We start from the raw sequence: 222,611 nt of genomic DNA, 5'->3' as shown, positions 1-222,611 counted from the left end.
CCCAGTACCGAAGAGTCCAGTACGCCCGAGCCATCCGCATCGGTGCCTTGCCCGACAGAACGATCGTCGTGTTCTGACCGACGCCGGCGCTCTGGATGACCTCGTCGATGATCGAGCCGCTCGCGACCATCGTCGGCGTCTCCGCCAGTCCCTCGAGACGCGTCTCGGTCAGAACCGCCGGTCCCTCGCCCTCGGAGGTCGACCATTTTACGGCACCGGGGACGTGACCGCTGTCGTACCCGTCCGTATCGATGCGGAGAATGACGACACGGTCGTCTGCAGTGTCGTCGGTGTTGACGATGCCCGCGTCCTGCCACTCCTTGAGTGTGGCGGGCTCGATCAACGCATTCTCGGTGTCCGTCGGATCCGGCTTCTCCGGTTCCTCGGTCGGCTCTTCGGTCGGTTCCTCGGTCGGCTCTGCAGTCGGTTCCTCCGTGGGTGCTTCGGTCGGTTCACCATCGTCGGAACCCGAACAGCCGGCGATCGCGGCCATGCCAGCGACGCCGGTCATCTTGATAAACCGTCGGCGGTTGAGGTTCTTCTCCATACACTGAACCCCACTTGGACAAAGAGGATGACCATAACTCGGGACCTGTTCAGGTTTTATATGGGGGTAGATATTATGTCGTGTCGTTGTTCACGTTTGACCCCGAAAAATATGGAGCTAATCACCAAGCTTGCTACTAATTACCAAGCTTGCTACTAATTACCATCTTTCCCCCATCGGAGCGGTTGCAGGCAAAACCGTCGGTGCTCCATTCGATAGACGTGGTGGCGCCGTCTGCGACCAGCGAATCGACCCGAACGAGTGGGCGACCCCGAACAATCCGGCGAACTACTCGTCGTCGCGGAAGAGTTGTGCCATCACGTTCTGCTCGGCACGGGCGAGTCGCTGTGAGAGGGCGGACGTCGAGATGCCGAACTCCTCGGCCAGGTTCTCGAGAGAGGCATCGTGTGAGAGGCCGTAATACCCGGCGTCGACGGCCCCTTTGAGCGCGTCTCGTTGTTTGTCGGTCAACTGCGTGAAATCTACTTCACCGATGACGTCGTCGAGTTGGCTCTGGCGAACGTCCACGATGCGGAGAATACGGACGAACTCGGAGACCTCGCGGAGGTCTGCGACGAGCTCGGAGAGCTGATCGTTGGACGGCAGATGAACCTGAACGATGAACCCCTTCCGACTCCGGTCCTGGAAGCGGGGGACGAGATCGAACTCGTTGAAGACCGTCCCCGGGCAGTTGTCACAGACATCTCCCTTGTGGTTGAAGACCTCGACACTGCGTTTCTCACCCTCGTCCCGACAGACCGTCACGTCCGAGTGGCATTCGCCCTCGGGGAAGTACAGTTCAACGTTCGAGATCTCGCCCTCGAGGTCGTCCATGAAACAGGCTGCTTTGGGCGTGATCTCGAAGACGACCTGGACTTCGCGCTCGCTAAGGTGTCCGTTCTTCGGTTTTTCGAGGATTTGTTGGGCCATAATCGATTACTCACCAGGCGGCCGGGCACCACTGGTCTCGGTACTATCTTCGAGCATGGAGGGTTTAAGCTGGTCGACTGTTCTCAGGCTTCGAAAACGTCCCCGGTGTGAGCGAGCCGACCGACCGTCAGTACGATTTGGCGAAATAGGCCGTCGTCTCAGCAACGTCACCGCAGACCGCACACTCCTCCCCTATCGGCGGTTCGTCTTCGTCGAAAGGCACCATCACTATCTCGGCGTGGATCTCCTCTTTGATCTCGGTCTCGCAGGCCTCGTCCCCACACCACGGTGCCGTGACGTACCCCCCGTGCTGGCCGATGGTGCCGAGTATCTCGTTGCGGGTCGTGGCCTCGCGGACGTTCGACTCGAGGGTTTCCTCGGCGGTGGCGTAGAGCTTCGCGTAGACCTCGTCGAGATGGTCCTTGACGCTCTCGACGATACCAGACCGGTCGTCTGGCACCGTCTCCCCGTCCGGTCGGTGGACGACAGTCACCGCCTCGTCGTCGACCTCGTTCGGCCCGATCTCGAGGCGAAGGGGGACCCCTTTCAGTTCCCACTCGTTGAACTTGAAACCGGGGTTGCGCTCGTCGCGGTCGTCCAGTTTCACTCGGACGCCGCCCTCCTGCAGTTCCGCTGCGATCTCGCTCGCGTACTGGAGCACCTTCTCCTGGGTGTCCTCTTGCCAGATGGGGACGATGACGACTTGGGTCTGTGCGACCGTCGGCGGGAGCACGAGACCTTGATCGTCGGAGTGGGTCATGATGAGCGCACCGATAGCTCGCCACGACAGGCCCCAGGAGGTCGTGTGTGCGACCCGTTCTTCCTCGTCCTCGTCGGCGTAGGTGATGTCGAAGGCGTCGGCGAAGCTCCGTCCGAGGTGGTGGCTGGTGCCACCCTGTACCGATTTACCGTCGGGCATCAGGGCTTCGACTGTCGTCGTCGTGTCCGCACCAGGGAACTTGTCGTGTTCCGGCTTTCGACCGCGGAGGACCGGAATCGCCAGGACGTCCTCGTAGAGACGCTGATACTGATCGAGACGCATCGTCGTCTCGTCCCAGGCGTCTTCCCAGGTTGCGTGGGCGGTGTGGCCTTCTTGCCAGAGGAACTCTTTGGTTCGGAAGAACGGCTTCGTCTCGGTGGCCTCCCAGCGAACCACGGAGTTCCACTGGTTCAAGCGGATCGGGAGGTCGCGATGGCTCCGCACCCATTTGGCCATGAATGGAGCGATGATGCTCTCGCTCGTGGGACGGACCGCGAGCCGTTCCTCGAGTTCGTCGTAGCCACCCTGCGTGACCCAGGCCACCTCGGGGTCGAATCCCTCCACGATGTCTTTCTCCCGTTCGAGATAGCTCTCGGGGATGAACATCGGGAAGTACGCGTTCTGCGCCCCCGTCTCCTTGAACCACGTATCGAGGTTGTCCTGGATGGTCTCCCAGATGGCATAGCCACGGGGACGGGTGACGATGAACCCTCCCATCGGCGCGTAGTCCGCGAGTTCGGCCTTCTGGACCACCTCGGCGTACCAGTCGCCGGGGTTGTGCTCCTTCGACTCGGTGATACCGAGTTCCTGTTCGCCACTCATTACCCCACAACTGAGCGGAGAGTGGCTTAAATCCCCTGAAGCACACCCGCCTCAAAGCTCGACGTCGGGGTCCACGTACCGGCCCTGCAGGACCTCCGCCGCAGCGTCGAAGCGGAACCACCCCTGGAACGTTCGGTCTGCGAGGAGCAGCGGGAGCCAGTACCGGTCGTCCTCCCACATCTGGTCGTACGGGATCGCGTCGATATCGACCCACCGCGGTATCGCTTCGGGCGTCTCCTCGGGAACGCCGTCGACCTCGGGTGCGCGATAGACGTGGACGGTCATGTAATGGTCGTCGCCGAAGACGAACTCGAGTTCGCCCCGCTTTGAGAGCCTCGGCACCGTCGCCCGGATCTCCTCTCGTACCTCGCGGCGGGCGGCCTCGACTGGAGATTCGCCGGGTTCTACCTTGCCACCCGGACCATTGTACAGCCCAGCACCGATGCCTCGTTTCTTCTCGATCAGCAACACCGAACCGTCGCGAACGGGGTACGTGATGGTTGCCTCCTGCACGGGTTGACCCCGGGGGACATCGCTCATATACTTTCCCCTCGGTGCCGGTTCGAGAGACCGGCGTGAAGACTTATGGGTCATGCGAACGACTTTCACAGTATGGGCGACACGAAGCGTGGTCGCGAGCGCAAGGGCATGGTCAAAGAAGAACAGCTGCGTCGGAAGGAAGTCAAACGGACCCTCGAAGCGGACGACGAGATGCCCGAGATAGAAGACGAAGAGATCGAGATCGACGCCGACCTCGAGGAGTAACGTCCTCTAGCTGTCGACCGGTTTTACGGCAATCTATCGGACCGAGAAGGGGTCGGTCTCGGTCCAGTCCCAGCCGGGCAAGCGAGTCTGAACGCCCGCCGCGAGTGCGGCGTCGAGGTCGTCGAGACCCGCCGGCCCGTCGACGTGGGTGTGAACGTCGGCGAAGTGGAAGGTCGCCTCCGCGAGCATCCGCAGTGGTTGCTCGCCGGCGATCATCGCGGCGATCTCGCGACCCAGTATCTCGTCGACGACGAACCCGGGGTAATCCTCTTCGACGTCGAGATCCCGGAGCAGCGCGGTCATCGTCGCTAGATTCACGGCCCGATCGCCGTCGGCGTACGCCTCGTCGATAGCGGCCTCGTATTGGTTCACTGTCACATCTCCGACGTCGACGTCGAACACGTCACCGAGCCGTCGGCGTACCTCGTTCGCCACCGGGACGACCGTCGCTGCCCGTGCTCTCGTCCACTCGTACTCACGCTCCACGACCGCTCGGGTCACCTGCATACCCGTACTGGGAGGGGCAGGGCTACCAACTTTGCGAAGGCTTTTATAACGTCACGGATATACGTCAAACCAAGCGGGTTTTCCCGTAACATTCCCGCGGAGCCCAGCGAAGGGCGCACCGCTACGAGCGATGACTATTGGAATACTGCGTGTTGTGAACGAGGGCGATACTCGTCGTCTGCCGTCCGGACCGTTCCGGACGAGCAGCGGCGTCGGACCTCGTGACACGACCACCGATCCTGAACCCCTAACCTCTCGACTATGAGTGCTGTAGACCGGCAACTCGAAGAGATCCAAGCGACGATAGAGCACGAAGTACCCCCCGACATCTCCGTAACGGAGGTGAAATACGAGGGACCCGAACTCGTCGTCTACACGCGCGACCCCAAGAAGTTCGCCCGCAACGGCGACCTCATCCGGCGGCTGGCGAGCAAACTGCGCAAACGCATCACCGTTCGACCCGACCCGGACGTCCTCACCAGACCGGAGACGGCCAGAGAGCAGATCATGGCGGTGATCCCGGACGACGCCGGGGTCACGAATCTCGACTTCCACGAGGACACCGGCGAGGTCGTCATCGAGGCCTCGAAACCGGGGATGGTCATCGGCCGGCACGGATCGACGCTGCGCGACATCACCCAGAAATCCGGGTGGACCCCCGAGGTGTTGCGCACACCACCGCTCGAGTCGGCGACCGTCAGCAACGTCCGCAACTTCCTGAAACAGGAACGCGACGAGCGACGGGACATCCTCGAACGCGTGGGTCGACAGATCCACCGCGAGGAGATGTCCGACGACGAATGGGTCCGCATCACGACGCTCGGCTGTTGTCGCGAGGTCGGCCGTGCGGCGTTCATCATCTCGACGCCCGAGACCCGCATCCTGGTCGACTCCGGAGACAAACCCGGCTCTGACGACGTCCCCTATCTCCAGGTACCGGAGGCGCTGGGCGCGGGTGCGTCGACCATCGACGCCGTGGTCCTCACCCACGCGCACCTCGACCACTCGGCGCTCGTCCCCCTCCTGTACAAGTACGGGTACGATGGGCCAATCTACACGACCGAACCCACCCGTGATCTGATGGGCCTGTTGACCCTGGACTATCTCGACGTCGCCTCGAAGGAAGGGCGGACACCCCCATACGGAAGCGAGATGGTTCGAGAGGCGATCAAGCACACCATCCCCCTCGAGTACGGCGACGTCACCGACATCGCCCCGGACGTGAAACTGACCTTCCACAACGCGGGCCACATCCTGGGCTCGGCGGTGTCGCACTTCCACATCGGTGACGGCCTCTACAACGTGGCGTTCTCCGGCGACATCCACTACGACGACACCAGGCTGTTCAACGGCGCCGTAAACGACTTCCCGCGGGTGGAGACCCTCGTCCTCGAGTCGACGTACGGCGGGCGCAACGACTACCAGACCGACCAGGAGGACGCGGAACAACAACTCATCGACGTCATCAACGAGACCTACGAGAAGGGCGGGAAGATCCTCATCCCGGCGTTCGCCGTCGGTCGGTCACAGGAGATCATGCTCGTCCTCGAGGAGGCGATGCGCGAGGGCAAGATCCCGGAGATGCCCGTCCATCTGGACGGGATGATCCTCGAAGCGACGGCCATCCACACGACCTATCCAGAGTATCTTCGCGACGATCTCCGCGAGCGCATCTTCCACGAGGACGCCAATCCGTTCCTCGCAGACGCGTTCAACCAGGTCGACGGCGGCGAGGACGAGCGCATGGACATCGCCGAAGACGACCAGTCCATCATCCTCTCGACGTCCGGCATGGTCACCGGCGGCCCCATCATGTCGTGGCTCGAGCACATCGGCCCCGACCCGAAGAGCACGATGGTCTTCGTCGGCTACCAGGCACAGGGGACCATGGGACGACGCATCCAGAACGGCTGGGACGAGATTCCCATCTCGAACGACGGTGGCCGGGCCGACCGCCTCACGCTCAAAGTCGACGTCGAGACGGTAGACGGCTTCTCGGGCCACGCAGACAGACAGGGCCTCATGGACTTCGTGAAGACGATGAACCCCCGGCCGGAGAAGGTCCTCTGTGTGCACGGTGACGAACGGTCCACACAGGAACTCTCCTCGGCACTCTACCACGAGTACAACATCCGAACGTTCGCACCGAAGAACCTCGAGACGTTCCGCCTGATCTGACTACGAATCCCTTCGTAGCCGGCCTCAGACACCCGGCACACCGAACGCGCTGATACCCAGTCCCAGGACCGTATCCAGGATGAAGATGATGACGAGCGCGGAGACCCAGGCGACGAGACCGATGATCGCCGCGTCCTTCCAGCCACCGGGATAGCGCCACTTGATGACCCATATCCAGGCGACGAGAGCCACGAGCGTTCCGATGAGTGGTATCAGCGAGCCGATGGCCCACGCCACCGCCCCGATGAACGCCGTAACGATAGCGTACTTATAGTCGTCCACGCCCGCGACGACGTTCGCGGCGATGTAAATCGCCAGACCACCGACGAGCAGTGCGACGACGAACGAAACGATGGTTCCAACGACCATGCTCGAATGTCTCTCGGCCAGCACCATATTTCATTCGACACATATATCACTGTGTTGATAATGGTAGTCACGACACCGCCACTCATTGCAATAACACCATGAGAGGATACTGGTAAATCTGCACCGCCCCGTGCTCTACTCGTCACCGATCGTCTCTGCAGGATCGATCACGGTGCCCGTCTGCGTGTCGACGCCGACCCGGTCGCACAGTTCTGACACCGGACACGCATCCGGGCCGTCGAGACACGCGGGGGTTCGGGCAGTGCAGTACTCCCGGCCGAACTGGATGCTCGCGGTGTGACCGAAGCCACACTTCTCCGGAGGGACGTCGGCTTCGAGGACCGCCCGGACCGCCTCGTGATCGCCATCGGGTGGAGCGATACCAAGTCGTCGATAGATACGGTGGACGTGTGTATCGACGGGGAAGACACCCCCACGACCACCGGCGAACAGCAGCACGCAGTCGGCGGTTTTCGGCCCGACGCCTTTCAGACGGAGGAGGGTGTCTCGAACCTCGTGGGCGTCCTCCTCGCGGACGTAGCGGTCGAAGGTGTCGGCACTTCCGTACTCCGACAGCACGTGCGAGGCGACGCGCTGGATGACGGCCGCCTTCTGGTTGTAGAGGCCGGCCGATCGGATGGCGTCGACCAGGTCGTCTGTCGCTGCCGAGGCCAGTGCAGTCGCGAGGTCCCCGTCGTCCCCGTCGAATCGATCCATCAATCGGTCGTGTGCGGGTTGGCTCGCCGCATCGCTGGTGTTCTGCGAGAGGATCGTTCTGACGAGGGAGACGAAGGCGTGTTGACCCCCGTAGGACTTCTGCCAGTAGCGTTCGCCCAGTCGGTCGACGACCGCCTCGGCACGGGTGTCGGCCACCCCCGGTTCGACGTCGACTATCGCTCCGCCGCCCTCGCTGCCGCCGGAGATGTTCCGCGTCGGCTCGGGGTCGTCGCTCATGGATAGCTGTCGGGAGCCGTCCGGTTCAAATCTGACGCTCCGTGCTGTCCGCGCCGCGTCTCAGTCGACGGTCAGCGCCATCGTCACACTCGCCCCGCCGGCCAGTGCGTCGACGAGTTCCCGGTCGATGTCGGCCGCTGCAGCGTCGGCGTCGACCATGATCGTTCGGTCGTCGACGTACGTGCTGGTTCGGCCGACCATGCTACGCTCGTTCTCGAAGGTCAACTCCGGGTCGCCTCGACCCGTGATGGTGACCTCGTACCCGGCCGCCTCGATGGTCGCCGTGATGGTGGCATCCGGATCCTGGCATGCCGCGACGAACCCCTCGGAGAAATCCGCGGGCGAGCGGTCGGCCTCGATGCCGAGGATACAATCGCCCGCCGGCGTAAGGTAATCGTCGGTGGTAAACTCGAAGGTGCTCTCGTGTGCCGCGGACACGTGTTCGTGCCCGGTGGCCTGCACGCGCTCGGTACGAGTCATACTCCCGCTCGACGATGGAGCCACTTGAGAATCGCTATCGCGACTGGACGCTCACGCCCGCCCGGACCCGTCCGCGACGGTGATAGTGACTGCGCCACAGTCGCACTCGTAGGCGTGACGAACGCCTCCTGCCGACTCCATGGTGAGCCGCAGGTGCTCGTCACCGAGCGGAGCATCACAGCGTTCACAGGCACAGACGATATCGGCGAGCATGAGAAAACCCACGTCGCGAGGCATGGTCAAAGCGAGCCTAGAGCGTGGTGAAAGTGAAAGTGCCACCCGTCGGTACCAGTTCTTGGCACGCGTGAAATGTCCACATACCGCCGAATGACGGTGCCTGCTAACGGTTTTCACGATTCGTTCGAACAAAACGTTTAAATCACGCGGTCATGTAGGGTGTATCACCAGAACGCTTCGGGCGTTCGGAAAGCACAGCGCGAGAATGACCGGATATTCTCTCCACCGACGCAGGCACTGCAACCGACGAGCGAGCAGTGCGTGCGTCGTCGCCCGAGCTGGATGGCATCGAGGTACGAACAATGGCTGAGGAAATCGAAATCAGCGTATCGAGCGCAGACGAACTTATCACCGAAGAACAGCTTCAAGACAAATCCAAAGGGCAGCTCATCAAAAATGCTGGCCAGTTCCGCGACCGCCGGAACGAGCTCAACCAGCTCGCGAGCAAGCGAGCATCCAAACGGGACGACCTGAACGCGAAGACCCGCGAGAAGGTCGACGAAGCCCAGGGTCATCGCGAGAAACGCGACACGCTCAACGAGCGTGTCCAGGAACACAAGTCGGTGCGCAACGAGCTCAACGCGAAGGCGAACGAGCTCTTCGAGAAGGTCGAGAAACTCAAATCCGACCTGGAGCTCGACGAGGGCAAGAACCTAGAGCAGCTCAAAGAGGAGATCGAGGAACTCGAATTCAAACAGCAGACCGAGGTCCTCTCCGCCGACGCGGAACGCGAACTCATCGAGAAGATCGAGGCGAAACGCGACGAGTATCAGGATAAAAAGGAGAAACTCGACGACAACAACGACCTCGAGACCTACGTCGACGAGGCCGAAGAGGTCCGCGCCGAGGCGTCGAAACATCACGACAAGGTCACCGAACTGGCCGACCGGGCCCAGAAACACCACAATCAGATGATCGAGGCCTACCGCGAGGCCGACGACATCCGCGACGACGCCGACGAGATGCACGAGGCGTTCGTCGAGGCCCAGGAGGCAGCCGACGCCCACCACGAGGCCTTCGTCAACGTCCAGAAGCGCCTGCGCGAACTGGACAAGAAAGAAGAGGAGCAGCGCAAGGACCAGCGCGCAGAGAAGCGCGAGGAAGCTCGCGAGGAAGCCGAAGAAATCTACGAGCGGTTCAAAGAGGGCGAGACCCTCGACACCGAGGACCTCCGCAAACTCCAGAAGAGCGGCCACCTCTGAAACCATAGCACTTTTCGGGTATTCTCTGGGCCCGTAGCGATAGCGTTCGGCGGGCCTGGCGACCGGACTGGGACCGGTCAACCTTTATCCCGATTGGTGGAGAGAGACAGGATATGTCCAGCACAGCGTCTAGACTGGCGCGTGTCCTGATCGCCGTCGTCGCCGCGGTCGTGGCGGCGGCCCTCGGCTATCTGGTCTTCGTCGATCTCCCCGGCGGCAGTCTCGCGCGGTTACTCGGCGTGCTCCTCACCATCGGCGTTGCGATCCTCGGAATCAGGATGGCGCGCCGATACAGCGAGCACCGCTTCGCCCCGTACAACGTGGGCCAGGTCTCCGTCGAGGGGCCGATCGCGCGCCGTCCCGGGCGTTCGCTCTCCACACCGCCGGTGATGGTGACGGCCGACGACATCGTCGAGCAGATCGAAGCGGCGGACGCCGACGACGCCGTCCGGGCACTCGTCGTCCACCTCGACACGCCCGGTGGTGAGGTGGTACCGAGTGACGACATCCGAAGAGCGGTCGAGGATTTCGACGGGCCCACCGTCGCCTACGCGACCGACACCTGTGCCAGTGGCGGCTACTGGATCGCGAGTGGCTGTGACCACATCGTCGCACGGGAGGGGAGTATCGTCGGAAGTATCGGCGTCATCGCGTCTCGCGTCACCGGCGAGGGATTGCTCGAGCGACTGGGACTGACGTACGAACGACTCGTCGCTGGCGACTACAAGGACGCGGGCGTCGCACTCCGAGACATGGACGACGACGAGCGAGAGTATCTCCAGGGGATCGTCGACGACTACTACCAGACGTTCGTCGACCGCGTGGTCTCGGGCCGAGATCTCGACGAGGACGACGTTATGGACACGCAAGCCCGCGTCTTCCTCGGCGAAGACGCGCTCGAACGCGGTCTGGTCGACGACATCGGCGCGGCGGACACCGTCGAGGAGTGGATCGAAGCGGAGCTAGACGAGGCCGTGACGATCCGCGAGTTCGAACCCCAGATCGGTTTCGCCGACAGAATCGGAATGGGTGCCGAACGGGTCGCGTTCGCACTCGGGGCCGGTCTCTCAAGCGTCCTGGTCGACGATGGTGATGGCGCGACGGACTTCGAGTTCCGCTGAGGGCGGTCGGCAAGGGTGAGTGACCGTGACCGCTGGTGACGGACAGCGAGGGTTTTTATCCCGTCGGAATGAGCCTTGCAGTAGGGAATGCGTACGCTCGTGGTAATCGTGGACAGGTCCGGTGACGTGCCCCGGAAGACGGGGTTGGCGACGCCCATCGCCGGCTGGGAGGCCATCCAGTCGCTCGTCGTGGATCTGGGTATCGCGGATCCGGAGGACTCGACGGTCAACTGTCTGCTCGAGGGCCTGAACGTGACGCGGAGTCTTCGAGACGAGAACGAGGACGCCGTCGTCGCCGTGGTCTCTGGCGGGACTGACAGCATGGTCGGTGCCGACCAGGCCATCGCCAGGGAGATCGAAGAACTCATCGACCGCTACGACCCCGAAACGTCCATCGTCGTCATCGACAGCACGGAGGACGAACGGCTGTTACCTATCATCGAGAGTCGTCTCCAGGTCGATTCGGTCGATCGGGTGGTCGTTCGCCAGGCACGCGACCTGGAGTCCACGTACTACCTCCTCAAGCAGTTCCTGGCTGACGAGGAACTCCGGACCACCGTTCTGGTCCCCATCGGCATCGTCCTGCTGGTCTTCCCGGCGATCCTCATGCTGAGCAGTCTGGCCATCGCGGTCGGATCCATCGCCGCCGTCATCGGCGTCTTCTTGCTCTACAAGGGGCTGTCGGTGGACGCCCACCTGGCGGACCTCTCGACCCAGGCCCGGGAGGCGATGTACTCCGGTCGAGTCTCCATCGTCACCTACGTGGTGGCCGTCGGCCTGGCGCTCGTCGGCGTGTTCGCCGGCGTCCTCGGGATATCGGACCTCGGGCTCGGGAACGTCCAGTTAGTGACAGTCATGGGGTTCACCTACTACAGCGTCCCGTGGCTCGCGCTCGGTGCGCTGGCGGCCAGTACCGGTCGGCTCCTCGACGAGGTCATCCAGAACGAGCAGGTGCGGACCTCGTACCTGAACCTGCCGTTCGGGGTCCTCGCCGTCGGCCTCGTCGTGCGAGGGTTCTCGGGATACTTCATCGAACGGGCCGGCTACGTGAGTGGGCTGTCTGTCCCCCCGATCCAGATGGGCGCGGCGACGATTCGGGGATTCACACTCACCCCCGAGGAACACCTTGCGGTCTTCGTGGTGCTGGGCCTCTTCGTCAGTCTCGCGGGCATCCGCGTGTCGTCGTACCTCGCCGGCGAGTTCGAGGAATCGGGCGACGTGGCCTGAACGGAGTAGTTCCGAGCACCCTTTATGGAGCGCTCGCGAAGTCCAGCCAATGACGAGTGGGCGCTGGGTGAGTCTGTTCTCCGGCGGCAAAGATTCCTCGTGGGCACTGTATCGAGCCCTCCAGACCGGACTGGATGTAGGTCGTCTCCTCACGGTCCATCCCGAGACGGATTCGTACATGTACCACGTTCCGGCCACTGGACTGGCCGGACTGGCCGCCGAGAGTATCGGGATTCCACTCGTGGACGTGAGCCAACCAGCCCTGGAGGGTCACGACTCCGGGGAACGAGGCGACGCGGAGACGGAGACCCTCGAGACAGCCCTCGGGGAGTTGGCACCCGAGATCGGTGGAATCAAGGGCGTCGTGGCCGGTGCGGTCGAGTCCGAGTTTCAGACCTCCCGGATCGAAGCCATGTGCGAGCGCCTCGATGCCGACCTCTACGCCCCGCTCTGGCGTGAGGATCCCATGGCCCTGGGCGAATCCATACTCGAGGCCGGATTCGAGATCTACATCGTCCAGGTCGCGGCCGGCGGACTCGACGAATCGTGGGTCGGACGCCAGCTCGACGCGGCCGCACTGGCGGAGCTCCGCGAACTCAACGACCGCTACGGGGTGCACATCCTGGGGGAGGGCGGCGAGTTCGAGACGCTCGTGACCGACGCCCCGCACATGGACCGACCGATCGAGTTCGAGGCCGAAACCGTCTGGGAGGGGACCCGCGGCCATCTCGAGATCACGGACGCCTGGCTCGGAGACGAGTGAGCCATTCGATGGTCGAAAGCGAGAGCGTCAGTCGCCGTTCGAGATGGTCGTGTGGGCACCGACGAGCGCGCCCGAGAAGTCGATGTCCGCCAGGTGGGTCTGTTCGTCGATGATGGAATCGCGAACCGAACAGTTCCGGAGGACTGCATTCGGGAAGATGACGCTCCCATCCACGTTCGAATCCGTTATCTCGACACCGTCCATGATGTGGACGTTCTCCCCGATATCCACGTTCTCCAGGGTCGCACTGTCGGCGACGACGTTGTCCCCGTCGAGCGCCCACCGTACCGCGTCCAGATAGCTCTCCGGCGTTCCGATATCGAACCACGCGCCGTCGAAGGTGTACGCGCAGACCGAGCCACGCGACTGGAGCCACTCGATGAACCAGCCGGGTTCGTCCGGGTTCTGATCTTCGGCGAGGTAGGTCTCGAGTAGCGACAGCGTTTCCGCGGGGAAGCCATAGGTCGCGATGGAGACGAGCGTACTCTCCGGGTCGTCGGGCTTCTCTTGGAAGTCCACGACCTCGTCACCGTCGAGCGTGACGAGGCCGTACGATTTCGCCCGATCGAGTGAGCCCACGTCGTACGCGGCGATGGTCGGCACGCCCTTCCGCTCGAAGAAGTCGACGAAGTCGCTGATCGCGAAGCTGATCAGATTGTCGCCGGCCACCACCAGGAGGTCGTCGTCGACACCCTCCCGGTCGACGAGCTGGGCGAGCGCACCGATGACGCCGAACTTCTCCGACTCTGCCGTCGTGTCTTCGACGGACAGGACGGGTTTCTCGTAGTCCGACGCCGCCAGGTGCTCCCGGAAGTCGTCGGCGAAGCGCTCGTTCGTGCTGACGTAGACGGTATCGATGCGCGTTTCGGCCTCGAGTTCGGCGAAGATTCGGTCGATGACCGTCGACGCTCCGACGGGGAGAAACATCTTCGGACGATGTTTCGTGATCGGCCACAACCGCGTCGCGTATCCCCCGGCGAGAACGACAGCATCCATGTCTTGGAGGTCTACGTACGCCCCTAAGTCCTTTTTCATGTTCTACAGGCGGCGGATTGAAAGGACAGTGGCACCTTCGCTCGGTATGGAGAACGCTCGCACCACCCGGGAGAAGATCGCCGAGGCCCTCCGGGAGGGGGCGGAGACGGCGTCCTCCCTATCGGAGCGCTACTCCATTTCGAGCGAGTCGGCGCTTCGACACCTCCGACACGTCGCCCGGTCGGTCGACGGGACCGACGAGGACTTCCTCGTGCGACCACCGACCTGTCGCGACTGTGGCTTCGATGGGTTCGACGACCCGCTCAATCACCCCTCACGCTGTCCGGAATGCAAGAGCGAGGCCATCGACGAACCCGCGTTCACCATCGAGTGACCGGGCGCAGGTCGGTGAGCAGAAAGAAAGACGATATCGTGGACGATCGGGTCGCGCGGGGTCGCTCAACGATCCGTGGCCCGGTCGATCCACCGGTGGAGACGCTTCTCGGAGATGTCGGTCTCGGCGGAGAGAGCCGCGGCATCGGCGGCGGCGAGGTCGGCGCCGTCTTCGACGCCCGCGGCCTGTAGACGGTCGGCGTAGGCCGACCCGATCCCCTTGATGTCGGTGAGTTCGATGGGTTCGGCTGATACCGGAGGCTGCTCCTCGCTGGCGGCTTCTTCGGCGGGTTCCGCTTCGGTCGCTTCGGCGGGTTCCGCTTCGGTCGCTTCGGCGGCTTCCGCTTCTTCGGCGGCTTCCGCTTCTTCGGCGGCTTCCTCGGCGGCTTCCGCTTCTTCGGCGGCTTCCGCTTCGGCCGCTTCGGCGGCTTCTTCGGCGGGTTCCGCTTCGGCCGCTTCGGCGGCTCCCTCGGCGGGTTCCGCTTCGGCCACTTCGGCGGCTCCCTCGGCGGGTTCCGCTTCGGCCACTTCGGCGGCTTCTTCGGCGGCTTCCTCGGCGGGTTCCGCTTCGGCTGCTTCGGCGGCTTCCTCGGCGGGTTCCGCTTCGGTCGCTTCGGCGGGTTCCGCTTCGGCTTCTTCGGCGGGTTCCGCTTCGGCTTCTTCGGCGGCTTCCTCGGCGGGTTCCGCTTCGGCTGCTTCGGCGGCTTCCGATTCAGGTTCATCGTCATCCCCTTCCGCAGCGTCGTCCCGTTCGACAATGTCGCCGTCGGAGGGCTCCTTTACGGCACGTTCCGACGAGGCGTCCGGTTCCTTCTCGACCGTCACCTCGACGTCACCGGCCTCCTGGTGACCGTTGGACTGAAGCCCCAGCAACGACCGAATCGTTTCGATCCATCCCATTGTATGGGTCTCTATCGACGCCGGGTGTAAATAGATAGTTGTCTCAGACGTCCTCGTTCCCCGTCAGTTCCGCGCGAACCGTCCGGTTCATCCGTTCGACGGGTGCGGCCAGGCCCGTCCACCGTTCGAAGGCGGCGACCCCCTGGTAGAGGAGCATCCAGGCACCGTCGATGGTCGTCGCGCCGGCCGCCGCTGCCTCGCGGAGGAGCGTCGTCTCGAGCGGCGAATACACCGCGTCCATCACGACCAGATCGGCGTGCAATGCCTCCGATGGAACGGGAGAGACGTCTTCTTCCATCCCGACGCTGGTGGCGTTGACGAGGACGTCGGCGTCGGGCAGCAGGGCTGGGAGTGCGTCGAGACCGTGCCCCGTCCCGTCGACGGCGTCGGCGAGTTCGATCGCCGTGTCCCTGGTTCGGTTGGCGACGTGGACGGTCGCACCCTCGTCAGTGGCCATGAATGCGATCGCTCGGGCCGCCCCGCCGGCCCCGACGACGACAACTGTCCTTCCGTCGAGAGTGACCTCGTGACGGACGAGTGCGCGCCGTGCGCCCTCGGCGTCGGTGTTGAGTCCCACGGGGCGGTCACCGGTGAAATCGATGGTGTTGACGGCCCCGATTCGTGAGGCGAGATCGTCCGGTTCGACGAGTTCCCGGACGGCCTGTTTGAACGGGATGGTTACGTTGAGCCCGTCGATACCCAGCGCGTCGGCCCCCGAGATTGCCGTCTCGAGTTCGGTGGGATCCGGTTCGAAGGTGACATAGCGGGCGTCGAGGTCGAGTTCGTCGTAGGCCGCCTCGTGCATGCTCGGGGAGACGGAGTGTCCGACCGGGTTCCCGACGAGTCCGAAGACGTTCATGCCGCGAGTGACGGGCGCGTCGTCGTAAAACCGACGGTCGAGTGAGACTCTCACCCGATGCATTCCCGAATCGACAGATAAAGAGTGATGGCCTCGAAACCACCATCGACAATGGCATCGCGGTTCCGACACCCCCTTCTCATCCTCGCTGCCGCCCTCGCGATGACGGCACCCTGGATGATCATCTGGGCAACCGGGAACACCGACTCGATGGCGCCGCTCCCCACCGTCGCCGTCGCGGGTTTCGGGATCCTCGGCGCCTCGTTCATGCTGGCCTGGGCCGCAGAGATCGCCGAGAAGGACGTTCCTCGAGCGTTCGCCATCGCCGTGCTGGCCGTCCTCGCCGTCGCACCTGAGTACGCCGTGGACGCGCTCTACGCCTGGCGAGCGGGGGCGGGCGGTGCGACCGCCGAAGCCTGTGCCGTCGCGTCGACGCCGGGCGTCGTTCGGGCATGTCACGACGCCAATCTCGCCGTGGCGAACATGACCGGCGCGAACCGAATCCTCATCGGTATCGGCTGGGCCGGCATCGCCCTCTTCAGCATCTACAGAGCGCTCGCCCACACGGATCGATCGATCGAGCATCGCGACGGGTTCCTCGCGGACGTCGTGCATCTCGACCGGAACATCTCCGTCGAGATCGGGTTTCTCCTGGCAGCCACCGTCGTCGCCTTCTTCGTCCCGCTGAACGGTGGCATCGGCCTGGTCGACACCGCCGTCCTCGTCGGATTGTACGTAGTCTACATCCTCATCGCCATCTCCGGTGAGGTCGAGGAGGTCGGCGAGCAGGTCGGCGTCCCGGCGTACTTCCACGCCAGACCACGGCTGCTACGAGCCCCGACCGCCATCGCCCTCTTCCTGTACTCCGGCTTTCTCATCTACGTGGCCGTCCACCCCTTCGCACACGGTCTCGAGGTGCTCGGGCAGAACCTCGGCCTCCCGCCCTTTTTCATGATCCAGTGGATCGCACCCCTGGCGAGCGAGAGTCCCGAACTCATCGTCGTGGTCTATCTGGTGAACAAGGCCCGGACGACGGCAGGGTTCAACGCCCTCATCTCCTCGAAGCTCAACCAATGGACGCTCCTCATCGGGACGCTGGCGGTCGTCTACAGCCTCGCTCTGGGACAACTCGGGACGCTCCCCTTCGACGCCAAACAGGCTGCCGAGATCTGGATCACCGCGGCACAGAGCCTCTTCGCTATCGCGGTGCTGGTCAACTTCACAATCAGCGGTCGCGAGGCGATCGTCCTGCTGGGACTGTTCATTTCGCAGGTCGCCGCGGAGTTCGCCCTCATCAGACTCCTGCCAGCCGCTCGCGCCGAGGAGCTGAGTATCGTCCTGCTCGACAGTTACGCCGTCCTGTACGTCGTCCTCGCGCTCGGGTTGTTCTACCAGCGGCGAGAGGCGATCGTGGAGATCGTCTCCGATTCGCGGGCAGCGATCCGCCGGGCGACCGGGTACTACCTCGGCTGACCGACTCCGGGGTCGTCTATCGGTCCGACCGCGGGAGTTTTTTACACCCTCCGCCTACCCGGGTTCGTGATAGGAATCGTCGTCAGCACGGCCGACGAAGCGTCGGCGCACATCGGCGAGATGCTCCTCGAAGCGACCGACTGGGAGACGGTCGAACCGGGGGTCTACCGGACGGACGGCTTCGAGTTGCGAGAGTTCGAGGAGTGGCATCTCGAACTCGATGGCGTCGCAGCGGCCTTCGACGACCCCGACTGTATCGTCTTCGCCTCCCGACACTCCGGGGAGACCGGTCGGTTGCTCAGTGCCCACTTCACCGGGAACTTCGGCGAGGCGGAGTTCGGCGGCGACGACCGCGACCTCGCGACACCCTGTCCGGGAGCCCACAAACAGGTCCTCCAGGCCCTCTCGAAGCACGCACCGGCGGGCTGGGACGTGGCGATGGAGTGTACCCATCACGGGCCGACTGCCGTCGGTGCCCCGTCCATGTTCGTCGAACTCGGCAGCGACGAAACACAGTGGCGAGACTCAGAAGGCGCTCGAGCCGTCGCCAGGAGTATCCTGGCACTCGACGGGCACGGAGCCGAGCCCGTCCGCACCGTCGTCGGGTTCGGCGGCAACCACTACGCCCCCAGGCCCTCCAGGCTGGTGACGGAGACCGACGTCGCGATGGGCCACGTCGCCGCCGACTGGAGCATCGAGGCGCTCGGCAGGCCCGAGTCCCACCCCGACCTGATCGACGAGATGTTCGCGGCCAGTGGTGCGGACCTCGCTGTCTTCGACGGTGACCATCCCGCCGTCGAATCGGTCGTCGAGGACCTCGGGTACCGTATCGTCAGCGAGACCTGGCTGCGAACGACTGACGGGATTCCGATGGAACTGGTCGAGGCCGTCGAACGAAAGCTGGCCCCTATCGATACCGGAGTCGCCTTCGGAGAGCGACGGGCCGCCCCCGCCTCGCTTACCGTTCGGCCGTTACCGGACGAGGCAATCGCCGAGGGGCAGACCATCGACGACGATGCCACACGGGCCCTCCTCGAGGAGTACACGGTCGCGTACGAGACCGTCGAGAATGGCAATCGGATCGAGGGGTCGGCGGCATTTGCCACCGACGACGGGGTCGATCACCTCGTCGATGGTCTCGTCGGGATCCTGGAAGACGCGTACGACTCGGTCTACAGGGAGGCCGGCGCGATCGTCGCCGAACGAACGACGTTCGATCCGGAGGCCGCCCGACGGGCGGGCGTTCCAGAGGGGCCGAAGTTCGGTCGACTGGCCGGTGGGGAACCGGTGGACGTCGACGGCGAAGCGGTCAGACCCGAAAACGTCCAAAAACGGGAACGACAGCGGTTCACCGTCTGACACGCGTCGGACGTGGAGGGGAAAGGTAATTAAGCTCGGTCCGGTATCGGTTTATTAACGATGGATTCGATTGTACAGGACGCAATCGACGAAGCCGAAGCGGAGCCACCGGCTTCGGGGGATGGTGCGACACCCACCTCGGACCAGTCGCGGTCCGGGACCATGACCGACGAGGAACTCAAAGACGTTCTCGAGGACCTTCAGACCGAGATCACGGTCGTCGGCTGTGGCGGTGCGGGGAGCAACACCATCGACCGAATGTTCGAAGCGGGCATCCGTGGAGCATCACTCGTCGCTGCAAACACCGACGTACAACATCTCGTGGACATCGAAGCCGACACCAAGATCCTCATGGGCAAGGAGAAGACCCAGGGTCGGGGGGCCGGCTCGCTCCCACAGGTCGGCGAGGAAGCTGCCCTGGAGAGCCAGGACGAGATCCGCGAGTCGATCGCCGGCGCGGACATGGTGTTCGTGACCGCCGGTCTGGGTGGCGGCACGGGCACCGGTTCCGCCCCAGTCGTCGCGAAGGCCGCGAAAGAACGCGGCGCGCTGACCATCGCGGTGGTCACCACGCCGTTCACCGCCGAGGGCGAGGTCCGACGGACGAATGCCGAGGCGGGTCTCGAACGGCTCCGCGACGTGGCCGACACGGTCATCGTCGTCCCCAACGACCGCCTGCTGGACTCGGTCGGCAAACTCCCCGTGCGCAAAGCGTTCAAGATCTCCGACGAGATCCTGATGCGCTCGGTCAAAGGCATCACCGAGTTGATCACCAAACCGGGGCTGGTAAACCTCGACTTCGCCGACGTCCGCACCGTCATGGAGAAAGGCGGCGTCGCCATGATCGGTCTCGGGGAGTCGGAGACCGACAGCAAGGCGACCGAGTCCGTCCGCGAAGCGCTTCGCTCCCCCCTGCTGGACGTCGACATCTCCGGGGCGAACTCCGCCCTCGTCAACGTCACCGGTGGCCCGGACATGTCCATCGAGGAGGCGGAGGGCGTCGTGGAGGAGATCTACGACCGCATCGACCCCGACGCACGTATCATCTGGGGAACCTCCATCGACGACGAACTCGACGAGCGGATGCGCACGATGGTCGTCGTCACCGGCGTCCAGTCCCCGCAGATCTACGGCCGCAACGAACAACCGGCGGGCGCGGCCCAGGGCATGGAAGACATCGACTTCGTCGAGTAATGGCTAGGGGCGGCGATTTCGTCCGCCGATCGGTCGAGATGTCGCTCACGATCTCCTCCTCAGACGTGGACCGGCATCAATAGATAGAAAAACCCGCGTCGCAAATCCCCGTCCATGGAAGTACCGTACGAGCTCTCTGCGTATACCCGCGTGCTCAAGCTCGCCAGCACGCCCGACTGGGAGGAGTTCTCCCAGGTCTCGTTGATCGCCGGGGCGGGCATCCTGTTGATCGGCGTCATCGGCTTCATCATCTTCCTCATCATGAGCGTGCTGCCGGGGGCCTGATCGTGCCGATCTACGCCGTCAAGACCACGGCGAGCCAGGAACAGACTGTGGCCAGCATGATCGCCAACCGCGAGGAGGACGAGGTCCACGCCGTCCTCGCGCCGGAGTCGTTGACGAGTTACGTGATGGTCGAGGCGGACGGGACGCCGGTCCTCGACCGCGTCCTCGAGGACATCCCCCACGCCCGCTCGGTCGTCCCGGGCGAGAGCGGCATCGGCGAGGTCGAGCACTTCCTCTCGCCGAAACCCGACGTCGAGGGGATCGCCGAGGGCGACATCGTCGAACTCATCGCCGGCCCGTTCAAGGGCGAGAAGGCCCAGGTCCAGCGCATCGACGAGAGCAAAGACCAGGTCACGGTCGAACTCTACGAGGCGACGGTCCCGATTCCGGTCACCGTCCGTGGCGACCAGATCCGCGTTCTGGACAGCGACGAACGGTAGAAGACGACGGTTCTCCAGTTATTCGAGGGCTTCAGCCTGGGGTCCGTCCGAACCGTCGGCTTCCAGACGCCGGTGGAGCGCCTCGACGTCTATCTCCGCGGTCACGTCCTCGACGAGTGACTCACGGAGTCTGATGTCGTCCGAATTGGCGTCGTAGAACCGGACGTACTCCGCACGGGTGTGCTCTTCGACCATATGTCTGATGGCGAAAAATCCCTCCGGGACGACCTCGTCACAGACCCGACACCGGTGGGCTTCGTGGCCCGTCACCTGGTGGGCCACGAGCGCCTCGATGTCGTCGAACGACGCCGCACACCCGCCGATCGCACAGGTCCAGGGGGCCATTACTCACCTGTAGTCAAAACACCTAAATAAGGGTTTTCGTTATGTAAAGCCCAGTTCGCCGCCGAACCGTAACCAGCAAAGTGACGAGGCCCCTACTCCTGGACGTGCCGACCCGCGTCGACTTCCACGTGAAGATACTCTCCGAGCGCGTCGTCCAGCGGGCGAAGGAACGGGACATCGACGTCCTCGTCTACGCACCGCACTTCACCCGCCTCCCGACCATCGAGGCGCGGGCGGACCGGTTCACTGACGATGACGTGCTGGTGGTCCCGGCCCGAGAGATTTTTACTGGCTCCTGGCGGGACCGCAAGCACGTCCTCGGGATCGGGCTCTCGCGGCCGATCCCCGATTTCGTCTCGCTCCCAGGGGCGATGGATGCGCTGGACGAGTACGCCGGGGCGACGCTCGTCCCCCACCCGGAGTTCCTCACCGTGAGTCTCGGACAGGCGGCTATCGAGCGCTACGACGGTGTCGTCGATGCCGTCGAGGTGTACAATCCCAAGCATCTGTCCCGACACAACGAGACCGCTCGACGGATCGCCACCGAACTCGACGTCCCCGTTTTCGGCTCCTCGTATGCCCACCTCCCCGGGACCGTCGGCGAGGTCTGGACGACGTTCGACCGGGAGATCACGTCGACCGAGGACCTCGTCGATGCAGTCACCGAGGGCGCCGACCGCACTGTTGCCCACCGACCGGGGTTCGCCCACCAGGCCCGCTGTGCCCTCGAACGCGCCCATCTCGGCTACGAGAACACGTGGGAGAAAGTCGACAGACTCCTCCTCTCGGGGATGGAGGCGACCCACCCCGACCACGTCGCCTACGACGGTGCCTTCGACGACAGCAGCGTCTACTGACGGTCGGGTGAACGGTTCGCAGACGATTCCAGTTCCCGTTCGAGGAGTTCGAGCGACCGCCTGGCGATCGCGGACTTGATCTCCCGTCTGGTACCGTCGAAGGTCTCGTGTTCGACCGTCGCGTAGGAGTCCTGGGTTCCCCACGGCGCGGCGAAGGCGATGGCGATGAAGACGGTGCCCACCGGTTTCTCCTCGGTGCCACCCGCGGGACCAGCGATGCCCGTCGTGGCGACCCCCCAGGTCGTCCCCGCTCGGTCGCGACTCGCCCGAGCCATCTCGATGGCCACCGGTTTGCTGACGGCACCGTGCTCGTCGAGCGCCTCGCGACCGACCCCGAGTTCGAGTTTCGCGTCGTACGAGTAGGTGACGTACGCCCGGTCGAAGTAGTCGCTCGATCCCGGCACGTCGGTCACGAGCGAGCCGATGAGCCCACCGGTGCAGGACTCCGCCGTCGAGAGCGTCTCTCCGGCGGCCGAAAGCGCCTCGCCGATTCGTTCTGCTACGGGCGTCTCCTCGGTCATGGCGTATCCGATGCTCGCCGCCCCTACAAAGCTTGGCCCGTCGTCGAAACACACACGTAGCCGGCGGCGAATGGCCGGATATGGAGTACGAAGAGCCCCTGTTCTTCCGGGTGATGTCCTACGCGGTCCACGCCGAAGGAGACATCATCGAGATGGTCTCCGGAAACCCGGACTGGGGTGCCCCACCAGGAATCGCGGAAGGATTGCACGAATACGCCGACACCGGTGGGCTGGACTTCCAGTATCCACCCAGCGTGGGGTTGCGGGAGTTGCGCGAGGAAGTCGCCAGCCGGAACGACGTCCCGGTCGAGAACGTCGTCATCACGAACGGCGGCGGCGAAGCGAACTATCTCGGCATGGCGCGAGCACTCTCACGTGACGCCGGGCGGGAGGTCATTCTCACCGACCCGGTCTATCCCTACTATCCGGGAAAGACGTCGATGCTCGGGGGTGAACAGGTCTTCGTTCCGGCCGAGGAGGACGGCCAACTCGACCCCGAGCGGGTCGCAGCCGCCGCCTCGGCGGAGACCGCCTGCATCGTGGTCAACACCCCGAACAATCCGACAGGGGCGGTCTATCCCGCGGCGACGATGGAACGACTCGTCGACATCGCCGAGCGACACGACGCCGTCCTCGTGAGCGACGAGGTCTACGACCACTTCGATTACTCGGGTCGCTTCACGAGTGCGCTCTCCGTCGATTCCCCGAACCGCATCGTCACGGGGTCCTACTCGAAGACCTTCGCCATCACCGGCTTCCGCGTCGGCTATGCCATCGTCCCGGACGAGCACGTCGACGCCGTCCGAACCCGACACATGCTGACGAACGTCGCCGGATCTCGACCCGCACAGTATGCCGTCTTACACGCGCTTCAGACGACGGACCCGGCCTACCACCAGGCAAATCGGGACCTGATCGAGGAACGAATCGAGACGTTTACCACCGGCCTGGACCGGGCCGGGGCCGAGTACACACGACCCGATGGAGCGTTCTACGTCATGGCTCGATTCCCCGGTATCGACGGCACCCTCGAGAACACCTTCACCCTCATCGACGAGGCCGGGGTGGCGGGGATGCCGGGCGAGAGTTTCGGCGAGGCCTTCGAGGACTGGTTCCGGTTCGCGCTCGTGACCCCGCGCGTCGACGAAGCGGCCGACCGGCTCGCCGAATACTTCTCGTAAACCGGTGCCAGGGGCCCGTCCCAGGCGGAACCGGGCGGAGACCGACGGATACTCACGGCTCCACCGCCCAGCGCCGACATGGACGAACTGACGGTCGAGGCGGTCGATTCCCTCGAGCCGGCACTGGACGCCGAGACGGCCGAATACGTCCTGTACGGTGGCAAGGGCGGCGTGGGAAAGACCACGATGGCGGCGGCCACCGCGCTCGCGAGCGCGACGGACGGGACGTCGACGCTCGTCGTCTCCACGGACCCGGCCCATTCCCTCTCCGATACGCTGGGCGTGGACATCCCCGACGAACCGACGCGATTGCGCGAGGACGTCCCGCTATACGGCGTCGAGATCGATCCCGATAAAGCGATGGACGAAGCGCCGATATTCGGGGACGACGGGTCGGCGATGGGACCGCTCGGCGACCTCCTCGGTGACGAGGGGTTCGACCCGATGATGGGCGGACAGATGCCGGGCGCCGACGAGGCCGCCGCGATGCAACTGCTCCTGACCTACCTCGACGACCAGCGATTCGACCGCGTCGTCGTGGACACCGCGCCGACCGGTCACACGCTCCGGTTGCTCGAGCTGCCGGAACTCCTGGACTCGATGGTCGGCCGCTTCGTGGCCCTCCGCGAGCGCCTGGGCGGGCTGATGGAGGGCGTAAAGGGAATGTTCGGCGAGGAGGCGCCCGCCGAGGGAGACGGCATGGACGACCTGGACGAACTCGCCGATCGGGTGGAGCGGCTGCGAGCGATCCTCCGCGATCCGCAGCGGACGGACTTCCGCATCGTCACCGTCCCGGAGGAGATGGCCGTCCAGGAGTCGCTCAGACTCCGCTCCCGACTCGAGGAGTTCGGCATCCCCGTCGGTACCGTCGTCGTCAACCGGGTGATGGAGCCGCTCTCCCAGGTGACCGACGACGTGCCCGAGGAGACGTTCGTCTCACCGGACCTGGAACACTGCGAATTCTGTCAGCGCCGGTGGGCGGTCCAACAGGGTGCCTTGCAGTCCGCACAAGACCTGTTCCGCGGCCACGACGTCAAGCGGGTCCCCCTGTTCGCCGACGAGGTCGCCGGCGAACGGATGCTCCGCGTCGTCGCCGCCTGCCTCCAGTGATCACCGGGGAACGACCAGCACCCGCAGGTCGTTGACGTTCGTTCCCGTCGGCCCGGTGACGACCAGCGACGATCGTTCGTCGAGATAGGGAGTGACGTCGTTGTCCGCGAGGGCTCGTTTTGCCCGCTGGTCGAAATCCGCGCCGCCATCGAGAATCGCCCCGGCCGCCGCCGAGTTGCCGTCGATACCGTCGGTGTCGACGGCGGCGACGACCGCATCGGCGTCGGTCGAGAGCGCAGCCGAGAGCGCGAACTCCTGGTTCGGGCCGCCGTGGCCGTCGCCGGTGACCGAAACCGTCGTCTCGCCACCCGAGAGCAGCACCGCGGGTGGGTCGACGGGGTGTCCCGTGGCCTGCATCTCGTCGACGATCGCAGCGTGTGTCGACCCCAGGTCCCGAGATTCCCCTTCGAGTCGGGACGAGAGGATCAGTGGGTCGTAACCGGCCTCGGCGGCGGTCGCCGCTGCAGCCTCGAGCGCGGTGAACCCATCCGCGAGCACGTGCGTGTTCACGCCGTCGAATATCGAATCACCCGCAGTGGGGGTCTCGGCGATCCGTCCGTCGGCCCCCGCTTCGAGTCGATCCCGGACGGACTCCGGAACCGTGACGTCGTACGTGTCCAGGACGGCGAGGGCGTCTGCGAACGACGAGCGGTCGGGGACCATCGGCCCACTGGCGATGACGTCGAGGTCGTTGCCGACGACGTCCGAGAGGACCAACGAGACGACCGTCGCGGGAGCGAGTGCGTCCGCGAGTTGCCCGCCCTTGATGGCCGAACAGTGTTTGCGGACCGCGTTGATCTCGTGGATGGTCGCGCCGCTCCGCAGGAGCGCGTCGGTCGTCTCGCGGAGGTCGGCGAGCGAGAGCCCCGGCGCAGGAGCGGCCATGAGAGCGCTCCCTCCACCAGTGATGACCCCGACGACCAGGGTATCTTCGTCGACCTCCCTGGCCGTCTCGAGGAGTTGCTCGGTCGATTCGACCCCCTGCTGGCTGGGGACCGGGTGGTCGCCGGGGAGGACGGTAACCGACTCGAGGGACACCGGGTCGTCCGTCACGACGACTCCGCCGTCGAGGCGGTCACCGAGGACGGATTCGATCGCGGTGGCGACGTGGGCCGCCGCGTTCCCGCCGCCCAGGACGAGGATTCGCCGGAAGGGGTAGAGGTCGTAGGTGGCGTCGGCGACCTGGAGGCGGCCGTCTTCGACAACAACGGCGTCGCGAATCACCCGTTCGGGGTGGGCGGCGTCGATACCCGCTTCCAGACAGGAGAGGGCTAGATCTCTCGTGGGCGACGTAGCGAGCGAATCGCGGTCGCGTATCTCCGTGTTGGGAGCCGGGGAACCGGCGTCAGTCATGGCAGACGCTGGAGGAGTGAGAAGATGGTGTCACGCCAGCGGTCGGGGACGAACCGTCCGAGGAGGCTGTACCGGGCGACCTGCCCGACGGCATACCGGGGTTCCGGGTCGGTCGAGACGCCGGCCTCGAGGATCACGTCGGCGACCTCGGCCGGTGAGACGGCCCCGACACCGGACATCGCGGTGTAGTCCTCGTACAGGTCGTAGAGGTCGTCGTACGCCGGGTTCGAGTCGATCGTACGCACTTCCCGTCGCGCTCGGTCGTCGAAGTTCGTCTCGACCGGGCCCGGTTCGACCACGACCACGTCGACCCCGAACTGCCCGACCTCGCCTCTGAGAGCGTCGCTCATCCCCTCGAGGGCGAATTTCGAACCAGCGTAGACACCCATTCCGGGCGTGGCGAGTCTGCCCGTCACGCTCGAGACGTTGACGATGGTTCCATCCTCGGCGTCCCGCATGTGCGGGAGGGCGGCCCGGATGAGCCGATGCGGGCCGTAGACGTTCACGTCGAACTGTCGCTGTACCTCCCGCGTTGGCACGTCTTCGAGTGCACCGAACTGAGCGTAGCCGGCGTTGTTCACGAGGACGTCGAGACGGCCCGCCGAATCAACAATCTCCTCGACGACGTCCCGGCACTGCGCCGGCCGTGTTACGTCGAGTTCCCTGGTCTCCGCACCCGCGTCGGCCAGATCGGCGATGTCCGCCACGTCTCTCGCGGTCGCGTATACCGTCCACCCCTCGGAGAGATATGCGCGGACCGTCGCCCGACCGATGCCGGACGAACAGCCAGTGATGAGTACCGTCCGTTCCATACCGTACCCTCGCACGACCGATAGTTAATCCTTGCACACGTCGACGGCCCGATCGGCCAGTCGCGTCGGCTCGGGGAGTTTGTACCCCGCCGACAACGCTCCGACGGCCTCGACGGTCGTCTCGGCACTGATCCGATGGCCCGGACTGACGAACAACGGGTTCACGTGCCGACGCTCGGGATAGGAGAACTGTCGTGACTGATACGCGTGCCCGATGACGGTGTCGAGGTCTGCGTCCACCGAATCGTCGGCGAGGATCGGCACCCGCGTCCCCGCCGGCAGTGGCTCCGCCAGTGATCGGGCCGGCCGTCCGCACAGCAACGACTTCGCCACGCCGATGGCCGGAACGTCGAAGACGACACCCACGTGGGTCGCGATACCGGCTTGCCGGAAGTGGAGACGGCCGCTCCCGTCGAGGACTAGCAGCGTCGGCTCCACGGAGAGGCCCTCGAGCGCGTCGACGATGGCGCCCGCCTCGCGAAACGCCAGCAATCCGGGGATGTAGGGCAGCTGGAGCGGTTCGCGGCCGACCGACCAGTCGACCACGCGACCGTCCTGAATGGCGATAGCGGCACTCACGGCACGTTCCTCGGCGAACGCCTGGTCGATTCCGACGACGATGGGGGCGGTCGTCGCGGGTGACACGGAGACGGTACCATCAGGCAGTTCCAGCGGCTCGTCGATCGTCAACTCGGCCGGGTCGATGCGCCCGTCGTCTTCGAAGCGGGCGTCGTCTGCGATGGCCCGCTGGAGGGCTTCCATCGCTGCCCGGTCGAGGGCAGGGTCGGGGAGGTACTCTGGCCGGACCACCTCCATCTCAGAACCGGCCGCGGCCGCGACGGCCGCCGCCCCGGCCGCCGAACTGGAGTTGCTGGGGCGCCCGGGCCCCCCGGCGCTTCAGGACGACTCCGTACGCCAGCCCGATGCCCAGGCCGGCCAGGTGGGCGAGTTGGGCGACGCCACCGAAGCCGATGCCGCCAGCGGTACTCACCATGATGGAGTAGCCGGCGAACAACGCCGTGGCGACCCACAGGGGCATCGGGATGATGAAGTAGAGGTAGATGCGGAGGTTCGGGTTCAACACCGTCAGCACGCCCAGGAGCGCGGCGATGGCACCACTCGCCCCGAGGACCGAGGTGGAGCCACCGACCGCCATGACCGCGAGCACCTGGGCGAGGCCCGCGACGGCGCCGCTGATGAGGAACAGCGCGACGAACTTCTTCGACCCGACCCGGCGTTCGACCACCGGCCCGAAGAAGTACAGCACGATGCTGTTGAAGAAGATGTGGAAGAAGCCACCGGGGTCGTGGGCGAAGATCGAGGTCACCCACGTCCAGACGTAGGTGACGTTGTCCGAGGAGAGCGTGAACAGCGTCCGGAACAGCACGACGTCGCCCAGGACGAAGAGGACGATCGCTTCGAGCAGGAAGGTGACCCACATCAACGCGAGAAAGAGGTAGGTCAGGTTGTTCCGGAAGTACGCGAAAACGCCCCCAGGCCCGGTATCGATCGGGATCGCGTCCGTCACCGAGCGCGACGATGACCGACTCGAATCGACCGACTCGTCGAACCCCGAATCGAAGACACCACCGGGGTCGTTCCAGTTATCGAGTCCCGGACAGTCGTGGGCCTCGGGCAGTCGGTGCTCCGAACAGAATGTGCCACCGCAGAGCCGACATTGGTAGGGCATCCCCTCTTCGCGCCCACACACGTCGCACGTCGCCATTTGGCCCACGTTAGTCCGAGCGGGGGAAAGTAGTTCCGGTGAGAGTGAATTCGTCGCCCACGATCGCCAGCCCATCCCCTCCGTTCCGGCCCACCGACGGACAGGTATTTTGTGTCGCCACGCCAATATTCGGGCGTGAAGGAGTACGAGCGAAAGCAGCTGCTCGAGCGGATCGGTCGGGACGGGGCGACGGTCGGGGCCAGCGTCCCGGAGACCATCGACCTCCAGGGAGAGCCATTCGAGTTGCAGTCGTTCGTGTTCGAGACGAAACGGCAAGCGGAGGTTCCAGCCAACCACCGCGAACGGGTCGATTCCGTCAAGAAACGCCTCCGTGCAGAACGCCAGGAGCGCCGCAGGCAACTGGAACACGAGGACATCGATCGTGCGCGAGGTGAGGAACTCGTGGAGACCATCGTCGGCATCGACCGCGCCTTGAACGCACTCGAATCGCTCGGCGAGACCGATCTCACCCAGGCGTCAAAATCCGCCGAGACGGCAGACCAGAAGCGCTGGCTGGCATTCCTGAAGAAGGCACTCGGCCACGATAGCGACGACAGCGGACCGGGGGCCCGGGTGCGATGAGTCGGAACGGCGAGGTCGCGGCGTTGCTGGAGGAGTACGCAGCCCTCCTCGAGGCCCAGGACGTGGATTTCAAACCGCGTGCCTACCGCAAGGCCGCCCAGAACATCGAGGATCATCCCGAACCGATCGAGGCCCTGGCAGCCGAAGGACTGGACGCCGTTACCGCTATCGACGGGGTCGGCGATGGGATCGGTGAGAAGGTCATCGAGTACATCGAGACTGGCGAGATAGCGGAACTGGAAGAAGAACGCGACCGACTGCCCGTGGACATGGAAACGCTCACCCGGGTCGAGGGCGTCGGGCCGAAGACCGCCGCGGCACTGTACGAAGCACTGGGAATCACCACCCTCGACGAACTCGAAACGGCCGCACGGAACGGCGAGGTCCGCGAGGTATCGGGCTTCGGCGAGACGACGGAGGCAAACATCCTCGAACACGTCGAGTTCGCCCGCCAATCCCAGGAACGCCAGCTCCTCGGCGACGCCCGTCCGGTCGCCGACGACGTGCTCGCCCACCTCGAGGAGGTCGACGTGGTCGAACGCTGCGAGGTCGCCGGTTCGATCCGTCGGTGGCGCGAGACCATCGGCGACGTCGACGTCCTGGTGGGAAGCGATGCGGGCGAATCGGTCGCCGACGCGATGGCCGACTGGGACCGCGTCGATTCGGTCATCGAGACCGGTCCGACGAAGACGAGCGTCAGAATCGCCGACATGCGAGTCGATCTGCGCGTGGTCACGCCGACGGAGTTCGGCAGCGCCTTGCAGTACTTCACGGGGAGCAAAGACCACAACATCACCCTGCGCAACCACGCCATCGAGAAGGGGTTGAAGATCAACGAGTACGGTATCTTCGATGTCTCGGACGTGGCGGACCCGGACGCAGGACAGCGAGTGGGAGAGCTGCTCGCGAGCGAGACCGAGGAGGCGGTCTACGAGGCTGTAGACCTCCCCTGGATCGCCCCCGAGATGCGGGAGGATCGGGGCGAGATCGACGCCGCACTGGCGGGCGAGTTGCCGGACCTCATCGACCACGACGACGTCCGCGGTGACCTCCACACCCACACCGACTGGTCGGACGGCGAGTTCACCGTCGAGGAGATGCTGGAGGGCGCGGCCGAGTTCGGTCACGACTACCTCTGCATCTCCGATCACGCGGCAGGACCGGGCGTGTTCGGCGATTCCGGCCTCACCGACGAGGAGGTCGCTGACCAACTCGAGGTCGTCCACGAAGCGGGCGAATCGGTCGATATCGAGGTGTTCACCGGGATCGAGGCCAACATCGCGGCGGATGGGACCGTGGGAGACCTCGACGACGAGACCCTCGCGGAACTCGACCTCGTCATCGCCTCGCCACACAGCGGACTCACTGCCGAGGACGATCAGACCGAACGACTGATCGCCGCGATCGAACACCCCGCGGTAGACGTGCTCGGCCATCCGAGCGGCCGTCTCCTCAACCAGCGACCGGGGATCGAATTCGACCCGGCGAGGCTCGGGGCGGCGGCCGCTGAGCACGACGTCGCCCTCGAGATAAACAGCAATCCGCATCGACTCGACCTCTGGGGGAGTGCCGTCCAGACCGCCATCGACGCGGGAGCGACCATCGTCATCGATACCGACGCCCACAGCCCACAGGAGTTCGGAAACCTCCGGTACGGAATCCACACGGCTCGTCGTGGGTGGGCGAGCCCGCCAGACGTGCTCAACACCCGGGACGCCGATGGAGTTCGCGAGTTCCTCCACTGATGCCCACGCCCGAGGATACCCGTCTCTTGCTCGACGCGATGGTCGGGGGAATCCGGACTATCCTCCGGATGGTTGGCTACGATACGGCGTACGCGCTGGAACGGGGCGTCGAGGCGGACGACGCGGTCAAGACCCTCGCCGAATCCGAAGGACGAGTGCTGCTTACCCGAGACGTGACACTCGCGGACCGGACCGACGACGCCGTCCTCCTCCACTCGAAGGACGCCGACGACCAACTCGCCGAGCTCGCGGCGGCGGGGTTCGAGCTGACGCTTTCGGAACCTCGGCGCTGCGCTGCGTGCAACGGTGCGCTGACGGAACTGCCGGACGGAGCGGAGACGCCCGAGGACGCGCCGGATCCCGCGAACCGCCAGTGCTGGCGCTGTCGTGACTGTGGCCAGCTTTTCTGGAAAGGAAGCCACTGGGACGACGTCGCAGACCGGATAGAACGGCTATGAGCCGCTGTTCGTCTCCCACCATTCGCAGGCCTCCATGTCGTCCATCGACTCCTCGTAGAGGCCGCAGTAGGGCTGCATCGAACCGCCATCTCGCTCGTAATCGAAGTGTGTACAGTTCCCGCAGTATCGGTCTGGTTCGACGTCTGCGTGCCGTTTGCCTTTCACGACCTCGACGCCCTCGTCGGGCCGGGATTCGGGCCGTGACCGGTCTTTCGGCGAGGTGATGTCCGCGTTTGTAGCGGTGCCGCCGTCCGAGGCGGAGGTGCCCACGCTGGACCCCGAATCGAGGTAGAGTGGTTCGGGGTCCTCCACGCCACCGAAGACGCCGACCGCCCCGCCGATTGCGGATTTCGCGGCGTGGAAGTCCTCGCGGGCGGCCTCGACGGTCGATGCGGCCCCACCAGTCGTCACCGACAGCGAGACGGTCCCGCCTGGATCGTTCCGGGTCTTGAACGTCGCGACGGCCGTGAACAGCGCCCAGAAGGTGACGATGACGCCGACGGAGTACACGAGCACCGCCGCGAGGGTCACCGACGACGGAATCCCGGCACCGGCGTACCATCGGTCCGGGTACGCATAGCGGAAGAGCATCACGCCGAGGATGGCCATCCCCGACCCGAATACCGTCGCTGCGCGGTGGACCTTCGACGCCGGCAGGACGATGGTGATGCCCACGAAGACCGCCGGCAACCCCAGTGCGGCGAGCGTGGCGCCGATCTCACGGCTCCCCAGCACCGAGAAGCCGTTCTCTATCAACAGGCCCGTCGCGCCAGCGAGGATGCCCCCGACGACGAGCAGCGCCCCCGTCGCGAAGAGCCCCGTTCCCAGGACCACCTGTTTGCGACTGGCGGTCCCGGCCCGTCGTTCGTACGTGTCCCCGAGGCTCGGCATACGCAGGCGTACGTGAGGAAACACATTAACCCTGCGTCAGACGGACGGCATGCATCCGGGCCGACGCGGCGCATCGAAAGCTTGAATCACCGCCACGCGGAAGGCCCAGACATGGCCGACGATACCGACGAGGAGGGTCCTGCCGTCGAACTCGGCGAGGGTGAACCGGTCGAAGGCGCACCGCTCTCCCGTGTCTCAGCCCGGTTGACCTGGGCAATCCAGAAAAGCGAGATCGACCGCAAGCAGGGCGAGACCGTCGTCCGGACGCCCGAAGGCCCCCGAGAGCTCTCGGACATCCTCTCGGAGGTAGAGGAGACGTACTTCGACACCCGACGGGCCTTCGAAGACGCCGTCCGCGAGGTCATCGGAACGGGACCGGTCCCCACCGCCGAAACGACAGAAGAGTAACTAGAGCAGTACCGCGAGTTCTTCTGCGGGGAACTGCTGGAGCGTGACGTACACCAACAGCACCAGCGTCGAGTTGTAGGCGCCGTGGACCAGCATCGAGGCGACGATGTTCCCGGTGTACTCGTAGACGGCCCCGAAGACCAGACTCGGCAAGAATAGGATCGAGATGGCGATGAACCGACCACCGGCACCCCCGGTCAGGGAGAAGAAGTGCAGGACGGCGAACACCGCGGCGGTGATGGTGATGGCGACGGCCGGCGAGAACGCCTCACGGAGCCGACTCTGTACCGTTCCCCGGAAGAGAAGTTCCTCACCGGGAGCGATGACGAGAAAGGAGAGTGGAACGAGCCACAGGAGCAGTTCCGGCCGTTCTAGACCGGCCTCCGCAGCACGGTTGGTCGTCTCCGGGTCCACCTGGAGCGCCGTCAACGCGATACCACTCGCCACCACGAGGGCCATCGCCCCGAGATACCCGCCGACGATCCACTTGAGGTCCTGCCAGTTCGGGATCCGGAATCCGATGTACTGGATCGGGTCTCTCCCCCGATACCGGATGTAGAGGAGGGCGACGCCGACGAATCCGACGCCCCCGGCAAGAAACGACAGCCCGAACGACGCTACTGGAGAGAGCGACAGGGCGAACAGGGAGATGCCGAGAAACACCACGCCGCTGGCGGCGACCGCACCGGCGATCCCGCCGACGGCTACGAGCAGCGCGCCCAGCAAGGCGTACAGCGGACTCTCCTGTTTCTGGACCTCGATCGGCGGACGATCCGCTGGCGACGGCTCGCTGTCGACCGCCACGGACCGGTCACGCTCGGTGGAAGCGATGGCGTCCCGGTCCGCCCCATCCCAGTCGCGGTCACTCGTCTCGTCACGTGACTCGTCGCTCATTGGTCGTCCTCCAGTCGCTCCCTGAGCTCCGTGACCTCGGCTTCGAGTTCTTCGAGGCGGTCCTCGGAGACGGCCGATTCGCCCACTTTGTCCGTGAGCCGATAACCGAGGAACAACAGGATCGTCAATGGAATCCCGAACAGGAGGACGAAGATGAAGAGGATGATCAAGAGTTCGAGACCGCCAGGGATACCGACGACAGCGGGGACGGCGAAGACCATACTGAAAGTGCGGGACGAAAACCGATAATCCTTCTGGGCAGGAATCAGCCGAAGTCGCCGAGACCGGTCTGGAGGCCGGAGACCAGCGTCGATTTTCGCCGGAGGGTCCCCATCGAAATCGGCAGATGCGGGACGATCTGTTCGACGGCGTCGTGGAACGTCTCGGCGACCCCTGCCTCGCCGGCCAGGTCCGCCCGCTCGCCTCGCTGGGCCATCGGCGGCCCGTCGAAGGCGTTCCTGACGCTCTCGCGGACCTGCCAGACGCCGACCGGCGCCCAGTAATCGTCGGAGACCTCGCGGAGGACCAGGACCTTCGCCTGCCGGCCGATCCGGTCCAGATATTCGAGCACACCGAGTCTGGCGGCGTAGTACGCGCCGGCGGTCTCGTCGACGTACCCCGACCGGCCCTCGAACCCCTCGGACGCGCTGCCCAGGAAGACGTCGCCCGCCGGATCGGGATTCCAGATACTGCCCGGCGATTTCATCTCGACGAGTTCGTACTCCCACCGCCCGGGAGCGAGGACGACCCAGTATCGGTTGCCCAGGTACTCGTTCTCGAACACCTGGACCTGGTCCACGCTCGGGTTAGAACGGATGGACCCCCGAAGGAACGTGCCGACCGTGTCGTCGACGGCCGTGATGGACCACCGCGTCGGAACGAGTCGGCGATGCTGGCCCTGACCCAGCGCCCCGACAGAGAGGATGCGGTTGATCTCGTAGACGTCGAATCCCCGCCGATACAGGTAAGTCATCGCACCCTCCGCACGCCAGTCGTCGTCTTCCAAGGTCTTCTCCACGGCCCGGGGAACGTGGGGATTCTCCCGGAGGTCGGCGGACTCGGCGGTCGCGTTGGGACCCGACGGCGCATTGGCCTGCGGCGTCGCGTAGCGCTCCCTGTCGAAGGTCGGCGTCTCGGAGAGGCCGATTTCGACGTCGACCGGCCGATCTGCGATGGCGACCTCGCGCTGGACCCCGACGAAGCCGTCCCAGACGTCGTCGACTGCCACCTTCGCCGACCGACGCGAGTTCAACAGCCCGGTCCGGTACTGGAGGACGTTGTCGATGTCGAGTCCTCGGGCGTACCAGTCACCCGACGTGGCGAAATCCTTCGCACGGTCCTCCTGGCCGACGGGGGCCAGGATGCCGGCGTTGACGTTCGGGTAGGACGACCGACCGACGAAGACCGACGGGGCCGTGCTCCCGACCATCGAGTCGCCGGTGATGGCGGATTCGAAGGCCGACTCCAGCCCCTCGACGTAGTCGAGGATCTCGTAGGACTTCTCCTCCGCGAGTCGCCGCCGGTCGGCGGCCTCGTCCGGTTCGAGTTCCTCGATGTACTCGTCGAGACGCATCTGTAATCGCTACATCCGCTGTCGTAAAAGACCCTCCGGCACCGGCCCGGCGATGCCATCTGCGCCGGCCCAGGACCGACACGGCTCGCCGGTCAGTCGGCCTCCGCCTGCCATTCGCGAACGGTGTCGGCGGTCACGCCCTGCACCGATTCGGCCAGTTCGTCCGGATCGACGTCCGTGAGGTCGCCCACGTCGTCGACGCCCGCTTCGCGCAGTCGTTCCGCAGTCTTCGGACCGACGCCGTCGAGCGATTCGAGGTCGGCATCGTTCTGGGCGGCGCTGTACTCCTCGTAGTTACAGATGGGACAGCCCAGTTCCCACGGTTCGTCGCCGTCGTGGACGACGAGTTCGGGGAGGTCGTGCTCCTCGCAGTGGTCGTCGGTGATCTCGATCTCGCCGCGCCGCGGGAGCGGTAAGGAGTACTCGCAGTCGGGATACCGCGTACAGCCGACCAGCCGATTCCCGTTCCGAAGGCGTTTGATGGCCAGTTCGCCACCGTGGTCCGCACCACATTCGGGACAGTCTCCGATCACCCGGTCTTCCTCGTCGTCGGCCTCCTCGGCCTTGCACAGCGGACAGCCGTGGACGAAGGTGCTGCGTCCCGCGAGCATCTTGACGTGCCGGAGGTCGTGCTCCTCGCAAGTTTCGTCCATCACCAGTGGTTCGCCACTGTTCGGGAGCGGGAGGGTGAACCGACACTCGGGATAGCCATCACAGCCCACGAAGTACGATCCGCGTCGACTCCGCCGGACGAGGAGGTCCTCGCCACACTCCGGGCACGGACCGAGTGTCTTGTCCGCCTTGAGCGACTCCTGGAGGTGCTCGCCGATGTCCTCGCGGGACTCGCCCAGTTCCGCGAAGATGCGGTCGAGGGCTTCCCGGGAGTCGTCGGTGACCTCCTCCAAGGTCTTCTCTCCGTTCGCGATGGCCGTCATCTCCGCTTCGAGTTCGCTGGTCATCTCCTCGCTGACCACCAGATCGGCGAACTCCTCGGCGGCCTCGACGACCGCTCTCGCGAGGCGGGTCGGCCGTGGTGGGTCCTCCTCGATGTACCCGCGGTCGTAGAGTTTCTCGATGACGTTGTGGCGGGTACTCTTCGTCCCGATACCCAGATCCTCCATCTTCTCGATGAGGCGGGACTGCCCGTACCGGCGTGGCGGCTGGGTCTCCTTGTCTTCGAGGCGTACGTCCTCGATGGACAGCGTCTCGCCCTCCTCGACGTCGGGGACGTAGTTCTCGCTCGTGTTGAAGTAGGGATAAACCGCGTGATACCCCGGTTCGCGGAGGCGCTTGCCGTTGGCCTTCAGGCGCAGACCCGCCGTCTCGGCCACGACGCGCAGGTGCTCCCACACGGCGGGTTCGGCGAGCGTGGCGAAAAAGCGCCGGACGACGAGTTCGTAGACCCGCCACTCGTCTCCGGAGAGGTCGCCCTTGTCTGGGAGGTCCGGGGTGGGATGGATCGGCGGGTGGTCGGTCGTCTCGTTGTCCCCTCGGGTCGGGGAGAGCGACTCCGATTGCAACAGCGAGGTGGCGTCCTCACCGAATTCACCCGTTCCGGCGAACGTCTCGAGGAGTTCTTCGGGGTCGAGGTCGTCCGGATACACCGTGTTGTCGGTCCGGGGGTAGGTGATGTACCCCGCCGTGTAGAGGTCCTCGGCGATGCTCATCGCCCGACCGGCGGCGAACCCGAGCGACCCGGCGGCACGGATGAACTGCGTGGTGTTGAACGGGGCCGGCGGATCGTCGCGCCGGGTCCGTCGCGAGACGGACTCGACGATGGCCGCCCGTTCGCCCTCGAGGATCGCCGTCGCCTCGCTCGCGTCTGCCTCGTTCCAGATGCGTTCGGCTTCGGTGCCGTCGTCGTCGCGATAGAAGTATTGCGCCTCGAAGGCATCGCCGTTTTTCGCCAGGTCGGCGAACAGCTCCCAGTAGTCCTCGGGTTCGAAGGCGTCGATCTCGCGTTCCTTCTCGACGATGAGCCTGAGCGTCGGCGTCTGGACCCGACCCACGCTGATGAAGTCGTTGCCCATCTGGCGGGCCGACAGCGAGAGAAAGCGGGTAAGCGCCGCGCCCCAAATCAGGTCGATGATCTGTCGGGCCTCGCCGGCCTCCGCGAGGTCGAAATCCAGTTCGTCGGGATTTGCGAAGGCATTCTTCACCTCGTTCTCGGTGATCGAGGAGAAGCGGACGCGCCGGACCGGAACGTCCTCGTTCTCCTCGCGGACGAGTTCGTATGCTTCCTTCCCGATGAGTTCGCCTTCGCGGTCGTAGTCGGTCGCGATGACGACGTCGTCGGCCCGTCTGGCCAGGCGCTTGAGTGCCCTGACGATGTCGTCCTGGGTCGGTCGTTTCTGGACCGACGCGTGGACCAGTTCGGCCGGTTCGACGTCCCGCCAGTCGGCGTACTCCTCGGGGAAGTCCACCCCGACGACGTGGCCGGACAGGCCGATGACCCGGTGTGTTCCCCAGCGATACACGTCGACGCCGCCGACGCGCTCCGTCGTCGCGGACCCGTCGCTCAGGATCTCCGCGATACGACGTGCCGCGTTGTTCTTCTCGGTTACGATGAGTTCCACGTATCACACCCCGGCGCCGGGCCGGTTACTGCTCGCCTGTAGGCCGAACCGACTTGTAAGGATTTCGTCGTTCGGCGCTACGAGACGGACTGACACACTGGCTTTTATTCCACGCCCGGTCGAACGCCGATCATGGACGATCTGCCCTCCATTCGTCCGCCACATTCGGTCGCATCGTACATCGAAGACGGGGCGAGAATCGCCGCCATCCTCCTCGTCTGGGGCGTCTTCGCCGCGTTCTTCGCGGTCGGCGTCGGGAACATCGGTCCCCAGGGCCGGGGACTCGTCGGCTCACTCGGTGCGCAACTCGGCGCCCTGTTCGCCGTGGTCGGGTTCCTGAATGCCGTCCTCTACGTGCTCTATCGGACCGTCGATTACTGGCACGGCCATCGCTCGTCGGTCGAGAAGTCGGCTGTCGAATAACGTTTCGAAGAACTCTCGGCGGGGTCAGACCGCTTCTTCGCCGAGGTCGCTCACCGCTCGTGCGTTGCAGTAGAGGTACGCCGCGGTCTTCTGATTGTCTACGGCGGCCTGAAGGGGTCGCATCACCACGCCGTCACCGTACGGTTCGATGACGGAATCGGTGTCGTCTTCGGGCGGGTCGCTGGGCGCGTCGTCCCAGTCCGACGGGAGGTTGGTATGCCATTTCGTGGCCATCGGTCGACCGTTCGTAGGAAACCGCCGTATATGAGGGTATCGGCCGTACAGATTCGGGCGTTCGACCCGCGTCGATCTCTCGTCCATCGCGTCGCGTAACAACTCGTTGCCCGTCACTCGTCCATCGCGTCGCGTAACAACTCGTTGACCTCGCCCGGGTCGGCACTCCCACCCGTCTTCTGCATGACCTGCCCCACCAGGAAGTTGATCGCTCCGCCCTCGCCGGCGTGGTAATCCTCGACGGCGTCCGGGTTCTCCTCGATGGCCGTCGCGACGGCCTGGGCCACCTCGTCGCCGCTCGTCTTGCCCAGCCCCGCCGCCTCGACGACGTCGTCCGGAGAATCGCCCTCGTCGAGCATCGTCCGGAGGACGACCTCACGGGCGTTCTTTTCGGTTATCTCCTCGTCGGCCACCATCTCGACCAGACGGGCGAACTCCTCGAGGCGATCCGCGACGTCGGTGATGGACATGTCGCGGTAGTTGAGTTCACCGAGGAGGTCGTCGGCGACCCACGTCGCCGCCAGTTCCGCGTCGAACCGCTCGGCGACGTCCTCGAAGAAGTCGGCGACCTGCTTGGTGGACGTTAGCTTGTCCGCAGCCTCCTCGTCCAGACCATAATCGGACTGGAACCGGTCCCTGCGGGCATCGGGAAGTTCGGGAATCGGAATGGAGTCCGTCCAGTCCGAAACCTCCAGCGGCGGCAGGTCGGCCTCGCGGAAGTACCGGTAATCCTTTTCGGCCTCCTTCGATCGCATCGACACCGTGATGCCACGGGATTCGTCCCAGTGGCGGGTCTCCTGTTCGACCTCGCGCCCCCGCTGGATAGCGTTGCGCTGGCGGGTGACCTCGTAGGCCAGAGCTTTCTCGGCGCCCTTGTGGCTCGAGATGTTCTTCACCTCGGTACGGTTGGCCGCGGCGAGGACGTCGTCAGCGATGGAGCCGTCGGTATCGACCTCGCCCGCGTCGACCATCGAGATGTTCGCGTCGATGCGGAGACTACCGTCGCGCTGGCTGTCGTAGATCGCCAGATACTCGAGCACTTCCTCGAGTTTGGCGAGGAACGCCCGGGCCTCGCCGGGACCGCGGAAGTCCGGTCGTGTCACGATCTCCATCAGCGGGACGCCGGCCCGGTTGTAGTCTACGGTGACGTAATCGGCAGTGTCGATGCTCCCGCCGACGTGTTGAAGACTCCCAGGGTCCTCCTCCAGATGCGCACGTTCGATGCCAATGGCTCGCTTCTCGCCCTCGTGGCTGATCTCGAGCGATCCGTCCTGGCAGATAGGAGCGTCGTACTGGGTGATCTGGAAGCCCTTCGGGAGGTCCGGATAGAAGTAGTTCTTCCGGTGGAACCGGGTTCGTTCGGGGACCTCAGCGTCGATGGCCTTCCCGAGTTTGACGGCGGATTCGACGGCGGCCTCGTTGAGCACCGGGAGCGCCCCCGGCAACCCGAGGCAGACCGGGCACGTGTGCGTATTCGGCTCGGCGCCGGCGGTGTCCGTCGAACACCCACAGAAGATCTTGGTGTCCGTCTCCAGTTGCACGTGGACCTCGAGGCCGATGACGACCGCGAGGTCCTCCTGCGTGGCGGCCTGCGCACTCATTGCACACGGGTTCGGCACGGGCACGCTTAGGAGTAACGAAGGGGCTGGCTGGCGGCGACTGTCTGACGCTCGGCTGACGTTCCCTTTATAGTGCTCGCGGCGACTGGTAGGACCATGAGCGACGAACGGGAGCGACACGAGCTCGAGGGGCGCATCCGCGAACTCGAGGCGACCGTCGAGACGCTGACCTCGGAACTGGTCGACACGACCGAGCGAGTCCGAGAACTGGAAGCGGCGATGGACGCGGAGACTGCCGAGGAGCAGTCCGTCGAGGAAGGGGCGAGCGGGTGGGTTCCTGCGTCCGAGGAGGTCGAGGGCAACGGCTCGGCCAGTTCCTCGGACGAGGACGGTTCGTCTCGAGACAGTGACGAGATCATCGTCGCCTGACCGGGACCACCGCGCCCTCTCCCAATGTACATAGACGAGATCGTCCTCGACAACTTCAAGAGCTTTGGACGGACCACCAAGATCCCGTTTTACGAAGACTTCACCACGATCAGTGGACCGAACGGGTCCGGGAAGTCCAACATCATCGACGCCATCCTGTTCGCCCTTGGCCTCGCCCGCACCAGGGGAATGCGCGCGGAGAAGCTCACGGACCTGATCTACAACCCGAGTCACGAGGAGGGCGAGGTCACCGGTCCGAAGGAGGCCAACGTCGAGGTCATCCTCAACAACGAGGATCGGACGCTCTCCCGGACGCAGGTCGTCAACGCGGCCGGCACGGACGACGTGGGTGACGTCGACCGCATCCGGGTGAAACGTCGGGTCAAACGCACCGAGGACAACTACTACTCTTATTACTACCTCAACGGACGGTCGGTCAACCTCTCGGACATCACCGAGTTGCTCGCGCAGGCGGGCGTCGCACCCGAGGGCTACAACGTCGTGATGCAGGGCGACGTGACGGGTATCATCCAGATGACACCCCACGAACGGCGCGAGATCATCGACGAGATCGCCGGCGTGGCCGAGTTCGACCAGAAGAAGGCCGACGCCTTCGAAGAGCTGGACGTCGTTCGCGAGCGGATCGACGAAGCCGAACTACGCATCGAGGAGAAACACGAACGGCTCGATCAGCTCGAGGACGAACGCGAGACCGCCCTCGAATACCAGGGCCTCCGCGACGAGAAACGCGAATACGAGGGGTTCCAGAAGGCAGCTGAGCTCGAGGAGCGACAGGAGGACCTGACGGCCACAGAGGCCGACATCGAGGAACGGTCGGCGGAACTCGAGGAGCTGAAAGCCGAACTCGACGAGCGACGGGGCGAGGTCCTGCGACTCGAGGAGGACCTGGAGGACCTCAACGCCGAGATCGAACGGAAAGGCGAGGACGAACAACTCGCGATAAAGCGCGAGATAGAGGAGGTGAAAGGCGAGATCTCCCGACTGGAGGACCAGATCGACGGTGCCGAAGAGCGCATCGAGGAGGCCGAACAGACCCGTCGGCAGGCCTTCGTCCAGATCGACCGCAAGCAAGAGAAGATCGAAGACCTCGAGGCGGAGATCCGCGAGAAGAAAGTCGAGAAGTCCTCGCTCGCGACCGAAAAACAGGAGAAGCAGACCGACCTCGAAGCAGTCCAGCGCGAGATCGACGACATCGACACGGAGTACGACGAACTGAAAGACGCCCTCGAGGAGGAGAAGGAGGCACTCGAGGCGGCCAAGAGCGCCCGGAACGACCTCCAGCGCGAGAAGGACCGGCTCATCGACGAAGCCCGACGGCGGTCGAACGACATCGAGCAGGCGAGGTCGAACGTCGAGGACGCCGAGGAGACCATCAGCGAACTCGATTCACGCATCGAGGACCTGCGCACGGAACTGGAGAAGGCACAGGAGAACGAGAGCCAGATCGCGGCGGTCGTCGAGGACCTGAAACGGGAGAAGACCGAGCGACAGGACGACCTCGACGACGTCGAAGACGACCTTGGCGCGGCCCGCGAGGAGTACGCCCGGATCGAGGCACGGGCCGACGAGAACGGCGACAGTTCCTATGGCAGAGCCGTCACGACGGTCCTGAACGCGGGCTTCGACGGCGTCCACGGGACCGTCGGCCAACTCGGCGGCGTGGAAGAACGCTACGCGACAGCCTGCGAGACGGCCGCCGGGGGCCGCATGGCGAACGTCGTGGTCGACGACGACGGCGTCGGCCAGCAGTGCATCGACTACCTCAAATCGCGCAATGCAGGCCGGGCGACGTTCCTGCCGTTGACCGAGATGTACGAGCGCTCGCTCCCGAGCGCGCCGAACGAACCGGGCGTCGTCGACTACGCCTACAACCTCGTCGACTTCGACGAGCAGTACGTCGCCGTCTTCTCGTACGTGCTCGGCGACACCCTGGTCGTCGAGGACCTGGACACCGCCCGCTCGCTGATGGGCGACCGGCGACTCGTCACACTCGATGGCGACCTCATCGAGAAAAGCGGTGCGATGACCGGCGGGAGCCGATCTGGCTCGCGATACTCCTTCTCGAAGACCGGGAAGGGGCAACTCGAACGGGTCGCCGAACGCATCCAGCGTCTCGAGGACAAACGGGCGGACATCCGCGAGGACGTTCGCGCCATCGAGGGTCGCCTGGAAGACGCCCGCGAGAAGCGTGCCGCCGCGGCCGACCAGGTCCGGGATCTCGAGTCGGATATCGAACGCATCCAGGGCGAACGCGAGGACGCCGAGGACCGCATCGAGGCCATGGAGTCCCGTATCGAACGGCTCGAAACCGAACGAGAGGACGTCGACGAGCAGATGCAGGACCTCGACGCGGACATCGCCGAGAAGAGCGACGAGATCGAATCCATCCAGGCCGAGATCGAGGAGATAGAGGCCGAACTGGCCGACTCGCGGGTGCCCGAACTCGCGGCGAAACGCGAGGAGATCCAGGCGGCGATCGACGACATCGAATCCCGGATGGACGACATCGACGGCGACCTCAACAGCCTCAACCTCGAAAAGCAGTACGCCGAGGAGGCCGTCGACGAACTGCACGACGACGTCGAGGCCGCTCAGAACAAGAAGGCGGCCCAGCAGGAGCGTATCGAAGAACTGGAAGCCGAGATCGAGGAGAACGAGGGACTCCTCGAGGAGAAGCGCGAGGCGGTCGCGGAACTCGAAGAAGAACTGGCTGAGCTCAAAGACGACCGCGAGGGGCTGAAATCCGAGCTCAAGGAGGCCAAGGGTCACCGCGACGAGAAACAACAGGAGGTCGAGCGGGTCTCCAACCGCCTGGAGAGCCTGAAACGGGCCAGAGACCGTCTCGAGGAGGAGATCGAGGAGCTCTCAGAGACGGTCGAGGAGTACGACCCCGAGGAGATCCCCGACCTCGAGGAGGTCGAACGGAACATCCGACGCCTCGAGACCCAGATGGCCGAACTCGAGCCGGTGAACATGAAGGCCATCGAGGATTACGACCGCGTCCAGTCGAAACTCGAGGATCTCGAGGGCCGCAAAGACGAACTCGTGGCGGAACGGGACGCCATCCAGGAGCGCATCGAGAAGTACGACCGGCTGAAAAAGGAGACGTTCATGGAGGCCTACGAGGCCATCAACGAGCAGTTCGAGGACATCTTCCAGCGCCTCTCCGACGGGACCGGCGAACTCGTCCTCGAGAATCCGGCCGACCCATTCGATGGAGGCCTCACCATGCGTGCCCAGCCGGGTGATAAACCCATCCAGCGCCTGGACGCGATGTCCGGCGGCGAGAAGTCCCTCACCGCCCTCGCCTTTATCTTCGCCATCCAGCGGTTCAATCCGGCACCGTTCTACGCCCTCGACGAGGTCGACGCGTTCCTCGACGCCGCGAACGCGGAACGAGTCGGCGAGATGGTCGACGAACTCGCCACGGAGGCCCAGTTCGTCGTCGTCTCCCACCGCTCGGCGATGCTCGAGCGCTCCGAGCGGGCCATCGGCGTGACCATGCAAGACGAGAACGTCAGCGCCGTCACTGGTATCGATCTGGCCGCCCAGCGGGAGCTGATCGCCGATGACTGACGGCGTCGACGTGGCCAGACCCCCGGATCCCGATCCCACGAACGAGGACGACGGCGACGTCGAACCCGTCGAACTACTGGTGCAACTGGCGAAACAGGGGGACATCGATCCCTGGGACGTCGACATCGTCACGGTGACCGACGAGTTCCTCGCGGCCCTGGACGACGGGGACCTCCGGACGTCTGGACGAGCTCTGTTCTACGCGAGCGTCCTCCTCCGGATGAAAAGCGACGTGATGCTGTCGGACGACGACGAGGAAGCTGAAACGGACGACGAGATGGAGCCGGCCCCGCCCTGGGAAGAGGGCTGGGACGACGACGCCTTCGACGGGCCCGCCGGTGACCCCATCGCGGCACTCGAGAACGAGATGGAGCGGCGACTCGACCGCAAGACTGCGCGCGGCACCCCGATGACCCTGGACGAACTCGTCAGGGACCTTCGGAAGGCCGAGCGGGGGACCTGGTGGAAGGAGTCACGCTCCTACGACACGAGCGAGTCCCCGAGTGGGTTCAGTCGCGGGGTCCAGACCCTCGATTACCGCTCGGGTGACGACATGCGGATGGAGGGCGAACCGGATACGGACGACGTCACCGGAACGACCCACCAGGAGGACATCGACGCCCTCATCGAAGCCGTCTGGTCGCAACTGGAGCTGGCCTATCAGAAGGGGCGAACGGAGGTCCTCTTCGAGGAGATCGCCGACGCCGCGGGGACGCGTATCGAGTCGTTTCTCGCCCTGTTGTTCCTCTCCCACCGGGGCGACGTCTACCTCCAGCAGGACGACCTCTTCGGCGACCTCTGGATCATCGACCCGGAGGCGGACCCGGACGTGGCGTTCGGCGACGGGACCGCCGCCGAGGACGACGGCCAGAAGGCGATGACGAACGGAGACGGAGCGGACGACGAGACCGACGAGGCGGACGGGAACGAATCCGGCCAGCCTCAGAGGTAGTCGTCGACGAAAAGCGAGACCCGGTCCAGGGTCTCCTCGGGGACGGCAGCTTTCGGCGTGTTGATCGATCCCTCGAGTGCCGTCTCACACCCGCACTCACGTCCCTCTGGCATGCTTCGGATCGCGGCTTCGACGGTTCGCTTGATCAGATCCTCGTTGTGAGCAGCGTTCTCCAGCACCTCCTCGAGGGTAACCTCGCTGTCCTCGTTCCAGACGTCGTAATCGGTGATGCCGGTGACGGTCGCATAGCAGAGTTCGGCTTCGCGGGCGAGTTTGGCCTCCGGGACGGCGGTCATCCCGATGACGTCCCACCCCTGATCGCGGTAGAACTCGCTCTCCGCGCGCGTGGAGAAATGTGGTCCCTCGATACAGACGTACGTGCCACCCTCCTCGACGTGGGCATCCGTGGCCTCCCGGGCTGCATCGGCGAGGATTCCGGAGAGGTGCGGACAGAATGGGTCCGGCTGTGACTGATGAACCACGATGCCATCGCCGAAGAACGTCTGCTCGCGGTGCCGGGTCCGGTCGAAGGTCTGGTCCGGGACGACGAGACTCCGCGGGGGGAGGTCCTCACGGAGGCTGCCGACCGCGTTGCTGGCGAGAACCCGCTCGACACCGAGGTGCTTGAGCGCGTAGATATTCGCCCGGTAGGGAACGTCGGTGGGGGAGTACTGGTGGTCCTTCCCGTGACGCGGGATGAACGCGACGTCGGTGCCGGTATCCTCGAACTCGCCGATGGTCACCGGCGCACTCGGCGACCCGTAGGGCGTTTCGACGGTCTCTTCGCGGACGTTCTGGAGGGGCAGGGCGTCGTAGATGCCGCTGCCACCGATGAACCCGAGCATACCGCTAGTTGTCGGGACGGGCGGGAAAATGATTCCGTTCGGGTGCCTGTGTCGGTACGGATGGGCCAGATACCGGTCAGTCGGCTTGCGGTGCCCAGGCGTCCGGTTCGACTCGTTCGACCACGTCGCGCCGTTCCATCTCGTCGAGGACTTCGCCGAGACGGTCGGGTTGTGCGATCTCCATCTCGATACGTTCGACGTCGTGATACGCCGTGAGGAGGTGTCGGATATCGTCTCTGGTGTACGGCGGGTCGTCGGCCTTCGCCATGACCCCGCTGATGAGGTCGACCATGTCCTCGATGAAGTTCCAGGGGTAGACGATCCAGGCCCACTGTTCGAGGCGTTCGCCGACGAAATCCGGTTCGAACTCGCTGGTCTGCAGTAACTGCAGAGTCGCGGTCTGGACCTCGCCCGCGTCCCGGTCGGTCACGTACTCGTAGGCCCGTTCGATGGACCCGCCGGTGTCTGCGATGTCGTCGACGATCAGGACGTCCTTGCCCTCGACCGACCCTTCTGGCATCGGATAGCGAATCTCCGGCGATCCGCTCTGTTCGGCGGTCCCCACGTAGTGTTCCATCTTCAGACTGGTCAGATCGTCGAGGCCGAGGAAGTCACACAGGACGCGGCCCGCGAACCAGCCACCGCGGGCCAGTGCCACGATGACGTCGGGTTCGAAGTCGGCCGCTTTCACCTGGTCGCTTACGTCCCGCGCGAGGCCGTAGATGTACTCCCAGTTCGTGACAGTGCAGGAGAACTCATCCGGGAGATCAGACATGCTCGGTCACCACGCTCGACCAACGCCACGACTCGCATTAACTGCTTTGACATCCGCCCCATCCGACGGGTTCTGGCAACTCCTCGTTCGCTGTGCCAAAGAGGAGACGGGGGAATACAAAATGGGTGCGTCGGACGGGCGGCCGGAGACGATGGGGGAGTGCGGTGGGAGGGGAGGAGTTCCGACCGGACCGTGCCTCTGACACCCATGTTGACCCGGATTCCGAACCTACTTAGCTATTGTTGTATTCGCCACCATCTGAGAGTACACACATGGACTATATAGTATGTACCTGTACGTCACCCAACTCGATGGGTTCAACACGGTTCCGCCGAACAAACTGCCCATGAACGAGATACGGGGGCTCATCGTCGACGCGTTCACCGACGAACCCTACGCCGGGAATCCCGCGGGCGTCGTCCCGGATGCCGAGGGACTGGACGACGGCCAGATGCAGGCCATCGCGAGTGAAATCGGCGCGAGCGAGACGGCGTTCGTCCACCCTTCGACTCGGGCTGACAGGCGGCTTCGCTACTTCACGCCGACCACGGAGGTCGACCTCTGTGGGCACGCGACCATCGCGAGCCTCGTCCACCTCGCGGAGCGGGGCACGGTCACCGGCGAGTTCACCATCGAGACGAACGTCGGCGTCCTCGACGTGGCTGTCGAGGAGGACGGGACGGCCTGGATGACCCAATCCGAGCCAACGGTTCGAACGGTGGATCTGGACACGGCCGAGGTCGCGTCGGCGTTGGGCATCCGTGCCGAGGCCATCGAAGCGGTCCGTGACGACCTACCACTCGCGGTCACCAGTACCGGGTTGCCATTCCTCGTCGTCCCGGTCAACTTCCTCGAAGAACTCGGGCGGGCGGACCCCGACGACGGGGCGGTCGACGCGCTGGCAGCGCGGGTGGACGCGGTCGGTGTCTACGCGTTCACCTTCGATACGCTCGAATCGAATTCGACCGTGCACGGTCGGGCCTTCGTCCCCGGCGCCGGGGTCTCCGAGGATCCGGTGACGGGAACGGCGAGCGGTGCGACCGGCGCGTACCTTCGATACGTCGGTGCCTTCGACGGCGGCGGGTCGGCACCGGGCGGTAGCGACGTCAGTGTTGCCGACGGGATGCCCGAGGAACTCCGGTTCGAACAGGGCGATTTCATCGACCGGCCCGGACGCGTGCGGGTTCGCGTGGGCGAGACCGTTCGTGTGGGTGGGACGGCGACGACGGCGCTCGACGGCGAGCTGATCGTTCCGGAACCGGACGGCGACGACATCCTCGAAGTGAGCTGAAAACGGCGGCGCGCCACCTACTCGCGCTGAAACTCGAACTCGGATTCGTTTTTCACGTCACGGATCTCGCGGTTGACCGACTGGAGGTCCTGTTGCATGTCGGCGAGACGGTCGTCGAGGATGGCGACGATGTCGCTTTTCACGTGTTCGGTGTCGAACGTGTCACCGAGTTGCTCCTCGACGGCGCCGGTCAGGGTCGCGTAGAGGGCGAACGCCTTCCCGAAACGCCACACGAGGATGCCGACGAGCGCGAGCGCGAGATAGACCGCGACACCCTGGGTTGCCCCCAACGCGTCCCCCGTCTGCTGGTAGATACTCCACGCCTGTAGCCCTCCGTACCCCACACCGACGCCGACCAGCACCGCGCCGACGAGCGCGAAAACCGCACTGATCAGGAAATACCGGGCGGACCACGCGAGTGCGCGTCGTGATTCCATAGCGGTGGATGGGAGGCAGGTCACAAAAAACACCCGTCACGGCCTGGCCGTAGCGGCAATGTTTGTCACTCGCCGTGCGCAACCTTCTTTATGGAGATTGCAGTCATCTAGGATGCCACATGGCTGTACGCTGGCTGGAAGATATCCGAGCCGACGACATCGACCTCGTCGGCGGTAAAGGGGCCTCACTCGGGGAGATGACCGATGCAGGCCTCCCGGTACCGCCGGGGTTCGTCGTGACTGCAGGAACGTATCGTGACTTCATCGAGGAGACGGGCATCGACGAAGAACTGTTCGAGTCCGTCGACGTGGACACGGAGGATTCGGCGGCACTCGCAGAGGCCGAGGCGCACGCCAAGAGCCTCATCCTCGAGACGCCGATGCCGGACGAGCTCCACGAGGAGATCGAGTCCGCGTACGACGCCCTGGGAGATGGCGAGGCATTCGTCGCCGTACGGTCCTCGGCGACCGCTGAGGACCTCCCGGACGCGAGCTTCGCCGGCCAACAGGAGACGTATTTGAACGTCGAGCGCGACGACCTCGTCGACAGGGTGAAACGCTGCTGGGCGTCGCTGTTCACACAGCGGGCCATCTACTACCGCCAGCAGAAGGGCTTCGAACACGACGTCGTGAACATCGCGGTCGTCGTCCAGCAGATGGTCGACGCCGAGAAGAGCGGCGTGATGTTCACCAGCCACCCCTCGACCGGGGCGCCCAAGGTCATCGTCGAGGCGGCCTGGGGGCTCGGAGAGGCCGTCGTCTCCGGATCCGTCTCGCCCGACAACTACGTCGTCGATCGCGAGAGCGAGGCCGTCGAGGACGTGACCATCGCCGACAAGAAGATCATGATGGAGCGGGACCCTGACTCCGGAGAGACCGTCGAGCGAGAGGTCCCCGACGACCACCGAACCGCACGGGTGCTCACGGACGACGAACTCGCCGACCTCGTCGCTCTCGGGCGGCGGGTCGAAGAGCACTATGGAACCCCCCAGGACGTCGAATGGGCGATCGTCGACGGCGACGTGTACATGCTCCAGTCGCGTCCCATCACCACCATCACCGATGAGAGCCAGGCGGCCGTTTCCGAGGACGGTAACGGCGAGGAACTCCTCTCCGGCCTCGGTGCCAGTCCGGGCATCGCCTCGGGTGCGGTCCGCATCGTCGACAAACTGGACCAGCTAGACAAGGTCGGCGAGGGGGACATCATCGTCACCGAGATGACGACCCCGGACATGGTCCCGGCGATGAAGCGAGCGGCCGGGATCATCACCGACGAAGGCGGAATGACCAGTCACGCAGCGATCGTCTCACGCGAACTCGGTGTCCCCGCCGTCGTCGGTTGCGGGAACGGCACTGACCTCCTCAAGGACGACCAGATCGTCACCATCGACGGCGATCGAGGGGCCATCACCGAGGGCCGTCCCGAATCCGTGACCGAACGCGAACCGATCGAAGAAGCACGACCGAAGACACCGGTGAAACCGATGACAGCGACCGAGGTCAAGGTCAACGTCTCCATCCCAGAGGCCGCCGAACGGGCCGCCGCGACCGGCGCAGACGGGGTCGGTCTGCTGCGCCTGGAACACATGATCCTCTCGACGAACAAGACGCCCGAACGGTACATCGCCGACCACGGCGAACGGGCCTACGTCGACGAGATCGTCGAGGGCGTCCGCGGCGTGGCGGACGAGTTCTACCCGCGACCCGTGCGGGTCAGGACACTCGACGCCCCGACCGACGAGTTCCGCCAGCTCGAGGGCGGCGAAGACGAACCCCACGAACACAACCCGATGCTCGGCTATCGGGGCATCCGGCGGTCACTCGACGAGCCCGGCCTGTTCAAACACGAGCTACAGTCGTTCAAACGCCTCTACGAGATGGGCTACGACAACGTCGAGATCATGTTCCCACTCGTGAACGACGAGCGGGACGTGGCTGCGGCCCGCGAATTGATGACCGAAGTGGGGATCGATCCGGAAAAGCGCACGTGGGGCGTGATGATCGAGACGCCGGCGAGTGCGATGATGATCGAGGAGATGGCCGCCGAGGGCATCGATTTCGCCTCCTTCGGGACCAACGACCTCACCCAGTACACGCTCGCGGTCGACCGCAACAACGGCAACGTCTCCGACCGCTTCGACGAGTTACACCCTGCCGTTCTCCGCCTCATCGAACAGACCATTTCGATCTGTCGCGACCACGACGTGGACACGAGCATCTGCGGACAGGCCGGGTCGAAACCCGAGATGGTTCGTTTCCTGGCCGAAGAGGGCATCTCCTCTATCTCCGCCAACATCGACGCCGTGCGCGACGTCCAGCACGAGGTCAAGCGGGTCGAACAGCGGTTGATTCTCGACGCGGTTCGAGAGTAGCCTCGCAAACACAATCGCTAAACGAGACGAACTGCATTTTCCCGGTATGACCGCCCCCGAGATGGGCGCCCGTCCCGAGCCCCAGTCGTTCGAACGCGTGCTCTCCTCGATGTGTACCGAGCCCATCCCCGAGGCACGCGACGCCGCGATGCGGTTTCTCGCGACGAATCCCGGCGATCCAGAGACCTATCCTGGCGTGGCCGAACTGGAACGGGAGGTCGTCGAGATGCTCGGCACACTGGTCGACTTGCCAGATCCGAAGGGGTACGTCACGACCGGAGGGACCGAGGCCAACATCCAGGCCGTCCGTGCCGCCAGAAATCTGGCGAATACCGACGATCCGAACGTCGTCGGTCCGGCGAGCGTCCACTTCTCCTTCCAGAAGGCAGCCGACATCCTCGACGTCGACCTCCGGTTGGCACCGGTCGGCGGCGACTACCGCGCAGACGTCGACGCCGTCACCGAACTCGTCGACGGCGATACCGTCCTGGTGGTTGGTGTGGCCGGGACGACGGAGTACGGCCGGGTGGACCCGATTCCCGCGCTCGCCGACGTCGCACACGACGCCGACGCTCGGTTCCACGTCGACGCCGCCTGGGGCGGCTTCGTCCTCCCGTTCACCGACGAAGCGTGGAACTTCGGCGACGCTGCCATCGACACGATGACCATCGACCCCCACAAGATGGGACAGGCCGCCATCCCGGCTGGCGGGTTGCTCACGACCGACGAGTCCGTCCTGGACGCCCTCGCCGTGGACACCCCGTACCTCGAGACGGCTGGACAGGCGAGTCTCACGGGGACGCGTAGCGGCGCCGGGGTCGCGAGTGCCCACGCCGCCCTGACCGAACAGTGGCCGGACGGCTACCGTGAGAACTACGAACGAGGGATGACCCTCGCGACGTGGCTCGCGAACGCGATGCAGACCCGTGGCTACGACGTCGTCGAACCCCACCATCCGATCGTGGCCATCGATCTCCCAGCGGCAATCTTCGAGGCGTTGACGGACGAAGGATGGCGTCTCTCGCGGACGGCAGCCGGCGAAGTACGCGTCGTGATGATGCCACACGTGACGCGGGAGATGCTCGAAGCCTTCCTGTCCGACCTGGACCGCCAGTCTCGGTGAGACCGGAGACACCGGAGAAGAGAACGATATCGTTTTGCCTGGCCATCCTAGATGAGGGCGTGTGAGCCTGGTCCTCGTCATCGAGTCACTGGGATTCGATCCGTTCGAAGCCGCGATTCGAACGGCCAGTGGCTGGAGCGGCGTGTTCCTCATCTTCGTGTACTCCGTTCTCATCTCCTTTATCCTCCCACTGCCGAGCGAGGTGGTCCTCTGTCCGGTCGGCTACGTCTGTTCGGGGAACACCCTCGCCCTCGGGTTCCCCGGCGAACTGCAGGTCGTGGTGGTCATCGTGGTGAGTGGACTGGGCAAGGCTATCGGGAGCGTCTTCGCCCTGGCCATCGGCCACAACGCCTCTCACTCCGGTATCGTCATCAGGTCGTTGCGACGACTGGGATTCCGACCGAAAGAGTGGTCCCAGAAACAGATGGTCGCCCTCGTCAAGCGATGGGGATACGTGGGTATGGCCATGGGATTGTCGGTGCCATTCTTCCCCGACACGCTCTCGCTGTACGCCTTCTCCATCCTCGAGGACGATTACGTGAAGTTCGCCGCCGCCGCGTTCGCGGGGAGCGTCGGCAGACTCCTCGTCACCATCGGCCTCATCGAGGGGACCTTGTTCGTCATCTGAGCCCAGTATTTTATATCAGGCGGCCGTCGTCTCTCTATGGCCAGTCGTCCCACCGGCCGCCTCGTGAGTGGCCTCCTCATCGTCCTGTTCGGTCTCCTGCTGCTCGCATCGACGACGGACCTCCTCCCGACCGCCTCCCTGTGGTCGTGGGTCCCCCTCCTCTTCGTGGTGCTCGGTCTCTGGGCCATCGTGAAAAGCGGGGGCCGTAACGTGACCGGTCCGGTCATGATCGTCGCCGTCGCCGGCACGTTTCAGTTACGGAACCTCGGGGTCGTCTCGGACGCACAGATCGGTAGCTGGTGGCCGCTGTTCGTCGTCCTGTTCGGGGTGCTCGTCCTCGTCGGTCGGTCACGGCGGCGTCGCTTGCATCTCGAGGAGAGGAGTGCCGACGACCTCTCCATGGTGGCCATCTTCGGTGGCAGCCAGCGGCGGGTGACAGCGGAGACCTTCGTGGGCGGGACCGTGGTCTCCATCTTCGGCGGGTCGGAGATCGATCTCCGCGACGCGGCCGTCGAATCGCCGCCCGCGGTCATCGAGGCGCTCTCCCTCTTCGGCGGACTCGAGGTTCGGGTACCGGAGGACTGGACCGTCTCGATGGAGACCCTGACGCTCTTCGGGGCCAGCGAGGACACGCGTCTTCGGACGGGCGGTGGGGAGACCCAACTCGTCATCACCGGATTGACCCTCTTCGGCGGCGTCGAAGTCCTCGACTAGGTGAACCACCTCGGATCCGTGAAAGGAATTCTTTTCCCGGGGCGAGGAGTACGCCATTACGTACCAACCGGCAGGCCGATCCCGGCGTGTCGATTCCATCACACCACCTATGCGAACACAGAAATCGCGAGCGTTATCCGCTCGGAGACGGCACCGAACACCATGAGCCACGAGGACTTCCCCACGGAATCACCCGCTGTGGTGACCTGTGGGCTTCCCTACGCCAACGGCGACCTGCACGTCGGCCACCTGCGGACCTACGTGAGCGGCGACATCCTCTCGCGCGCACTGGCGACCATCGGCCAGCAGACGGCCTTCGTCTCCGGGTCGGACATGCACGGAACGCCAATCGCCGTCAACGCCGATCAGGAGGGGGTCTCCCCCGAGGAATTCGCCCTCGAGTGGCACGAGACCTACGAGGAAACCTTCCCGAAGTTCGACATCGAGTTCGACAACTACGGGAACACCCACGACGAGACGAACACGGCAATCACCCGCGACATCGTTCGAACCCTGGACGATCGCGGATACATCTACGAGAAGGAGATAGAAGTCGCCTGGGACCCCATCGACGATCAGCCCCTCCCCGACCGGTACGTGGTCGGGACCTGTCCCTACTGCGGCGAGACTGCACGGGGCGACGAGTGCGACGAGGGGTGTGGCCGACACCTCGAACCCGGCGAGATAGAAGATCCGAAGAGTACGCTCACCGGGAATCCGGCGGAGTACCGCACCCGCGAGCACAAGTTCTTCCGCGTCTCGGACTTCCAGGAGTACCTCCAGGGATTCATCGACCGTCTCGAGGGGACCTCGAACGCCCAGAATCAGCCCCGGGAGTGGATCGAGGGCGACCTCCAGGACTGGTGTATCACCCGCGACCTCGACTGGGGCATCGACTATCCGGGCGACGACGAGGAGGCAGACGACCTCGTCCTCTACGTCTGGGTCGACGCGCCCATCGAGTACATCTCCTCGACGAAGCAGTACACGGAGCGCGTGGGTGCCGAGGAGTACGACTGGGAGACGGTCTGGCGCGACGGAGATTCCGGCGGCGGGGAGATCGTCCACGTCATCGGCCGAGACATCATCCAGCATCACACCGTCTTCTGGCCGGCAATGCTGCACGGCGCCGACTACGCCGAACCCCGGGCCGTGATGGCCAGTGGATTCGTCAACCTGGAGGGGCGAGCGTTCTCGACCAGTCGCAACCGGGCCATCTGGGCCGACGACTACCTCGACACCGGTTTCTCGACCGACCTGCTCCGCTACTACCTCTCGACCGCCGGGAGCTTCGAGCGGGACGTGGATTTCACCTGGGAGCGGTTCCAGGAACGCGTCAACACCGAACTCGCCGACGACGTGGGCAACTTCGTCTACCGGGCGTTGCTCTTCGCCACCCGGAACTACGATGGAACGCCCGACGCCGACGTCTCCGAGGAGGTCGAAGACGCCATTCGAGACGCGATGGCCGAGTTCCAGGACGCGCTCAACGACTACTCGCTGCGACGGGCCGGCGACGCCGCCATCGACCTGGCACGGTTCGGCAACGAGTACATCCAGCGCAACGAGCCCTGGAAGCTCACCGACGAGGACCCCGACCAGGCCGCACGGGTCATCCGCGATACGGTCCAGCTGGTGAAGGCCATCGCCGTGTTGCTCGCGCCGTTCACCCCCGAAAAGGCCGAGACCGTCTGGTCCCAACTGGAGGAAGACGGCACCATCCACGACCAGCACATCGAGGCCTGTCTCGAGGCACCACCCGAGACCTTCGGGGAGCCAACCGAGCTTTTCGAGAAGATCGAAGACGAGACCGTCGACGAACTGAACGAGCAGTTGGCAGAACGCGTCGCCGAAGCGGACGCCGCAGCAGCCGAAGCAGCGGGTGATTCTACCGATGGCGATGATGTCGAAACCGATACCACGGACGACGACGAGTCCAAACCAATGACCGAACTCGAACCCATCGCAGACGAACGCATCTCCTTCGAGGAGTTCCAGGAACTCGACATCCGCGTCGGCGAGATACTCGCGGCCGAACCGATCGAGGGCGCGGACAAACTGGTCCGACTCGAGGTCGACATCGGCGTCGAGGAACGCCAGGTCGTCGCGGGCATCAGGCAACTCCACGACGTCGAGGCCCTCCCGGGAACGCGCATCGTCCTTCTGGCGAACCTGGAGAAGGCCGAACTGTTCGGTGTGGAGTCCAACGGAATGATCCTCGCGGCCGGCGAGGACGCCGATCTGTTGACCACCCACGACGACGCCGAACCGGGAACGAAGATCCGATAATCGCCCGGAACATTCGTTCGGTCGTCACGCGGACGCATCTCGTTTTCGACGCAATCGCACGAGACCCCCGACCGACAGCAGCCCGAGGACCGCGCCGGCGGCCATCGTGGAGAACGCCACCGCGTACCCCGCCCGGTCGAGGGCGAGGCCGAAGACGACCGGGGAGACGACCGTCGTCGAGAAGCCGACGAGCGACTGGATAGCGAGGGCCGTCCCCACCACCTCGTCCTCGACGACCTCCGTGACGAGCGTGGAGGTCGGCGCCGAGTCCATCGCCAGGACGACGCCGTACAGCAAGACGACGCCGGCCAGTATCGCGACCGGGAGGTCGCCAAGGAAACCCATGGACGCGCTCACCAGCGCGCTCGCGGCCAGGGCGACGGCGATGGTCCGCGTCCGCCCCACGCGGTCGCTCGAGTACCCACCGACGACGTTCCCCACGCCACTCATGGCGATCATGGCACCCACGATGACCCCCGGAAGGACCGCCGACCCGGTGGCCGCGAAAGCCGGCGCAGCGACGAGGAACGCCAGGAGCCAGTTGCGAACGCCGAAGAGCTCCCAATTGTGCCAGGCGTAGATGCTCACCGACCAGCGGTACTCCCTGTTGGCGAGCACCGAGAGGGAGAATCCCGCCGGTTTGCTGTCGCGGTCCGGTGGGTCCCGCGTGAGTCCCAGCACGAGTGGGGCGACGAACAGGGCACCCACGCTGGTCACCCCGATGGCGACCCGCCAGTCGAGGGCGGATGCCGTCACGGTCGAGAACACGAAGGTCAGTCCGCTCCCGACGGAGAACGTCCCGATGTAGAGACCGAGCGCCCGCCCACGGACCGCCGGTGGAAACCAGTCCGTGAGAAATCGCATCCCGGGGACGTAGACCCCGGCGACGAAGAGTCCCGAGAAAAATCGGAGGACGACACCGATCAGGTAGCCGTCCGCGATGGCCGCGAACGCGAGACTCGGGACGGCCGTTCCCGTGGCACCGACCGCGATGATCCAGCGCGGGGAGTACCGATCCGAGAGCCACCCTGCCGGAAGGATGGCCACGAGATAGCCCGCCTGGAACGCCCCGAAGATGACCCCCGCCTCGGTCCCCGTGAGTCCCCACTCGTCGACGACGAAGGGGAGGACCGCGGAGTAGTTGAACCAGATGAGCACCGAGAAAAAGAGGGCGGTCGAAGTCACGAAGAGGGTCCGACGGCGCTCGCGCATCTGCGAGAGCATATGCGGGAGCGGTAGTAACTGTAGTGGCTCCGGTAGCGACGGCGGGGTTTTTTGTGACGGCATCGAAAGCAGCGGTATGCGAAACGCGAAGGTGGTCTGCACCCTGGGGCCGGCGTCGAACACCGTCGACGCCATACGGGACCTCGCAGACGCCGGGATGACGGTGGCGCGCATCAACGCCAGTCACGGAACTCGCGAGGACCGGGCGACCCTGATCGACCGCGCACAACGGGTAGACGAGGTGACGGAGAACCCGCTCGCAGTGATGATGGATCTGCAGGGACCGGAGATTCGGACCGGCGAGACCGAAGCCCCCGTCACCCTCCAGACGGGCGAGACGGTCCACTTCGAGCCGGGAGAGACGGTAACTGACGAACGGATCGGGCTGTCGACGAGTATCGCGACGGTCGAACCCGGGGACCGGGTGCTCGTTGACGACGGTCGGATCGAGACGACCGTCGAACGCGTCGACGGAGAGCGCGTCGTCGCGACGGTCGACGTCGGCGGTGAACTGACGAGTCACAAGGGAGTCAACGTCCCCGGGGTGGCCCTCGACCTCGACGTCGTCACCGAGAAGGACCGGGCGGACCTCGAACTGGCTGCCGAGACGGACGTGGATTTCGTCGCGGCGAGTTTCGTACGGAACGCCGATGACGTCCTCGCGGTCAATGGGTTCCTCGAATCGCTGGGCGCCGACATCCCGGTCGTAGCGAAGATAGAGCGGGCCGGCGCGGTCGAGAACCGGGATGCGATCATCGAGGCCTCACAGGGAGTCATGGTTGCCAGGGGTGACCTCGGTGTCGAGCTCCCGATGGAGGACGTCCCGCTCATCCAGAAACGGATCATCAGGGGAGCCCAGGCGACCGGCACCCCCGTCATCACGGCGACGGAGATGCTCGATTCGATGGTCCACCGTGGCCGACCGACGCGCGCCGAGGCCTCGGACGTGGCCAACGCCGTCCTCGACGGCACCGACGCGGTGATGCTCTCCGCGGAGACCGCCGTCGGCGATCACCCGGCCAAGGTCGTCCGGGCGATGGACCGCATCGTCCGAGAGATCGAATCGAGTCCCGAATACGAGGAACTGCAGGACCAGCGCGTGCCGCCCGCGGAGGACGAATCGCGGACCGAGGCCGTGGCGCGATCGGCCCGGTATCTCGCGAGGGACATCGACGCGAGCGCCGTGGTCGTGGCGAGCGAGTCGGGCTACACCGCCCGGAAAGTCGCCAAGTTCCGCCCCGGCGTCCCGGTCGTGGCGACGACGCCCCGGGACGACGTCCGCCGACAGATGGGACTCGTCTGGGGAGTGAACGCACAGCTGGCGACGATCGAGGGTGGATCGGCCACCTCCGTCATCGACCGATCCGTTCAGGCGAGTGTCGACGCCGGCATCGTCGAGAGCGGCGACACGGTGGTGGTGATGTCCGGAATGATGACCGAACTCGACGGCGAGGACACCGCGAATACGCTCAAGGTACACGTCGCCGCGGAGACGCTCGCGGTCGGACGAGCTGTCGTCGGCGGACGGGTCGCCGGTCCCGTCGCGAGATTGGACGACGGTGACCTCTCCGCGGTCCCGACCGGTGCCATCGCCGTGCTCGACCACGACTTCGACGAGGAGTTCGACGGCGACGTCTCGAAACTGGTCGGCATCGTGAGCGCGAAGTCCGGGATGACCGGCTACGCCGCGATGGTCGCCCGCGAGGTGGGCGTGCCCATGGTGAGCGGCGCCGAACTCCCCTCGGTCGCCGACGGGACGACGGTGACGATCGACGGCGAACGCGGTGTCGTCTTCGCTGGTGCGGTCACCGGCCAGTGAGCTTTTGCCCGCCCGCCACCAATTCTCGTCGATGAGCGACTGGAAGTACGATCTCGATGACGTCGGCCCGGACGGCGTCGTGGACGAATACGAGCTGCCGCCGGTCGAGAAGGGGACGCCGTCACTCGAGAACGCCATCTTCGTGCTGCTCGGCGTCCTGGCGGCGCTGTACGTCTTCGCGACGTTGCTCGGACTCGGGTAACGGTTTTTGCCGTGCAGTGCCAAGCGTCTGCATGGTAGATGTCCTCGGACAATCGCTCTCGCTTTTGCTCTTCAGTGCTGGCATCGTGATCGCCATCATGGAGGCGCTCGCGCCCGGTGCGCACCTGATCGTCCTGGGGGTTGCCCTCATAACGGCCGGGTTGATCGGGTTGCTCGTGCCATCGCTTGCGAGTCCGCTCATCCTGGCGCTACTCGTGACCATCACCGGTGGAGCAGCCCTCGTCGTCTACCGCCGCCTCAACCTCTACCAGGGGACGGACACCGGCCAGACGAGGAGTTCGGAGGACCTGCGGGGTGAGCGTGGACACGTCGTCGAGCGGGTGACCGAACGGTCCGGTCGGGTCGAACTCGAACGGGGCGGATTCGACTCGACGTACGCGGCTCGGAGCCTCGAGGGTGAGATTCCCGTCGATGCCGAGGTGGTGGTCATCGACCCGGGTGGCGGCAACGTCATCACCGTCGAGCAGCTCTCCGAGATCGACGAGATAGACCGAGAACTCGCCCGGCAACGAGAACGAGAGGAGAGCGAACAGGCGTAACGCCCGCTGGGACACCAACTGTTATTCGGGTGGGGACCCAATGCATCAGGTATGATACCAATCCTCCAGTCACTCCCGGCCGGGTCGTCCATCACCTTCGCGGGATTGCTGGTGCTGGCCCTGCTGATCGTGGCCGTCTATTCGGCCGTCGCCATCGTCGACGCCTACGAGAAGGACGCACTGACGGTGTTCGGCGAGTACCGCGGGTTGCTCGAACCGGGGATCAGCTTCGTGCCGCCGTTCGTCTCCAGGCGGTATACGTTCGATATGCGGACACAGACCATCGACGTGCCCCAACAGGAGGCGATCACGAGGGACAACTCGCCGGTCACCGCGGACGCCGTGGTCTACATCCGCGTGATGGACGCGAAGCGGGCCTTCCTCGAGGTCGACGATTACAAGCGCGCCGTCTCCAATCTCGCGCAGACCACGCTCCGTGCCGTGATCGGCGATATGGAACTCGACGATACGCTCAACAAGCGCCAGGAAATCAACTCTCGCATCCGCGAGGAACTCGACGAGCCAACCGACGAGTGGGGCATCCGCGTGGAGTCCGTCGAGGTCCGGGAGGTCAACCCCTCCCGGGAGGTCCAGCAGGCGATGGAACAACAGACCTCTGCGGAGCGTCGTCGCCGGGCGATGATCCTCGAAGCGCAGGGTGAACGCCAGAGTGCCATCGAGAAGGCAGAGGGACAGAAGCGCTCGGACATCATCCGGGCCCAGGGGGAGAAGGAATCACAGATTCTCGAAGCCCAGGGTGACGCAATCTCGACGGTGCTCCGCGCCAGATCGGCCGAGTCGATGGGCGAGCGGGCCATCATCGAGAAGGGCATGGAAACCCTGGAGGCAATCGGCCAGGGCGAATCGACGACCTTCGTCATCCCGCAGGAACTCTCCTCGCTGGTCGGCCGGTACGGCAAACACCTCACCGACGGTGACGTCGCCCAGGAGATGACCGTCCTCGACAGCCTGGAGTTCGACGAGGACACCCGGGAACTGCTCGGTCTCGACAACATCGACGAGATGATCGGGAAGTTCGAGGTGGACAGCGAGATCAGTCCGAACGTGGCACAGGAGGGGCTCAAGTCCGCCGAAGAGGTCATCGAGGAACTGGACAAGGAACTCGAGGGAGAGGAGACACCACCGGAGAAGTAATCGGGACGAAGGGACCATCTACCGGAGCGAGAACCGAGCGAATACTTTTCCCCTCCCGTCACGTAGCCAGAGTCGAATGGGTATCGACGAGGACAAGCGGGCCACGCTCCGGCGATTCGCCGCGGTCGGGGCAGCGAGTCCACTCGCCGTCGTCGGAAATCGGGATGACGACGACAGCGAGGTCAGAGAAGCGATCCTCGGGTATCTCGGGGCGACCCCGGGCGCCCACTTCTCGAAAGTGCGCGACGACCTCAAACTCGGCACGGGCGAGGCACAGCACCACCTCCGCCGATTGCAGGACGATGGTGCCATCGTGAGCCATCGGGACGGCGACTACCGTCGGTTCTTCCAGGCCGGCCGCTTTTCGGACTACGAGCAGGTCGCACTGGGCTATCTCCGCCGGGACACGCCACGGGGCATGGTCGTCGAGTTGCTCAGAGACCCATCCACGACCGGGAGTGACCTCGCAGACCGACTCGACGTCTCCCGGGCGACGATCAGTACCTACGCATCCGAACTCAGGGGCGTCGGCGTTCTCGAAGCCGCGGACGGGTATCGCATCGCCAGGCCTGAGACTCTCTTGACGTTGCTCGTCCGGTACGCCGATTCGTTCGACGACCGGGCGGCGACCCTCGCGTCGGAGGCGGCGTCCCTCGTCCAGTACGATCCCTAACAGAGAGAGCAGTTTCTGTGACAGCCCCCATCGAGAGGCGAACCCGCGCTGGGTGGCCATCGAGATGGTGAACGCCGACTCCACACCACGAGAACGACCGAACGACGACGAGCGGGAAAGCGTCGATTCCGAGCGTTCAGGCCGTCGTGACCTTCCAGGTCGTACTCGACGAGTACCCCCACTTCTCTATCTCGAGTCCCTCTGCGTTCGAGATGGCGGGCATGTTGGTTCCGACCTCTTTGGCCGAGAGGCCGAGAGCGTCGCCGATGACCCTCGACTTGAAGTACGTCTTCGTCTGTGCCTTCCCCCGGAGGTACTCGAGGATGCGTTGCTGTTTCGGGCTCAGCGTCGCCGAGTTCGTCTGTGGTGACGCGCTCGCGCTCATATCGAAGGGGACGGCGTACGAGCGTATAGTGGGTTTGGTACGGTGGGTTAACGCCACGCTGTACTGCGATTGTGCAGATCCTTCGACCAGGGCGGCAGCGTTAGCCCGAAAGGACCAAGCGTGTTGGTACGACGGATTAACGGGACCACGTTCCCAGTTCCGTTAATAGGAGGTCATTAAAAAGAGTAAGATTCGGCTTCAAGGGAAAGGGATTAATATGAACCTTAGTGAATGATTGGGTATGGCAAAGTATGCTGATCGGCGGACGTTCATCAAGGCAACGGGCGTAGCAGGAATCACCGCACTCGCCGGCTGTGGCGGTAACGGCGGCGACGGTGGCGACGGCGGCGACGGTGGCGACGGTGACGATGGCGGAGACGGTGGCGACGGCGGCGATGGTGGAGACGGCGGACCAGCTGGAGAGCGCATCGCGTGGCACGCTGGCGGTACCGGTGGGACGTACTACCCGCTCTCCGGCGAGTTCAAGACCATCGTCGAAGAGAACACGGACCACACGCTCCAGGTCCAGTCGACCGGCGCGAGCGTCGAGAACGTCGGCAGTCTCGGCAACGGCTCTGCCGACTTCGCGCTCATCCAGAACGACATCGCGTACTTCGCGAAGAACGGCGAGGGTCTCGACGAGTTCGAAGGCGCAGCGATACCCAACCTGATGGGCGTGGCGACGCTCTACCCGGAGACCATCCACGTCATCACGCGACCGGACGCGGGCGTCGAGTCGCTCCAGGACCTCGAAGGCAAGAGCGTCAACACTGGCGACCTCGGCTCCGGTACCCAGGTGAACGCCCTCCAGATCCTGGAGGCCGTCGGCGTCACGACCGACGACTTCGACGAACAGAACGCCAGTTTCTCCACGGCGGCCGACCAGATCCGTGACGGCGACGTGGACGCCGCGTTCGTCGTCGGTGGCTGGCCCGTCGGCGCCATCGAGGAGCTCGCGACGACTTCGGATATCGAACTCCTCCCCGTCGAGGGTGACACGCTCCAGACGGTCCTCGACGCCGCCTCGTGGTTCGCCGAGGACACCGTCCCGGCCGGCACCTACGCCGGTATCGAAGAGGACGTCACCACCGTCTCCGTGCAGGCCATGATCGCGACCCGCGAGGAGTACTCCGAAGAGGTCGTCGAGGAAGTGACCGCGGCCATCTTCGACAACACCGACGACCTGTCCATCAAGGCGGACTTCATCAGCGCCGACTCCGCCCAGGACGGCATGTCCATCGAACTCCACCCGGGCGCGGCCGCCTACTTCGGATAACGCGTCGCCGATCCCAATCGAACCGTTCTTTCCAACGCGCGTTCGACGGGACACGCGAAGAACCGTACCCGAACGGTTACCAGTTTCACGTACAACTAGCCCACCGTGACGCCACCACGTCCGTCCAGGAGGCTGCTCGTCGTCGCAGTCGCCGTACTCGTCGTCGCCGTAGCCCTGGCGACCGCTGCACAGGCAGCCGCGTCACCGGTACTCGTCGTCTCCGGCCAGGAGACCGGCGAGGAACTCCTGGTCACCGAAGTCGACGACGGAACCACGGTCACGCTCGAGTACATGCACAGCGTCGAGAAGACCACCGTTCGAGACGTCTACGTCGTCGAGGGCGACTCTCTCCGCATGACCCGGATGGAGTTCTCCTCGTTCGGCTGGGGACTGCCGGCCAGAGCGGACATCGATGGGCGGACGACTGATGGCGAGTTCTACATCACCTTCGAGGACCGAACCTACGAGCGCCTCGACGTCGTCCCGGGCACCGTCGCCGGACACACGCTCGTCGTCGGCGACGAGGAGTACGACCTCGTCGAGCGATCCGACGCGTCGGCCGTACAGATCACCGTCGAGCGAGACCGGCCACTTCGAACGTTGTTAGCATACACATGAGTGAACCCGATCCCGAACAGACCGACGACGAAGAACCGGACACCGACGAACTGTTACAGGAAGTAGAACGCAAGCGGTCACTCCGCGGTTGGTCCGCGGTCCTGGTCGCCACCGTTGGAATCACGTTCTCGGCCTTCCAGATGTGGCTGGCCGCGAAGAGTTTCCAGTTCGAGTTCGGCGTGCCCTTCTTCGGCACTGTCGAACTGTTCTCCCTCCAGTTGCTCCAGGCGAACGCGGTCCACGTCGCCTTCGCGTTCGTCCTGACATTTTTCCTGTTCCCGACCTCGAGGGGTACGGGGCCAGTCGCGCGCCGATTGGGGAAAATCCTTCCAGCAGTCCGGTCCCAGTTCGGGCCCGATAGCGGGGTCGTCTCGGTGTTCGAACGCCTCCGCGGGTTCGTCCGCTGGGCAGCCGTCGACGCGAATTCGGACCGCGTGACACCGGTCGACCTCCTGTTCAGTTTCCTCATCTTGCTGACCCCGTTCTACATGATCACCGAGTTCGACGAGATCCGCTCGATGCGGGTCCGCGGACTCACGGCGGGCCGACCGCTCCAGGAGGTCTGGCCAATCACGGACCCCATCGTCTCGCTCGTCTCGGCGACCGGCATTCCCCTCGACGAGACGTCGTTCGCGTTCATCCTGGCCGCGATCGGCGTCCTGCTAGTCCTGGAAGCCACTCGCCGAGCGCTCGGATGGCTACTGACGGGACTCGTCACCCTCTTCATCGTCTACGCACGCTGGGGGCACTTCATCCCGAGAGACTCGTTCCTCGGTTCGCTATCGATTCCCCCGACCCGATGGGCGAGCATCCTCCGTGACCTCTGGTTCAATACCGAGGCCGGCGTCTTCGGCATCCCGGTCACCGTCAGCCTCCGGTTCATCTACATCTTCATCCTCTTCGGGGCCTTCCTCGAAATGAGCGGAGCGGGCAAGTGGTTCATCGACTTCGCGTACTCGTTGACCGGGTCCCAACGCGGGGGACCGGCGAAGTCGAGTGTCGTGGCCAGCGGGTTCATGGGCATGCTGTCCGGGTCGTCAATCGCCAACACGGTGACGACCGGTGCCTTCACGATTCCGCTGATGAAACGCTCCGGCTACTCGCCCTCTTTCTCCGGGGCCGTCGAGGCGTCGGCCTCCTCCGGTGGGCAGATCCTCCCGCCGGTGATGGGGGCTGCGGCGTTCCTGATCGTGGAGTTCACGCAGACGCCGTACGCCGAGGTCATCGTGGCGGCGGCGATCCCAGCGCTGGCCTTCTTCTTCGGGATGTGGGTGATGGTGCACCTGGAAGCCGTCAAACACGACATCGGCGGCGTCCCGAAGGAGTCGCTCTCAAAACCGCTAAAGATTCTGAAAAACGGGTGGTTCTACCTGGTGCCCGTCGGCCTCCTGCTGTACTTCCTCGTCGTGGTTCGACTGTCCGTGGCACGGTCTGGCTGGTTCACCATCATCGCGTTGATCGCCCTCGTGGCCTTCCTGGCCGCGTACTCGGAGCGAACCCGGGTGCCCCTCTTCGGCACAATCCTGGGTATATTCCTCGCTCAGGTCGCCACGCTGATGACAACCGGGTACGGTCTGTTCGGGCTTTTCGAGACCCTCGTCTCGGGCGGGGCAGTGGCGGGAGGCATGGTGTTCAGTGAGGCCGTCATGGCCACCATGAGCGACCTGGGATTCCTGGTCGTCGCCGTCTCCCTGAGCATTTTGCTGGTGCGACCGGAGACCAGTTCGCCCCTGCTCGAACTCGACGATTCCGTCGATAAGAGTGCCAGAGCCGGGGCGAAGTTCATCGGACGCCCGGGCCTGGCAGGCAAACCGGCCTACCGTGTCGTCTCGTTCGTCCTCAAATCGATGGAGGACGGGGCGAAGACGGCCACGACGGTGGTGGTCTCGGTCGCGGCAGCAGGCGTGATCCCGGGCGTCATCAGCGTCACCGGATTGGGGCCGAACCTCACGGCGTTGATCCTCTCGGTCAGCGGTCAGTCGCTGGTCGGACTGCTCCTGTTGACCGGTGTCGCGGCCATCATCTTCGGGATGGGGATGCCGACGACGGTCATGTACATCATCCTCGTCGCGATGCTGGGGCCGGCCATCGAAGAGTTCGGCGTGGCGCTGCTCGCCGCCCACCTGTTCATCCTCTACTGGGGGCTCATGGCCGACGTTACGCCACCGGTCGCCGTCGCGGCGTTCGCCGGCGCTGGCGTCGCCAAGGCCGACGAATTCGAGACGGCCACGACGGCCTTCCTGCTCTCGCTGAACAAACTCCTGGTGCCGTTCGCCTTCGTGTTCTCGCAGGGCATCCTCCTGATCAAGGGGAACCAGGAAACCGGCTACTCGATGGTCGGATTGGCCGACCTCGCGAACGTCGGGTACGTGGTTCCCGAGGTCCTCGTCCCGGTCCTCGGGCTCTACCTCGGGGTGTACGCCCTCGGCGTGACGATCATCGGCCACCAGTTCAGTACGGTCAACGGCCTCGAACGGACCCTCTACGGTATCGCATCGTTGTTCCTCACCGTGCCCGAGCTACTCCTGTTACCGGCCGAGACCCTGATCGGACTCGTGGCCCCGGTCTCGCTGACTGGCTTCGCGGTCACCTTCCCGATTCGTGCCACCGGGCTCGCCATCCTCGCGGGTCTCTCGGTGCTCAACCGCCGCCGCAGCGACAGGTCGGGAACTCCGCCCGCGGGTACCCCATCGGCTGACGCCAGCTAACGCTCCCCGCCCCATCGATTTCCTGACCGATTGTTCACCCGTTTCTGTACGAGTTGGCCCGGGGTCCAGAAGGTTCTTACACGGGCACGGCGGATTTCTCGAACAATGAGCGAGCGGTCCGTCGAGGTGAGCGTCGTCCTGCCGGCCTACAACGAGGAGGCGACCATCGAGGAAACCGTTGCCGTCTCGCTGGCGACACTCGACTCGTTTTTGCCCGCCGGAAGTTACGAGGTCATCGTTGCCGAGGACGGGTGTGACGACCGAACGCCCGCTATCGCCGACCGTCTCGCTGCCGAGGACGACCGGGTAAGCCACTTCCACAGCGACGAACGCCTCGGTCGCGGTGGGGCCCTCGAACGGGCGTTCGCCGCCGCCGACGGCGACACGCTCGTCTACTACGACACCGACCTCGCGACCGACATGTCCCACCTGGAGGAACTCGTCGAGAGCGTCCGTTCGGGGGAGTGGGACCTCGCGACCGGATCACGGTGGATACCCGGCGAGGAGGCCGATCGACCGGCCAAACGCGGCATCCCATCGCGGGGATTCAATTTCCTCGTCCGCACGGTCCTCGGCTCGAACCTCCGGGACCACCAGGCCGGGTTCAAGGCCCTCAGTCGCGAGGCGTTCGAGGCCCTCCAGCCAGCGGTCCAGGACGAGCACTGGTTCTGGGACACGGAGATGCTCGTCAAGGCTCAGCGTCGGGGGTACAGGGTCAAGGAGTTCCCGGTCGAGTGGACGCCCAAGGGGGACTCCAAGGTGGATCTGGTGCGAGACGTCTTCGGGATGGGGTCACAGGTACTGCGGGTCGGCTGGGAGTTCAGAGTGAAACCGTACGCCAACCGACGGACCGGGATGCTCGTGGGAATCAGTCTCTCGGTGGTGGCCGTCATGTTGATGTTCCTCTATCTGGACCCGAAGTCGGTCCTCGCGGCCATGGCGGGGGCGGATCCGGTCCTGGTAGCGGTCGCGGCCGCTATCTATCTTACCTCCTGGCCACTGCGGGGTCGCCGCTATCGCGACATCCTGCGGGAACTCGGTTTCAACGAGCGGACCGGCTTTTTGACCGGGGCTATCTTCATCAGCCAGACGGGCAACCTGGTGTTCCCAGCCAGGGCCGGCGACGCCGTCCGCGCGTACGTGGTCAAGGCCCGACGGAGTGTGCCGTACGCGTCTGGCTTCGCCTCGTTGGCCGTCGAGCGGGTCTTCGATCTGCTCACGATAACGCTGCTCGCCGGGAGCGTCCTGGTCGGCCTCGCCGTCTTCTCGCCGGCCGACCTGGCCACTCTCACCGCGACGCTCCTGGGCGGCGGTGACGTGTCGGCCGCCCAGCGGGAGAGCGCGCGGACTGCCATCGCCGTCGCTCTCGGAGTGGGCACGGTGGCCATCGGTGCCGTAGTGGCCATCGTCGTCTCCGCGCGCTCGGAGACGAACCGCATCCGCCCACTCATCGAGTGGGCCAGCGACGACTCGTACGTGGAGTACGTCGCCACCATCATAGAACGGTTCGTGGGCGACGTGCAGACCGTCGCTGCCGACCGGCGTGCCTTCGCCCGGGTCGGCGTGGCCAGCCTCACCATCTGGGGCATCGACGTGTTGACGGCCCTCGTCGTGTTCGGCGCGTTCGGCGTCGACCTGCCGCTGGCAACGCTGCTGGCCGTCGGCTTCTTCGCCGTCAGCGTCGGGAACCTCGCGAAGGTACTCCCACTCTCGCCCGGCGGTATCGGCCTCTACGAGGCGGCGTTTACGGTTCTGGTGGTCGCGCTAACGCCGGTCGGTCCAGCCATCGCACTCGCTGCGGCCATCGTCGATCACGCGGTCAAAAACGTCGTCACGGTCCTCGGTGGCGCCGTCTCGATGATCGCGTTGAACGTCTCGCTCACCGAAGCCGTCGACGGAACGGGAGACGTTACTCCGGACGGGAAGGCCGCCCACCCGTCGGCCGACGAGTGAGTGCCACCGTCAGTCGTACTGCCCGGAGACGAACGGACCGAACCCACCGGCGACAGCCTGGAAGAGAGCGTCCTCTCGAGTGATGATCCGGTCGGTGAGGACGCCGGCGGCACCCTGGTCTTCTTTGATACCAGTCGTGTCGAGAAGGTCGTCCAGCAACGGCCCGAGTTCCGCCCCCGCCTCGAGTCTGCTCGCGACGGTTTCGGGCAATTCCAGTCGCGGACCAGCACCGAGGCCGACCTGCTTGCCATCAGTCACCGCAGCCCACATGATCAAGAACAGCCCGTTAGCCCCGTCCACCGAGGCCACACCACCTTCGATACCCACGCCGAGGTCGTAGTCGTCCGCCGATCGCGCCCGCTCGGCTCTGGTCCTCGCGCCCTCGATCGTCTCCGCTTCCCCCCAGGGCTGTTCGGCCACACCCGACTCGACCGCCACGCTCTCGACGGCGGTCGCCACGTCGGCCAATGCTCGCTCGGTCGCCGCTCGCTTCACCGGATTCTCGCTCCCGACTGCGACCCGCATACCCGAACGGGGCGGCCGACCCAATTGAGTGTTTCGCGACGCGCACCCGCAGCCTATCGTATCGGGCAATCAATCAGACGTCTTTCGGCATCGACCGGACAGTAACGCGGGAGAAAATCGCCACCCGGTGTGGTGATACCTGTACCACGGTAACCAGTCTCCCAGGTAGGATAGAGCGGAAGCTATAAGTCACTTTTGTCCAAACCAGGCGTTCACGATTGTCCGGGAGTCCTCCCGGAGGGTTCGCATGTCCCACGCACTGAGAACAACCGAACGAGACGAGCAGGAGAAAGAATCGACCGACGGCTGCCCGGAGTGTGGCGGCCTGGTAGTAACCGACGAAGAGCACGGCGAGACGGTCTGTGCCGACTGTGGCCTCGTGGTCGAGGAGGACGGCATCGACCGTGGTCCCGAGTGGCGAGCCTTCGACTCCCAGGAGAAGGACAAGAAATCGCGCGTCGGCGCGCCCACCACGAACACCATGCACGACAAGGGCCTCTCGACCAACATCGACTGGCGAGATAAGGACGCCTACGGGAACTCCCTCGGCTCGCGCCAGCGCCAGAAGATGCAGCGACTGCGCAAGTGGAACGAGCGGTTCCGCACGCGAGACGCCAAGGAGCGCAATCTCAAGCAGGCACTCGGCGAAATCGACCGGATGGCCTCCGCGACCGGCCTCCCCGACAACGTCCGCGAGACGGCCTCCGTCATCTACCGGCGTGCACTCGAGGAGGATCTCCTCCCGGGCCGGTCCATCGAGGGCGTCGCCACCTCCTGTGTCTACGCCGCCGCCCGCCAGGCCGGAGTGCCCCGCAGCCTCGACGAGATCGACGACGTCAGCCGCGTCGAGAAGGACGAGATCGCTCGCACCTACCGCTACATCGTCCGCGAACTCGGTCTCGAAGTAAGGCCCGCCGACCCCGCGAGCTACGTTCCGCGCTTCGCCTCCGAACTCGGGCTGAGCGACGAGTCCCAGCACCGCGCCCGCGAGCTCCTCGAGAACGCCAAAGAGAAGGGCGTCCACAGCGGCAAGAGCCCGGTCGGCCTCGCCGCGGCCGCCGTCTACGCCGCCGCCCTCCTCACGAACGAGAAGACCACGCAGGCGAAGGTCAGCGACGTCGCCGACATCTCCGAGGTCACCATCCGGAACCGCTATCACGAACTCCTCGAGGCCGAAGACACCATCCCGGTCTGATGGATTTCGACGGGTTCGTCCTGGCAGCGAGTACGGGCGACCTGAACGAAGAGCCGGCGGCACGCGAGCACGCCGACGCCGTCGAGTTTCGCATGGACCTCGCCGACGACCCGCTCGCCGACCTCGAGGGGTACGACGGCACCCTGCCGCTCCTCGTGACGAACCGACCCGAGTGGGAGGGCGGAGAACGGGCCGACGGACCCGAACGGATCGGCGAACTGGTAACAGCAGTCTCGTTCGACGCCGTCGAGGCCGTGGACGTCGAACTCGATGCACTGATCGACACCGACGTCCACGAGGACGCCTCCGAGGTACTGGCGGCAGCGGAATCGGCGGACGTCCAGACCGTCGTCTCGAGCCACGATTTCGAGCGCACACCCGATCTGAGCGAACTCGCCGATCGCCTGGCGCAACTCTGTGCCCTCGGCGACGTCGGCAAACTGGCCGTCACCGCCGAACACAGCGGTCAAGTCCTCGACCTTCTGCGGGTCACGTACGAGTTCTCCCGGGCCGGCGAACGGGTCGCGACGATGGCGATGGGCCAACCAGGCCGTCACTCGCGAGTCGTCGCACCCCTGTACGGCTCGTCGATCGGCTACGCACCGGTCGACCCGGCGAACGCGACTGCACCCGGCCAGTACGACCTCGCACAGTTGCGGACCCTCGTCGACGCCTTGCTCTGAGGAGTCCGGGTGACATCGTAGAAAGCAACACCTTAACCTGTCCACGGCGAAGAGTGCAGGTGTGCAATCGTCGCTGATCCGCCGTCGCCCGATCATCGCCGGCCTGCTCGGGTTCCTGTACCCGGGGCTCGGACACATCTATCTCCGGGCCTGGCTCAGAGCGATCGCGTGGTTCGCGCTCGCGCTGGTCACCGCGGCGATGGTCGTCCCTGAATCCGCCGTCACCGCGTTCCAGCAGACCGGCATCGACGGACTCATCTCGGCGAGTCAGGATTTTTCGCTCGAAGTCACGGGCAGTCTCCTTGTCGTCAGGGTGCTCAACGTCGTCGACGCCTATCTGACCGGACTCCGGCAGGAACGGGCGACCGACCGCCAGGCCAGTAGCGAGACGCCAACGTGTCCGAACTGCGGCGGCGAACTCGACGCCGAACTCGACTTCTGTCCGTGGTGTACGACCGAACTCTCGGAGCTGGAGACGGAGGTCAGCCCCGAAGAGGACGAGGGGCCCGAGGGACTGCCGTTTCGGTGAGCCGAGTCCGAACGACCGGACCTACTTCTCGATGATGCGTTCGTCCACTGCCTCGCCGAAGTGACGACCGCCGGATTGCCGGAAGACGCACACCTCGTCGCCGACCTCGAGGTCGGTGATGGCCCGCCGTCCGTCCCGGGTCTCGACCTTGATCGTCTCGGCGTTCTGCAACAGCGTCTCGAACTCGTCGCCGTCAGCCGCTCGGGCGCGAACCCGGAACATGGGCCGGCGTTCGATCTTCGCACGCCCGACCACCGCCTCGCGGGTGTTGCCGGCGGTGTCCACGATCTGGACCTCGTCGCCACTTTTCAGTTCCGCGAGGTACTTCGTGTCGCCCGCCGGCGTCCGCGCGTAGGCGTGGACGGCCCCGGCATTGACGCGGAACGGCCGCGACGCGACGTACGGCGATTCTGCGGTCTCGGCGTAGACGAAAAAGAGCCCGCGGCTCATACTCCCGACGAGCATCCCTTCGTCGTCGTCCATGATGGTGGCGGTGTCGACACAGACGCGGTCGGCGCTCCCCGCCGGTTCGACTTCGATGACCTCGGCGTACTCCAGGTCGACCGATTCGCGGGTGGTCGAATCGCGCACGCGGACCGTCTCGCGGATCTCGTCCGGATCGTCCGTGTCGAGGAGGACCCCGTCGGCACCGATATCGAGCGTGTCGAAGGCGGTCTCGGCCTCGGCGGCGGTCTGGACGCCGGCGATGAGGTCCGTCTCGTCGCCGATGCGGGCGATGAGATTCTCGAGCGGGATGATCTTCCAGTCCTCACCGACGACGAGGGTGTGATCGGCGTCGGCGGCCGCGGCCTCGGCGAAGGCTTCGTAGTCGGCGTCGAAGATGCGGACGAACGCGCCGTCCGCGCCGTCCCGGCGGACGGTCGAGAGGTCGGCCGACCCCGCGAAGTCGCTGGGGAGGTCGATGGTCCCGTCGCCTTCGCCGTCCTTGCCGACGACGTAGGCGTCGGCATCGCCCAGGTCCTCCGCCTGTTCGCCGATGACGTCGACGTCGTCGGTGACGAAGGCGGCGACGTTCACCTCGCCGAGTTCCCGGACCTTCGTGACGTCCCACTCGTCGACGAGAATCCAGTCGACGCCGGCCTCCAGGCCGGTCGTGATCCGTCGTTTGCGCGTCTCCCAGTCGCCGACCGCATCGTCGGCTTTCAGCCAGACCGAGGGTGTCATACCCGCACTGTGGCAGTGGCCGTCCTTCAACGTGCCGAAACCGCGGATTACTGACCACCCTCGACGTCCGAACCGTTATCAGAACGCGGTGTGCAGTGTTGGCTATGTCACGAACCGACGCCGTCCTCTTCGACCTCGACGGGACGCTCTGCGTCCACGAGCAGGACGGCGAGGCCCTCCTCCAGGAGACGTTCGAGACGCTCGACGTCGAACCCTTCACCGACCAGCAGCGGCTTCGCGAGGCCATCAACGAGGCCCCCGACGCGGACGACACCGTCTCGTTCATGGCCAACGCGTTCGACATCGCCGCCCAGCGCGCCGGCGCCGAACCAGTTCCCGCCGACGCCATCGCCGAGACGTACATCGGCCGGTTCGACCACACGGCGGTCAGCTTTCGCGAGGGCGCCCGCGAGGCCCTCACGAGCGTCGGCGATCGACCGGTTGGCCTCGTCACGAACGGTGAACGCGCCCACCAGTGGCAGAAACTGGAGACGCTCGGTCTCACCGACGTCTTCGACACCATCGTCTATGGTGGCGACACCACACCGTCGAAACCCTCACCGGAGCCATTCGAGATCGCCCTCTCGGATCTCGGCGTCGAGGCGGACGCGACGATCCACGTGGGGAACTCTCGCTCCGACGACGTGGCCGGCGCGAACCGCGTCGGTGTCAGGTCCGTCTGGGTGCCGACGTCGGTGGACAGAGAAGAGCGGTCGACGGCCGAACCGGTCCACACCCTGGATTCGCTGCAGCAACTGCCCACCGTCTTCTGATCAGGCCTCGACGGCCAGGCCCGCCTCGCGCATCGCCGTCTCGGGGTCGACCTCGTCGTGGACGACCGCCGAGACCGCAGCCGTCATGGCGTAGGGGTCGTCGTGCTGGAAGATGGTTCGTCCCATCGAGACGCCCGCGCCGCCGGCCTCGATGACGCCCTGGACGTTCTCGAGCGTCGCGAGGTCGCCCTGGGGACTTCCGCCGGCGATGATAACCGGGAGCCGTGCAGCGTTCGCGACGTGTTCGAAGCTCTCTGCATCGCCACTGTAGGCCGTCTTTACGACGTCCGCGCCGAGTTCCTCGGCCAGTCGGACCGCGTGACCCAGACTCTCTGCGTCGTGTTCGTCGACCCCCGGCCCCCTGGCGTACGCCATCGCGAGGACCGGCATTCCGAGCCGGTCGGCCTCCGTGGTGAGTTCGGCCAGGTCTTCGATCTGATCGGGTTCGTGCACGCTGCCGACGTTGATATGAAAGGAGACGGCGTCGGCACCGGCCCGCACCGCGTCCTCGACGGTCCCGGTGACGCGCTTGTCGTTCTCGTCCGGCCCGATGGTGGTCGAGCCGTTGAGGTGGACGATGTAGCCCTTGCCGTTCTTGTTCGGATGGACCCGAGACGCGATGCCCTTCTGGGTGAGGACGGCGTCGGCACCGCCGCGGGTCACCGCGTCGATGGTCGCCTCGATGTCGACGAGGCCGCGTACCGGTCCCATTGTTATGCCGTGGTCCATCGGGATCGTGACGAACCGTCCGTCACGTCCGATACGGTCGAGTCGTGCGGTTTTCCCAGCTGTCATTGCCATGGTGTAGCAAGCCCGTTGCTATGTTCGTTCCGGTTCCGACAGGGCGGACTGGTCGGACTCGGCAGCCGCGGCGGTCGCGCCCGCCTTGATGGCGGCGGCGGTTTCTTCGAGACGCGCTGGCACGGTCTCGCCCGATGCGATGATGTCGACGAAGACGCTCCCGGCGACGACGCCGTCGGCACCGCCCTCGACGATGGAACTGGCCTGTTCGCCGCTACTGACGCCGAATCCAACCGCCGTCGGGATGTCGACGTCGGGGAGGCGTTCCAGGCTCTCGTAGGTCTGTTCGCTCACGCTCTCCCGGGCTCCGGTCGTTCCCAGACGAGCCTGAACGTAGACGAATCCGGACGCCTGTGAGACGATCCGTTCGATCCGCGCGGCTGTCGTCGTCGGTGCCACGATGAACACGAGGGCGAGGTCGTGTTCCTCGCAGGCCGCTCGCAACGGCTCACTCTCCTCCACAGGGAGGTCGGGCACGATCAGGCCGTCGACGCCGGCGGCTGCGGCGTCAGCCACGAACGGTTCCACGTCGCCGTCGCCGTAGTGGAAGATAAGGTTGTAATACGTCATCGTGACGATGGGGACCGCCACGTCGAGGTCGGCGACGAGGTCCAGATACCGTGATGGCGTCATCCCGGCGTCCAGGGCCCGGCGGATGCCACCCTCGATGGTCGGACCGTCGGCGATGGGCTCGGAGAACGGCAGTCCGAGCTCCACGACGTCAGCCCCGCCCCTGACGAGGGCCTCGACGTACGCCGCGGTCGATTCGGCGTCGGGGTCTCCGGCGACGACGTACGGAACCAGTGCGGGCCCGTCCTCGAAGGCCCGCGCGATGGCCCGTTCACCCATCGAATACCTCCATCGACGGTGCAGCGGGAATCTCCCGCCGATCGCTCTCCTCGATGACCGTATCGAGGTCCTTGTCCCCGCGCCCGGAGAGCGTGACGACGACCGGGCCATCGAAATCGCCGTCTTCCAGGAAGGCGATGGCGTGGCTGCTCTCCAGCGCCGGGATAATCCCCTCGGCCTGCGAGAGTCGGTGGAAAGCATTTAGGGCCGCGTCGTCGTCCACGTGGACCGGCGTGACCCGTCCTTCGTCGACGAGGTGAGAGAGCTCCGGGCCGACACCGGCGTAGTCGAGACCTGCGCTCACGCTGTGGGACTCGACGACCTGCCCCTTGCTCGTCTGCAAGAGTTTCGTCCGCGCGCCGTGGAGCACGCCGTCCTCGCCAGCCGAGAGCGAGGCGGAGTGTGGCGCGAACCCCGTCGAATCCTCGACCGTGATCCCGTCGCCACCGGCCTCGACGGCGTAGAGGTCCACTGACTCGTCGTCGATGAAGTTCGCGAACGAACCCATGGTGTTCGACCCGCCACCCGCACAGGCCACCACGGCCTCCGGGAGGGCCCCGATCTGATCCAGGGCCTGTTCGCGTGCCTCCTCGGAGATGACCGCCTGGAAGTCACGTACCATACTCGGGAACGGGTGGGGGCCGACGACCGAGCCGATGACGTAGTGGGTGTCCTCGACGTTCGTCGCCCAGTCGCGTAGCGTGGCGTTGATGGCTTCCTTGAGCGTCCCTGAGCCCGCGTCGACGGGGTTGACGGCCGCGTCGTGGATCCGCATCCGGAAGACGTTGGGGCGCTGGCGGTTGATGTCGGTCCGGCCCATGTAGATCTCGCAATCGACATCGAGATACGCGCAGGCCATCGCCGTGGCCGTGCCGTGCTGTCCCGCTCCCGTCTCCGCGATGATGCGCTCTTTGCCCATGTACGTCGCCAGCAGGACCTGTCCGAGGGCGTTGTTCAGTTTGTGCGCACCGCCGTGAAGGAGGTCCTCCCGTTTGAGGTAGACGTCGTCCCCGTAGCGGTCGCTCAGGGCCGCCGCGTGTTGCAACGGCGTCGGCCGACCGCCGAACTCCCGGAGATGGCGTCGCAGTTCGTCCATGAATCCGTCCTCGTTCTCGAGGACGTAGCGTTCGTACGCGTCGGCGAGTTCCTCGACCGCCGGCATCAGCGCTTCTGGCACGTACTGTCCGCCGTACTCGCCGAAGCTTCCCACGCTCATGCCGCGACCAGCTCCCGTGTCCGTTCCCGGACGTCGCCGGCCATGATGGCGGAGCCGACGAGCAACGCGTCGGCACCAGCCTCACGCATCCGATGGACGTCGTCCGGCGTGGCGATGCCGCTCTCGGCGACGAGCGTGACGTCATCGGGCGCGCTCGGCGCTACCGCTTCGAAGGTAGCCAGGTCGACCTCGAGTCGAGAGAGGTCGCGGTTGTTGATGCCCACGAGGTCGGCACCGGCGTCGAGTGCCTCGGCCAGTTCGTCACTGGAGTGCGCTTCCACCAGCGGTTCCATCCCGCGGTCGCGAGCCGCTTCGACGAGGTGGGGAAGGTCCTCGACGAACCGAACGATCAGCAGTACCGCGTCCGCGGCGACGGCGTCCAGCTGGGCCTCGCTGCGGACGAAATCCTTGCGCACCACCGGGACGTCGACCGTCTCGCGGATGCGTTCGAGCGACGCGGTCGACCCGCCGAAGTGCTCGGGTTCGGTGAGCACCGAGAGCGCCGTCGCCCCGCCGGCCACCATCTCGCGGGCGAGCGTCAGGGGGTCGTCGGTCCGGGTTCCATCGGTCGTTGGACTCGTGGGTTTCACCTCGGCGATGATCGGGACCCGCCCGGCCTCGGTCGTCGTCTCGATGGCCGTCACCAGGGACTGACCATCGACCGCGACGCGACCGTCGGGATCGGGACGTTCGTCGGCCGCCCGCAGAATCGAGCGCACCGCGGGGGCCATCGAGTTCATTTCGTCCATTGTTGTACATCAATGCACTAGTCTGTGCATAAGCATTGCGGCTCGGGCCAAACGTTCATGGCCTGGCCAGGACACCATCACTCCATGGAGGCAGCCGGCATCTACGCGCGAGAATCGGCGACGCTGGACCGATACGTCCAGATCGGCGTCGTCGGGTCGAAGGTCATCAGCGTCTCCTTTCCCGAGACACCCGACCAGGACGCCGAAGCCGAGCACGCGCTCCTCGACCGAATATTCGGCTACCTGGACGGCGAACCCGACGAATTCCAGGACGTCGACGTCGCCTTCACTATCCCGACGGACCAGCGAGCGGTGCTCGACGAAGTTCGGACGATTCCGTACGGGAAATCGGCGAGCGTCGAGGCGGTCGCTCGAACGACCGCCGTGCTCGCCGACGTCGAGGAGGGAGAGACCGTCGTGCGAAACGCGCTCCGGGCGAACCCCGCGCCGCTCGTGGTCCCCGCCCATCGCGTCACCGACGGACCAAACAGTGCGCCACCAGCCGTCACCAAACGACTCCGCGACCTCGAAGGCCTCTAGGGGTTCGAGAGCGGCCCCTCGTGGACGACGAACTCGACGGCGTCCACGACGCCATGGGCGACGATGACGACCAGCAGGTCGCCGGTCAGGACGAACGCGGCCGCGAGGACCAGCCCGAAGACCCCCGTGACCACGACCCCAATAGCGCCCTGGGCGCTGTGAGCAGCGCCGAACGCGACACTCGAGAGCACGGCCAGCACCCAGGGCGAGATTTCGAACCCAACCGCGAGTGCCCCGATCAGTGCGCCCCGGAACAGCAGTTCCTCGGCGATGGCGATAGTGGGGACCACGACCAGCAGGAGGGTACCCCACCCACCCGGCGAGGCTGGAGCGAGGAGGCGCCTGACCGCTTCGGCCTCGCGAAGGGCCGGGGCGTCGACGACGCGTTCGAGGAGGACGTTTCCGAGCGCGATGGCCGCACCGAGGACGACCCCTCCCAGGATACTGCTCGCGAGTTCCATCGCAGGAACGCCAGCGAAGCCTCGCCAGCCGAAGGCCTCCAAGGGAACCCCGGCGAACCAGGCGACGGCGAGGACGATCACTGCGACGAGCCCCTGTGAGACGACGACGTTCCACCGGAGCGCCCGTCCACCGAGGTGCGGTGCCTCTTCGGAGCCGATCACCTCGGCCGAGGACCGGGCGAGTACAACGACGCCGATGGTGAGCGTGAGAAGGAGCGCGAGAAACGGAAGCCAGCGGGTCATCGGTCGTGGGTTCGACTGGCGACACCAAAACGCTTCCCGAGAAGAGCAAAACAGCGCCGCGAACGAGTTACTGCGGGCTCGGGCTGCTGCCCGGCGTCTCCGCACTGTCAGCGGCGTCGAGCGCCTTGCCGGTGATGGATTTGAGCCGGTCGACCAGCGAGTCCTTCTCCGGTTCGGCGGTGAGGGCCACGTCGAGGACCTCGGAGATGTGCGAGACCGGAATGATCTCGATCATCTCGTCGTACTCGTCCTCGATCATGACGTCCTGCTCGTTGGCCTTCGGGATGATAACCCGGGAGTATCCGGCCTTCGCGGCGGCCTCGATCTTGTGGGTTACGCCGCCGACCGGCAGGACGTCGCCCCTGACCGAGAGCGACCCGGTCATGGCGAGGTCCTGGGCGATCGGGATGTTCTCCAGCGCGGAGATGACCGCCGTCGCGACCGTGATGGACGCGGAGTCGCCCTCGACGCCCTCGTAGGACTGGACGAACTGGATGTGGATGTCCTTGTCCCGGATGGACTCCCCGGAGAACTTCTTGATGATGGCCGAGACGTTCTCGACCGCCTCCTCGGCGATCTCCTGGAGTTTCCCGGTGGCGTACACCTGGCCGCCCTCGCCCTGTCGTGGCGTGACTTCGGCCATGACGGGCATCACGATACCCGAGTCGCCACCCATGACGGCGAGGCCGTTGACACGGCCCACGGCGTCGCCCTGGGTGACCTTCAACTCGTACTCCTTGCGGCGCTCGATGTAGTTGTCGGCGACCTGCTGCTCGATGGACCGCGAGCGCTTCTTGGCCTCGAGGACGTGGTCACGCCGCACGAACTCGGCGTCTTCGGCCTTGGCGATGTCGCCGGAGACGCGCACCAGGCCACCGAGATCCCGTAGTTTGAGGGTCAGGTGGCCCTTCCGGCCGGCGCGACGCTTGGCCTCGAGGATGATCTCTCGGACGGCGTCCGGATCGAAATGCGGGAGCCGACCGTCCTTCTCGACCTCCTGGGCGACGAAGCGGGCGTACTTCCGGCGCATCTCGGGCGTGTCGTCGATGGTGTCCTCCATGTAGACCTCGTACCCGTAGCCCTTGACGCGGTCGCGCAGCGCCGGGTGCATGTTCTCCATCGCGTCCATGTTCCCCGCGGCGACCATGATGAAGTCACAGGGGACCGGTTCCGTCTGGACCATCGCGCCGGAGGAACGCTCGGACTGGCCGGTGATGGCGAACTTGCCCTCCTGGATAGCCGTCATCAGCTTCTGCTGACTGCGGATGTCCAGGGTGTTGATCTCGTCCACGAACAGGACCCCTTTGTGGGCCTTGTGGATGGCGCCGGCCTCGACGCGGTCGTGGCTCGGCGTCTCCATCCCACCCGACTGGAAGGGGTCGTGGCGGACGTCGCCCAGGAGTGCCCCGGCGTGAGCGCCAGTGGCGTCCTCGAAGGGCGCCGTCGTGCTGTCCGCGTTGTTGAGGAGGAGTTTGGGCACCATCGCGTCGCTCCCGCGATTGCTGTAGCGGAAGGCGAAGTAGATGACCCCCGCGGCCAGCAGGCCGAGCAGCACCTGCCGGGCGATGAGAAGCGAGTAGCCAACGATGATAGCGATGATGATCCACATCAAAAAGGAGCGCATCTGGTTGCGCTTTCTGGCCTCCTCCTTGTGGGCGTCGACGATCTGCTCGCCCTTCCCCGTGGGGACGGTCCTGATCTTCGGTTCGTTCGAGTCGTCGGGGTTGTGGTAGACCAGGACGTCCTGGAGGCTCTCGGGCGGCAAGAGGCGGGCCATCGCCTTTGCCAGCATCGACTTCCCCGTTCCCGGGGAGCCGATCATCATCACGTGGCGGTGTTGCTTGGCGGCCCGTTTGACGATCTCGCGGGCGGCCTCCTGACCGATGACCTGGTCGACGAGGCGTTCGGGGACGGTGATGTCCGCCGTGCTCTCGATCTGGAGCCCACCGAGCAGGTCGTCTTCGGCGATTTCTTCGTTGATTTCCACGTCTCCCGACGCGTCGACGCTGCTGCCCAGGTCCTCCTCGGAGAGATCTCGTGACTCCTCGACCTGGTCGGCCTCGTCGGGTCCGCCACCGGGAGCATCAGTCGTGGGATCGTTACTCATAGAAGTGTTTCGTCGGTTCGAAAAAACGGCGGGTAGATTGATATACTTTCTCCCTGCGGCTCAGCTCACCCCTACGACACCTGCCGATTTCGGTGGAACCGCTGGCCGAACCGGACATAACAACCTTAGTAATGCCACCCGCGGTACGGACGGCAAAGGATGACCCGCGGTCTCTACATCGGACGGTTTCAGCCATACCACGACGGCCACCAGCAAGTCGTCGAGGACATCGTCACCGAGGTGGACGAACTGATCATCGCCATCGGGAGCGCCGACCGGAGCCACACCCAGCGCGACCCGTTCACCGCGGGCGAGCGGATCATGATGATCACGAAGTCCGTCGCGGACATCGACGACGACGTCGTTACCTACGTCGTCCCCATCGAGGACATCAATCGCAACTCGGTGTGGGTGAGCCACCTCGAGAGTATGAGTCCGCGCTTCGAAGTGGCCTACTCGAACAACCCCCTCGTCATCCAGCTATTCGAGGAGTCCGGGACGACGGTTCGCCAGTCGCCCATGTTCGATCGCGACGTCCTCAAGGGCTCGAAGATCCGAAAGAAGATGGCCGCGGACGATGGGTGGCGTTCGTTGTTGCCCCAGCCGGTCGTCGACACCATCGAGGAGATCGACGGGATCGAGCGCATCCAGCGCGTCGGCGACACCGACAACGTCCCGCTGGAGTGACCATGCTCACCATCGCCTCGGACTTCGGGTCACCCTACCCCGCCGCGATGAAGGGGGCGATCCTCCGGCGAACCGACGCCCAGCTCGTCGACGTGGCCCACGACCTGCCCCGCCAGGACGTTCGGGCAGCGGCCTTCTGGCTCCGCGAGGTGGTGCCGGAGTTCCCACCCGCCGTCCACCTCGCCGTGGTCGATCCGGGTGTCGGCACCGAACGGGCCGTCCTGGCGGTCACCGCTGGCGACCACGTGCTCGTCGGCCCGGACAACGGGCTCTTGCTCCCGGCGGCGCGACGAATCGCTCAGGGCGATGTTCAGGTCTACGCCGTGGACTACGAAGACCCCGCGAGTTCGACTTTCCACGGGAGAGACGTGTTCGCACCGCTCGCGGCGGAGATTCACGAGGAAGGAACCGGCCTGTTGCACTCGGACGACCGGTTCTCGGTCACCAGCGAGTTCGAAACGGTCGATTTCCCCGCGCCAGAATGGCACGACCAGGCCGTCCACGGAGCGGTACTCGTCATCGACGACTTCGGGAACGCCATCACGAACGTTCCCGGTGACGCGCTCGACGACTGGTTCGGTCGAGAGATACGGGTGAACGGCGAGCGAGCCCCGGTCCGTCGCACGTACGCCATGGTCGATCCGGGGCACCGGCTCGTCACGGTCGGCAGCCACGAGAACGTCGAACTCGCCGTCAACCAGGGGCGTGGCGACGATGCGTTCCGGGTCGCGGTTGGCGATCCGGTCGTACTGGACCGTTCCTGACGCCGGTCACTCCGCGGCGATGACGTCGTCGATGCGGACGATCATCGTCGCCGCCTCCGTCGCGGACTCGATGGCTTCGCGCTTGACCGCCGCGGGGTCGACGATGCCACGTTCGACCGGATCGGCGATGATACCGGTCTCGCCCTCCGAGACGACGCCGGCGGACCCGGATTCGTTCGCCGCGCGGAGGTCGACCAGCGCGTCGATCGGGTCCATGCCCATGTTCTCGGCGAGGGTGCGCGGGATGACCTCGAGCGCGTCCGCGAAGGCCTCGACGGCGAGTTGACCGCGCCCTTCGACCCCAGCCGCGGCATCGCGGACGGCGTTAGCGACACGCATCTCGGTCATACCCGCCCCGGGGACGACACCGCCATCGGTGATCGTCACTGTGGCCACGTCGAGTGCATCACCCAGGGCGCGTTCGAGTTCGTCGACGACGTGTTCGGTGCCACCGCGGACGAACAGCGTGACGCTCTTCGCGTCGGCGCCACCCTCGACGAAGACCAGGTCGTCGTCGCCGTAGCTCTCGACGCGGACCGACTCGGCGAATCCGAGGTCGTCGGCATCGATGTCGCGGACGTCACCCAACATCGAACTCCCCGTCGCCGTGGCGATGGCGCGAGCGTCGGCCGAGGAGACGTCTTCGAACGCGACCACGCCCGCCCTCACGAGTTGGGCGGCTACCCGGTCGTCGACGTCTTTCGTCGCGACGAGGACGTCGATACCGGCCTCGATCAGCGCGTCTGCGTACGCGCCGAGTTCGGCTTCCTCGGCGGCGATGGCCTCGTCGAGTTGCCGGACGTCGGTGATGTTGTACTCCACGTCCGTGCTGGTCTCGCGGGGTTCGATCTTGGCGTCGAGGACGGCGACCGTCGCGTCGTCGACGCGCCGGGACATCTCGTCGCGCATGGCCTCGGCGTCGACCACGACGCCCTCGACGAGTTCGGTCGCGCCCGAGGACGCACCGACCTGCGTGTGGACGCGGACGTCGTCGCGGTTGACGCCCTCCTCGTCCTCGACGGCGCGGATAGCGCGGACGACGTACTCGGCCAGGGCTTCGGCACTGAGATGGCCAGTTCCCTTGCCGGTCATGCTCGTCCGGGCGACCTGTTGGAGCGTCTCGTCGTCGACGTCGCCGTCGATGACGAGTTCGTCGATTGCATCGAGGGCGATGTCGCGAGCGCGTGCGTAGCCCTCCGCAACCGTCGTGGGATGCACGTCCTGGGAGAGCAACTCCTCGGCACGGACGAGTAACTGGCCCGCGAGCACCGACGCAGTCGTCGTGCCGTCACCGACCGCGTCCTCCTGTGTCTCCGCGACCTCGACGAGCATCTGTGCGGCCGGGTGCTCGATGTCCATCTCCTCCAGGATGGTCGCCCCGTCGTTGGTGATGACCACCGTCCCCGAGGCGTCGACGAGCATCTTGTCCATGCCCCGCGGCCCCAGGGTGGTGCGGACGGACTCCGCGACCGCCTTGCCGGCGGCGATGTTCGACTGCTGTGCGTCACGTCCGGTCGTCCGCTGGGCGTCTTCCCCGAGGATAAAGATGGGGCTGCCCATGCCTCGTTGCGCTTGGGACATACGACCGTCAGGAGGATAGCAGTTCTATATATAGATATCGTGACAGGTGCTATCATCGCGATCGTCTGCGGGGTCGAGGGGCGGCCACGCGCATCCAGCCCCCGCCGCCACGACACCCCGTTTCCAGCCGATATACTGCCGTAAACTCGGTTTAAGTGTGCGAAATTCGTCCGAACACGCGCGAACGCGGTGCCAGCGTCTGGCCGCTTTATGGATAGCCGATGGATAGGCTGACTCGCAATGGAACCGACTCGAACACGAACCCTGGCGATCGCCGCCGCCGCCCTGCTGTTGGTCACCGCCGTGGCCGCTCCGGCAGCGCTGGCAGCAACGGATTCGCTGTCCATCGCCGTCGACCAGCAGTCCGATACCGGCGAGGCGCTCGTCACCGTGACGCAGAACGACACCGCCGTCGAGAACGCGACGGTACAGGTGAACCCCGACGGTAACTACTCCGCCAACGAGTCCTACGTGACGGACGAGGACGGCGAGGTGCGCCTTCCCAATCCCGAGGAGACCGTCGACGTCGAGTTGATCGCCGAGTACGACGGAACGAACGTCTCGGAGAACGTCACACTCGTTCCGCTGAACGAGTCACTCGAGGTCGCCGTCGAGCAAGACGGGGCACAGAAACCGACTGTCTCCGTCACCCAGTACGACGACCCGGTCGAGAACGCCACCGTCAACGTCACGCTCGACGACGAGAACGCGTCCTACTCGGGCACGAATGGCGAATACGAGACGAACGACGATGGCCTCGTCGACATTCCCCACCCCGAGGAGACCGTCGACGTCACCGTGACCGCCACGAGTGGCGATCTGACCGCACAGACACAGGCCACCCTGACCGACCTCGGCCTCCAGGTCGCCGCCTGGCAGGGTGACGACGGTCGCCTCTCCGTCGAAGTGACCGACGACGGTGAATTCGTCGACACGGCGACCGTCAGCGTCGAAGCCACCGACGGCAACTACACCTACGACGGCGGTGGATACATCGCGACCAACGGGACCCTGTCGCTGCCCGCTCCCGACGAGAACGTGACGGTGGCGGTCGTCGCCGATTACGACAACCGGACCGCGAACACGACGGTCGAGATGGTCGCGACGACCGACGACCGCCCGGACAACTTCGGACAGACCCTGGTGAAGTTCATCGATGCGATCAAGAACAACCACGAGGGGCCGCTCGGACAGCAGATCTCCGCATTCGTCCACGAGAACAACCCGGCCGCCGACAAGGAACCCGGTCCGCCAGCCCACGTGACGGACGAGAACGAATCCACCCCCGGCCAGGGCAACGGTGCTGGCCCGCCGGACCACGTGACCCAGAATGACACCGAGACCGACGACGGAAACGAAACCAGCGACGACGACCGTCGCGGCCCGCCCGACCACGCCGGTAACGACGACAGGGGCGAGAAGAAGTCCAACAACGGCCAGGGGAACGGCAATGGCCCGCCCGGACAGTAGTGACCGACTCCTCGAGTTCCCGGCCACGACCCTAACCCAATAAAACGCGTCCGCCCCTGCTCATCGCCCGGCACGGCCCATCCACACTCGCCGACCCGGACTGCCCGCCCACGGTTCGTTCGCTCGGCACGCCGCTGACGACGGCTCTCCAGGACTCGATACGGCCATCCACGACTCGATGTGGTACTTCACCACACCAGTTGGCCCTCCACGATGCGGGTTGCCCCGCCCTTTCTTCGGACCGGTGACCGTCACACCGATATACCAGGCCACGCCACTGGCAGACGAATGCTGGAGCTGGAGCACGGATTCCGGGTGGTCGACGTCCACGCGCGCCTCCACGCCGGCCCGGGACGGCCGATCCGGGGGCGGACCATCGACGCGGAGGAACTCGAACGGGAAGACCACCAGGCGGGCATCGTCCGTTCGGTGGTCTTTCCGGAGGCACAGAAGGGCGAGCAGGGCTACCTTCGCGCCAACAACGCGGTCGCGAGACAGGCCGTCGAACGCCCGTTCATCGCCTTCGCGCGGATCGACGGCCCCTTGGAGGTGGGGACGACCGTGGCCCCGATCCGGAACCTGACCGCGACCCGCCACGAATGGCAGACGTCGCCGGAGGACATCGAGCAGTACGCCTACGACGATCGGTTCCACGGGTTCAAACTCGACCCGACCCGCGACGGACTGCCGACCGAAGACGTCCTCGACGTCTTGGAGGACGTGGGACTCCCCATCGTCGTCCACGGGGGACAACGGTTTCCTCCGCGAGAGGTCGTCTCGACCATCCTCCAGCGGCCGATCCCCGTCATCCTGGGCCACTTCGGCGGCTATCCGCTCGACCGCGAGATGATGGCAGCGGCCATCTCACTGCTCGAGGACCACGACGGCCTCTACCTCGACACGAGCATCGTCCGCTACCGGGATCTCCTGGAGCAAGCCATCATGGAACACCCGGACAGGGTCCTCTTCGGGAGCGGGTCGCCGTCGACGCACCCGAACGTCGGCGTGATGGAGATCCTGACCCTGGACGTCCCAGAGGATCAGATGAAACGGGTCTTCTCGAAGAACGCGACACGAGTGATTCCGGGGCTCGGGCCCGAGGGGTGACCGGTCGCCGCCGGAGCGACTCTGGCCACAGTCAGCGCAAGGCTGGTCGCCCTCAGAGCGAGTACGTCGTGACGGGCCGGTTCGATTGCGCCGAGACGCCGTTGGGATTCCGTGTCGGTGAGCGATCCTTCAACCGGGCCGCGAGCCCGTCCTGGGCCCCCATCGCCAGGTTCGTCACCACCGATCGGCCGGACGCGAGCCACTGGGAGGGCTTGGTCTCGCCGCGGACGACGTTCCACCCCTCTTCGAGCGCCTCGAGAAGTGGATGGCGGAACGCGCTCGCCAGGGACGGCCCACTCAACCCGTAGTTCTTGCCGAGGCGATATCCCAGCGATCGATACTTCAGGCCGAGGACCGTCGGCATATCGTCCTCGCCGATGCGATGGCGGACGTCGTCGGTCTCCGCCCGCATGACGACCATCTCGGCGTCCCACTCCACCGCGACGTCCATCCCGGCGAGCCGATGGGCGGCATCACGGGCGGCCCCGGTGTGCAGGTACTGGTCGAAGCCATCCAGTATCTCGATGGTGGGCCGGGTGAACGCCACGTTGCCCCCGTCGAAGTACTGGACCGACCGCGATCCCATCGAGCGTGTCTCGGGGGACTCGGTGGTGACGCCGCCGTTGACACGGCGGTGGACCGGCCCCGTAACGACGTCGGCCCCGGACTCCATCGCGGTAGCCACGGTGTCGACCCATCCCGATTCGATCTGTGAGTCCTGGCTGACGAACGCGACGACGTCTCCAGCGGTGGCGGCGATACCGGCATTCCGGGCGCTATTGAGGTTCCGCTCGGAGAGTTCCAGCAGCGCATCGGGGGCCGGGTGGTCCCGCACCATCCCCGACGTCCCGTCAGACGACGGACCGTTGACCACGACGATCTCGGCGTCGGGAGCGTGTTCGGCCAGCGCGTCGAGCGACGCAGCGAGCCGATCACGGGCGTTGAGTGTGGGCACCACCACGGACAGGTGCATGGTCGCGACAAGCAACCGGGACGGTAAAAACCGCTCGGGTCGGGTCGGTCACCCGTCGATCGACGTATTCCAGTACGAGACCGACGCGAACCGCTGTCCGACGTCCCGGTCCATCACCGAGGTGTCCACCTCGCGGAGCGGATCGGCGAGCCAGTCCGGGATCTTTCGGTAGAGACCGTACGGCAACACGAAGTCGTGTGCCGATTCCTCGAGTGTCAGGCCCGCCTCGTCGATCAGGTTGGACACCTCGTCGTCCTCGTACAGCCGGGACCCCATCGGAAGCATCCAGTTGTAGGCACTCCGCGTCGAGAAGGCGTTGAAGGTGTCGAAAAACACCTGGTTCCTGGAGACCCTGGCCATCTCGGTCAGGAACGCCGCCGGGGTATCGGCGAGGTGGAAAAATCGCATGGCGAAGACCACGTCGAAGTGGTCGTCGGGGAACGGCAGTCGGCCCGCATCGCCGCGCATGAACTCGAGATGGTCGATGACGCCTGCATTCTTGGCCTTCTCGCGGCCCTGCTGCAGCATCGGTCCGGAGATATCCAGGCCGACGATATCGGCGCCCCGCTCGGCCAACATCACGGTGAACCTGCCGGTCCCACAGGCGATCTCGAGCACGGTTCGATCCTCGACCGGTTCGAGCGCGTCGAGGACGGCCTGCTTCTCGCGTCGGTCGATGAGCCGGCCGCCCCGGGAGAAGCGCTTCTCCTCGTACGCCTCGGCCACCTCGTCTTCCTGATACCACTCCTGGCCCTTCACGTCTCTGTCAACATATACTCACAGCCGGGAATAAAACCGTACTGGAAGGGCGCAGATAGATCGGCGAGCGATATCCCCCAGCTGGCGACGTCCCGGTGGTTCTCAGATTTCGACAACCGGGTGGACGGTTCAAGGCGGGTGATTTCGTACGCGAGAGCATACCCCCCGCCCATGCCTCGAGAAACCGTCCGAACGAGCATCCTCGGTTACGAATCGCAGGTGCCGTATTCGCCGACGCTGGCCGGATACGCGCTGGTCGCGATGCGCCTGTCCGTCGGCTGGGTCCTCTTCGACACGGGAATGTGGCGTCTCTCCAACCCGACCTGGTCGACGGCAGGACTCTTCGGTACCGTCTCGCCGGCGAACCCGTTATCCGGGGTCTTCGCCTTCCTCGGTGAGTCCCTCGCCTGGCTCCTCGACCCGCTCCTCGTCTGGGGACTCGTCGTCGTCGGCGCGGCGCTCATATTCGGTGTGGCGGTCCGGCTGAGTGCAGCCATCGGCGTGGCCATCCTGAGTCTCCTCTGGGCGGCCAGTCTACCGCTCGGGAACGCCTTCCTCGTCGACCAGCACGTCGTCTACATCTTCGTCCTGTTCGCCCTGTGGACCTTCGGCGCGGGGCGCATCGTCGGCCTCGATGCCTACTTCGAGTCCCATCCCGCCGTCAAACGCCGTCCCTGGCTTCGATACCTCCTCGGATAACCGATCCGACAAACCGGCTACGGCGAGGCCGTTCCCCTCGGCAGGTGTATCGCCAAGCGTCAGATATTGTCTGTACAACGTCCTAATATCCTATTAGGGATTTAGTCAGGGGTATAGCTAACCTTTACGTACCCCGGTTTGGGAATGAAAGCCATGAGCACGACCGCCACGCAAGGGCAATCGCCGATCCAGTCGAACGAAGAGTTCCGCGAGCGCCTCCGCGAACTCCCGCCGAGTGCGAAGTTGGTCGCGAAGGTCCTCGAGAGCGACCACCCTCTCTCCCAGGGGCAACTGGCCAAAGAGAGTCTCCTCCCCGATCGGACGGTCCGATACGCGCTCAACCGTCTCGACGACGCGGACCTCGTCGAATCCCGGTACAGCTTCCGCGACGCGCGCAAGCAGGTCTACTACCTCGACGTCTGACTCGACACCCCTTCTTTTCGCTTCCGTCCAGCCATCCATCAGTCACGACGGCGAGCGGGCGGCTTTTCCGCTCCGCACCCCTGGAGAACACATGATGAGCCTGGAGGCGGAACTCGTGGCCGCCCGCGAGGTCGACGTCGACGCCATCGCCGCGTCCATCGAGTCGGTCGGGTTCGAATGTACCCGGTGTGGCGAGTGCTGTACCGCCGATGACGAGCAGGCTCACACGGCGACGGTCTTTCCCGACGAGATCCGCACGCTCCAGGTGGCCACCGATCGCGAATGGTCGGCCGTGGCCCGGCCGCTGCCGTACGGACTCGACGCCGATGGCCAGGGTGAGACCTTCGAGTGGGCCCTCCAGGTCGACGATTGCGGGGACTGCGTGTTCTACGAGGAGGCCGACGGACGCGGGGCGTGCACCGTCCATTCCGAACGACCGCTCATCTGTCAAACCTATCCGTTCAGCCTCGACATCGGCGACGGCGTCGACGCACCTGGCGCCGTCGTCGAACAGGTCGGGGCGCTCCAGGTGCACGAATGCGAGGGCGTCGGGGGGAAGATCACGCATGCGGACGCCCGCGCCCTCGCCGAGACCCTCAAGCGACGGACCATCGTCGAACTCCGGGAGGCGATCGCCGTTCGCGACGGTTACGAATCCGTCGACGACGTCGGAACCGTGGTCCACGACTCCGAAGGGGCGAAACGAGCCGACGGGACCCCGATCGCGGGCCACGGTGACAACTACTAAGGCGGGTGACACCGTCGGGTCTATCCAGAACTATGGAGATCTCCGAGAACCTCCTCTGTCTGTTCAATGCCGAAGTGACCCTGACCGACGACGAGTACGTCGTCGAGATCCCACGCCGCGAGGTCGAGAACGGGATCGTCACTCCCGGGGACGTCTACCGCGTCGCGCTCATCGACAGGGCGGACGAGGCACAGACCGAGTCCACGCCCGACGAGGAGACCATTCCGCCGTCGGAACCCCAGCCACCGGTCGAACAGGGCGAACTCCGATACGTCGAGATCGAGGACATCGGCAAGCAGGGCGACGGCATCGCCCGCGTCGAGCGGGGCTACGTCATCATCGTCCCGGACGCCGACGTGGGCGAGCGGGTCAAAGTCGAGATCACGGAAGTCAAATCGAACTTCGCGGTCGGCGAGATCGTCGAGGAAGAGTTCGCCTGAAACGCGGGCACTCCCGGTCCGGGTTTCGGTGTGACCCTCAGTCGGCCACGAAGGGAGCGAGTGCATCGGCGCCTGGGACCGCCGATAGCGAGTCGTAGGGCCGACCCACGATCACGTCTCCAGCCGTCCCGCTGCCGATGCCGGGGATGGCCGTCAGTTCGTCCATGGTGGCCGTCTCGACGGACAGCGGATAGGGGACCCCGGAGACGGAGCGGTAGCCGTGGTCGGTTATCGCGACGTCGATGACGCGGCCGAGGTCCCGCTCGCCCGGGATGCCGACCAGCAACGGGTAGGTGCCCAGCTGGCGCCCGAACGTCGTCCCCGAGTCGTGGTACTCGAGGTGGACGTCTTCGAGGATCGTTCCCACAGGGGCCACCCGCTGCAGCATCGGGTTGTCGATCTCCTCGCGGACGGCCCGCTTGTACTGTTTGAACTGCCCCTTGTGGTCGGCGGCGAGTTGGGCGCCCGTCTCGGCCATCTCCGTCCCCTCGAAGGCCATCACCTGTCTGATGTTGATCCGCCTGACCAGCAGGTCCGCCTCGAGGATCCGCTCCAGGAACCGGCGGTTGTGCTCGAAGGTCTCCTCGCGCTCGCCCGCGAGCCCGTGGACTAAATTGATACCGGGGAGCAACTTGGGAAGTCGTCGACTCGCATCCGGGCCAGTCGTCGGTGCGTCGGCAGGCTCCTCGCCCGGTCGCCATCCGCCGACCTCGTTGACGATGCGGATCGCCTCGAGCGCCTCGTCGGCGGTAACGAGGAGGTTGTTCTCGGCCTGCACGACGGGGTCCGCGCTCTCGACCCCGAAGGCTGCCGTGTCGCCGGGCGTGTTGTAGGTGGCGATGATCCCGATGGCCTCCCGGGAGGCCTCGGGATACTCCGTAATCGTCACCGGGTTCATGTTGTCGAGGTGCAGCGTCCCCAGCTCCGGCGCCACCTCGCGAATGCCCGTGTACAGGTCGCGGAGCGCGTCTGGGTTCGGAGCCTCGCCGTCGCCGCCGTAGGCCAAAATGTCAGCCTGCCTACCGATGCGGAAGTGACGAACCCCGCGGTCGTACAGGGCGGCAACCTCACTCACTACCGAATCGGGCGACCGAAACGTCGGATCACCGTACATCGGTTCCGTACAGAACGAACAGCGGTAGGCACACCCCCTGGACGTCTCGAGTTCGGCGATGAGGTACTCGGGGAAGTTGGGGTGCTGTTCGACGACGAACGCACCCTTGCGCGCCCAACGCGATCCCTCCTCGACGGTTCGATACCGGCGGTTGAATCCCTCGAGTCCGTTTGCGACGAGATCGTGGATGGCAGCCTCGACGTCCCCACCTGCGACGTAGTCGAAGTCGAGGTCGTCGCGTTCGGTCTCGATGGCACCCGCGTTCTCCTCGCCAACGCCGAACCTGATGGGGCCACCCATTACGGTCGTGCCCGAGGCGGTCCACGCGATCTCGCGGACCTCCTCCGGTTCGGCGGGCGTGCCGCCGACGTACCGTCCCGGAACCGTCATCCCCCCGAGGTAGACGAGCAGATCCGCGTCGTCGACGTCGGCCCACCGCCCCCGCTCCTCGCGGAGGGCGTCGATGGTGTGGTAGGTGACGTTCGCCGGGGGCACGCCGACGTCCACGAGCGCACCCGCGACGTACCGTGGATACGTCGACACGTATGGCGGGACGCCGAAGTGTGCCGGCTCGTCGACGTACCCGTCGACGAGCGTCACCGCGAGGTCACCGGGATCAGTCATCGGGCGGGTTTGGGCACGGATGGATATAAGCCGGGCGTTCCCCGGCCCCCGGGCTTAAGCCCGTGGCGAGCCAACGATTTCCCATACCACCGACGGCGACGTCGTTTCCGACGGAGCGCCGTCAGGAGGTACCCCATGACCAGTAACGTGCCCCTCACCCGTCCCGTCAAACGCATCGGGGACGCCGTCGTCGACACCGTCGGCCAGGTCGCGTCGCGCTTCCACGAAGCAACGCCGCTGCGCTCGGACCTCCTCGAGAACCCGGAGGCCTACCTCGTCATCTTCGACGCCCCGGGTGCCACGATCACCGACGTCCAGGTATGGTACGAGGCCGGTGGAATCGAGGTCCGCGTCGATCGATTCAGGACCTTCCACGAGGGCTACGAGATGCGATTCCCGGGCCGCGGGCTCGCACTGGAAGGACGCGCAGATCTTCCCGAGGACGCTATCGTCGACCTGGAGCGAACGCAGGCGACGCTCAAGGAGGACGGGACACTCCACGTCCGATTGCCGAAAGCCGGCGAGGACGACGTCGACGACAGCGACGCCTGAATCAGCCGACGAACTCGTCGAGGCCCCGTGCGGGGTAGCCGACGACGGTGTCGACGCCGGCTTCTCGCAGCGATTCGACGTGCGCGTGAACGCGCTCTCGCGAACCGACGAGCGCGTAGTCCGTCGCTGCGTCCAGAAGCACCGAGCGAGCCCGTCCCGTCGCGGTGCTGTCGGTGGGTGCGTCGTCGGGCAGCGCCCGGGCGACGGGTTTCCGACGCGAGACGTACGCGCCGACGGCGTCGAGGATCGCGTCCTCGTCGTCGGACAACACGGTCGGCGCGTACACCGCGACGTCGCCACCGAAGCCAGCCGACCGGAGCGCGTGGACGGTCCGCTCGGTGGTCCGCGAGAGGAGTTCGAACTGCGTCGCCCCGGTGGCGAGCGCGAGACGTTCGATACCCTCCGTGCCGACCCAGGCGTTCGAGACCCGTTCGACGGCCGCGCCGAGTCGTGGGGCGACCGCTCGTTGCTGCTCGTGCTCCTCGAGGTAGGCGGGATTCCCGGCGACGAAGACGATCTCGACCGTCTCTGGCAGCGCCTCGAAGGCGCTCGAATCACCGAGCGGGTCGAACCCGTCGGCGCGGACGGGGACCGTTACGCGGACCTCCCGGTCTGCCGCCAGTCGCTCGAGCGTCGCCACGTCGGGGACGTGCTCGTGTCCCTCGTAGTCCACAGTGAACGTCCCCAGCGGGACCTCGTGGGCGCTATCGATGTCGACCTCCGTCGGTTTGAGGGCGACCCCGTCGAGACAGGTTTCCTCGACGAGCGTTCTCGTACCGGTCTCCGCGCAGGTCTGGCCGATGGCCTCTCGGCTACTCAACATCGACCATCACCGCCGAGTCCGTGTACTACCGCCGTAGTGAGAGAATCAGTGCCGTGCCGGAACTCGATCCATCGTCGTTGCGACCATGTGATCCAGTCGTATCCTGGCCACGGGTATAAGTGTACCGTTCACGTCACGGACCGCCGGTCCGGAGGTCGGCCTCCGGATCGACGACGTGTTCGACGCCGCTGGGTGGCCGCCAGTCCGTCGCGAGTTCGAGGAACTGGACGAGCATCCGCCCAGTGGCCCCCCAGACGGTGTAGCCGTCTACCCTGAAGAAGTGAACGAACACCTCGCCATAGCGGGGATGTTCGCGCCGTTCGACCTCGTAGTTCGCGGGGTCGGTCAGCGCATCGATAGGCAGAATGGCGACCTCGGAGACCTCTCGCTCGTCGGGTCGATAGGTGCGGTCCGGGATCCGGGCCACGTATGGAGTCACCGCGTATCGAGACGTCGTCCTGGTATCGTCGAGTCGGCCGACGAACGCTATCTCGTCCCGCTGGAGTCCCACCTCCTCGCCCGCCTCACGGACGGCGGTCTCGCTGAGATCGTCGTCGCTCGGTTCGTGGCCACCACCCGGAAACCCCATCTGTCCGGGGTGTTCCCCGAGGTGATCGCCACGCTTGATGAACAGCAGGTAATGGCCGTCGGGCCGCCGGATGACGGGGACGAGTACCGCCGCGTCGCGGTCCTCGTCCTCGATGATCCGGGGTGTGTGTTCGGCCACCCGACCCAGGTCCATGTTCCATTCCAGCCGGTGGAAGGCCTTAACTCACCCGGGGCCCGCTTCGGCAACCCGTTCTAGCCGTTCACGGACGGCCGCCAGATCGACGTCTGTCCAGGCCTCCGCATCGTAGGTCACGTCGAGCAGTTCGTGGGCCCGCTCGGAGTCTTGCACCTGCGCGGCAGCCTGCGTGAGTCGGTCGCGGATCGGGTCGGCGAGAACCGACCGGTCGACGTCGCGACGTTCGGCGTCCAGGATGTGTGGAAGGTCCTCGGCCCCCTCGGGGAGCATCGGGAACGCCGTCGGTCCGGGAACGAGGACCGATTCGCCCTGGTATTCGAACTGAACCAGGACGAACGAGGCCACGGCGTCGTCGATGGCCGCCTCGGTCTCCGCGGCGTCGAAGGGGACGTCGCGGCGAAAGGCCAGTTCGCGGACGGCGTCCAGGAGCGCCGACCGGGAAAGGAGCCCGAACAGATCGACGATGCCGGCCAATTCGTCGGCGTCGATGTGCATACGAGTGCACTCTTCGTCAAGAGACTTCACTGTGCCCGATTCAGGTCGGAGCGGACGACTTCGAGAAGCGTCGTCGGGTCCAGGTCGGTCGTCGACCAGGCCGGCAACCGGTCGTCCGGTCCGGGCGGCGCTATCGCCTGCGCGTACGCCTCGACCTGTTTACGCTCGGCCTCCTCGTCGTACTGGAAGTCGTTGAATCGGGCGTCGGCGCTGTACTGGCGGACGAACTGCAGGCCCGCTCGTTCGAAGGACGCGACCAGTTCCCCGTACGCCGGTTCGACCCCCTGGTCCTCCAGGACTCTGAACATCGTCTCCGCCACGCCCTCCGCCATCGTCGAGAGCCCCTCTGGACCCGACACCGCCCGGTGGCCGTGTTCGTAGCGCCCGAGATCGACCTGGGCAGTGCCCTCGAAGCCGACCGTCCGGTAGGCCTCGCCCAGCGTCCCGACCTCCAGTCCCCATCGACGCGGCACCCGCATCGAGTGGGCGACGTCGGTCGTCATCGCGAATTCCCCGGCCAGGGCGTACCTGAACGCACCGAGGTAGTCGAGGATCGGTGCCGGACGTGCACGTTCGAGAGTCGCGATCAGCGGTTCGTAGAGGAGTCTGAACAGCCGTCCGTACAGGTTGCCGTCCTCGATCCTGGCGTAATACGCCTTCGTGAACGCGGCGTCCCCCTCGAGCGGCGAGAGGAGTTTCCGGATGTCCCGGGGCTCGTAGCTCTTGACGTCCGCGTCGTGAAAGACGACGTGATCCATCCCGCCAGTCAGTCCCATGCCCACCCAGACGTCGCGGCCCTTCCCCGCGACGCCATCGAGGCCGTGGTCTGCCAGCAGCGTTTCGAGTGCGGGGCCGTTACACCAGATCGGTTGGATATCCACCGCGAACGACTCCACCCACTCGACGATGGACGGGACGCGCGTTTCGGGAGCCCGGATTGGCGCGATGACCGACGCGAGCCCGAGGTCCTCGAGCGAGGAGAAGAGGCGGTCCGCGGTGAGGCTGCCGGCGTCCCGGTCGGTCATCGGGACGACGAGGGCCGCCCGCTGGGGCGCGAACGCCGGGTCCGCGTCGCCGAAATCGTGCAGGGTGGCGACCCGTTCCTGCGTGTACTCCATGTCCTGATACCCGACCGCCAGGAGGATTTACCTTCCGGCGGTGAACCGCCACGGGGCCGAGTGGGCCACAGGTCAGGTCCTGGCCGCTTCCGGGAGCCGGTCCGCCCGGCGCAGCCACACGAGGACGACGAAGATGACGAACAGTCCGACGGCGAAGGACCGATACACGGTGTCGTACGCGAAGCCGTTCTCGACCAGCCACCCGACCACCACGCTCGCTCCCGCCTGGATGAGCATCATCGACGCACTGTACGCGGCGTAGGCGCTCGCTCGGTCGGTGTCCGGGAGGTTGTCGAGGAGGTAGGTGTCGAGCGCTGGGAAGAGACTGTGGACGACGTACCCAAGCACGATGGACACCGCGACGACAGCGAAAAAGGACTGGACGGCCGTCAGAACGAGGAGGGTGCTCAGAAAAGCGATCAGGATAGCGAGCATCAGCGTCACGTGGTTCACGCGGTCGGCGAGTCGGCCGGTGTACCAGAACGCGGGGACGCCCGCGGCGAACACCACGGTCAACAGCGTCTGGGCGGTTCCCAGCCCGATGCCCTTGGTCGCAGTCAGATAGCTCACGTAGAAGTTGAAGAACCCGTTCCAGACGAAGCCGGTCGCGCCGATGATGGCGACCCCCGTGAGGACGATGGGCCACTGGTTCCTGACCGACTGGAGCAACCGGCGCTCGCCCGACTGCACCGTCGGGAGGGTGGCACGCCTCGCCGCGACGTACAGCCCGGCGGTCCCGACGAGCGCGACGATGCTCAACGCCCAGAAGACCATCCGCCAGGTGGACACCGCGATGACCAGACCGATGGACAGCGGTGCGACCACCGCAGCAAGTTGCGATGCGGTGCCGTGAATCCCGATCACTCGCCCGACCCGGTCCGGGAACAGCTCGCTGACGAGCGGGTTGGCGGCGACGAAGTACGCACCACTCGAACTCCCCATGACGAACGCCCCGACGCCCACGTGAAGGATGGACTCCGCGGTCGCGGTGAACGCCGAGGACGCCGCGAGGAGCAGGCCGGTCAGTAACACCACCCGGTGGCGGTCGAGATACAGGAGGAGATAGCCCGTCGGCAGACGAGGGACCGCACTGCCCAGCCAGGCCAGCGTGGCCACCAGTCCGACGGTCGCCTCGCCGACCCCGAACGTGCCCATGAAGGGGTCCAGCAGCGGCGCGAACACGATGCGGCCGAAGTTCACGAGGAAGACGAGCAGGCACAGCGATCCGAAGACGTGGATCCGCGCGGTCTCCCCGTCGGCCACCACTCGCATGCTCACGTCGCGAGGTACCGACCTGGATCGCTCAAACGTTGCGGTTCCACAGCGGTGTCCGAACTGGTGGCAATGACCACGGTATTTTTGCCACCCCGGAACACACTGTCGGTATGGAATCCGTACGCAAGGGCCTCCGGGCCGGCAAACTGGAACGGGATACCTACGATAGACTGGTGTGTTCCGCGTGCGGAACGCAACTCAACCGCGAGGACGACCCGGACGAGATCTACGCCGTGCGTCGGTGTCCGGACTGTGGAGCCGAGTACAAACAGCTCTAGGCGTAGTCGTTCTCACGGCGAATGGTCAACGCGATGGCCGCGTAGGTCGCGAGTGGTAACGGCCGGCGTCCCTCTATCATCTGCTGGATCGTCTTCGCGTCCAGCCCGTCGTCGAGTGCTCGCTCGAGTGCGTCGACGTCGAGGACCGCCGAACTCATCCCTAGCATGATCGAGTCGCGGATCTCGAGCATCACCACGTCCGCGTCCGGCCAGTCGTCGGTCAGCGCCAGTATCGCCGCGGCGTCGTCCAGCACGAGTTGGGGCTGCTCACCGGCGACGAGCGCCGCGAGCGTATCTGCTGGAATCCCCGTCCGGTCCGCCGCTTCGTCGACGCCCACGTCCGAGACGACCGCGGCGAGTTCCTCGAGGTACGCGAGATGAAGGTCCTCGGCCGTCGTTTCCGCAGGAGCGTCGATCGGATCCAGGAGCATGCCCGCCCATACGCTGGCAGGGGTATTGGGGATGTTGCTCCCGGTCTCACCAGCCGGGGGACCGTTCGTCGGCGACCCCGTTCGTATCACCCACACCGGCGGGACCTGGCGGGACCACCACGACGACCCCGGTGTCGGCGGAGAGGTCGATCGGTTCGTTCCGGCCGATAGTCTCCTCGATACCGTCGCCGTCGACGTCGAGTGTCACGGCCGCCGATTCGCGGACGTACGACACCGTCCCGTCGTCGCCGTGAATCGGCGTCGTCCGCGGCGTCTCGACGGTGAATCGGTCGTAACCGCCCTCGACAGAGACCACCCAGACGTTCGCCGTCGCGTACCACTGGCCCGGAACGGGCGTCAGCGGGAGTCCAGCAGGGATCTCGGCCGCGGCCGAGCGCATCGCCCGCCGTTTCCCCAGCGACACCGCACGATGGGTCCCCACCCGAACCGCCTGGTCGACGCCCTCGCGGACGTGGGGGCGCAATCGATCGGTCGCGGCGGAGACGGTAGATTCGTCGACGCTGACCGACGCTGCGTCTCGCGCCTCGGTCGTCGCCACCCGCAGTGCCACCTGGGCACGGTCACGCTCGCTCGCCGACAGCGAGTCGGGAAGCGACGCCGCGACGTCGCCCGAGATCGTCCCCTCGACGATCGCGGTGGCCCGCGCCGCGGTCGAACCGTAGCGGTCGTATCCAGCATCGAGAGCCCTGGTCGCCTCGGTCCGTGATAGTCCAGCGCCCTCCCGAAGCGCCCGTCGCTGTTCCTCGCGGACGGCGTCGAGCGACTGACGGATCGCTTCGCGCAGTCCGTCCCGTTCGGCACGCAACTGCGGATCGGGCTCCTCGGCGAGCGCGCGGTTCGTGGCCACGAGGGTGCTGGTCGCCGTCGAGAGCGACGTCGACTCCTCGTCCCCGCCGACGACTCCCGAGACCGAGTCCGCGACGTCCCCGTAGGGAACCGTGAACACGTTGACGTTCCTGGCGGCGAGGTTGGGCGACCCCCGTTGGGCCTCGAGCGACAGGTACCGTGGTTCGGCCTCGACGGACGAGGCGATGGGAGAGAGCGTGTCGGGTTCTCCCGCAGGTGGCTCACTCGGGACCGCGTGGTCGGCCATCACGTCCCCCAGCGCGTCCTGCATCCCGGCGAACGTCGACGAGTGGTCGTCGAGGTCGGCCTCCATCGCGTCGAGGTACCGCTCTCTGGCGACGAACTCCGCCACCGCGGCGGCCGAGCGATAGGATCGGGGGGCTGCCACCAGCCGGTCGTGGCGCCGATGGACGGTCTCGGACAGCCGAGACGCCGGATTCGCCGTCGACGCCATCGATGCTGGTTCGACCGCGACGTCGACGTCCCGAAGGTCGTCTCGCAGGTCGGCGGTCGAAGCGTACGCTCGCTCACGGGCCCGTCGCGGCGGATCCACGGAAACCGCCCGCCACCGGTACGACGGGTCGCCACGGACGGCGTCTTCGGCAATCGAATCCACGCCGCCGAACCGGCCCGCTATGGCGCTGGCCGCCTCGCCTTCGAGGTCGGCCCGTGCCGTCCCCCCGAATGGGCACTCGCGGGTCACGCGACCGCCCGGAGCGTCGGGAGCGTCGTAGCGACAGCGGACGTCGATGGAGACGTCGTAGGTGCGCTCCCGTTCGGTACTCGTCGTGGCGACGACCGACCGGTTGACCATCCAGTAGGTGTACTCCGTCTCTGTGACCGTGACCGTCCGATCGTATCGGAGCACCGTCGATCCCCGACCGGCCGTCCGGTCGTCTCCGCTGACCGTTCTGTCGGTCGTCGTGTACGAGAACTGAGGCGTCCCGTTCGCCGGTCGACTGCCGCCGTGGCGTACCGAATAGTCGGTCTGTCGAGCCGTGGCCGCCGGGCGGATCCGAGCCCGATACGCCGCCGAGAGCGCGTCGTCCAGCCCGCTTCCATCGACGAAGTCCACGAACGCCTCGTCCGCACCGCGGCCCACGTCATACTCGTGGGAATCGTCCATGACCGACGGCGTATCGATGGCCCCGAGTGACGCGGCACCCTCGGGTTTGGCCGCCTCGTCGTCGGGCCCCATCTCGGCGGAGATGAGACTCTCCATCCCGCCGACCCCGTCGGCGACGGCGACGTCCGCACCCGCCCGGGCCACGCCGCGCCGGCTGTCGGGGTCGGCCCGGCCGAAGGTGGCCACCTGCTGGTCGACGAGGGCGTCGTTCGTGAGGACGCCGACGTGCCGGTTCGCCACGACGTTCGATATCGGTGCGCCGCCGTACTGCGCGTAGCCACGAACCCAGGCCAGTGCGAACAGACGGGTGGTGAGTCCTCGCTCGAGGCCTGCTTCAGTGACCCCCGCCGACAGTCGGCGCTCGAAGGTCCGTGCACGCTGGTGAACGGCCATCGAGGGGAGCGCGACCGTCGTCTCGAGGGCGATGGTGTCGTCGTCCACGACACGCCCATCTCGGTGGACCGTCACGGAGACGTTCTCCAGACGAACGCGGTATCTGTCGTCGGTGAGGTGAGTCGTCGATACTTCCCCGAGCGCGCGGCGGGCGTCAGCTTCGTCCGTGATCGGTGGAACCGTGACATCGACGGTGGACCCGTCGGTTGTGCGATTCGCGACGACGTCCTGGCGAGCCAGTACGGCGATACGGAGTTCGAGGGAGCGTTCGAACGGGTCGTCGGCGAGTAGCCGGCCGAGTCGGGTCGTCGCCACGGTCGTCACGGGTTCGGCCGCCGCGTTCCGATCGGCCGTCTGTGCCACGCTCCCGAGCTGGATGCGAGCCTCGGCGGTCGCCTCCTCGACCAGTCGGGGGGAGACCGGTTCCGCGGGTTCCTCGTGGACGAGGCCGCTCGTGTACGTCAGACTGCTCACGAGCAACAGCGCCGCGACGAGCGCGAACGGCACGCGGCCTCGCTCGTCAGCGACGAAGGTCACGGCGACCAGCTCCGGACGACGACGACCGGCTGGCACGCCGTCGAAGTCGGGACTGCGGACTCGTTCCAGCGATACACCGTCGCGTCGACCGGTGCCCCGGTCGGTGGCGCGGGACCAGCGACGACGGTCCCGGCGTCCTGTCCCGCGTCTGCGCTCTCATGTCTCGTCTCAGGCCCCATCGTCGACGCACGACCGTCCTCGACGCACGCGCCGACGATTTGCGTGCGCGTCCCCGTCTCCGCGATGCGATCGGCGACGTCCGCCTCGACGGCACTGACGTACGGCTCCCCGACGCCCTGGTCCCGTGCGATGGCCGCATCGCGAACGTGGCCCGCGACGGTCCGTGTGACGACTGCCGATCGATCGTCTTCTCGCTCGTACTCCACCGTCATGGTGCTGCCGGCAACGGCGACACCACCGCTCGCGTGGACGGCGGGTTGCTGGTCGACGCCCGTCGCGGGGACGCCGGCGAGGACCGCGACGCTCGCGCCCACCAGGACGATGGCGAATCCCACGTCGAGGACCGTACTGATACCCCGGTTCATCGCCACACCCAGACCCTGATGCGCCCCACCTGCTCACCGCGATCGGTGCCGACGAGGACCTGTCTCGTCGCCGATCTGGCATCGGCCGGGGGTTCGGGGCCCGTGTTCCACTCGCTGCCGTCGGCCCGGACGACGACCGCCATCTCGTGGCCACCCGGGCCGTCGTCTGGAACCGCCGCCGGGTTGAGAACGCCGGCGGTCGACGCGGACTCCACCACCGCCGCGAGCGCCTGCGTCGCGACGTCCCGGTCGGTATCGGTGGGCACGTCGTGGAACGCGACCGCGTAGACCCCCAGTGCGGCGACGAACGCGCTCACCGCGACGAGCGCGGGGAGCGGTTCGACCTGGGCCCTGCTACCCGACGATGACACCGTCGACCTCCCCGAACTGGACCCGACGAACTCGGAGTTCGTCGCCAGCCGTTCGCCAGGTGTGCTCTCGGGTGTGTGCTCGGTCGAGAGCGGCTTCGAACGCCGCCGGGGTGGCATACAGGGCATCGGGCCGCGTCCCCCGTGCCACCGCCGCGAGGTCACTGCCGGGCTGCGCCGGTACGACCGGCCCGAAGTACAGCGACGCGTGGGCCGACCCGCCCGAATCTCGAAGGGCGATCGACGTCGGTTCGATCCTGACCGCCGTCGCATCGATCGGTATCACCGTCTCAGCGGCGTGGTCGGTGGCCGCGACCTCGTCGATGGCGGCCGCCACCCGGTCGGCGTCTGGTGGCGGTGCGGTCGGTACCGAGAGGACGACACCGAGGACGCTCGCGCTGACGACGAGCAGGGCGATCCAGACGAACGGTACGTCGGCGGGAGTCGCGTTCATGGGACGGGGTGGCCCGGTCCTGTGGTTTAAACCTGTACCACGCTGCGGGCCGCGAGGAACGTGATGGGATAGACGGTGCTGGCGGTGAGGAGCGCGATGCCGACCCGGTGGCCGACGATCGCCCCATCGAACCCCCGTTCGAGAACCACGGAGAGCGCCGGGAGGACGACGGCGAGCGCCAGGACGTACCCACCGACGGCGACACCCAGCGCGGGAACCGGGACGGCCTGGCCGTGCTCGCCGAGCGAGCCCATGCCGGTCGCGAGCGCGACGGTGACGCCGGCGATGGCGGGACCGAACACCAGCGCGGTCTGTCGCAAGGTGTCCGTCGTCCGCGACAGTTCACGACGCGCGTCCCGTTCGACGTCGTCCAGATCGCGGAGGTAGCCGGCGATGTCGACGAGGGTCTCGCCACCCGCCGTGCCGTTCCGTGCTGCGGCGGCGAGCAGCGCGACGGCCGTCTCCGTTCGTCGACTCTCGAACGCGGAGAGAGCGCCGCCAGACCCGGTAAACGCCTCGGGAACAGTCACCCGGAGCCGTCGATGTATGCGCGTCCCATCGCGGAACACGCTGGCCGTCTCGCCGGTCATCCGCTCCCCGACGACGGCGATTGCGGACTCCAGTGGGTCGCCAGCCGCCAGTCGGTGCCCGACGAGCGAAACGGCATCGGGGATCCCGGACTCGATGGATTCCACCCGCCGTCGGCGGTTCCGGATCGGGTCGAACCAGTAGATCGCCGCCGTGCCGACGGCGATTCCGGGCGCCACGATCCAGATCGTCCAGGCCGGTAGCACGAGGGTCGCGAGGACGCCTGCCGTGACGCCCGCCCCGGCGGCGAGAAGAATCGTGTGGGTCGCGGATCGTGAAGACGCGAGACTGTCGATACCGGTGGGCGGGCGTGAGACGGCGGGCCGACGAGCGGCGAGCCAACCACTCGCCGCCAGGAGACCGATCGGGATGACCCCATCGTACAGTACGGCGATGGCGGCGGGCGAGACGCCGGCCCCCGCACTCGAGGCCACGGGGAGCAGCCCCACCATCGCGAGCGGCAAGAGCACACCGAAAGCGTAGATTCCCGTCGCCGGAGCCCTGATCGACGCCGCGAAAGTCGCCACTCGTTCTCGGGACCCCGAAAGGGCGGTATCGAGGGCGCGGTCGAGCAGTGCATCACGGGCCGGTTGTGCCGAGTCGATCCCCGCGGTGAGCAAAGCGACCGACCGCGGGAGCGACTCGTCGTACGCGGACCACTCGGCGGCGAAAGATTCCCATCCGGCCTGCCCGGTGACGTCGCCACTCCCCACGGTGGCGAGGTCGTGGCCGAGCAGCCCGCCCGACTGTTCCCCGGCGAAGCGAGCGGCCCGTTCGAGCGATGGCGTCAGCCGCGCCTGGAGCACGGCGTAGGCCACCACTTCTGGCACCGAGCCGACGGCCGTCCTGCGGCGATACGCCTCGACCGTCGACGGCGCGAACCAGGTTCCGTACGTCGCGAGCGCGCCCAGCGCGACACCGGATCCGACTCCTGCAGCACGGGCCGGCCCGGACGCCAGCAGAACACTACCCGCGACGACGAGGAAGGCACCAGCAACCAGGGTCACGCCGGCGACGGTGAGACACGGGTGTCGGGAGAGTTCGGGCGTGTCGTCGATGGGGATCGACTCCTCGACGGCCACCGCCAGCCCGTGGCACCGACGTCGTTCGTCTGTCGTCATGGCGTCACCGTCTCCGGACGCGGCACCGAATCGGCGGCCGGTGTGACGGCCTCGAAGTCCGGCACGCGCTCCCCGATGCTCTCACGGACGTCCGCGTAGGACTCCGAGGCCGTGGCCATCGCGGCGACGAATTCGCTGTTCCCTCTGGCGATCCGCCCGGTCGGTTCGACGCCGTCGTCCGTCAGTTCGAAGAGCGTGCTCGGGCCAGCGTCCGTTATCTCCTCGATGGCCGCGACCCGCCGGTCTGCACCGTCCGGGACGATGGTCACGACGAGGTCGGTCGTTCGAAACGACGACGCCGGGACGCCCAGATCGGACACGACCCGCTCCCGCACGCCGTCGGCGCCCTCGCCGTGGATGGTTCCGAGGACGGCACTGGACGCCGCGCCGACTCGCATCGCCTCGTAGAGGACGGCGGCCTCCGGCCCCCTGACCTCGCCGACGGCGAGGGCACCATCGCCGAGTCGGAGCGCGGTTCGCAAGGCCGCTGCGGGGGAGAGATCGGCGTCGTCCGGTGCCGCCTGGAGTCGCTGTGCGTCCCGACCGGCCGCCTGGATCGATCGTATCGGGAGTTCGGGGGTGTCCTCGATGGCGAGGAGTCGCTTTTCCCGTGGCAGTTCCCAGAGCAACGCGGACGCGAGCGTCGTCTTCCCGGCGCCCCGTGGTCCGGCGACGAGGACGGCAGCGCCACGGCTCATCGCCGTCGCGAGGAATCCGGCCGCTCGCGGCGAGAGCGTGCCGAGATCCACCAGCGTGGAGAGGCGCCACTCGTCGGTCGCCTCGGCCCTGAAGGCGAACGCGAGGCCGTCACTCGCCGGGGGCTGGACGCCGGCGACGCGGACTGCCGTCCGGCCGCCGACGTCCGTGAGCAGGGCGTCGACGGTCGGGTCGGCCCGCGAGAACGACCGGCCGCTCTCCATGCGGATGCGGGAGGCAACGAGTTTCGCACCCCGTTCGGTCAGTCGCACGTTCGTCTGCATGGTCCGTCCGTCGACGCGGACGTGGAGCGGCGTTTCGTCGGCCGGGGCGTTGACGTACACCTCACCCACGCGGGGATCCGCGAACAGGTCGTCGAGGACGCCGTATCCCTGGGTGTGTTTCGCGAGAACGCGACCCAGTGCATCCAGGGGCTGGTCGGCGCCCGCGACGGTGGCGACTGCGTCGTGTGCCGACCGACGCCCGGGTTCCAGCGTGGCGAGTTCGGCGTGGGCCCGTTCCAGCGTCGCGAAGGCCGTCGCTCCGAAGGTGTACTCGAGCGGTTCCAGGTGGTAGCGACGGTCGCCATCCGTCTCGTAGACCCGCGCCGTGGCACCGGAATCGAGTACCCGTGACGCGAGGACCCGGGCGTCTTCAGGTGGTCGGGGATCGAGCCTGGCGGCGGCGATCGACGGCCCGATCGCACCGACGAGAACAGAGTCGAGGTCGTCCAAGTCCGCATACCGGACAAAGCCCGTCTCCGTTGCCAGGTCCCGTACCGGGCCCACTCGACTGGCGGCGTCTCGTGCGGCGGCGAGTGGTGCCCGTTCGGTCCGCTCCGCGAGTTCGGCATCGCGCGCCGCGACGCGGGCGGCGAACGCTCCAGCGGTCGACAACAGTCGGGCGGCCCGGCCCTCGTACGAGACCGCGACGCCGTCGCGCTCCACGCGCACGACCGCGACCGAACGCTCGCGAAGCGAACGAACGACGTGTGCGCGACACGCCGACTCCGTGGCGAGGTCCCCGTCGCCGGAGCACTCCTCGGCGTCGACCACGAGTCGATCGTCCACGAATTCGTGCTCGCAGGCACACTCCGAACCGCCCTCGGACTCGGTGAACATATGGCGGGCTGGTCCGGTCATCCGGGATAAAGTCTCTCGACCGTCACGGTCGGGTCCCCATCGACCAGTTCGTGTCGGAGGACGGCGCGCTGCCCGTCGCGGAGCGCGAGCCCTTCTCCGTCGGGCCGAACCGACCCGTTCTTGACGACGCGAACGTCCGCGTCGACCGCGACGGTGCCCGTGGTCCCTGACGGCACCCGATACGAGATGACGTCGTCCGTCGGTCCGTCCATACCGGTTCGGTTCTCGCTCGCCCCCGACGCGGATCCATTCTCGCTCGAACCTGGTTCGGTCCGCTTCTCGCGCGCGCCTGCTGCGGTTCGGTTCGACTGGCTCCCGACCGTGATCGTCGCCCCGTCGGCTGTCTCGACGGTCACGATCCGCTTCGCGCCGGCGACCCCTCGTGGGGCGGGGTCGCTCGAACGGCGGATGTCGGTGATGGCGGCCGCTATCGCCGTGGCCGAACGGTCCGCGTCCGTCGCCGCCACTTCGTGTCTCGCGTCGTCGATAACGGGCATCGCTGCCCCGAGGAGTGCGGCCGCGACGACCGCCGCGAGGACGAGACGGACGATCACAGCAGCGCTCGCAGCCGATCGAGGACCGCGCGGTCCTCCTCGGCACCCGGCGCTTCGTCCGCCGGAAGCGTCTCGGGAACCACCCGCTCGTCGGTGTCGACACGGGCGATCGGTGGTGAGGGCCCCGAACCGGCGTCCAGTCGGTCGACGGCGGCGACGGCAGCGGAGGCCGTCCGTTCGACCTCCCGGTTCACGTGGCGTAGTTCGCCGACGTAGCCGCGGATGGCCGCGACGGCCGCCTCGAGGTCATCGACCTGTGCCTCCATCGTATCGAGTCGCGACTCGACGCGCTCGATGCGGGCCGTACGTCCGGCCGCGTCCTCCACGTCTGCGACGGGCACCTCCCCGTCCGTGACCGCTCGCTCCACCGCATCGAGTCGCTTCTCGAGGCTCCGGGTTCGCTGCATCGAGACTGGGTGGACCGGTCCCGATACAAAAAGGCTCGGAGGGCCAAACGTTGATAGGCCGGGCCGGCTATCACTCGGGTATGAAAGCCGCGTTGATCGGCCTTGGACAGGCCGGGGGGAAGGTAGCGACCGCCATCCGGGATGCCGATCAGAAAGCGGGCTACGGCGCGATCCGCGGTGTCCTCGCCGTCAATACCGCTCGAACGGACATCGAACCGCTCGACGTCGAGACGATGCTCATCGGCCAGGAGCGCGTCGAGGGCCACGGTGTGGGAGCGGATAACGAACTCGGCGCATCCATCATGCAGGGGGACATCGGCGAGGTGATGGGCGGGCTGGACGGCATCGTCGATCCGTCGACGGAGGCCATCTTCGTCGTCGCCGGTCTTGGTGGCGGAACCGGCAGTGGCGGCGCGCCGGTCCTGGCCCGGGAACTTCGACGAGTATACGAGATGCCAGTCTACGGTCTGGGCATCCTCCCCGGTCGGAACGAGGGCGCCATCTACCAGGCGAACGCTGGCCGGTCGCTCAAGACGTTCGTCCGAGAGACTGACTCGGTCCTCCTGGTCGACAACGACGCCTGGCACGCGAGTGGCGAGAGCGTCGAAGAATCGTTCCAGTCGATCAACGCGACTATCGCTCGGCGCATCGGACTCGTCCTGGCGGCCGGCGAGAACGTCGAGGGCGTGGGCGAATCCGTCGTGGACTCGAGCGAGGTGATCAACACCCTCCGCGCCGGCGGCATGGCTGCCATCGGGTACGCGTCTGCCGAGGCATCCCCAGACCCCGGCGAGAACATCAACGTCGTCACGAGCACGACCCGGAAAGCCCTCATCACGGGCATGAGCGTCCCGCAGACCGCGAGGGCGGAGGCGGGCCTGGTCATCGTCGCAGGCGAGCCGGACCGCATCTCACGAAAGGGCGTCGAACGGGCGCGGCGGTGGGTCGAAGAGGAGACCGAGAGCATGCAAGTCCGCGGTGGCGACCTGCCGCTCCAGTCCGACCGCATCGGCGTCATCGTCGTCCTCGCCGGCATCGCGCGCTCACCCCGCATCGACGCCTTCATGGAGCGCGCGAAAGAGGCCAACGAGACGGTCGAGCGGGAGGACCCGGCCGCCGCCTTCGACACAGAGGAATTGGACGGCCTGTTCTGAGGCGGTGACGCGTCGGTTCTCTCTGGAAGGTTACGTCAGACTCGTCCCGTCGAAATCGCCCCGGTCGTAGTCGACCTCGAGCATGTCGAGGAGCGTGGGCGCGAGGTCGAAGAGGTCCGTTCCGACCGGCACCTCGACGTCGGGGTCGTCGACGAGAAGCGTCGCTTCGGCGAAGGTGTGCATGCCGTTGCGCGGGCCGTGGTCGAAGACGGCATCGTGTGGTTTGAAGCCGGCCTTCAGGTCGAACCCGTCGTTCGGAATCGCGACGAGGTCCGGAGCGATGTCGTCGTGTTCGCCCTCGAAAGCGTCCTCTTTCTCGACGACGCGCTCGACGACCGCCCGACCGTCCGGTCCCTCGAGCCCGAGCAGGGACTCCTTGAGCGAGGCACGGACGGCCTCGTACTCGTATTCGGGCACCGAGCCACGCGGTTCGCGGCCCTCCAGGTTGATGTAGAACCGGCCGGGGATGAACGAGTACGCCGTGGTGTCATCGGCGATGTCCGAGAGGTCCTCGTGCTCGTCATCCTCGTAGGAGAGCCACCCCTCCTGCTCGAGCCACGTGTTGAAGTGGACCTCGTAGTCCAGGGTCGTGAAGCCGTGATCGCTGGCCACCACCAGGGTGACGTCATCGGCCAGCGCCTCGCGGATGGCCCCGATGTACTCGTCGACGGTCCGATAGAATTCCAGGAAGGCCTCGCGATACTCGCCATCGCGCTCGTAATCCTCGAAGAGGAAGTGGTTGACCCGGTCAGTGGTCATGAAGACACCGAAAAAGAGGTCCCAGTCGTCCGCCTCGACGAAGTGCTCGAAGGCCTCGTACCGTGCGTCGAGGGTGTCGTGTGCGTCCTCGATGAACGCCGATTTGTCCGCCTCGTGACCGAGTTTCGCGTCGACGTCGATGCGATAGCCGATGGACTCGAGGTAGTCGGCAAAGTCCGGCGGGTGCGAGGCCGTATCCACTGCCGGCGAGAGGAACCCGGAGACCATCCGCTGAACTTCCCGGGACGGCGGGAACGTCACGGGGACGTTCATCACGGTCGCCTCGCGTCCGGCCTCCTGGACACGGTCCCACAGCCGCGTCGCCTGTACGTCGCGTCCCATCGGGACGTAGGTGTCGTAGGTGCCGACTTCACGGTCCTGGAAGCCGTAAACGCCGGTCTTACCGGGATTGACGCCCGTCGTGAGCGACGGCCAGCACGCCGACGATTCCGGTGGGACGATACTGTCCATCGGACCGCCGGCCCCCTCCTCCGCGATGGCAGTCAGATTCGGAAACGTCTCGGGATTATCCTCGATGAGGTACCACGGGACGCCATCGATGCCGATGAACGCGACCCGGGGCCCGTCCCCACCGCGCAACCTGTCGAATAGACCCATGACCGGGGCTATCGGCGTAATCTACAAGAACTTTCTTGTCTGCCAATCGTCTCGACGCGAGAAGAACGTGGCCGATTCGCCCAGCAGTCCGGTGCCGTGGCTCAGTTCGAATCCATCTCGTCGGACTCCTCGGCCGTCTCTTCGAAGTTGGTCGGGACGACGGTGACGTGGTGTATTCCGGGGCGGGAGGGCGTTGCGGCCATCACGTCTGAACCTATGGTCCCTACCCACATGAAATTACCCATGCGCATAATACATGGTCGGCGCCGGTGGTATTCCCCCCGTGCATACACACAGTCAAGTAGCCCCGGCAACCACGGTCGAACGATGAGCGAGGAGCCCGACTGTGGACGCTCGAAGGGTATGGATCGCCCCCTGCTGTTCGGCGTGGGGGTCGTCTCGATTGTGGTTGGAGTCCTGCCGTACCTCGGTGTCGCCATCATGAGCGAGTGGGCCGGATCGTGGGCGTTCGGCATCGGGGTGGCGGCGGCCTTCCGCGGCTACACCGGGGGGTGTCTGGGCGGATTGCTCCCGGGCGTCCAACAATGCAACGTCGATGCCGAGGGACCGCAGAATCGATAGTCGGTCGATCCGTCAGCCGAACTGTTCTTCGTAGAGATCCTGGGCGTGTTCGATGGCGTCGAGGGCGGTCTGTCTGTCCTCCCATCCAAGCGTCTCCGTCTGTTTGCCCGCCTCCAGGTTCTTGTACGTCTCGAAGAACTCCGCTATTTCGGCACGCGTCTGCTCGGGGATGTCGTCGACGTCCGCCATGTGGTCGAACCGAGGGTCCTCCTCCGGCACGGCGATGACCTTGTCGTCCTGTTCGCCGTCGTCGTCCATCCGCATGAGCGCGATGGGGCGAGCCTCGATGATGCACCCGGGGAACGTCTGGTCTTCGACGAGCACCATTACGTCGAACGGGTCACCGTCGTCGTAGTACGACTGCGGGATGAACCCGTAGTCGTAGGGGTAGTGGACGTTGCTGTGCAGGACGCGGTCCAGGACGACCGCGGGGATGTCCTTGTCGTACTCGTACTTGTTGCGCTCGCCTTTCAGGCACTCGATGACCGCGTAGATAGTCTCCGGGGCGTCCGGTCCGGTCTCGAGGTCCTCCCATAGGTTCGCCATGACGACTGAGCGGTCTCCCGGTATCGAGTTGAACCTTTCGCATCCGCCCGCTCGTCGGCGAATTATCCCGCACCGAACCGACGAAACGGAACGTCGGTACCTGGTAACCAACCCGGTAGTCGTCGGCTACCAAACCTGTGTGTGGAATAAGAAGAACTTAAATAGCCTAGTCTCCTGACAGTATCCATGTCAGAGGCACAAACTGCGGTGCGAAGTACCGCCCGCGACCTGACAGCGTTCCAGAAGAACATCCTGACCGTCCTGGCAGAGCAGCCCCGGTACGGTCTCGCCATCAAACGCGAACTCGAGTCGTACTACGACGACGAAGTCAACCACGGCCGTCTCTACCCGAACCTCGACGATCTGGTGACGAAGGGGCTCGTGGAGAAGAGCGAACTCGACAAGCGGACCAACGAGTACGGACTCACCGACGACGGATACGAGGCCGTCCTCGACGGCATCGAGTGGACCCTCGAGAAGTTCGTCATCGACGACGAACGCGCGACGGCGGTCCAGGAAATCGTCGACGAGAACTCGGCCTGATCGGCGCCGAACGGCTCAGTCCAGCGGATACGGCGTCTCGGTTTTTTCGAAGACCGCACGTAGCGACTGCTCGACGACCGCGCGCTCCTCGTCGGTAGGCCACGCATTCCTGGGATAGTACTCCTCGAGGAATTCTCGGACGTGGTGCTCTCTCGCAGCCGACATCGGGCTCGCGTAGTGATTGCCCATGAAGTCGGCGAACGCACGCGCATTCGCGGCGTGGACCGATCCCTCCGCCTCAAGAACGGCTTCGACGACGTCGCGATTGCGGGCTTCGGCCTCGGCCCACGCACCCTGTTCGCCCGGTCCCGAGAGGACGACCTCCGTCGCCCGGTCCGTGTCGTCGATGGCCTCGAAATCGACGACCCCGTCGGCGTCCAGCCACTCCGCCGGATGGCAGACCAGCGTCGCTCCGTTCTCGTCCTCTCGCACGCGGGCGGTGAACCCGTAATCGTCGAGTACCGCCGAGCGACGGTCGCGGTAGGCGGAGGCTTCTCGGTCGTCCACCGCCTCCCGAGCGAGTCGAGTCAGACGCTCCACTGTCTCGACCGCCTCGCGGGGCAGGTCGTCGGGCGCGCCAGTGCTGGCGTCACCCTCGTCGTGTTCAGGCATCGTCGAGTGCTTCGTTCGCGAGGTCGTCGGCGCGATCGTTTACTTCCCTCGGTACGTGGGAGATGGACCAGTCGTCGAAGCGCTCCAGCAGTTCGTGGACGCGGACCCGCAACTCGCGGAGGTCGGGGTCGTTCGTGTTCCACGCACCCTTGACTTGCTTGACGATGAGCTGTGAGTCGCCCCTGATCTCGACCTCGTCGTAGCCGTACCGATCGGCCATCTCGAGGGCGCGGACGAGCGCCTCGTACTCGGCCTGATTGTTGGTGGCTCGACCGATGCGCTCGCCGCCATCGGCGACGATGCCGTCGCCATCCACGAGCACCCAGCCGATGGCCGACGGTCCCGGGTTGCCGCGACACGCCCCATCGAAGTAGGCGTGGACCCGCCCCGAACGTTCGTCCGCGAGGACGGACGTGCCGTCCGCCGGACGACGTCCCTGGACGACGACCTTTCCCTCGTACGCTACGACGTGGGCCTCGCCGAGATCGGCGTGCCACAGTTCGTGGTCGGAGTTCCCCGCCGCGAATTCGGCACCGGCAGCCTCTAAGCGCTGGCGGGCCTCTTCGACGTCACACTCGATGACCGGCATTGACCAAACGTCACTCCGAACCAGGATATATACGTTGATATTCTGGTTGCTTATATACCCCCAGAGAAGACGGAGTATAGCCCCCAGAAACGCCATCCACAGTATTGTGTCCTCTGCCAGACGTCCCGATTGGCCCAACGGACTTAAGTGGGTAGAAACAACTAATATAAAAGTGCGATGACACGGTCCACTCGCCAGCGGGAGCGAACCACTGCTGAAGAAGAGACCGACGAGGGGGTGCGGGAGTGCCCGGAATGCGGGTCGGAACACCTAGTCAAGAGTTCGGACCGAGCGGAACTCGTCTGTGACGACTGTGGCCTCGTGGTCGAAGAGGAGAAAATCGACCCCGGACCGGAGTGGCGGGCGTTCAACCACCAGGAACGCCAGCAGAAGTCCAGAGTCGGTGCCCCGACGACCCAGACGATGCACGACAAGGGGCTCACGACCACCATCGACTGGAAGGACAAGGACGCCTACGGTCGCTCTATCTCGTCGAAGAAACGGTCGCAGATGCATCGACTCAGGAAATGGCAAGAACGGATCCGAACGAAGGACGCCGGCGAGCGCAATCTCCAGTTCGCGCTCTCCGAGATCGATCGGATGGCGAGTGCACTCGGCGTCCCTCGGTCGGTACGGGAGGTCGCCTCGGTCATCTATCGGCGGGCGCTCAAGGAAGACCTCATTCGCGGACGGTCCATCGAGGGCGTCGCCACGTCCGCGCTCTACGCCGCCTGTCGCAAGGAAGGGATCCCACGGAGTCTGGAGGAGATCTCGGAGGTATCGCGCGTCGAACGGAAAGAGATCGGTCGAACCTATCGCTATATCTCCCAGGAACTCGGTCTCGAGATGAAACCCGTCGACCCGAAGAAGTACGTTCCTCGTTTCTGCTCCGAACTCGAACTCTCCGAAGAGGTCCAGTCGAAGGCCAACGAAATCATCGAGACGACGGCCGAAAAGGGGCTTCTCTCCGGGAAATCGCCGACCGGCTACGCGGCCGCCGCGATCTACGCCGCCTCGTTGCTCTGCAACGAGAAGAAAACCCAACGGGAGGTCGCCGACGTCGCACAGGTGACGGAGGTCACCATCCGGAATCGCTATCAGGAACAGATCGAAGCGATGGGCATCCACGGGTAGCCGTTCTGGACCGCGAATGGTCGTGACGAGGCATGGGATTGCCGACGAACCGGGTTCCGAAGGGGTTTTAGCGCGATAGTTGGTCAGTGAGGATATGAGTGGGCCCTGGGACGATTGGGACCACGTCCTCAAGGTCGATCCGGACAAGGACCTCCCGGACGGAGTCACCTTCGAGGACGTCTGTACCAGCGGGACGGACGCCATCGAGATCGGTGGTACGACCGGAATGACCGAGGAGAACATGCAGGCGGTCGTCGAAGCCTGTGGCACCTACGACATACCGCTCTATCAGGAACCGAGCAATCCGGCCGTCGTCATCGAGGACGAGGGACTCGACGGCTACCTCATCCCGTCGGTGTTCAACGCCGGCGATCCGTTCTGGATAACGGGAGCACACAAGGAGTGGGCACGCATCGACGAGGTGGCCTGGGATCGAACCTGGACGGAAGCGTACATCGTCCTCAACCCGGACGCCTCGGTCGCCTCGTACACCGAAGCCGACTGCGACCTGACCCCCGACGAGGTCGCCGGCTACGCCGCCGTGGCGGAGCGCCTGTTCGGTCAGGAGATCGTCTACGTCGAGTACTCCGGGACACTGGGAGACACGGAGATGGTGCAGGCGGCCGGCGACGCCATCGATTCGGCCACGCTGTTCTACGGGGGCGGCATCCACGATTACGACTCAGCGTACGAGATGGCCGAACACTCGGACGTCGTCGTCGTCGGGAATCTGCTCCACGACGAGGGCATCGATGCCGTCGAGGAGACCGTTCGGGGCGCAAAAGACGCCCACACCGCCGATTGAGGGACTGAAGGAAACGGCGTCACAGTCCTCGGCAACCGACGCGAAAGGGCGGCGTTTAAGGCCGCGCCCCCAATATCGCGACACATGCAGGATCGAACCTTTACTGCCGACGCCGAGCCAGGTGACGACGTCACCGTCGCTGGCTGGGTCCACGAGGTCCGCGACCTCGGTGGCATCGCGTTCCTCATCCTCCGGGACAAGACCGGAAAGATACAGGTAAAATTCGAGAAAGACGAACTCGACGACGACCTCGTCGAGCGGGGACTCTCGGTCCACCGGGAGAGCGTCATCCAGGTCAGCGGCCCGGTCGAGGAGGAGCCGCGCGCGCCGACCGGCGTCGAGGTGACCCCCGATAGCCTCGAGACCATCGCCGAGGCCGACCCCGAGTTGCCCCTCGACCCGTCGGGCAAGGTCGACGCCGAACTCTCGACCCGCCTCGACAACCGCACGCTCGACCTCCGCAAGGACGAACCGAAGGCCATCTTCGAGGTCCGCGCCGAGGTCCTCGCCGCCGTCCGTGACCAGTTCCGCGAACTGGGTGGGACGGAGATCAACACGCCGAAGATCGTCGCGACCGGCACCGAGGGCGGCACCGAACTCTTCCCCATCACCTACTTCGGACGGGAGGCGTTCATGAACCAGTCGCCACAGCTGTTCAAACAGCTCATGGTCGGCTCCGGACTCGAGCGCGTCTTCGAGATCGGCCCGATCTTCCGGGCCGAGGAGCACAACACGCCCCGCCACCTCAACGAGGCCACCTCCATCGACTTCGAGAGCGCCTTCATCGACGCCGACGGCGCCATGGACGTCCTCGAGGAGGTCGTCACGGCCGCCTACGAGTCGGTCTGGGAGAACGCCCAGTCACAACTCGAGACCCTCGGCGTCGCCGACGACTTCACCGTCCCCGACGGCGAGTTCGAGCGGATCACCTACGAGGAGATCATCGAGATGGTCAACGCGACGGGCGCTCTCGACGAGCAACTCGTCTGGGGCGACGACCTCCCGACCGAGGCGGAGAAGGCGCTCGGCGAGGAACTCGGCGAGCACTACTTCATCACCAACTGGCCCTCGGCGGTCAAGCCGTTCTACATCAAGGACACCGACCACGACCCCGACGTCTCCACCGGCTTCGACCTGATGCACCCGCGACTCGAGCTCGTCTCCGGCGGGCAGCGCGAACACCGCTACGAGAAGCTCATCGCGGGCTTCGAGCAGCAGGGACTGGATCCCGACGCCTTCGAGTACTACACCAAGATGTTCCGGTACGGCATGCCGCCACACGCCGGGTGGGGCCTCGGCGCGGAACGGCTCATCATGACGATGCTCGACCTCGACAACATCCGCGAGGCCGTCATCTTCCCGCGGGACCGCCAGCGGCTCTCCCCCTAGGCGGCGATGACCGGCGAGAGCGGTGTGCGAGCGTTCGTCCCGGGCCACATCACGGGCCTGTTCAGCATCCACCGGACCGACGATCCGGCGACCACCGGGTCACGGGGCGCGGGCCTCGCCCTCGAGGCTGGCGTCACCGTGCGGGTGGCCCAGAACGAACGAACCGTGATCCGAGTCGACGGCGAGCACGCTGACGTCGACGCCGTCGAGAGGCTGCTGGACGAGATGGCCGTCACGGCGTCTGTCGACGTGACCTCGGACCTCCCGCTCGGTTCTGGATTCGGGGTCTCGGGAGCGATGACCCTCGGAACCGCACTCGCCGCAAACGCCGTCTTCGAGACCGGAAGCTCGGAGAACGAACTCGTCCGCCTCGCGCACGTCGCCGAGGTCGAAGCGGGAACGGGCCTCGGTGACGTCGTCGCGCAAGCACGTGGTGGGGTCCCACTCCGCCTCGAACCTGGAGCGCCACCGTTCGGAACCATGGACGGCATCCCCGCCGTGGCCGAGGTCGAGTACGTTGATCGGGGTGATCTCTCGACCCCGGACGTCCTCGCCGACCGCCCGGAGCGGATCACCAGCGCGGGGACCGACGCTCTCGAGACCCTCCACGAACGACCCACGCTGGATCGATTCATGGCGACGTCTCGGCAGTTCGCCGAGAACACCGGTCTTCTCACCGACGACCTCCACGAGATCGTCGACGACGTGGAAGCCGCCGGTGGCGTCGCGTCGATGGCGATGCTCGGACGTACCGTCTTCGCCCTCGGCACGGGCCTGAGCGACGCGGGGTACGACCCCGACCGAACGCGGATCCAACGGGGCGGGGCCACCTTGCTCCCGGACTGATTCTCAGCGTTCGAGAGCGCGAAAGTCGTCCAAATTCGGCGAAATTCGTCCGGCAGCGACGCCATACTACATCAGTGTGGCGCCACTGTATGCGAGTATGCAATCGAGTCGAATGGACGGCCGCTCTCTCGTCACGGGAAGCGTCGTCGGGTTCGCCGCGTGGTTGTTCGGCTACGCGTTCACCTACGCCATCGTCGCGCCGGACATCCGCGAATCGCCGTTGAACCAGTTCGTCGAGATGTTCGAGGGTGCCTCGCCGACGTACGAGATGGTCGGCTGGGTCTTCTACAACGCCCACTTCGTCGACATCGTCTTCCGGGACATCCCGTTCGTCGGCAGTCGGTCCGGGACGTTCATCGGCGGGCAGGACGGGTTCACCACCCTCCTGTACGTCATCCCGCCACTCCTGCTGCTTGCGGCCGGGCTGGCACTGTCGCGACACCAGCGGGCAGCCACCCCGAGCGACGGAGCACGGTTCGGGCTGGCGGTCATCCCGAGTTATCTTGTCCTGTCGGTCGCCGGTGCGTTCCTCTTCGATGTCACCGCCCTCGGTGCCAGCGGCGCACCCGACCTCCTCCCAGCGGTCGTCATCGCCGGCGTTGTCTACCCGGTCGTGTTCGCGAGTGTCGGTGGCGCGGTCGGTGGGTTCCTGGAACGGCGAGATCGGACCGCAGATGTCCAGCCGCGTCGGTAGACCGCCACGACCGCTGTTTCGGCGCCGGATACTGTCGCGAGGATTCGTCGTGTCGCTTAGGGGCAGTCGCTCTCGTCCACGGCCTGCGGTTCCGACCCCTGTGCTATCGTACGGGTCTCTCCCGACTCGATATCGACCGTCATCGACTGTCCACCGTACCCGTGGGTCTCGTCGTGACCACGGACCACGACGCAGGTCACGTCACCCGGGATATCGATGGTCGTCGACCGCGTGAACGGTTGCCGAGAGTGGGCGTGGAGCAGGTCGCGCCGACCGAGTCGGCTGCCGTCCAGCCGTTCGACCTGCCACCAGTTCGCGTAGCCCTCCTCGCCATCGTCGTCGTGGTGGAGCGTGACGTCGAACGTGTAGCTCCCGTCTTTCCCGTCGGCCGCCACCTCGACGACGTTCGCCTCCCGGAAGTCGAGTTCCGGTTGCGTACCGGTGCCACCAGTGCCCGAATCCGCTCCGGTGGTCGCTACAGATGCGGCGGTCGTCTCCGTTCTCGCAGTCGTCGCGGTTCTCGCAGTCGTCGCCGGATCGTCGTCACCGTCAGTGGAATCGAGGCATCCCGCGAGGACACCGAATACGGCCGCGCTCGTGATCCCCTGGAGCAACCGTCGCCTCGTGCGTCCCGCCCCCTGTGTCATACCGGTACATACGGCGTCACCCCCAATAACACTCGGGAACCTACCGGGTCGGGATCGGCTCAGCCATCACTGTAGAAGCGTTTTTCCCGCGCCCGCACCCATCCGATGGGTAGTGGCAGACCTCGAGCGCAAGGGCATCGACATGACCACGGGGGCCATCGGGCCGAAACTGGCCTCCCTGGCCTGGCCGCTGGTCCTCGGCAATCTCCTGCAAACGGCGTACAATCTCGCCGACATGTTCTGGGTGGGCCGAGTGAGCGGCGAGGCCGTCGCCGCCGTCTCGTTGATGTTCCCGCTCTCGTGGATGTTCGTCTCGACGGCCATCGGCATCACGGCGGCGACCATCGCCCTCGTCTCCCAGCACGTCGGTGCCGGCGACCGCCGCGAGGCCGACCGGGTCGTCGGACAGACCGTCGTCCTTGCGCTAGCCGTCTCGGCCGCACTGGCCATCGGGGGCTGGCTAGTACGACACGAACTCCTCACGACGATGGGTGCGGAGGGGTTGGTCTACACCGACGCCCTCGCCTACATCGAGATCATCTTCCTCTCGCTCCCGCTCACCTTCCTCTTTTTCGCGTTCAGGGCCGCTCTCCAGGGGGCGGGCGACACGAGGACGGCGATGTGGCTCGTTCTGGTCTCCGCCGGGATGAACGTCGTGATCGACCCCTTCGTTATCCTCGGCTGGGGACCGTTTCCGGCGCTAGGCACCAGAGGGGCCGCCTGGGCGACGCTTGCCTCCCGAGCGTTCGCGACCGTCGTCGGGATCGCGGTCCTCCTGGATGGGACCTACGGCGTCAAATTGTACCGCTCCGACCTCGTGCCAGACCGCCGCGTCATGCGCCAGTTGATCGCCATCGGCTACCCCGCAACTTTCGACGGCTGGGCGCGGAGTTCCGCCGCCGTGGTGATGGCCTCGTTCGTGACGCCCTTCGGAACGGCCGCCATCGCGGCCTACGGTATCGGCGTCAGGATGATGTCCGTCACCTGGTCGGTCGCGGGCGCTGTCGGCCAGGCCACGGCGACCGGCGTCGGCCAGAATCTGGGGGCGAAGACCCCCGACCGCGCGGGACGGGTCACGTGGATCGCGACCGGCGGGACCATGGCGTTCCTCGCGGCAGCGACGGTGGTCGCGATGGCCTTCCCGGAGCCGCTCTACCGTATCTTCATCGACGACCCGACCATCGTCGCGGAGGGCCGGACGTTCGTCTACGTCATCGCGCCGGTGTGGGCCTTCTTCGGCGGGACGATGGTGGTCCAGGGGGCGTTCCGCGGCGCGGGCCAGACCCGCGTCGCGATGGCGCTGTCGCTGCTCTCGCGCTGGGTCTTCCGGGTCCCCATCGCGCTCGTGCTCGCCTTCTCCACCACGCTGGTCCTTCCCTGGGCGACCGACACGACGACGCTCGGATTCGGCATCGGCGTCATCGGGATCTGGTTCGGCTTCGCCTTCGGCGGACTGGCCGCCTTCGTCGTCGCCGTGGTCTGGTTCCGTCGGGGCGGCTGGACCGAAGGAGTGCTGGACGACGATCGGTCACCCACCGAGTCGACCGGTACCGAGACCCCGGATTGAATAGGGGGTACGCCCCGCGGCCGGTCGAACGCGTGATTTTTGGCCCTGGACTGGCGAGAGCAACCATGACCGACGAGGGCGACATCCCCGCCGACCACCCCCGACACGATTCACTCGTGACGCGCCACCGCATCGAAGCAGGCGTGGACGCCGGCATCACGAGCAGGCAGGGCCTCATCGCCGAGGGGCGGGGTGAGGCGTTCGACTACCTGCTAGGCGAGGAGACGATCCCGAGTGCCGACGCCGCCGAGCGGGCGGCCGCTGCGCAGTTGCTGCTGGCCGACCATCCGGTCCTCTCCGTGAACGGCAACGCCGCCGCGCTGGTCCCGGACGAACTGGTGGACCTCGCCGAGGTCGTCGGCGCGGACCTGGAGGTCAACCTGTTCAACCGAACCCCGGAGCGGATGGAAGCCATCGCCGAGCACCTCCGCGACCACGGTGCGACGACCGTCAAGGGGCTGGAAGCCGACGAACGCATCCCGGGACTCGAACACGAACGAGCGAAAGTCGACGCCGAGGGGATCCACGACGCCGACGTCGTCCTCGTCCCGCTGGAGGACGGCGACCGGGCAGAAGCCCTCGCCGAGATGGGGAAGGTGGAGATCGTGATCGATCTGAACCCGCTGTCGCGGTCGCCTCGAACGGCCGCGATTCCGGTCATCGACAACATCCTGCGGGCGATCCCGAACATCACGGCGCACGCCCGGGCTCTCGAATCGGCCGCTCGGGAGGAGTTACAGCACATCGTCGACGACTTCGACCGCGAGTGGGCACTGGACCAGGCAGAAGCGCGGATCCGTGCAGGCGGCGAGTGAGACGGGGAAGCCGCAGTCACCGGAGATCTCGGGCGATTCCTGCGACCTCGCTCGCCGATTCGCCGAGGACGTACACGATCGGCTCGACCCCGAATCCGCCGGTCTGGTAGACCACCGACGCCTCGGGGTTCGACGCGACCGCCCGTTCGACCGCCTCGGGCGCCGGCTCGGTGTCGACGTCGAAGGCGACGGCCTCGTGACCGGTCGATTCGAGCGTCTCGACGATCGACGCGTCGTAGCCGACGTTCAGGGCCGCCCTCGCAGTACTCCCCCCAGCGCGCGCCGCCAGCAGGACCGACGCGACGTGTTCGCTGACACCGAACTCGGGTTCGGCTGGGATCTCCGTCCGACCTTTCACGTCGAAGATGCGCCCGGGAACGCCGGCGACGTCCTCGACCGAGTCGGCGTCGGGGAGACATTCGACGAGGTTCGAGCCGACCGCGGGAATCAGCGTCGCGAACCCGCTCGCGTGTTCCAGGATCCGAAGACCGCGCTTGACCGACGATCGGACGCGCTCGCGGGTCAGCACCTCGCTGTCGTACTCCTCCGCGCGGAAGTCGTAGTCGTACTCGCGGAGTTCCGGGACGAGTTCCTCGTGGAGTGCCGCGATGCGGTCCCCCGGCCGAGAGAGCCGCCGGATCAGGATCTCCGCCTCGATCAGCGCCTGCACCGTCGACATCGAGTCGGTCGCGAGTCCCGCACCGAGACGGTCGACGGTCTCCTGGACGCGCTCGTCCTCCTCGAAGGTCGCCCGACGCGGGATGTCACCGTGGGCGTACTTCGAAACCGCGCTCTGACTGATACCCAGTGCCTGTGCGACCTCGTGCTGGGTGAGACCGCGGTCCCGGAGATCGGCGGCCAGCATCGACCGAAACGTCGGCAGGAACTCGTCGACGACGACCTCCTCGATGAATCTCATCTGTCTCGGGTGAACTCCTCGTCGCCCTGGATCCGCGAGGCCTCGGGGCCCGTCTGGTCCTGGTACTTCGACCCGCGCTCGGCCCCATATGGCTTCCGGGCCGGCGTCTTGAGTTCGGTGAACACGAGTTGTGCGATGCGCATCTCGGGCGTGAGCGCGACCGGTGCGGTTCCGAGATTCGACAGTTCGAGGGTTATACGGCCTCTGAACCCCGGATCGACGAAGCCTGCTGTGGCATGGGTTATCACAGCAAGGCGGCCCAGCGAGGACCGGCCCTCGACCTGCGCGACGAGGTCAGGCGGTATCTCGACGCGCTCTTTGGTCGTGGCGAGCACGAAGTCGCCCGGGTGGAGGATGAACTCGCGGTCGTCGTCGATGACCGTCTCCGTCGTGTAGTCCTCGGTCTCGTTCTCGCTGTTGGGATGGATGCTCGGGATGTTCGCCCGCTGGAACTCCAGGAACTCCCGGCCGAGACGGACGTCGACGCTCGCCGGCTGCACCTGCAGGTCGATATCCCCGATAGGCTCGATGACGAGGTCGCCGGCCTCGAGCCGATCCAGGATATCGCCGTCCGAGAGGATCATACAGCCAAGAGGGAGACCCCGTGGCTTAAAATCAATGCACTGGTCCCGGCACCGACGCGATGCACACCGCTAAAGGGCCCGCGCGTCGATTCCCACCCATGAAACAAGCCATCGTCGCCCGCGCCGACCTCGGGATGGGCGAGGGAAAACTGGCCGCGCAGGTGGCCCACGCCTCCCTCAAAGCCTACGAGCACGCGAGCGACGCGGTCCAGCGTGACTGGAAGCGTGGAGGGCAGAAGAAGATCGTTCTCGAGGTCGACGGCGAACGCGCCCTCTACGAACTCCAGGAGCGGGCGAAGGCGGCCGGACTCCCGACCGGGTTGATCCGGGACGCTGGCCATACCCAACTCGACCCCGACACCCCGACCACGGTCGCCATCGGTCCGGCCGACGATCGGGCCGTCGACGAGATTACTGGCGATCTCTCACTCTACTGACCGTCGACTTCGCGCGACCGAACCGCGCCGGTTTTTCCCGGTGAGCCCCAAGTCGTGGTGAATGCGTCGCGCACACGAGATCGAACGAGCGCTCGGCATGGAATACTACGTCGCCGACGCCGACGGCACCGGGGGTCGCCTGCGGGACCGTCCCGAGGACTTCCGGGTCGTGGAACGAGAGCGGTTCTCGACGGAACCCGCCGACGCCGATCCTGGAGACTACCCCTGGCTCGTCGTGCGCGCGACCCTGCGGGAGATGGACACGAACGACTTCGCCCGCGAATTCGCCAACCGGGTCGGCATCTCCCGGGAGCGAGTGACGTGGGCAGGGACGAAAGACAAGGACGCGGTCACGACCCAGTTGTTCAGCGTCCGCGATCTCGACGCGGACGACGTTCCCGAGGTGTCCAGTGCCGACATCCGGGTCGTCGGTCGCGCCGGGCGGGGACTCCAGTTCGGCGATTTGCTCGGCAACGAGTTCGAGATAGTGGTGCGTGACCCCCCGCGACCGTCGCAGGCGACGGCGGTGACGAACCAGCTCGAAGCCTTCGGTGGGGGCGTCCCCGCCGTCCCCAACTACTTCGGCCACCAACGATTCGGTAGCTATCGACCGATCACCCACGAGGTCGGATTGGCCATCGTCCGTGGGGACTGGGAGGGAGCCGTCATGGCCTATCTCGGGAATCCCAACGAGAACGAACCGGACAGTTCACAGGACGCCCGCCGGTTCGTCGAGGAGACCCGTGACTGGCAGGCGGCACTCGCTGAATTTCCCGGACGACTGCGGTACGAGCGGACGATGCTCCACAGCCTCGTCGAGACGGGCGGTACCGAGCCCGCGGACTTCCGGGCGGCACTCGAGACGTTCCCCGAGAACATCCAGCGCCTGTTCGTCAACGCCGCCCAGTCCTACGCGTTCAACCAGATGTTGAGCGCCCGTCTGGCCCGCGGGCTCCCGTTCCACGAACCCATCCCAGGAGACGTGGCCTGTTTCGCCGACACCGACGCGCCGGCGGCGTTCCCCATCCCGGACGTCGACCGGGAACAGCGGGTCACCGCCGAGCGCGTGGACGTCGTCGGTCGACACTGCCGTCGCGGTCGGGCCTTCGTGACGGCACCGCTCGTCGGTACCGAGACCGAATTCGCGGACGGGGAGCAGGGCGAGATAGAACGCGAGGTGCTCTCGACTCTCGACCTCGCTCCCGAGGACTTCGACCTGCCGGGCGCGTTCGGATCGCGGGGAACGCGACGTGCCATCCTCCTCCCCTTCGATCCGTCGATCGAGTGGGACCCCCTGACGGTCTCCTTCTCGCTCCCGAAGGGGTCGTACGCGACCGTCGCCCTGCGGGAGTACCTCAAGACGAGCCCGCTCGAACACTGAGTGCAACCGCCGACGATATACCGAGCGAGCGTGACCCATCGAGTATGCAGTGTGGCCACTGCGGCCGGAGCCTCGACAGACCGGGCGATTACTGCCTGGTCTGTGACGGGCAGAACGCCGACGCCGTCGTGGTCTCGGTGGCCGATTCACGGGCGACGCTCACCATCCTCGACGGCGAGACGGTGCTGGGCGAGACCCACGTGACGACGGTTCCAGAGACCGACGAGGAGCTGTCGACGGTCCAGCACCGGAACTTCGCCGGTCGTATCGCCGACGAGATCCGACGGAAGCGCCCGGAAGCAGTGTACGCCGCCGGCGACCTCGACGTCATCACCGCCGTGCGCGCGGACCTGCACTACCCGGTCTACCGGGTGCCGAACAGTGACCCGGTGGCTGCTGTCCTCGACCGGCGGGGCGACCGCGACCTGGCCGTCGTCGAGAAACCGGCGGCCGCGAAGATCGGCGGGGCGCATTCGACGGTCATCGGGAACCGCGACGGGGAGCGCGCCATCACCACCATCGCCGGCCACCCCCACGTGAAGAAGATCATCCCCGGACCCATCGACGCGGGCGGTTCCGGATCGCGAACCGGCGTCCGGGCCAAGGCCACGCGGGCGGATAACAACGGGAACGTGCGATTGTTGATCCGCGACGGCTCCTCGGTCCAGGAGAATCGAATCGTCACGACCGCGATGGACCGGGAGACCGGCGAGCGAGTCCGAGACGATCTGAATCGAGCCCTCTCGGAGGCCGACCTTCGCGAGGAAACCTGACCGTAGCGACGGGAGACGGGGGCGTCTCGACTCAACACGTTTTTATGCGCACCGGCGGTACAGACGGGTACTATGGGTGCACGCAAGGGACCAGGGAAGACCGGCAGCGCCGGTCGATTCGGTGCCAGATATGGCCGGGTCGCCCGCCGCCGCGTCTCCGAGATCGAATCCGACATGCACGACGACCACGTCTGCCCCAGCTGTGGGTCCGCTGCCGTCTCGCGGCAGGGTACCGGCATCTGGGAGTGTGGACGCTGTGGATACAAGTACACCGGCGGCGCGTACCGTCCCGAGACGCCCGGCGGTCGGGCCACCCGCCGGTCCATCAGGACCGCGCTCTCCGCCGAAGAGGCCGAGGAATCGGAGAACTGACCATGGCGTACAAGTGCTCCCGCTGTAAACGCGACGTCGAACTCGACGAGTACGGCGGCGTGCGGTGTCCCTACTGCGGACATCGCGTCCTCCTGAAAGAGCGGAGCCGCGACGTCAAAGAAGTCGACGTGCAGTAGTGCATCGCACGACGCTCACGGTTTCCTACGATTCGGTTCGGACGGCCACCATCGTCGAGCGCAGCGTCGGCGTCGAGGTCGGCGATATCGAGGGTGACCGGACCGAGGCGCGTATCGACCGCGAAGGGGCGACCGTAACGGTGGACGTGACCGCCTCGGATCTGGTTGCCCTGCGAGCGGGGCAGAACACCTGGCTCTCGCTCGTCGAGGTCGCCGAACGGGTTGCTGGCCTCTAGCCGTCGTCCACGACTGGCCGCCGGTCCAGCGTCACCTCGACCGTCTCCCGTTGGCCGTCGCGGATCACCGTCACCGAGACTGTCTCGCCCGGATTCGTGTGCAGGAGGAGGTACCGAGATAGCTGCTGGGAGGTGTGGATCTCCTTGCCCCCAATACCCACGATGACGTCTCCGCCGGTCGGGTAGGTGATACCGTCCACGTCACGGGTCTCGGCGACTCGGAACACCGTATCGGACGGGCCAGACGCGTCGGTCTCGACGATCATCACCCCGTACGCGCGCTCCAGGTCGTTCACCGCGGCGAGCTGGGGCGTGACGGGGACGCTTCTGATGCCCATGTAGGCGTGTTCGTACTCCCCGTCCTCGATGAGCTCGGGCACCACCCGGTCGACGACGGCCGCGGAGATGGCGAAGCCGACGTTATCGCCACCCTTCGCACGATTGACACCCACTACCGCCCCGTCGCTCGAGACGAGCGGCCCGCCGCTGTTGCCGGGGTTGATCGGGGCATCGGTCTGGACCGTATCGGGGATGGCGAACCCACCTTCGACCTGCATCGAGCGGTTCACCCCGGAAACGATGCCGTGAGTGATGGTCCCCTCGAGTCCGAACGGGGCACCCAGGGCGACGACGGGTTCGCCGGGACGCGGATCGGTCGCGGCCGTCGGGAGGGGACGGGCGCTATCGGGCATGGCCGGTACCCGGATCACGGCGAGGTCGGTGTACGCGTCGACGCCCACGACGGTCGCCGTTCGATGACTGCCGTCGGCGAACTGGACGCCGACCTCGTCGACGGATCCGACAACGTGCTCGTTCGTCACGATGTGCGAGTCGTCGTACACGAACCCTGAGCCCTGCGAGGAGCCCGCTTCGGCGGTCACCGTTATCTTCACGACCGAGTCGATGGATTGCTCGTACAGTCGCTCGTACGCGGTCGCGTTCTCGTGCGACGCTGTCACTGGTGTATCCCCGACGCCACCCGGCGCCTGGAGGGCCGGGCCGGGCAGCACCATCGAGGCACCGATGACGGCACCGACCGACCCGCCGACGACGATGCCCGTCACCACGAGCACGAGTCCGACCCGAAGGGCACGTCCTGCCATACCTCCACGTATCGGGGGTAGGCTTACCAATCTGTCCGTCGCGGGCGTCGGTGGACCACAGCGCTTTTGCGAGACCGTCGCGGACCGGTAGACGACACGACCGGGCGACGGAATCCGCCCGCCCCAACCGCCGACGCCACGGCTGCTGTCCATCGCGGAGAGACATGACAGCGGGAACCTCCGACACGATCCGAACCGCCGAATCGCTCGTCCTGATAGCGATCGGCGGGTTCGCGGGGGCGAATCTGCGGCACCTGGTGGGCGACGCGGTCGGCGGGGCGTCCGGCACGCTGCTCGTCAACGTCCTCGGGAGTTTCGCGCTCGGATTCCTGCTCTACGAGGCCCGGTACTCCGGGGTCATCTCGCGACGGAGCCGTATCGTGGTGGGGACCGGGTTCCTCTCCTCGTTTACGACCTACAGCACGTTCGCCCTGGAGACGGTCGGGTTCGGCATCTACGGCGTGGGCTACGTCACGACGAGTTACGCGCTCGGCTTCGCGGGGGTCCTCGCCGGTCGATGGCTGGCGCTCCGCCTGGACGGGGGTGACCGCCGATGATCCCGGTCGACCCGGCACACGTCGTCGGAACGGGTGGTGCACTCGGCGCGGTGCTCCGGCACCTGGTCGGCCAGACGATCGACGTGGAGGACTACCCGCTCGGAACGTTCACCGTCAACGTCCTCGGATCGTTCCTGCTCGCTGTGCTCGCGTTCGGCGGCGTCGGCGGCCAGCTCGGCCTGTTCTTCGGGACGGGGCTGGCCGGGTCCTTTACGACCTTCTCGTCGTTCTCCTACGAGACCGTCCGCCTCTGGGAGACGGGCGAACGCGTTCGTGCGGTCGTCAACGCGGTGAGCTCCATCGTCGGGGGCGTCGTCGCCATCGGCGTCGCCCACGCCGTCCTCGCCGTCCTCGGTTAGGTGGATTGCGCCCGGATCACCAGCACCGGCAACTCGGTGCTCCGGATCACCTTCTCCGTGACGCTCCCGAGGAGGAACCGGTCGAGACCGGTCCGACCGTGCGTCGACATCACGATGACGTCTGCACCGATCTCGTCCGCGTACTCGATAATGGAATCGTGGGGGATGCCCCGGTCGACGACCGTTGTCATCGTGACGCCCGCGGCCTCCGCCCGTCGTTCGGCTTCTTCCAGGGCGCGTTCTCCCTCCCGTTCGAGTTCGTCGGCGAGCGAGATCCACTTCGCCTCGGGGATGGTGCTGTAATCCCGAGTGTCGACGACGTACAGCCCCGTCAGTTCGGCGTCGAGCGCCCCAGCGAGCGCCGCCGCCTCGTCGACCGCCTCGAGACTCTCGGGACTGCCATCGATCGGGACGAGGAGTCGATCGTACATGCGTCGACCAACGGTGGCCACCGTCAAAGTGATACCGTCGCTTTAGGACAAGACCGGGGGTTTTTCTGCGGGGACCGCCTCGGGCCAGGTATGCAGGGTAACTTGCCTCCTGAAGCGCAGGAGAAAATCGAAGAGCTCGAAGAGCTCCAAGAGACGGCACAGAAGGTCGCCGTCCAGAAGCAGCAGGCGAACAACCAGCTCAACGACGCTCAGAACGCCCTCGACGAGCTCGAGGACATCGACGAAGACGCGACGATGTATCGCGAGGTCGGCGAACTGATGATCAAGACCGACTACGCCGAGGCCCAGGAGGACCTCGACGAGAAGGTCGACCGACTCGAGGTCCGCGTCCAGACCCTCGAGAAGCAGGAGGACCGCGTCCGCGAGCAGTTCGAGTCCCTCCAGGAGGAACTGCAGGGCCTCCTCGGTGGCGGCGGAGGCGGCGGCGCCCCCTCGCCCGGCGGTCTCGGCGGTCCCGGCGGCGCGTAAGGCGGATGCCGAGCGACGAGACGGTCGTCGAAACGGCAGCAGAAGCGGCCCAGGGATTCGTCTTCTCCCGACTCCGTCAGTCCGACGTCGACGATATCGACGTCACCGTCACCTTCGAGGACGGTGTCCTCACCGTCGACGTCTATCTGTTCGCTCCGGACGTCGAGGAGGACATCGAACAGATAGCAGACGACGCGGCGCTCACTGCACGGGCGGCCGTCGACGACCTGTTCTCGGAGTGAGCGGGTTCTTCCGGTAGCCAGGGATCGTCTCAGGTGACAAGGAACACCAGGAGACTGATCGCTCCCGTCGCGACGATGACGGCGGCTCCCAGCCAGCCAGCCATGGAGATGACCGCGTTCGCCTGGCTGGCGAGGGTCTCCGTGCGGTCGTTACCGAAGACGGTCACTTCGGCCCGCTCGGTCGCCATCCCGGCTTCCACCGGTTCGACGTCCTCGAGTGCCTCTGCGACCAGCGACTCGACGAGGTCGACCAGTGCCGCCTCCTCGATGGCGTCACCGACCTGGTTCGTCGACTCGACCGTGTTAACCACGTGAGTGTCCGTCGTCATCACCTCCATGGCATCGAGATCATCGACCGCCTCCAGGAGTCGGTCGCGAAGTCCCGGTTCCATGTTGTTGCCGTCGATGAGAACGTAGCCGGTTCGTTGCTCGCCGACCTCCAGGACCGCGACGCGTACGCCGAGGGGGCCGATGCCGTCTTCGATACGCCAGGTCGTTCGGTCCCACGCGGTACCGAGTCCCATCGGTTCCGTGTCGGCCTCGACGAGTCGGTCCGCCGCGGCGGACGCCGCCTGCATCATCTCGAACGAGCGACCACTCCCGGGGACGACGTGGCCAAGGTCATCGCCCTCGAGTCCATTGTTACAGTTGTGCGCGTCGACCAGGAGCACGTCCTCAAGGCCCGCGACCCGTGCTTCCGCCATCGTCGTGAGGCCGACCGAGTAGTCGACATCGTCGGTGAACGTCGGCGCGAACGTGGAGACGAGCAGACCGTCCTCGCCGAACCGCTGCCCGAGTATCTTGGCCTCGCCCTCGACCGACCGTATCGCTGGCGTGGCCTCGCCGTGATAGTCGATGGTCTCGAGGGCCGACTCGGCCGCGTCGATGAGTGTCCCGACCTCGCGTTCGGTAACCAGGTTGAAGTCGTGTCCTGCCGTGGCGTGGGGCGGAAACGCCAGTCCGGCGGTCGACTCGGCGACTCGCTGGGGAAGATTCCCACCCCCGATCTCGCCCATCGGGCCGGGATGGATCATCGGCAGCACGAACCGCGCCTTCTCGTCCCCCTTCTCCCGGCGGAACGAGAGGACCGTCACCGGGACGATCGACCGCTCGCCGATCTGCTCGAAAAACGTCTCGAGTTCTCGGGACCCCTCGGCGACGTGGCCGATAAACCCCTGGATGAAGTCGAGAGAACTCACCCCGAGACTCCGCTGCCACGGGCGGTCGATGGCGAGGACGAATCCGTAGGCAACCACGCCGTACAGCACCGACATCGCGACGAGGAGCCCGAAATCGCTCGGGATGAACGCCTGAGTGATCTCCGACGGGGCGTCTTCGGTTCGCGAGAGGATGGCCTGGAGGTAGGGACCACCGATGGAGAAGTAGTTCATCGTCCCGCTGTAGACGAACAGGACCAGCCCCGAGGTCAACGTCTGAATGCTCGCCGGGATCGACGCGAGCAGCGGGGAGGTCCGCGACACCGCCAGGACGACGAGCAATCGGATGGCGAAGACGAGCGCCAGCGCCGCGATGAGGACGTCGAAGACGAAGTTCTGCCCCAGGTCGGTGAAGACGGTGACGATACCCGCGAGACTCACCAGCGCGACCAGGACGACCTCGCCGACGGTCGCGAGTAAAGACGAGCGCGTGAACGTGAGTTGACCGCCGAGCCACCGGTCGATGGGCGTCGTGGCCGCCGCCGAGACGAGCGTGGGCGCACCGATGAAGAAGATCCCCTGCCAGATATCCTCGAGAAGGAACCGGGAGTCGAAGGCCGCGACCCCCGCGAGTGCGGCGATGAGCAGGGAAAAGGGGACGGTGGCCCGCCAACTCGGCGCGCGGAAGATGTACTTCGAAAGCGCCGCGAGTTCGCCCTGCGTCTCCGTCATCTCACTCGCAGATAGCTCTGAAGTTCTCGAAGACCGCCTCGCCCTCCTCGGTGTGAGCGACCTCGGGATGCCACTGGACGCCGTACAGGTCGCGGTCGGTATCGCTCATCGCCTCGATGTCGCAGACGTCGCTCGTCGCCGTTCGTTCGAACCCCTCGGGCAGGACCGTGACCTCGTCCGCGTGGCTCGCCCAGACGCGGGTCGCTGGCGCGAGTGATCCGACGAGCGGATCGTCCTCCTCGACGATGGTGACGTCGACGTCCGCGTACCCGCCGTACTCTCCCTCGCCCACCTCGCCACCGAGAGCCTCGGCCATGAGTTGCATGCCGAGACAGATGCCGAGGATCGGCACGTCCAGGTCGAGGTAGTCCGCGGCGTTACCGGCTTCTTCCATGCTCGGACCGCCGGAGAGCACGAGGCCGTCGGCGTCGATCGCTTCGGGCGGGGTGTCGTTGTCGACGAGGCCGGTCTCCACGCCCTCGAGGTCGCGTAACATGCGATGCTCGAGGTGCGTGAACTGGCCGTGGTTGTCCACGACGAGGATACGAGTCATTGGGACTTGGTATTCGGCACGCCCCTAAAAACTCATCTCATCACCACAACCCGGATCAGTCCTCGGTGTCGAATCGGTCGGCAGCCGACTCGAAGGAGAGTTCGGAGAGTTCCCTGCTCCGGCGTTCCTCGCGGGCGGCCAGCGCCTCGGGATCTGGATTCGTGTCGTCGCCCACACGCGCCCACGAGTCGTGGACCTTGGCGTGACACCACCGACAGAGGTACACCGTTATCTCGTGGCCGACGTCGCGGTCGTCGGCGTAGGCGAGGTGGTGCTCCTCGAGCAGTGGACGTCCGCCATCGTGGGCGTCCCGGCGCTCCGTGAGGCCACAACGCGCACACTCGCGGTCCGTTTCCCGGAACCGATAATGGGGACAGTCGGCCCAGGTCCACTCGTCGTCCGCCACAGGGCACCGGAACTCCTCGGCGCGTCTGGCCGAGGAGAACTCGGGGTCCTGGCCCGGAAAGTCGAAGGCGAACCGGCAGCGCCCGTCGCTGGTCGCGTGATCGCAGACGCCCGCGTGGTCGTACGGGTCGTCCACGCCGACGGAGGTGCCGGTCGGCGTCTTCTTCATATCCGCCCTGGGGGCGCCCGAGAGTAACGCTTTTCGACCGCGCCCCCGACTCCCGGATGTGTACCTGCGCCACGAACGAGCGGGCGAGATCCGACGCCTCGCCACCGACGTCCAGACCGCCGATTCCGTCCTCGCCCAGATGCGTGGGCTGATGTTCCGCCGGTCGATCCCGGACGATTTCGCACTCGTCTTTCGCTTCGATTCGGTCGGGAACCGGGACGTCCACATGCTGTTCGTCTTCGAACCGCTCGACGTCATCTGGATCGTCGACGAGGAGGTCGTCCGGATCGAACGCCTCGAACCCTGGACCGGCATCGCGGCCCACGAAGCCGACACCCTCGTCGAACTGACGGCGGGTGGCGCCGACGACGTTTCTGTCGGAGACACCGTCCGACTCGCCGACTGAGCAATAGTTGCGAAATCTGTCGGACTGACGGATTTATATAGAGGGACCGCCATCACTGTGCTGTGGCAGCGATGACCGCGGATCGATTTATTCGGGGTGCGGAATAGCCTCACCTCCATGGACGACGACGTACAGCTACTAGACACGACGCTCAGAGACGGCGAGCAGGCACCAGGGGTCTCCCTCTCGCCCGAACAGAAGGCCGAGATCGCCCGGCACCTCGACAGGGCCGGCGTCTCCGTAATCGAGGCGGGAAGCGCCTGCACCGGACCGGGCGAGCAGCGCACCATCGACCGCGTCACCGACCTGGACCTAGACGCAGTCGTGACCAGTTTCGCCCGCGGGGTCAGACACGACGTCGACCTCGCGCTCGACGTGGACGTCGACGGGGTCAACCTCGTCGTTCCGGCCAGCGACCGGCACGTCGAAGAGAAGGTCGGAACGACGAAGGCGGGCGTCCTCGAGACGACAGTCGACCTCGTCGAGTACGCGACCGACCACGACCTCTGGGTCGAGGTCATCGGCGAGGACGGCAGCCGTGCGGACCTCGACTTCCTCGAGGACCTCATGGTCGCGTCGATGGACGCGGGCGCCGACCGGTTCGCGTTCGCGGACACCGTCGGGCACGCCAGCCCGGACTACGCCTTCGAGGCCGTCTCCCGACTCGTCGAACACGGCCCCGTCAGCACGCACACCCACGACGACCTGGGGCTGGCGGTCACGAACGCCCTCGCCTCCATCGCGGCTGGCGCGGACCTGGTCCACGCGACGGTCAACGGCATCGGCGAGCGCGCCGGCAACGTGGCACTCGAAGAGGTCGCCATCGCGCTCTGGCACGCTTACGACGTCGAGACGGTCGATACCGAACAGCTCTACCGGTTGTCGAGTCTCGTCGCCGACGCGACCGGCGTGGTGCTCCCACCGAACAAGGCCGTCAGCGGGGACAACGCCTTCGCCCACGAGAGTGGCATCCACACGGACGGGACGCTCAAGGACGAGCGGATGTACGAACCCTACCCGCCGGAGGCGGTCGGCCGTGAACGGCGACTGGTCCTCGGGAAGCACGCCGGCCGTGCCGGCGTCAAGGCAGCCCTCGCCGAACACGACGTCACAGTCACCGACGAGGACCTCGCCACCGTGGTCTCACGGGTCAAGGAGATGGGCGAGCGCGGTCGACGGGTCACCGACACCGACCTGCTCGCCATCACCGAAGACGTGACCGGTCGCGACCGAGAGCGGAACGTCGAACTACTCGATCTGACCACGGCCAGCGGAAACGGGACACCCGCAGCGAGCGTCCGGTTACGGGTCAACGACGTCGAACAGGTCGCCAGCGGGACCGGCAGCGGGCCGGTCGACGCCGCAATGAAAGCGGTGCGTGAGGCGCTTGGCAGTGTCGAGTTCCGCCTCGACGAGTACCACGTCGACGCCATCACGGGCGGCACCGACGCGGTCGTGACCGTCGACGTGACCCTCCGGGTCGGCGATCGGACGGCGTCGGTCACGGCGAGCGACGTGGACATCACTCGCGCCAGCGTCGAGGCCATCGTCGACGGCCTCGACCGCCTCCTGCCCACCGAGGGCGACCGGAACGAGCTACCGGCCGACGACTGACTCGTCTCGGTACCGCCATTTTCGTCTGTCCGGCACCCGGAATGGACAGCAGCGAACAGCGACGAACGGACCCGGCCGTCAACCGACACCGACGTCCGATACGGAACCGTTTTGTACACCCTGCGTAAGTGGCAATCACACGCATGTCATCGACAGGGACAACACCGGATCTCGAATACCCGGCGGAGGGCTGGACCGGGTTCGTCCGCGAGCACCTGGGACCATCGCTCATGTGGGCACTCCTGGGCATCGGCGGCAGCCACATCGTCCTGGCACCGACGCTCGGCGGATTGTACGGGCTCTTCGCTGTCTGGATCGTCGGCCTGGTGTATCTGGCGAAGTACGGCGGGTGGGAACTGGGCATCCGGTACAACTACGGGATGGGCCGCAACCCCGTCGAGGGGTACGGCGACCTCCCCGGCCCGGCCCACTGGGGACAGTGGTTGACGCTCCTGATCTATCTCGTCGGCTGGACGACCATCCTCGCGGCCGTCGGATTCACCTCCGCGACGTTCGCGGCCGCACTCGTCCCGGGATTGACGCCGATCCAGCTCTACGTCGGACTGATCGGCCTCGCGATGGCCCTGACCCTCGCCTCCCGGTACTCCTGGCTCGAGAACCTGATGAAGATATTCGTCGTCACCCTCGGGCTGTTGATCGTCCTCGGCCTGTTCGTCGCGCCGCCCTCGGCCACGGTCGTGAGGGAGACGACCTTTGCCGTCCCGGACGTCACGGCGCCCGGATTCCTGGGGCTGTTCGCCGCCATCGCCGGCTACGCGCCGACCGGGCTGAGTACGACCGTCACCATCGGAAGCTGGAGTCTGGCGAAAGAACAGGGCGCTCGCGCGCTCCGCGAGCAGAACCGCGATCCGCACGACGAACAGTACCACGACTACATCCGCGCGTGGATGGACGTCGGGAAACGCGATTTCCGTATCGCCTTCGGGTTCAGCTTCGTGTTGATCGTTAGCATGATCTTCCTGGCCTCCTCGGTCCTGTATCCGACGCCACCGAAAGACCAGAACGTGGCCCTCGCCATCGGAAACCTCTTGCAGGATAGCTTCGGTCCGTGGTCGTTTTACGTCCTGATCGTCGGCGCCTTCGCCGCCCTCTACTCGACCGTGATCACGGTGATGGATGGTGCGGCCCGCGTCAACGCGGACGTCCTGGACCTGGTCCTCGACCGTGAGGTCGACACCGACCGGTACCGACGGCTGTTCATCCTGGCGATGGGTATCGCGAGTATCGTTCCGATCCTCGTCATCGGACAGTTGCCGGTGACGCTGGTCATCTTCTCGGCGGCCCTGATGGCCATCCTCCAGGTGTTCTTCTACATCGCGAACTACTACATCGTCGACAAACACCTCCCCGAACCCTTCCAGCCGACCACCTGGCAGCGGGTGTATTACGGGATCACCATCGTCCTGGTCGTCGGCTTCGGCGTCATGGGTGCGATGGGACGACTCGGCCTCGTCGGGGGCTGAGACTCGTTTTCGGCGGATATTCGCGTCACTTACCGATGCAGCCTACCTCCATAAGGCCGAGGGAGAGATTTGAACCACGGTCGTTCCGCTCCGCTCCACTCCCTGATTCAAATCACTCCGCCGTTTTCTTCGCAAGACGCTCAGAAAACGCCGAGGGAGAGATTTGAACCAGCGCAAGACAGTCCTGCTCGTTCGCCTCGCTCACTGCGCGGGCTGTGACTCGCTGGGTTCAAACTATGCAGGCGTCCTCGCTCACGGACGCCTCGCTACGCTCGTCGTCGAGTTCGCGAGAACGCCGAGGGAGAGATTTGAACCACGGTCGTTCCGCTCCGCTCCACTCCCTGATTCGAATCACTCCGCCGTTTTCTTCGCAAGACGCTCAGAAAACGCCGAGGGAGAGATTTGAACTCTCGAGTCCGTGAGGACAGTTGCTCTCGAAGCAACCGCCTTGGCCAGGCTAGGCTACCTCGGCTCATCTCGTACTAACCACGAAGGTGGGTTTATCCGTTTCGATTCGGCGGGCGGGAACGACACCGGGGCCGTCGTCATTTCCCCATCACCCGGCCGACCCGAGGGCACTCGAGGCGCCGCTCTGGCTGGGACGGTAACCGGGACATCCCGAACGCCATCGTGTTTTCACAGCGAGTACGAACCTTTTAATTATCGGGCACAGGAGCGTTATCCAATGGCCGATCCGTTACCGGCGACCGTCCCGTCGCCCGCTTCGCCAGGGGCGGCGACGGCGTGGTACGCCCCGGCCGTGCGGGAGCAGTACCGCATCGGCCCGGACATCGTGGCGACCGTCCGAGATGGCGACGATGGATTCGAGTACGAGACCAGAACACCGCCGATCGCGGCCGAGACGCGAGCGGCTGCCACCCGCGTCGAGACCTATCTCGACGGCGTCGAAGACGTGAACCGCCCGCGGACACGTGAAGGCACGGTCGAGCGGCTGGAGTCGGGACTCGCGCGTCCATACCGCCAGGTCGTCGACCGGATGACCGAGACGACCCCGGATCAGCGACGGCGACTGGGCTATCACCTGACGGCGTCCGTCCAGGGGCTGGGGTCGCTCACGCCGCTGGCGCTGGACGATCGCATCCGCGTCGCGGACGCGAGCGGCGACGATATCGTGGTCCATACCGTGGATTTCGCGCCCGCCAGGACCGAGTTCTCTACCGACGATCCCTACCTCGATCGATTTCTGAGCGAGCGACTGGCCAGGTATACGGTCACGTTCCACCACAGAGACGTGCCGGTGACGGTCTATCGGGAACGCGTCCTCGGCGGGGACGTCTTCGAAACCAAGTACCACGTTCACGATCCGGTCCGACTGCCGGGCGACGACGAGCTCCTCGCGACGGTCGAGGCGCGACTCGTCGAGGAATCCGTGGGGAAGGTGGTCGCGGACCGGGTGAGGTACGTCGAGGACCGGGCGCGCCGACTGTTGAAACGGAAGCTCGTGGCTGAATCCACTCGATCCGCGCTCGGAGTCGTGAGACGTGGACTCCGCGGTGCACTCGCGACCATCGGCGTCCTCGATCCACCGGTTCTCGGGCGAGATCTCGACGAACGCATCGACGACCTCGTTTTCCTCGTCGTCCGGGACCTGGTCGGCGAGGATCGACTGACGATCCCCATCAGAGACCCCCATCTCGAACGAGTCGAGGCGAACCGGGTCGGAGAGCGGATCACGGTCGTCCCCAGACCAGGTGCTTTCGAACACGAGGGGAGACTTCCGATGACGGCGATGTTCGAAGCCGAACGCCGCTTCGTCACGCTCGCCAAACGCCTCGCGGGCGCGGGTGGGGTCGAACTCGGCCCGCGAACACCGCATGCATCGGTGTCGTTCGAACCCGAGCCGGGCATGGCGATCGGCTGCTCTGTCGCGCTCCCGTCGGCCAGCGCAGACGGGCCCTACATCTCGATCGACAAACGTGGCCTCGATCCAGTAACTCCGGTCGACGCGCTCGAGGCAGGCACCCTCGAGCCCGAACTCGTCGGGCTACTCTGGCTCGCCATCGAACACCACCAGGCCATCGCGATCGTGGGCCCAGAACGGGCCAGACCGGCATCGCTCGTCGAGGCACACGCACCGTTCGTCCCCCTCGAGGACCAGCCAGTGACGATTGCCGATCGAACCCGATCGGTGACACTTCCCCACGAGACGGACATCTCGCTGACGACCGACGCGCTCGTCCCGGCGGCGGACGGGACGGCCCCGCTGGAACGCGCCACCGACCTCCGCCCGGACGTGACCGTCATGACAGCGCTCGAGCGCGAGGCGGCGTTCCGTCACTTCGGCGACGCGCTCGCGAGGGGGCAGGGACTGCTCGTCTCCGCGAACGCCGACGACTTCGCCGCCTTCGCCCACAGAGCCGTCGGCAAGGGGCTACCGCTCTACACCCTCGGATCCCTCGACCTCGTCCTGACCGTGCGGACCGTCGAGGGACAGACGGCGGTTACGGCGGTTGAGACTCCGACGTGTGATCCGGACGGTGGACGGATCGTCGTCGACAGCACGCAGTGTGGGCTTCGAGCGGTCCGCAACGAACCGGACGACGCCGATGGGGGACCCCAGTTCGCCACGTTCCTCGAATCGCTGGCGTCGAGAAGCGGCCGGTCGGTCGAGGACCTGGCGGCCGCCCACCAGCGTCGCGTCCGCTACGTGCGTTATCTCCGGACGGCGGGCATCGACGAGACGGACGAACTGTTCTCCTTCCTCGCCGACCTCCGCACCGACGAGGCGGCCACCGTCGAACGCATCCACCGGGTGCTATCCGAATGAGCGAACGGTCGTGGACGATGCTGGACGGCGTGCTGACACTCGCGTTCGCCCGAAATCCCAACGCTCCTCGAACCGCGCACCTTCGCCAGTTGTTCCGTGCGACGACCGGGTCGGGAGACATCACAGTATTCCTGGGACGCCTCTACGGACTGTCCTGGATCGCGTTCGCCCTCACCGCGGGCATCGGCTACGCGTTCGGACAGGCGCTCCCGCCGGTCGTCGATCGCCGGCTCGTCGCTGGACTGAGTGCGTTGCCGCTGCTTTCGCCGTCTTTCGTCGAGAAGGTGATAACGCCCCTTCTCGCGCTCGGTTTCGGGCTACTCGGGAAACGGGCGACGATTCGCGGTGCCGTCGTGCTCCTCGAGCGGCGCGCCCGGCGACAGCGCGATCGGATCGAACGGAGTCTCCCCCGGACCGTGCGGTACATGCACGTCCTCGCCTCCGGCACGACCGACGTTCGATCGCTCATCGCCCAGGTGGCCGAGCGCGAGCGCGCATTCGGTGAGACCGCACGAGCGTTCCAGCGTATCCAGGGGACCGCATCGATCACGGGAACCGTCGACGACGCGATTCGGATCATAGCGCGTGATACGCCCTCCAGGCAGCGTCTCGCGCCGTTCTTGTTGACACTCCGCTTGCGAGCGCGCGAAGGCCCGCAGGCGCTCGCTCGGTTCTTGCACCTGGAGAGTCGGATGCTCGCGAGACAGGACGCCCAGCGCGCCGGTACCGCCAAGCGGTATCTCGGGAGTGTCGTCCAGTTATTCGTCGTCTTGCTCGTGCTACCCGCGGTGGCCGTCGTCACGGTCGCAGTCGCCTCGGGGCTATCCGAGACGACGTCGCTCCCGGCGGTCGAGACGGCCCGATGGATCCGAGGACAGGTGCTGGTCTCCCCGGTGAGTGCGCTGGTCGTCCTCGTCCTCGGATTCGGGGCGAGTGGTCTCGTCTACGTCCTGCGCCCGGCGGGGTATCGGTGGTCTCGGTACCGGAGTTCGAACACGCTGTGGCGCGTGGTCGCGACGGCCCACCGGAATCCAGCGAACGCCCTCGTCCTCCTCGTACCCCTCGGGACCGTCCTCGTCGGCTGGTTCGCTAGCCACGGGACACCGGTATACACGGCACTCACCACCGGATACGTGCTGGTGGCCCTCCCAGTCGGACTGATCGAGTGGCGCCGGGCGAAACGCGACGCCGCGAAAGACCGGTATCTGCCGGCGTTCCTGCACGAGGTCGCCCACCAGGTCCACCTCGGCCGGTCGTTCACCGAGGCGGCCGAACACGTCGCCGACGACGAGCGACTCGGCCCGCTCGACCCGGACGTGGCCGATCTGGCGATCGACCTCCGCGTTGCCCAGAACGACCGGCCGGTCAGGGGAGCGGCACTCGACCGGTTCGTCGACCGGGTAGGAACGCCGCTCGCCGAGCGGACCGTCGGTATGATCGCGGGAGCGCTGGACGCGGGCAGTCAGACGGCAGCGGCGTTCGAGGCCCTCCAGAGCGAGGCGGGGCGATTGTACCACCAGGAGCGAGCCGTCAAAGACGAGATGTCGCTCTTTCTCGCCATCGGCTGGGCGGCCTCGCTGCTCGTCGTCGGTATCGTCGTCGCCGTCAACGTGGCCGCGCTGGGAACCACCGTTCCCGTCGGTGGCCAGACCGCGGCTCTCTCTGGTGGGCCGACAAGGCCACCGATGTTCTACCTCCTGACCCAGGCCACGGTTCTCGCCAGTGGCTGGTTCGCCGGTGTCGCCGGTCGGGGGGTCTACGAGGGGCTGTTACACTCCGGAGCGCTGGTCCTCGTCACGTTCCTCGCCTTCGCCGGGTCCGGACTGCTGTGAGCCACCGAGGTCGTCGAACCCCCACGCCGCCGCCTTCCGCTTCGCCTCGGCCCGCGCACGCTCGCGGATCGCCCGAATCTTCTGGTCGTCCTCGAGGAACGCCTCGACCGCGTCGAGGCCTTGCTCCGCAGGTCGCGCTTCGACGGCGCCAGTCCGTTCTCTCGTTCGAGTCGCGAGCGACTCGTCGCCGGCCAGGCGCTCCGCCGGGGCGTCCGGTGGAAGACTCGCTCCCTCGGGACGGACATCGAGTTCGCTGGGCGACAGCGCGACCAGTCTGACACGAAATGGGCCGGTCGCCGCGAGCTCTGCGAGTACGTCCGTCCCCGTCGCTCCGGTCCCGGTGTGCGTCGCGTGTGTCGGAATCCCCGCTTCGAACCACACGACGCCCGAGCCCGATACGTCGAGCAGGAGCGCCGCCTGAGGAACGATCTCCGCGTAGCCGGTCAACTCCCGTTCGAGGGCCGTTTCGAGCGGGTCGCTGAGGCCCGTCACCACGCGGTCGAAGGTCGCCTGTCCCGACGGCAACGTCATGGTGGATCGGGGATGACGGCGTTCCGGAAGCGGTCGGCGAACGCTTCGGGTTCGCCCACGGCGACGTCGATGGCGTCGGCCGCGTCGCGGTACGCGCCGCCGGCATCGCTGTCGGGAGCGTGGGCGAGCAGCGGCGTTCCCGCCCGGCGGGCCTCCCTGGCGGCGTCGTCCATCGGGACGGTCCCGATGATCGGTCCCTCGAAGTACTGACCAGCGCGGTCGACGATCCGGTCGACCGACGCAGGGTCGTGGACCTTGTTGAACAGGACGCCGGCGACGCCGGTCCCGTAGGCCGTCGCGTACTCCTGGACCTTGAGCGCGTCAGTTATCGCCGGGATGGTCGGCTGAACCACCAGGACGATGCGGTCGGCCAGGGCGACGGGCAGTACCGCGCCGCGACTCCCGAGGGTCGCCGGGGAGTCCAGAAGCAAGACGTCCGTGTCCGCGGCGAGGTCGGCGATGACCCCACGAAGGCGGGTCGGGTCCGCCGCCTGGAAGGCCTCGAGACTCGTCCCGCACGGGACGATGCGCATCCCGAACCGGTCGCACGTCGCTTCCTCGAGGGTTGCCTCGCGGTCGGCGACCAGCAGGTCGTGTAAGGTCACGTCGACGTCAGCCAGGCCGGCGTGAAAGAGGAGATTCGCCATCCCGGTGTCCGTGTCGACCACCGTCACGTCGTAGTCACGTGCCAGCGCCATCCCGAGGGCGAGCGTCGCCGTCGTCTTGCCGGTTCCACCCTTCCCCGACGCCACGGCCAGGGCGTCAACCATCGGAGGGACTCCAGGGCGACCGAGGTACTCCGGGAACCCGTCTCATTCGTTCGCCCGTTTATCGAACTGAATGAAAGTGCTTTCGGATGGCCAACGCGCGAAACTCGGCGACCGAGGCGTATCTTTACGTGCCAACCGACCGAACTGTTTCGCATGAGCAGCACCGATCCGGCCACCTTCGATCAGTTGACCCCCATGGAAGCGGCGGAGCCGACGCTCATCGAGGGCCTCCCGGGCCACGGGCTCGTAGCATCCATCGCCGTGGACCAGATCACCCGCCAGCTCGGACTGGAACACCACGGCAACATCTCGGCCGACGAGTTTCCACCGGTCGTGACCTTCGAGGACGGCATGGTTCGTGATCCCGTCCGGGTGTACGCCGGGACCGATCCCGCAATCATGACCCTCCAGAGTGATATGGCGTTGCCGCCGCAGTCCTTCGAACCGCTATCCAAGTGCGTCCTCCAGGATCTCTCGGACGAGTTCGGACAGGCCATCTTCCTGGCCGGTGCTCCCGCCGAAAGCGAATCCGAACGCGGGCAGGTCAACGGCATCGCGACGACCGACGGGATGCGACAGAAACTCCAGGACGCCGATATCGACCTCGCGGAGGAGCCCGGGCTCGTCGGCGGCGTGACCGGTGCCCTCGTGCAGGCGTGTTTCCACGGTGGCGTCCCGGCGGCGGTCCTCATCGTCAAAGCACACCCGTTCCTGCCGGACCCGGGAGCGGCCCAGGAGGTCGTCGAGAACGCCCTCGAACCACTGGTCGACTTCGACATCGACACCTCGGAGCTCGAACAACAGGCAGACGACATCCAGAAGCGGATGTCCCAGATCGCCCAGCAGTACCAGCAGATGGTCGAGGAACAACAGGGTGGCCGAACGGATGCCGGTCAGCCCGGGATGTTCCAGTGATCACGGAACCGCCAAAGTGGGCCGAGAGGCGGGGCCGAGGTCGGGATCGAACCGGCCGACCACAACCGTCACGGATTAGAGGGATGGCTCCAAAGGACCAGGTATGACCGACTCAGTCACCCAGCCGACCCCGTGGCACAACCCACCCGAGATGTCGGCGTTCGGGATCATCATCGCGGCGGGTATCGCGCTCGTACTCCTCCCACTGTGGCCGTTCATCGCGGTCCTCTTCATCTGGGGTCGGATGAAACAGTCCGACGCGCTCCAGAACGTTCTGGGCGAGTGAGCGACGGCGGTTTTCTCCGCTCCCCCGTCCGATAGCGCCGAGCGTCCCCAACAGCTATGGGCCGTTCCATCGACACCACGGTGTGAACCGAACGCCCCTCCGAAAGACGCTCTCCGAGCGCGTCCGATCGCTCGAGTCGACTCCGATGCGCGCGATGGTCGACCGTGCCGAGAACCGCGGCGGTGACGTAATCAACCTCGCCTTCGGCGACCCCGACTTCGACACGCCCGCGCACATCGTCGACGCCGCACTGGCCGCCGCCACGAGCGGACAGACACACTACACGAGCAACTTTGGTATCGAGCCACTCCGGGCGGCGATCGCCCGCGACTACGCCGACCACGGCGTCACCGTGGACCCAGACGCCGAGATCGCAGTGACGACCGGAGCGATCCAGGGGTTGGCCTTCGCTATCATGGCCGTGGCCGACCCCGGCGACGAGGTCGTCGTCCCGACGCCAGCCTGGCCCAGTTACTTCACGCAGATCGGTGTGGCGACCGCCTCGCTCACGACGGTCCCACTGCGCCCGGTCGACGACTTCGCCCTCGACGCGGAGCGAGTAGCCGACACCATCGACGACGATACCGCAGCCGTCATCCTCTCGACGCCATCCAACCCGACGGGCCAGGTGTTCGACGCCGACGCCATTGCCACGGTCGTCGACGCGGCCGCCGAGCACGACGCCTGGGTCATCGCCGACGAGGTCTACTGGCGACTGGTCTACGACGGCGAGTTCGAGAGCGTCGCCAGCCTGACCGACTACGACCGCGTCGTCGTGGCGAATTCGGCGTCGAAGACCTACGCGATGACGGGGTGGCGTGTGGGCTGGCTGCTCGGCCCGGCACCCTTCGTCGACACGCTGGCCCAGCTCCACCAGGCGTTTAGCACCTGCGCATCGAGTGTCTCCCAGCACGCGCTCCTCGCGGCCATGGAGGGGCCTCAGGAACCGATCCAGGAGATGCAAGAGGCGTACGCACGACGTCGCGAATACGTCGTCGACCGGCTCGAATCGATCCCGGGTGTCGACGCGCCGGCGCCTCAGGGCGGTTTCTACGTCTTTCCCGACGTGCGCGCACTGGGGGACTCGAGTCTCGACGTCGCGACGAGACTCGTCGACGAGACCGGCATCGTGACCGCGCCGGGTGTCGGGTTCGGCGACGCCGGCGAGGGGCACCTCAGGATCAGCTTCGCCTCGAGCATGGCGGACCTCGAGACGGCCTTCGATCGCATCGAGACGTTCGCGACGCGGACGATCGAAGACGATCGAGGATCGGAAGACTGACCGAGGACCGGTTCGCTGACCACCACACGATTCCCACGATTGTACCGAACACTGTCACAGTAGGAACGCCTATATCACTCCCATCGCAACCGGTTCGTAACTCCCCACCGTGTCTGGAACCACTCACGACATTCGGACGACGCCGCAGTATCGACAGCGCCAGGTGGTGTGTCGCCGATGAACCCGATCCACGCCGTGTTCCGAGCGTTCGCTCGTCGCTCGCTACTACGACGGCTCCTCCGGCCGATACTGGCGTTCGCGGCCGTGGTCGTGGCCGGTGTCGTCGGCTTCCGGCTCATCGCCGGCGTCGGAATCATCGAGGCGCTCTTCTGGTTGCTCGACCCGACGTCCATCGAGTTGTACTTCCAGCATCACGACGGTCCGGTAACGCTGGTGAAAGCGTACGCCATCGTCGTCCTGAGTGGACTGGTCGTCGCCGGACTGTGGACCGGTGAGACGGTGTTCTCCGCCGCGTTCGGTGGCCGAATCACGGAGGAGGTCAATCGCATGCAGATGCAAAGCTCCATCGACGAACTCGAGAATCACGTCGTCGTCTGCGGGTACGGCACCTTCGGCAAGACCATCGCCAATCGGTTAGCCATCGCCGATCGACCGGTCGTGGTCGTCGAAGCGGACGACGTCCAGTACGAACGGGCCCTGGCGGACGATCACTTCGTGGTCCAGGGCGACGCCCGACGTGAGGACGCACTCACCGCCGCGGGCATCGATCGCGCATCGACGGTCATCGGCGCCGTCGACGACACCGACACGAACGTCAAGGTCGCGGTCACGGCGAGCCAACTCGCCCCGATGGTCCGCGTGGTCGTCAGGGCCGGCGACGAGATGGACGAGGCGGTCGCCCGGCGGGTCGGCGCAGACAAGGTCATCGTTCCGGAGGTCGTCAGCGGCGATCGGGTGTTCGAGACGCTCTGATCGGCCGAGCGACGGTACTGGTCCAGTGATCGCCCCAGTATGGTGGTGTCAGCCCGTGTGAACGAAACGACGTACAATTGCACAATGGTATTGTGCCGATCCGACACGAGTCGGCGGTCAGTCGGTCGGGTTGCCCCGTATGGATAACCAGCCACCATTCTGAGGGGGCCGTTACTTTCCTGTGGGATCCAATACTGGGACGATGAGCGAGAAAACACCGGATCCCGTCTTCGATTTTGGCCCCCGAGATAGTGCAGACCGGACACTCGACGTCCAGCGAGAAGTAGAGTACGAGATGCCGGTCGATCGTCTCGAAGAGAGCCAGCCACAGTGTCCGTTCGGGACGGCTGGTAGCTGTTGTGATATCTGTTATATGGGGCCATGTCGCGTGAGCGACGACGACCAGTACGGGCAGGACAGAGGGGTTTGCGGTGCGACCCCAGGAACGGTCGTCTCGCGCAACCTGTACCGGGAGATCGCCGGTGGCGTATCGGCACACTCCCATCACGCACGCGAAGCCGTCGAACTGCTCTCCGAGATCGCGGACGGCGGCGTCGCGGATTACGAGATCAAAGACGAGTCGAAACTCCGAACGATCGCCGCCGACGTCGGCGTCCAGTCCGACGGAGACGTCAACGAGGTCGCTCGGGCGGTCGCCGACGCGGCAGCCGAGGACTTCGCGCCGGGCGGCGAGACGCTCAACTGGATCCAGCGGATGCCCGCCGAGCAACGCGAACACCTCGACGAGCAGGGGCTGCTCCCGCTCTCCAGCGTCGACCAACAGGCCTCCCGGGCACTCGCCCAGACCCACCAGGGCAACGATTCCGACACCGAACACATCCTCGGAAGCGCCATTTCCGCCGGCATCGCCGACGGCTACGCGGGCCTCACGATGGCCACGGATCTGCAGGACATCATCTTCGGGACGCCGACGCCGACGAACGCCGAGGCCCATCTCGGCGTCCTCGAAGAAGACCAGGTCAACCTGGCCGTCCACGGCCACTCACCGCAGTTGAGCGAGATGGTCGTCAAAGCCGCCCGAGAGCTCGAAGACGAGGCCCACGCGGTCGGCGCCGAGGGGATCAATCTCGTCGGGATCTGTTGTACCGGCAACGAACTCGCCGAACGACACGGGATCCCGCTCGCCGCCCACAGCCTACAATCGGAACTCGCGATCACGACCGGAGCGGTCGACGCCATGGTCGTGGACATTCAGTGTATCTGGCCGGGCATCTCCGACCTCATGGAGTGTCATCACACCCAGCTGATCACCACCATGGATTACGTCCGGATGCGGGAGGCGAAACACATCCCCTTCGAGGAAGAGACCGCACTCGAGGACGCGAAACAGATCGTTCGTGAAGCGATCGAGGGCTACGAGGACCGCCAGCGTCGCCAGAAGTACGACGTCAACATTCCGGACCGCAGCCAGCAGGCGATGGTCGGCTTCTCCGATACGGCCATCCTCGACGTTCTCGAAACGATCGATCCCGAGAACCCGGCCCAGCCGATCGTCGACGCGATCCAGGCCGGCCAGCTCCGGGGTATCGTCGGCATCGTCGGCTGTCCGAACCCCAAGATGCGCGAGGCCGAGATGTCCGAGAAGCTCATCGAGAACCTCCTCGCCGCCGACGTGCTCCCGGTCGTCACCGGGTGTATCGGGCACATCATGGCCCAGGGCGGCTACCTCGATCCGGGTCGGGTCGACGAGTTGGCAGGCGACGGCATCACCGAACTCCTGCACGCCCTCGGGGACGCCGCCGGCCTCGACGGCCCGCTCCCCCCAGTGCTTCACATGGGATCCTGTGTCGACAACTCCCGGATCGGCAACGTCATCCGTGCCATCTCCGAGGGGAGCGGGATCCCGACCCGCGACCTCCCGGTCGCAGCGAGCGCCCCCGAGCTCATCGCCGAGAAGGCGGTCAGCATCGGTACCTGGGCGCTATCGCTGGGTCTTCCACTCCACACGGCGCCCGGCCTACGCATCGAAGCCAGCGACGTCGTCACACAGGTGTTGACCGAGGACCTAAAGGACATCACCGGCGGCCACCTCATTCAGGACGAGACGCCCGATGGCGCCGCCGAGAAGATCATCGACGCACTCGACGAACGGCGCGCGCCGCTCGTCGACGACGACGTCCTCGCCAGCGCCGACGACTGAACCACTGTCCGCTCCCCCACCTACACTCCAATGAAACTCGCAATTACCGGAAAGGGAGGCGTCGGCAAGTCGACGCTTGCCGCAGCACTCGCCAGGTCGATCGCCGATGAACGCTCGCTGATGGCCATCGACGGCGACCCCGATATGAACCTCGCCAGTACCCTCGGCGTCGAACAGCCCTCGCCGATCACGCAAGAGAACGATCTCATCGAGGATCGAGCCGGCTCGTCCGGCGGACTCATCCAGATGCAACCCGACGTCGAGGACGTCCTCGAGGAGCACTCGGCGACCTTCGGCGCGGCTGGTCGGCTCATCACCATCGGTCCTCCCGAAGGCGGTGGGACTGGCTGTATGTGCCCGGAGAACAACTTCATCCGGGCGTTGGTCACACAAGCGCTCGATTACGACGACGTCATCATGGATATGGAAGCGGGAATCGAACACCTCGGACGAGGGACGGCCGACGACATGGACGCCATGGTGGTCGTGATCGAACCCTCCCGGGCGTCGATAGACACGGCCCACCAGATCCGTTCGCTGGCCAACGACGTCGGCATCGAGCACGTGTTCGCGTTCATCAACCGGATCCGAGAACCGGCGGAGACGGAGATGATCCGCGAGCACCTGGAATTGCCGGTCATCGGCACCTTCGAATACGACCAGGATGTCGCCGCGGCCGGACTCCAGGGAACCTCCCCCGTGGACGCCAGTCCCGCGCTGCGGGACGTCGCCGAGACGTTACTCGAGGATCTGGACGAGCGCGTGCTGTAGGGACGGCCACGGAATCAGCTGCGCTCGAAGGCAACACCGGTGCCCGTCCCGCCACTGCCCCCCAAACTCCCGGTCGTCCACCACAGCTGGGACGGTCCGATGGGGCTTTGCCGCTGGTTTGCCGAGGTGATCGTATGGTCGAATACGAGCCGATCGGTCAGTTGCGTACCCCGTACGAGGGCGCAGCGCCGTTTCAGCCGATCCCGGAGCCCGGCGATTTCGCGATCGACCTCGACCCCGCGTACGTGGACGGCCTGGATCGCCTCGAGGCCTTCGAGTACGCGTACGTGCTCTTCGACCTCGACCGGGTGGCGGGCTACTCACTCTCGGTCACGCCCCCGTGGTCCGATCGGACCGTGGGCCTCTTCGCGACGCGAGCGCCACGACGGCCGAACCCCATCGGCCTCAGCGTCGTTCGGATCACCGGGATCGAAGAGGGCCGCGTGGACATCTCTGCGATCGACGCCTTCGACGGGACGCCCGTGCTGGATCTGAAACCGTACGTCGACGGTCTCGACAGCAAGCCGGACGCCGACGTCGGGTGGATCGATCCCGACCACGCGGCCGACGTCGAGCACCTGGAGTTACACATCAAGGGAATTCCGCACTGAGCCGACGGTGCGGCGGAAAGCGACGCCGGATCGACCAGCGCGGCCAACAGCCCCGGGTATGATACCACGACACAACCGAGTGGACACCAACGGAGGGATCGAACCGGGCGACCAGGGGATGTCGTGCATTTCGACCGCAAGACTCGTTCCGATCGAAGATTTCTCGTTCCGGCGGGAACCGCGCGGATACAGCCAGGACCCCAATGCTCTATCGACTGTCGGCGTAGTGGATTGTAGAGTCGTGCGGGTTTTCATAACACCTGAAACCGGTGTTCTACGTTTATTATAGCGAGAATCGAACGATAATGTAGGAGACAATTCATGACTACTCGCCGCAACTTCCTCCGGCTGGCCGGAACGATGGCCGCCGGCGGCGTCATCACACAGTACTCGACCGACATCGCGTCGGCCCTCGAACAGGCGACGGAGGGCTCCGCCGAAGTCGTCTGGTTACAGGGCCAGTCCTGTTCGGGCGACTCGGTGTCCCTGCTGCAGGGCGATTACCCCTCGCTCAGCGAGGTCATCAGCGACTTCCGACTGGAAGTGACCTTCCACCCCACGCTCATGGCCGAGAGCGGTGAGGCCGCGATGGATGCGATGTCGACCGACCCGGACGTCCTCGTCGTCGAGGGATCGATTCCGACGGACATCCCCTCGGCTGCCACGCTCGGCTACGACGAGAACGGCGAGAAAAAACCCCTGGCGGACTGGGTCCAGGAACTCGCCCCGAAATCGGACTACGTCGTGGCGACCGGCAACTGTTCGGCGTTTGGTGGTCTGCCCGCCGCGGAGAACAAGAAGCGACTGTACGACCTCGGCCCGAACGTCACTGGTGCCCGGGGACTCCAGTTCGACGGTCGCGAGGAGGGCGGCGTCCTCGGGGCCGACTTCACGTCCGCGGCCGGGCTTCCGGTCGTCAACCTCGCCGGCTGTCCGACCCACCCCGATTACATCCTGTTGACACTCGCGACGGTGCTCAACGGTCACGCGCCGGAACTCGACCAGTACAATCGACCGCTCGCGTTCTTCGAGGACAACATCCACGACACCTGCGCCCTGCGCGGGTACTTCGACCGCGGCGAGTTCGCGGAGAAACCCGGTGAGGACGGCTGTCTGTACGAGGTCGGCTGTGCGGGGCCGTACGTCCACTGTGACGAGTCCGAACGACTCTGGAACGACGGAACGAGCGTCTGTCGGAACGTCGGTGCGCCGTGTATCGGGTGCATGGAACCGGCGTTCTGGGACCGCTTTTCGCCCTACTACGAACCGATCGAGCAACAGAACGCCTTCGGCGTCGACGCCGAGACCGCCGGCAAGGTCGCGATCGGCGGGGCCGCCGTCGGGATCGGCGCCCACGCCGCACGCAAGGCGGTCGGGTACGGCGACACCGAAGACGAAACACCGGAGCCAAAGGAGGACTGACTGATGCCGGAAATCGAAATCGATCCGACGACGCGTATCGAAGGCCACCACAGCACGACCCTCGAGGTAGAGGACGGAGTCGTCACGAACGCCAAAAGCCACATGGACATGTTCCGTGGCATCGAGATCATCACGCTCGGGCGACCGCCCTCCGACGCCCCCCAGATCACGCAGATGACCTGTGGGGTCTGTTTCACCTGCCACCGCCAGACCTCGATTCTGGCCATCGAGGACGCGGCAAAGCGCGCCGGCGTCTTCGACGGCGTTCCCGAGAACGCCCGGATCCTCCGCGACGTGATGGAGGGCCTGTTTTTCATCTGGAACCACGCGGTGCATCTGTTCGCCCTCGCGGGCCCGGATTACTCAGACGCGGTCGCAGACACCGGCTTCGACCGGTTGAACCCAGCCGCCGTCGCCGGTGGCGAGGGTGGCGAGGGATACAAGCGCGCCCTGGAGGTCCAGCGGACGGTGCTGCAGGCGTTCTCCGAGTTCGGCGGCCGGGCGCCACACCCGCTCACGTACGCACCGGGTGGCACCGCCGTCCAGCCAGATCTCGAGACCATCGAACAGGTCCGTTCGAAGATCAAGGCCGTCAACCAGTGGCTCGGCCCGACCGACGCGGTCCCCGAAGTGATCGAGAACGTCCAGGACGGGCAGGTGGAGTCCGAATACGCACAGGGGCTTCACGACATCGTGAGCCTGCTCGTCGCCGCGAAGCAGGAGGGCGCCGACGAGGTCGGCGTCGGCCCCGACCGGTACTACGCCAACGGGGTCTTCTACGGAACGGACGCGGACTCCCTGGCACTCCCCCGCGGCGTCTACGCCGACGGCGAACTCCGACATCCATCGAAAGCTGACATCGTCGACTCCGTCACCGAGGACGTCGAGTATTCCTGGTACACGGACGACTCCGGGGGCCAACCGTGGGACGAGAAACCGCCGGAGCCGGACCCCGAGAAATCCGGCGCGTACTCCTGGGGGAAAGCGCCCCGGTACAACGGTCGTTCGATGGAGGTCGGGCCCCTGGCCCGTCTGGTCGCCGCCGACGCCGACCCCTTCGACCTGCGGGAGACGCTGGGTGGCGGGGCGACGGCCAGCAACACCCTCAATCGACTCATCGCCAGGGCTCAGGAGACGCTCGTCGTCCGCGACCTCCTCACCGACTGGATCGACGCGCTCGATCCGAACGGCGTCTACAACGCCGGCTGGGACGACGACTTCACGGGTGAGGGCGTGGGCCTCTGGGAGGCCTCTCGTGGCGCCGTCTCCCACTGGGTCCGCGTCGAGGACGGCCAGGTCGAGAACTACCAGATCGTCACCCCGACGCTCTGGAACCTGGGGCCGCGGTCGGCCGACGGTACGCCGAGCATCTTCGAGGAGTCCGCCGAGGGGATGGCCGTCCAGTCGGTCTCGAACCCGATCGACGTGATGCGGACCATCCGATCGTTCGATCCGTGTCTGGCCTGTTCGGTCCACGTCCAGAGTCCCGAGGAGGAGTACGAATCGGTGGTCGAACCCGCGTCCGCGACCCCTGGAGGGAGTATGACGCGATGAGCACCAGCGACCGTCGGGGGCTTCACAAGTTGTTGACCGAGGACATCTGGGAGCGGTACTGCGATTTCGATCCCAGATGTTTCGAGCTGTCAGACGCGGAGATCGTCGGTGAACGCCTCCGTCATTCGCTCGGTTCGCGGCTGGCCCACTGGCTGCAGGTGACCCTGATGACCGTGCTCGTCGTCACCGGGTACGCCCTCTGGTCGGGCAACTACGGGCCGATGAACGTCCCCATCTGGGACGGCTACTACGTCGCTTTCGGCTTGCACATGTGGGCGGGCATCTTCATCGTGGTCGTCACGCTACTCCTATTTCCGTTCTACCACGTTTTCGTGGACGGACATCGCCAGCTCGCGGAGTACTCGGACATCGTACTGGGGATCAACATCGGGCTGGCCTTCCTGGGAGTGCGCGAATACCCGCCGAACTACCACAAGGGGCGTCGCACCTGGGACGTGATCAAAGAACACTGGATGGTCGGCCACCCCGCACAGAAGGCGTACTTCTGGTGGATCTCCATCTTCGTGGCCCTGGTCGCGCTCACGGGGTTCGGCATCTACCGCGAGATGGCGACCGACCCGGTCTGGTGGGTGGTCTGGCTGGGAATCCCGGCGGACTACCTGGCCGTCGAGACGCTCAAACAGCTCCACCTGGTCCTGGCGGCCGTGATCACGGCGATGGTGATCTTTCACGCCTACTTCGGTGTGATGAAGAGCAACTGGGACTTCCTCAAGTCGATGGTCGTGGGGACGGTCCCGTACTACGAGGTCGAGAGCCCGACGGAGGACGGTGATGACTGAACAGGCGGTCGTCGGCGTCGGAAACCAGATCATGCGCGACGACGGGCTCTCGGCCGCGGTCGTCGACGCGCTCAGAGACGCAGGACTGGACGAACATCCGGACGTCAGCCTCTCGCACGCCGGCACGACCGCCTTCTTCGCCCTCGAGGCGATGGACGGCGCCGATCGCGCCATCGTCGTCGACGCGCTCCAGGTTCCCGACGCCGAACCGGGAGACGTCCACCGGATCGTCTACCGGGAAGGAGCGTTCGAATCCGCCGACTTCGATATCAACATGCACGATTTCTCCTTCACGGAGGCGCTGGCCGCGGGCGATCACGCCTACGCGGTCCCCGAGGAGATCGTCGTGCTGGGAATGACGCCCGCGGTCGTCACCGCCGGGCTCCAGCTATCCGAGACCGTGCGCGAGGGACTCGACGAGCTCGTCGCGCTCGTGCGCGAGGAGCTGGTACGAGGCGGCACGGCGATCGACGAGCCGGCGGTCGCCCAGGAGGGGTCATCGTGACGGTCCGATGGATGTGTCTGACCTGTGGCGAGGGCATCGAGGAGTCGGCAGTCGACGAACACGAGGCGGCGGACCACGACGTGAAAGCCCACGTCGTCCCCGACCGCCTGCTCTCGAACGATCCGTGGCAGCTCGGTGCAGAATCACTAACCGACTCGAAGACGACGGAGGATTCGTAACTACATGTGTCTCGGTATACCAGGCGAGGTACTGGAGATCGACGGTGACGAGGCGCTCGCGGAGTTCTGGGACGTCGAGAAGTGGATCCGCATCGACATCGTCGGGGCGGACCTCTCGGTCGGCGATTACGTGTTGAACCACGCCGGCTTCGCCATCAGGAAGATCCCCGAAGAGGAGGTAGCAGAGACCATATCGTATTACGAGGAACTGCTCGGGGCGGACGCCGGCGAGGCGCTCGACGTCGAGTCCCTGGACGGTATCGGGGACGAAAAGACGGAGGGCCGCCCCGAATGACCGACGAGGAGGAACCGATTCTCCGCTTTCGCGACGACGACCAGGCGAGGGCCCTCTACGACCGGATCGACGCGCTGATGGACGCCATCGGCGAGCCCGTCTCCCTGATGCACGTCTGTGGCTCCCACGAGGAGGCCATCGCGAAATACGGCCTCCGGGCCAACCTCCCGGCCGATCTCTCGGTGCGGATGGGGCCGGGCTGTCCGGTCTGCGTGACCGACATGCCGGAGATCGACGAGGGAATCGCCCTCGCGGAGGCGGGCGTGACCGTCGCGACGTTCGGCGACATGTTCCGGGTCCCGGGAACAGAGGGGAGCCTGCGCGACGCGAAACGCGAGGGGGCGAGCGTCGAAGTCGTCTACAGCGCCAGCGACGCCGTCGAGTACGCGAGAGCGAACCCCGAGGAGTCGGTGGTTTTCTTCGCCACCGGCTTCGAGACGACCGCGGCCCCGACGGCGGCGGTACTGGCCGCCGATCCGCCCGAGAACTTCAGCGTCCTCTCGGTCCACAAGTACGTCCCGCCGGCGATGGAGGCGATCGCCGAACTCCCCGAGACGAACATCGACGGGTTCCTCGCGGCGGGCCACGCCGCCGCCATCACCGGCTACGGACTGTTCGAAGACCTCGTCGAGGAACACGAGATCCCGACGGTCGTCGGGGGGTTCGAGCCCCTCGACGTGCTGCGGGCCATCGCCGACCTCCTCGAGATGATCGCGACCGACGACCCCGGGCTGGGGAACGCCTATCCCCGGGTCGTCTCCGAGGCGGGCAACGTCGCGGCCCAGGAGACCATGTGGTCCGTCTTCGAGCAGACGACCCGTGCCTGGCGCGGCCTCGGCGAGATCCCATCGGGGAACCTCGAGATCCGACCGGCGTATGCAGCCCACGACGCCCGCGAGCAGTTCGACATCGACCCCGACGTCGGGCCGGTCGACCCGCTGGCCGAGCAGTGCCTGTGTGGCGACATCATGGCGGGGACCGCCGACCCGGACGACTGCACGCTGTTCGGAACCGTCTGTACCCCGCGGGACCCGGTCGGACCGTGTATGGTGAGCGACGAAGGCACCTGTAACATCTGGAACCGCTACGGCGGCCGACCGGAGGTCTGACCGTGACCGACGAATTCGTCTCGACCGATCACGGCACCGGCACCGAACCGATGCGGGACCTCCTGGCGGACGTCGTCCTCCCCAGATTCGGCGGGGACCACGGCGACGCCGTCGGCCTCGACGCGCTCGACGACGGGGCCGTCCTGCCGGCCGGCGATCGCTCGGTCGTCCTCACCACCGATAGTCACGTCGTCGACCCCCTGGAGTTCCCGGGTGGCGACATCGGCCGACTCGCGGTCGCGGGCACGGTCAACGACCTGGCGATGATGGGCGCGACGGACGACGTCGCGTTGACGAGCGCCCTGATCGTCGAGGACGGCTTCCCGATGGATCGCCTCGATCGCATCGTCGAGTCGATGGGGACGACCTGCGAGGAGGCAGGCTGTCGGATCGTCGCCGGCGACACCAAGGTAATGGGGGGCGGTGACGTCGACGGCCTGGTCGTCAACACGGCAGGGGTCGGCATCATCCCGCCGGGAACGCACGTCAGCGACGCGGCCCTGGAACCGGGCCAGAAGATCGGGGTCTCGGGGACGATCGGCGACCACGGGATCGCCTTGCTCGCCGCTCGCGAGGATATCGGCTTCGAGGACCCCCTCGAGAGCGACGTCGCCCCCGTCGACCACCTGGTCGACGCCGCCCGCGAGGCGGGGTCGATCGCAGCGATGAAAGATCCGACCCGTGGGGGGCTCTCGACGGTGCTCAACGAGATGGCCCGCAAAGCCTCGGTCGGTATCGAGGTCGACGAACGATCGATCCCGGTCGCGGACGGGGTCGAGGGCGCCAGCGAGGTGCTCGGCATCGACCCCTTCGACGTGGCCAACGAGGGGAAGTTCGTCTTCGCCGCACCGCCGGGGGACGCCGAGGCGATCGTCGCGGCCCTCCGCGAACGGCCTGGTGGGGCTGACGCCACGTTGATTGGGGACGTCCACGCGGAGCATCCCGGCGAGGTCGTCCTCGATACGGGCGTCGGGCGCCGCTTCATGACCGAACCGATCGCCGAACCACTCCCCCGTATCTGCTGATGCACGAGGTATCGCTCGCCAGAGCGCTGGTCGACCGGGCTCGCGAGGCTGCCCAGGAGCACGACGCGGAGCGTGTCGACGCCATGACGGTCGCCGTCGGCGAGGCCACACACATCAACCCCGAACAGCTCGTGTTCACGATCGAGACCGTCGCCCGTGACACCATCGCGGCCGACGCGACCATCGAGATCGAGACGGTCGCGCCGGTCGCGACCTGTGCGTGCGGCTGGGAGGGCGAACCGGGGACACTCGATTCGACCTACGTGGTCGCGCCCAACGTGACCTGCCCCGAGTGTGGCGAACGGCTCACCTTCGCGGCGGGCCGCGAGTGTGAACTGCGCAGTATCGCCGTCCCGGACGACCCGGCAGCCACCAATCGAACAGAGAGATGATTTACGATCACCACATCCATCCGAACGCACCGCCCCGAACGATCGAGTTCCTCGTCGACAGCCTGCTCGAAAGGATCCCCGTCGGTGCCGTCGATGGCGGGGTGGTTCCCGCCCTCGGCCCGCTCCGTGCCCACCGCTTCGGTCACGACGAGGACGCCTTTTCCGACGCAGACGTAAACGACGACGTCCTCGAGGCGTACCGCCAGCAAGCGGTGGAACTGCACGACCGATTCGTCCACGACCACGGCGTCTTCGTCGTGGAGTTCCTCGGGAGTACCGGCAGCGGGAAGACCTCGCTCATCGAACGCCTGGTCGACCGCTCCGACGACCCCGCCGCCGTGGGCGTGATCGTCGGGGACGTCGCCGGCGAGGACGACGCCGAACGGCTCCGCGACCACGGCGCGACCGTCGCGACGGTCAACACGGGCCGGGAGTGTCACCTCGACCGGTCGTTCATCGAGGCGGGGCTGGAGAAACTCGATCCCGCGGCCCTCGATACCCTCTTCATCGAGAACGTGGGGAACATGGTCTGTCCGGCCGACGTCCCGCTGGGCGCGCAGGCCCGCATCCTGGTGGTGAGCACCACCGAGGGCGACGACGTCGTCAGAAAACACCCGCTGTTGGTCCAGGCCGCGGACGCCGCCGTGATCAACAAAGTCGACCTCGCTGACGCCGTCGGGGCCGACCTCGACCGGATGCTCGCCGACGTCGAGGCGGTGGCCGGCGACGTGCCGACGTTCCCGACCAGCGTCGAACGCGGCGACGGGCTCGAGAGCCTCTTCGCCTACGTCGACGAGGTCGAACGACGGGGCCACGCCCCGACGGAGGGCGATCACGTCGAGACCCCGGCCCGGCCCTCCGAGGCGGACCCGACGGGCGTCACGCTCGACGGCGATCAGTGATGGGTACCGAGCCGCGTCGAACCCGTCTCACGGTCACCGGGGTCGTCCAGGGGGTCGGCTTTCGCCCGTTCGTGTACCGCACCGCGACCGACCACGGTCTCGCCGGCTGGGTCAAAAACCGCGGTGACGCGGGTGTCGCGATCGTCGTCGAGGGACAGCCCGACGCGATAGCGGAGTTCGTCCGGACGGTCCGCGAGGAGCCGCCGCCCCTCGCCCGCGTCGAATCGATCGACCGGGAGCCCGAACCGCCCGTGGGACTCGATTCCTTCGAGATCCGCGAGTCGGCCGGCGGCGGCGAGGGGTCGGGGACGATTCCGGCCGACACGGGCATCTGTGAGTCCTGTCTGGAAGACATGCGAGATCCGGACTCGCGATATTGCGAGTACTGGGCCACCGCGTGCGTCGACTGTGGGCCGCGCTATACGGTCATCCGCTCGTTGCCCTACGACAGACCGCGGACCACAATGGACGCCTTCCCGCTCTGTACGGACTGCCGACGGGACTACGAGGACCCCAGCGATCGCCGCTATCACGCCCAGACGACGGCCTGCCCGGCGTGCGGGCCGACGCTCACGTTCGAATCTGGTCCCGGTGTCCAGGAGGAATCGGGGCGGGCGGCGATCGATCGCACGACGACGACGATCGAGGACGGCGGGATCGTGGCCGTGAAGGGCATCGGCGGAACCCATCTCCTCTGTGACGCCACGAACCGGAACGCGGTCGCACGACTTCGCGAGCGGACGGGTCGGCCGGCCAAGCCATTTGCCCTCATGGCCCCCTCGATCGACCGCGTCGAAGCGTTCGCCCGGGTCACAGACCAGGAACGCGAGGCCTTCGAGGACGTCCGGCGCCCGATCGTCCTGCTGAAACGCAAATCCGCCGAGTGGCTCGAACCGATCGCTCCGAACCTCCACACCGTCGGCGTGATGGGACCGTACGCCGGGTTGCACCACCTGCTGTTCGACGACCTCGACGCGCCGCTGGTGGCCACCAGCGCGAATCCACCCGGCCAGCCGATGGCGACCGACAGGGAGACGATCTGGGCGACGCTGTCGGACGTGATCGACGGGGCGCTCGTCCACGATCGCGAGATCGTCGCGCGCACGGACGACAGCGTCGTCAGGATGGTGGACGGGAAACGACGGTTCGTCCGTCGTTCGCGGGGCTGGGTCCCCCAGCGACTCCCGCGGTACGCGGACCCGGCGCCGTCGCCCGCACCGGACGTCCTGGCGATGGGTGCCGAGTTCGACGCGACGGTCGCGGTCACGCAGGGATCGGCGGTCGTCCCCTCCCAGCACCTCGGCGACGTCGACGGACCAGCCACCCGGCGGTTCCACCGCGAGACCGTCGACCACCTGACGGAACTCCTCGGTGTGACCCCGTCGATCGTCGCCTGTGACGCCCATCCCGAGTTCGTCACGAGCCGCGAGGCCGAGCGCCGAGCGGACGCGGCCCTGGCGGGGCCGATCCGCGTCCAGCATCACCACGCGCACGCGGCCTCGCTGCTCGGCGAGCACGAGCGCCATCGGGCGATCGTGATCGTCGCCGACGGGACCGGTTACGGTCCCGACGGATCGATCTGGGGCGGCGAGGTGCTCGACGCCACGCGGCGGGACTTCGAGCGCGTCGGTAGCCTGGCGCCGTTCGCGTTACCGGGCGGAGAGGCCGCCGTTCGTCGGCCCGTACGGATCCTGGCCAGCCTCCTCGAGGACGACGACCGCATCGACTCGCTACTCGAAGCAGGTCTCGGCGACGCGGCCGACGCCGCCGTCGTTCGCGACCAGCTCGGTGCGGCTGTCAACGCCCCGCGGACGACCAGCGCCGGACGGTTCCTCGACGCAACGTGTGCCATGCTGGAACCATCGGTCGAACGACGCTACGAGGGCGAACCGGCGATGCGCCTCGAGGCGCTGGCGAGCGAGGGGGCGCCCATCGACGTGCCGATCCCCATCGAGGACGGCGACGATCGACCGGTACTCGACGTCCGCTCGCTCGCTCGCGAGCTAGGGGAGCGTCGGGACGGTCACCCACCGGCCGACGTGGCGGCGACGGCACAGCACGCGCTGGCACGGGGGCTGGGACGGCTGGCGGTCGCGGCGGCGACAGAGCGCGGCGTCGACGCCGTCGGATTCTCCGGGGGCGTGGCGTACAACGAGGCGATCTCTCGAACGGTCGCTTCGACCGTCGAGGACGCCGGCCTCCAACTGCTCGACCACGAGGACGTTCCGCCCGGCGACGCGGGAATCGCCTACGGGCAGACGATCGTCGCGACTGCCCGAACCGATGCGACCGAGGGGAGCTGACTCTCCCGCCTCGACCGCTTCGAAGCGTTTACCGTCGTTCCGACCCAACCCGACCGACACGTGAACGATCCACCGATGGGCACGAACAGACGCGAACTGTTGCGGGCCGTCGCGGGGATCGGGTCGGCTGGGCTCGCCGGCTGTCTGGATACCGCCGCCACCAGCGGCGCCACGACGGAAACGGTGGAACTGACCGATGGGGCAAACCGGACGGTCGCCGTTCCGAGGACGGTCGACCGTCTCGTCGCCATCGGTCCCGGAGCGCTCCGTCAGGTCGCCTACCTCGACGCGATGGATCGGGTCGTCGGCGTCGAACGTGGCGAACACACCGACCACCGGACGTTGCCCTACAATCTCGCCAACCCGCGGCTTCAGGACCTGCCCGTCGTCGGGCCCTCGGGTCCGGACGCCGGCGGAAACGCCGAGGCCCTGCTCGGCGTCGAGCCGGACCTCCTGTTGGTCTCGGCCATCAGCGGTGCCGACGCGGCCGACCGCCTCGAGTCCCAGACCGGCGTTCCGACGGTCGTCCTGTCGATGCCCTTCCCGGTCGACGACGCCTCCCACGAAGCGCTGTACGCGATGTGGCGGCGGCTGGGATCGGTTCTCGGTGTGGAGACGCGGGCGAAGCGCGTGATCGAGTTCGTCTCGCAGACGGTCGCCGACCTGCGCTCGCGGGCTCCCGACCGGGCGGCCGCAACGGCCTTCGCCGGTGGGGTGAGCTACAAGGGCGCCCAGGGTTTCGCGACGACCCGGGTCCCGTATCCACCGTTCTGGTACGCCGGCGCCGGGAACGTCGCGTCGCCGATCGAGTCGGTCGGCGTCTCCGTGAACGTGGACGTCGAACAGCTGTTGGCCTGGGATCCCGACGCCGTCTTCGTCAGCGCCGCCAACGTCGATCTGGTCCGTGAGGACCTTCGATCCCACCCCGAACTCCGCTCGCTGACCGCGTTCGATCGCGAGAACGCCTTCTCGCTGTTGCCGGTCTCCCACTACCACGAGAACGTTGGATCGATGCTACTCAACGGCTACTTCGTCGGCCGGACGCTGTACCCAGCGGCGTTCGACGACGTGGACCCCGCGTCGACGGCGGCCGAGATCTACCGGGCGTTGCTCGGAACCGCGGTCTACGACGAGGTCGTCGCTGCCAGTCCCGCCTACGAGCGATTTTCGCCCGAACGGAGCGGACAGTGACATGTCCGCGAACACGTCGGGGATCGCCGACCGTTACGACCGCCACCGAACCCGGCGGCTCGGGGTACTGGCTCTCGGCGTGCTGGGCCTGTTCGCGGTCGGGGCAGTCGCTCTTCGCACCGGGACGACCGACATCTCGGCATGGACCGCGGCGGCCGCACTGACGGGGCGGGCCGACCCGACGGTCGAGCGGGTGATCTGGCAGATCCGACTTCCCCGTATCCTCGGTGGCGCCGTCGCCGGGGCCGGTCTAGCGTACGTCGGGACGGCGATGCAATCGGTGCTCCGCAATCCGCTCGGTGCCCCCTACACGCTGGGGATCTCCCAGGCGGCCGCGTTCGGCGCAGCGCTCTCGATCGCCGTCCGCGGCGTCGAGAGCGTGGGCGGAGCCGCCTTCGGCCCCTACGTCACGACGGCCAGTGCGTTCGTGGTGGCGCTGTCCTCGACGAGCGTCATCCTCCTGTTGATCCGATTCAAAAACGCCTCCCCGGAGACGCTCATCCTCACCGGCGTCGCCCTGGGGGCGCTCTTCAACGCGGGGATCACGGTGATCCAGTACCTGGCCTCCGATACCGAAGTGGCGGCCATCGTCTACTGGACGTTCGGCGACCTCGGGCGACTGACCTGGCCCGCGATCGCGATCATGGGGGTCGGCGTCATCGCGAGTGCCGGGTACTTCTCGGTGAACGGGTGGCGGTACACCATCCTCGACGCCGGCGACGAGACCGCCACCAGCCTCGGCGTTCCGGTCGAGCGACTGCGCGTGCTGGGGATGCTCGTCGCCGCCTTCGCCACGGCGATCGTGATCTCCTTCGTGGGCATCATCGGGTTCGTCGGCCTGGTCGCCCCCCATATCGCCCGCAAACTCGTCGGGACGAACGAACGGATCCTCCTCCCCGCGAGCGGCCTGGTCGGAGCAATACTGTTGGTCTGCGCGGATACGGCCGCCCGGGCTGCCTTCGCCCCGCTCTCGTTGCCCGTCGGCGTGCTCACCTCCTTTCTCGGGGCGCCGCTTTTCGTCTACCTCGTCGTCGCCGGGAGGGAGCACTGGTGAGCCTCGCGATCAGCAATCTGGCCTTCTCCTACCCCGACGAGCCGGTCTTCCGGGACGTGTCCCTCACCGTCGATGACGGATCCGTGCTCGCGCTCCTCGGTCCGAACGGGACGGGAAAGAGTACGCTGTTGCGAATCGTGATGGGACTTCTCGAGCCTGATAACGGCACGGTGTCACTCGATGGCGAACCCCTCGACGACTTCAGCCGGGCCGAGCGCGCGGCCGCGGTCGCCTACGTCCCGCAGTCGGAGACCCCGACCTTCGCTCCCACGGTCTTCGAGTCGGTCCTGCTGGGCCGCGCTCCCCACACGAGTTGGCGACCGAGCAGGGCTGACCGCGACCGTGTCGCCGAGGTCCTGGACGCTCTCGAGATGGGCGACATCGCGATGCGCTCGCTGGACGAGCTCAGCGGCGGGCAGCGACAGAAGGTCCGAATCGCTCGGCTGCTCGTGCAGGACCCCGCGGCGATGCTCCTGGACGAACCGACCGCGAGTCTCGACCTGCGCCATCGCCTCGACGTGCTGGCGCTGGTCCGCCAGCACGTCCGCCGTCGTGGGGCCGTCGGCGTCGTCGCGATGCACGACATCGAACTGGCCGCCCGCTTCGCGGATTCGGTCGCGTTGCTCCACGACGGGATCGTCCACGCAAGTGGCCCGCCGATCGAGGTGCTCACGGAATCGGCGATCGAAACCGTCTACGGCGTCGCGGCGACGGTGACCGTCCACGACGGTCGTCTCCACGTCGATCCCGATCGTCCGCGCGCCGAGGCGGACTCGACAACCTGGTCCGAACCGCGCTGAGACCACGTGCTCCGGCTGTGGCCGCATCATCCACTGGGCCGAGCCACGCTGAGGGGTCGACGGCCGCAGCCGTCGACGGCAGCTGAAGAAGGCTTTTCCACCCTGTCGGCGTTCACCCATGCATGTCCGGAATCGTCTTTTTCGGCTCCGAGCGCTACGAATCGATCACCGCGTTTTACGTGGACGTCCTCGACGCGACGGTCTGGCTCGAGCAGCCGGCCTGTACCATCCTCGCGTCCGACGGGTTCCGCTTTGGTTTCTGTGACCGCGAGGCGGCCGACACGGCGGGCATCCTGACCTTCGTGACCGAGACCCGGGCGGGCGTCGACGCGTATTACAACCGTCTCGAGGGACGGGCCCGCGGCCCACCGTCGGTCAACGAGGAGTACGACATCTACCAGTTCTTCGCGACGGACCCCGAAGGCCGAACCGTGGAGGTCCAGACGTTTCTGCACGAGACGCCACCGGTGTGATGGGCCGACACTGGCACCAGCGTTGCGAGCACGCCGACAGCGTCCGTCGACGAGTCCACCCCCACCGACGATCCGCCAGTCGGCTCGGCTGGCGACGAGCAGGACCCCTCAATGGGACAATCAGTATTTAACTGCTAGTTGGACCATTGCAGTGTATGACGTCACCGATTGCTGGTGAGCACAGAGTGGTCGGCCCGCAACTATACCTGGAAGCGGACCGAGTCGACGCCTCGATCTGCCCGATCCTCTTTCACGAGGAGAGTACCACCGACTACCGGGTGCTACAGTTGACCTCTGCCGGACGGTTCGAATCACTGCAGGAAGCCCTCCAGGCGCAGCTCGAACGGGTACACGACCCCTCGGAGGCGGCGGTCATCATGCTCACTCCGAACGCCGATCGGGAGATGGCCATGGGAACCGTCGGCGGGTCGACGTCGCTGTACGGGCTCAAAGTAGATCCACAGGACCTGACCGGGATCTCGATCGCCTTCTCCAGGATCCTCGACGAGTGGAGCGAGGTGACGGGGCCGCTGCGCATCTGTCTCCGTGGCGGGGAGTCGTTGTTCGCGTACCACAGCGGCGACCTGATCTACCGCTTTCTCAACACCGTCCTCGCCACGCTGCAGGGGGCAGGTGCCGACGTCCACATGCATCTTCAGCCCTCGGTCACCGAGCAACGAACGCTCACGATGCTGGAATCGCTGTTCGATAGCGTCGCCGAGCCGGACGATCCGAGACCAGGCGAAGCAAGCCCACCGCGACCAGAAGACGACGGGCCGGGCACGGGGGAGGGCGACGGGCCAGCGCCGTCGACGCCACCGGCGGCCGATCCGCAGTCGACCCCGCTCGACGAATCCGACGTGAGTACTGCGGACGACGACAGATCGGCCTCGGCGACGCTGATGACGGACGAGGAGATCGACGCCTTCCTGGCATCGAACGGCCACGGCATCCTCGCTCTAGACGGTGCGACGCCCTACGCGATTCCGCAGTCCTACGGATACGACACGACTGACCGCCTGGCGTACTTCCAACTCGGCTTGTACGACGGGAGTGAGAAGAAGCGCCGACTGGCCGACTCGACGACCGTCTCACTCGTGGTCATGCGGTACGCGGGGCCTGATCAGTGGCGGAGCGTCATCGTCGACGGCCACCTGACGCGGATCGACCGAGACGATGCGATCGACCGAGGGGCGCTCGAAGCGTTCCACGCGGCCGAACTCGCCTCCGTGGACGTCTTCGCTCGCGATCCCGACGTTGCGACCTTCGAATGGTTCGTCCTGGAACCGACTGCGTTCAGCGGGCGTAAGAGCGCCGGGTCGCTGTGACCACGGCAGTCGTCACGGGGCCGTCGACGGGTGCAGCGACGTCGATTCCGTCGCTTGTTCGGCAACCGGGCCTCCGTAGAACGGATCGCCCCACGGGGGTTCGCCTGCCCCGGTTCGTTTCGCGCCAGACGACCTCGCTCACTTCGTTCGCTCGGCTGCGACTGGCTGACTCAAATCGGCTCGGTTGGATTTTTGACGGCTCACTTCGCTCGCAGCAAATTGCTCACGGCTCCCTACGTTCGCCGTTCGCACAAAACAGAGACCTCACTCCGTTCGGTCTCGCAGTCCGCCCTCCCCGATTTGAACGGGGGACAAGTCGATCTACAGTCGACTGCTCTACCAGTCTGAGCTAAGGGCGGGTGTTTACTCGTAGCCCGTCGGTCGAATTTAAGGATTGCCATTCGGAGCGACAGACGGCCGTCAGACATCGGGGGAGAGTTGAAATAGGAGGCCGTCACAGTATCATTCGATAGCGCATGAGCAAGATCACGTTCCGAGCGGACGACGATCTCGTCGATGCTGTCGAGGCGCTCGATAGATCGAAAAGCGAAATCATGCGCGATGCCCTCCGAACGTACCTCGAATCCGATGCCAGGCCCGAAACCGTCGGTCGCCGGCCAGTCGAACAATCCCTCGACGAGATGATCTCCCGTCGAGTGGACGAGGTGCTCTCGGACCGACTGGAAGCAGACACCGACCGTGGATCCGACGTAAACGTGACCATCGAGGTCGACGGCGCCGAGGCCGCGAGAGCAACGACCGACCACGCTGGAGAGCGGGGCACGGGGTCGTCGGCTGCGCCGTCCGACGTCGACGAAGGCCGTCGGACAGACGCCATCGGTCGGCGCACCTGTGCCCAGTGCGGGACCACGCTCGAGGCCGACCACGTGTACTGCCCGAACTGCGGCGACCACGCTGCCCAGGCGTTCCACTGCGAATGTGGTGAACAACTCCAACCAGACTGGTCGTTCTGCCCCGACTGTGGACGCCGGACCGCATCGGCCGAGTTCCTCGAACGGTAATCCTCCGTTTACACTCGCCGAAAGTTATTTACCCTGCCCAGTAATTGGTACGTATACGTAAGACGGTCGTCTTACAGATAAAACGGCGGTAGCGGGCCTCTCCGGCCTGCTCCCAACCGTTGTAAGACGGCTGCGGGAAGGAATAAGGCCGTCTTACGGGATCAGGGGAATACAATATGGAGCGTGTGACACTCCGAATTCCGGCACAGCAGATCGAGGAAGTGGAACAGATGGTCGAGCGGGGGAAGTATCCCAACCGTAGCGAAGCCATCCGGTCCGCCGTCCGCGAGATGCTGGACGAACAGCAAGAACAGACCACCACCAGTCGAAACTGGGCCAAGGTGTAAGCATGCAGGATATCGTTCAAGACGCACTCGACAACGCCGAAGAAGAACAGCAGAACAGAGCCGACTCGTCGGACGCAGACGAGTTCGGAGATCCACGTATCGTCATCGTTGGGGCCGGGGGCGCCGGCAACAACACCATCAACCGGCTCTACAACATCGGCGTCGAGGGCGCTGACACCATCGCCATCAACACCGACAAACAGCACCTCAAGATGATCGAGGCCGATACCAAGATCCTCGTCGGCAAGTCGCTGACGAACGGTCTCGGTGCTGGTGGCGACCCCAGCATGGGCGAACGCGCCACCGAGATGGCCCAGGGGACCATCAAGGAGGTTCTCGGAGACGCGGACCTCGTGTTCGTGACTGCGGGCATGGGTGGCGGAACCGGCACCGGTGCCGCACCCGTCGTCTCGAAGATCGCCAAAGAGCAGGGTGCCATCGTGGTCGGCATGGTCTCCACGCCGTTCAACGTCGAACGCGCGCGGACGGTCAAAGCCGAAGAGGGCCTGGAGAAACTCCGCGACCGCGCGGACTCCATCATCGTCCTCGACAACAACCGCTTGCTCGATTACGTCCCGAACCTGCCCATCGGCAAGGCCTTCTCGGTGATGGACCAGATCATCGCCGAGACGGTCAAGGGCATCTCGGAGACCATCACCCAGCCGTCGCTCATCAACCTGGACTACGCCGACATGACCGCCATCATGAACCAGGGCGGCGTCGCGGTGATGCTCGTCGGCGAGACCCAGGACAAGAACAAAACCGAGGAAGTGGTGAAAGACGCGATGAACCACCCACTCCTCGACGTGGACTACCGTGGGGCCTCGGGTGGGCTCGTCCACATCACTGGCGGTCCGGACCTCACACTCAAGGAGGCGGAAGGCATCGCGGACAACATCACCGAACGTCTCGACGCCTCCGCGAACGTCATCTGGGGCGCCCGAATCCAGGACAACTACAAGGGGAAGGTTCGAGTGATGGCCATCATGACCGGCGTCCAGAGTGCCCAGGTCCTCGGCCCGTCGACCCAGAAACAGGCGGACAAGTCGCGCCAGGAACTGCAGGACGTCGAAGGCTCGGCCGAACCACCAACGTCGAACACTGGCTCGAATAGCTGGTCGGCCACCTCCGACGGTGGACAGGACGAGGTCGAGAAACAGAACGGCCTCGACGTCATCCGATAACCGCGGCTATTCGGTTCCGACGGCGTCTAGAAGCTGACATTTTCTGCATCGATCGCCAGTGGTGGGGGCCCCACACGTCGAACACGAAACCAGTTCCGGCGTCTTTTCCCCTCGATACCGTTCGGCGGCCATCTTCGCGAGCTCCTCGTAGCCGGCCAGTATCGAGTGGCGGGTTCCCGGATGAGCGTCCTCCAGAGACAACAACAGGTCCTGTATCTCGCCGCGAAACGACTCCTCGGCGTGCGGACATTCGGCGATGTGGGACGGAACGTCGAAGAGATGAGCGTACAACGCGACCTCTTTTTCCGGCACGTCCCGGAGCGGTTTGGCTCGTGGGACGAATGCTGGTTCCGCCTGGCGCTCGGGGAACGGACCGAGGCTCGCGTCGAAGTGCTTGGCCATCTGAGAGACGTCGCCTTCCAGGACGTTCATCAGGGCCGTCTCGGCCTCGTCGTCGAGATTGTGCCCGGTGAGCAGGATATCTGCGTCGAGGTCGTCGGCGTACTTCGAGAGGACGTCTCGTCGGAAGACCCCGCAGTACGCACACGGGGCCATGCCGAGTGGATCTTCCGCTGCAACCTCGTCCATACGGACGCCGTATTCGGCCTCGTACTCGACCGTGACGTGTTCCACGTCGAGGTCCGCCACGAGTTCGCGGGCCGCCTCGAGGCTCTCGTCGCGGTACTCCTCGATCCCTTCGTGGATCGACAGTGCCACCAGTTCGACGCGGGGGTCCGATTCGAAGGTCTCTGCGAGGATCTGCGCGAGGACGGTGCTGTCTTTGCCCCCCGAGAGACCGATGACCCACGTTACCGGATCGGCTGGTGTGGCCGACGCCGGTAACAGGTCGTCCTCCCGGACACGTTTACGGACGCGACGCTCGACCGACTCGCGAAAGTGCGTTTCACAGAGGTGCGTCCCGGAGTAGGCCGCGTGCATGACGGCCGGCTGGTCGCACTTCGTACACTCCATCGCCACTCCGTAGTCGGTGACGTCCTTTCACCGTTTCGTCACCGGAACCGCCCGGTTCACGGGACTCGGCCGACGGTCACGAAGAAGGGGACGACGGACTCGCGCTCGTACTCGCCCGCCGCCATCTGTTCGACGACGGCCCGGCCCATCGCCTGCCAATCGTCCTGCAGTGCGTCGACCTCGGCCTGGGTGAGTCCGCCTGACCGGAGTGTCCGCCGTTGCTCGTCGATCCGGGTGCCGCGAGCCTTTCGCTTCGCGGATTCGACGTCGGCCGCGGAGTAGGGGGGCTGGACGGCCCGCCTCAGCGGGTGTCGAATCGTCTCCACGGATTCCAGTCCCACGGTCCGAAATCGGTCCGAGACGGCCGGTCCCAGGCTCACGTCGGTCTCGACGCCCCGGATGTACTGACTCCGGGCGCGGTCGGCGAGTCGCGCCTCGCTATCGACCGTCGATTCGATGCGTACCTGGCTGTTGTCCGGTTCGATGGCCGCGACCAGATCACCGGAGACGCGGGCGAACTCCCGGACGGCCGCCAGTGGGTCGGGGAGGTTGATCAACAGCGCCTGGCAGACCACGAGATCGAACGCATCGTCTGCGAACGGTAATCTGACGGCGTCACCCTGGACCAGTTCGTCGGCTCCTTCCGCGTGCTCCAGGAGCGCTCTGTCCGCGTCGATACCGACGACGGTCGCAGCGGATTCCTCCTGGAGGACGCGACTCAGTTCGCCGGTCCCACAGCCGACGTCGAGGATCCGGTCGTGGGATGACAACTCGAGGGGCGCCAGGGATTCACGGTCCTCCCAGAGGCCGCGTCGCGTATCACGGAGGTATTCGGGTGAGAACCGGCGCACACGGATCGGTACGCACGGTGTTCAAAAAAGCGACTCGGTCACTCGGCGCGAAGCGTTCGGGCTCGGTCGACGTTCCAGGCGTAGCTACGCCCGTCCTCCGTCGGCGTCTCAAGGACGAACGGGAGATCGCGGAGCGCCTCGTGGGTGACGATCGCCTCGATCCCTTCGTCGCCGATCTCACCCTCGCCGAGATGGGCGTGTTCGTCCTTGTGCGTCCCGTGTTCGTGCTTGGAGTCGTTGAGGTGGACACACGCGAGGGCGTCGAGGCCGACCGTGTCCGCGAACGCCTCCATCGCCGTTTCGACCGCCGCCCTCGAGGAGAGGTCGTACCCAGCAGCGAAGGCGTGAGCCGTGTCGAGACACACGCCGAGGTCCTGGTCGGAGCGTTCGAGGACGGCAGCGAGTTCCGCGAAATCCCCGCCGAGTTTGGTCCCACTTCCCGCATCGCTCTCGACGAGGACGGTCACGCCGTCCGGGACGTCGAGTTCGTCGAGGGCACTGGCGGCGTTGTCGAGGCCCGCCTCGACGCCGGCGCCGGTATGCGCCCCGAGATGGACGTTTACGTACTCGACGCCCAGTTGCTCGGCGGCGTCGACCTCCTGTTGCATACTCTCGATCGATTTCTCCCGGAGGTCCGGCTTCGGTGTCGCGAGGTTCACGAGATACGACGCGTGGATCACCCACGGCCCATCGAGGTCGTTTGCCGTTCCCTCCCGGAACGTCGACGCTTTCTCCTCGTCGATGTTCGGTTCCTGCCACACCTGTGGGGAGTGGGTGAAGATCTGTCCGCAGTTTCCGCCGACGTCGAGTTGTCGCGTTACGGCGTTGTCGACGCCGCCGGCGACCGAGACGTGTGCACCGATTCGCATTATCGTATCACAGGTGGGTCCCCGAAAAAGAGCCGTCGGTCCCGGCGAACGGGACCCGGTTCAGTTCGTCGGATCGATGCGATCCCGATTCCACACCGACGATCCATACTTCTGTTCGGCGAGTGCGGTGGCCGCCTCGATCTCCTCGTCGGTCCACGCCCCCTCGTTCGCATCCGCCCAGGCCTCCAGCGCCGACTCGAGCGCCTCGACGGCCGCCGGCCGGTCGATCCCAGCCGTCTCCCCGATGGACGTAATACGCTCTCGAAACGTGGCTTCGTCGACGGGGATGTCCGTAAACACGCCCCGGTGGCGGTCCGGGTCGAGCGCATACGAGAGCGACCCGTGCTGGATGACCGCGTCGCGCTGGCGGTACTGGGCGTTACCGGCGATCTTCCGGCCGTCGACGACGACGTCGTGGGCGGGATGCAGTTCACGGAGGTAACAGGCCGGTTCGTAGAGGGCCGGTCGTTCCGACGAGACGTAGGTGGCCGGAACGTCCATCCGGTCGAAAGCGTCGAAGACGGGTTTCATCAAGATCTCGTAACTCTCCATCAGGTCGCCTGGCAGTTCCTCTGCCGGGGCGACGATGGAATACGAGATATCGCCGTATGCGTCGTGGTAGATGCCACCCCCGCCGGTCTGCCGACGGGTGACGGAGATTCCCTCGCGATCGCAACGACCCCAGTCGACGGTCGCCGGTTCCTGACGATAGCCGAGCGAGAGCGTGCTCGGCGACCAGGAGTACACGCGGACGGTCCGCGGCCCGCCGGCTCCGGCGGTCCGGGCGGCGATCTCGTCGAGTGCCATCTGCATCGGCCCCGACCGTCGCTCCTCGCGAATGAGTCGCCAGTCCCGGTCCTGCAGGTCCATACGGGCCGAAGGCGTGCCGACGGGAAACAGATTACGTTCGAGGCGGGGTCGTATCGTGGTGTTCTTTTAAGTATGTCTCTATCGATCGACCCGACGGAGTCTGTCGGTTTTGGCCAATAGATTTATTAATAGTAAAACCCAGCCGCGAGCGGAAAAATTGCTATCGCGATATGCAGTTTACTATATAAATAACGGCCAGATACGACCATCGCCTGGGCGGGGCCCTTTTGTTCGCTGCGCGTCTACCGCCGCCAGATGGCGAAAACCGTCGCCGAACAGATGGTCGAACTCGAACCCGAGGACTTCCACCTCCTCTCGGGCGTCGAGCACGGGATGCGATTCTCGAAGTGGGTGAGCCAGGAGAAACTCCCCGATTTCTCGGGGCTCTCCGCCGAGGAGGTCGACTACCGAATGAATCGGATGCTCGACCGCGAGTTTTTGGAGCGAAAGACCATCCAGTACGTCGGCGTCCGCCTCACCTTCGACGGGTACGACGCGCTCGCACTCCGAACGTTCGCCGAACGCGACTCCATCGAGGGATTCGGGGCCCCGCTCGGCGTCGGCAAGGAGAGCGACGTCTTCGAAGTCAAGTCCTACAAACCACTCGCGCTGAAATTTCACCGGGAGGGGCACACCAACTTTCGCGAGGTCCACCGAGAACGGGATTACACCGCCGAGAAAGAACACACCTCCTGGCAGTATACCGCCAGGAAAGCAGCCGAGCGGGAGTACGACGCCCTCGAGACGCTGTATCCCGCAGTCCGAGTCCCCAGACCGATCGACCAGAACCGCCACGCGATCATCATGGAGAAAGTAGACGGCGTCGAACTCTCACGGGCGAAACTCGCCCCCGAACAGGCGGTCGGCGTGCTGAATCTGGTCCTCGACGAGCTCGCGACGGCGTATCGAGCGGGGTTCGTTCACGCGGACGTGAGCGAGTACAACGTGTTCGTGAACGAAACGGGCATCACCCTCTTCGACTGGCCCCAGGCCGTCCCAACCGACCACGAGAACGCGCGAGATCTCCTCAAGCGAGACGTCGAGAACATCGTCCGGTACTTCGCACGCAAGTACCCCAGTGAGACCCCCGATCCGTCGTTACCGGCCCTCGCCGACGCGATTGCGACCGACGATTTCACGTCCGTATCCTCGTATTGAACGGCGATATTTCTCGGCGTGCATAATTATTCTGCGAGATATTACTGTAGAATGACAACGTATTAGCCGAGGAAGTTTGTCTTTGTTAATTATGGACGATCCCGACGACCGACGGTTCGAGACGCTCGCTGTGAGTTACGGAGAGCACGCCACGCCGGAGGACGGCCCCGGAGACGTCGTCTCTCCGATACACCTCTCCTCGACGTACGCGCTCCCTGGACTCGACACGGACCTCAGCCTCGAGGACGTCGATCCGGACCGGGGAGAGTTCGTTTACTCCCGTCTCTCGAATCCGACACGCCATGCCCTGGAACGACGACTCGCTGCGCTCGAAGGGGGCGAGACAGCGTTCGCGTTCGGATCCGGTACGGCGGCCATCGCGAGTGCGGTATTGTCGGTGGCCGAACCTGGCGATCACGTCGTCGCATTCGACGACCTCTACGCGGGGACCAGACGCATGTTCGAGGGATTGATCGCCGACCAGTTGCACGTGGACGTCGAATTCGTCGATGCCACCGAGACGGACGCCGTCGCCGAAGCGGTCAGCGCGGAGACGGCCCTCGTCTGGATGGAGACGCCGACCAATCCCCTGATGGGATTGTGCGACATCGAGGCCATCGCCGACATCAGCGAGGATAACGGAGCGATCTTTGGGGTCGACAACACGTTCGCCAGTCCTGCCGTCCAGCGCCCCCTGGAACTCGGCGCTGACGTGGTGGTGCACAGTACGACGAAGTACCTGAACGGCCACAGCGATTCGGTGGGTGGCGCGCTCATCACGGACGATCCGGTCGTGGCGGAGGCCGTCGGGTTCAACCAGCAAATCGCACTGGGGAACATGCTCGCCCCGTTCGACAGCTATCTGCTCCTGCGGGGGCTGAAGACCCTCCCGCTCAGAATGGAGCGCCACCAGTCGAACGCCCGAACTATCGCCGAATACCTCGACGACCACCCCCGGGTCCAGGACGTCCATTACCCCGGTCTGGAGAGTCACCCGCAGTACGACCTCGCCCAACGGCAGATGAACGGCGGCGGGGGCATCCTCTCGTTCGAACTGGCAGGCGAGATGGCCGACGCGAAAGCGTTCCTCGAGGGGCTGGATGAGTTCACGCTCGCGGTGAGTCTCGGCGGTGTCGAGAGCCTCATCGAGGTGCCCGCAGCGATGACCCACGAGCCGATTCCCAGAGAAGAGCGCCTGAAGATCGGGATATCGGACACATTGATCCGTGTCTCCGTCGGCATCGAGCACGTCGACGACCTCCTCGCCGACCTCGACCGCGGGTTCGCGGCCATGGCCGAGGAGTAGGACGAGGGATTTTCGGTCGATCTCCGCCGCGATTGCCATCCTACCACCGATAGCGAACCGTTCGATACCGACGTTATATACCATATATCGCTATAGCAAATGGGGTGCTGCCCCGGAAGGGCGGCGCCGGCCAACCGTAACGGAGATAGCGCGGGCTCTCCCGTAGCCATCGTCGAAAAACCGTAGTCGACCCGAGCGACTAGTCGGAGAATCGCTCCGGACGCACCCGCGACAGGCGCATCGCGTTCCCGGTGACGCCCAGACTCATTCCCATGTCGCCCACGACGACCGCGAGCGCGACGCTCACGTACCCGAAAGGCACGCCGACCGCCAACAGAGCCTTCACGCCGAGACTCGACCAGATGTTCTGTCGAATCACGCCGTTTGCGGTGTGCGACAGCGAGTAGAGGTACGGAAGCTTGCCGAGATCGTCGGTCATCAGTGCGATGTCCGCCGTCTCGAGTGCGGTGTCGGTCCCCGCAGCCCCCATCGCGACGCCGACGTCGGCGGTCGCCAGTGCGGGTGCGTCGTTGATGCCGTCCCCGACCATCGCCACCTCGCCGTAGTCCGCCTGCAACGACTCGACGGCCGCGACCTTCTCGTCGGGGAGGAGTTCCGCTCGGAACGCGTCGACACCGACCTCGTCGGCGATGGCCCTGGCAGTCCCCTCGTTGTCGCCGGTCAGCATCACCACGTGTTCGATTCCCAGTTCGTGCAGTCGGGCGACAGCGCGGCGAGCGACCGGTCGGACCTCGTCGGCGATCCCGATCGCCCCTACCAGCGTCGAGGCGGTACCGACGAGGACCACCGTCTTCCCCGCGGCTTCGAGTTCCTCGAGCGTTTCCATCGGATCCTCGACCGTGGATCCTGCGGTGATCGCGCCGCCATCGGTCGCTCTGTGCGGACCCAAGAACTCGAAACCGAGTTCCTCGAACAACGCTGGCGTCCCTGCATAGTACGTCTCCCCGTCGATATCGGCGCGGACGCCCTTCCCAGGTAGCGTCTCGAAGGCCGTGGGAGTCGGGACCTCGGAAGCATCGACGCCACCGAATCGGTCGAGGATGGCCGCCGCGATGGGATGTTCGCTCCGACGTTCGAGGGCGGCGGCGTGCCCGATGACCGCCTGTTCGTCGTTGTCCCCAAAGGGAACGACGTCCGTGACGGCCAGTTCGCCCCTGGTAAGCGTCCCGGTTTTGTCGAAGGCGACGACGTCGACTGCACCCATCGCCTCGAGATGGTTGCCACCCTTGATCAGGACCCCGTTCCTCGCGGCGCTCGTGATGCCCGAGACCACCGAGACCGGTGTCGAGATGACGAACGCACACGGGCACGCGATGACCAGCAGGGTGAGACCGCGGATGAACCAGATCTGCCAGTGAAGACCGAGGACAAGCGGGGGCAGGGCGGCGGTCAGGATGGCCAGTACCACGACCGTTGGCGTGTAGTAGCCAGCGAAACGGTCGACGAACTGTTCTCGTTCCGTCTTCTTCTCGCGAGCCCCCTGAACCATCGCGATGATGTGAGCCAGCGTCGAATCACCCGCCTTCGACGTGACCGAGACCTCGACGTACCCCTCCTCGTTGATGCTTCCAGCGTACACATCGTCGCCGGACGATTTGTCGACGGGGACACTCTCACCAGTGATCGGTGACTCGTCGACGGCGCTCTCTCCCTCGACGACCACGCCATCGAGTGGTACTTTCTCTCCCGGTCGCACGACGACCGTCTCACCGACGGCGACGTCCTCGGCGGGGACAGTCACCTCCGTCCCGTTCCGACGGACCGTCGCCTCCTGCGGCGAGAGTTCCATCAGTTCGCGGAGCGAATCGCGGGCCCGGTCCATGGCGTAGTCCTCGAGGAGCTCAGCGATGCTGAACAGGACGGCGAGGGTCGCGGCCTCGACGAAGAAGCCAATAGCCGACGCCGCGATGATAGCCGTCCCCATCAGGAGGTCGATGTCCAGGCTCAGGTTCCGCGCCGAGTAGTAGCCACTCCGGACGACCGGTGCCCCGCTGATGACGATAGCCACGAGGAACGACCCATCGGCGACGGTCACGGGATAGCTCAGGACGCTCGCCACGACCACGTTCTGGCCAGCGAGGACGAACTCGACGAGCAAGCCGAGGGTGAGGAAGACCGCACCGATCCACGTCTTGATCGCCCGAGGACTGGACCAGACCGCAGCGGACGGTGCAATAGCCACCTCGGTGGCATCGCCTCCATCATCGTCGTCACGGCCAACGACATCGTATCCCGCACCCTCGATGGCAGCGACGACGGCAGCCTCGTCGATGCGGTCCGGGTCGTACATGACCGCCGCCGTGCCAGTCGTCGGCTGGAGGGTGACCTCGTGGATGCCGTCGCGTCGCTTCAGGCTCTTGTCCACCTTCTTCGCACAGGACGGACAGTCCATCTCCGGCACGGTGAGGCTGACAGAGAGCGATCGCTTCCGACCGCTTTCGCGGTGCCGGCCCATCGCGTTCTCGTCGTCGCTCATCGCGTAGGCGTAGGCCACTCGACTGGTTAAGCCTTGGTTGGAATATTCCAACTTGGGATCCACACGACAAGCGAGGCGGTATCACCGACCCGCTCAGGTGGGGACGTTCGGGCGCTCCCGTGAGACGTACGCTTTCGCCAGATACTCCTCGGCGCGGCGGAGACGGTAGGTTAACGTCGACCGGGGGACGTCGAGGTGTGTCGCCAGTTCAGCGACGTCGACCCGGCGAGGTGACTCGTAGTAGCCGTGCTCGACGGCGGCGTCGAGGGCGGCCGCCTGCGCGGCTGGCAGCGACTCCCCCGCACCATCGAGACCCTGTGAGCCGGCTGTGTCCGTGGACCTGAGCAACTCGAGGCGAGCGCAATTACCGATCGCAGTCTCCAGTTCGTCGAAGAAGGCGGCCACGTCACCCTCCCCAGGGTGGATGATACGCCATGTGTAATGACCGCCCTCGTTACGGGTGTCGAACAGCAGCCCCTCCCCGAGATGTTCGCGTGCGAGATGGGGAACGGAGACGCAGGCGGGCGTGCGTTCCCAGTACGAGTAGAGGACGAGCGTGTCGGCCGAGCGGTCGACGACCTCCGTGGTCTGTGTGGCACCGCAATCGTCGGTAGCCAAGCAGTCGGCGTCGTAGTCGCTCTCGAGGAATGCCACCTCGAGAGCGTCGAGTGCATCGGCTGATCCGGTGGCGTGATCGACCCGCCAGAGACGGTCCGCAGTCGCGTGCAGGGAGAGCGAGCGGATCCGCGCGTCCGGATGCGCAGCGAGGGTGTCCGCCACCCGGTTACAGCCCGGCTCGTAGGCGAGGGCGAAGACGAGTTCCCGCATGGATCGTGGTAGGGCCTGCGAACGCAAAACGCTGCCCACGAGACGACGGCACCGCCCGCCCCATGGCGGAAAAACCCCACCAGTCGACGCTCCCTAGTCCCCGAGTCGATGGTCGAGCGGGTCTTCGAGTTGGCCCATGACCGCCTCCAGAGCGTCGGTCGCCGTGAAGAGTCCGACGACCTGACCGTCGCGAACGACCAGCGCGAGCTCCTGGCCCTCGGCCTGGAACTGATCGTAGGCGTCGCTGACGTCGGTGTCGGCCGAGAGCGTCATCGGTGGGGCGGCGACGTCGGCGAAGGTCGTCTCACCGGCGAGAAGGGGTTCGTAATGGTCGATGATGGACGGGGCGTAGACGATTCCCTCGAAGTCCGTCAGTTCGTCGCCGACGAGTGGGAATCTGGTGTGGGGCGTGTGTTCGATCCGTTCTAGATTCTCCTCGACGGATGCCGTCGTCGAGAGGGCGACGATCTGGTCGGCCGGAACCATCAATTCGGCGACCGGGAGTTCGCCGACGTCGAGGGCATTGAGTACCTCGGTACGACGTTCCTCGGGAAGTTCACCAGCCTCGAGCACCGATCCGAGACGGTTGCGAAGTTCCGCCCGACTCTCCAGGGCATCCGTCTCCGTCTCGAGCCAGGCGCCGGTCATCTCGATACCGAACAGCCGGAGTGTCGCCTTGGCGATCCAGTCGCCCAGCGTGATGAGTGGCGAGAGCACCCAGTTGAACCAGTACAGCGGTCTCGCACCGTATCGGCTCACCAGCCGCGAGCGCTCGACGCCGAGGTAGGTCGGGGTCTGTTCCCCGTGGGTGAGGTGCAAGAGATTGATGATGAGGAACGCGAGGAGTGAACCCGCCCCGAGGGAGGCGAGCGGGGTCGCGGTGAAGTATGGCTCGAACAGGGCGGCGAGTGCTGGTTCGGCAACGATGCCGACGGCGATGGACGAGGCGGTGATGCCGACCTGACAGGTCGTGAGGTAGATCTCCAGGTCCTGGGTCATCTCCCAGGCGCGTTCGAGGCCGGGTGACCCGTCGAGGAACTCCTCCTTCGAGAACTGACGGGCCCGGGTGAGTGCGAACTCGATGGCCACGAAGAAGCCGTTGGCGAGGATGAGGAGGACGCCACCGACCAACCGGATAGAGACTTCCAGCGGGGTCATCTCGACTAGCCTGTGACACCGACGCGGGATAAAAGGTCCACGATGGCGTCGCGGGTACCGGCGAAAAGTGGCCGTCGAATCAGCCAAGGAGTTCGTTGAACCGTCGGATTCCCTCCCCCGTGCCGGCGATTATCAGTTCGTCACCGACCTGGAGTCGGACGTCCGGCCCGACGTCAGTGAGGACCGCTCCCTCCCGGTCGATGCCGATGATGGTACACCCCGTCTGCGAGCGGACCCGCGCATCCCCGATCGTCCTGCCGACGAGCGAGGGTGCACTCGTGCGGACCACCTCGACCTGTTTGTCGTACGCGAGGACGTCGCCGTCCTCCACGATGGTGCCGGCGATCATCCGCCCGCTCACCGTGGCGAGTGAGGAGACGTAATCCGCTCCTGCCCGGTAGAGTTTCGTGACGTTCCTGCTCTCGTCGGCCCTGGCGATAATCTCCGTCGCCGGAAACTCCTCTCGAATGACGAGGGTCGCGAACTCGGTGGTCGTGTCGTCGGGGAACGCGAGGATGACAGACCGCGCCGTCTCGCAACCAGCCTCGTGGAGGGTGTCGACGTCGGTCGCGTCACCGACGACGTCGACGCCGTCGTGCGCTTCCCGGTCGACGACGGTGCAGGGGAGCCCCTCCTCTTTGAGGACAGTGGTGATCGTTCGCCCGACCTGGCCGTACCCGATGACGACGGTATCGCCAGGCTGGTACGGCCGCATCTCGGACAGGGTCCGTTCTTTGAGGTGTTCGAGTGCCTTCTCGTGACCGGTGACGAGGAGCACGGTTCCGTTCGTGATGGTCGCGTCCGGCGGTGGTGGGCTCTCGAAGGTGCCTCGAAACCAGGCACCGATGACGTTGACGCCGGTGCTCTCCCGGATGCCACTCCCCGCGAGCGTCTCGCCAACCAGCGGGCTGCCTCGATGAACCGGCAGTTCGGCGATCTCGAAATCCGCACCGATCTCGATGCCGCTGTCCAGATCCGAGGAGACCGAGGCCGTCACTCGCGAAGCGAGACTTCGACCGAGGAGCGGTCGGGGCGAGAGGACGTCATTGGCCCCCGCGAGACGGTGGTAGTTCGCGTGCTCTGGATCTTCGAGGATGCTGACGATGTGGACGTCCTCGTCGACCTCGCGGGCGGTGAGGACGATGCTCGTGTCCACGCGATCCGAGAGGTCCGCGACCAGCGCCCGTGCCGACCCGAGCCGAGCGCCCTCGAGGGCCGCAGCCGATTCCGGATCGCCGTACACGACGTCGTACCCCTGCTCCAGGAGATCGACGGCCTGGTCGCGGTCGGGTTCGACGATGACGTACTGGACGGCCCTCGATTCGAGTTCGTCGATCAGGGGTTCGGCACGCGGTGTGTACATACAGATCACCACGTGGTCGGTGAGGTCGTCGTCGACTGACCGGGGGACCGTCGTGGAGAGGGCATCCTGGAGGAGGGGGAACACGAGAACGGGGAAGGCGAGGAAGATGAGCGCGACCCCCGTGAGGTCCATCACGATGACGAACAGGTTCATCACATGCGAAGACCAGGGCGCATCGGAGCCGAATCCCGTCGTAGTGAACGTCTCCACGACGATCTGCAGGGAGTGAAGAAAGCCATCGGACCCGCCCTCGTAGACGATCATCCCGACGTGGTAGAAGACGGCAAAGCCGAACATGATCGCGAGCAGCGCGGCCGAATACAGCAACGTTCGGCGCTTCCACTTGTCCATGGCTGGTGATGTATCGTGACCCCTATAAACAACCATCACACCCGGACGGCCGGGACAGGCCCAATGGTTTATTACCGGGAGCAAACACAGATACGCAACGCAACGATGTACGGGCCCGGACATCCCCGACCGCACTGTCGATGGGGGGGCTAAGCTGTGTTCGACGCCATGGACGACCGGGGATTCGTCGAGTTCCTCTCGGAGGTCTGGGAGCAACGCGGCTGGAACACCGGCGTCGCGGAAGAGGACCCGGGCCAGTTCATGATCACCGGCGACAAGGGGAGCGGCGAGCGTGGACTCATGCTCGTCGTCCCGGCCGAGGACGAGACCGTCGCTGGCAAACCCGTTCAGTCGCTGGTCGGCATCTGCGACGCCAAGAACGTCGACGTCGGGGTCGTCGCGACGCGTGGCGAGTTCAGCGACGATGCCGAGCGGATCGCAACGGCGAACGACGTCCACCTGCTCGATACCACAGCACTCGAAGCGACGGTGGCCGAGGAAGGACTCGAAGACCTCGTCGAGGAGTTCTCGACGCAGTCGGACTCCCTGATCGAGCGACTCCCGATCCCCTCGGCCGTCCCGGCGGTCTTGCGCCACCCCTCTCCCCCACCGATCCCCACGCGAGCGCTCACCGTCCTCCTGATCGTCGTCGGTGTCGTCGCCGTCGGGATAGTCGGCGCCCAATCGATGGGGGTCGGTCTCGGCCCGCTCGGGTCGATCGGTGCAGTCCCGGCAGACGCGCTGGGCCTGGGGGGAGGCGGTAGCGGCGACGACTTCACGGTGACCGCCGTCTCGCTCGCCGGGACCGGCGACGACGCCGTGGCGGTGGCCTGGAACGCAGAGACGCGGTCATCACTGACCACCGCCAACGAGACGAAGTACGAGGCGCCGAAGGGGTCGCAGTTCGTCGTGGTTCACATGCGTCTGACCAATCACGGCGAGACGGCGAAACCGTTCGGGGCCGAGATGGTCGGGTTCGCCGCGAACGACACCATCCGAAGCCCGCGCGAACTCGCGGATACCGACGACGGCTTCCCGATCCTGCTCAAACCGGACCAGTCGGAGACGGTGTGGGTCGTCTTCACCGTCGAGGACGACGAACGTTCGGGCACGCTGCTCGGGCTCGCGACCGACGACACCCCACCGCTGCGCTTCGAGCACGATCCGTCGGTCGAGTCGGAGCTCGCCGACGAGTGACCGCATTCCGAAGTCCTTTTACTCGAACCGCCCCGATTCGTTCGTATCTCGCTGGTGAGCGGGCTCCAGCGGGCCCCCGATACAGATCGGGACGGGATGTGATCCGCCACGTGCGGATTGAACCACCAAACGCCCGCGAGCAAACAACCATGGCACGGAGCTTCTACTCCCACATCAAAGACGCCTGGAAGAACCCGGGCGACGGGAAACTCGCAGAGCTGCAGTGGCAACGGAAACAGGAGTGGCGACAGGAAGGTGCAATCGAACGCATCGAGCGCCCCACCCGCCTCGACGCGGCCCGCGAACTGGGCTACAAGGCGAAACAGGGCGTCGTCGTCGCTCGCGTCAGCGTCCGCAAGGGGACGGCCCGCCAGTCCCGGCACAAGGCCGGCCGGCGCTCGAAGCGACAGGGCGTCAACCGCATCGGCCGCAAGAAGAACCTTCAGCGCATCGCCGAAGAGCGCGCGACGCGAAAGTTCCGCAACCTCCGCGTGCTCAACTCCTACTGGGTCGGCGAAGACGGCAGCCAGAAGTGGTTCGAAGTGATCCTCCTCGATCCGAATCATCCGGCCATCCAGAACGACGACGACCTCAACTGGATCTGTGACGACGCCCACGACGGGCGTGCCCTTCGCGGCCTGACGAAGGCGGGTGACCGTGGCCGTGGCCTCCGCAAGCGCGGCACGGGCACCGAGCGGGTCCGTCCGAGCACTGGCGCGGGCAAGCGCCGCGAATAACCGGCCCGGCCGAACCGGCCGAAGTTCCGCTCTGTCAGTCGACTACCGATGGACGGCGGGCGTTCATGTCGGTTAGCAGTCAATTGTGAGAGTTTATCAACCAGATACCCAATATATACGGGTATGGCTGACGGCCAATTGCCGACTGCGTCCGTCGACGAAGCGACGCTTGCATCGGCGGTCCGGGATGCGGGGGTGGCGGGTGCCGGTGGAGCCGGATTTCCCGCGTACGCGAAGTGGGAACGCGTCGACGAGGTAGACGCCCTCCTCATCAACCACCAGGAGAGCGAGCCCAATTTCGTCAAAGACCGGTATCTGGGCCGCGAGCACGCGGGAGAGCTCTCGGCCATCATCGACTGGCTCCTGGAGGAGTTCCTCGACCTGGTCGTCGTCGGGACCAAAGAATCCTACCGGGGCGTGTGGCTCGGGTCACTCGAGGAGCGTACCGACGCGACGGTGTACACGCCCGCGGACCTCCCACTCGATCCGGCGGCCGAATCAGGCGTCGTCATCGCGTGTACGGACGACCGGTACGAGTTCGGCATGGAGAGTGTCCTCCTGCGGATGGTGGCCGACGTCACCATCGGCAAAGACCTCCCGCTCGATCATGGCTGGATCGTCCAGAACACCGAGTCGCTGTACAACATCTATCGTGCGCTGGCCCACGACGAACCCGTCACCCGGAAGTACGTCCACGTCGACGGCGACACCCCACGCCATCGATTCCTCGACGTCCCGGTTGGGACCCCAGCGACGACGTTGCTCGCGGAGGCGGGTCGTCCAGGCGGCCCCGGTGACGGCGAGGTCCTGGCGGACGGCGGGCCGGGCTGGAGTTTCGAGATAGAACGGCGGCCGGATCGGTTCGGTACCCGAAAGCGGACGAACTGTCTCCTCATCATCGACCACGAACTGGCAGCACAGAACACCCTCGGCGGTGGCCGTATCAACATCCTCGGACCGGCGGCCTGGAAGGGCCGGGAGTTCGAGACGGAGCCGGTCCGGGTGGAGCCACCGTACGTCAGGGTCCCCCTCATCACGAACGAGGCTCTCGAGGGCGTCGTCGAGCGGAGCCAGGCCACCGTCTCGCCGGGCGACGAGGTCGAACGTGGCGACGTCATCGCCGAGCCTGGCCCCGGGGGAATCAGCACTACCCAACACGCGTCGGTCGACGGTGTCGTGACGGCCGTGACGGAGGGGCACGTGACCATCGAGCGGACCTGACAGGTGCTGACAGCTATTTAGGGCCAGCGCTCGTTATACCGACAATTCATGGGAATCGACCCGAACTTCCATCACGCCCGGACGGTCGTCGATCAACACGAGGGACACGACGTGTGGGGACCCGTCGACGAGCCGGAACGGCTGGGGATCCACGGGACCCACGTCGCCGTCGACTTCGACGAGTGCATCGCCGATGGTGCCTGCGTCGAGGACTGCCCCGTCGACGTCTTCGACTGGGTCGAGACGCCCGACCATCCAGCCAGCACGCGGAAGGCCGACCCGGCGCGACAGCCAGACTGCATCGACTGCATGCTCTGTGTCGACGTCTGTCCGGTCGACGCCATCGACGTCGACGCGAGCCGCGGAGAGTGAGCGGCGCCGAACCGCGATACCAAACGCATTAAGCGACCGACAGACGACTCTTCGATCGAAACGAAATGCCATCGGACACCGTGTTTCTCGTCATGTTCACCCTCCTTCCACTCGCGGTGCTACTGATCGGAACCGGGCTCGCCGTGACGTTCAGCTACGTGGTCCGGGACAGCCGAATCCTCCTGGCGGCCGTCCTGTTCGGGCTGATGGCGTCGCATCAGGCCGTCGAACTCGTCCTGTGGATCGGTGGCAGCGACCCCCATCAGACCGTCCTCGGCGAGGTGTTCGAGACCACGGTCAACCTGCTGGCCGTCGTCGCCGTCTCCGTCATCGCAGGGAGTCTCACGGAGGAGCGGCTGCTGGCGGATTCGCTGGCGGACGTCCAGCGGTCGCTGTTCGACGTCCGCCCCGGTTCGGCACCCGGTCGGTCGGAGCATCCCGACGACCACGACGGTACGAGGTGGAACCTCCGCGAGCGATGCGCCGAGTTACTGGGGACGGGGAGCACCTCGACGGTCCCGCTCGTGTTCGGACATCGGAGTCGGGTCGACGAAGTCCTCGAACGGGCGGTCGAGAACGCTCGCGTGACCTTCCCGATAGCGACGATCGAGGTGAAAAGCGATACCGGTATCGACGTGGTCGCCGAACGGACTTACCTCCAGGAGATATTCGAGATCCTCCTCGAGCAACTGATCCTCTTCAACGACACCAGCGACCCGGTCATCGAGGCCACCGTGGGGCGGACGAACGGCGCCGTCACGGTCGAGTTAGCACACAATGGCTCCGGGTTGCCGGCGGACGTCCGAACCATCCTCGAATCTGGAGCCGACGACCAGGAGTCGGGGCATGCCGAACTGGTCTTCGTCCAGACCTTCGTCTCGCAGTGGGGTGGGTCGGTCCAGATCGATACCGACGAGGAGCCAACTGTGACACTGACGTTCGCCGCCCCGAGATTCGCCGGCTTCTTCGGTTGATCACAGACCCCAGAAGACGACGATCCCGACCGTCGTAACGACGGCGAGTAACGCGAACAGCGGCGTCCCGACCCGAAGGTAGTCCGAGAACCGGTAGCCGCCGGGACCGTAGACCATGAGGTTGGTCTGGTAGCCGACCGGCGTCATGAACGCGGAACTCGCCGCGAACAGGACGGCGAAGACGAACGCGAGCGGATTGACCCCGAGCGAGATGGCGGTGTCGATGGCCACCGGCGTGAGCAAGACCACGGTCGCCACCGGTGTGATAATCGCTGCGAGCAATCCCGTGAGCACGTAGACCACCCCGAGGATCCCGATTGGTGGGAGGACGATGCCGAGCGAACTGATGAACTCGGCAACGAGCGCATCCCCTCCGGTGTTCGTGAGCGCGACCCCGAGCGGGATGACGCCGGCGAGGAGGAAGATGACGTTCCAGTTCACCGCGCTATATGCATCTCCCGGCGAGACCGCATCCGTCGCGAACAGAACGACCACTCCCGCGAGCGCCGCGATAGAGATGGGGAGCAGGCCGAGGGCGGCGATGACGACGACCAGCGCCACCGTTGCGAACACGGTCGGTGTCGTGGGCTCGAGCGGCGTCGGTTCTCGGTCCTCGCTCAGCTCTTTGCCGAGTCCGCGGACCACCACGAGGTCGCCGTTTTCGACCAGATATCGGAGGTCGCGCTCCCGGACCTGAACGAGGAGGGCGTCGCCGACCCCGATCTCGTACTCGTCGATGTCGGCGGTGCGCACGCTGTCGCCGCGCCGAACCGCGAGCACCTGCGCGGCGTGATAGCCGGCCAGGTTCGCCTCGTGGACGGTATCACCGTGCAGTCGAGAGCCCTCCGGGACGATGACCTCCACCAGACTGCCTCGCCCCTCTCTGACGTCCAGGTCGCCCGCCGTGACGCGTTCGTGGGGCAACTGGCGGAGCCCGAACCGATCGGCGAACCGGTTGACGTTCCGCCGGTCGCCGCGAACGGTGAGGACGTCCCCGACCGCGAGGGGGACGTCCGAGGAGAGCGCGTGCTGAGGTTCCTCGTCGCGAACCAACTGAAGGAGCTTGCAATCGATCGGCTCCGCGACCGAGCCATCGGTCGTCACTGGTTCGGCCAGCAGATCACGAACCGACGAGACGGGGTTCCCCACGAGGGGGGACCCCTCGCGCACGACCACCTGTGCCAGATGTCGTTCCACGTCGTAGGCCTCGACGAGCGTGGTCTCCGGGCTGACCCGCGCGGGAGTGAGCCACCGACCCACCGTCAGGAGATAGCCCACTCCGACCACGAACACCACGATCCCGAGCGGCGTAAACTCGAACATCCCCAGTGCATGCAGTTCGGGCGCTACTCCGGCGGCGCCTGCCCGCCCGGCGACGTCGCTGACCACGAGGTTCGTCGAGGTCCCGATGAGGGTGAGCGTTCCACCGAGCATCGCCGCGTAGGAGAGCGGCAAGAACAGTTTGGACGGGGAGATGTTCGTCTCGGCGGCGATGTCGTGGACCATCGGGACGAACACGGCCACGACGGGCGTGTTGTTGACGAAACCGGCGGCCACGCCGGTCGTCCCCAGGATGCTACCGAGCAGCCGCCGTTCGCTGCCGGCTGCGTCCGCCGCGATCCACTGTCCGACCCGGGAGACGATGCCGGTCTGCCTGACCGCCTCGCTCAGGATGTACATGGCGATAACCGTCACCGTCGCGGGATTGGCGAAACCCCCCAGCGCCGCGATCGCCGAGACGCCCGTGTAATCGCCGAGAACGACGAGTGAGACGAGCACCGCTATGGCCGTCACGTCGGACGATACCACCTCGGTGACGAACAGGACCATCGCCACGACGATGATGGCGAAGACGACGAGGACGTCGACGGTGACTGGAGCCACCTTCGAAGATGGGTGCGCTATCGGCATAAAACGCTGCGCCGGTCGGCGGCCATCGACCCTGGGCAGTCAGTATTTTCTCGTTCGGTCAATATTCGATACGGATCTATGGCCACGATACAACGGGATTGCGATCGTCGAAGACGATTCGACCCGTAGATAACAGCTCTGAAGCGGATGGACGACGATCGGGTGCAGGGATTTCCGGTCCAAGTGGCGGGCAGTATTCCACATTATTGGGAGCGGTATACAATTTTAAGTGCTCCCGTCGACGAATCGTGAACGGGGCGACACCCTCACGAAGCCGCGGTCACCGGCGAAACGACTGGGTCATGGTCGATCCGCCACTTACGCGCTCTGTGTCGGTGTCTCCCATTTCCGTTCTGTAACGGAGCATCCTCCCCCCCCCCTCTGTTCCCGTTCTTTCCCCGATCCGATATCGAGGAGCAACTATCGAGCCTGGGAAACCGAAGTGCGCCGACCGGCCGGTCAGACCGTCGGCGTGGTCAGTTGCAGCTGATCCCAAGCGACGAACGCGCTCGCGAACGAGCAGACGGCTGCATAGACGCCCTCTGCCGAATCACGGTCGACGACCGTATCGGCGAATGCATCGACCCACTCGAGATGGTCGACGACCTGGGCCTGGACGTCGAGTAGGTCGTCGTCGATGGACCTGTCGGGTGCCGCATCGAGGCGACTCTCCCGCGCCGAGAGGACGGCCATGAATTCGAACTCCGCGGCGACGTGGTCCGGAATACCATCACCGCGTTGGGGCTTGAACCCCGTCTGTTCGTACAGTTCGGCGATCGACTCGGCCGGGTCGCCGAGGAGTTCGCCGGCCGATCCAACGTCGTGGTACTTGGAGTCCGACTCGAAGGACTCGCTCGGATCGTCCACGTGTGCCGACGCGAACGGGGGAACGTAATACGGTCCGGGGACGTCGAAGAGGTTGTCGTACCCGATCGACAGCGCCTCGACGTCCAGGTCGTCCCGAGAGAGGGCGTCCGTGTCGAACTCCGCAGGGAGCATCGCCGCGAGATCGACGAAGGCACCGGTCTCGATCGCCTCGGAGAGGGCGTCGACGTCACCGTCGAACACCCGCGACAGGAGGTCGTACACTCGCGAACGTGACCGGGCGAACTCACGGTCGACTTCAGTTATCGACATCGTTGGTCTCCGATTTGCTGAGTTCGACGTGAGCCGTGTACTGGGACTGCGACCCGCCGACCGGGTCGGTCGGTCCGACGTCCTGGGTGGTCGTGTCGACCGGTGCGACGTGGTTGACGGCGAAGCCGGCGTCTCTGCCCTTCGCGTATCCGGCTTCCTCTTTCATCGGCGTATCGAACTCGTAGGGGGTGTGCCCGTAGCCCTCGGTAGCGGCCTCGTGAGTGTCGCCATCGATCGTCTGGTCCGCGGCACCGTCCGCTGAACGACCCCAGCCCCACATGGTGCCGACGACGCCTGGCCGAATACCCTCGGTGACCATCGCGATGGCGTCCGTCTCGCCTCGACCGAAGTCGACCACGATCTCGTCGCCGTTCTCGATGTCCCGTTCGTCCGCGTCGCTCGGGTTGATCCACACGGGGTTCTCCGGACGAACCTCGCGCAGCCACGGGCTGTTCTGGGTCCGAGTCATCCCCTGCGAGCGTGGCTTCCAGTTGATCATGTGGAGAGGGCGGTCGGACGCGGGGGACTCGTCGCTGACCACCGGAGTCAACAGGTCGCCGTTGAAGTGCGTGCCGTCCTCGACTACGGGGAGCGGGTCGAATTGCTCGCCGTCGTACGCCGACTTGCCCACCGGCATGATCTCGTTCCAGAACCGGACCTCACCCTCAAGTGGGTAGCGCATCTTCTCGCCGACGTACGCGTTGGACGGTTCGTAGCGCTCCGCGTAATCGTAGTCGTAGCCCTTCTCCGCGAACGCTTCCGCGTAGTTCGGAATCGGATCTTCGAAACGACCACCGCGATTGAGGACGGTGACGACCTTCCGCCACTCCTCGTCTTTGACCTTTGCCTTCCAGTCGTCGTAATCGAAGGGTTTCTTGATGCCCGCCGCTTCGAAGTCGAAGCCCTCGACCTCGAGGCCCGCGCGGTGGGACTGCTCGAAGATGGCGAGTTCGTCGTCGCTGGCGTCGGGGACCGGCCCCGATTCGTACGGGAAGTCCTCGACGTCGAGTCCCGGTGGCAATGGACCGAGGTCCTCCGGATCGAGGTCCCCGATATCGAGGATCGTCGAATCGTGGGCGATGTTGGCGACCATCTTGAGGTAGAAGTCCTCGGCGTCGTTCATCGGCCAGGTCTCGCCGTCAGCATCGACGATGGCGTCCTCGCCGACGCCGGGCATCGGCTCGCCGGTCGCGGATTCGAGTTCCGTCAGGACGTCGACGTAGACGTCCTCGGCGGCCCGCGCTTCGGGGACCACCTTGACGGCCGGCTGGCTGATCTTCTCGTCCGCGAGCCGCTTGTTCGGATACGTCGAGAAGTTCTCCCAGCGTTCCAGGTACGTCGGCTCCGGGAGCACGTAATCGGCGTTCTTGCTCATTTCGCCGATCACCGTGTCGAAGGCGACCAGCAGTTCGATCGCCTCCTCGTCCTGGAGGGCTTCGGGGATGTTGTCGCCGCCGGCCGCTGCCATGACGTGGTTGTTCGAGTACGGTCTGACGAACAGGGCGTTGATGCTGTACGGATACTCGTCGACGGCGCTGTGGTATATCTCCTGGGACTGGTACTGCGGCGACAGGCGGAACCAGGGGCGCTCGGCCGGGTATCCATCGAACAGGCGGGTCCCCTCGAAGTCCTCGGCGTTGCTCAGGGCACGCGTGATCGGCAGCCCCCAGGGAGTCCGGCCGTCCGGGACGTTCCCGAGCTGGTACCGGCCGTTCATCGTCTGGTAGCCGGCGTACGGCGTGATCTGTCCACCCTTCCAGTCGTAGTTCCCGATCAGGTGCTGCAGCGTCGCGATCGCTCGGGTGTTGTAGAAGCCGTTCGTGTGCATCGCCGGGCCGCGGTACTGCATGATGCCGGCCCGCTTGCCGTGGCTCGTGAATTCGTCGGCGATCTCGACGATGTTCTCGACGTCGACGCCGGACATCTCGGCGTACTCCTCGAGGGTGTGTTCGTAGACGCGTTCCTTGTAGAGCGTCCAGACCGACTTGACCGACGTCCCGTCGATCGTCGTGTCGACGTCGAGAGTCGCGCGATCGACGTCCCCGGCGGCGGCGAGTTCGCCGGTGGTCGAGTCGATCACGGCCCGATTACCGTCCACGCCGAGCGCCTCCGCGGCCGCGGTCTTGGCCTTCGGCGTGGTGGTCGGGTCGTCGTCGGCGACGACGAGGTGTGCCGCGTCGCTGTACGTCTTCTCATCGCCTGCATCGGCGGCGGCCTGGCTGGGATTGCCGAGATACGCCCGGTCGAACCGCTCGTTCTCGATGATCCAGCGGGCCATCCCCATCGCGAGTGCGCCGTCGGCACCAGGCTTGACCGGAACCCACTTCTCCGCCTTCTCGGCGGTCTTGGACAGCCGTGGATCGACGACATCCATGCGCATGCCGTCTTCGATCGCGTTCGTGAGTTTCGGCGCGAGCCAGGTCGGCCCCTTGTTGGAGACCATCGGGTTGGTCCCCCAGACGAGCAGGTACTCCGTGTTGTCGATGTCGGTGTACTGGCGCTTTTTCTTGTTCTCGAACGATCGGACGTTCCCCAGCACGGAGGAGAACCCACACATCCCGGCGTGGTGGTGGCTGTTGATGGTTCCCAACGTGCCGTTGAAGATCCGGGCGCGAATGAGGGCACGCCGGAACCCACCCACGTCGACGATCTGGTTGGCTTTCGGCCCGAGTTCGGGGATGTCCGTGTCGATGAGTTTGTCCTCGTACTTCGCCTCGAACTCCTCGTCGCTGAGGGCCTCGCGGTCCTCCATCACCTGGTCTTCGGGGACGTAGTCCCACATCTCCGCGATACCACGGTGGCCGAGTTCGTCGTCGCCGTGGATGATCTCCTCGATCGCCTGTTCCCAGGAGATCGTCTTCCACTGCTCGCTGCCGCGCTCGCCGACGCGTTTCATCGGCTTGCGCACGCGATAGGTGTCGAAGGCGGTCTGAATGCCTGCCTGGCCCTTCAGACACATGCGACCGCCACCCAGCGACCAGCGATCCATCTCAACGTCGCCGGTGCCCTCGAGAGACCCGGTAGCGACCGCCTGGGGGTCGCTCTCGTAGGGCACCTGCGAGTACGGCTGCGTGTTCAGGAACGAATACGGGTTCCCCGACAGCTTGCGAACCAGGGAGCTGTATTCCGTGTTCTCCACGCTTCCATCGTCGAGTCGGACCTTGATGGGACAGAACGTATTGCACTGCCCGCAGGTCGTGTGGATGACGTCGTTGGCGTCGTACTCGTCGTAATCGGTGCCGACGTAATGTTCGTTTTCGTCCTCCCAGAGGGAAGAGAAGTCCAGTTCGTGGGCCGCACCACCCGCCGAAAGGGTCGTGAACGCACCGGCTGCTTTCACGAAATCACGGCGAGAGAGGTCCGGACCGTCGTCGATGGGTTCGTCAGTACTCATTAGTGTTCGTCCTCCTCGAGCGGGGTCAGTGGCAGTAGTTCGGCGCCGAGCGTGTAGATGAGGAGCCCGACGGCGACGATTCCGAAGCTAGTCGCCCACTCGGTGAACGTGGGCAGGTAATCACCGGCCGGAAGGCCTTCCATCACCGGCGTCACCAGCGGGGGAACGACGATGTTGAACCGGACGCCGACGATACCGACGACCACCGACAGGCCGGCGATGACCATGAGCATCGGTCGACGACGCCAGGACCGTTTGCTGGTCAGGAGCGCCGGCAGGACCCAGCCCATTCCCACCATTACTCCCCAGAACGACCACGCCATCTTACCGAAGGCGATCGTCAGCCATGCCCCCAGGTGAGCGCCCTCAAGCGACATCACGCCGATGAGCGCCTCGATCGCGGTGAACGCCGCGTCGACCAGGACGAAGGCTAGCAGGAGCTGTCCGAGTCGATCGAGAAGGTCCAGATCGATGGGCTTGCCTTCGAATAATTTCCTGCGCAGGACGTAGACCGCCATCACGAGTGCCGTCCCGGAGAGGAGCGCCGAGATGACGAAGATCACCGGGAAGAGGCCGCTGTTCCAGTACGCACGCGCTTTCACGCCGGCGAAGAGGATCCCCGTGCCGCCGTGGACGAAGAAGATGGCCAGCGGGATCCCGAGGATGCCGATGCGCTTGAGCCACTTCCGGTCCGCCTGAATCGTGCCCTCGCTCAGATCAGTCCGACCGAGGGTGAGCAGGCCGGAGAGCCATGCGCGAAGGCCCGAGCCGTTTCGGGACACGCGCACGAGGTCGGCACGCATCGAGAAGTACAGTTCGGCCGTCAGGACACCGACGTAGGCGACGTAGGCGTGTACCTCCCAGGCCAGCGCCGAGGTGACCTGCCGCCAGATGAACGGGAAGTACATCCGCTCCATCCGCCCGAGGTCGATCCAGACGAACAACATCGCGACGATCATCGCGATAATCGCAGCGAACAGCGCGTCGCGGTCTATCTTCTCCATCCCCTCCATCTCGAAGACGTTCGCGAGGGTGCTGACGAGAAACGCCCCGGCAGAGAGGCCGATGAAGTAGATGTAAAAGGCCACCCACGCACCCCAGGGAGTGGTGGAGGTGAGATTGGTCGTCGCCATCCCGCCGACGATACGCCGGTAGGTCGCGTACGCGCCCACGAGAAGCGTTGCTATCAGTATCGCGTACCAGACGACGCGGACGCGGTTGTCTTCGAAGCCCGGGTTGAAATCGGGCAGTGAGTTTGCCGTTGCCATGGTTATTTGAGGTAGTAGACGTTCGGGTCGTTGCCCGTGTGTTCTTTCAGCTGCATCGCGCGGGTCGAGTCGGCCATTTCCGAGACCTCGCTGTTCGGATCGTCCAGGTCGCCGAAGTTTCGCGCGTCGCCGATACAGGTCTCGACACATGCGGGCTCCTCACCACGCTCGAGCCGGTGATAACAAAAGCTACATTTGCGTGCGTTGGCCTGCGGGGATTTTCCGTCCTCCCGTTTCCCGCGGTCGACGCCGTACTCGGGGCTCGTGATCTCGCCGGCACCCATGACTTCGTCGTCGTATCCTTCGCCGAAGTCGAGATATCGCGCGCCGTACGGGCACGCGATCATACAGTACCGACAGCCGATACAGCGATCGTAGTCGATGTTGACGATCCCGTTTTCCATCTTGTACGTCGCGCTGACCGGGCAGACCTGCACGCAGGATGGGTTCTCACACTGCATACAGGGACGGGGGATATTCGTGCGCGAGACGTTCGGGAAGGTACCCTGTTCTTCTTCCATGACGACGTTGTACGCGACGCCAGGAGGCGTGCGGTTCTCGGCCTTGCACGCGACCGTACACGAGTCACAGCCGACGCATTTCTGCAGGTCGATGACCATCCCCCAGCGCACGTCGTCGCCTGCCTCCGCCTTCGAGAGCCCTTCGGCGACGCTCTCCATCGGCCCCGCCGCACAGGAGAGCTGGTCGGCCGTCGGTTCGTCGATCGTCTGGCAACTGCCGCCCTTGTCGACGGCGGGATTCGGCGTCTCGCGGTAGTCGGCGCCGAACTCCCCCGCCGCGGCGTCGTCGTATTTCGCCCAGAACGTCTCACTCGAGATGTCGCCGTGTGAGACGCGCTGGGCGTCCTCGGCCATCTGGATGCCGAGTTCGGTGTCGTACTCCGTCTTCGCCAGTTCTTGCTCCGGATCCGGGATCTCCTCGTCGACCATCGCGTCGATCTGGTCGGCGTCGATCGCCGGAACACCCGGAGACGGACCGGTCTTGCTCATGCGACCACCCACCCAGGTGTTCGCCGAGAGGATCCGCCGTTACTCAGGTCCATCATGCATCTGTATAGAAGATATCCGTCCCCCTCAGGTCACCACCAATACTGTTAGGTACTGAATTCGGGCCGATTTTCGGTGATAAGGAGATTACCAATATGTATTGACTGTCGACCGGGCAACGGTGAGGGATTGAGATATTTTCCGTGGCTATTTCCGAGATTCCGGTGGTTAGGAGTATTATAACGCCGATTTCCCAGTTACTGGGAACGCTCCTGCCCCATATCCCACACTCGCGCGTACAATCGATAGGCTCCCCGAGAGAGACGGTCTCCCGGACAGACACCGGAAGACCGTCGCGCCGGAGTGAGAAACCATGGACGACCTCATCATCTTCGCTTCGATCGCCCTCAGGATCGCCGGCGTCGGATATTCGATTCTTCTCCTCTACCGGGTCCAGGACGCGCGCTTTGGCTTCCTGACGGTGATGTTGACGCTGATGGCGGCACGACAAATTTTCACGCTCCGCTCGGGCAATCCCGGAATCGAGGAACTACCAGGCCTCGTCGTCAGCGTCTTTGCGGTCCTAACCGTCGTCTATCTGGCAAAATACGTCGAACAGGAGGCAAACGTCACTCGCACGATCCGTCGGAAGAACGAACGGCTCCGAACGTTCAGGAAGGCGATCGAACACGCGGGACACGCCATCTTCCTCACGGAAACCGATGGGACCATTACCTACGCAAATCAGGCCGTCGAATCGGTCACCGGCTACTCCAGGGGGGAGGTGCTCGGCGAGGATCCGTCCCTGTGGAAGTCGGGCGAACACGACGATTCGTTTTACCGGGACCTCTGGAAGACGATCACAAGTGGCGAAGTCTGGGACGGGCAGATCGTCAACGAGCGCAAGAATGGATCGCTAACGTGGGTCGACATGACCATCGCTCCCATCGTCGACGAGGAAGGGAACGTAGAGCAGTTCGTCGCGGTCGATACGGACATCACGGAACGGCGAAAGCGTAAAGAGAAGATATCCGAGCAAAAGCGACAACTGGAGGTACTCAACCACACGAACGAAGTGCTCCGGGACGTGAACCAGGACCTCGTCCAGGCGGACACCCGTTCGGGCATCGAATCGGCGGTCACCGAGGAGTTCGCCCAGGCCACACCGTACGAATTCGCCTGGATAGCCACGCGAAACGTCACGAACGAGTCGCTGCGCGCTCGCGAGTGGAGCGGCATCGAACGCGACGAACTCACGTCGCTGTTGACGGGGTTCAACGCCGACGATACCGATCCGATATCCGACGCCATCCGGTCGGGGACCGTTCGGATAGATCAGTGCGGCCCATCCGATGATACCGTGTCGCACGACCTGGACGACGAGCGGTGTCGGGCCCTCGCGGCCATCCCGCTCACGTACGGCGAGACGGAGTACGGGGCGCTGTGCATCGCCACGGAGAACCGAAGCGCCTTCGAGAGCATCGAGGAGGGAGTTTTCGCCGAACTGGGCGAGACCATCGGGTACGCGATCAACGCCATCGAGAGCAAGGAGACACTCATGACCGACAGCGTCACGGCAGTCGAATTCGAGACCCGCGACGCCGACTGCTTCAGTATCGGCATGTCCGCAGCGCTTGGCTGTTCGCTCGACCTGAAATGGCTCTCGCCGAACAACGACGACACCCTCGTCGAGTACTTCACGACTACGGGCGCAGATCCAGCCGAGGTCGTCGACTACGCGACCGACCACGAGGCGGTGACGGCCGTCCAGATGATTGCGGATAGTGACGAAGAAGCGCTATTTCGCTTCGAGGTCGACGACTCGTGCGTCGCACGAACACTGGGAGACTTCGGTGCGGATCTCTCGACAATCCACGTCTCGAACGGGCGCGCAGTCGTGACCGCCCATCTCTCGAGTGGCGGCGACGTCCGGGCCATGCTCGAGGCACTCCAGGCTGAACACGGGGACGTCGAACTTCTCGCCCGTCGGGAAGACGAGCGGCCAAAGCGAACGATCCAGGAGATCCGTGCCACCCTCGACGATGAATTGACGGACCGACAGCGAGAGGCCCTTCAGACGGCCTTCATCGGAGGATTCTTCGAGTGGCCTCGGGACCGCTCGGGGGAGGAGATAGCCTCGGTGATGGGCATCACCCAGTCCACGTTCCTCCAGCACCTCCGTGTGGCCGAGCGGAAGGTGCTTGCGGCAACGTTACAGGTCGATTCCGCGACGACGAGTCTGACGGGACCCGTTGGAACGGAAGTACGGTAGCCCCATCGATCGACCCCGATACCAGTGTCACATTCGTCTGTGTCCAGCAGGCCGGCAGAGAGCCAGATGACAGCGGCGTTCACACTGGTTTCAGTCTTCGTGTACGGATGAGCGCCCGCTTCGGGCGGCACAGCCGGAACCGATCCCGGCCAAACGGCTCCACACTGCCTGACGAGATGGCGAACGCGGACGAGTGGGCCGCTTACAGAAGCTCCTCGACGTCTTCGTGCTCGTGGATCTCGACGCCGTCGGTCGTTATCTCCGCGATCGTGATCCCGTTTCCGGAGGCCGTATCCCGTTCTGTTGCACTCTGTACGGCCTGGGCACCCACCGTGATCGCATCGTCCAGAGAGAGATCGCTGTCGTAGGCCTGTTCGAGGACGCCGAGCGCGAACTGCATACCACTCCCGGTGACGACGTAGTCGTCCTCGGAGAGACCACCGAGCGGGTCGATGCTATAGACGTGTGATCCATCGTCGTCGACGCCACCCAGGACCGGATTGATCCTGAAGAAGGGGCCGCCGCGGGCGAAATTACTCGCGAGGGTCGCGAGTGCGTGGATGCTCATGGGTTCGCCACGACGCGTCTCGTAGAGATTCGCCTCCGCCCGTAACGAGCGGATGTACGACTGGGCGCCCCCGACGCTCCCAACGAGGGTGAGCGCGGCGGTCGGATGGATCTGTTCGACCTTCGTGACTTGCTTGTTGGAGACGACGCGGCCACCGAGACTGGCGCGACGATCGGTGGCGATGACGACCCCATCCTCGGCGGCGATGCCGACGGACGTCGTCCCGGTCTTCGCCGATTCCACGTCGTCCGCCGGTGCCGTCTCCTCCGGAATGGAGCCCAGCTCCGGCTCGTAGGGGTCGGGTGACATCATTCCGATTCGTCCTCGTCCTCGTCCTCGTGTTCGGTGACTTCGTCGAGGTCGTCCAGGTACTCCTGGAGGTCCTCGTTCGATAGTTCGTCGTAGACGGGGTCCTCGACCGAGACGGTCCCCACGCCGACGCCCGACGCCTCGAGGGAGTCCTCGCGGAGATGCGCGAGTGCGCGGACACCGAGTTCGATGCCCTCCTCGAGTGTGAGATCGTCGTGCCACTCCTCCTCGAGGAAAGACTGGGTATCCGAGCGGTCCGCGCCGATGGCGACAGCCTTCCACTCGTTCGATGTGCCACTCGGGTCGGTCTCGAACAGTCGGGGAACGCCATCCGAGACGCCAGCGATGAGCAAGGCCGCACCGAACGGCCGGGCGCCACCCACCTGCGTATACTGCTGGATGTTGTCGGTGACGGCCTTCGTCAACGCCTCCACGTCCATCGGCTCCTCGTAGCGGAGTTCCTCGACCTGGGCCCGACGGCGGGCGAAGTCGATGAGTTGCCTGGCGTCGGCGACGTGGCCGGCGCTGGCGATGGCGACGTGGTCGGCGACCTTGTGTAATTTCTCGATGCTCTCCGGTTCCATCAGGGGGGACCGCGAGCGCTTATCGACGACGAGGACGACGCCCTCCGCCGTCCGGACGCCGATGCTCGTCGTCCCGCGTTTGACTGCTTCTCGTGCGTACTCGACTTGGTAGAGGCGACCGTCCGGGGAGAAGATGGTGATCCCCCGGTCGTAGGCCTGCTGCTGTTGGCCCTGCATGTTCGTTACCGGATATTGTGTGGGGCGCGGTAAAGTCCTGCCGGACTCGGAAGAGAGGAGCTAGAAGTAGTTGATGCTGGCCGGCAGTTCGGTCTTCATGCCTTTGCGCTCGCGGATCTCCGTGATCTTCTCGGGCTGAAGATTGTCGGCGAGGACGCGGAATCCCGCGTTCTCGGTGTTCCAGGAGGCGCGACCTTCGGTGGCCGAGCGGATGTCCGAGGAGAAGCCGATCATCTCCTCGACGGGCGCGATGCCCTCGACGACCATCAGGTCGCCTTCCTGGTACATGTCGTCGACGCGACCGCGTCGACCCTGAATCTCGCCGGAGGCAGCACCCATGTGCTCGGACGGCACGTCGATGCGGACGTCCTGGATCGGCTCGAGGAGACGGATCCCGGCGTCGATGAGACCGCGATGGATAGCCTCTCTGACCGCCGGAATGACCTGAGCGGGGCCACGGTGGATGGCGTCCTCGTGCAGGCGAGCGTCGTGAAGCCGGATGAGCGAACCCTGAACGGGTTCGGCCGCCAGTGGGCCGTCCTCGAGCGCCTCTTCGAGGCCCTCGATGACCAGTTCCATCGTCTCGTTCAGGTGCTGGATACCCTTCGTGTCGTCCACGAAGATGTTGGTGCCGATGATGTCCTCAACGTTCTGGGAGGTGTCCTTGTCCATACCCGCCTCCTGGAGGCTCTCGCGGCGTTCCTGTTCGGGCATGTCCATGGACGCTTCGCCGAGTTTCAGGGCTGCAGTGAGGTCGTCGGAAAGGGGCTCGACCGTGACGTAGAACCGGTTGTGGCGGTTCGGGGAGATCCCCTCGACCTCGTCGGATGCCTGGGTCGGCATCTCGCGGTAGACGACGATGGGCTCACCGGTGCGGACCGGAATCCCCTGGTTGCGCTCGATGCGCTGGGTGATAACCTCGAGGTGGAGTTCGCCCTGCCCGGAGACGAGGTGCTCGCCGGTGTCCTCGTTGATCTCGATCTGGATCGTCGGGTCCTCCTTGGCGACCTGCTGAAGGGTCTTGATAAGGTTCGGCAGGTCGTCCATGTGCTGGGCCTCGATGGATTTCGTGATGACTGGCTCGGAGATGTGTTCGATGGACTCGAACGGCGTCATCTCGACAGAGGACACCGTCGATCCGGCAATGGCGTCGCGAAGACCGGTTACGGCGGCGATGTTGCCGGCCGGAACGCGGTCGACCTCCTCGCGCTCGCCACCCATGAAGAGCCCGACACTCTGGAGGCGGTTCCGACCCGCCGTCCCGGAGACGTACAGTTCCTGGCCCTTCTCGAGAGTGCCGGAGAAGACGCGACCGGTCGCGATCTCGCCGGCGTGTGGGTCCATGGAGATGTCGGTGACCATCAGGACCACTTCGCCCTCGGGGTCGACGGCAGCCATTTCCTGTGCGATATCGGACTCGGGGTCGCCCCGCCAGACGCTCGGGATACGGCGGGGCTGGGCGTCGACAGGGTTCGGGAAGTGCTCGACGACCATGTCGAGAACGACGTCCGAAAGCGGGGTGCGCTCGTGGAGTTCCTCTCGCTTGCCGGCCTGTTCGAGATCGATGATGTCGCCGAAGTCCATCCCCGTCTCCTGCATGGAAGGCATCGAGACGCCCCACTTGTAGAGCGCTGACCCGAAGGCGACGGTTCCCTCTTCGACGGAGACGGTCCAGTCGAGGTCTTTGTCCTTGGTCATCCCGCGGATGAGTTCGTTGACGTCCTGGATGACACTCAGGAGGCGCTGTTGCATCTCCTCGGGCCCTTCCTGGAGTTCCGAGATGAGGCGGTCGACCTTGTTGATGAACAGGGCCGGTTTGACACCCTCGCGGAGCGCCTGCCGGACGACCGTCTCGGTCTGGGGCATCGCCCCCTCGACCGCGTCGACGACGACGAGCGCACCGTCGACAGCGCGCATCGCACGGGTGACGTCGCCGCCGAAGTCGACGTGACCCGGCGTGTCGATGAGGTTGATGAGGCTCGCCTCGCCCTCGTACTCGTGGGTCATCGAGACGTTCGCCGCGTCGATGGTGATGCCCCGTTCCTGTTCGTCCTCCTCGGTGTCCATGGCGAGTTGCTCGCCGGCGGTGTCCTCGGAGATCATTCCGGCACCAGCGAGGAGGTTGTCCGTCAGCGTGGTCTTCCCGTGGTCGACGTGGGCGGCGATGGCGATATTCCGTATCTGCTGGGGGTTATCCATCAACCGCTCGCACTGTTCGACGATTTTCTTACGTCGGCCCATTATGACTGTTGTTCCAATAGCAGGGACAAAAGGGTGCTGTTTCGAATCGGGAGATCCGGGGCGTGTGACCCGTACGCAGGGCTATTCGGGACAGCGAGGCGTTGGCACCGAGGCCGGAACCGACGGTCTCGCTGACACGCTCGAGAGTGTGTCGAAAAGAACGAACGACGGTTAGCGTGCCGCCGCTGCGACGCGCTCTTTTTCCTCTTTCTGTCCGACGGCGTACGTCTGGACGTCGTAGTCGGCCGCTCCGAGGAGCTGCTGAGCGAGTGCCTCCTCGACCGGCGTCGGGGACTTAAAGGAGGCGCTGAACGTTCCGTCCGCGATGAACTTCAGGGCCTGGTCGACCCGGCGCTGTGGGGCGACGTCGACGGCCTTGGGAACCGAGATGCCACCGTACTTCAGGCGGACGGTCTCCTCACGAGGCGCCGAGTTCTCGATAGCACGGACGAGGACCTGTACTGGGTTCTCGTCGGCGGTCGAATCGATGATCTCGAAGGCTTCCTGGACGATCTTGAGCGACTGCTGTTTTTTCCCCGAGTTGTCGGAGTTCTGCATCAGCCGGTTGGCGAGCCGTTCGACGACCGAAATCTCGGACTTCTTGAACTGCTTGGAGGCGTGTCGGCCCATCGTGTGGGCGACCGGGGTCACGGAGATGTAGCGACGGGTGCTCGGGTCCGTGTACTGAATCTCGGTGACGTCCCAGCGGCCGAACAGTTCGGCCACGGTCTCGTCGTCGTCGGTGCCAGCGGGCGTCTCTGGCTCTGGGGCTTCTTCTTCGGACATGTTATCGGACGGGCTTCTCTGCGTTTCCACGGACGAGTTCGAGCAGCGCGACGCCGTTGACCTTGTCCACCTTGTAGTTCACGCCAGACAGGTCACCCATGGCGCGACCCTTCGCGCCACCGATACCGGCGATGGTGACCTCGTCGTGCTCGTCGATGAACGAGATGGCACCGTCGCCAGGGGCGAAGGCGGTGACCTGTTTCCCGTTCTTGATGAGCTGCACGCGAACGCATTTTCGGATGGCGGAGTTGGGCTGTTTCGCTTCGATCCCAACTTTCTCCAGGACGATACCACGGGCCTGGGGGGCACCCTCGAGCGGGTCGGACTTCTTGCCAAGCCCCCGTTCGCGCCGCGCGTACTCGGAGTCGGACCACCGGTGATTCTGGCGGTCTTTCTTGAGCTTGCGAGCGGCGTACTTACCGTTCGGCATATGGAGCGATTTACCCGACGCAACTACTTAAGCCCCTTCATCCACTTTTTGCTGCGGGCCGCGCGGAGCGCGGCCCTGGCAAAAACGTGGGGAAAAAGCCGTCTTCACCCCCTTCGGGGGTTCGTCGGCCCGCGCCTTCGGCGCGGTGAACCGCTTCGCTCGGGTTCTTCGAACCATCCTCAGAAATCGTAGATTTCTGATGTCGAGGCGAATCGAAGATTCGCCGACCATTGGAGAGCTTAGCTCTCGTGAACGCTCGCTCGCGGATGCACGTCCAGAATTTCTGCCATTGAATGTGGTGACGCCATTTCTAACATGCCGTCAAGCGTCCGCGAACGAGTGGTCCGTCAGGACCCGGAAGTGAGCGGTTTCCCGAGCGCAAAGCGCTCGGGCCAAGGAGGGGGCAACGCCCCCGACGCCGGCTTTTTCCCCACGTTTTTGCCTGCGAGGCGCGAACGGAGTGAGCGCCTCGGAAATGCCAGCGGTGACGGAACGGAACCGCGAGCAGGGCCGCGCTTCGCGCGGCCCGCAGGAAAAAGTGGGTTTACGTTAGCTGAATGTCGTCCACGTCGTAGTGCCGGTCGGCGAGGGTTTTGGCAGCGCGGATGTTCTGGCCGTCCGTCCCGATGGCGACGCCGCGGTCGTCGAGGTCGACCTCGACGTACGCCACGACGTCGTCGTTCTCGCTGATGGTCACGTTGTAGACGGCCGCGGGCGCGAGTGCGTTGGCGACGAACGCCTCGACAGTCGCAGCGTCCTCCACCAGTTCCACCGTCCGCCCGACGGTCTCCTCCAGTCGTTGGACGCGCTCCCCATCGGGGCCGATGGCCTGTCCCATCGAGTCCGACGGAACGACGTAGACGACGCGGTCGAACTCGTCGTCCACGATGCAATCCACCGCGGTGACGCTGGTGACGTCCTCGAACACCGAAAGATACTGCCGTGCCTCCGCGGAGAGGGTGACCGTCATCCCTAGTCCGACTTGCTCGCGGACATGCGAAGGTCGACGTCGCCGGTCCCGAGTTTCACGGCCTTGCCGACGATGACGTTCTCGATGACGCCGTTGAGGTCGTCGGCCTCCCCGTAGATGGCCGCATCGAGCAGGTGGTTCACCGTGACCTCGAACGCCGCACGGGCGAGGACGCTCTCCTTGTTTCCGGAGATACCGTGGCGGCCGATCGACTGAATGGTGCCATCGTTGGTCATGATGTCCGCGACCAGCATGAGGTGACGGATGTTCACGTCGCCGAGACCCTGTTCTTCGAGGGTCTCGCGGGTCTCCTCGATGATGGTCTCACGGGCGGCCTCGATGCCCAGCGTACTGTGGATCTCGTGGATGTTGTTACAGGTCGTCCGCGAGGCGTCGACGCCCTCGATGGCGAGTGTCTTCTTGAACGCCGAGCCCTCGGTGTAGAGGACGAACTGTTCGCCGTCGTCCATCTGCTCTTTGCGGATGACGACCCGGGAGATGTCCTCGATGCCTTTGAACACCACGTCGCGAAGCGCTTCGACGAGCTGGAGCAGTTCGCGGTAACTGGGCTGTTCCGGCCCGAACTCGAGGACGGTTCCCTCCTGGGTGACCTTCACACCGAGTGCGTCCTCCATCGTCTCCGCGATCTCGCCAGCGATCTGGTTCGTGCTGTCCAGGGTAGGCCATCGCTCCTGGAGGGTGTCTTCGTTCAGGTTCACGCTGACGATCATGTCCGCCACGTTGGTCGAGATGTCCCCCAGCGCGAGGATCTTCGTCGCCTCGATCTGCCAGACGACCTCGTGGGCCTTCTCGCGATCGGTGGCGTATTCGTCCTCCAGGTAGACCGTCATCATCGGGGTGTCCGGCGTCTTGCGCGCGTCCACCAGCTCGATAAGTCGCGGGAGGCCCTGGGTCACGTCGATCTCGGCGACGCCCGCGTAGTGGAAGGTGTTCATCGTCATCTGCGTCCCCGGTTCGCCGATGGACTGCGCCGAGACTGTCCCGACGGGGTCCAGTGGGGGAACGCGATTGTCGAGATATTCCGCTTCGACTGCCGAAGCGATCTCCTCGATCTGTTCGAGCGAGAGATCGTCTCGGTCCTCGACGGTCTCGTAGACGTTCTCTCGGAGCCTGAGAGGCAATTCCGTGTCCTCGACGACCGCTTCGACCGCGTCGGTGATCTCAGTCATCTGACTCCACCTCCCAGCTCTCGCCGTGTTCGGAGAGATTCGTCGGTAGCTTCGGGCCGCTGAGGAACGCCTCTTTCTCGGCTTCGTCCTCGAACTCAGCCTCGATGACGCGGTCCGCGATCTCGTCCACGTCGATTTCGTAGTCCTCACTCGAGGAGACCTCGACCGGACTGGTCCCGTCCTCGCCGAACTCGAACTGGACGATGGTGTCACTCGTATCCCTGACCGTCCCGTCGTACTGCGTCTCGAGTTCGGAGAGGGCGTTGATGAGTCGCCGCTGGAGGTACCCGGACTTGGAGGTCCGGACCGCCGTGTCGACGAGCCCCTCGCGGCCACCCATCGCGTGGAAGAAGAACTCCTTCGGCGTCAGTCCGCCGGTGTAGGAGTTCTCCACGAAGCCGTGGGCCTCGGAGGACAGGTCGTTTGGCTTGAAGTGACTGAGCGTCCGGTCCTCGTAACCGCGGTTGATGCGCTCTCCGCGCACCGCCTGCTGACCGACGGCGCCGGCCATCTGCGTGAGGTTCAACATGGACCCACGGGCCCCGGAGCGGGCCATGATGACCGCCGGGTTGTCCTCGGCGAAGTGGTCCTCGGCGATGTCTCCCGCGGAGTCGCGGGCCTTCCCGAGGGTCTGCATGATCTTCATCTCCAGCGTCTCGTCGATGGTTCGACCCGGGAGGCTCTCGAGTTCGCCACGCTCGTAGGTCTCGATGAGTTCCTGGACGCGGTCGTAGGCGTTCTCGATCGCCTCGTCGATCTGTTCTTGGGCCTCGCCCGGGATCGTCTCGTCGTCGATGGCGATCGAGAACCCGAAGTGCATGATCGAGCGCACGGCGATGCCCGATATCTCGTTGATGAGAATACGAGCGCGCGTGCGGCCGTACTGCTTCGTGACGGTGTCGACGACCTCCCCACCGAACGCACCGATGGCGTCCTCGTCGATGGTACCCTCGAGAAGTTGGCCGTCCTCGATGACGACCGTGTCACCGGCTGAACTCGTGAACTCCAGGTCGAGTCCGTCGGGCAAGAGCTCAGAGAAGAGCTGTCGGCCGGTCCAGAAGGGACGGCCGTCCTCCTCGCCTTTCGGTGCAGGGAGTTCGTCGATACTCGTCTGGCGCAGGAGGTCCGAGGCCTGCGTCTCGTTGAACGTCGGGTTGTCGTGGGTCAGCAGGTAGGTCCCCGTGATGTGGTCCTGGATGGAGCCGACGATGTTCTCGCCGAAGCGGGGGCTCAACATCTGTTCTTGGACGCGCATGAGCACGCGCGCCTCTGCACGGGCCTCCTCGTTCTGGAGGGCGTGCATGTTCATCTCGTCGCCGTCGAAGTCGGCGTTGTACGGTGGACAGACCGTCGTGTTGAGCCGGAAGGTCTTGTACGGCATCACGACCACCTCGTGGGCCATGATGGACATCCGGTGCAGCGAGGGCTGCCGGTTGAAGATGATGATGTCCCCGTCGATGAGGTGACGCTGAACCTCCCAGCCGGCTTCGACGCGTTCGGCGAGTTCCTCGGAGACCTTGTCGGTCACACGGACCCGACGACCGTCGGGCCGTTTCACGTAGTTCGCACCGGGGTGGGTCTCCGGCCCGTTGCGCACGTAGCGGCGGGCCCGTTCGACGTTCTGGTCGTTGACGACCATCGTCTGGGTCATCTCGGTCGCGACACGGTCGGGCACACCGACCTCGTTGAGCGAGAGGGTCGGATCCGGACTGATGACCGTTCGCGAGGAGAAGTTCACGCGCTTCCCGGACAGCGAACCGCGGAACCGCCCCTCCTTACCCTTGAGACGCTGGGAGAGAGTCTTCAGCGGGCGACCGGAGCGGTGGCGCGCCGGTGGCGTCCCACTGATCTCGTTGTCCATGAACGTCGTGACGTGGTACTGGAGCAGTTCCCAGAGGTCCTCGATGATGAGCTGTGGCGCACCGGCCTCGCGGTTCTCCATGAACCGCTGGTTGATGCGGATGATGTCGACGAGTTTGTGGGTGAGGTCGTCCTCCGAGCGCTGCCCGTTATCCAGCGTGATGGAGGGCCTGGCAGTCACCGGCGGGACCGGCAAGACAGTCAAGATGATCCACTCGGGGCGTGAGAGTTCGGCGTCGATGCCGAGGGCCTCGATATCGGAGTCCGGGATGTCCTCGAACCAGTCGCGGATGTCCGAGGGCATCAGCTTGTTCATGTCTTCGGTCGAGAGGTCGGTGTCGAGTGCCTTCTCGAGCGCTTTGCGGTCCTCGCGCCGAGGGCGGAACTCACCGGAGAGGATCTCGTTGATGCGTTCGAGGGCGATGTCGGTCTCCTCGGCCAGGTCGAGGGGCGCGACGGCCTCGTCGTCGGGGTCGTCCGGGTCGGGCTGCATCGCTTCGGCGATGCGTTCGGAGTAATCGCCCGCCAGGACCTCCTGGACCTCGTAGTAGGTCGTCGGTTTCTCGTGTTTGACGTCGTACTGTGGGGCCTGGCAGTGCGGACACGAGTTCTTCTTCCTGGCCTCGCGGATCGCGGCCTTCGTGACGTCCGAGACGTCCTGGCGGAGGCTCCGCGTGCGATCGATCTGTCCGAGATACTTCTCCTGTTCCTCCTCGGTGAGGAGGAGCCGTGAACATTCCCGACAGGTACCCCGCAGCAACCGGCGGATGAGCTTCGAGAAGCCCACGTGGATGACCGGCGCGGCGAGTTCGATATGGCCGAAGTGGCCATTACAGGATCCGGAGCGTTTGCCACAGGTCTTACACTCCAGTCCCGGGTCGATGACGCCGAGACGGGGGTCCATCAGCCCCATGTCGATGGGGAATCCGTCGTCGTCGTAGGTGTCCGCCGTGATAACTTTCGTTGCGGACATCTCGCGGTACTCCTCGGGGTCCATCAGCCCGAAGCTGATTTCGCCGATCTCCTTTGGGCTTTGTCCTGTCGACATCTTAGACTGCGTCCTCCAGTTTCAGTCGCGGGGCGATACCGAGTGCCTTCATCTCGTCCAGGAGGAGTTTGAAGGCGTAACTCATCTCCAGGCGGTGGACGTCCGTCTCCTCGCCACAGTTGGGACAGTAGACGCGGCGTTGATCGATGTTCTCGACCGCGGCCATCCCACAGTTGCCACAGACGTACACGTACTCCTTGTCGGAGGACTCGACGAGTCGCTCCTTCAGGACCATCGCCGCCCCGTGGCCGATGACGGTGTCGCGTTCCATCTCGCCGAGTCGGAGCCCACCTTCGCGGGCCCGTCCCTCGGTCGGCTGTCGAGTCAGGACCTGCACCGGTCCTTTCGAGCGAGCGTGGATCTTGTTCGACACCATGTGGTAGAGCTTGTGATAGAAGATGGTGCCGACGAAGATCTCCGCCTCGATCTTCTCACCCGTCACGCCGGAGTAGAGGACCTCCTTGCCGCTGGAGTCGAAGCCGTGTTCCTCCAGGGACTCCCGGAGTTCCGCCTCGTTTTCGCCGGTGAACGCGGTCCCGTCGACGGAGCGGCCCTCCATCGAGCCGGCTTTCCCGCCGAGCATCTCCAGGACGTGGCCGACCGTCATGCGCGACGGGAGCGCGTGCGGGTTCAAGACGAGGTCAGGCACGACGCCGTCCTGGGTGAACGGCATGTCCTCGTGGGGCGCCAGGTGGCCGACGACGCCCTTCTGTCCGTGGCGGGAGGCGAACTTGTCGCCCAGTTCCGGGATCCGCTCGTCGCGCACGGACACCTTGGCGAGTTTCGAGCCGTCCTCGCCCTCCATAAGCGTGACCGTGTCGACGACGCCATCCTCGCCGGACCGCATCGTGACGGAGGTCTCGCGGCGCTTCTGGGGCGAGAGACCGCCCATGTCGTCGGGCTCCTCGAGGAAGCGTGGGGGGGAGGTCTTCCCCAGGAGGACGGAGCTCTCGTCGACGACCGTCTCCGGGTTGACGAGGCCGTCTTCGTCGAGATGCGTGTAGGCCTCCTCACCGCGGGAACCACGAACGTCGTTCTCGGGGATCTCGAAGCGGTCCTCCTGACCGCCGGGATACCGCCGTTCTTCACCCTCGTAGGTGCGGAAGAAGTGCGATCGGGCGAGGGCTCGTTCGACGGAACCCTTGTTCATCACGAGTGCGTCCTCGATGTTGAACCCTTCGTAGGACATGACCGCGACGACGAAGTTCTGGCCCGCTGGCCGTTCGTCGTACCCGATCTGTTCGGTGGTCTGGGTGTTGACCATCGCCTTCTGCGGGTAGTGCATGAGGTGCTGGCGGGTGTCCGGCCGGATGCGGTAGTTCGCGGCCGGGAGCCCCAGCGACTGCTTCATCATGCCCGCACCCATCGTAATGCGCGGCGACGCGTTGTGTTCCGGATAGGGAACCATGCCCGCCCCGATGCCGAAGATGAGCGAGGGATCGAGTTCCATATGGGTATGGTCCCCGGTGATCTCGTCTTCGTCGACCGCGACGAGGATGTCCTCCTCTTCTTCGGCATCGATGAATTCGATCTTCCCCGCCTGGACGAGGTCCTGGAAGTCGATAGCGCCCTCGGTGAGTGCCTCCAGCTCCTCCTCCGTGATGAGCAGTTCGCCGTTCTCGACGACGAGCAGGGGGCGGCGAGCCCGGCCCGCGTCCGCGTTGACGATGACTTCGTCAGTGCGGTCGTTCACCGAGACGTTGACCATCTCGGAGACGTCCCCGCGACGGCGTGCTTCTCGAATCTGTTCTGCGAGTGCCTCGGGATCCTGGTGGGTCCCAACGAGGCTTCCGTTGACGTATACCTTGGCGTCTCGTCCTTTGCTCATATTAGTCGTCTGCGGATGTGGCCTCTGTCCTGATACCCGGGATGCCTTCGACACCCATTGAGGCGAGTTCGGCCTTCAGCGTTTGTTCGTCCTCGACGTTCTGTGAGAGTTCCATGGCCTGTGCGAAGTTCTTCACCAGCCCACAGTTCGGTCCCTCGGGCGTCTCCGACGGGCAGATGCGTCCCCACTGCGTCGCGTGTAAGTCGCGTGCCTCGAAGTGAGGTTGGCTCCGCGAGAGCGGACTGCGGAGTCGGCGCAGGTGAGAGAGCACGCCCATGTGGTCGGTCCGGTCGACGAGCTGTGAGACGCCCGAGCGGCCGCCGACCCAGTTCCCGGTCGCGATGGGGTGTTCGAGTCGCTCGGTGAGCACGTCGGAGCGGACGACCGTGTTCACGGTGAGTTCCCGGTTGCGCATGTTCGCCCGTTCGAGCTGGTACTTCACGTCGCGTGCGAGTTTGTTCAGCGCGGTCCGGAACAGGTCTTTCATCAGGTCGCCGGAGACCTTCAATCGCTTGTTCGCGTAGTGGTCCTTGTCGTCGGGCTGACGCCGACGAAGCGCGAGTTCGAAAGACGCCTCGGCCATCCGGCAGAGGTAGTAGGCCTTGTTCATCCGGACCTCTTCTTCCTCGATGCCCTCCTCGTGAAGGTGGGGCAGGAGGTACCGGTCGATGACGTAGTTGGCCCGTTTGAGCTGGTAGTTCTTGCCCTGGCCCGATGCGACGCGACGGCCGAGTTCCTCGATGGCCTCCTCCTGGGTCTGGACCTCCGCCTCCTCTAAGTTCTCCAGCATGAACTTCACGATCTCCGGGTCCTCGGAGACGCGGTGGACGATCTCCTCGTCGGATTCGAGCCCGAGTGCACGTACGAGCGTGACGAAGTCGATCGAGCCGGAGATGGAGGGGAACGAGACCTCGAGGATGCCGCTTCGGTTCCGCTCGACGAGTACCAGCGCACGATAGCCTCGCCGCTGGGAGAAGGTCTTGGCGACCTGGATCTCGTCGCCGTACTTCTCGTCGTACTCCGCGAGGATCTTGTTCGGTGCGAGGTCCTCGCTGGTCATCAGCACACGCTCGGAACCGTTGATGATGAAATAGCCCCCGGGGTCGGCCGGGTCCTCGCCGATTTCGATCAGTTCCTCGTCGGTGAAGCCCGCGATGTTGCATTTCTCTGACCCGACCATGATGGGCATCCGACCCACTTTGGTCTCGGTGGTGTCCAGTTCCTGAATCTCCTCCTCCTCGCCCCCGCGCATGATAGACATTTCCATGAATACCGGCGCGGAGTAGGTGATGTTGCGGAGACGGGCCTCTTGTGGGTAGAGGAGCTCTTCCGACCCGTCCGCCTCGCGGACGCGTGGCGTGACGACCCGGACGTCGCCGAGTTCGACCCACACCGGCTCTTCTTCTTCTTTGTCGCCGATGTCCGTCTCGATGGTCTCCTTCTCGGTGACGACGTCCTGCATCCCCCGGGTGAGGAACGCGTTGAACGAGCGAAAGTGATGTTCTGCGAGCCGTTCTTTCGAAAAGTACGAACGCGATAGGGCGCGTCGATTATCCGGTTGCATTATTCGATTACCAGTCGGTACACAATTGCGTTCTCTGTCGTTCGCGAGTCTCGTACGATCTTGATGACGTCGCCCGGCTCCGCGTCGTCGGGGAGCGCGGGGTCCTTGCGTTTGATCTTCGGCAGATCGGTCGGGGTGATGTCGTACTCCTCGAGTACGCCCTCGACCTCGTCATCTGACAGCACGGTGTGCTCTGGAACGAGTTCGTGTTGGCTTACGTCTACCATGGATGCACCTGGGTGGGGACAGAAGTGCGTCTCACGAGATACTACAGGGACTTATCGGCGGCTCACGGATAAGTCTTGTCAACTGCGGCAGGCTATGCTAGTCGGACGCACGTGGCGAACCCGTCGACACGACGTTGGGTGGCACCTTGACGCATACCCCTTGCGTTTGGAAAGCCTTATACCTATCACCCGGATACCATTGAATGCAGCCAGCCCGGATGGTGTAGTGGCCCATCATACGACCCTGTCACGGTCGTGACGCGGGTTCAAATCCCGCTCCGGGCGCTTTTCCGATTCACTACGAACGAGGAGCGTAGCGACGAGTGAGCGTGAATCGGGAAACGGCCAATGGTGATTTGAACACCAGCAGTCGCACGCCCGGGAGCGCAGAGAAGCGAGCACCCCGGAACGTCTGTACAGGGTTCAAATCCCGCTCCGGGCGTGTTTTCAACATCCTTCGACCGAGGAGCCTTGCGACGAGGGAGTGGATGATGAAAACCGGCCAGGGATTTGAATCAGACCGAGGTTCTGCGGGACGCAGGTTCTCGGGCGTGGTTCAAATCCCGCTCCGGGCGTGTTTTCAACATCCTTCGACCGAGGAGGGCAATGACGGCCCATCGTCGGTAGACTATTATCGGCAGCCACTCGGCCTGGCTGGTGCGAAGCTTCTTTGCGGAGTGCGCAGTGCAACTCCACATGGAAGGCGTCGGACCACCGCTCGTCACACCGTTCACACAGGATGGAGACATCGACGAACCCGCACTGCGCGACCTCGTCGGCTGGGTCGAAGAGCGTGGCGTGGACTTCATCGTCCCCTGCGGATCGAACAGCGAAGCCGAATTGATGACCGCAGCGGAACGAGCGATGGTCACCGAAATCGTCGTCGAGGAGGCCAGCGTCCCCGTGCTCGCGGGAACCGGGAGCCCGGGCCGCAAGGAGACGGTGGATGCGACCGAGGCGGCCGCCGAGGTCGGCGCCGACGCGGCGCTGGTCGTCACCCCGTTCTACTACAATCACGATCAGGAGGCCCTCGAGGCGTACTACCGCGAGGTCGCGGACGCCGCACCGATTCCCGTATACCTCTATTCGGTACCGGCGTTCACCGACGTCCGGATCGAACCGGAGACGGTCGAACGACTGGCGAGTCACCCCAACATCGCTGGAATGAAGGATTCCTCCGGGAACGTCGCCGAACTCGTGCGGACCGTCCATCGGACCACCGAGGAGGCGTTCGACGTGCTGGTCGGCAGCGGGAGCGTCCTCGCGCAGGCGCTAGACGCGGGCGCCACCGGCGGCGTGGTCGCGCTCGCGAACATCGCGCCGGATCGAACGAGCGAGATCTACGAGACACACGCCGCAGACCCCGAAGCGGCGCGCGCACGGAATGCAGAACTCGTGGAGTTGAACCGGGGGATCACCACGACGCATGGCGTCCCCGGATTGAAGTGGGCGATGCGCGAGCGGGGCGCCCCCGCCGGCCATCCACGGTCACCGCATCGGCCCGTCGAGGAAGACCAGAAAGAGCACCTGGCGTCGCTCGTCGACGACATCTGAATCCGGCCTGTCGGGCACTGCTCCCGGTGCAGACAGTCTCCGAACCGCCGGATGAGCGCAGCGTAGCGTCGGGGACGCACCGGCTCCTGGCAGGATAGCGAGGATCACATCAACCAGCCGAAACGTTATTGCCTCGGGTGACCCTACTACCTCCCATGGAGGGGGAGGTCAAACTGAACGAAGTTTCCGCGGTACTCGAATCGCTTGAGTACCCGGTAACGAAGGGTGAGATCGAAGCAGAGATCGCCGACCTGACCGTGCTGTACGCGGACGGCGAGGAGTCGCTCGCGAGGGTCCTCGAACGGGTGAATCAATCACAGTTCGAATCTGCCGAAGCGCTCGAAGCCGAGATACTGTCGAACGTCTCGATCGGTGCCGTCGGGGAACCCGGGCAATCCGAAGGGGAAGGGTAACCGGCGCTCGAGACCGGTCCGTGCGGTGGCTTCCGGGACGGAAAGGTTGACACCGACGACGCGCTTCAACGGTAGTAGTTCACTATGCGAGCGTGTGTACCCACCACGAGCGACGACGGCGCCACTGCCGAACTGTCCGGGCACTTCGGACAGGCACCGTACTACACCATCGTCGACACCGAAACCGACGCCGTCGACGTCATTGCGAACCGGAGCGACCACCGTGGTGGCTCGAAGTTGCCACCCACCTACGTCGCAGAGCACGACGTCGACGCCGTCCTCGTCACGGAGGTCGGTAAGCGTGGAATGCGATTGTTTGACGACTACGGCATCGACGTCTTCCAATCGGAGGAGGGGACGGTCGAGGAGATCGTCGACAGATTCCGGAACGACGAGTTAGCGGTATTCGAGTACGAAGATGCCCACGGGCACGGACGTGGGGAACACGACCACGAACACTGAGAAGGTGGCCACGGCCACGAACATGGAACGGCTACAGAACGAGGCAGATGCCGGTCCACTCGACGGATCGGCAGCCGGCCAGAGTGACCACATCGACAGACGTCGACCTCGATACCGGTCTGGCCGATACGGTATCCGTTGTGACCCCCTGATTCGGTGCTTGTAATTGCGGACAGGAGTCGGCGGAAACGAAAAAAGCGATCCGAATCTAAAACGGGGCTTCGTTGGCGGCCGCTTCGTCCTCGCTGTCGTAGTCCGGAATCCGGATACCGAGCGACTGCAGCTGGGCTTTGCCATCCTCGGAGGCCTCCGCGGGCGACCAGGGCGGTTCGTAGACGAGTTCCACGGACGCATTCTCCACACCATCGACCGATTCGGCGGCAACGGTCACGTTCCGCTTGATGCTATCGGCCACCGGACAGCCCATACTCGTGAGCGTCATCTCGACGTGGACCGCGTTCTCGTTGTCCTCGCGTTCCTCGATGTCGTAGACGAGTCCGAGATCGACGATGTTGACCGGAATCTCGGGGTCGTAGACATCACGTAGGGCCTCCCGTACTGCCTCAGTGTCGACCATGTAGACATCGATAGGAGATGTAGCGTGAAAAGTATTGTTCTCGTGGCGAACACCTGAATCGTGGTATGGGACGCTCTCGGGAGCGAATTTCGCCGGTTTTGGTCGGCCAATACCGACCGCGAACCGCCGTTCGTGACCCGGAGACATCGCTCGTGACCCGGAGACACCGTTTGAGACCTGAAGACACCGTTCGTGACCGAAAGTCGAAACGGGCCGATCGTCATCACGACCGGCCAGATATGACAGGCGGACCCACAACTGGACGGGCGGGCGTAACTATCCGGAATATGGTACATTGAATACGGTACATCACACCCCCAACGGCGTTTCAGCACTTCTACCGGATGTTTTCGCCAGATTTGAACGCTCCAATAATCGCCAATACGTGGGTAAAATCAATGTAAATTAAAGAATATTAAGGATGTGTATACACTTAACCACCCATAAAATACGGGACGTGGGAATATCCCCTGGAGGACACTACAGAAAGACGTGGAATGGCCGCCGGTGCTGGCGGCGGCACCGCGAACGGACTCTCCGTTCGTACACCACGAGGTGACATATCGTGAAACAGATTCGTATCCACGGCCGTGGCGGTCAGGGGTCGGTGACACTGGCCCATCTGATCGCAGAGGCGGCCTACGAAGAGGACAAGTGGGCACAGGCATTCCCGTCGTTCGGCGTCGAGCGCCGCGGGGCACCCGTCGAGGCGTTCGCCCGCATCGACGACGAGAAGATAACCGACCGGAGCCAGGTCGACGAACCAGACTACGTCGTCGTCCAGGATCCGTCGCTGATCGAGTTCGTCGACGTGGCCCGCGGCGTGGTGGACGACGGCGCAATCGTCGTCAACACCGAAGCGGACCCCGAGGAGCTCGACCTCGAAACCGACGCGACCGTGGTGACCGTCGACGCGACGGAGATCGCACTCGAACACCTGGGGAAACCGATCATGAACACGGCGCTCATGGGCGCGTTCGCGAGCGTCACGGGCGTCCTCCAGCAGGAGAGCATGGAATCGGTCATCATGACCGAGTTCCCTGGTGAGATCGGCGAACAGAACGTTGCGGCCACAACCGACGCGTACGCAGAGGTATCCACCGTATGAGCGATACAATCGATCCATATTCCGATCTCGAAATCTCGAAGGGTGCAGTGGCAGAGCCGGGAACGTCGGTGGTCAACAAGACCGGCACGTGGCGCGAATTTATGCCGGAGATCGACCACGACGCCTGTACGGGCTGTGGCCTCTGTGAGACCTTCTGTCCCGACATGGCCGCCAAAGGCGTCGGTGACCGGCGCTACGAGATCGATTACGACTACTGCAAGGGCTGTGGCATCTGTGCAGAGGTCTGTCCTGTCGACGCCATCGAGATGTTCCCCGAGGTGAAATGAGATGGGCGAGCAGAAGATGCTGAAAGGCGACAAAGCCGTCGCCCACGCCGTCCTCTCCGCCCAGCCGGACGTCGTCTCCGCCTATCCGATCACCCCCCAGACCGGCATCGTCGAGAAGCTCTCCCAAATGAAAGCCGACGGCGACCTCCGTGGGGAGTATCTCAAGGTCGACTCCGAGTTCAACGCCGCGTCCTCGTGTATCGGTGCGAGTGGGGCCGGCGCCCGCGTCTTCAGCGCGACGAGCTCCCAGGGGTTGAAGCTCATGTCCGAACCGCTGTTCACGGCGTCCGGGATGCGGCTCCCGCTCGTCCTCGCCGTGGCGAACCGCAGCCTCTCCGGGCCGCTCTCGATCTGGAACGACCACACTGACGCCTTCGCCGAGCGCGACGGTGGGATGCTCCAGTTCTTCGCCGAGGACGTCCAGGAGGCCGTCGACAACATGCTGATGGCCTACCGCGTCGCAGAGGATCCCGACATCTCCCTGCCCGCGCTCGCCAACCTCGACGGCTACATCCTGACCCACGTCAAAGAGCCCGTCGAGATACCGACCGAGGAGGAGACGAACGAGTTCCTCCCGCAGCGCGAGCCCCACGCCACCCTCGACCCGAAAAATCCCAAAACGATGGGTGCGTTCGCGCGGCCCGAGCACTGGACCGAGACCCGCTACGCCGTCCACGAGGCGATGCTCCGGTCGAAGGAGACCATCGGCGACGTCGTCGAGGAGTTCGCCGACCAGTTCGGTCGCGAGTACGGTCTCGAATACGGCGGCCTGCTCCAGACATACGGACCCGACGACGCCGACGTCGCCATCCTCGGTCTCGGCTCCATCGTCGGGACGATGCGTGACGTCATCGCAGAGCACCCCGCGGACGTGAAGATCGTCAAGCCGCGGGTCATCCGCCCATATCCCGCCGAGGCACTTCGCGAGGCTCTCGCGGGTGTGGAAGCCGTCGGCGTGCTCACCAAGGAGGTCTCCCCCGGCCACCAGAGCACGCTGGTCTCCGAGCTGAAATCCGCCATGTACGGTTCCGGCCACAACCCGGCCATCCTAGGCAACGTCCTCGGGCTTGCCGGCCGAGACGTAACCAAAGACGAGATCAGCGATATCGTCGACGAGGTCATCGACGCGAAGACCTCGGGCCCGGCCGGCCGCTTCCGCGGCGAAGAGGACTGGCCACAGCTGAATCGCGACATCCTGCCCGACGAGGTGACCCACTGATGAGTTCAATGGAAGAGACGAGCCCGCCCGAACCGGAGATCAGCCACGACGACGACCTGTTCAAGCCCGGCCACCGGGCCTGTGCAGGGTGTGGACCCGCCCTCGCGATGCGCTTTATCACCGAGGCGACCGGCGAGAACACGATCATCTCGCAGTCGACCGGCTGTATGGAAGTCGTCTCCAGTCCGTACCCCGAGAGTTCGTGGGACGTGAGCTGGATCCACGACGTGTTCGCGAACGCTCCCGGCGTGGCCTCCGGCGTCGAAGCGGCCTACCGGGCTTTCGACAACAAGGAGGGCTTCGAGGAGTACGAGGACCACGACGACGTCAACTTCGTCGTCATCGGTGGCGACGGCGCCACCTTCGACATCGGCATGCGGAGCCTGAGTGGGATGATGGAGCGCGGTCACGACATCCTGTACATCGCGTACGACAACGAGGCGTACATGAACACGGGCATCCAGCGCTCCAGTTCGACGCCGCTCGGTGCCTCCACCACCACCTCGCCGCCAGGCGAGGAGAGCTTCGGGAACGATACGAACAAGAAGAACATGCCGGCCATCGCGGCCGATCACGGCTGTTCGTACGTGGCGACGGCGTCGATCGCCTACCCGACCGACTTCAAGAAGAAGATCGAGAAGGCACTCGAACACGACGGGCCGAAGTACATCCAGGTCTCCTCGCCCTGTATGCTCGGCTGGCAGTTCGATTCCGCCGAGACGGTCAATATCGCCAAGCTCGCCGTTCAGACCGGCATGCACCCGCTCTTCGAGATCGAGAACGGCGAGGTCACCGACGTGATGAGCCTCTCGAACCGGAAGCCTGTCGAGGAATACCTCGAGAAACAGGGACGGTACAAGCACCTCTTCGCGAAGGACGACGGCGACGAGGTCATCGAGGAGATCCAGGCGTACATCGACGAGCAGGCCGAAGAACTCGGACTCGACCAGTAATCGGTCGCTTCGGACCGGCGATCCGACGCTGATTGTAGACCGTTTTCCGCCCCGCGATTCCATTCTCGTGAGCTGTCGACCGCGATTTCGAGCCCCTACCTATATGTATCGGTAACGGCAAATTTCGTGTGTGAGGTTCTCTATCGAAGCGCCGACGAGGAGAAACTATCATATTCTTCAATGGCAACCGGAAGGGTGTACGGGACACGAGGCAGACAATGGTATTTGAAACGACATCCGCTGGCGACGACGGCATCGACGAACCAGATGACTCGGCACTGGCTACGGCACTCCACCAACTGAACACCGCGGCCGAGTACGTCGACGTGGACGAGGGGGTTATCGAACGACTGAAACGACCCACCCGGGTTACGCAGGTAACCGTACCGATCGAACGTGACGACGGCACTATCGAGACCTACACCGGGTATCGCGCCCAACACGACGACGTCCGCGGCCCGTACAAGGGCGGGATTCGGTATCACCCCGACGTCTCGGCCGAGGAGTCCGTCGGGCTAGCGATGTGGATGACCTGGAAATGCGCGGTCATGGACCTGCCGTTCGGTGGGGCAAAAGGCGGTATCGTCGTCGACCCGTACGACCTCTCCAAGCGTGAGACCGAACGACTGACCAGGCGGTTCACGGAGGAAATCCGCGACGTCATCGGCCCGACGGTCGACATCCCGGCACCCGACATGGGAACCGGCCCGGAGACGATGGGGTGGATGATGGACGCGTACAGCATGCTCCGCGGGGAGACCATCCCCGGAGTGGTGACCGGAAAGCCCCCCGTTATCGGCGGGTCCGAAGGCCGAGAAGGGGCACCGGGTCGTTCGGTGGCGATCATCACGCGGGAGTTCCTCGAGTATCAGGGCCGGGACCTCGATGACACGACCGTCGCCGTCCAGGGCTACGGATCGGTCGGTGCAAACGCGGCGCGGGCCCTCGACGACTGGGGCGCGAACGTCGTCGCCGCCTCCGACATGGGCGGGGCGGTGTACGATGCCGACGGCCTGGATACGCATGCGATTCCCTCCTACGACGAAGAACCCAACGCCGTCACCAGCTACGACGCGCCGCGGACCCTGGACAGCGATGCGCTGTTCGAACTCGACGTCGACGTCCTGATTCCGGCGGCCATCGGCGGTGTCCTCACCGATGACAACGCCGACGACGTCGAAGCCGACATCATCGTCGAGGGGGCGAACGGTCCCACGACCACCGGAGCCGACGAAATCTTTGCCGAGCGCGGCATTCCGGTCGTCCCGGACATCCTCGCGAACGCCGGCGGGGTCACCGTCTCCTACTTCGAGTGGCTGCAGGACATCAACCGTCGCCAGTGGACGCTGGATCGCGTGCACGACGAGCTGGAAACCCACATGCTGAGCGCCTGGGACGAGGTTCGCGAGGTGTACGAGGACAAAGACCTCACCTGGCGAGAAGCCGCCTACGTCGTGGCCCTCCAGCGCATCGGCGAGGCGAAAACGATGCGCGGGCTCTGGCCCTGATCTATCGGGCGAAGGACCGACAGGAGAACGTCTCGTCGCCGGTATCGTCCTGGTCGCCATCGGCGGGCCGCGCTATCGTATCACCGGTGCCGGCCGATTTCTGCTGGGACCCGACTGAGGGACCCAAACCCACATACCGACCGCAACCGACTCGACGAGTATGCCCACCGACGCCGAGACCGCCGCCTTCGAGGCGGGAATCAAGTTCGGAGCGCTCTACCATCAGTTCGCCGGGACCCCCGTAAGTGCCGACAGCGCGGACAGTCTGGCGACCGCCATCGAGGAGAGCATCGAGAACCAGCCATACGCGAGAGACGTTACCGTCTCCATCGACACCGACCGCCTCGAAAAGGCGGCCGACGAACACGGATACGTCGAACTGACGGGCGAGTACATGGCAGTCGAAGTCGTAGTCGACTACGACGGAATCGAAGCGGTCGCCGAGATGTCCATGGTCGATGGGTATCCGCTGATGGAACTCACGACCGTGGAAGCGAGGAACGCGAGAGAATAAGACTGTTGGTCCGGTATCGGTGACGAGACGAACGGGATACCGATCGATTCCCAGGGCCGTCTGGTCGACAGCCAGTTCGTCGGCGCGTCACTGAACCGTCGCCGCCTGCCACCAGCATGCCGAGGCACCGGTCGATCCCGCCTGAAAGCCCGGGCCGTCCCACGCAGTGACCGCCGATCAAGTGGCAAACGGACCGGGGTGAGCGAGACCGGGGTCGTCGACGCACCCCATTTCGAGCCGTGCGTTTAACTCATCGCCCGTCGAACCCGAGACCATGAGCCAGACCACCCTCGATGACGACGACCTCTTCGGCGAAGCCGCCGAAGAGGTGCGGGCCGACGTCGAAGCGCACCTCGAAGCCGCGACCGACGAGCTACCCGAGCCGACGGCCATCTGGGACGTGGAATCGGCGAACACGCTCGGCGTCCTCAACGCCCTCCGGTCGGCACTCGATGCGGGCGAGGCCCGCGATCATCTCCGGGACGCGAAGAAGTGGTACACCATGGGCAAGCGCGCGGAGGCGTTCGAGGACGCCGACGACCTCGAAGCGCGGATCGAATCGGTAGAAACGGTCGTGACGACCATCGACGAGATGGCCGAGGCGGTGGGTGACCTGACGGCGTCGGTCCCCGACCTCAAGGGCCAACTCGAGGACCTCCAGGACGAATCGTAAGCAGTTATCGGTGGGCAGGGGTGGTGACGTCGCGCTCCAGTACCGCCTCCATCACCGAGACGAGGGCGTCGCTCGCCTGCTGTTCGAGGGTTTCGCCGATCGCTGTACTCGCCGCTCGTGGATCCCCGACGACGCCGTTCTCCGCGAACTGGACGCTGTCCGGGGCCAGATTGGTCCCACCGACCCAGTCGCCCCAGCGGTCCGCAGCGCCACCTGCGGCCGACTCGAACCGATCCTCGTGGACGAGGTCGGGGAACGCCGCGAGGAGAAACGACGTCTCGAGCGGGCCAGCATGGCCCATCGGCACGTCGACGTCGACCGCGTCGAACCAGGTGAACGGAGCGACCAGTGCGTCGTTGTTCCGGGTGAGTCGGGCAGCGACCTCCTCGATGGCGGCCGAATTGCCGCCGTGGCCGTTGACGATGACGACGCGATTCCAGCCGTGACCGAACAGCGATTCGATCGTCTCGCGGACGTAGGCCCGGAAGGTGTCCGGCGAGACCCACGTGGTGCCGGTGAATTGGCGGTGCTCCTCCGAGATGCCGACCGGGATAGTCGGCGCGACGACGGCCTCGAGTTCGGTGGCGTCGGCAGCGACCTCGGCGACCGCCTCGGCGCTACGATGGTCGGTCCCGAGCGGTGCGTGGGGGCCGTGTTGTTCGGTGCTCCCGACGGGCAAGAGGACGACGTCCACGTCGGCCGCGTCGGCGTCGGTCCAGGGTACGTCCGCGAGGCGCATACCACAGCGTCCGTGCGGCGGATCAATAAACCGTGTCGGTCAGTCGTCGGCGTTCCGCCGGTCCGACTGGCGTTCGATCGCTCGCTCGACGAACTCGGCAGGTAGCTCCTCGATCTCGCCCGCCTGCACCCCCCAGAGGTTGGCGTAGAGTCCGTCGGCTTCGATGAGTTCGTCGTGGGTGCCCCGTTCGGCGATACGGCCGTCTTCGAGGACGACGATCTGATCCGCGTCCCTGACCGTCGAGAGGCGGTGGGCGATGGCGAATGTGGTGCGGTCGGTGGTCAGCCGATCCAGGCTTCGCTGGATGAGCATCTCCGTCTCGGTGTCGACGTCGGAGGTCGCCTCGTCGAGGATCAGTATCTCCGGGTCGGCGAGGACGGCGCGGGCGATAGCGATGCGCTGGCGCTGCCCACCGGAGAGTTTGACGCCGCGTTCGCCCACCATCGTGTCGTATCCCTCGGAGAGATTCGAGACGAACGAGTGCGCCTCGGCAGCCTTCGCGGCCCGGACGACGGCCGCCTGATCCGCGTCCTCCCGACCGTAGGCGATGTTCTCCCGCACGGTCCCGTAGAAGAGGAACGTATCCTGGCTGACGTAACCGATGTGTTCGCGCAGACTCGAGAGACTAACCGCCCGGAGGTCCTGCCCGTCGATGCGGATGGCGCCGGCGTCGACGTCGTACATGCGGAGGAGGAGTTTCAGCGCCGTGGACTTCCCCGCCCCGGTCGGGCCGACCAGCGCGACGGTGTCGCCCCCGTCGACCTCGAAGGAGACGTCCCGGAGGATGGGTTCGTCTTCGTACTCGAAGGAGACGTGGTCGTAGACGACGCTCCCGTCCGAGATGGACAGCGGTGGCGCGTCCTCGGCCGACTCGATGCGGCTGGGTTCGTCCATCAGCCCGAAGATCCGGGCGCTCGACGCGCGGGCGCGCTGGTACATATTCACGATCTGACCGAACTGGGCCTTTGTCTCGACCTCATCTGCACAAACCCGGAAGTGCTATGGTCGCCCCCGGCGTAGTGAGCAGTATGAGCCAACACCAAACCCAGTTTCAGGACACGCTCGACAGTCTCGACCGCCGCGTCGAGGACGGCGAGATTCACCCCGACGACGGCGACGCCATCCGCGAGTTGTGCGCCGCCTACGACGCCGAGGACGCCACCGAGAGCCTGCCGAGAGACCTCTACGACGACCGGAAAGACGGCCACAAAGCGCGGGGGACGCTCGACGCATGGGCCGAACGCCTCTCGGTGGCGGCGAAGGACCTCCACCTCACCGGCGACGAGACCGACGCCGATACCGTCAACGCATGGACCACCGGCCGGGTGAAAGCGAAGGACGGCCCCGGCCTCTCCCGCGTGGCCGATATTGAAAACGCCCTCAAGAAGTTCTATCGCTACCACGCCGACCTCGGCGTCGACCCCGCCGATATTACCGTCCACGAGCGGTCGAAAACGACGCCGTGGACCGAGGGCGATATGCTTACGCCCGAGGAACGGGCCGCCCTGCGAACGGTCGTCGACCACCCGCGAGACGCCGCGATTCTCCACCTCCTCCTCTACGCCGGGATGCGGAACACCGCCCTGCGGACGCTCCGGGTGAAAGACGTGGACCTCGACGCGGGCGTGTGGTCGTTCAACACCGACGCCGACGGCCTCAAGAACATCGACCGACCCGGCGAACCCCGGCCGCTCTCGCAGGCGTATCGGGCCGTCCGCGACTGGCTCGACTTTCACCCCACCGGCGACCCCGAGGACTACCTGATTACGGCGAAGCCGGGGGCGTCGAAGATGGACCCGACGACGCCCGTCACGAAAGAGACGATTCGCTACACGATGGCGCAACTCAAGAAGAAAACCGCCGAGCGAGTCGACGTTGTGACCGTCTCGAAACCGGCCCACCCCCACATGATGAGGCACAACTTCGTCAATACGTGCCTGAAGCACCCCGACATTACCACCGCGGATATTAAATTCTGGTTGGGCCACGCCCCCGCCTCGGACGTGATGGAGGAGACCTACTCTCACCTCACCGGCGACGACCACAACGCCGCCGCGCACAACGCCTTTGGCGTCCCCGGCGTCCGCGAGAATGGCGACGAGGTCGACCCGTGGGACACCGTGTGCGACGACTGCCTGCGCGTCCTCTCGCCCGGTGAGGACACCTGCCCCGAGTGCGAGACTGCGAGAGGGGCGACGCCGTGGACCGACGCGGTGGACGTGCCGGGACTCACCGCCGAGGACCTCGGCCGGCTCGAAGGGCTCCTCGACGCGTTCGCCCCCATGCTCGACGACGAGTCCGGCGGCGGGGGGTTGGTCGGGTTCCGCCCCGACGAGGACGGCAACCTCGTCCCGACCGAGTCGGCACAATACGCCGAGGATTCGGACGGGATGGCGTCGGCCGAGGCGACCCCGCTCACGGCGACCGAGGACGTAGAGCGGGTGGACGAGGACGGTGCGGAGGACTGACAGCGTCGACGGCGTCGAGCGGGGTGGTGTGGTGGTCGCCATGTGTTGATGGCGGGCGTCACACCCCGACGAGTGAGGGGGGGGCCGAAACCCCTATGCCCCACGCACTCAAAGAACGATGTACGACGAAAAGGGGGCCGCGGGGTGTGCAACCCTCCCTTCTCGTCGGGGTTTGTCAACGAGGGGGACGCCCATTCCCCTCTTGCTTCAACCACTCATGAGCGACGGCGGTGCCATGAGTCGTTAGGCGTTCGATTCTCAGTCGAAGATGCCGACGTAAATACTGCGTTGTAGTGGAGTGAAAGTGAAAATCGCGCGACGGCGGGGGGTTTTTACGCTCGACGACTCTATATCATGTGAGGTACGATGATAGACAACACACCTCGCGGAGGAGACCAATGAGTCCCGACATTATCGGCTACGACCCCAGGACCTCGGGAGAATCGGACGAACCCGAGGAGGAGCCGTGGCCCGACGAGACCGCTCACCTGGTCGTCGTAAACAAACCGTTCAGCACGAGTATCGAGAATCTCCCCGACGCCCTCATAGACGAATACGGCGTCGACACCGAGCGCGACAGACACGTCACGTTCCGGCCGGGTGAGGAGATACCCGAGACCCTCGTGACGCCGGCGGTCTGGAAGTCGGTAGGCGGTTGGCGAATCCTCGCCCTCGACAGCGCAGGCCAGCGATTGAACCCCGTGACGACGGCCGAGACGCGGGGCGACGTGGATTACGCCGAGGACCTGGAGACGTGGCGTCAGGGCGCCAACCTCGACTTCTCGCAGGTGTACGAGTGTGGGGAGTGCGGCAAGACGTTCTCGTCCCGCGACGCCCTCAACGGACACGGTGCGGCCCACGCCGACAGGGACGACGACGCCGTCGAGGAGGTGTCCGCAGAATGACCCGACGTGCGACCCGCCGCCAACTATCGGCCCGAGTGGACGACCTCGAACGGCGCCTGGGTATGGGCGACACCGAGACGAACCGCCCGACCGAGGACCGCGTCGACACTGACGGCCTCGACCACGTCGGCGCTCTCTCGGCCATGTCGAAGAAGGACGAGGAGGAGACGCCCGACGACGACCCCGACGGCCTCGGCCGTATCGGGGCGCTCTCCGCCATGTCGACCGAGGAGGAGACACCCGACGAGGAGGACCCGGACGACGGCCTCCATGCGGTCGGGGCGCTCCGGGCCATGTCGAACGAGGACGAGTGAGGGCGCTATGCGTCGCACTGGACGATGCGACCGATACGGGACCCAGTCTTCGATGGCCGACCCACAGCGAATCGAGCGAAATGCCGTGGTGAGACGGTAGGGGGTCATCACCGACGAGGGCGAAGTTCTCGGAGACGACGACTTCTGACCAAAGGACTGACTGAACAATTCAAGTAGGTCGGTGCTATTATCAGGAACTCGTCTGTCGGGTTTTGTATGGTTCAGTATCCGCGACCGAATAGTGAGGAGTTACCCGGATTGTACGAGGAATTGGACGAACTTCTCGATGAAGCCGAGGCCGCACTCCGACGGCACTTCGTTATCGAATCCGACGAGTGCGGAAACGAGAGCGTCGTATTCAGCGAAGCGACTACGTCTGATTATCTGGATGCGTTGTGGGAAAATTCCCACACACTGATGCCACTCTTTCAGAAGATAACGGGGCTTCCCGACCGAGAGTTCGAACGGCTATACGGCGAGAAGAACATCGGAAACCTCCGCGACCGAAAAACGGACTTTCGTGAGGAGGAACAGGCCGTCAAGTTCGCCGACGCACTTGTCGACCTTCTCCCCCACGACCTCTCGCTAGAAACCGTGCTGTTCGGCTTCGTGAAGATGTGGGAGGGTGACCAGCGGCGACATAAACGGTCAAAGTACGAGGAGTACGTCCGCGAGTACCTCGAGGAACACGGCTACCTAAACTTCAAGGGCAACACGCTTCCGGGCGAACCGGACTTCGTCGTCCCGACAGAGGAACCATACGAAGTGGTCGGCGAGGTACGGGTCATCCAACAGCGCGACCAACAAAAGCGATTCAAGGAGTTCGGTTCCGAGGCGCGGGCCGCCGCCGAGAACTTCCCTGACGCGAAGTTCGTCGCGGTCGCCAACGTCACACAATTTAATCTGCGAGAACGGCGCGAGAAATTACGTGAGGAGGTTCACAAGGCGAGTGCGGCGAACATTCACGCGGTGGTGTTTCAGGACGAACTGGACAGACTCGTCGACCACCTCAACGAGTGGGGCGTCACCCGTGAATAGGACTCGAGACACATATAACTTTAAATAACTCGAGGTACCTAACAGAGTGTATGAAGGGGCACGTCCCGACACCGCCCGCACTTGCTGACCGAATTGTTGAAAAGTTGTTTGACGACAGGCAACCGTCTGACGGCGACCGGATTCTCTTTCCAGGCGTCGGAACTGGCCCGTTCGTCGCCGCCGTTCATCGGTATTGCGAAACGCGCGGTCTTCCTGTCCCCGATGGCGTCGGGATGGACACAGACCCGGAACTGTTGAGCGAAGCCCGCGAGACGCACGCCGACGCGTCAGTCGACCTCCTCGAGCGTGACTTTCTCGGCGACCTCTCTGGCCTCGGCGAGTTCCGTTACGTCGTCGGGAACCCGCCATATGTCCCCATCGAGGGGCTGTCCGAGGACGAGAAGGCCCGGTACAAGCAACGCTTCGATACCGCCACCGGGCGGTTCGACTTATTCATTCTGTTCATCGAACAGTCGTTGAACGTGCTCAGCGACGGCGGACGGCTGACGCTCATCACGCCGGAGAAATTCGAATACACCGAGACGGCGGCCCCGCTCCGTCGGCTCCTTGCACGGGACTACCATGTCCGGGAGATACACCACATCGAAGAAGACGCCTTCGACGGCTTCACGACCTACCCGACCATCACGACGGTCGACGCCACCGAACCGGGCGAGACGCGAGTGCTCCGACGCGATGGAAGTGAGGACAACGTCACACTGAGTGCCAACGGGAATAGTTGGGCGAGTACTATCCGAGGTGGCGACACACCGAACATCTCGGGGAACCGAACGCTCGGCGACGTGTGCCAACGCGTTAGTTGTGGCGTCGCCACGGGAGCGGACAGCGTGTTCGTACAGGATGCTGACGAAGTCCCTGAACAACTTTCCGACTGGACGTATCCGACGACCTCAGGGAAACAACTCCGTATCAACGACGGCCCCGACAGCGGCGAGGTGTTCATCTGTCCGTACCGTGAGGACGGTCGACTCCCGTCCGAAAACGACCTCGAAGCGTTCGGTGACTGGGCGAGTTTCCGCCGCGACCGTCTCGAAGACCGTTCGTGCGTCAAGAAGAACAAGTGCCCGTGGTACGGCTGGCACGAGAATCCACCGATGGAAGATATACTACAACCGAAGATTCTGTGTCAGGACGTGACCGATGACCCGACGTTCTGGTTGGATGAAACCGGTGAAGTCGTGCCTCGCCACAGCGTCTACTATATCATTCCCGAAGACCCGGACGACCTTTACGCGCTCCACGAGTTTTTGAACAGCCCGGAGGCTCACGCGTGGTTCGAGGCCAATTGCCAACGGGCCGCGAACGGCTATCTGCGGTTACAGTCGCGGGTGATGAAGAAACTCCCCGTCCCCGATGACGTGAAAGGTGAAGTGTATCAGACGACGTTGACGGACCAGTAGTGAGGCGTGAGAACCGCTAAACTTCGCCCGCGAAACGCACCCGAGATAAAATCAGTTTCTCATTTTCGGCGAGACTACTCGGTACCGCCCATCTATTCGAGGATTGCCGCCTTCACGTCCGGGGCCGGATTCTTTGATGGATATTCTCGGCGCCGACCTCGACGGTTGTCCGAACTGCAACCCCACTTGGCGGGGGGTTGGCCGAACGTGATTGTAGTCGGCGAGACGCCGCGCAATACTTGCGGGTGATTGCGGGGTTCAAACCCATGACTGAGGACAGTATTTACGACCTCGACGCCCTTCTCGACGACATGGCCGAGGACCACGACCTCGACCCCCTTCTCGACGAGTTGGAGGCCCCCGAAATCGATGCCGACCTTCTCGCCGAACTTGAGACTGAACCTGTCGACTTCGCCGACGAGGTGACTGAGCCGCCCGACCTCAGCGACTTCCTCGACGACGTGAGCGCCGAGACCGACGCCCTTCTCGACGAGTTACCCGAGCGGCGAGACGCCCTCGACGCGGTCCTCGACGAGGTGGAGACTGAGGAGGACGCCCTATCTGACCTCGTCGATGAGTTGACCGA

General features: G+C 65.4%; 225 protein-coding genes, 3 tRNA genes and 1 pseudogene (3 of these 229 only partly in view). 129 read left to right on the top strand and 100 right to left on the bottom strand.

Annotation, left to right across the window (positions count from 1 at the left end; genetic code table 11):
* The 4 genes from extH to HSRCO_RS05190 all read right to left on the bottom strand — a co-directional run.
* A protein-coding gene (extH, locus tag HSRCO_RS05205; protein WP_259519373.1) for a selenite/tellurite reduction operon rhodanese-like protein ExtH crosses the window boundary here: on the bottom strand, positions 1 to 547 show its 5' end (the start). It extends 713 nt beyond the left edge of the window; only the first 547 of its 1,260 coding nucleotides appear in the window; the start codon lies at positions 545 to 547; its stop codon lies beyond the left edge, outside the window.
* 288 nt (positions 548 to 835) lie between these two features.
* Positions 836 to 1,477 carry a helix-turn-helix domain-containing protein gene (locus HSRCO_RS05200; protein ID WP_259519372.1) on the bottom strand — a complete coding sequence of 214 codons (642 nt, stop codon included), beginning with the start codon at positions 1,475 to 1,477 and terminating at the stop codon, positions 836 to 838.
* 127 nt (positions 1,478 to 1,604) lie between these two features.
* Positions 1,605 to 3,059, bottom strand: a complete 1,455-nt coding sequence (gene proS, locus HSRCO_RS05195) for a proline--tRNA ligase (RefSeq protein WP_259519371.1) — start codon at positions 3,057 to 3,059, stop codon at positions 1,605 to 1,607.
* Positions 3,060 to 3,110: 51 nt separating this feature from the next.
* Positions 3,111 to 3,572, bottom strand: a complete 462-nt coding sequence (locus HSRCO_RS05190) for an 8-oxo-dGTP diphosphatase (RefSeq protein ID WP_259519370.1) — start codon at positions 3,570 to 3,572, stop codon at positions 3,111 to 3,113.
* Between the two features lie 99 nt (positions 3,573 to 3,671).
* Here HSRCO_RS05190 and HSRCO_RS05185 point away from each other — a divergent pair, with 99 nt between their 5' ends.
* Positions 3,672 to 3,824, top strand: coding sequence for a hypothetical protein (locus HSRCO_RS05185; protein ID WP_259519369.1), 153 nt, complete (start codon positions 3,672 to 3,674; stop codon positions 3,822 to 3,824).
* A gap of 33 nt (positions 3,825 to 3,857) precedes the next feature.
* Here the strand turns inward: HSRCO_RS05185 and HSRCO_RS05180 are convergent, their stop codons facing one another.
* Entirely contained in the window at positions 3,858 to 4,331 is a 474-nt protein-coding gene (locus HSRCO_RS05180; protein ID WP_259519368.1) for a hypothetical protein, read from the bottom strand.
* A gap of 261 nt (positions 4,332 to 4,592) precedes the next feature.
* Here HSRCO_RS05180 and HSRCO_RS05175 point away from each other — a divergent pair, with 261 nt between their 5' ends.
* Entirely contained in the window at positions 4,593 to 6,509 is a 1,917-nt protein-coding gene (locus HSRCO_RS05175; RefSeq protein ID WP_259519367.1) for a beta-CASP ribonuclease aCPSF1, read from the top strand.
* Positions 6,510 to 6,533: 24 nt separating this feature from the next.
* On the opposite strand, the gene HSRCO_RS05170 is transcribed toward HSRCO_RS05175, so the two are convergent.
* From HSRCO_RS05170 to HSRCO_RS05155, 4 genes are all read right to left on the bottom strand, one after another.
* On the bottom strand, positions 6,534 to 6,878 hold the full coding sequence (locus tag HSRCO_RS05170) for a hypothetical protein (RefSeq protein ID WP_259519366.1): 345 nt from the start codon (positions 6,876 to 6,878) through the stop codon (positions 6,534 to 6,536).
* A 135-nt stretch (positions 6,879 to 7,013) separates the two neighbouring features.
* On the bottom strand, positions 7,014 to 7,832 hold the full coding sequence (gene nth / locus HSRCO_RS05165) for an endonuclease III (RefSeq protein WP_259519365.1): 819 nt from the start codon (positions 7,830 to 7,832) through the stop codon (positions 7,014 to 7,016).
* A 60-nt stretch (positions 7,833 to 7,892) separates the two neighbouring features.
* Positions 7,893 to 8,312 (bottom strand): DUF371 domain-containing protein, encoded by a 420-nt coding sequence (locus HSRCO_RS05160; RefSeq protein ID WP_259519364.1) that lies wholly within the window; start codon positions 8,310 to 8,312, stop codon positions 7,893 to 7,895.
* Positions 8,313 to 8,363: 51 nt separating this feature from the next.
* The gene (locus tag HSRCO_RS05155; protein WP_259519363.1) at positions 8,364 to 8,549 is read right to left on the bottom strand and encodes a hypothetical protein; all 186 of its coding nucleotides are present in this window, start codon (positions 8,547 to 8,549) and stop codon (positions 8,364 to 8,366) included.
* 302 nt (positions 8,550 to 8,851) lie between these two features.
* Here HSRCO_RS05155 and HSRCO_RS05150 point away from each other — a divergent pair, with 302 nt between their 5' ends.
* The 4 genes from HSRCO_RS05150 to HSRCO_RS05135 all read left to right on the top strand — a co-directional run bounded on the left by HSRCO_RS05150 (position 8,852) and on the right by HSRCO_RS05135 (position 12,862).
* Positions 8,852 to 9,751, top strand: a complete 900-nt coding sequence (locus HSRCO_RS05150; RefSeq protein WP_259519362.1) for a coiled-coil protein — start codon at positions 8,852 to 8,854, stop codon at positions 9,749 to 9,751.
* A gap of 113 nt (positions 9,752 to 9,864) precedes the next feature.
* The gene (gene sppA / locus HSRCO_RS05145; RefSeq protein WP_259519361.1) at positions 9,865 to 10,872 is read left to right on the top strand and encodes a signal peptide peptidase SppA; all 1,008 of its coding nucleotides are present in this window, start codon (positions 9,865 to 9,867) and stop codon (positions 10,870 to 10,872) included.
* Positions 10,873 to 10,959: 87 nt separating this feature from the next.
* A complete protein-coding gene (locus HSRCO_RS05140) occupies positions 10,960 to 12,099 on the top strand; it encodes a DUF373 family protein (protein ID WP_259519360.1) in 1,140 nt (379 codons plus the stop codon).
* A 49-nt stretch (positions 12,100 to 12,148) separates the two neighbouring features.
* Positions 12,149 to 12,862 (top strand): diphthine--ammonia ligase, encoded by a 714-nt coding sequence (locus HSRCO_RS05135; protein WP_259519359.1) that lies wholly within the window; start codon positions 12,149 to 12,151, stop codon positions 12,860 to 12,862.
* Between the two features lie 27 nt (positions 12,863 to 12,889).
* On the opposite strand, the gene HSRCO_RS05130 is transcribed toward HSRCO_RS05135, so the two are convergent.
* Entirely contained in the window at positions 12,890 to 13,858 is a 969-nt protein-coding gene (locus tag HSRCO_RS05130) for an NDP-sugar synthase (protein ID WP_259519358.1), read from the bottom strand.
* A gap of 85 nt (positions 13,859 to 13,943) precedes the next feature.
* On the opposite strand from HSRCO_RS05130, the gene HSRCO_RS05125 reads away from it, so the two are divergent.
* On the top strand, positions 13,944 to 14,231 hold the full coding sequence (locus HSRCO_RS05125) for a transcriptional regulator (protein WP_259519357.1): 288 nt from the start codon (positions 13,944 to 13,946) through the stop codon (positions 14,229 to 14,231).
* A gap of 65 nt (positions 14,232 to 14,296) precedes the next feature.
* Here the strand turns inward: HSRCO_RS05125 and HSRCO_RS05120 are convergent, their stop codons facing one another.
* Both HSRCO_RS05120 and HSRCO_RS05115 read right to left on the bottom strand, forming a co-directional pair.
* Positions 14,297 to 15,130 (bottom strand): helix-hairpin-helix domain-containing protein, encoded by an 834-nt coding sequence (locus HSRCO_RS05120; protein WP_259519356.1) that lies wholly within the window; start codon positions 15,128 to 15,130, stop codon positions 14,297 to 14,299.
* 43 nt (positions 15,131 to 15,173) lie between these two features.
* Positions 15,174 to 15,989, bottom strand: a complete 816-nt coding sequence (locus HSRCO_RS05115; RefSeq protein ID WP_259519355.1) for a shikimate dehydrogenase — start codon at positions 15,987 to 15,989, stop codon at positions 15,174 to 15,176.
* Between the two features lie 111 nt (positions 15,990 to 16,100).
* On the opposite strand from HSRCO_RS05115, the gene HSRCO_RS05110 reads away from it, so the two are divergent.
* From HSRCO_RS05110 to HSRCO_RS05090, 5 genes are all read left to right on the top strand, one after another.
* Positions 16,101 to 17,462: a sodium:calcium antiporter gene (locus tag HSRCO_RS05110; RefSeq protein WP_259519354.1), complete on the top strand. Its 1,362-nt coding sequence runs from the start codon at positions 16,101 to 16,103 to the stop codon at positions 17,460 to 17,462.
* Between the two features lie 66 nt (positions 17,463 to 17,528).
* Positions 17,529 to 18,821, top strand: a complete 1,293-nt coding sequence (locus HSRCO_RS05105) for a D-aminoacyl-tRNA deacylase (protein ID WP_259519353.1) — start codon at positions 17,529 to 17,531, stop codon at positions 18,819 to 18,821.
* Between the two features lie 60 nt (positions 18,822 to 18,881).
* Positions 18,882 to 20,015: a cell division protein FtsZ gene (ftsZ, locus tag HSRCO_RS05100; protein WP_259519352.1), complete on the top strand. Its 1,134-nt coding sequence runs from the start codon at positions 18,882 to 18,884 to the stop codon at positions 20,013 to 20,015.
* A 114-nt stretch (positions 20,016 to 20,129) separates the two neighbouring features.
* Positions 20,130 to 20,300 carry a protein translocase SEC61 complex subunit gamma gene (locus HSRCO_RS05095; RefSeq protein WP_259519351.1) on the top strand — a complete coding sequence of 57 codons (171 nt, stop codon included), beginning with the start codon at positions 20,130 to 20,132 and terminating at the stop codon, positions 20,298 to 20,300.
* A 2-nt stretch (positions 20,301 to 20,302) separates the two neighbouring features.
* Positions 20,303 to 20,740 carry a transcription elongation factor Spt5 gene (locus HSRCO_RS05090; RefSeq protein ID WP_259519350.1) on the top strand — a complete coding sequence of 146 codons (438 nt, stop codon included), beginning with the start codon at positions 20,303 to 20,305 and terminating at the stop codon, positions 20,738 to 20,740.
* Between the two features lie 18 nt (positions 20,741 to 20,758).
* Here the strand turns inward: HSRCO_RS05090 and HSRCO_RS05085 are convergent, their stop codons facing one another.
* Complete coding sequence (locus HSRCO_RS05085) at positions 20,759 to 21,085, bottom strand: hypothetical protein (RefSeq protein ID WP_259519349.1); 327 nt, start codon at positions 21,083 to 21,085, stop codon at positions 20,759 to 20,761.
* Positions 21,086 to 21,165: 80 nt separating this feature from the next.
* On the opposite strand from HSRCO_RS05085, the gene HSRCO_RS05080 reads away from it, so the two are divergent.
* Positions 21,166 to 21,942 carry a PHP-associated domain-containing protein gene (locus tag HSRCO_RS05080; RefSeq protein ID WP_259519348.1) on the top strand — a complete coding sequence of 259 codons (777 nt, stop codon included), beginning with the start codon at positions 21,166 to 21,168 and terminating at the stop codon, positions 21,940 to 21,942.
* Here HSRCO_RS05080 and HSRCO_RS05075 read toward each other — a convergent pair.
* A complete protein-coding gene (locus HSRCO_RS05075; protein WP_259519347.1) occupies positions 21,936 to 22,463 on the bottom strand; it encodes a CinA family protein in 528 nt (175 codons plus the stop codon). The genes HSRCO_RS05080 and HSRCO_RS05075 overlap by 7 nt on opposite strands.
* An 80-nt stretch (positions 22,464 to 22,543) precedes the next feature.
* On the opposite strand from HSRCO_RS05075, the gene HSRCO_RS05070 reads away from it, so the two are divergent.
* Complete coding sequence (locus tag HSRCO_RS05070) at positions 22,544 to 23,644, top strand: pyridoxal phosphate-dependent aminotransferase (RefSeq protein WP_259519346.1); 1,101 nt, start codon at positions 22,544 to 22,546, stop codon at positions 23,642 to 23,644.
* Positions 23,645 to 23,722: 78 nt separating this feature from the next.
* The gene (locus HSRCO_RS05065) at positions 23,723 to 24,754 is read left to right on the top strand and encodes an arsenical pump-driving ATPase GET3 (RefSeq protein WP_259519345.1); all 1,032 of its coding nucleotides are present in this window, start codon (positions 23,723 to 23,725) and stop codon (positions 24,752 to 24,754) included.
* On the opposite strand, the gene HSRCO_RS05060 is transcribed toward HSRCO_RS05065, so the two are convergent.
* Genes HSRCO_RS05060 through HSRCO_RS05045 form a run of 4 tightly spaced genes read right to left on the bottom strand, consistent with a single transcriptional unit; the run spans position 24,755 to position 28,645 of the window.
* Positions 24,755 to 26,107, bottom strand: a complete 1,353-nt coding sequence (locus HSRCO_RS05060; RefSeq protein ID WP_259519344.1) for a glycerate kinase — start codon at positions 26,105 to 26,107, stop codon at positions 24,755 to 24,757.
* The gene (locus tag HSRCO_RS05055) at positions 26,104 to 26,919 is read right to left on the bottom strand and encodes an SDR family oxidoreductase (RefSeq protein WP_259519343.1); all 816 of its coding nucleotides are present in this window, start codon (positions 26,917 to 26,919) and stop codon (positions 26,104 to 26,106) included. The genes HSRCO_RS05060 and HSRCO_RS05055 overlap by 4 nt, the downstream gene beginning before the upstream one ends.
* A gap of 24 nt (positions 26,920 to 26,943) precedes the next feature.
* Entirely contained in the window at positions 26,944 to 27,735 is a 792-nt protein-coding gene (locus HSRCO_RS05050) for an endonuclease V (RefSeq protein WP_259519342.1), read from the bottom strand.
* Position 27,736: 1 nt separating this feature from the next.
* Positions 27,737 to 28,645, bottom strand: coding sequence for a rhomboid family intramembrane serine protease (locus HSRCO_RS05045; protein WP_259519341.1), 909 nt, complete (start codon positions 28,643 to 28,645; stop codon positions 27,737 to 27,739).
* A 135-nt stretch (positions 28,646 to 28,780) separates the two neighbouring features.
* Between HSRCO_RS05045 and HSRCO_RS05040 the strand changes: the two genes are divergently transcribed.
* From HSRCO_RS05040 to HSRCO_RS05030, 3 genes are read left to right on the top strand one after another with little or no spacing between them, the layout of a single operon-like run.
* On the top strand, positions 28,781 to 29,227 hold the full coding sequence (locus HSRCO_RS05040; RefSeq protein ID WP_259519340.1) for a DUF5788 family protein: 447 nt from the start codon (positions 28,781 to 28,783) through the stop codon (positions 29,225 to 29,227).
* Positions 29,224 to 30,972: a DNA polymerase/3'-5' exonuclease PolX gene (polX, locus tag HSRCO_RS05035; RefSeq protein ID WP_259519339.1), complete on the top strand. Its 1,749-nt coding sequence runs from the start codon at positions 29,224 to 29,226 to the stop codon at positions 30,970 to 30,972. Before HSRCO_RS05040 ends, polX begins: the two co-directional genes overlap by 4 nt.
* A complete protein-coding gene (locus tag HSRCO_RS05030; RefSeq protein ID WP_259519338.1) occupies positions 30,972 to 31,430 on the top strand; it encodes a Mut7-C RNAse domain-containing protein in 459 nt (152 codons plus the stop codon). Before polX ends, HSRCO_RS05030 begins: the two co-directional genes overlap by 1 nt.
* Here the strand turns inward: HSRCO_RS05030 and HSRCO_RS05025 are convergent.
* A complete protein-coding gene (locus HSRCO_RS05025; protein ID WP_259519336.1) occupies positions 31,425 to 32,321 on the bottom strand; it encodes a hypothetical protein in 897 nt (298 codons plus the stop codon). The two genes, HSRCO_RS05030 and HSRCO_RS05025, sit on opposite strands and share 6 nt — an antisense overlap.
* 111 nt (positions 32,322 to 32,432) lie before the next feature.
* On the opposite strand from HSRCO_RS05025, the gene HSRCO_RS05020 reads away from it, so the two are divergent.
* Entirely contained in the window at positions 32,433 to 32,729 is a 297-nt protein-coding gene (locus HSRCO_RS05020) for a DUF5789 family protein (protein ID WP_259519334.1), read from the top strand.
* Here HSRCO_RS05020 and HSRCO_RS05015 read toward each other — a convergent pair whose 3' ends face one another.
* From HSRCO_RS05015 to HSRCO_RS05000, 4 genes are all read right to left on the bottom strand, one after another.
* Entirely contained in the window at positions 32,730 to 33,623 is an 894-nt protein-coding gene (locus tag HSRCO_RS05015; protein ID WP_259519332.1) for a CPBP family intramembrane glutamic endopeptidase, read from the bottom strand. It abuts the gene before it with no gap.
* Positions 33,620 to 33,844, bottom strand: coding sequence for a hypothetical protein (locus HSRCO_RS05010; protein ID WP_259519330.1), 225 nt, complete (start codon positions 33,842 to 33,844; stop codon positions 33,620 to 33,622). Before HSRCO_RS05010 ends, HSRCO_RS05015 begins: the two co-directional genes overlap by 4 nt.
* Before the next feature lie 44 nt (positions 33,845 to 33,888).
* Complete coding sequence (nreA, locus tag HSRCO_RS05005; protein ID WP_259519329.1) at positions 33,889 to 35,196, bottom strand: DNA repair protein NreA; 1,308 nt, start codon at positions 35,194 to 35,196, stop codon at positions 33,889 to 33,891.
* Between the two features lie 92 nt (positions 35,197 to 35,288).
* Positions 35,289 to 37,772 carry a DNA topoisomerase I gene (locus tag HSRCO_RS05000; protein ID WP_259519328.1) on the bottom strand — a complete coding sequence of 828 codons (2,484 nt, stop codon included), beginning with the start codon at positions 37,770 to 37,772 and terminating at the stop codon, positions 35,289 to 35,291.
* 132 nt (positions 37,773 to 37,904) lie between these two features.
* On the opposite strand from HSRCO_RS05000, the gene HSRCO_RS04995 reads away from it, so the two are divergent.
* On the top strand, positions 37,905 to 38,195 hold the full coding sequence (locus tag HSRCO_RS04995) for a hypothetical protein (protein ID WP_259519327.1): 291 nt from the start codon (positions 37,905 to 37,907) through the stop codon (positions 38,193 to 38,195).
* A 24-nt stretch (positions 38,196 to 38,219) separates the two neighbouring features.
* On the opposite strand, the gene HSRCO_RS04990 is transcribed toward HSRCO_RS04995, so the two are convergent.
* The gene (locus HSRCO_RS04990) at positions 38,220 to 38,429 is read right to left on the bottom strand and encodes a hypothetical protein (RefSeq protein WP_259519326.1); all 210 of its coding nucleotides are present in this window, start codon (positions 38,427 to 38,429) and stop codon (positions 38,220 to 38,222) included.
* Between the two features lie 113 nt (positions 38,430 to 38,542).
* Positions 38,543 to 40,030, bottom strand: coding sequence for an Asp-tRNA(Asn)/Glu-tRNA(Gln) amidotransferase subunit GatB (gene gatB / locus HSRCO_RS04985; RefSeq protein ID WP_259519325.1), 1,488 nt, complete (start codon positions 40,028 to 40,030; stop codon positions 38,543 to 38,545).
* Between the two features lie 114 nt (positions 40,031 to 40,144).
* Here gatB and HSRCO_RS04980 point away from each other — a divergent pair, with 114 nt between their 5' ends.
* Genes HSRCO_RS04980 through HSRCO_RS04970 form a run of 3 tightly spaced genes read left to right on the top strand, consistent with a single transcriptional unit; the run spans position 40,145 to position 44,966 of the window.
* Complete coding sequence (locus HSRCO_RS04980; protein WP_259519324.1) at positions 40,145 to 40,417, top strand: bZIP transcription factor; 273 nt, start codon at positions 40,145 to 40,147, stop codon at positions 40,415 to 40,417.
* Between the two features lie 24 nt (positions 40,418 to 40,441).
* The gene (smc, locus tag HSRCO_RS04975) at positions 40,442 to 44,014 is read left to right on the top strand and encodes a chromosome segregation protein SMC (RefSeq protein WP_259519323.1); all 3,573 of its coding nucleotides are present in this window, start codon (positions 40,442 to 40,444) and stop codon (positions 44,012 to 44,014) included.
* On the top strand, positions 44,007 to 44,966 hold the full coding sequence (locus HSRCO_RS04970; protein WP_259519322.1) for a ScpA family protein: 960 nt from the start codon (positions 44,007 to 44,009) through the stop codon (positions 44,964 to 44,966). Before smc ends, HSRCO_RS04970 begins: the two co-directional genes overlap by 8 nt.
* On the opposite strand, the gene mtnP is transcribed toward HSRCO_RS04970, so the two are convergent.
* Positions 44,957 to 45,811: an S-methyl-5'-thioadenosine phosphorylase gene (mtnP, locus tag HSRCO_RS04965; protein ID WP_259519321.1), complete on the bottom strand. Its 855-nt coding sequence runs from the start codon at positions 45,809 to 45,811 to the stop codon at positions 44,957 to 44,959. The genes HSRCO_RS04970 and mtnP overlap by 10 nt on opposite strands.
* Before the next feature lie 76 nt (positions 45,812 to 45,887).
* Positions 45,888 to 46,586, bottom strand: a complete 699-nt coding sequence (locus tag HSRCO_RS04960) for a phosphoribosyltransferase (protein WP_259519320.1) — start codon at positions 46,584 to 46,586, stop codon at positions 45,888 to 45,890.
* Between the two features lie 346 nt (positions 46,587 to 46,932).
* On the opposite strand from HSRCO_RS04960, the gene HSRCO_RS04955 reads away from it, so the two are divergent.
* On the top strand, positions 46,933 to 47,877 hold the full coding sequence (locus HSRCO_RS04955; RefSeq protein ID WP_259519773.1) for a PhzF family phenazine biosynthesis protein: 945 nt from the start codon (positions 46,933 to 46,935) through the stop codon (positions 47,875 to 47,877).
* A 17-nt stretch (positions 47,878 to 47,894) separates the two neighbouring features.
* On the opposite strand, the gene HSRCO_RS04950 is transcribed toward HSRCO_RS04955, so the two are convergent.
* Complete coding sequence (locus HSRCO_RS04950) at positions 47,895 to 48,314, bottom strand: hypothetical protein (RefSeq protein ID WP_259519319.1); 420 nt, start codon at positions 48,312 to 48,314, stop codon at positions 47,895 to 47,897.
* A 119-nt stretch (positions 48,315 to 48,433) separates the two neighbouring features.
* Here HSRCO_RS04950 and ppsA point away from each other — a divergent pair, with 119 nt between their 5' ends.
* The 5 genes from ppsA to metG all read left to right on the top strand — a co-directional run bounded on the left by ppsA (position 48,434) and on the right by metG (position 55,440).
* Entirely contained in the window at positions 48,434 to 50,686 is a 2,253-nt protein-coding gene (gene ppsA, locus HSRCO_RS04945; protein WP_259519318.1) for a phosphoenolpyruvate synthase, read from the top strand.
* A gap of 46 nt (positions 50,687 to 50,732) precedes the next feature.
* Positions 50,733 to 51,809 (top strand): tyrosine decarboxylase MfnA, encoded by a 1,077-nt coding sequence (gene mfnA / locus HSRCO_RS04940; protein ID WP_259519317.1) that lies wholly within the window; start codon positions 50,733 to 50,735, stop codon positions 51,807 to 51,809.
* A gap of 61 nt (positions 51,810 to 51,870) precedes the next feature.
* Positions 51,871 to 52,437 carry a YqaA family protein gene (locus HSRCO_RS04935; RefSeq protein ID WP_259519315.1) on the top strand — a complete coding sequence of 189 codons (567 nt, stop codon included), beginning with the start codon at positions 51,871 to 51,873 and terminating at the stop codon, positions 52,435 to 52,437.
* Between the two features lie 36 nt (positions 52,438 to 52,473).
* On the top strand, positions 52,474 to 53,151 hold the full coding sequence (locus HSRCO_RS04930) for a cell wall-active antibiotics response protein (protein WP_259519314.1): 678 nt from the start codon (positions 52,474 to 52,476) through the stop codon (positions 53,149 to 53,151).
* Positions 53,152 to 53,313: 162 nt separating this feature from the next.
* Positions 53,314 to 55,440, top strand: a complete 2,127-nt coding sequence (metG, locus tag HSRCO_RS04925; protein ID WP_259519312.1) for a methionine--tRNA ligase — start codon at positions 53,314 to 53,316, stop codon at positions 55,438 to 55,440.
* A 24-nt stretch (positions 55,441 to 55,464) separates the two neighbouring features.
* Here metG and HSRCO_RS04920 read toward each other — a convergent pair whose 3' ends face one another.
* Entirely contained in the window at positions 55,465 to 56,727 is a 1,263-nt protein-coding gene (locus HSRCO_RS04920) for an MFS transporter (RefSeq protein ID WP_259519310.1), read from the bottom strand.
* Positions 56,728 to 56,740: 13 nt separating this feature from the next.
* Between HSRCO_RS04920 and pyk the strand changes: the two genes are divergently transcribed.
* From pyk to HSRCO_RS04895, 5 genes are all read left to right on the top strand, one after another.
* The gene (gene pyk / locus HSRCO_RS04915) at positions 56,741 to 58,483 is read left to right on the top strand and encodes a pyruvate kinase (protein WP_259519309.1); all 1,743 of its coding nucleotides are present in this window, start codon (positions 56,741 to 56,743) and stop codon (positions 58,481 to 58,483) included.
* A 31-nt stretch (positions 58,484 to 58,514) separates the two neighbouring features.
* A complete protein-coding gene (locus tag HSRCO_RS04910) occupies positions 58,515 to 58,685 on the top strand; it encodes a hypothetical protein (RefSeq protein ID WP_259519307.1) in 171 nt (56 codons plus the stop codon).
* A 31-nt stretch (positions 58,686 to 58,716) separates the two neighbouring features.
* Entirely contained in the window at positions 58,717 to 59,244 is a 528-nt protein-coding gene (locus HSRCO_RS04905) for an NfeD family protein (protein ID WP_259519305.1), read from the top strand.
* 51 nt (positions 59,245 to 59,295) lie between these two features.
* Complete coding sequence (locus HSRCO_RS04900; protein WP_259519303.1) at positions 59,296 to 60,399, top strand: SPFH domain-containing protein; 1,104 nt, start codon at positions 59,296 to 59,298, stop codon at positions 60,397 to 60,399.
* Positions 60,400 to 60,475: 76 nt separating this feature from the next.
* Complete coding sequence (locus HSRCO_RS04895; protein WP_259519302.1) at positions 60,476 to 61,072, top strand: HTH domain-containing protein; 597 nt, start codon at positions 60,476 to 60,478, stop codon at positions 61,070 to 61,072.
* Between the two features lie 136 nt (positions 61,073 to 61,208).
* Here HSRCO_RS04895 and HSRCO_RS04890 read toward each other — a convergent pair whose 3' ends face one another.
* Complete coding sequence (locus HSRCO_RS04890; protein WP_259519301.1) at positions 61,209 to 61,457, bottom strand: hypothetical protein; 249 nt, start codon at positions 61,455 to 61,457, stop codon at positions 61,209 to 61,211.
* A gap of 241 nt (positions 61,458 to 61,698) precedes the next feature.
* On the opposite strand from HSRCO_RS04890, the gene HSRCO_RS04885 reads away from it, so the two are divergent.
* From HSRCO_RS04885 to HSRCO_RS04870, 4 genes are all read left to right on the top strand, one after another.
* Complete coding sequence (locus HSRCO_RS04885; protein ID WP_259519299.1) at positions 61,699 to 62,733, top strand: TAXI family TRAP transporter solute-binding subunit; 1,035 nt, start codon at positions 61,699 to 61,701, stop codon at positions 62,731 to 62,733.
* Between the two features lie 105 nt (positions 62,734 to 62,838).
* A complete protein-coding gene (locus HSRCO_RS04880) occupies positions 62,839 to 63,351 on the top strand; it encodes a DUF1850 domain-containing protein (protein ID WP_259519298.1) in 513 nt (170 codons plus the stop codon).
* Complete coding sequence (locus tag HSRCO_RS04875) at positions 63,348 to 66,059, top strand: TRAP transporter fused permease subunit (RefSeq protein ID WP_259519297.1); 2,712 nt, start codon at positions 63,348 to 63,350, stop codon at positions 66,057 to 66,059. Before HSRCO_RS04880 ends, HSRCO_RS04875 begins: the two co-directional genes overlap by 4 nt.
* A 105-nt stretch (positions 66,060 to 66,164) precedes the next feature.
* Positions 66,165 to 68,012: a flippase-like domain-containing protein gene (locus HSRCO_RS04870; protein WP_259519296.1), complete on the top strand. Its 1,848-nt coding sequence runs from the start codon at positions 66,165 to 66,167 to the stop codon at positions 68,010 to 68,012.
* 9 nt (positions 68,013 to 68,021) lie between these two features.
* On the opposite strand, the gene HSRCO_RS04865 is transcribed toward HSRCO_RS04870, so the two are convergent.
* Positions 68,022 to 68,537: an inosine/xanthosine triphosphatase gene (locus HSRCO_RS04865; protein WP_259519295.1), complete on the bottom strand. Its 516-nt coding sequence runs from the start codon at positions 68,535 to 68,537 to the stop codon at positions 68,022 to 68,024.
* 247 nt (positions 68,538 to 68,784) lie between these two features.
* Between HSRCO_RS04865 and HSRCO_RS04860 the strand changes: the two genes are divergently transcribed.
* The 3 genes from HSRCO_RS04860 (at position 68,785) to HSRCO_RS04850 (ending at position 70,944) form a co-directional block, all read left to right on the top strand.
* Positions 68,785 to 69,732 carry a transcription initiation factor IIB family protein gene (locus HSRCO_RS04860; RefSeq protein ID WP_259519294.1) on the top strand — a complete coding sequence of 316 codons (948 nt, stop codon included), beginning with the start codon at positions 68,785 to 68,787 and terminating at the stop codon, positions 69,730 to 69,732.
* The gene (locus HSRCO_RS04855; RefSeq protein ID WP_259519293.1) at positions 69,732 to 70,415 is read left to right on the top strand and encodes a type I 3-dehydroquinate dehydratase; all 684 of its coding nucleotides are present in this window, start codon (positions 69,732 to 69,734) and stop codon (positions 70,413 to 70,415) included. The genes HSRCO_RS04860 and HSRCO_RS04855 overlap by 1 nt, the downstream gene beginning before the upstream one ends.
* 61 nt (positions 70,416 to 70,476) lie before the next feature.
* Entirely contained in the window at positions 70,477 to 70,944 is a 468-nt protein-coding gene (locus HSRCO_RS04850) for a zinc ribbon domain-containing protein (RefSeq protein WP_259519292.1), read from the top strand.
* A 21-nt stretch (positions 70,945 to 70,965) separates the two neighbouring features.
* Here HSRCO_RS04850 and HSRCO_RS04845 read toward each other — a convergent pair whose 3' ends face one another.
* On the bottom strand, positions 70,966 to 72,129 hold the full coding sequence (locus HSRCO_RS04845) for a 3-dehydroquinate synthase II (RefSeq protein WP_259519291.1): 1,164 nt from the start codon (positions 72,127 to 72,129) through the stop codon (positions 70,966 to 70,968).
* A gap of 104 nt (positions 72,130 to 72,233) precedes the next feature.
* Here HSRCO_RS04845 and HSRCO_RS04840 point away from each other — a divergent pair, with 104 nt between their 5' ends.
* Positions 72,234 to 72,902, top strand: coding sequence for an HAD family hydrolase (locus HSRCO_RS04840; protein ID WP_259519290.1), 669 nt, complete (start codon positions 72,234 to 72,236; stop codon positions 72,900 to 72,902).
* Here HSRCO_RS04840 and HSRCO_RS04835 read toward each other — a convergent pair whose 3' ends face one another.
* The 4 genes from HSRCO_RS04835 to trpC are packed head-to-tail and all read right to left on the bottom strand — an operon-like array spanning position 72,903 to position 76,487.
* Positions 72,903 to 73,697, bottom strand: a complete 795-nt coding sequence (locus HSRCO_RS04835) for a 2-amino-3,7-dideoxy-D-threo-hept-6-ulosonate synthase (RefSeq protein ID WP_259519289.1) — start codon at positions 73,695 to 73,697, stop codon at positions 72,903 to 72,905. It abuts the gene before it with no gap.
* 24 nt (positions 73,698 to 73,721) lie between these two features.
* Positions 73,722 to 74,552 carry a tryptophan synthase subunit alpha gene (gene trpA, locus HSRCO_RS04830; RefSeq protein WP_259519288.1) on the bottom strand — a complete coding sequence of 277 codons (831 nt, stop codon included), beginning with the start codon at positions 74,550 to 74,552 and terminating at the stop codon, positions 73,722 to 73,724.
* On the bottom strand, positions 74,545 to 75,768 hold the full coding sequence (trpB, locus tag HSRCO_RS04825; RefSeq protein WP_259519287.1) for a tryptophan synthase subunit beta: 1,224 nt from the start codon (positions 75,766 to 75,768) through the stop codon (positions 74,545 to 74,547). Before trpB ends, trpA begins: the two co-directional genes overlap by 8 nt.
* Positions 75,765 to 76,487, bottom strand: a complete 723-nt coding sequence (trpC, locus tag HSRCO_RS04820) for an indole-3-glycerol phosphate synthase (RefSeq protein ID WP_396266423.1) — start codon at positions 76,485 to 76,487, stop codon at positions 75,765 to 75,767. Before trpC ends, trpB begins: the two co-directional genes overlap by 4 nt.
* Before the next feature lie 114 nt (positions 76,488 to 76,601).
* Between trpC and HSRCO_RS04815 the strand changes: the two genes are divergently transcribed.
* Positions 76,602 to 77,057 carry an MGMT family protein gene (locus tag HSRCO_RS04815; protein ID WP_259519286.1) on the top strand — a complete coding sequence of 152 codons (456 nt, stop codon included), beginning with the start codon at positions 76,602 to 76,604 and terminating at the stop codon, positions 77,055 to 77,057.
* Here HSRCO_RS04815 and HSRCO_RS04810 read toward each other — a convergent pair.
* A complete protein-coding gene (locus HSRCO_RS04810) occupies positions 77,054 to 77,761 on the bottom strand; it encodes a CPBP family intramembrane glutamic endopeptidase (RefSeq protein ID WP_259519285.1) in 708 nt (235 codons plus the stop codon). The genes HSRCO_RS04815 and HSRCO_RS04810 overlap by 4 nt on opposite strands.
* A 67-nt stretch (positions 77,762 to 77,828) precedes the next feature.
* On the bottom strand, positions 77,829 to 79,868 hold the full coding sequence (gene lonB, locus HSRCO_RS04805) for an ATP-dependent protease LonB (protein WP_259519284.1): 2,040 nt from the start codon (positions 79,866 to 79,868) through the stop codon (positions 77,829 to 77,831).
* A gap of 159 nt (positions 79,869 to 80,027) precedes the next feature.
* On the opposite strand from lonB, the gene HSRCO_RS04800 reads away from it, so the two are divergent.
* Both HSRCO_RS04800 and HSRCO_RS04795 read left to right on the top strand, forming a co-directional pair.
* Positions 80,028 to 80,555 carry a nicotinamide-nucleotide adenylyltransferase gene (locus HSRCO_RS04800; RefSeq protein WP_259519283.1) on the top strand — a complete coding sequence of 176 codons (528 nt, stop codon included), beginning with the start codon at positions 80,028 to 80,030 and terminating at the stop codon, positions 80,553 to 80,555.
* Positions 80,556 to 80,557: 2 nt separating this feature from the next.
* Positions 80,558 to 81,319, top strand: coding sequence for an S-adenosyl-l-methionine hydroxide adenosyltransferase family protein (locus HSRCO_RS04795; protein WP_259519282.1), 762 nt, complete (start codon positions 80,558 to 80,560; stop codon positions 81,317 to 81,319).
* Positions 81,320 to 81,325: 6 nt separating this feature from the next.
* Here the strand turns inward: HSRCO_RS04795 and thsA are convergent, their stop codons facing one another.
* Complete coding sequence (gene thsA / locus HSRCO_RS04790; RefSeq protein WP_396266422.1) at positions 81,326 to 82,879, bottom strand: thermosome subunit alpha; 1,554 nt, start codon at positions 82,877 to 82,879, stop codon at positions 81,326 to 81,328.
* 261 nt (positions 82,880 to 83,140) lie between these two features.
* Between thsA and HSRCO_RS04785 the strand changes: the two genes are divergently transcribed.
* Positions 83,141 to 84,370, top strand: a complete 1,230-nt coding sequence (locus HSRCO_RS04785) for a hypothetical protein (RefSeq protein ID WP_259519280.1) — start codon at positions 83,141 to 83,143, stop codon at positions 84,368 to 84,370.
* A gap of 288 nt (positions 84,371 to 84,658) precedes the next feature.
* Complete coding sequence (locus HSRCO_RS04780) at positions 84,659 to 85,477, top strand: amidohydrolase family protein (protein ID WP_259519279.1); 819 nt, start codon at positions 84,659 to 84,661, stop codon at positions 85,475 to 85,477.
* 52 nt (positions 85,478 to 85,529) lie between these two features.
* Here the strand turns inward: HSRCO_RS04780 and HSRCO_RS04775 are convergent, their stop codons facing one another.
* Both HSRCO_RS04775 and HSRCO_RS04770 read right to left on the bottom strand, forming a co-directional pair.
* Positions 85,530 to 86,450 (bottom strand): glycosyltransferase, encoded by a 921-nt coding sequence (locus HSRCO_RS04775; RefSeq protein WP_259519278.1) that lies wholly within the window; start codon positions 86,448 to 86,450, stop codon positions 85,530 to 85,532.
* 48 nt (positions 86,451 to 86,498) lie between these two features.
* On the bottom strand, positions 86,499 to 87,209 hold the full coding sequence (locus HSRCO_RS04770) for a class I SAM-dependent methyltransferase (RefSeq protein WP_259519277.1): 711 nt from the start codon (positions 87,207 to 87,209) through the stop codon (positions 86,499 to 86,501).
* Positions 87,210 to 87,380: 171 nt separating this feature from the next.
* Here HSRCO_RS04770 and HSRCO_RS04765 point away from each other — a divergent pair, with 171 nt between their 5' ends.
* The 4 genes from HSRCO_RS04765 (at position 87,381) to HSRCO_RS04750 (ending at position 89,519) form a co-directional block, all read left to right on the top strand.
* On the top strand, positions 87,381 to 87,908 hold the full coding sequence (locus tag HSRCO_RS04765; RefSeq protein ID WP_259519276.1) for a DoxX family protein: 528 nt from the start codon (positions 87,381 to 87,383) through the stop codon (positions 87,906 to 87,908).
* A gap of 144 nt (positions 87,909 to 88,052) precedes the next feature.
* Complete coding sequence (locus HSRCO_RS04760; protein WP_396266410.1) at positions 88,053 to 88,331, top strand: helix-turn-helix domain-containing protein; 279 nt, start codon at positions 88,053 to 88,055, stop codon at positions 88,329 to 88,331.
* A gap of 91 nt (positions 88,332 to 88,422) precedes the next feature.
* Complete coding sequence (locus HSRCO_RS04755; protein ID WP_396266409.1) at positions 88,423 to 89,079, top strand: YkgJ family cysteine cluster protein; 657 nt, start codon at positions 88,423 to 88,425, stop codon at positions 89,077 to 89,079.
* Between the two features lie 32 nt (positions 89,080 to 89,111).
* Entirely contained in the window at positions 89,112 to 89,519 is a 408-nt protein-coding gene (locus HSRCO_RS04750; protein ID WP_259519274.1) for a TRAM domain-containing protein, read from the top strand.
* A gap of 37 nt (positions 89,520 to 89,556) precedes the next feature.
* Here HSRCO_RS04750 and HSRCO_RS04745 read toward each other — a convergent pair whose 3' ends face one another.
* Positions 89,557 to 91,257: a radical SAM protein gene (locus HSRCO_RS04745; protein ID WP_259519273.1), complete on the bottom strand. Its 1,701-nt coding sequence runs from the start codon at positions 91,255 to 91,257 to the stop codon at positions 89,557 to 89,559.
* Between the two features lie 135 nt (positions 91,258 to 91,392).
* Here HSRCO_RS04745 and HSRCO_RS04740 point away from each other — a divergent pair, with 135 nt between their 5' ends.
* A complete protein-coding gene (locus HSRCO_RS04740) occupies positions 91,393 to 91,809 on the top strand; it encodes an Hsp20/alpha crystallin family protein (protein ID WP_259519272.1) in 417 nt (138 codons plus the stop codon).
* A gap of 1 nt (position 91,810) precedes the next feature.
* On the opposite strand, the gene HSRCO_RS04735 is transcribed toward HSRCO_RS04740, so the two are convergent.
* The 5 genes from HSRCO_RS04735 to HSRCO_RS04715 all read right to left on the bottom strand — a co-directional run bounded on the left by HSRCO_RS04735 (position 91,811) and on the right by HSRCO_RS04715 (position 96,262).
* On the bottom strand, positions 91,811 to 92,632 hold the full coding sequence (locus HSRCO_RS04735) for a luciferase (RefSeq protein ID WP_259519271.1): 822 nt from the start codon (positions 92,630 to 92,632) through the stop codon (positions 91,811 to 91,813).
* A gap of 133 nt (positions 92,633 to 92,765) precedes the next feature.
* A complete protein-coding gene (locus tag HSRCO_RS04730) occupies positions 92,766 to 93,374 on the bottom strand; it encodes a CoA pyrophosphatase (protein WP_259519270.1) in 609 nt (202 codons plus the stop codon).
* A 30-nt stretch (positions 93,375 to 93,404) separates the two neighbouring features.
* A complete protein-coding gene (locus tag HSRCO_RS04725; protein WP_259519269.1) occupies positions 93,405 to 93,872 on the bottom strand; it encodes a hypothetical protein in 468 nt (155 codons plus the stop codon).
* A gap of 26 nt (positions 93,873 to 93,898) precedes the next feature.
* On the bottom strand, positions 93,899 to 94,990 hold the full coding sequence (locus tag HSRCO_RS04720; RefSeq protein ID WP_259519268.1) for a glycosyl transferase family 2: 1,092 nt from the start codon (positions 94,988 to 94,990) through the stop codon (positions 93,899 to 93,901).
* Positions 94,991 to 95,062: 72 nt separating this feature from the next.
* Positions 95,063 to 96,262, bottom strand: coding sequence for an MFS transporter (locus HSRCO_RS04715; RefSeq protein ID WP_259519770.1), 1,200 nt, complete (start codon positions 96,260 to 96,262; stop codon positions 95,063 to 95,065).
* Between the two features lie 113 nt (positions 96,263 to 96,375).
* On the opposite strand from HSRCO_RS04715, the gene HSRCO_RS04710 reads away from it, so the two are divergent.
* A complete protein-coding gene (locus HSRCO_RS04710; RefSeq protein WP_259519267.1) occupies positions 96,376 to 96,543 on the top strand; it encodes an HVO_0758 family zinc finger protein in 168 nt (55 codons plus the stop codon).
* Here the strand turns inward: HSRCO_RS04710 and HSRCO_RS04705 are convergent.
* Genes HSRCO_RS04705 through HSRCO_RS04665 form a run of 9 tightly spaced genes read right to left on the bottom strand, consistent with a single transcriptional unit; the run spans position 96,540 to position 105,772 of the window.
* Positions 96,540 to 96,974 carry a DUF5791 family protein gene (locus HSRCO_RS04705; protein WP_259519266.1) on the bottom strand — a complete coding sequence of 145 codons (435 nt, stop codon included), beginning with the start codon at positions 96,972 to 96,974 and terminating at the stop codon, positions 96,540 to 96,542. The two genes, HSRCO_RS04710 and HSRCO_RS04705, sit on opposite strands and share 4 nt — an antisense overlap.
* 46 nt (positions 96,975 to 97,020) lie before the next feature.
* Positions 97,021 to 99,897 carry a hypothetical protein gene (locus HSRCO_RS04700; protein ID WP_259519265.1) on the bottom strand — a complete coding sequence of 959 codons (2,877 nt, stop codon included), beginning with the start codon at positions 99,895 to 99,897 and terminating at the stop codon, positions 97,021 to 97,023.
* Positions 99,894 to 100,442 (bottom strand): hypothetical protein, encoded by a 549-nt coding sequence (locus HSRCO_RS04695; RefSeq protein ID WP_259519264.1) that lies wholly within the window; start codon positions 100,440 to 100,442, stop codon positions 99,894 to 99,896. The genes HSRCO_RS04700 and HSRCO_RS04695 overlap by 4 nt, the downstream gene beginning before the upstream one ends.
* Entirely contained in the window at positions 100,439 to 100,813 is a 375-nt protein-coding gene (locus HSRCO_RS04690) for a hypothetical protein (protein ID WP_259519262.1), read from the bottom strand. The genes HSRCO_RS04695 and HSRCO_RS04690 overlap by 4 nt, the downstream gene beginning before the upstream one ends.
* Positions 100,797 to 101,264: a hypothetical protein gene (locus tag HSRCO_RS04685; RefSeq protein WP_259519261.1), complete on the bottom strand. Its 468-nt coding sequence runs from the start codon at positions 101,262 to 101,264 to the stop codon at positions 100,797 to 100,799. Before HSRCO_RS04685 ends, HSRCO_RS04690 begins: the two co-directional genes overlap by 17 nt.
* A gap of 26 nt (positions 101,265 to 101,290) precedes the next feature.
* Positions 101,291 to 102,973, bottom strand: a complete 1,683-nt coding sequence (locus HSRCO_RS04680; RefSeq protein ID WP_259519260.1) for a type II secretion system F family protein — start codon at positions 102,971 to 102,973, stop codon at positions 101,291 to 101,293.
* Positions 102,970 to 104,790, bottom strand: a complete 1,821-nt coding sequence (locus tag HSRCO_RS04675) for an ATPase, T2SS/T4P/T4SS family (RefSeq protein WP_259519259.1) — start codon at positions 104,788 to 104,790, stop codon at positions 102,970 to 102,972. The genes HSRCO_RS04680 and HSRCO_RS04675 overlap by 4 nt, the downstream gene beginning before the upstream one ends.
* Positions 104,791 to 104,807: 17 nt before the next feature.
* Positions 104,808 to 105,365 carry a hypothetical protein gene (locus HSRCO_RS04670; RefSeq protein WP_259519258.1) on the bottom strand — a complete coding sequence of 186 codons (558 nt, stop codon included), beginning with the start codon at positions 105,363 to 105,365 and terminating at the stop codon, positions 104,808 to 104,810.
* Positions 105,362 to 105,772, bottom strand: a complete 411-nt coding sequence (locus HSRCO_RS04665; RefSeq protein WP_259519257.1) for a hypothetical protein — start codon at positions 105,770 to 105,772, stop codon at positions 105,362 to 105,364. The genes HSRCO_RS04670 and HSRCO_RS04665 overlap by 4 nt, the downstream gene beginning before the upstream one ends.
* Before the next feature lie 80 nt (positions 105,773 to 105,852).
* Here HSRCO_RS04665 and HSRCO_RS04660 point away from each other — a divergent pair, with 80 nt between their 5' ends.
* Positions 105,853 to 106,926: a tubulin/FtsZ family protein gene (locus HSRCO_RS04660; protein WP_259519256.1), complete on the top strand. Its 1,074-nt coding sequence runs from the start codon at positions 105,853 to 105,855 to the stop codon at positions 106,924 to 106,926.
* A 30-nt stretch (positions 106,927 to 106,956) separates the two neighbouring features.
* On the opposite strand, the gene HSRCO_RS04655 is transcribed toward HSRCO_RS04660, so the two are convergent.
* Positions 106,957 to 108,303 carry an alkaline phosphatase family protein gene (locus HSRCO_RS04655; protein ID WP_259519255.1) on the bottom strand — a complete coding sequence of 449 codons (1,347 nt, stop codon included), beginning with the start codon at positions 108,301 to 108,303 and terminating at the stop codon, positions 106,957 to 106,959.
* A gap of 327 nt (positions 108,304 to 108,630) precedes the next feature.
* On the opposite strand from HSRCO_RS04655, the gene HSRCO_RS04650 reads away from it, so the two are divergent.
* Complete coding sequence (locus HSRCO_RS04650) at positions 108,631 to 108,885, top strand: hypothetical protein (RefSeq protein ID WP_259519254.1); 255 nt, start codon at positions 108,631 to 108,633, stop codon at positions 108,883 to 108,885.
* A gap of 12 nt (positions 108,886 to 108,897) precedes the next feature.
* On the opposite strand, the gene HSRCO_RS04645 is transcribed toward HSRCO_RS04650, so the two are convergent.
* Positions 108,898 to 109,431, bottom strand: a complete 534-nt coding sequence (locus HSRCO_RS04645; RefSeq protein WP_259519253.1) for an inorganic diphosphatase — start codon at positions 109,429 to 109,431, stop codon at positions 108,898 to 108,900.
* A gap of 186 nt (positions 109,432 to 109,617) precedes the next feature.
* Here HSRCO_RS04645 and HSRCO_RS04640 point away from each other — a divergent pair, with 186 nt between their 5' ends.
* The gene (locus tag HSRCO_RS04640) at positions 109,618 to 109,974 is read left to right on the top strand and encodes a PadR family transcriptional regulator (RefSeq protein WP_259519252.1); all 357 of its coding nucleotides are present in this window, start codon (positions 109,618 to 109,620) and stop codon (positions 109,972 to 109,974) included.
* A gap of 15 nt (positions 109,975 to 109,989) precedes the next feature.
* Here HSRCO_RS04640 and HSRCO_RS04635 read toward each other — a convergent pair whose 3' ends face one another.
* Both HSRCO_RS04635 and rnhA read right to left on the bottom strand, forming a co-directional pair.
* Entirely contained in the window at positions 109,990 to 110,586 is a 597-nt protein-coding gene (locus HSRCO_RS04635; protein WP_259519251.1) for a rnhA operon protein, read from the bottom strand.
* Positions 110,579 to 111,175 (bottom strand): ribonuclease HI, encoded by a 597-nt coding sequence (rnhA, locus tag HSRCO_RS04630; protein WP_259519250.1) that lies wholly within the window; start codon positions 111,173 to 111,175, stop codon positions 110,579 to 110,581. Before rnhA ends, HSRCO_RS04635 begins: the two co-directional genes overlap by 8 nt.
* A gap of 177 nt (positions 111,176 to 111,352) precedes the next feature.
* Between rnhA and HSRCO_RS04625 the strand changes: the two genes are divergently transcribed.
* The 5 genes from HSRCO_RS04625 (at position 111,353) to HSRCO_RS04605 (ending at position 116,043) form a co-directional block, all read left to right on the top strand.
* Entirely contained in the window at positions 111,353 to 112,309 is a 957-nt protein-coding gene (locus HSRCO_RS04625; protein ID WP_259519248.1) for a transcription initiation factor IIB family protein, read from the top strand.
* Positions 112,310 to 112,403: 94 nt separating this feature from the next.
* Positions 112,404 to 113,114: a phosphoglycerol geranylgeranyltransferase gene (locus tag HSRCO_RS04620; RefSeq protein ID WP_259519247.1), complete on the top strand. Its 711-nt coding sequence runs from the start codon at positions 112,404 to 112,406 to the stop codon at positions 113,112 to 113,114.
* Between the two features lie 84 nt (positions 113,115 to 113,198).
* Entirely contained in the window at positions 113,199 to 114,503 is a 1,305-nt protein-coding gene (gene aspS / locus HSRCO_RS04615) for an aspartate--tRNA(Asn) ligase (protein ID WP_259519246.1), read from the top strand.
* A 6-nt stretch (positions 114,504 to 114,509) separates the two neighbouring features.
* Positions 114,510 to 115,349 (top strand): pantoate kinase, encoded by an 840-nt coding sequence (locus HSRCO_RS04610; protein WP_259519245.1) that lies wholly within the window; start codon positions 114,510 to 114,512, stop codon positions 115,347 to 115,349.
* A gap of 97 nt (positions 115,350 to 115,446) precedes the next feature.
* Complete coding sequence (locus HSRCO_RS04605; RefSeq protein WP_259519244.1) at positions 115,447 to 116,043, top strand: hypothetical protein; 597 nt, start codon at positions 115,447 to 115,449, stop codon at positions 116,041 to 116,043.
* A gap of 56 nt (positions 116,044 to 116,099) precedes the next feature.
* Here the strand turns inward: HSRCO_RS04605 and HSRCO_RS04600 are convergent, their stop codons facing one another.
* A complete protein-coding gene (locus tag HSRCO_RS04600) occupies positions 116,100 to 116,690 on the bottom strand; it encodes a hypothetical protein (RefSeq protein ID WP_259519243.1) in 591 nt (196 codons plus the stop codon).
* Between the two features lie 142 nt (positions 116,691 to 116,832).
* On the opposite strand from HSRCO_RS04600, the gene HSRCO_RS04595 reads away from it, so the two are divergent.
* Together HSRCO_RS04595 and HSRCO_RS04590 are read left to right on the top strand one after the other, a co-directional pair.
* Positions 116,833 to 118,257, top strand: coding sequence for an MATE family efflux transporter (locus HSRCO_RS04595; protein ID WP_396266421.1), 1,425 nt, complete (start codon positions 116,833 to 116,835; stop codon positions 118,255 to 118,257).
* 65 nt (positions 118,258 to 118,322) lie between these two features.
* Positions 118,323 to 119,072, top strand: coding sequence for a 4-phosphopantoate--beta-alanine ligase (locus HSRCO_RS04590; RefSeq protein ID WP_259519241.1), 750 nt, complete (start codon positions 118,323 to 118,325; stop codon positions 119,070 to 119,072).
* 16 nt (positions 119,073 to 119,088) lie between these two features.
* Here the strand turns inward: HSRCO_RS04590 and HSRCO_RS04585 are convergent, their stop codons facing one another.
* Both HSRCO_RS04585 and dcd read right to left on the bottom strand, forming a co-directional pair.
* Positions 119,089 to 119,991 (bottom strand): thiamine-phosphate synthase family protein, encoded by a 903-nt coding sequence (locus HSRCO_RS04585; protein WP_259519240.1) that lies wholly within the window; start codon positions 119,989 to 119,991, stop codon positions 119,089 to 119,091.
* Positions 119,988 to 120,575 (bottom strand): dCTP deaminase, encoded by a 588-nt coding sequence (gene dcd / locus HSRCO_RS04580; protein WP_259519239.1) that lies wholly within the window; start codon positions 120,573 to 120,575, stop codon positions 119,988 to 119,990. The genes HSRCO_RS04585 and dcd overlap by 4 nt, the downstream gene beginning before the upstream one ends.
* Positions 120,576 to 120,673: 98 nt before the next feature.
* Here dcd and pth2 point away from each other — a divergent pair, with 98 nt between their 5' ends.
* From pth2 to HSRCO_RS04550, 6 genes are all read left to right on the top strand, one after another.
* On the top strand, positions 120,674 to 121,012 hold the full coding sequence (gene pth2, locus HSRCO_RS04575) for a peptidyl-tRNA hydrolase Pth2 (protein WP_259519238.1): 339 nt from the start codon (positions 120,674 to 120,676) through the stop codon (positions 121,010 to 121,012).
* Positions 121,013 to 121,073: 61 nt separating this feature from the next.
* Positions 121,074 to 122,393 (top strand): tRNA pseudouridine(13) synthase TruD, encoded by a 1,320-nt coding sequence (gene truD / locus HSRCO_RS04570; RefSeq protein ID WP_259519237.1) that lies wholly within the window; start codon positions 121,074 to 121,076, stop codon positions 122,391 to 122,393.
* Positions 122,394 to 122,437: 44 nt separating this feature from the next.
* On the top strand, positions 122,438 to 123,166 hold the full coding sequence (locus tag HSRCO_RS04565) for a DUF2103 domain-containing protein (protein ID WP_259519236.1): 729 nt from the start codon (positions 122,438 to 122,440) through the stop codon (positions 123,164 to 123,166).
* Positions 123,167 to 123,238: 72 nt separating this feature from the next.
* Positions 123,239 to 123,538, top strand: a complete 300-nt coding sequence (locus HSRCO_RS04560) for a 50S ribosomal protein L37ae (RefSeq protein WP_259519235.1) — start codon at positions 123,239 to 123,241, stop codon at positions 123,536 to 123,538.
* Positions 123,539 to 123,540: 2 nt separating this feature from the next.
* On the top strand, positions 123,541 to 123,675 hold the full coding sequence (locus tag HSRCO_RS04555; protein WP_259519234.1) for a DNA-directed RNA polymerase subunit P: 135 nt from the start codon (positions 123,541 to 123,543) through the stop codon (positions 123,673 to 123,675).
* Positions 123,675 to 123,911: a KEOPS complex subunit Pcc1 gene (locus HSRCO_RS04550; RefSeq protein WP_259519233.1), complete on the top strand. Its 237-nt coding sequence runs from the start codon at positions 123,675 to 123,677 to the stop codon at positions 123,909 to 123,911. Before HSRCO_RS04555 ends, HSRCO_RS04550 begins: the two co-directional genes overlap by 1 nt.
* On the opposite strand, the gene HSRCO_RS04545 is transcribed toward HSRCO_RS04550, so the two are convergent.
* Positions 123,908 to 125,014, bottom strand: a complete 1,107-nt coding sequence (locus HSRCO_RS04545) for a S1C family serine protease (RefSeq protein WP_259519231.1) — start codon at positions 125,012 to 125,014, stop codon at positions 123,908 to 123,910. The genes HSRCO_RS04550 and HSRCO_RS04545 overlap by 4 nt on opposite strands.
* A 164-nt stretch (positions 125,015 to 125,178) precedes the next feature.
* Here HSRCO_RS04545 and HSRCO_RS04540 point away from each other — a divergent pair, with 164 nt between their 5' ends.
* Together HSRCO_RS04540 and crcB are read left to right on the top strand one after the other, a co-directional pair.
* Positions 125,179 to 125,571 carry a CrcB family protein gene (locus tag HSRCO_RS04540; RefSeq protein WP_259519230.1) on the top strand — a complete coding sequence of 131 codons (393 nt, stop codon included), beginning with the start codon at positions 125,179 to 125,181 and terminating at the stop codon, positions 125,569 to 125,571.
* Positions 125,568 to 125,930: a fluoride efflux transporter CrcB gene (gene crcB, locus HSRCO_RS04535; RefSeq protein WP_259519229.1), complete on the top strand. Its 363-nt coding sequence runs from the start codon at positions 125,568 to 125,570 to the stop codon at positions 125,928 to 125,930. The genes HSRCO_RS04540 and crcB overlap by 4 nt, the downstream gene beginning before the upstream one ends.
* On the opposite strand, the gene HSRCO_RS04530 is transcribed toward crcB, so the two are convergent.
* Positions 125,927 to 126,361, bottom strand: coding sequence for a universal stress protein (locus HSRCO_RS04530; RefSeq protein ID WP_259519227.1), 435 nt, complete (start codon positions 126,359 to 126,361; stop codon positions 125,927 to 125,929). The two genes, crcB and HSRCO_RS04530, sit on opposite strands and share 4 nt — an antisense overlap.
* Before the next feature lie 90 nt (positions 126,362 to 126,451).
* Here HSRCO_RS04530 and HSRCO_RS04525 point away from each other — a divergent pair, with 90 nt between their 5' ends.
* The gene (locus HSRCO_RS04525; protein ID WP_259519226.1) at positions 126,452 to 126,850 is read left to right on the top strand and encodes a prefoldin subunit beta; all 399 of its coding nucleotides are present in this window, start codon (positions 126,452 to 126,454) and stop codon (positions 126,848 to 126,850) included.
* Positions 126,851 to 126,855: 5 nt separating this feature from the next.
* The gene (locus HSRCO_RS04520) at positions 126,856 to 127,092 is read left to right on the top strand and encodes a DUF3194 domain-containing protein (RefSeq protein ID WP_259519225.1); all 237 of its coding nucleotides are present in this window, start codon (positions 126,856 to 126,858) and stop codon (positions 127,090 to 127,092) included.
* A gap of 29 nt (positions 127,093 to 127,121) precedes the next feature.
* On the opposite strand, the gene HSRCO_RS04515 is transcribed toward HSRCO_RS04520, so the two are convergent.
* Genes HSRCO_RS04515 through HSRCO_RS04505 form a run of 3 tightly spaced genes read right to left on the bottom strand, consistent with a single transcriptional unit; the run spans position 127,122 to position 130,108 of the window.
* Positions 127,122 to 128,981 (bottom strand): DUF2070 family protein, encoded by a 1,860-nt coding sequence (locus HSRCO_RS04515; protein WP_259519224.1) that lies wholly within the window; start codon positions 128,979 to 128,981, stop codon positions 127,122 to 127,124.
* A 1-nt stretch (position 128,982) separates the two neighbouring features.
* On the bottom strand, positions 128,983 to 129,534 hold the full coding sequence (locus HSRCO_RS04510) for a GMP synthase subunit A (protein WP_259519222.1): 552 nt from the start codon (positions 129,532 to 129,534) through the stop codon (positions 128,983 to 128,985).
* A gap of 55 nt (positions 129,535 to 129,589) precedes the next feature.
* Positions 129,590 to 130,108, bottom strand: coding sequence for a hypothetical protein (locus HSRCO_RS04505; RefSeq protein WP_259519221.1), 519 nt, complete (start codon positions 130,106 to 130,108; stop codon positions 129,590 to 129,592).
* Positions 130,109 to 130,166: 58 nt separating this feature from the next.
* Between HSRCO_RS04505 and HSRCO_RS04500 the strand changes: the two genes are divergently transcribed.
* From HSRCO_RS04500 to HSRCO_RS04490, 3 genes are all read left to right on the top strand, one after another.
* Positions 130,167 to 130,514, top strand: a complete 348-nt coding sequence (locus HSRCO_RS04500) for a DUF192 domain-containing protein (protein ID WP_259519220.1) — start codon at positions 130,167 to 130,169, stop codon at positions 130,512 to 130,514.
* 117 nt (positions 130,515 to 130,631) lie between these two features.
* On the top strand, positions 130,632 to 132,128 hold the full coding sequence (locus HSRCO_RS04495) for a 2-isopropylmalate synthase (RefSeq protein ID WP_259519219.1): 1,497 nt from the start codon (positions 130,632 to 130,634) through the stop codon (positions 132,126 to 132,128).
* A gap of 143 nt (positions 132,129 to 132,271) precedes the next feature.
* The gene (locus tag HSRCO_RS04490; protein WP_259519218.1) at positions 132,272 to 133,612 is read left to right on the top strand and encodes an Nramp family divalent metal transporter; all 1,341 of its coding nucleotides are present in this window, start codon (positions 132,272 to 132,274) and stop codon (positions 133,610 to 133,612) included.
* A gap of 387 nt (positions 133,613 to 133,999) precedes the next feature.
* Here the strand turns inward: HSRCO_RS04490 and HSRCO_RS04485 are convergent.
* Positions 134,000 to 134,084 (bottom strand) — tRNA-Ser (locus HSRCO_RS04485).
* 213 nt (positions 134,085 to 134,297) lie between these two features.
* Between HSRCO_RS04485 and HSRCO_RS04480 the strand changes: the two genes are divergently transcribed.
* The gene (locus HSRCO_RS04480) at positions 134,298 to 136,400 is read left to right on the top strand and encodes a secretion system protein (protein WP_259519217.1); all 2,103 of its coding nucleotides are present in this window, start codon (positions 134,298 to 134,300) and stop codon (positions 136,398 to 136,400) included.
* The gene (locus tag HSRCO_RS04475; protein ID WP_259519216.1) at positions 136,397 to 138,232 is read left to right on the top strand and encodes a type II secretion system F family protein; all 1,836 of its coding nucleotides are present in this window, start codon (positions 136,397 to 136,399) and stop codon (positions 138,230 to 138,232) included. Before HSRCO_RS04480 ends, HSRCO_RS04475 begins: the two co-directional genes overlap by 4 nt.
* Here the strand turns inward: HSRCO_RS04475 and HSRCO_RS04470 are convergent.
* A complete protein-coding gene (locus HSRCO_RS04470; RefSeq protein WP_259519215.1) occupies positions 138,170 to 138,763 on the bottom strand; it encodes a hypothetical protein in 594 nt (197 codons plus the stop codon). The genes HSRCO_RS04475 and HSRCO_RS04470 overlap by 63 nt on opposite strands.
* Positions 138,760 to 139,533 carry a P-loop NTPase gene (locus HSRCO_RS04465; RefSeq protein ID WP_259519214.1) on the bottom strand — a complete coding sequence of 258 codons (774 nt, stop codon included), beginning with the start codon at positions 139,531 to 139,533 and terminating at the stop codon, positions 138,760 to 138,762. Before HSRCO_RS04465 ends, HSRCO_RS04470 begins: the two co-directional genes overlap by 4 nt.
* A gap of 153 nt (positions 139,534 to 139,686) precedes the next feature.
* Here HSRCO_RS04465 and HSRCO_RS04460 point away from each other — a divergent pair, with 153 nt between their 5' ends.
* The 23 genes from HSRCO_RS04460 to HSRCO_RS04350 all read left to right on the top strand — a co-directional run bounded on the left by HSRCO_RS04460 (position 139,687) and on the right by HSRCO_RS04350 (position 161,824).
* Positions 139,687 to 140,448 carry a proteasome assembly chaperone family protein gene (locus HSRCO_RS04460; protein WP_259519213.1) on the top strand — a complete coding sequence of 254 codons (762 nt, stop codon included), beginning with the start codon at positions 139,687 to 139,689 and terminating at the stop codon, positions 140,446 to 140,448.
* Positions 140,449 to 140,551: 103 nt separating this feature from the next.
* Positions 140,552 to 140,734 (top strand): hypothetical protein, encoded by a 183-nt coding sequence (locus tag HSRCO_RS04455; RefSeq protein WP_259519212.1) that lies wholly within the window; start codon positions 140,552 to 140,554, stop codon positions 140,732 to 140,734.
* Between the two features lie 82 nt (positions 140,735 to 140,816).
* A complete protein-coding gene (locus HSRCO_RS04450) occupies positions 140,817 to 142,016 on the top strand; it encodes a pyridoxal phosphate-dependent aminotransferase (RefSeq protein WP_259519211.1) in 1,200 nt (399 codons plus the stop codon).
* 177 nt (positions 142,017 to 142,193) lie between these two features.
* Positions 142,194 to 142,949 (top strand): TrkA family potassium uptake protein, encoded by a 756-nt coding sequence (locus HSRCO_RS04445; protein ID WP_259519210.1) that lies wholly within the window; start codon positions 142,194 to 142,196, stop codon positions 142,947 to 142,949.
* A 202-nt stretch (positions 142,950 to 143,151) separates the two neighbouring features.
* Positions 143,152 to 145,110, top strand: a complete 1,959-nt coding sequence (gene cooS / locus HSRCO_RS04440) for an anaerobic carbon-monoxide dehydrogenase catalytic subunit (protein WP_259519209.1) — start codon at positions 143,152 to 143,154, stop codon at positions 145,108 to 145,110.
* 30 nt (positions 145,111 to 145,140) lie between these two features.
* On the top strand, positions 145,141 to 145,881 hold the full coding sequence (locus HSRCO_RS04435) for an AAA family ATPase (protein WP_259519208.1): 741 nt from the start codon (positions 145,141 to 145,143) through the stop codon (positions 145,879 to 145,881).
* Between the two features lie 134 nt (positions 145,882 to 146,015).
* Complete coding sequence (gene tsaA, locus HSRCO_RS04430) at positions 146,016 to 146,492, top strand: tRNA (N6-threonylcarbamoyladenosine(37)-N6)-methyltransferase TrmO (RefSeq protein WP_259519207.1); 477 nt, start codon at positions 146,016 to 146,018, stop codon at positions 146,490 to 146,492.
* 321 nt (positions 146,493 to 146,813) lie between these two features.
* Entirely contained in the window at positions 146,814 to 147,914 is a 1,101-nt protein-coding gene (locus HSRCO_RS04425) for a hydrogenase small subunit (RefSeq protein WP_259519206.1), read from the top strand.
* A 3-nt stretch (positions 147,915 to 147,917) separates the two neighbouring features.
* Positions 147,918 to 149,468, top strand: a complete 1,551-nt coding sequence (locus HSRCO_RS04420; protein ID WP_259519205.1) for a nickel-dependent hydrogenase large subunit — start codon at positions 147,918 to 147,920, stop codon at positions 149,466 to 149,468.
* Entirely contained in the window at positions 149,465 to 150,268 is an 804-nt protein-coding gene (locus HSRCO_RS04415; RefSeq protein WP_259519204.1) for a cytochrome b/b6 domain-containing protein, read from the top strand. Before HSRCO_RS04420 ends, HSRCO_RS04415 begins: the two co-directional genes overlap by 4 nt.
* Positions 150,261 to 150,773, top strand: a complete 513-nt coding sequence (locus HSRCO_RS04410) for a hydrogenase maturation protease (protein ID WP_259519203.1) — start codon at positions 150,261 to 150,263, stop codon at positions 150,771 to 150,773. The genes HSRCO_RS04415 and HSRCO_RS04410 overlap by 8 nt, the downstream gene beginning before the upstream one ends.
* Positions 150,770 to 150,952 (top strand): hypothetical protein, encoded by a 183-nt coding sequence (locus HSRCO_RS04405; protein ID WP_259519202.1) that lies wholly within the window; start codon positions 150,770 to 150,772, stop codon positions 150,950 to 150,952. The genes HSRCO_RS04410 and HSRCO_RS04405 overlap by 4 nt, the downstream gene beginning before the upstream one ends.
* A 4-nt stretch (positions 150,953 to 150,956) precedes the next feature.
* Positions 150,957 to 151,247, top strand: coding sequence for a HypC/HybG/HupF family hydrogenase formation chaperone (locus HSRCO_RS04400; RefSeq protein ID WP_259519201.1), 291 nt, complete (start codon positions 150,957 to 150,959; stop codon positions 151,245 to 151,247).
* Positions 151,244 to 152,356 (top strand): hydrogenase formation protein HypD, encoded by a 1,113-nt coding sequence (hypD, locus tag HSRCO_RS04395; RefSeq protein ID WP_259519200.1) that lies wholly within the window; start codon positions 151,244 to 151,246, stop codon positions 152,354 to 152,356. Before HSRCO_RS04400 ends, hypD begins: the two co-directional genes overlap by 4 nt.
* Before the next feature lie 2 nt (positions 152,357 to 152,358).
* Positions 152,359 to 153,381, top strand: coding sequence for a hydrogenase expression/formation protein HypE (hypE, locus tag HSRCO_RS04390; RefSeq protein WP_259519199.1), 1,023 nt, complete (start codon positions 152,359 to 152,361; stop codon positions 153,379 to 153,381).
* Positions 153,381 to 153,773, top strand: coding sequence for a hydrogenase maturation nickel metallochaperone HypA (locus tag HSRCO_RS04385; RefSeq protein WP_259519198.1), 393 nt, complete (start codon positions 153,381 to 153,383; stop codon positions 153,771 to 153,773). Before hypE ends, HSRCO_RS04385 begins: the two co-directional genes overlap by 1 nt.
* Positions 153,770 to 154,675, top strand: coding sequence for a hydrogenase nickel incorporation protein HypB (gene hypB, locus HSRCO_RS04380; protein WP_259519197.1), 906 nt, complete (start codon positions 153,770 to 153,772; stop codon positions 154,673 to 154,675). The genes HSRCO_RS04385 and hypB overlap by 4 nt, the downstream gene beginning before the upstream one ends.
* A complete protein-coding gene (hypF, locus tag HSRCO_RS04375; RefSeq protein WP_259519196.1) occupies positions 154,675 to 156,978 on the top strand; it encodes a carbamoyltransferase HypF in 2,304 nt (767 codons plus the stop codon). Before hypB ends, hypF begins: the two co-directional genes overlap by 1 nt.
* Before the next feature lie 60 nt (positions 156,979 to 157,038).
* Positions 157,039 to 158,169, top strand: coding sequence for an ABC transporter substrate-binding protein (locus tag HSRCO_RS04370; protein WP_259519195.1), 1,131 nt, complete (start codon positions 157,039 to 157,041; stop codon positions 158,167 to 158,169).
* A 1-nt stretch (position 158,170) separates the two neighbouring features.
* A complete protein-coding gene (locus HSRCO_RS04365) occupies positions 158,171 to 159,223 on the top strand; it encodes an iron ABC transporter permease (RefSeq protein ID WP_259519194.1) in 1,053 nt (350 codons plus the stop codon).
* Positions 159,220 to 160,023, top strand: coding sequence for an ABC transporter ATP-binding protein (locus tag HSRCO_RS04360; RefSeq protein ID WP_259519193.1), 804 nt, complete (start codon positions 159,220 to 159,222; stop codon positions 160,021 to 160,023). Before HSRCO_RS04365 ends, HSRCO_RS04360 begins: the two co-directional genes overlap by 4 nt.
* 122 nt (positions 160,024 to 160,145) lie before the next feature.
* Positions 160,146 to 160,496 (top strand): VOC family protein, encoded by a 351-nt coding sequence (locus HSRCO_RS04355; protein WP_259519192.1) that lies wholly within the window; start codon positions 160,146 to 160,148, stop codon positions 160,494 to 160,496.
* Positions 160,497 to 160,651: 155 nt separating this feature from the next.
* Positions 160,652 to 161,824, top strand: a complete 1,173-nt coding sequence (locus tag HSRCO_RS04350) for a pyridoxamine 5'-phosphate oxidase family protein (RefSeq protein WP_259519191.1) — start codon at positions 160,652 to 160,654, stop codon at positions 161,822 to 161,824.
* Positions 161,825 to 162,109: 285 nt separating this feature from the next.
* Here the strand turns inward: HSRCO_RS04350 and HSRCO_RS04345 are convergent.
* Positions 162,110 to 162,183, bottom strand: a tRNA-Tyr gene (locus tag HSRCO_RS04345).
* Positions 162,184 to 162,300: 117 nt separating this feature from the next.
* Here HSRCO_RS04345 and HSRCO_RS04340 point away from each other — a divergent pair.
* The 3 genes from HSRCO_RS04340 to ftsZ (HSRCO_RS04330) all read left to right on the top strand — a co-directional run bounded on the left by HSRCO_RS04340 (position 162,301) and on the right by ftsZ (HSRCO_RS04330) (position 164,377).
* Positions 162,301 to 162,846 carry a double zinc ribbon domain-containing protein gene (locus tag HSRCO_RS04340; RefSeq protein WP_259519190.1) on the top strand — a complete coding sequence of 182 codons (546 nt, stop codon included), beginning with the start codon at positions 162,301 to 162,303 and terminating at the stop codon, positions 162,844 to 162,846.
* A gap of 176 nt (positions 162,847 to 163,022) precedes the next feature.
* On the top strand, positions 163,023 to 163,193 hold the full coding sequence (locus HSRCO_RS04335; protein WP_259519189.1) for a ribbon-helix-helix domain-containing protein: 171 nt from the start codon (positions 163,023 to 163,025) through the stop codon (positions 163,191 to 163,193).
* A 2-nt stretch (positions 163,194 to 163,195) separates the two neighbouring features.
* Positions 163,196 to 164,377: a cell division protein FtsZ gene (ftsZ, locus tag HSRCO_RS04330; protein ID WP_259519188.1), complete on the top strand. Its 1,182-nt coding sequence runs from the start codon at positions 163,196 to 163,198 to the stop codon at positions 164,375 to 164,377.
* Positions 164,378 to 164,383: 6 nt separating this feature from the next.
* On the opposite strand, the gene HSRCO_RS04325 is transcribed toward ftsZ (HSRCO_RS04330), so the two are convergent.
* The 4 genes from HSRCO_RS04325 to HSRCO_RS04310 are packed head-to-tail and all read right to left on the bottom strand — an operon-like array spanning position 164,384 to position 167,939.
* The gene (locus HSRCO_RS04325) at positions 164,384 to 165,349 is read right to left on the bottom strand and encodes a tRNA 2-thiolation protein NcsA (RefSeq protein ID WP_259519187.1); all 966 of its coding nucleotides are present in this window, start codon (positions 165,347 to 165,349) and stop codon (positions 164,384 to 164,386) included.
* A 56-nt stretch (positions 165,350 to 165,405) separates the two neighbouring features.
* On the bottom strand, positions 165,406 to 166,200 hold the full coding sequence (locus HSRCO_RS04320; RefSeq protein ID WP_259519186.1) for a methyltransferase domain-containing protein: 795 nt from the start codon (positions 166,198 to 166,200) through the stop codon (positions 165,406 to 165,408).
* 38 nt (positions 166,201 to 166,238) lie between these two features.
* Positions 166,239 to 167,069 (bottom strand): deoxyribonuclease IV, encoded by an 831-nt coding sequence (locus tag HSRCO_RS04315; RefSeq protein WP_259519185.1) that lies wholly within the window; start codon positions 167,067 to 167,069, stop codon positions 166,239 to 166,241.
* Positions 167,070 to 167,129: 60 nt separating this feature from the next.
* Positions 167,130 to 167,939: a biotin/lipoate A/B protein ligase family protein gene (locus tag HSRCO_RS04310; protein WP_259519184.1), complete on the bottom strand. Its 810-nt coding sequence runs from the start codon at positions 167,937 to 167,939 to the stop codon at positions 167,130 to 167,132.
* Between the two features lie 255 nt (positions 167,940 to 168,194).
* Here HSRCO_RS04310 and HSRCO_RS04305 point away from each other — a divergent pair, with 255 nt between their 5' ends.
* Both HSRCO_RS04305 and HSRCO_RS04300 read left to right on the top strand, forming a co-directional pair.
* Complete coding sequence (locus HSRCO_RS04305) at positions 168,195 to 169,097, top strand: serine/threonine-protein kinase RIO2 (protein WP_259519183.1); 903 nt, start codon at positions 168,195 to 168,197, stop codon at positions 169,095 to 169,097.
* 91 nt (positions 169,098 to 169,188) lie between these two features.
* Positions 169,189 to 170,403 carry a PLP-dependent aspartate aminotransferase family protein gene (locus tag HSRCO_RS04300; RefSeq protein WP_259519182.1) on the top strand — a complete coding sequence of 405 codons (1,215 nt, stop codon included), beginning with the start codon at positions 169,189 to 169,191 and terminating at the stop codon, positions 170,401 to 170,403.
* Positions 170,404 to 170,602: 199 nt separating this feature from the next.
* Here HSRCO_RS04300 and HSRCO_RS04295 read toward each other — a convergent pair whose 3' ends face one another.
* From HSRCO_RS04295 to HSRCO_RS04280, 4 genes are all read right to left on the bottom strand, one after another.
* Positions 170,603 to 172,900, bottom strand: coding sequence for a cation-translocating P-type ATPase (locus HSRCO_RS04295; RefSeq protein ID WP_259519181.1), 2,298 nt, complete (start codon positions 172,898 to 172,900; stop codon positions 170,603 to 170,605).
* A gap of 93 nt (positions 172,901 to 172,993) precedes the next feature.
* A complete protein-coding gene (locus tag HSRCO_RS04290) occupies positions 172,994 to 173,728 on the bottom strand; it encodes a helix-turn-helix domain-containing protein (RefSeq protein ID WP_259519180.1) in 735 nt (244 codons plus the stop codon).
* 93 nt (positions 173,729 to 173,821) lie between these two features.
* The gene (locus tag HSRCO_RS04285) at positions 173,822 to 174,886 is read right to left on the bottom strand and encodes a CNNM domain-containing protein (protein ID WP_259519179.1); all 1,065 of its coding nucleotides are present in this window, start codon (positions 174,884 to 174,886) and stop codon (positions 173,822 to 173,824) included.
* A gap of 79 nt (positions 174,887 to 174,965) precedes the next feature.
* Positions 174,966 to 176,600 (bottom strand): TrkA family potassium uptake protein, encoded by a 1,635-nt coding sequence (locus HSRCO_RS04280; protein WP_259519178.1) that lies wholly within the window; start codon positions 176,598 to 176,600, stop codon positions 174,966 to 174,968.
* Positions 176,601 to 176,756: 156 nt separating this feature from the next.
* On the opposite strand from HSRCO_RS04280, the gene HSRCO_RS04275 reads away from it, so the two are divergent.
* From HSRCO_RS04275 to HSRCO_RS04255, 5 genes are all read left to right on the top strand, one after another.
* On the top strand, positions 176,757 to 177,797 hold the full coding sequence (locus HSRCO_RS04275) for a restriction endonuclease (RefSeq protein WP_259519177.1): 1,041 nt from the start codon (positions 176,757 to 176,759) through the stop codon (positions 177,795 to 177,797).
* A 149-nt stretch (positions 177,798 to 177,946) separates the two neighbouring features.
* Positions 177,947 to 178,534, top strand: coding sequence for a 50S ribosomal protein L15e (locus tag HSRCO_RS04270; RefSeq protein ID WP_259519176.1), 588 nt, complete (start codon positions 177,947 to 177,949; stop codon positions 178,532 to 178,534).
* A 123-nt stretch (positions 178,535 to 178,657) separates the two neighbouring features.
* Positions 178,658 to 179,755, top strand: a complete 1,098-nt coding sequence (locus HSRCO_RS04265) for a hypothetical protein (protein ID WP_259519175.1) — start codon at positions 178,658 to 178,660, stop codon at positions 179,753 to 179,755.
* Between the two features lie 48 nt (positions 179,756 to 179,803).
* Positions 179,804 to 180,127, top strand: a complete 324-nt coding sequence (locus HSRCO_RS04260; protein ID WP_259519174.1) for a ferredoxin family protein — start codon at positions 179,804 to 179,806, stop codon at positions 180,125 to 180,127.
* A gap of 65 nt (positions 180,128 to 180,192) precedes the next feature.
* Entirely contained in the window at positions 180,193 to 181,101 is a 909-nt protein-coding gene (locus tag HSRCO_RS04255) for an ATP-binding protein (protein WP_259519173.1), read from the top strand.
* On the opposite strand, the gene HSRCO_RS04250 is transcribed toward HSRCO_RS04255, so the two are convergent.
* From HSRCO_RS04250 to HSRCO_RS04230, 5 genes are all read right to left on the bottom strand, one after another.
* A complete protein-coding gene (locus HSRCO_RS04250; protein WP_259519172.1) occupies positions 181,102 to 182,985 on the bottom strand; it encodes an SLC13 family permease in 1,884 nt (627 codons plus the stop codon).
* 486 nt (positions 182,986 to 183,471) lie between these two features.
* Positions 183,472 to 184,149 (bottom strand): molecular chaperone, encoded by a 678-nt coding sequence (locus tag HSRCO_RS04245; protein ID WP_259519170.1) that lies wholly within the window; start codon positions 184,147 to 184,149, stop codon positions 183,472 to 183,474.
* On the bottom strand, positions 184,136 to 187,543 hold the full coding sequence (locus HSRCO_RS04240; RefSeq protein ID WP_259519169.1) for a molybdopterin-dependent oxidoreductase: 3,408 nt from the start codon (positions 187,541 to 187,543) through the stop codon (positions 184,136 to 184,138). The genes HSRCO_RS04245 and HSRCO_RS04240 overlap by 14 nt, the downstream gene beginning before the upstream one ends.
* Positions 187,543 to 188,811 (bottom strand): NrfD/PsrC family molybdoenzyme membrane anchor subunit, encoded by a 1,269-nt coding sequence (gene nrfD, locus HSRCO_RS04235; protein ID WP_259519168.1) that lies wholly within the window; start codon positions 188,809 to 188,811, stop codon positions 187,543 to 187,545. Before nrfD ends, HSRCO_RS04240 begins: the two co-directional genes overlap by 1 nt.
* 2 nt (positions 188,812 to 188,813) lie before the next feature.
* Entirely contained in the window at positions 188,814 to 189,821 is a 1,008-nt protein-coding gene (locus HSRCO_RS04230; RefSeq protein ID WP_259519167.1) for a 4Fe-4S dicluster domain-containing protein, read from the bottom strand.
* 370 nt (positions 189,822 to 190,191) lie between these two features.
* On the opposite strand from HSRCO_RS04230, the gene HSRCO_RS04225 reads away from it, so the two are divergent.
* Positions 190,192 to 192,090, top strand: coding sequence for a bacterio-opsin activator domain-containing protein (locus tag HSRCO_RS04225; protein WP_259519166.1), 1,899 nt, complete (start codon positions 190,192 to 190,194; stop codon positions 192,088 to 192,090).
* A gap of 202 nt (positions 192,091 to 192,292) precedes the next feature.
* On the opposite strand, the gene psmB is transcribed toward HSRCO_RS04225, so the two are convergent.
* From psmB to HSRCO_RS04170, 11 genes are all read right to left on the bottom strand, one after another.
* Positions 192,293 to 192,970 carry an archaeal proteasome endopeptidase complex subunit beta gene (psmB, locus tag HSRCO_RS04220; protein ID WP_259519165.1) on the bottom strand — a complete coding sequence of 226 codons (678 nt, stop codon included), beginning with the start codon at positions 192,968 to 192,970 and terminating at the stop codon, positions 192,293 to 192,295.
* Positions 192,967 to 193,728 carry an archaeal proteasome endopeptidase complex subunit alpha gene (psmA, locus tag HSRCO_RS04215; RefSeq protein ID WP_259519164.1) on the bottom strand — a complete coding sequence of 254 codons (762 nt, stop codon included), beginning with the start codon at positions 193,726 to 193,728 and terminating at the stop codon, positions 192,967 to 192,969. Before psmA ends, psmB begins: the two co-directional genes overlap by 4 nt.
* A gap of 60 nt (positions 193,729 to 193,788) precedes the next feature.
* A complete protein-coding gene (locus tag HSRCO_RS04210; RefSeq protein WP_259519163.1) occupies positions 193,789 to 195,969 on the bottom strand; it encodes an elongation factor EF-2 in 2,181 nt (726 codons plus the stop codon).
* A gap of 171 nt (positions 195,970 to 196,140) precedes the next feature.
* A complete protein-coding gene (locus tag HSRCO_RS04205; protein WP_259519162.1) occupies positions 196,141 to 196,755 on the bottom strand; it encodes a 30S ribosomal protein S7 in 615 nt (204 codons plus the stop codon).
* Position 196,756: 1 nt separating this feature from the next.
* A complete protein-coding gene (locus HSRCO_RS04200; RefSeq protein WP_259519161.1) occupies positions 196,757 to 197,185 on the bottom strand; it encodes a 30S ribosomal protein S12 in 429 nt (142 codons plus the stop codon).
* Between the two features lie 544 nt (positions 197,186 to 197,729).
* A complete protein-coding gene (locus tag HSRCO_RS04195) occupies positions 197,730 to 198,155 on the bottom strand; it encodes a NusA-like transcription termination signal-binding factor (protein WP_259519160.1) in 426 nt (141 codons plus the stop codon).
* A gap of 2 nt (positions 198,156 to 198,157) precedes the next feature.
* Positions 198,158 to 199,345 carry a DNA-directed RNA polymerase subunit A'' gene (gene rpoA2 / locus HSRCO_RS04190; protein ID WP_259519159.1) on the bottom strand — a complete coding sequence of 396 codons (1,188 nt, stop codon included), beginning with the start codon at positions 199,343 to 199,345 and terminating at the stop codon, positions 198,158 to 198,160.
* Positions 199,338 to 202,253, bottom strand: coding sequence for a DNA-directed RNA polymerase subunit A' (locus HSRCO_RS04185; protein WP_259519158.1), 2,916 nt, complete (start codon positions 202,251 to 202,253; stop codon positions 199,338 to 199,340). Before HSRCO_RS04185 ends, rpoA2 begins: the two co-directional genes overlap by 8 nt.
* A gap of 1 nt (position 202,254) precedes the next feature.
* On the bottom strand, positions 202,255 to 204,081 hold the full coding sequence (gene rpoB, locus HSRCO_RS04180; RefSeq protein ID WP_259519157.1) for a DNA-directed RNA polymerase subunit B: 1,827 nt from the start codon (positions 204,079 to 204,081) through the stop codon (positions 202,255 to 202,257).
* A 1-nt stretch (position 204,082) separates the two neighbouring features.
* Positions 204,083 to 205,645, bottom strand: coding sequence for a DNA-directed RNA polymerase subunit B'' (locus HSRCO_RS04175; protein WP_259519156.1), 1,563 nt, complete (start codon positions 205,643 to 205,645; stop codon positions 204,083 to 204,085).
* Entirely contained in the window at positions 205,645 to 205,872 is a 228-nt protein-coding gene (locus tag HSRCO_RS04170; RefSeq protein WP_259519155.1) for a DNA-directed RNA polymerase subunit H, read from the bottom strand. Before HSRCO_RS04170 ends, HSRCO_RS04175 begins: the two co-directional genes overlap by 1 nt.
* 212 nt (positions 205,873 to 206,084) lie before the next feature.
* Here HSRCO_RS04170 and HSRCO_RS04165 point away from each other — a divergent pair.
* The 4 genes from HSRCO_RS04165 to HSRCO_RS04150 all read left to right on the top strand — a co-directional run bounded on the left by HSRCO_RS04165 (position 206,085) and on the right by HSRCO_RS04150 (position 208,301).
* Positions 206,085 to 206,157: transfer RNA gene (locus HSRCO_RS04165), tRNA-Asp, on the top strand.
* 411 nt (positions 206,158 to 206,568) lie between these two features.
* A complete protein-coding gene (locus HSRCO_RS04160; protein WP_259519154.1) occupies positions 206,569 to 207,426 on the top strand; it encodes a dihydrodipicolinate synthase family protein in 858 nt (285 codons plus the stop codon).
* A gap of 155 nt (positions 207,427 to 207,581) precedes the next feature.
* Complete coding sequence (locus HSRCO_RS04155) at positions 207,582 to 207,839, top strand: DUF5789 family protein (protein ID WP_259519153.1); 258 nt, start codon at positions 207,582 to 207,584, stop codon at positions 207,837 to 207,839.
* 84 nt (positions 207,840 to 207,923) lie between these two features.
* Positions 207,924 to 208,301: a NifB/NifX family molybdenum-iron cluster-binding protein gene (locus HSRCO_RS04150; protein ID WP_259519152.1), complete on the top strand. Its 378-nt coding sequence runs from the start codon at positions 207,924 to 207,926 to the stop codon at positions 208,299 to 208,301.
* 208 nt (positions 208,302 to 208,509) lie between these two features.
* On the opposite strand, the gene HSRCO_RS04145 is transcribed toward HSRCO_RS04150, so the two are convergent.
* Positions 208,510 to 208,878, bottom strand: a complete 369-nt coding sequence (locus HSRCO_RS04145; protein ID WP_259519150.1) for a metal-sulfur cluster assembly factor — start codon at positions 208,876 to 208,878, stop codon at positions 208,510 to 208,512.
* 565 nt (positions 208,879 to 209,443) lie between these two features.
* Between HSRCO_RS04145 and HSRCO_RS04140 the strand changes: the two genes are divergently transcribed.
* The 7 genes from HSRCO_RS04140 (at position 209,444) to HSRCO_RS04110 (ending at position 215,140) form a co-directional block, all read left to right on the top strand.
* Positions 209,444 to 209,986: a pyruvate ferredoxin oxidoreductase subunit gamma gene (locus HSRCO_RS04140; protein WP_259519149.1), complete on the top strand. Its 543-nt coding sequence runs from the start codon at positions 209,444 to 209,446 to the stop codon at positions 209,984 to 209,986.
* Complete coding sequence (locus HSRCO_RS04135) at positions 209,983 to 210,273, top strand: 4Fe-4S binding protein (protein WP_259519148.1); 291 nt, start codon at positions 209,983 to 209,985, stop codon at positions 210,271 to 210,273. The genes HSRCO_RS04140 and HSRCO_RS04135 overlap by 4 nt, the downstream gene beginning before the upstream one ends.
* A gap of 1 nt (position 210,274) precedes the next feature.
* Positions 210,275 to 211,492, top strand: coding sequence for a pyruvate ferredoxin oxidoreductase (locus tag HSRCO_RS04130; RefSeq protein WP_259519147.1), 1,218 nt, complete (start codon positions 210,275 to 210,277; stop codon positions 211,490 to 211,492).
* Entirely contained in the window at positions 211,492 to 212,445 is a 954-nt protein-coding gene (gene porB / locus HSRCO_RS04125; RefSeq protein ID WP_259519146.1) for a pyruvate synthase subunit PorB, read from the top strand. Before HSRCO_RS04130 ends, porB begins: the two co-directional genes overlap by 1 nt.
* Before the next feature lie 218 nt (positions 212,446 to 212,663).
* Positions 212,664 to 213,953: a glutamate dehydrogenase GdhB gene (gene gdhB / locus HSRCO_RS04120; protein ID WP_259519144.1), complete on the top strand. Its 1,290-nt coding sequence runs from the start codon at positions 212,664 to 212,666 to the stop codon at positions 213,951 to 213,953.
* 160 nt (positions 213,954 to 214,113) lie between these two features.
* Positions 214,114 to 214,467, top strand: a complete 354-nt coding sequence (locus HSRCO_RS04115; protein WP_259519143.1) for a dihydroneopterin aldolase family protein — start codon at positions 214,114 to 214,116, stop codon at positions 214,465 to 214,467.
* Between the two features lie 274 nt (positions 214,468 to 214,741).
* On the top strand, positions 214,742 to 215,140 hold the full coding sequence (locus tag HSRCO_RS04110) for a DUF5790 family protein (protein ID WP_259519142.1): 399 nt from the start codon (positions 214,742 to 214,744) through the stop codon (positions 215,138 to 215,140).
* Positions 215,141 to 215,144: 4 nt separating this feature from the next.
* On the opposite strand, the gene HSRCO_RS04105 is transcribed toward HSRCO_RS04110, so the two are convergent.
* Positions 215,145 to 215,879, bottom strand: a complete 735-nt coding sequence (locus HSRCO_RS04105) for a creatininase family protein (RefSeq protein WP_259519141.1) — start codon at positions 215,877 to 215,879, stop codon at positions 215,145 to 215,147.
* Between the two features lie 39 nt (positions 215,880 to 215,918).
* Positions 215,919 to 216,842 (bottom strand): annotated as a pseudogene (locus tag HSRCO_RS04100) (ABC transporter ATP-binding protein); the annotation flags it as partial.
* 65 nt (positions 216,843 to 216,907) lie between these two features.
* Between HSRCO_RS04100 and HSRCO_RS04095 the strand changes: the two are divergent.
* From HSRCO_RS04095 to HSRCO_RS04070, 6 genes are all read left to right on the top strand, one after another.
* Complete coding sequence (locus HSRCO_RS04095) at positions 216,908 to 218,347, top strand: site-specific integrase (RefSeq protein ID WP_259519140.1); 1,440 nt, start codon at positions 216,908 to 216,910, stop codon at positions 218,345 to 218,347.
* 398 nt (positions 218,348 to 218,745) lie between these two features.
* Positions 218,746 to 219,252, top strand: a complete 507-nt coding sequence (locus tag HSRCO_RS04090; protein ID WP_259519139.1) for a C2H2-type zinc finger protein — start codon at positions 218,746 to 218,748, stop codon at positions 219,250 to 219,252.
* Entirely contained in the window at positions 219,249 to 219,566 is a 318-nt protein-coding gene (locus HSRCO_RS04085) for a hypothetical protein (protein ID WP_259519138.1), read from the top strand. Before HSRCO_RS04090 ends, HSRCO_RS04085 begins: the two co-directional genes overlap by 4 nt.
* Positions 219,567 to 219,983: 417 nt before the next feature.
* Complete coding sequence (locus tag HSRCO_RS04080; protein WP_259519136.1) at positions 219,984 to 220,604, top strand: hypothetical protein; 621 nt, start codon at positions 219,984 to 219,986, stop codon at positions 220,602 to 220,604.
* Between the two features lie 233 nt (positions 220,605 to 220,837).
* Positions 220,838 to 222,025: a BREX-1 system adenine-specific DNA-methyltransferase PglX gene (locus HSRCO_RS04075; protein WP_259519135.1), complete on the top strand. Its 1,188-nt coding sequence runs from the start codon at positions 220,838 to 220,840 to the stop codon at positions 222,023 to 222,025.
* Between the two features lie 266 nt (positions 222,026 to 222,291).
* On the top strand, positions 222,292 to 222,611 hold the 5' portion of the coding sequence (locus HSRCO_RS04070; protein WP_259519133.1) for a hypothetical protein. The gene runs 85 nt beyond the window's last position; the window shows 320 of its 405 coding nt (coding positions 1–320); the start codon lies at positions 222,292 to 222,294; its stop codon lies beyond the right edge, outside the window.
* Positions 222,583 to 222,611 carry the final stretch of a hypothetical protein gene (locus tag HSRCO_RS04065; RefSeq protein WP_259519131.1) on the bottom strand. The gene runs 1,612 nt beyond the window's last position, so 29 of the gene's 1,641 nt are visible here — the last part of the coding sequence; its start codon lies off the right edge, out of view; the stop codon is at positions 222,583 to 222,585. The genes HSRCO_RS04070 and HSRCO_RS04065 overlap by 114 nt on opposite strands.

It is taken from the genome of Halanaeroarchaeum sp. HSR-CO (assembly GCF_024972755.1).
In the GTDB taxonomy this organism is placed as follows: domain Archaea; phylum Halobacteriota; class Halobacteria; order Halobacteriales; family Halobacteriaceae; genus Halanaeroarchaeum.
This window is presented reverse-complemented; position numbering and strand designations above follow the sequence as displayed.

What these genes read in the sequence shown, in the direction of transcription:
- HSRCO_RS04335 (WP_259519189.1), top strand. Translation starts at nt 163,023, where the DNA reads ATGGAGCGTGTGACACTCCGAATTCCGGCACAGCAGATCGAGGAAGTG.
- HSRCO_RS04625 (WP_259519248.1), top strand. Translation starts at nt 111,353, where the DNA reads ATGACACGGTCCACTCGCCAGCGGGAGCGAACCACTGCTGAAGAAGAG.
- HSRCO_RS04645 (WP_259519253.1), bottom strand. Translation starts at nt 109,431, where the DNA reads ATGGCGAACCTATGGGAGGACCTCGAGACCGGACCGGACGCCCCGGAG.
- HSRCO_RS04310 (WP_259519184.1), bottom strand. Translation starts at nt 167,939, where the DNA reads ATGGACCTGCAGGACCGGGACTGGCGACTCATTCGCGAGGAGCGACGG.
- HSRCO_RS05150 (WP_259519362.1), top strand. Translation starts at nt 8,852, where the DNA reads ATGGCTGAGGAAATCGAAATCAGCGTATCGAGCGCAGACGAACTTATC.
- HSRCO_RS04465 (WP_259519214.1), bottom strand. Translation starts at nt 139,533, where the DNA reads ATGGTTGACGCCCTGGCCGTGGCGTCGGGGAAGGGTGGAACCGGCAAG.
- HSRCO_RS04855 (WP_259519293.1), top strand. Translation starts at nt 69,732, where the DNA reads ATGGATTTCGACGGGTTCGTCCTGGCAGCGAGTACGGGCGACCTGAAC.
- HSRCO_RS04160 (WP_259519154.1), top strand. Translation starts at nt 206,569, where the DNA reads ATGGAAGGCGTCGGACCACCGCTCGTCACACCGTTCACACAGGATGGA.
- sppA (WP_259519361.1), top strand. Translation starts at nt 9,865, where the DNA reads ATGTCCAGCACAGCGTCTAGACTGGCGCGTGTCCTGATCGCCGTCGTC.
- trpA (WP_259519288.1), bottom strand. Translation starts at nt 74,552, where the DNA reads ATGGGTGAACGGGCCATCGCGCGGGCCTTCGAGGACGGGCCCGCACTG.
- HSRCO_RS05065 (WP_259519345.1), top strand. Translation starts at nt 23,723, where the DNA reads ATGGACGAACTGACGGTCGAGGCGGTCGATTCCCTCGAGCCGGCACTG.
- HSRCO_RS04950 (WP_259519319.1), bottom strand. Translation starts at nt 48,314, where the DNA reads ATGGAATCACGACGCGCACTCGCGTGGTCCGCCCGGTATTTCCTGATC.
- HSRCO_RS04130 (WP_259519147.1), top strand. Translation starts at nt 210,275, where the DNA reads ATGGGCGAGCAGAAGATGCTGAAAGGCGACAAAGCCGTCGCCCACGCC.
- HSRCO_RS04280 (WP_259519178.1), bottom strand. Translation starts at nt 176,600, where the DNA reads ATGGACAAGTGGAAGCGCCGAACGTTGCTGTATTCGGCCGCGCTGCTC.
- HSRCO_RS04605 (WP_259519244.1), top strand. Translation starts at nt 115,447, where the DNA reads ATGCAATCGAGTCGAATGGACGGCCGCTCTCTCGTCACGGGAAGCGTC.
- HSRCO_RS04725 (WP_259519269.1), bottom strand. Translation starts at nt 93,872, where the DNA reads ATGCACATCGACGCCGACGAATTGGCCGGCATCGTCGATCTGTTCGGG.
- HSRCO_RS05170 (WP_259519366.1), bottom strand. Translation starts at nt 6,878, where the DNA reads ATGGTCGTTGGAACCATCGTTTCGTTCGTCGTCGCACTGCTCGTCGGT.
- trpB (WP_259519287.1), bottom strand. Translation starts at nt 75,768, where the DNA reads ATGAGCGTGGGAAGCTTCGGCGAGTACGGCGGACAGTACGTGCCAGAA.
- HSRCO_RS04665 (WP_259519257.1), bottom strand. Translation starts at nt 105,772, where the DNA reads ATGCAGCGAACCCGGAGCCTCGAGAAGCGACTCGATGCGGTGGAGCGA.
- HSRCO_RS04810 (WP_259519285.1), bottom strand. Translation starts at nt 77,761, where the DNA reads ATGACCCGCTGGCTTCCGTTTCTCGCGCTCCTTCTCACGCTCACCATC.
- pth2 (WP_259519238.1), top strand. Translation starts at nt 120,674, where the DNA reads ATGAAACAAGCCATCGTCGCCCGCGCCGACCTCGGGATGGGCGAGGGA.
- HSRCO_RS04620 (WP_259519247.1), top strand. Translation starts at nt 112,404, where the DNA reads ATGAGTGGGCCCTGGGACGATTGGGACCACGTCCTCAAGGTCGATCCG.
- HSRCO_RS05095 (WP_259519351.1), top strand. Translation starts at nt 20,130, where the DNA reads ATGGAAGTACCGTACGAGCTCTCTGCGTATACCCGCGTGCTCAAGCTC.
- HSRCO_RS04230 (WP_259519167.1), bottom strand. Translation starts at nt 189,821, where the DNA reads ATGAGCAAGACCGGTCCGTCTCCGGGTGTTCCGGCGATCGACGCCGAC.
- HSRCO_RS05015 (WP_259519332.1), bottom strand. Translation starts at nt 33,623, where the DNA reads ATGAGCGACGAGTCACGTGACGAGACGAGTGACCGCGACTGGGATGGG.
- HSRCO_RS05120 (WP_259519356.1), bottom strand. Translation starts at nt 15,130, where the DNA reads ATGGGATGGATCGAAACGATTCGGTCGTTGCTGGGGCTTCAGTCCAAC.
- HSRCO_RS04455 (WP_259519212.1), top strand. Translation starts at nt 140,552, where the DNA reads ATGACCGACTCAGTCACCCAGCCGACCCCGTGGCACAACCCACCCGAG.
- HSRCO_RS04085 (WP_259519138.1), top strand. Translation starts at nt 219,249, where the DNA reads ATGACCCGACGTGCGACCCGCCGCCAACTATCGGCCCGAGTGGACGAC.
- HSRCO_RS04155 (WP_259519153.1), top strand. Translation starts at nt 207,582, where the DNA reads ATGGAGGGGGAGGTCAAACTGAACGAAGTTTCCGCGGTACTCGAATCG.
- HSRCO_RS04795 (WP_259519282.1), top strand. Translation starts at nt 80,558, where the DNA reads ATGCTCACCATCGCCTCGGACTTCGGGTCACCCTACCCCGCCGCGATG.
- HSRCO_RS04245 (WP_259519170.1), bottom strand. Translation starts at nt 184,149, where the DNA reads ATGTCGATAACTGAAGTCGACCGTGAGTTCGCCCGGTCACGTTCGCGA.
- HSRCO_RS04835 (WP_259519289.1), bottom strand. Translation starts at nt 73,697, where the DNA reads ATGACAGCTGGGAAAACCGCACGACTCGACCGTATCGGACGTGACGGA.
- HSRCO_RS04720 (WP_259519268.1), bottom strand. Translation starts at nt 94,990, where the DNA reads ATGGAGTACACGCAGGAACGGGTCGCCACCCTGCACGATTTCGGCGAC.
- HSRCO_RS04135 (WP_259519148.1), top strand. Translation starts at nt 209,983, where the DNA reads ATGAGCGATACAATCGATCCATATTCCGATCTCGAAATCTCGAAGGGT.
- HSRCO_RS05115 (WP_259519355.1), bottom strand. Translation starts at nt 15,989, where the DNA reads ATGAACGTCTTCGGACTCGTCGGGAACCCGGTCGGACACTCCGTCTCC.
- HSRCO_RS04565 (WP_259519236.1), top strand. Translation starts at nt 122,438, where the DNA reads ATGCAGTGTGGCCACTGCGGCCGGAGCCTCGACAGACCGGGCGATTAC.
- HSRCO_RS04495 (WP_259519219.1), top strand. Translation starts at nt 130,632, where the DNA reads ATGGACGACGACGTACAGCTACTAGACACGACGCTCAGAGACGGCGAG.
- HSRCO_RS04905 (WP_259519305.1), top strand. Translation starts at nt 58,717, where the DNA reads ATGGTAGATGTCCTCGGACAATCGCTCTCGCTTTTGCTCTTCAGTGCT.
- HSRCO_RS04910 (WP_259519307.1), top strand. Translation starts at nt 58,515, where the DNA reads ATGAGCGACTGGAAGTACGATCTCGATGACGTCGGCCCGGACGGCGTC.
- HSRCO_RS05085 (WP_259519349.1), bottom strand. Translation starts at nt 21,085, where the DNA reads ATGGCCCCCTGGACCTGTGCGATCGGCGGGTGTGCGGCGTCGTTCGAC.
- HSRCO_RS04200 (WP_259519161.1), bottom strand. Translation starts at nt 197,185, where the DNA reads ATGCCGAACGGTAAGTACGCCGCTCGCAAGCTCAAGAAAGACCGCCAG.
- HSRCO_RS04400 (WP_259519201.1), top strand. Translation starts at nt 150,957, where the DNA reads ATGTGTCTCGGTATACCAGGCGAGGTACTGGAGATCGACGGTGACGAG.
- HSRCO_RS04655 (WP_259519255.1), bottom strand. Translation starts at nt 108,303, where the DNA reads ATGGGTCTATTCGACAGGTTGCGCGGTGGGGACGGGCCCCGGGTCGCG.
- HSRCO_RS04895 (WP_259519302.1), top strand. Translation starts at nt 60,476, where the DNA reads ATGGGTATCGACGAGGACAAGCGGGCCACGCTCCGGCGATTCGCCGCG.
- HSRCO_RS04300 (WP_259519182.1), top strand. Translation starts at nt 169,189, where the DNA reads ATGGACGATCCCGACGACCGACGGTTCGAGACGCTCGCTGTGAGTTAC.
- smc (WP_259519323.1), top strand. Translation starts at nt 40,442, where the DNA reads ATGTACATAGACGAGATCGTCCTCGACAACTTCAAGAGCTTTGGACGG.
- HSRCO_RS04505 (WP_259519221.1), bottom strand. Translation starts at nt 130,108, where the DNA reads ATGAAGAAGACGCCGACCGGCACCTCCGTCGGCGTGGACGACCCGTAC.
- HSRCO_RS04340 (WP_259519190.1), top strand. Translation starts at nt 162,301, where the DNA reads ATGAGCAAGATCACGTTCCGAGCGGACGACGATCTCGTCGATGCTGTC.
- HSRCO_RS04740 (WP_259519272.1), top strand. Translation starts at nt 91,393, where the DNA reads ATGACCAGTAACGTGCCCCTCACCCGTCCCGTCAAACGCATCGGGGAC.
- HSRCO_RS04870 (WP_259519296.1), top strand. Translation starts at nt 66,165, where the DNA reads ATGAGCGAGCGGTCCGTCGAGGTGAGCGTCGTCCTGCCGGCCTACAAC.
- ppsA (WP_259519318.1), top strand. Translation starts at nt 48,434, where the DNA reads ATGGCTGTACGCTGGCTGGAAGATATCCGAGCCGACGACATCGACCTC.
- HSRCO_RS04410 (WP_259519203.1), top strand. Translation starts at nt 150,261, where the DNA reads ATGACTGAACAGGCGGTCGTCGGCGTCGGAAACCAGATCATGCGCGAC.
- HSRCO_RS04955 (WP_259519773.1), top strand. Translation starts at nt 46,933, where the DNA reads ATGAACGAGATACGGGGGCTCATCGTCGACGCGTTCACCGACGAACCC.
- HSRCO_RS04150 (WP_259519152.1), top strand. Translation starts at nt 207,924, where the DNA reads ATGCGAGCGTGTGTACCCACCACGAGCGACGACGGCGCCACTGCCGAA.
- HSRCO_RS05110 (WP_259519354.1), top strand. Translation starts at nt 16,101, where the DNA reads ATGGCATCGCGGTTCCGACACCCCCTTCTCATCCTCGCTGCCGCCCTC.
- HSRCO_RS04785 (WP_259519280.1), top strand. Translation starts at nt 83,141, where the DNA reads ATGGAACCGACTCGAACACGAACCCTGGCGATCGCCGCCGCCGCCCTG.
- HSRCO_RS04305 (WP_259519183.1), top strand. Translation starts at nt 168,195, where the DNA reads ATGGCGAAAACCGTCGCCGAACAGATGGTCGAACTCGAACCCGAGGAC.
- cooS (WP_259519209.1), top strand. Translation starts at nt 143,152, where the DNA reads ATGAGCGAGAAAACACCGGATCCCGTCTTCGATTTTGGCCCCCGAGAT.
- metG (WP_259519312.1), top strand. Translation starts at nt 53,314, where the DNA reads ATGAGCCACGAGGACTTCCCCACGGAATCACCCGCTGTGGTGACCTGT.
- HSRCO_RS04075 (WP_259519135.1), top strand. Translation starts at nt 220,838, where the DNA reads ATGGACACAGACCCGGAACTGTTGAGCGAAGCCCGCGAGACGCACGCC.
- HSRCO_RS04350 (WP_259519191.1), top strand. Translation starts at nt 160,652, where the DNA reads ATGACGTCACCGATTGCTGGTGAGCACAGAGTGGTCGGCCCGCAACTA.
- HSRCO_RS04545 (WP_259519231.1), bottom strand. Translation starts at nt 125,014, where the DNA reads ATGGCAGGACGTGCCCTTCGGGTCGGACTCGTGCTCGTGGTGACGGGC.
- HSRCO_RS05175 (WP_259519367.1), top strand. Translation starts at nt 4,593, where the DNA reads ATGAGTGCTGTAGACCGGCAACTCGAAGAGATCCAAGCGACGATAGAG.
- HSRCO_RS04710 (WP_259519267.1), top strand. Translation starts at nt 96,376, where the DNA reads ATGGAATCCGTACGCAAGGGCCTCCGGGCCGGCAAACTGGAACGGGAT.
- HSRCO_RS04800 (WP_259519283.1), top strand. Translation starts at nt 80,028, where the DNA reads ATGACCCGCGGTCTCTACATCGGACGGTTTCAGCCATACCACGACGGC.
- HSRCO_RS04090 (WP_259519139.1), top strand. Translation starts at nt 218,746, where the DNA reads ATGAGTCCCGACATTATCGGCTACGACCCCAGGACCTCGGGAGAATCG.
- HSRCO_RS05025 (WP_259519336.1), bottom strand. Translation starts at nt 32,321, where the DNA reads ATGCCGAGCCTCGGGGACACGTACGAACGACGGGCCGGGACCGCCAGT.
- HSRCO_RS04355 (WP_259519192.1), top strand. Translation starts at nt 160,146, where the DNA reads ATGTCCGGAATCGTCTTTTTCGGCTCCGAGCGCTACGAATCGATCACC.
- HSRCO_RS05140 (WP_259519360.1), top strand. Translation starts at nt 10,960, where the DNA reads ATGCGTACGCTCGTGGTAATCGTGGACAGGTCCGGTGACGTGCCCCGG.
- nrfD (WP_259519168.1), bottom strand. Translation starts at nt 188,811, where the DNA reads ATGGCAACGGCAAACTCACTGCCCGATTTCAACCCGGGCTTCGAAGAC.
- HSRCO_RS05130 (WP_259519358.1), bottom strand. Translation starts at nt 13,858, where the DNA reads ATGGATGCTGTCGTTCTCGCCGGGGGATACGCGACGCGGTTGTGGCCG.
- mfnA (WP_259519317.1), top strand. Translation starts at nt 50,733, where the DNA reads ATGACCGCCCCCGAGATGGGCGCCCGTCCCGAGCCCCAGTCGTTCGAA.
- thsA (WP_396266422.1), bottom strand. Translation starts at nt 82,879, where the DNA reads ATGGGCAGCCCCATCTTTATCCTCGGGGAAGACGCCCAGCGGACGACC.
- HSRCO_RS05180 (WP_259519368.1), bottom strand. Translation starts at nt 4,331, where the DNA reads ATGCAGGTGACCCGAGCGGTCGTGGAGCGTGAGTACGAGTGGACGAGA.
- HSRCO_RS04205 (WP_259519162.1), bottom strand. Translation starts at nt 196,755, where the DNA reads ATGTCCGAAGAAGAAGCCCCAGAGCCAGAGACGCCCGCTGGCACCGAC.
- HSRCO_RS04420 (WP_259519205.1), top strand. Translation starts at nt 147,918, where the DNA reads ATGCCGGAAATCGAAATCGATCCGACGACGCGTATCGAAGGCCACCAC.
- HSRCO_RS04365 (WP_259519194.1), top strand. Translation starts at nt 158,171, where the DNA reads ATGTCCGCGAACACGTCGGGGATCGCCGACCGTTACGACCGCCACCGA.
- HSRCO_RS05050 (WP_259519342.1), bottom strand. Translation starts at nt 27,735, where the DNA reads ATGGAGGTGGTCCGGCCAGAGTACCTCCCCGACCCTGCCCTCGACCGG.
- HSRCO_RS04240 (WP_259519169.1), bottom strand. Translation starts at nt 187,543, where the DNA reads ATGAGTACTGACGAACCCATCGACGACGGTCCGGACCTCTCTCGCCGT.
- HSRCO_RS04840 (WP_259519290.1), top strand. Translation starts at nt 72,234, where the DNA reads ATGTCACGAACCGACGCCGTCCTCTTCGACCTCGACGGGACGCTCTGC.
- HSRCO_RS04735 (WP_259519271.1), bottom strand. Translation starts at nt 92,632, where the DNA reads ATGTTGAGTAGCCGAGAGGCCATCGGCCAGACCTGCGCGGAGACCGGT.
- HSRCO_RS04990 (WP_259519326.1), bottom strand. Translation starts at nt 38,429, where the DNA reads ATGGCCACGAAATGGCATACCAACCTCCCGTCGGACTGGGACGACGCG.
- HSRCO_RS04875 (WP_259519297.1), top strand. Translation starts at nt 63,348, where the DNA reads ATGAGTGAACCCGATCCCGAACAGACCGACGACGAAGAACCGGACACC.
- HSRCO_RS04590 (WP_259519241.1), top strand. Translation starts at nt 118,323, where the DNA reads ATGACCGACGAGGGCGACATCCCCGCCGACCACCCCCGACACGATTCA.
- psmB (WP_259519165.1), bottom strand. Translation starts at nt 192,970, where the DNA reads ATGATGTCACCCGACCCCTACGAGCCGGAGCTGGGCTCCATTCCGGAG.
- HSRCO_RS04865 (WP_259519295.1), bottom strand. Translation starts at nt 68,537, where the DNA reads ATGCGGGTCGCAGTCGGGAGCGAGAATCCGGTGAAGCGAGCGGCGACC.
- HSRCO_RS04730 (WP_259519270.1), bottom strand. Translation starts at nt 93,374, where the DNA reads ATGGACCTGGGTCGGGTGGCCGAACACACACCCCGGATCATCGAGGAC.
- HSRCO_RS05200 (WP_259519372.1), bottom strand. Translation starts at nt 1,477, where the DNA reads ATGGCCCAACAAATCCTCGAAAAACCGAAGAACGGACACCTTAGCGAG.
- HSRCO_RS04195 (WP_259519160.1), bottom strand. Translation starts at nt 198,155, where the DNA reads ATGACGGTCACCCTCTCCGCGGAGGCACGGCAGTATCTTTCGGTGTTC.
- HSRCO_RS05135 (WP_259519359.1), top strand. Translation starts at nt 12,149, where the DNA reads ATGACGAGTGGGCGCTGGGTGAGTCTGTTCTCCGGCGGCAAAGATTCC.
- HSRCO_RS04460 (WP_259519213.1), top strand. Translation starts at nt 139,687, where the DNA reads ATGAGCAGCACCGATCCGGCCACCTTCGATCAGTTGACCCCCATGGAA.
- lonB (WP_259519284.1), bottom strand. Translation starts at nt 79,868, where the DNA reads ATGAGTAACGATCCCACGACTGATGCTCCCGGTGGCGGACCCGACGAG.
- HSRCO_RS04560 (WP_259519235.1), top strand. Translation starts at nt 123,239, where the DNA reads ATGGGTGCACGCAAGGGACCAGGGAAGACCGGCAGCGCCGGTCGATTC.
- hypD (WP_259519200.1), top strand. Translation starts at nt 151,244, where the DNA reads ATGACCGACGAGGAGGAACCGATTCTCCGCTTTCGCGACGACGACCAG.
- HSRCO_RS04755 (WP_396266409.1), top strand. Translation starts at nt 88,423, where the DNA reads ATGATGAGCCTGGAGGCGGAACTCGTGGCCGCCCGCGAGGTCGACGTC.
- HSRCO_RS04530 (WP_259519227.1), bottom strand. Translation starts at nt 126,361, where the DNA reads ATGTACGATCGACTCCTCGTCCCGATCGATGGCAGTCCCGAGAGTCTC.
- HSRCO_RS05060 (WP_259519344.1), bottom strand. Translation starts at nt 26,107, where the DNA reads ATGACTGACGCCGGTTCCCCGGCTCCCAACACGGAGATACGCGACCGC.
- HSRCO_RS04170 (WP_259519155.1), bottom strand. Translation starts at nt 205,872, where the DNA reads ATGGTAGACGTAAGCCAACACGAACTCGTTCCAGAGCACACCGTGCTG.
- proS (WP_259519371.1), bottom strand. Translation starts at nt 3,059, where the DNA reads ATGAGTGGCGAACAGGAACTCGGTATCACCGAGTCGAAGGAGCACAAC.
- HSRCO_RS04260 (WP_259519174.1), top strand. Translation starts at nt 179,804, where the DNA reads ATGGGAATCGACCCGAACTTCCATCACGCCCGGACGGTCGTCGATCAA.
- hypF (WP_259519196.1), top strand. Translation starts at nt 154,675, where the DNA reads ATGGGTACCGAGCCGCGTCGAACCCGTCTCACGGTCACCGGGGTCGTC.
- HSRCO_RS04115 (WP_259519143.1), top strand. Translation starts at nt 214,114, where the DNA reads ATGCCCACCGACGCCGAGACCGCCGCCTTCGAGGCGGGAATCAAGTTC.
- HSRCO_RS04110 (WP_259519142.1), top strand. Translation starts at nt 214,742, where the DNA reads ATGAGCCAGACCACCCTCGATGACGACGACCTCTTCGGCGAAGCCGCC.
- tsaA (WP_259519207.1), top strand. Translation starts at nt 146,016, where the DNA reads ATGGTCGAATACGAGCCGATCGGTCAGTTGCGTACCCCGTACGAGGGC.
- HSRCO_RS04885 (WP_259519299.1), top strand. Translation starts at nt 61,699, where the DNA reads ATGGCAAAGTATGCTGATCGGCGGACGTTCATCAAGGCAACGGGCGTA.
- HSRCO_RS04255 (WP_259519173.1), top strand. Translation starts at nt 180,193, where the DNA reads ATGCCATCGGACACCGTGTTTCTCGTCATGTTCACCCTCCTTCCACTC.
- HSRCO_RS04385 (WP_259519198.1), top strand. Translation starts at nt 153,381, where the DNA reads ATGCACGAGGTATCGCTCGCCAGAGCGCTGGTCGACCGGGCTCGCGAG.
- HSRCO_RS04650 (WP_259519254.1), top strand. Translation starts at nt 108,631, where the DNA reads ATGAGCGAGGAGCCCGACTGTGGACGCTCGAAGGGTATGGATCGCCCC.
- HSRCO_RS04105 (WP_259519141.1), bottom strand. Translation starts at nt 215,879, where the DNA reads ATGCGCCTCGCGGACGTACCCTGGACCGACGCCGACGCGGCCGACGTG.
- rpoA2 (WP_259519159.1), bottom strand. Translation starts at nt 199,345, where the DNA reads ATGACTGAGATCACCGACGCGGTCGAAGCGGTCGTCGAGGACACGGAA.
- polX (WP_259519339.1), top strand. Translation starts at nt 29,224, where the DNA reads ATGAGTCGGAACGGCGAGGTCGCGGCGTTGCTGGAGGAGTACGCAGCC.
- crcB (WP_259519229.1), top strand. Translation starts at nt 125,568, where the DNA reads ATGATCCCGGTCGACCCGGCACACGTCGTCGGAACGGGTGGTGCACTC.
- HSRCO_RS04080 (WP_259519136.1), top strand. Translation starts at nt 219,984, where the DNA reads ATGCCACTCTTTCAGAAGATAACGGGGCTTCCCGACCGAGAGTTCGAA.
- HSRCO_RS04435 (WP_259519208.1), top strand. Translation starts at nt 145,141, where the DNA reads ATGAAACTCGCAATTACCGGAAAGGGAGGCGTCGGCAAGTCGACGCTT.
- HSRCO_RS04425 (WP_259519206.1), top strand. Translation starts at nt 146,814, where the DNA reads ATGACTACTCGCCGCAACTTCCTCCGGCTGGCCGGAACGATGGCCGCC.
- HSRCO_RS04930 (WP_259519314.1), top strand. Translation starts at nt 52,474, where the DNA reads ATGGCCAGTCGTCCCACCGGCCGCCTCGTGAGTGGCCTCCTCATCGTC.
- HSRCO_RS04325 (WP_259519187.1), bottom strand. Translation starts at nt 165,349, where the DNA reads ATGGAGTGTACGAAGTGCGACCAGCCGGCCGTCATGCACGCGGCCTAC.
- rpoB (WP_259519157.1), bottom strand. Translation starts at nt 204,081, where the DNA reads ATGAGCAAAGGACGAGACGCCAAGGTATACGTCAACGGAAGCCTCGTT.
- hypB (WP_259519197.1), top strand. Translation starts at nt 153,770, where the DNA reads ATGATTTACGATCACCACATCCATCCGAACGCACCGCCCCGAACGATC.
- HSRCO_RS04265 (WP_259519175.1), top strand. Translation starts at nt 178,658, where the DNA reads ATGGCTGACGGCCAATTGCCGACTGCGTCCGTCGACGAAGCGACGCTT.
- nreA (WP_259519329.1), bottom strand. Translation starts at nt 35,196, where the DNA reads ATGCGTCTCGACGAGTACATCGAGGAACTCGAACCGGACGAGGCCGCC.
- HSRCO_RS04295 (WP_259519181.1), bottom strand. Translation starts at nt 172,900, where the DNA reads ATGAGCGACGACGAGAACGCGATGGGCCGGCACCGCGAAAGCGGTCGG.
- HSRCO_RS04640 (WP_259519252.1), top strand. Translation starts at nt 109,618, where the DNA reads ATGTCAGAGGCACAAACTGCGGTGCGAAGTACCGCCCGCGACCTGACA.
- HSRCO_RS04890 (WP_259519301.1), bottom strand. Translation starts at nt 61,457, where the DNA reads ATGAGCGCGAGCGCGTCACCACAGACGAACTCGGCGACGCTGAGCCCG.
- gatB (WP_259519325.1), bottom strand. Translation starts at nt 40,030, where the DNA reads ATGAGTGCGCAGGCCGCCACGCAGGAGGACCTCGCGGTCGTCATCGGC.
- HSRCO_RS04750 (WP_259519274.1), top strand. Translation starts at nt 89,112, where the DNA reads ATGGAGATCTCCGAGAACCTCCTCTGTCTGTTCAATGCCGAAGTGACC.
- mtnP (WP_259519321.1), bottom strand. Translation starts at nt 45,811, where the DNA reads ATGCTCGGGTTCATCGGTGGCAGCGGCATCTACGACGCCCTGCCCCTC.
- dcd (WP_259519239.1), bottom strand. Translation starts at nt 120,575, where the DNA reads ATGATCCTCTCGGACGGCGATATCCTGGATCGGCTCGAGGCCGGCGAC.
- HSRCO_RS04600 (WP_259519243.1), bottom strand. Translation starts at nt 116,690, where the DNA reads ATGACACAGGGGGCGGGACGCACGAGGCGACGGTTGCTCCAGGGGATC.
- HSRCO_RS04780 (WP_259519279.1), top strand. Translation starts at nt 84,659, where the DNA reads ATGCTGGAGCTGGAGCACGGATTCCGGGTGGTCGACGTCCACGCGCGC.
- HSRCO_RS04510 (WP_259519222.1), bottom strand. Translation starts at nt 129,534, where the DNA reads ATGACTCGTATCCTCGTCGTGGACAACCACGGCCAGTTCACGCACCTC.
- HSRCO_RS05160 (WP_259519364.1), bottom strand. Translation starts at nt 8,312, where the DNA reads ATGACTCGTACCGAGCGCGTGCAGGCCACCGGGCACGAACACGTGTCC.
- HSRCO_RS04175 (WP_259519156.1), bottom strand. Translation starts at nt 205,645, where the DNA reads ATGCAACCGGATAATCGACGCGCCCTATCGCGTTCGTACTTTTCGAAA.
- HSRCO_RS04095 (WP_259519140.1), top strand. Translation starts at nt 216,908, where the DNA reads ATGAGCCAACACCAAACCCAGTTTCAGGACACGCTCGACAGTCTCGAC.
- HSRCO_RS04675 (WP_259519259.1), bottom strand. Translation starts at nt 104,790, where the DNA reads ATGTTCACCGAGTCCGAGGGCGGTTCGGAGTGTGCCTGCGAGCACGAA.
- HSRCO_RS04695 (WP_259519264.1), bottom strand. Translation starts at nt 100,442, where the DNA reads ATGAACCGGGGTATCAGTACGGTCCTCGACGTGGGATTCGCCATCGTC.
- nth (WP_259519365.1), bottom strand. Translation starts at nt 7,832, where the DNA reads ATGAGCGACGACCCCGAGCCGACGCGGAACATCTCCGGCGGCAGCGAG.
- HSRCO_RS04290 (WP_259519180.1), bottom strand. Translation starts at nt 173,728, where the DNA reads ATGCGGGAACTCGTCTTCGCCCTCGCCTACGAGCCGGGCTGTAACCGG.
- HSRCO_RS05030 (WP_259519338.1), top strand. Translation starts at nt 30,972, where the DNA reads ATGCCCACGCCCGAGGATACCCGTCTCTTGCTCGACGCGATGGTCGGG.
- HSRCO_RS04315 (WP_259519185.1), bottom strand. Translation starts at nt 167,069, where the DNA reads ATGCGAATCGGTGCACACGTCTCGGTCGCCGGCGGCGTCGACAACGCC.
- HSRCO_RS04415 (WP_259519204.1), top strand. Translation starts at nt 149,465, where the DNA reads ATGAGCACCAGCGACCGTCGGGGGCTTCACAAGTTGTTGACCGAGGAC.
- HSRCO_RS04920 (WP_259519310.1), bottom strand. Translation starts at nt 56,727, where the DNA reads ATGCCGTCACAAAAAACCCCGCCGTCGCTACCGGAGCCACTACAGTTA.
- HSRCO_RS05055 (WP_259519343.1), bottom strand. Translation starts at nt 26,919, where the DNA reads ATGGAACGGACGGTACTCATCACTGGCTGTTCGTCCGGCATCGGTCGG.
- HSRCO_RS04705 (WP_259519266.1), bottom strand. Translation starts at nt 96,974, where the DNA reads ATGCTCCTGGATCCGATCGACGCTCCTGCGGAAACGACGGCCGAGGAC.
- HSRCO_RS04445 (WP_259519210.1), top strand. Translation starts at nt 142,194, where the DNA reads ATGAACCCGATCCACGCCGTGTTCCGAGCGTTCGCTCGTCGCTCGCTA.
- HSRCO_RS04540 (WP_259519230.1), top strand. Translation starts at nt 125,179, where the DNA reads ATGACAGCGGGAACCTCCGACACGATCCGAACCGCCGAATCGCTCGTC.
- HSRCO_RS04760 (WP_396266410.1), top strand. Translation starts at nt 88,053, where the DNA reads ATGAAAGCCATGAGCACGACCGCCACGCAAGGGCAATCGCCGATCCAG.
- HSRCO_RS04680 (WP_259519260.1), bottom strand. Translation starts at nt 102,973, where the DNA reads ATGACGACAGACGAACGACGTCGGTGCCACGGGCTGGCGGTGGCCGTC.
- HSRCO_RS05125 (WP_259519357.1), top strand. Translation starts at nt 13,944, where the DNA reads ATGGAGAACGCTCGCACCACCCGGGAGAAGATCGCCGAGGCCCTCCGG.
- HSRCO_RS04960 (WP_259519320.1), bottom strand. Translation starts at nt 46,586, where the DNA reads ATGTCTGATCTCCCGGATGAGTTCTCCTGCACTGTCACGAACTGGGAG.
- psmA (WP_259519164.1), bottom strand. Translation starts at nt 193,728, where the DNA reads ATGCAGGGCCAACAGCAGCAGGCCTACGACCGGGGGATCACCATCTTC.
- HSRCO_RS04490 (WP_259519218.1), top strand. Translation starts at nt 132,272, where the DNA reads ATGTCATCGACAGGGACAACACCGGATCTCGAATACCCGGCGGAGGGC.
- HSRCO_RS05155 (WP_259519363.1), bottom strand. Translation starts at nt 8,549, where the DNA reads ATGCCTCGCGACGTGGGTTTTCTCATGCTCGCCGATATCGTCTGTGCC.
- porB (WP_259519146.1), top strand. Translation starts at nt 211,492, where the DNA reads ATGAGTTCAATGGAAGAGACGAGCCCGCCCGAACCGGAGATCAGCCAC.
- HSRCO_RS04860 (WP_259519294.1), top strand. Translation starts at nt 68,785, where the DNA reads ATGTCCCACGCACTGAGAACAACCGAACGAGACGAGCAGGAGAAAGAA.
- HSRCO_RS04525 (WP_259519226.1), top strand. Translation starts at nt 126,452, where the DNA reads ATGCAGGGTAACTTGCCTCCTGAAGCGCAGGAGAAAATCGAAGAGCTC.
- HSRCO_RS04270 (WP_259519176.1), top strand. Translation starts at nt 177,947, where the DNA reads ATGGCACGGAGCTTCTACTCCCACATCAAAGACGCCTGGAAGAACCCG.
- HSRCO_RS04145 (WP_259519150.1), bottom strand. Translation starts at nt 208,878, where the DNA reads ATGGTCGACACTGAGGCAGTACGGGAGGCCCTACGTGATGTCTACGAC.
- HSRCO_RS04515 (WP_259519224.1), bottom strand. Translation starts at nt 128,981, where the DNA reads ATGACGGAGACGCAGGGCGAACTCGCGGCGCTTTCGAAGTACATCTTC.
- HSRCO_RS04225 (WP_259519166.1), top strand. Translation starts at nt 190,192, where the DNA reads ATGGACGACCTCATCATCTTCGCTTCGATCGCCCTCAGGATCGCCGGC.
- HSRCO_RS04775 (WP_259519278.1), bottom strand. Translation starts at nt 86,450, where the DNA reads ATGCACCTGTCCGTGGTGGTGCCCACACTCAACGCCCGTGATCGGCTC.
- HSRCO_RS04555 (WP_259519234.1), top strand. Translation starts at nt 123,541, where the DNA reads ATGGCGTACAAGTGCTCCCGCTGTAAACGCGACGTCGAACTCGACGAG.
- gdhB (WP_259519144.1), top strand. Translation starts at nt 212,664, where the DNA reads ATGGTATTTGAAACGACATCCGCTGGCGACGACGGCATCGACGAACCA.
- HSRCO_RS04585 (WP_259519240.1), bottom strand. Translation starts at nt 119,991, where the DNA reads ATGAGATTCATCGAGGAGGTCGTCGTCGACGAGTTCCTGCCGACGTTT.
- HSRCO_RS04980 (WP_259519324.1), top strand. Translation starts at nt 40,145, where the DNA reads ATGAGCGACGAACGGGAGCGACACGAGCTCGAGGGGCGCATCCGCGAA.
- rnhA (WP_259519250.1), bottom strand. Translation starts at nt 111,175, where the DNA reads ATGCCGGTCATCGAGTGTGACGTCGAAGAGGCCCGCCAGCGCTTAGAG.
- HSRCO_RS04815 (WP_259519286.1), top strand. Translation starts at nt 76,602, where the DNA reads ATGGAGGCAGCCGGCATCTACGCGCGAGAATCGGCGACGCTGGACCGA.
- HSRCO_RS04285 (WP_259519179.1), bottom strand. Translation starts at nt 174,886, where the DNA reads ATGACCCCGCTGGAAGTCTCTATCCGGTTGGTCGGTGGCGTCCTCCTC.
- HSRCO_RS04995 (WP_259519327.1), top strand. Translation starts at nt 37,905, where the DNA reads ATGGACGATCTGCCCTCCATTCGTCCGCCACATTCGGTCGCATCGTAC.
- HSRCO_RS04765 (WP_259519276.1), top strand. Translation starts at nt 87,381, where the DNA reads ATGCCTCGAGAAACCGTCCGAACGAGCATCCTCGGTTACGAATCGCAG.
- HSRCO_RS04715 (WP_259519770.1), bottom strand. Translation starts at nt 96,262, where the DNA reads ATGCGAGTGGTGGCCGACGGGGAGACCGCGCGGATCCACGTCTTCGGA.
- HSRCO_RS04635 (WP_259519251.1), bottom strand. Translation starts at nt 110,586, where the DNA reads ATGCCTGAACACGACGAGGGTGACGCCAGCACTGGCGCGCCCGACGAC.
- HSRCO_RS05045 (WP_259519341.1), bottom strand. Translation starts at nt 28,645, where the DNA reads ATGGCGACGTGCGACGTGTGTGGGCGCGAAGAGGGGATGCCCTACCAA.
- ftsZ (WP_259519188.1), top strand. Translation starts at nt 163,196, where the DNA reads ATGCAGGATATCGTTCAAGACGCACTCGACAACGCCGAAGAAGAACAG.
- HSRCO_RS04480 (WP_259519217.1), top strand. Translation starts at nt 134,298, where the DNA reads ATGGCCGATCCGTTACCGGCGACCGTCCCGTCGCCCGCTTCGCCAGGG.
- HSRCO_RS04660 (WP_259519256.1), top strand. Translation starts at nt 105,853, where the DNA reads ATGAAAGCCGCGTTGATCGGCCTTGGACAGGCCGGGGGGAAGGTAGCG.
- HSRCO_RS05070 (WP_259519346.1), top strand. Translation starts at nt 22,544, where the DNA reads ATGGAGTACGAAGAGCCCCTGTTCTTCCGGGTGATGTCCTACGCGGTC.
- aspS (WP_259519246.1), top strand. Translation starts at nt 113,199, where the DNA reads ATGCAGGATCGAACCTTTACTGCCGACGCCGAGCCAGGTGACGACGTC.
- HSRCO_RS04520 (WP_259519225.1), top strand. Translation starts at nt 126,856, where the DNA reads ATGCCGAGCGACGAGACGGTCGTCGAAACGGCAGCAGAAGCGGCCCAG.
- HSRCO_RS05185 (WP_259519369.1), top strand. Translation starts at nt 3,672, where the DNA reads ATGGGCGACACGAAGCGTGGTCGCGAGCGCAAGGGCATGGTCAAAGAA.
- HSRCO_RS04745 (WP_259519273.1), bottom strand. Translation starts at nt 91,257, where the DNA reads ATGACTGATCCCGGTGACCTCGCGGTGACGCTCGTCGACGGGTACGTC.
- HSRCO_RS05020 (WP_259519334.1), top strand. Translation starts at nt 32,433, where the DNA reads ATGGCCGACGATACCGACGAGGAGGGTCCTGCCGTCGAACTCGGCGAG.
- HSRCO_RS04610 (WP_259519245.1), top strand. Translation starts at nt 114,510, where the DNA reads ATGACCGGCGAGAGCGGTGTGCGAGCGTTCGTCCCGGGCCACATCACG.
- ftsZ (WP_259519352.1), top strand. Translation starts at nt 18,882, where the DNA reads ATGGATTCGATTGTACAGGACGCAATCGACGAAGCCGAAGCGGAGCCA.
- HSRCO_RS05010 (WP_259519330.1), bottom strand. Translation starts at nt 33,844, where the DNA reads ATGGTCTTCGCCGTCCCCGCTGTCGTCGGTATCCCTGGCGGTCTCGAA.
- HSRCO_RS04470 (WP_259519215.1), bottom strand. Translation starts at nt 138,763, where the DNA reads ATGACGTTGCCGTCGGGACAGGCGACCTTCGACCGCGTGGTGACGGGC.
- HSRCO_RS04210 (WP_259519163.1), bottom strand. Translation starts at nt 195,969, where the DNA reads ATGGGCCGACGTAAGAAAATCGTCGAACAGTGCGAGCGGTTGATGGAT.
- truD (WP_259519237.1), top strand. Translation starts at nt 121,074, where the DNA reads ATGCGTCGCGCACACGAGATCGAACGAGCGCTCGGCATGGAATACTAC.
- HSRCO_RS04685 (WP_259519261.1), bottom strand. Translation starts at nt 101,264, where the DNA reads ATGAACGCGACTCCCGCCGACGTACCGTTCGTCTGGATCGCCCTGCTC.
- HSRCO_RS05075 (WP_259519347.1), bottom strand. Translation starts at nt 22,463, where the DNA reads ATGACCGAGGAGACGCCCGTAGCAGAACGAATCGGCGAGGCGCTTTCG.
- HSRCO_RS04595 (WP_396266421.1), top strand. Translation starts at nt 116,833, where the DNA reads ATGACCACGGGGGCCATCGGGCCGAAACTGGCCTCCCTGGCCTGGCCG.
- HSRCO_RS04185 (WP_259519158.1), bottom strand. Translation starts at nt 202,253, where the DNA reads ATGTCGACAGGACAAAGCCCAAAGGAGATCGGCGAAATCAGCTTCGGG.
- HSRCO_RS04970 (WP_259519322.1), top strand. Translation starts at nt 44,007, where the DNA reads ATGACTGACGGCGTCGACGTGGCCAGACCCCCGGATCCCGATCCCACG.
- HSRCO_RS04900 (WP_259519303.1), top strand. Translation starts at nt 59,296, where the DNA reads ATGATACCAATCCTCCAGTCACTCCCGGCCGGGTCGTCCATCACCTTC.
- HSRCO_RS04475 (WP_259519216.1), top strand. Translation starts at nt 136,397, where the DNA reads ATGAGCGAACGGTCGTGGACGATGCTGGACGGCGTGCTGACACTCGCG.
- HSRCO_RS04845 (WP_259519291.1), bottom strand. Translation starts at nt 72,129, where the DNA reads ATGACACCCTCGGTCTGGCTGAAAGCCGACGATGCGGTCGGCGACTGG.
- pyk (WP_259519309.1), top strand. Translation starts at nt 56,741, where the DNA reads ATGCGAAACGCGAAGGTGGTCTGCACCCTGGGGCCGGCGTCGAACACC.